Raw genomic sequence first — 224364 nt, 5'->3', positions numbered from 1 at the left:
AAGGAGCGCGACCGATTCTCGCTCGAGGGCTACACCGTCACGCTCGATTCGGTCGACGGCGTCGGCGAGTACGTCGAAGTCGAGACCGACGTGGCGGACGAATCCGATCTCGAGGCGGCCCGCGACGGCGCGTACGACGTCCTCGAGCGGCTCGGACTCGACCCGAACGACCAAATTCGAACCTCGTATCTCGGCCTGTTGCTCGAGTCCTGACGACTCTCGCTTCCCGACCGCCCCCACTCGTGTCCGTTCGGGGCGATAGTGCTCGTGTGCTGACGCATAACTCACGGCAGTTATGATCTCGCTCCCCAATCATATCCGCAAGTTATAGAACCTCGCTCCCTCTATGGCCGCTAATGAGCGAGCGGAACATTCGAATCGAGTCCGTCGACCGGCAGGCGGTCGAGGATCAGGACGTCGAAATCGTCGAGCGAAAGGGGATCGGCCACCCCGACTCCATCTGTGACGGGATCGCCGAGAGCGTCGCCGGGGCGCTCGCCCGCGAGTATCTAGACCGCGTCGGCGAAGTGCTTCACTTCAACACCGACGAGACGCAACTCGTCGCGGGCGAGGCCGCACCCGCCTTCGGCGGCGGCGAGGTCGTCGACCCCATCTATCTGCTGATCGTCGGCCGCGCGACTAAACACTACGAGGGCCAGACCATCCCCGCCGAAACCATCGCGCTGCGAGCCGCCCGCGAGTACCTCGAGTCCGAGATTCCCCAGCTGACCGTCGGTGAGGACATCGTCGTCGACGTGAAACTCGGCGAGGGCAGCGGCGACCTGCAGGAGGTCTTCGGGGAGGACGAAGTGAGCGTCCCGATGGCAAACGACACCAGCTTCGGCGTCGGCCACGCGCCGCTGACCGAGACCGAGGAGATCGTCCACGAGACCGAGCGACGGCTCAACGGCGAGTACGCCGAGGAAAACCCGGCACTCGGTCCCGACGTGAAGATCATGGGCAAGCGAGAGGGCGACACGATCGACGTCACCGTCGCGGCCGCGATGGTCGACGAGTACGTCCCGAACATGGACGGCTACGTCGAGGCCGTCGAGTCCGTCCGGGAGTTCGTCGAGAGCGTCGCGCGCGAGCACACCGACCGCGAGGTCAACGTCCACGTCAACACGGCCGACGACTACGAGGAGGGGTCGATCTATCTCACAGTGACCGGCACCTCCGCGGAACAGGGCGACGACGGCTCCGTCGGCCGGGGTAACCGCGCCAACGGGCTCATCACGCCCAACCGCTCGATGTCGATGGAAGCGACCAGCGGCAAGAACCCGGTCAACCACATCGGGAAGATCTACAACCTGCTCTCGACGGAGATCGCCGAGGAGGTCGTGGCGGAGGTCGACGGCATCCGCGACCTGCGCGTCCGCCTCCTCTCCCAGATCGGCCGCCCGATCGACCAGCCACACGTCGCCGACGTGCAGGTCGTCACCGACGACGGCGTCGCCGTCTCGGACGTCCGGGCCGACGTGGAGGCGATCGTCGACCAGGAACTCGCCGACGTGACCGAGATCACCCGCCGCGTGATCGAGGGCGAACTCTCGACCTTCTGAGGCCAGCGCATCGACTCCTCGAGCCGTGATCGTCCCGTTTCCGACCGACACCGAATCGCCGTCGGTTCGGTGCGAAACCGGAACCGCGGCTCCGACGCCCGAATACTCAAGCACCGCCTCCGTGTACGGTGTTACGAATCGAAACAGTAGTGAGCGCCAGTGTCCGACTCGAGTTCCGAATCCACGTCCAGGCCGGTCATCTACGCCGTCGTCGCGAGTACCTTCTTCGTCGGTTTCGGCGGCGGGGTCGTCTTCCCGATCCTGCCGAACCTCGGCGAAGTGCTCGGCATCTCGGCGTTCATGGTCGGCGTCATCCTCTCGGCGAACCGCTGGACGCGGCTGTTCGCGAACGGACCGGCCGGGGCGCTGGTCGATCGGATCGGCACTCGAAAACCGTTCGTCGCCGGGCTGGCGATCGAAGGCGTCGCGACGGCGGGGTACGTGGTCGCGATCACCTCCTCGGTGCCGGAGTTCTGGTTCGTCCTCGCGCGGGTCTGCTGGGGCGTCGGCAGCGCGCTCGTGTTCGCGACGGCCTACACGATCACCGCCGACGTCAGCGAGGCCGCCTCGAGGGGGACGAGCATGGGGATCGTCAGAGCCGGAATTACGTTCGGCTTCCCCGCCGGCATGGTCCTGGGCGGGATCGTCAGCGAGGTGTACAGCAACGTCGCGGCGTTCGTCCTCGCGGCCTCCTTCGCCGGCCTCGCGAGTGTCATCGCCTACTTCATCGTCCCGGAGACCCACGTCGAGTCGGCCGACTCGTCGATCAAACCCTGGGACCTCGAGACCACCCTTCCCGCGCTGACCGTCGGGCTGGTCAACTTCGGGCTCTACTTCGCGTTCTTCGGCGTTCTCTTCTCGACGCTCGTGTTGTACCTCCAGGTCGAATCGATGACGCTCGCACTCGAGGTCGGCAATTTCGGGATCGACTACGGCGAACAGGGAACCTCCGGCCTGCTGATGGCGGCCGCCGCGCTGTCGGGCGCGGTCTTTACGATCCTCGGCGGGAAGATCAGCGACGGCGTCGGCGCTCGGGTTCCCGTCCTGCTCGTGTTCCTCGTGACGAGTTGTACCGGCTTCGCCGTCCTCACGCTCGCGCCCTCGCTCGGCACCGTCGTCCTCGGCTGCGTGCTGATCGGCGCGGGTCAGGGCGGCGTCGGCGGCCCGTTGACTGCTCTCCTCGCCGACCTCACGCCCGAAGAGCGGATGGGGCGGGCGATGGGGACCAACAACGTCTTCGGCGACGTCGGCGGCGCGCTCGGCCCGCTCGTCTCGTTGCCCTTCGCCGACGCGGCCGGCTTCGACGCGCTGTACGCGATCAGCGCCGTCATCCCGCTGCTGGCCGGCGGCGTTCTCGTCGCCGGCATCTACACCTACACCGGCAGTCTGAGCCCGACGGTCGACGAGTCGATCGTCTGAGCCGCGACGACTGCGGTGTCTTCGGCTCCTCCCGACCGCTCGCGGCCGACGCCGACCTCGTAATCCCCTTATACCTCCGGTCATCTACCACTTGCCATGCACCCCCCGGGAGCCGATACTGTCCTCGTCAGACACGGGGACGTCAACACCAAGAGTAACTCCGTCAAGCGGTACATGGAAGGGCTCCTCGTAGAGAATCTCGAGGCGCTCCTCGCCGACCGGTCGATTCCCGGCGAGGTCGAGCGCCGCTGGAACCGGCCGCTGATCCACACGAGCGAGGCCGCCGTGGCCGAGGCGACCGCGGCCGCGACCGATACGTTCGGCGTCGTCTCCGCCAGTCCCGCGCTGACCGTCAGCACCGAGAAAGCTCGGATTCTCGAGGCGCTCGAGGAGACCGCTCGCGAACACTACGACGGCGGGACGTTCGCAGTCGACGCCCGCCGGGCCGACAAGACGCTGCCGTACGACAGCGAAGACCTGGCCCGCGAGGCCGGAACGGCGATCTGGGAGGCCGTCGAGGACGAGTTCGAGCCCGAAGTCGATCTCGACGATCCCGACCTCACCTTCGGCGTCGAAGTCCGCGAGGACATGGCGTTCGTCTACCTCGAGCGGATCGACGGGCCGGGCGGGCTCCCGCTCGGCTCACAGGAGCCGGTGATCGCGCTGGTCAGCGGCGGAATCGACTCGCCGGTCGCGGCCTACGAGATGATGAAACGCGGCAGTCCGGTCGTGCCGGCCTACGTCGACCTCGGGGACTACGGCGGGATCGACCACGAGGCGCGCGCGATGGAGACCGTTCGGCTCCTCTCCGCGTACGCGCCGAACTTCGACGTACAGGTCTACCGGATTCCGGGCGGCGAGACGGTCGACCTGCTGGTCCGGGAGATGGAGCAGGGCCGCATGCTCTCCCTGCGCCGATTCTTCTACCGCGCCGCCGAGACGCTGGCCGAGCGCGTCGACGCCAACGGCATCGTCACCGGCGAGGCAGCGGGCCAGAAATCCAGCCAGACCGTCCGCAATCTCGGCGTCACCAGCCGCGCGACTCGGCTCCCGATCCACCGCCCGCTGCTGACCCGGGACAAACAGTACATCGTCGAGCAGGCCCGCGATATCGGCACGTTCACCGACTCGACGATCGATGCCGGCTGCAACCGCGTCACCCCCGACCGCGTCGAGACCAACGCCCGCCTCGAGCCCCTGCTCGCGGCCGAGCCGGACGGTCTGCTCGAGCGCGCCGAGGAAGCCGCGAAGAACGCCGAACTGATCGAACCCTGAATCCGCCTATTCGCTCTGCTGGCCTGCTCGTAGACGACCTAGCCAGCCACCGCTGGGCGGGACTGAAAGGGGCTTGCGTAGTCGTGACGGCTACCGCAGCGGAGGTGTTCGCAACCGCCGCACACGGAAGGCGAAACCGACATTACGCGACCGGCCCCATCGTATCGTAGTGACCCGCGTCTGTCTCATCGGCGAGGACGGGAGCAATCTCCAGTACGAACTGCTCTCCCGGGAAACTGCCCGCGAGGCGCTGGCGACGTACGATCTCGAGCGACCGTTCGAGAACTCGCTGGCTCTGCGGACGGTCAGCATCGGGGCCGCCGTCTCGCTGCTGAACGACCTGAACTGGTATCTCACCCGGTTCGTCGACGAGGCGCTCGTTCAGGAGCCGAGTATCGACGACGAGGAGTGGCTCTCGCGGACGCTCGCCGAAGCGCTTCGGAACGGGACGATCGAACCCGCTGCAACGGCCGAGTACTGCAAAATTTACGGCCTCGAGCGGGCCGATGCAGGGCTCGAGACAGATGGGGACCAGCCGGACGAGCGGGGACCGAACGAGGGGGTCGAGACCGCCGACGCGGCGGAACCGGCCGATACCGACTCGAGCGAGGCCGACCGAGCGGGGGCGGTCGAGCCGCCGTACCGGCTCGTCGAACCGCTGTACGTCCGCCGAACCGGCGGCGATCTGCCCGAGTACGATCTCCGGGACGTCGAGGACACCCTCGTCGTCCGGCTGACCGAGGCCGAATACTCGCCGTAGCGCCCGACGGTCGGGAACCGCCCGAGGCGCTTTCGTCGCCGTTAGCTGCTATCCGACGACGAGTCGCCGTCCACGCTCGTCGACCGGCTCGCGCTCCCGGACGAACTCTCGCTTGCGATGCCGAATCCGTGTTCCTGCCCGTCGCTATCGATAATCGTCGCGGAGACGCGAGTCAACCGGTCCGATTCGAACGTCGCCCTGACCAGTCGCCCGACGGTCACCACCTGGGCGGTACAGGCTTCGTTCGGATCGCTCGTGTCGCGGACCGCGGCGTCGAGGACGAGTTCGTCGTCGTCCTCGCCCTCGTCGCCTTCGTCGATGTCGATCCCGTCGAGTATCAGTTCGTGACAGGGGTTCGGCGCGCCGGCCTCGAGCGCGACGATGACCGACGTTTCGAAGTCGGTCTCGTCGACGAAGTCGGTGTGCGGCTCCGACTGGAGTTCTCGCTCGGTGAGCCAGTCGTTCGCGTCGTCCGCGCCGAGTAACAGTGCCGCATCGGGCGAGGACGACTGCGCGGGATGCTGAAGCGGCTGCGCGTCGTAGCTCGCCAACCCGTCGGGAAGGTCGTCGCCGACCGCGTTCTCGTCGTCGGTCGGGGACTCGTTGCCGTCAGGCTCGCTCTCGTCGTCGCCGTTACCGTTACCGTCGTCGTTCGATGCGCTGCCGGGACCGTCAGCGAGGCAACCGGCCGAGAGGGCGAGCATCGATGCGGTACCACACAGCAGACTCCGTCTGGAGGGACGTGTCATCGTACCCGACCGTACGAACGGGTGCGTAAAGGGAATTCGGCTAGGTGAAAGAACTCTTTCGGCGGATCGCCGCTGCGAGTCGAGACGGTCAGTCGAACAGGCCGGTCGAGAGATACCGCTCGCCGCTGTCCCAGAAGACGGTGACCACCAGCGGGCAGTCGTCTGCCCGGCCGCCGTCGGTCTCGGGGGAGGCCGGCTCGCCGGCGTCGTCGAAGGCCGTCGGGACCTCCGGGCACTCGACCTCGGGGTCGGCGATCTCTCTGGCGACCCGCTGGGAGGCCAGACTCGTCGCGCCGCTGGACTGGCCGACCAGGACACCCTCTTCGCGCGCGAGGCGGCGACACTCGTCCTCCGCTTCCTCGAGTTTCACCGTCTCGACGCGGTCGATCAGGTCGACGTCGAGGTTGTCGCTGACGAAGCCTGGACCCATCCCCTGGAACTCGTCCGTTCCGGACTCGCCGGTCGAGAGGACGGCGTTTCTGGCCGGCTCGACGGCGACGATGTCCATGTCGGGGAACTCCTCGCGGAGGCGGCGGCCGGTGCCCGAGAGCGTGCCGCCGGTGCCGACGCCGGCGACGAAGGCGTCGACCTCGCGGTCGCCGACCTGCTCGAGGATCTCCTCGCCCGTCGTCTTGTAGTGGGCCTCGGGGTTCGCGGGGTTCTCGAACTGGCCGAGCTGGATCGCGCCCTCGGCCTCGAGTTCGTCGGCGCGTTCACGGGCGGCCGACATGTCGCCGTCGACCAGTTCGAGGTCGGCCCCGTAGGCGGCCATGATCTGCCGGCGCTCCTTCGACTTGTCCGAGGGCATGACGATCGTCAGGTCGTAGCCGCGGGCGGCGGCGACGAGCGCGAGGCCGATCCCCGTGTTGCCGCTCGTCGGTTCGACGAGGCTGTCGCCGGGTTCGATCCGCCCGTCGCGTTCTGCCGCCCGGATCATCTCACGGGCCGGCCGGTCCTTGGCCGAGCCGCCGGGGTTAAACGATTCGATCTTCGCGGCGACCGTCACGCCCTCCGGCGAATCGACCTGGACGAGCGGCGAGCCGATGGTGTCCAGAATGCTCCCTTTCATCACCCCTCTCTAGGGAATCGAGACGTAAACCCGTGCTGGACACAGGCAGGACGTGCCGGCTAGTCGTCGTTCGGTGAGTCGATTGCGGCTCCGAGTCGCGGACCGCAACCGACCGGAAAGCCCCTGGGCGTCTCGAGTCGAGGGGCTCGCTGCGCGCTTCGGGTTCGCTTCGCTCACCGCTGCAGTGCTTGCATCGCCCGTCTTCCCCGAGACGCCCAGCCCCTTTCAGTCCCGCCCGGCGGTGGTCAGTCGACCGAGTGTGAGCGACGGCGGTTGGCCGTCCGAGCGAGGACGCCGTCCGAAACACCGCGGTTAAGCCCGCCGAGACGTAAGCCGTGCGTATGAGTCTCGAGACGATGCGGCCGAACCCGACGTGGGACGCGGCCAGCTACGAGGATGCGGTCGACGCGATCGCGGCACACCGCGACGAACTGACCTACAAGATCTGGGGCGGTGACTGGTGCAAGGACTGTCGCGCTCTGCTGCCCGACTTCGGCGCGGCGCTCGAGGCCGCCGAGGTCCCCGACGAGCGCATCGAGGAGTACGCCCTCGATCAGGACAAGCAGGGCCCGGGCGTGGAGGAGTACGACATCGAACTCATCCCGACGATAGTCGTCGAGAACGACGAGGGCGAGGAGATCACCCGCTTCGTCGAGGAGGAGGACGTGCCACCGGCGGTCTGGCTGGCCGACGAGATCGAGGCGGCGTAGGTCCAGTTCGATCGGATCGGCCGACGAAGACGCCAGCAGGTACCTCGAGGCGTTCAGATCGGGTTTATCGGCCGTTTCTTCGGCGGCCAGTCGTCCTCGTGGGGTTCGTCCGCTCGCGCGAACGCTCGGACGATCCGGTCGCGGGTGTCTTCGGGTTGGACGACGCCGTCGGTGCCGACGCGGGAGGCCGCTCGGACGGCATCGGTTCTGTCCTTGAATTTCTCGATCAGTTCCGCACGCCGAGCCTCGGGGTCGTCCGCGGACTCGATCTCCCGACGGTAGGCGATGTCGACGGCCCCTTCGATGCCCATGGCTGCGACTTCGGCGGTGGGCCACAGCACCGTCAGCTCCGAGTCGATCGAGCGACCGCCGCCCATCGCCACGTAGCCGAAGCCGTAGCCGCGCCGGAGGACGACGTTGGCGATCGGGACCGTCGCGCGAGCGAGTTCGAAGGGGAGCTTCGCGGAGTGGCGGGCGATCCCCTCGCGTTCCGAGTCCGGGCCGGGCAGGATTCCGGGCACGTCGGCCAGCGTGAGGATCGGGAGCCCGTAGGCGTCGCAGATCGCCGCGAAGTGGGCCGCCTTCTCCGACGCGCCCGTGTCGATGGTCCCGGCCTTGATCCGCGGGTTGTTGGCGATGACGCCGATCGGCTCGCCCTCGAGGCGGGCGAACGCGGTGACGATGTTCCGCGCGTAGGTCGGCTTCAGTTCGAACACCGAGTCCCGGTCGACGATCCCCTCGATGATCCTGTCGATGTCGTACCCCTTGCGCGGGCTCGAGGGGATGATCTCCCGCAACTGCTCGCCGTCGACGGCCGGCGGTCGCGAGTCGGTCGACGGCGGCTCACGCCGAGCGTTTCGCGGCAGGTACGAGAGGAACGTCCGGATCGCGTCGAGGCAGGCCTCGTCGTCCTCGCAGGCGAGGTCGGCCATGCCGGTCTCGGTCGTCTGGAACCGTGCGCTGCCGAGTTCCTCCTTGGTGCCGTCGACGCCGAGCGCGGCCTCGACGAGCGACGGGCCGGCGACGCCCATCGTCCCGGTCCCCTCGACGATCGGCACGAAGTCCGACAGCGCCGCGAAGTTGGTCGGCGCGGCGAAGGCCGGCCCCATCATCGCCGAGACGACCGGTACCCACCCGGAGAGTGCGGTCTGGCGCTTCGAAAACCCGTTGTCGCCCCGGGCGAAGGGTGCGGCGTCGAGCCCCTCCTGGATGCGGTGACCGCCGCCGTCGTGGAGCATGATCAGCGGCAGCCCACGGTCGAGGGCGCGCTCGGTCACCCGCGACATCTTTCGGCCGCCGGCGTGGCCGATCGAGCCGCCCTTGACCGTGAAATCGGTGGCGATCAGCGCGACCGAGCGGCCGTCGATCTCCCCGTAGCCCGTTATGACGCCGTCGGAGGGGGCGTCTTCGCGCTCCCAGTCAGTCGTCTCGGGCGTCGTCGGCATCGGCGACGCGAGGCGGCCGATCTCCTCGAACGTCCCCTCGTCGAGCAGGTAATCGACGCGCTCTCTGGCGGTCAGCTTCCCGAGATCGCGCTGGTGCGAGACGGCCTCCTCGCGCGCCTCGTCGGAGAGCGACCGCTTCGCGTCGGCGACTTCCTCGAACGGATCGTCGCTCATTCGAGGCGCGCCTCCCGGAGCTCGAACGTCCGCATCTCGTTCGTCTCCGTCTGCACTCCGTCGCTGACGAGCATCTCGTCGGCTCCTACGAATCCGGGGAGTCGAATCGAGAAGTGACTGTCCCTCGCGCGTTCCTCGATCGGCCGGTCGTCGAACGTGGTAGCCATTGTCTCTCGCAAAGTTGGCTAACTACGTACAAGAACTCCAGAGATGCGGTAACATTGTTCTCGAAGGGCGGGATGAACGCTAACAATAGACGTGACGCGTCGGGAACGCGTGAGATCGCTGCATCACGTCGCAGTTCGGCCATTCCGTCTCGAGGCGAGCGCCGGCGGCTCTGCTGACTGGGGCCAGTTCGGCGGTAGGTTTAGAACGGCGCGTCCGACCCGTCGTCCATACTCTCGCCCGAATCGCCGAGCCACTCGAGCGCCTCGTCGGCGTCGTGGGTCGGCGGCGAGCACGTCCGGTCGCGGCAGACGTACAGCGTCGGCTCGCTGTCGCGGGCCTCGCGTCCGGCCCAGATCGGGGGCGCGTCCTCGAGTCCCAGCCGGTCGAGCCACGCCTCGAGTCCGTCAGCAGTCGGCGGTCGTGGCGCGAACAGCAGGTCTGGGAAGTACCGCGAGGTGAATCGGTCGCGCCACGTCTCGGGCAGTTCGTCGGCGGCGACCGTCACCTCTAGCGCACCCGACTCGAGGCGGTCGGCGGCGAGACAGAGCGTCGCGTGCTCGAGGGCGTTGGCCTCGAGTTTGTTCGCGTGGGTCTCGAGGACGGTCGCGGCGATCTCCTCGAAGCCCTCCGCTGCAAACTCGTCGAGCGCGAGCAGCGTCTCGACGGCGACGCCGGCCGCCGAGGGCGTCGACTGGTCGCCGAGTTCCTGCGGACGGGTTACGAGCGATTCGCCGCTCTCGGGCGTGAAGTACAGCGTCCCGCGGTCGGCATCCCAGAACTCGGCCTCGATGACGCGAGCCAACTCGAGCGCGAAGGCGAGGTGATCGACGTCGCCGGTCGCCTGATAACAGTCCAGTGCCGCGCGCGCGAGGAAGGCGTAGTCCTCGAGGTAGCCGTCGACTTTGACATCCCCGTCCTTGTAGCGCCGCGACAGCCGTCGCTCGTCGGCGTCCCAGAGTCGATCGCGGACGAACTCGAGGGCGTCGACGGCGGTCTCGGCGTAGCCCTCGTCGCCGAGCACCAGTGCGGCCTCGGCGTAGGTCGAGATCATCAGCCCGTTCCAGCCGGCGAGGATCTTCTCGTCGCGGTTCGGTCGCGGGCGTTCCTCGCGGGCGTCGAACAGTCGCTGGCGGGCCGAGTCGAGGCGCTTCAGGATCTCGCTGCCCTCGAGGTCGAACTCGCCGGCGAGTTGCGAAATCTTGACGACGCGGTTGGGCTGGCTGCGCCCCTCGAAGTTCCCCGACTCGCTGATATCGTAGCGACGACAGAAGAGCGCGGCGTCCGTTTCGTTCTCGAGAATTTCGTGGACCTCTGTGGGCGTCCAGACGTAGAACGCGCCCTCCTCGCGCTCGCCGGTCTCGGGTGACTCACTTTGGGCGTCGAGCGTGCTGAAGAAGCCGCCCTCGTCGTGGGTCAGCTCTCGATCGACGAATCGGAGGGTCTCCTCGACCACCTCGGCGTAGCGACCCTCGCCGGTCAGTTGATAGCCGGCGAGGAAGGCCCGCGGAATCTCGGCGTTGTCGTAGAGCATCTTCTCGAAGTGGGGAACCGTCCACTCCCGATCGACGCAGTAGCGGTGGAACCCGCCGCCGACGTGGTCGTAGAGACCGCCCGACGCCATCGCGCCGAGGGTCTGCTCGAGCACCTCGAGATACTCCTCCTCGCCGGTGCGATCGTACGCCCGCCCGAGTACGCGGAGGCGAGACGGCTGGGGGAACTTCTGTCCGGTGCCGAAGCCGCCGAACTCCCGGTCGGCGCCCCGCACGATTGCGTCGGCGGCCGTCTCGAGCACCTCGCTCGAGGGGGGCTCCGCGCTCCCGCCGGTCCCTGCGGTGTCGGGCGTCTCCTCGAGTCGGTCTTTCGCCGCGTCGGTCCACTGCTGGGCGCGGTGTTCCATCTCCTCGCGGTCCTCTGCGCTCTCCCAGGAGTCGCTGATGCGCTCGAGCAGGTCGCGGAAGCCGGGCTGGCCGCGCTGGCCCTCCGGCGGGAAGTAGGTCCCGATAAAGAAGGGCTTCCCCTCCGGCGTGAGCCACGCCGAGAGCGGCCAGCCGCCCTGCCCGCGGACGAGCTGGCAGACGGTCATGTAGATGCTGTCGACGTCCGGGCGCTCCTCGCGGTCGACCTTGATCGGGACGAAATTCTCGTTCAAGACCTCGGCGACGGCCTCGTCCTGAAAGCTCTCCTCCTCCATGACGTGACACCAGTGACACGCCGAGTAACCGATCGAGAGGAAGATCGGCACGTCGCGCTCCGCCGCCGCCTCGAGCGCCGCCTCGTCCCAGGGCTGCCAGTTGACGGGGTTGTCCGCGTGCTGGCGCAGGTAGGGGCTCTCCTCGTCCTCGAGCCGGTTGCGCCGGGTCGGGTCGGTCATGCCTGTGCGTACGCCTGTCAGTCGTAAAAGGCCGACGTACGAGGTGAACGGGCCGATCGCTCTCGCTGCACTGGTACCCCCAATCGTCAAGCCGGCGGCGACCGAGAGACGGACTGTCCCACCGTGACCCCCTCCACACGCGATCCGCTGGTCACTCGCCGGCGACTCCTCACCAGCGCCGCTGTCGGCGCCACCGCTTCGAGCGCGGGCTGTCTGGACGCGCTGGAAGGAGTGACCGACTCGGGATCGACGTGGAAGCGCCCGCCCGACGACGAAGAGCAGTACGAGGTCGAGACCGTACTCGAGGGACTGGCCCACCCCTGGGGACTCGCATTCGTTCCCGATGGCGACCGCCTGCTCGTGAGCGAACGCGAGGGTCGCTTGCTCGCGGTCGACCCCGAGACGGGCGACCGACGAGTCGTCGACGGCATCCCCGAGGTGTTCGCCGAGGGGCAGGGCGGCCTGCTCGACGTCGCCCTCCATCCCGCCTACCCCGACGAGCCGTGGCTCTATCTGACCTATTCCGCGGCGACCGACGGCGGCGCCTCCACGACCCTCCTCGCGAGGGGACGCCTCGAGCCCGGCGGCGACGCGCTCGCGGACCTCGAGGTACTCCGCGCTGCCGAACCGGCCGTGGAGAGCGGCGGCCATTTCGGATCCCGGATCAGTTTCGGTCCCGACGAGCGGCTCTATATGACGGTCGGGGACCGCCAGTCCAAGGAGTTCGGCCCGGACCACACCAGTCAGGACACCGGGACCGAACTCGGGTCGGTACTCAGGCTGGAACCGGACGGTTCGATCCCCGCGGACAACCCGTTCGTCGACGACCCCGACGCCGTCGACTCGCTGTTCAGCTACGGCCACCGTAACCCGCAGGGGCTGGCGGTTCACCCGGAGACGGGCGACCTCTGGGAGAGCGAGCACGGCGAGGAGGACGGCGACGAACTCAACGTGCTCGAGGCCGGCGGTAACTACGGCTGGCCCGTCGCCGACAGCGCCTGCGAGTATGGCACCGACGACCCGGTCGGCGACGACCCGGACGAGCGCGACGACGTGATCGCTCCAGTCTACGAGTGGCCCTGTTCGACCGGGGGCTTTCCGCCGGCGGGGATGACGTTCTACGACGGCGGCGCCTTCGAAGAGTGGCGAGGCGATCTCCTCGTCTGCAATCTGGCCGCGGGCTATCTCTGTCGGTTCGACGTCGACGGTGCGGACGCCGCTACCGACGCCGACGTCGAAGCCGTCGGAACGATGCTCACGTCAGAAGGGTGGCGACTCCGAGACGTCGCGGTCGCTCCCGAAGCGGGTGCGATCTACGTCGCCGTCGACGCCGAGGACGCGCCGCTGGTCAGGCTGGTCCCGGACACCTAATCTCGAGACGGCGAACGGGAGACGGAATAGCGACGACCGATCAGGCCGTTTCTTCCTGCAGCAGCCGTCGGAGCACCAGGTGGAGGACGCCGCCGTTCTCGACGTACTCGACCGCCATCGGCGTGCCGACCTGTGCGGTCACGTCGAACTCGGTCGTGGTACCGTCGTCGTCCTCTGCGGTGACCGTCAGTTCTGCGTTCGGCTCGAGGCCGTCTTCCAGGCCCTCAATCTCGAAGTACTCGTCGCCCTCGAGACCGAGTTCCTCCCAGCCCTCGCCGTCTTCGAACTGCAACGGCAGGACGCCCATGCCGATGAGGTTGTCGCGGTAGATCCGCTCGTAGCTCTTGCCGATGGTCGCGCGGATGCCCAGCAGGTCGGTCCCTTTGGCGGCCCAGTCGCGGCTCGAGCCGGTGCCCAGTTCCTCGCCGGCCATGACGATCAGCGGCGTATCGTCCTCGCGGTAGCGCTCGGAGGCCTCGAAGACGGTGGTCTCCTCGCCGGTCGGGTGGTGGATAGTGTAGCCGCCTTCCTTGCCGTCCAACAGCTGGTTCTCGATGCGGACGTTCGCGAAGGTGCCCCGCATCATGACCTCGTGGTTGCCCCGTCGCGAACCGTAGGTGTTGAACTCGTGGGGCTCGACGCCCTGCTCTTTCAGCCACTGGCCGGCGGGCAAGTCCTCGCTGAACGGCCCGGCGGGGCTGATGTGATCGGTCGTGACCGTGTCACCCAGGGTGAGCAACGCGCGGGCGTCCTCGACGTTCTCGACGCCGGGTTTCTCGAGCGGGAAGTCCTGGAAGAACGGCGGCTCGCGGATGTAGGTCGACTCTGGGTCCCACTCGTAGACGTCGCCGGTCGGCGCGTCGAGGGCCTCCCAGCGCTCGTCGCCCTCGTAGACGCTGGCGTACTTCTCCTCGAACATCTCCGGCGAGACGCTGTCGTGGATGGTCTCACGGATCTCCTCGGTGTCGGGCCAGACGTCCTCGAGGTAGACCTCCTCGCCGTCGTCGTCGGTGCCGATCGGCTCGTTCTCGAGGTCGATGTCCATCCGCCCCGCGAGGCCGTACGCGACGACCAGCGGCGGGGACGCGAGGTAGTTGGCCTTGATCTTCGGGTGGATACGGGCCTCGAAGTTCCGGTTTCCGGAGAGGACGCTCGTCGTCCAGAGGTCGTGCTCGTCGATGGCGTTCTCGATCGGCTCCGGGAGCGGCCCGGAGTTCCCGATGCAGGTCGTACAGCCGTAGCCGACGACGTGATAGCCCAGTTCCTCGAGGTCGTCGAGCAGTTCCGCTCGCTCGAGGTACTCCGTGACGACGCGGCTCCCCGGCGCGAGGCTGGTCTTGACGTAGTCGGGCACCTCGAGGCCCCGTTCGGCCGCGTTCCGGGCCAACAGCCCGGCACCGACCATGACGGAGGGGTTCGAGGTGTTCGTACAGCTCGTGATCGCGCTGACGAGCACGTCGCCGTGACCGATCTCGACTTCGGTACCGTCCTCGAGTTCGACGGGAACCTTCTCGTCGAGCGCGAGGCCTGGACCCGAGGCGGTCGAGTCGGACGCGGCTGCACCGCTGCCGTCGCCGATCGCCGGCTCGCCGCCGGGACCGATGACGCCTTGCTCCTCGAGCAGGTTCGGGAAGTGTTCGTCGAGGTCGCCCATCGGGATCCGCTGGTGGGGCTTCTTGTGTCCCGCGAGGCTCGGCTCGACGTCGTCGAGGTCGAACTCGACGACCTCGGTGTACTCTGGCTCCTGCTCGCCGAACAGGCCCTGGGCCTCGAGGTACTCGCGGACGAGTTCCACGTGGTCCTCGTCTCGACCCGTGAGTTCGAGGTACTCGAGGGTCTTCTCGTCGACGGGGAACATACTGATCGTCGATCCCTGCTCGGGGGCCATGTTCGAGATGGTCGCCCGATCCGCCACGGAGAGTTCCGAGACGCCGGGGCCGTAGAACTCGACGAACTTGTCGACGACGCCGACCTCGCGGAGCTTCTCGGTGATGTGAAGCACGAGGTCCGTCGCCGTCGCGCCGTCGGGGAGTTCGCCCGACAGACGGACGCCGACGACCTCCGGCAGCGACATGTTGATCGGCTGGCCGAGCAGCGCGGCTTCGGCCTCGATGCCGCCGACTCCCCAGCCGACGACGCCGATGCCCCCGATCATTGGGGTGTGGCTGTCGGTGCCGACGAGCGTGTCGGGGACGAGCCACTGTTCCCCGTCGACCTCCCGCTCGTGGACGACGCGGCCGAGGTGCTCTAAGTTGACCTGGTGGACGATCCCCGTTCCCGGCGGAACGACGTTGAAGTCTTCGAAGGCCTGTTCGGCCCACTTGATCGCGCGGTAACGCTCCTCGTTGCGTTCGTACTCGATCTCGACGTTCTTCTCGTAGGCGTCCTCGCTGCCGAAGTAGTCGACCTGTACGCTGTGGTCGATCACGAGGTCACAGGGGACTTCGGGTTCGACGACCGTCGGATCGACGCCCTTCCGCTCGGCGGCCGAGCGCAGCGCCGCGAGGTCGACGACCGCCGGGACCCCGGTCAGGTCCTGCAGGACGACCCGCGAGACCGTAAACGGCACCTCGGCGTCCGGCACGTCGGGTTCCCACGATGCCGCCGCGCGGACGGCGTCTTCGTCGATCGTTTCCCCGTCGGCGTTACGCAGCACCGATTCGAGCAGAATCCGGATGCTCACGGGCAGTTTCTCGAGGTCACAGAGCCCCTGCTCCTCTAAAACCGTGAGGTCGGCCATCTTGTAGGACTCGCCGTCGTGTTCGAACTCCCGGATCGCGTCCGGGAACGTATCACTTGCCATAAACTGGCTTGGGGATGGGGGCATTTGAATCCCTCGAGAATACCCAGTAGCGCTATTATACGCCCCGTATTTGAGGGGTTCGGTGTGTCATTATATAATACCAACTGTATGGTGGTATTCGCCGTTCGATAGATTCCGATCGCGCCGCTGCGATCGAAACGGCGTGGCGACGGGTGAGAATCGAGATCGGCTGGGAGACGACACCGGGGACCAGCCCCGTCGCTCGAGCACGGTCAGGAACGGACGTATTCGACGAACGCGAAGCCGTCGCGCTCGTCTCGGCTCGCCTCCGTCCACGCCTCGCGATCCCAGTCGGGGAAGGAGGTGTCGCCGTCGGGTTCGTCGTGGACTTCCGTCACGATCAGCCGATCGACTGCGGGCAGGAACTGTTCGTAGACGGTCGCGCCGCCCGCGACGAAGATGCGGTCGGCATCGTCGTGGCGGTCCCGCGCGGCGGTTTCCGCCGCCTCGAGGGCGTCCTCGAGGCCGTGGGCCACGACGGCGCTCTCGGGCGTCTCGAGGTCCCGACTCGTCAACACGACCGTCGTTCGACCCGGCAGCGGTTCGCCGAGGCTGTCGAGAATGCCCTCGTACGTCACCCGGCCCATGATGACGGGGTGGTCCATCGTGGCCTCCTTGAAGTGCTGCAGGTCGGCGGGGATGTGCCAGGGCATGTCGCCGTCTTTCCCGATAACCCCGTTGTCGGCGACGGCGACGATGGCGACGAGTTCGCGGTCGGTCTCGAGTTCCGGCGGTGTGGCCGCCGTCGCGTTTCGGTCCTGGTCCGCGCTCATTCGGCCACCGAGAACTCGATCCCGTCGTGGGATTCGTACTCGCGAAGTTCGACGTCCTCGTAGGACAGTTCGTCGATCGAAACGTCGGCCACCTCGAGTGTCGGCCGCTCCAGGGGCTCCCGCGAGAGTTGCTCGAGCAGCCCGGGGACGTGATCGAGCCGTTCGTCGCCATCGGCCTCCGCGGGCGCTTCGGACTCGAGCCAGGCCTTGATATCGAGGTAATCCGACCGCTCGTCGGCGTCGGCCAGCTTCGACTGGAGGGTCTCGAGGTTCTCGGCGTACCAGTCGCCGCGCGCGCCGCGGCCGCAGTAGACGTGGGCGTCGACGACGGTGTGAGCGAAGCTGCCGGGTTCGAAGCCGGTCTGCTGGGCGACGACCTTCGTCAGGAGTGAGTAGGCCGCGATGTTGAAGGGGATTCCGAGGGCGGTGTCCCCCGACCGCTGCGTGAGGTGGCAGTTCAGCCGGTCGCCCTGCACGTTGAAGACGAAGCTGTAGTGACAGGGCGGGAGCGTCGAGACGGCCGCGTTCGCGGGGTGCCAGGCGTTGACCACCAGTCGGCGCGAGTTCGGCGAATCCGAGAGCGTGTCGATCACGTACTGGAGCTGGTCGAACGTCTTCCGCCCGTCGGCCTCCTCGGTGACCCACTGGTGGGCCGCGTCGGGCCAGGACTCCCCCTCGAGTCGCGCGTCGTCCTCGGGAACCGGAAACCGCCGCCAGAAGCGGCCGTACGCGGTATCGAGTCGGCCCTCGTCGTCTGCCCAGGCGTCCCAGATCTTGGTCTCCTCGCGGAGGTTTTTGATATGCTCCTCGCCGGAGAGATACCAGCAGACCTCGTGGAGCATCGAGTTCCAGCGGTAACCGTCCATCTCCTTGGTCGTCAGCAGCGGATATCCGTCCTGGAGATCGACCTCGTAGTGTTCGCTGAACGACGAAATCGTGTCGACGCCGGTCCGATTGGGCTTGTGGGTGCCCTCCGAGAGGACCGCGTCGACGAGCTCGAGGTACTGTCGCATTGCTCGAACCGTAACGACCGAACGACTATAATAACGTACGGTCCGGAACCGATCACACCGGGAACACGAGCGATGCGTCTTCTCTCATACGTCTGGAGGACCTCTCGGAGCAGGTTGGCTGCTCGGCGTTTCTCGAGGGTTCTTGCGCCGGCTCCGGATTTTAGTGTGACCGCGTCCCATAGCCGGTGTGGTGACGCTTGAGCGACTCGTACACGGTCGGCGGACGAACGCCGTCATCGGGTGGGTGCTGCTGAGCGTCGTGGCGGTGAGCGCCATCGAGAGCGTGCTGACCGCCACCGTTCTCTGGCGACTCCTCGCACTGCTCGTCGTGGCTGTGGCCGCGATACCGGCGCTTTACACACGCGACTGGACGGTGATGGTCCCCTGGCCGCTGCTGTCGGTCGCCGCCGTCGCCGTGCTCGCCAGGGCGATCGGGCTGGGTCCCGAAGCCGCGGGCTACCTCATCGTCGCGACGCTCGCGCTCATCGTGGTGGTCGAACTCGACGTCTTCACGTCGATCGAACTGAGCCGGCGGTTCGCCGTCGCCTTCGCGGTCATGATGACGATGGCCTGTCAGGCGCTGTGGACCGTCGCCCAGTTCTACTCGGACCGGTGGTTCGGGTCCGAGTTCCTGCGATCGCAGACCGAACTGCAACGGGATATCGTCATCGTCACGCTCGTGGGGCTCGCCCTCGGCGTGCTCTTCGAATGGTACTTCGTGCGGTTCGAACCCGCCGGCACCGTCGGCCGAGCGATACCCGACGCGGAGTCGACATGACGTTCGGCGAGTCGGTCGGTCTCTCCGACGATCAGGAGCGATACACCGTTCGGATCCTTCAGGGAGCGCTGATCGGACTGATCGCCTACGGGGCGGTGACGGCGCGGTTTTCGGTCTCGGTGACGGCAGCCATCGCGCTCGGAGTGACGGTCCTGCCCGCGCTGTTGCGCCGCGAGTACGGCTACTCGATGGACGCCGGACTCGTCCTCTGGATCACCGGCGCCGTGTTCCTCCACTCCCTCGGTTCGATCGGTATCTACGCGCAGTACCCGTGGTACGACGAGATAACCCACACCGTCTCGTCGATCGTCGTCGCCGGCATCGGCTACGCCTCGTTCCGGGCGTTCGAACTCCACTCCGACGACATCGACGTCCCGCCTGCGTTTCGATCGGTGTTCATCGTCGTGTTCGTCCTCGCGGTCGGCGTCCTCTGGGAAGTGTTCGAATACGCTCTCGGCGACCTCGTCCCCGTCTACGGAGTCGACGACATCGTTACCGACTTCGTGTTCAACGGGATCGGCGGGCTGGCCGTGGCGATCTGGGGGGCGGGCCACGTCGGCGGGCTCATAGGGTTCTTCCGGGAACGGCTCCGGTCGAACGCCGATCAGTGATCGGCCAGCTCGCCGAACGCGGAAGTCCGATCGACGACGGCCCACAGTCGGCTGCATGATCCGGCATCGGGACTATCCGAAGACGAGTCGAAACGGAGGGATACCCGAAAGGGGAGCTACTTCAGCATGACGGATACATCACGTTCCGAGACGAGACGCAGGTTCATGCAGGCAGGTGCCACGGCCGCGAGCGTCCTCGCACTCGGATTGCCCGGAACTGCGGGGGCTCAGGAGTCCGAGGACGGTAACGACGCGGAGGATACCGCCTTCCGAAACGTCATCGCGACTCGCGAGACGTTCTTTGGCGGCGCGATCTTCAGGGTCGTTTCGCCGCCGCTAGAAAACGCACCCGTGGTAGAAAACCCCGATGTCGTGCGAAATCACGAGGTTCGCGTCGTCGAGTACTTCAATACGAACGAGGAAGGGTACATCTTCGTTCCGCCGAACACTCAGATAGAGCAAGGGGAGGTCTACATCTTCGACGACCTGCTGTCGGACAGGACGCAGGAAGAAATCCCAGCGCCGGGTCTCATTCAGGTGGAGTTCCGTCCGCTCAGGGAGCAGAACCTCCCCTTCGAATACGACGTGGACGAGGATTTCGAACTGTTGGAAGGGGGTGGTGGCGAAGCAGCCGTCCGTCCCGACGACTTCTACTCCCAAGCGCTGTTCGAGATCACCTCCGGAGCGCAGGGCTGGGTTCCACAGGACATCGAACAGAGCGGCCTGTTCACCGACTACAACACCGTCCACGCCAGATATCTCGGCACGAATCAGCGGTTCCTCCTCTTCGCACAGGAGGCCGCACAGACGAACACGGGCGCGCTCTACGTGATGCGCGACGAGTCCGAAATCTTCGACCCCGCTGGGAACCTCGTGGCCGCCGAGTTCACCCCCGTAGACGAGGAGAGCCTCACCTTCGACGACGACTTCCTCCGCTAACGCGGCGGTATCGCCGTCTCCCGTCGGCCATTTCCGCCTGCCCCCTCGAGCGGGCGACTGTGCTACCCACGTTCGTGCATACTTCCAGCCGAAGAAAAAGCAACGTTTACAGGTTCGTGCGTTCCGGTATCGACCATGCGAGAGAACGTGCTGCTGATCGGGGGTGGCGGTCGCGAACACGCCATCGCCCGCGCGCTCGAGGACAGCGAGGCCGACCTCTACGCCTGCGCCGGGAACAAGAACCCCGGCATTGCCCGTATCGCGACCGGGTTCGAGACGCTCGAGACGACCGACTCCGAGGCTGTCGTCGACTACGCCGAGGAGGTCGACGCGACCATCGCCGTCATCGGCCCGGAAGCGCCCCTCGAGGCCGGCCTGGCGGACGCGCTCGAGGCAGCGGCGATCTACGCCTTCGGCCCGAAGGAGGACGACGCCCGCATCGAGACGGACAAGGCTTTCCAGCGCCGGTTCATGGAGGAAAACGACATCCCCGGCTGCCCCGATTTCGAGACCTTCGACGACATGGAGGCCGCCTGTGATTTCATCGACGAGTACGACGGCGACCTCGCGATAAAGCCGGCCGGCCTCACCGGCGGGAAGGGCGTCAAGGTCATCGGCGACCAGGTGACCGCCGAGGAGGGCAAGGAGTACATCCGCGAGTCCGACTACGACCGGATCGTCCTCGAGGAACGACTCATCGGCGAGGAGTTCACCATTCAGGCGTTCGTCGCCAACGGCGAATTCAGCACCGCCCCCGCCGTGCAGGACCACAAGCGCGCCTACGAGGGCGACGAAGGCCCCAACACCGGCGGAATGGGCAGCTACTCCGACGCGACGAACGAACTCCCGTTCATGACCGAGGACGACTACGACGACGCCGTTTCGATCATCGAGGCCACCGTCGACGCCCTCGAGGACTACCGCGGGATCCTCTACGGCCAGTTCATGCTGACCGAGACCGGTCCCCGCGTCGTCGAGTTCAACGCCCGCTTCGGCGACCCCGAAGCGATGAACACCCTGCCGGTGCTCGAGACGGACTTTCTCGACGTGCTCACCGCGGCACGGGACGGCGAGGCCCCACCGGAACTCGACTTTGCCTCCCAGGCGACGGTCTGCAAGTACGCCGTCCCCGAGGGGTACCCGACGGATCCCGAAGCCGGTGCGAAAGTGCAGGTCGACGAGGAGAGCGCCGGAGACGCCCTGCTCTACTACGCCAGCGTCGACGAGCGCGACGACGGCATCTACACGACGACCTCCCGGTCGTTCGCCCTGGTCGGCGTCGCCGACTCGATCGACGAGGCCGAGGAAATCGCCGAGGACGCGCTCGCAGTCGCCGGCGAGGAGGGGCTGCACGTCCGCCACGACATCGGGAAGGCGGATCTCCTCCAGCGCCGGATCGACCACATGAACGAACTTCGCAGCGAGTAGCGTCGCACTGCCGTCCGCTTCTACCGCTCGCGTTCGTCGCCAATCTCGTCGATCGTCTCGAGCAGCAGCCTCGACCCCAGTCGGATCTCCCGTTCGGTCACGTCGAGTGGCGGCAGCAGTCGCAGCGTCTTGTAGCCACAGCCCAGCGTCAGGAGACCGCGGTTGAACGCTCCCTCGAGCACCGCGTCCCGTCGATCCTTCGTATCGAACTCGACGCCGAGCATCAGTCCGCGACCGCGGACGTCGATGACGCCGGGCATGTCGCCGTCGTCGACGGCGTCCTCGAGACGCGTCCGAAGCTGCTGGCCTCGCTTTCGCACGTTCGCGAGCAGGTTCTCCTCGTGGATGACGTCAACCGTGAGCACGCCGGCCATAGCCGCGACGAGGTCGCCGGCACCCCACGTCGAGGAGAGCCGACCCCGTTCGGCGGGGAAGACGTCCGAGCGCGAGATCGTCGCGCCGACGCGGAGCCCCTTCCCGCTCGCGATGACGTCGGGAGTGAGGTCGAGGTGGTCGACGGCCCAGAACTCGCCCGTTCGGCCCACGCCCGACTGGATCTCGTCGGCGACGATCCGGAGGCCGTACTCATCGCGTAGCGCCTCGAGGTCGCGGGCGAACTCGGGGTGGGCGACGCGGTAGCCGCCCTCGCCCTGGATCGGCTCGAGGATGAGGTAGGCGATCTCGTCGGGGTCGATCGCGCCGCGATCGGGGTGGAGCGCGTCGGAGACGACGTTGCCGCCGGGGCCGTCGGTCAGCCAGCGGGTCTCGTAGGCCTCGTCGGTCGACGGGTAGGGGACGCTGACGACGCCGGGAATCTCGGGAAAGCCGCTGCGGTGAACGGCCTTCGAACGGTTGAGCGACAGCGCGCCGAGCGTCCGGCCGTGAAACGCGCCGTCGAAGGTGAACGCGCGGTGACCGCCAGCGGCGTAGCAGATCTTGATGGCGTTCTCGACGGCCTCCGCGCCGGAGTTCGAGAGGAAAACCCGGTCCATGTCGTAGTGGTCGGTCACCGCGACCAGCCGGTCCATCAACTGCGTCGGACCGGGGAATTCGGGCTCGTTCGCCGAGCCGCCGCCGCTGACGTAGAAATCCTGTCCGGCGATCTTCCCCGGATCGACGGGATCGAACGCGCGGAGCTTCTCGCGGATCGTCGGGTTGTTGTAGCCCAGCGGCGCGGCCGCGACGTGACTCGTGAAATCCAGTAAGACGTTGCCGTCGACGTCGGTACAGAACGGGCCGACCGCCTCACCGCCGGCGTCCCAGACGAACTCGTAAACGTACGTACTCGGCGCGGCGAACCGGTGGTGGTAGTCGACCCACTCGCTAGCTCGTTTCCCGGGGAGGTCGTCGATCCGGGGCTCGGCCGTTGCTCGGTCCATACGAGAGCTTCGACCGTCGACGGGTAAAGTTACTGACCGCTAAACGACGACGGCTAGCGATGCTACCGCGCCACCGACCAGCAGAATCGTGCTGTAGGCCGCGACCCGGTTCCGGAAGCCGGTGTCCGACGAGGTCGCCGCCAGCAGCGCCTTGACGACGATGCTCGAGACCGTCGCGAGCAGGATGGCGACCGTTGCCTCCGCCGGCCCGAGCTGGCCGCCCCGATAGAGAACGACCGCGGAGGTGGTCGCGCCCGCACTCGAGACGAAGCCGCTGGCGACCGCCGTCGCGTAGAAGCCCAGCGTCCCGAACCACGTTTCGGCCAGCGACCCGAAGACGAGGACGACGAGGAAGACGGCCCCGAACGCGAGCGCGTTGCGCAACGAGAACGGGCTCTCGAGTTCCATCGGGCCGGATTCGCTCCAGTCGGCGGTGAGCGCGGCGACGGCGAACGCGAGGACGATGACCGCGCCGAGCGGGATGATCGCTTCGACGAGGATGTCGGAGTCGCTGCCGGCCGTGAAGCCGACCGCGATCGCGAGGTTCCGTGCGGCCATGGCGGCGTTGGCGAGCAAGATTGCGGCGACGGCGTAGGAGGCCGCGTCGGGCCGCTGGTCGACGTGATCGAGCATCGTGCCGACGACGGCCGTCGAGGAGGCCAGCCCGCCGAAGAAGCCCGTGATGGCGATGCCGCGCCCGCCGTAGGTCGAGACGATCGCGTAGTTGACGATACCGATCCCCGCGACGGCGACGACCATCAGCCAGATGACCTGCGGCTCGAGGGGAATCGCCAGCCCGGCGAACTCGACTGTCGTCTGGGCCGGCAGGAGCGGGTAGACGACGAATGCGAGGATAGCGAACTCCGTCGTCGAGCGCATCTCCTCGTGGGAGAGCCCCCAGGCGAACTCGTGGAGTTCGCGCTTCAGGACGAGCAACAGCGACGAGAGGACGGCGACGGTCACTCCCTCCAGGATGAAGCCGACGGTGACCAGAATGCCGACCCCGTAGGCGACGAGCATCGAAACCGAAGTCGTCAGCGAGAGCCCGGCTTCGTCCTCGCTCATGAGTCCCTGGACCGCGAGCAACACGCCCTGGACGATCACGAGCACGCCACCCAGAACCAGCAGGCTCTCGCCGATCACGGTGTCCGATTCGGTGACGAGAACGGTGAAGACGGACGCGAGCAGGCTGATGAGCGAGAACGTTCGGATACCGGCCGACTTCTGGGACCACTCGCGCTCGAGGCCGAGAAACATCCCCAGCGCGCCCGCGAGCGCAATCCGGACGACCGTCTCCTCGAGCGGCGCGTCGCCGACCTGCAGTACGACCTCGTTCACCCGCGGAGATTCACTGCGGTCGCACATAAGCGACCCGCCGGCGGCGACGCTGCTCGGTCGTCGCATCCGTTCTCGAGGATCGAGTAACAAGCGGTGGGTCGATGTCGCTCACCGAATAGATCGAACTGACGAGGACGAGACGATCACTGCAGCAACCGTTCGAAGCGGCACGACACCGAGCCGAGCGAGTCGTATTACAGTTCGACGTACTGGGACTCCCACTCACGGCGCGCCTCGAGTTCGCGACGGCCGCGACGGGTGAGCGTGTAGAAGTTCGTTCGCCGGTCGCGTCGGCCCTTCTCGACGAGCCCTTTGTCGACGAGCGTGTCGAGGTTCGGATAGAGTCGACCGTGGTGGATCTCCTTCTCGTAGTACTGCTCGAGTTCCTCTTTGATCGCCAGTCCGTGCGGTTCCTCCTCGCCAGCGATGACGTAGAGCAAGTCCCGCTGGAATCCTGTCAGGTCGTACATTGGGTAAGTACCAATCTCACTTACTGTCGAATTTTAATAAGGCTATCGGGTTGTTTCGAGCGAAAGAGGGGTATTACTAGCGAGAAGACTCGTTTCGAGCGTGGGGGTCCCATAACGCCGGTGACTGGTTATCCGGCAAATCTCCCATAATGCGCTGTTCATGTTTACAGTACAGCCATTTTGTTTCGGTACGATTATATACATAGGCAGTCTCTCCGTCCGCTTCGTTGCAGCGGAAGCGAGAAGCGTCGCTACTCGGAACTGGTAATCGTTCGAAACAGGAAAGCAAATCGCGTGACGGAAAAGTGTCACGCGATCGCTTGCCGCCCTGAATTGGTCCCCGCTGACGCTTCGGCCCTCCAAGCGAAGCGTCACGTGGAAGAATTCGCTGGTAGAACTTAAAGGTAACGACAATGCGTCGGCCGCGGACGTCCCGTGTGTAGATCAGATATGCTCTTCTTCGAGCACCCAGCCGAGCGCGCGCTTGTAGTAGGTGAACATTTGTCTGACGCCCTCGTGGCGCATCTCGTCGCTCTCGAGGTTCTCTTTGAGGAACTCGTACTGCTCGCGGATTTCTTCTTCGTCGCGCATACACGCTACTATCGGCCGAGGGGGCAAAAAAGTCGTCACGCGTCGTCGGTCGCCGGCCCCACCGGCGCGTTGTTCACCACTGTTTCGGTCGCGAATAGATCGGTTTCCGGCGTGAAATGGTCGGAAACGAACGAGATCGACGGTCGGTACCGCCGGCGCTCGCTCGCGACTCGAGTCGATCGACGAAGTGGATACGGCCCCGCACGAGGGGCGATGATACCCTTAACTGCTGTTTCCGTCGCTCTCGTTGCCGGTGACACTCTCGTTACCCTCGGATTCGTTGCCGGCACCGTCGCCGAAGGTCAGTGTCACCTCTTCGTCGCCACCGTCGATCTCGACGTCGTCTTCGGTCTGCTCGCCCTCGTTCTCGGCCATTACCGTGTACTCTCCGTCCTCGAGTTCCTCGAATTCGACTTCGCCGTTCTCGTCGGTCTCGTCCTCCATCGGGAAGCTCTGGCCGCCCCCGATATCGGTCGTTTCGTTGCCGGACTCGTTGCCGGATTCGTTGCCCATCCCGCCGTCGGACTCGTTACTGGATTCGTTGTCCATTCCGCCGTCGGACTCGTTGTCCATCCCGCCGTCGGACTCGTTACCGGATTCGTTGCCCATCCCGTCCTCGCCCGCACCGGACATGCCGGCTTCCTCGAGCGTGACGGTCGCGCCCTCGACCGGACCCTCAGCGTTTTCGACAGTTACGGTCAGCGTGTACGTCTCGTCGCCGCCGTCGGTTTCGTTGCCGGACTGGTTGTCCGTTCCGTTCTCCGATTCGTTGCCACCGGGGCCGCTGTCGGCACAGCCGGCCAGCGCGAGCGCAGTCGTCGTTCCTGCCGCGGTAACGAACGTCCGTCGGTTCAGTCGCTTGCGGGACATATACCTCGATAATACGTTCCGGCTGGTTTCGATGTGGCCTGCCTGTGCAGCCCGTTAATAGCTTATTTACCGTCGTTAATAAGCTAATGACAGTTATCGATCGCGAACCGTTACGGATCGGTCGAGGACAACGACGCGCCGTCACGGACCGAAGCCGTCGGAACCGATAGCTCGAGTTCGACGGGTGCTGGTCGACGAATCCGGCGACTCGAGCCGTCCAGAGCGGTCGTCGCTCGGGGTCCGGTGAGCCTTTTTGTCCCCCGGCCGTAGTAGTCGCCATGAAGATCCGGGGTGAGCGCGAGTGCCAGGAGTGTGGAACGCGCTGGTCGTACTACGAGACGGGAAGCGTCGGCTGTCCGGCCTGCGGGAGCCTCCGGAGCGTCGGCGTCGACGACCGCACCGAACACACCGACCTGCAGGTGGAGTTCGATCTCACCCCTGTCCGAAACGCGATCGACGAGATCGAAACCGACGACCTCGCCGAACGCGCCCGCGACCGCTGTCGCGAGTACGTCCGCCGGCGCGGGTTCGTCAACGCCGGCACCCTCCGCGAACTCGACGATACCTATCTCGCCGCGACGGAACTGCTCCACGTCGCCGACATCGTCGCCCGCGAAATCCAACTCGAGGACCGCGAGGAACTCTACTTCCTCGCGCTGTTGCGCGACGCCGATCAGGGGGGTCGCCCACCCGTCGAGGACGTTCCCCCGACGCTCGAAGCGGCCCGCGGGCTGGCCTACGCCAACGCGGTCCGCGAGTACCGTCGCGACGTTCGCACCTGGGCCGAGGACCGCGATCTGACCGCCAGCGAACGCGGCGCGCTCGAGACGCTCGGCGAACACGTCAAGCGAATCCGAATGCTCGACGGCGACGTAGCGCCCCGGATCGCCGACCGGCTCGTCGAAGCCACCCGCGACCTCGCAAACGGCCTGCGCGGCGACGAGTTCGCGTTCTCGCAGGCTCAGGAGCGGCTGGACGGTCTCGAGTTCGATTCGATCGAATGAGGTCGCCACCACGTAACGAGACCGGCCGATCGACGCCCACCGACGCGACGTTCGAGGAACGGCAGCGGCTCCCGTCCTGGATGGGGCCCACTGTCCTCGCTCTCTCGATCTCGCCGCTCGCAGTCACGATACTCGTCATCATTGGCGAGAACGGCGTGACGCCGGGCTCGCTCGCCGCGATTGCGGCGATCGTCGGCCCCGGCCTCGGCGTCGTGCCCCTCGTCTACTGGGCCAAGCTTCGGACGCAGGTCCGCGACGATGGAGTCTACTTCCGCTTTCGACCGTTCCATCGCTCGTGGCGGTCGATCCCGTTCGCGAATATTCAACGCGTTCGTCGGGACGAGCGTCGTGCCTTCCAGTACGGTATCCGGTGGACGAGACGCGGCTGGGAGTACCGCGCCGACGCGAACACGGGCGTCGAAATCGATCGCATCGAGGGCAAGCCGATCTTTCTCGGCACCGAGCGCCCGCACGAGTTCCGGGCGGCGATAGAAGCGGGAGTGCGTCGGTCGGGACGATAAACGGGAGGCCCGATCGGACACGAGCCGACGTTCAGGGGAGGTCGACGGCGACGTCCTCCTGCAGGCTCGCTGCCTTGACCGTGTTGTAGAGCAGCATCGCGCGAGTCATGGGACCGACGCCGCCGGGGACGGGCGTGATCGCGCTGGCTTTCTCCTCGGCGCTCTCGTACTCCACGTCGCCGACGAGTTCGTACCCCTTGTCGGTGTCCGCGTCGACGCGGTTGACGCCCACGTCGATGACGACGGTCCCCTCGGAGAGCATCGAGCCGTCGACGAGTTCCGGGACGCCGGCGGCCGCGACGACGATGTCCGCGCGGCGGGTCTTCTCGGCGAGGTCGTCGGTCCGGGAGTGACAGACCGTCACCGTCGCGTTACCGTCGTCGGCCTTCTGGATCAGCAGGTTCGCGAGGGGCTTGCCGACGATGTCCGAGCGGCCGACGATCGTCACGTCCTTGCCCTCGGTGTCGATCCCGGCGGACTCGAGGAGTTTCTGTACTCCGTGGGGGGTGCAGGGACGGAAGCGGGCGTCGCCAGCGACGAGGCGACCGACGTTCTCGGGGTGGAAGCCGTCGACGTCCTTGGCGGGGTCGACCCGGCGGATCACGTCGCGGTAGTCGACGTGGTCCGGCACCGGTGCCTGGACGATGTAGCCGTGGATATCGTCGTCGGCGTTGAGGTCCGCGATGGCGTCGTACAGCTCCTCGGGTGGCGCATCGCCGTCCACGTCGACGTGGTGGCTCTCGATCCCGACCTCCTCGCAGTCGCGCTGTTTCATGTTCACGTAGGTCTGGCTCGCCGGATCGTCGCCCATGAGGACCGTTGCCAGGCCCGGCCGCGCACCCGCGTCGGCGAGCGTCTCGATCGCGTCCGTCAAGCCGTCTCGAATCTCGCTTGCGACAGCGTTGCCGTCGATGATCTCGGTCATTACTCGAGTGGGCGGCCGCGAGGCTCATTAATCTCCGGATTCGTGCTCAGAACAGCCCTTACTGGGCGACAAATATACACGTTCGTGGATACTCGACCTCAGACTCGTTCGTCGAGGAACGACTCGATCGCGTCGTTGACCGGTTCCGGGCGCTCGAGGTTCGAGGTGTGACCCGCTTCCGGAATCAGTTCCATCTCGGCGTCCGGTAGCTCGTCGAGCATCGGCTCGGCGCGCGAGGGATCGATCGAGGGGTCTTCTTCTCCGTGGACGATCAGGACCGGGACGTCGATCTCGGAGAGCCGGTCGGTGACGTCGGATCGCTCGAGCCAGGAGTGGAGCTCGCGGAAGACCGACGTACCGGGGTAGGTCGCCCAGCGGTCGACCCACGACTCGACGAGGTCGGGGTTCTCCTCGCGGGTCGTTTCGCCGAAGAGGTAGCCGGTCACGCCCTCGGCCAGTTCCCGCGGGGTCGGATCGTGCGAGTCCTCGAGCGGATCGACGAGGTCGCCGTAGACCTCCTGCTCTTCGTCCGTGTGCGGCGCGGCCATCGAGTCGATCAGAACGAGTCCGTCGACGCGCTCGGGGTACTCGAGCGCGAAGCGAAGCGCCATGAAGCCGCCCATCGACATGCCGGCGATGACGGCGCTGTCCTCCCCGATTCCGTCGAGCAGCGCGTCACAGTCGTCGGCCAGGTCCCACAGGTCGTACTCCCCCGCGTACCGGTCCGTCCGCGCGCGCAGATCGTAGGCGACGGCTCGATACTCGTCGCGCAGTGCCTCGAGTTGCGGCGCGAACATCGTCCGATCCATCAGCGTTCCGTGGGCGAAGACCACCGGCTGGCCCTCGCCGACGTCGGTCGTCAGTGCGTCCGTTCGCACGCGATACATGTCCGTGGCCGTCTCGTCTGTCATGTGGAACGGTAACGATGGCCTTCCTGAAAAGGATACGTCATGCGGAAGGTCGCAGAAAACCCCCGCCGACGGTGGCGGCAGGGCCGTCGGGCGAACACCGCTACAACGCTATCGGTTCGTTCCCGGTTCAGCGACGTCCCACTCGGTGGTGTCCTGTGCGTCGGTCACGACCAGCGCGTACTCGTCCTCGAGTTCCTCGTACTCGGTCGTCTCGGCGGCGTCGATCAACACCTTCGCCTGTCGCTCGTGGACCGCCCTCGCAGCCGCCAGCGCGTCTTCGGCGACGGCCACGCCCTCCGCCTCGAGTTCGGGACCGATGCGCTCCGTCCAGACGTCCTCAGGCAGCATACAGACCGCGCGCGAGTCTGCCGATAGCGGCGGGACACCGGCGACGTGATCCCCCGTTCCGACGAGGTCGTAGCCCTCGACAGCCTCGAGGAGTCCGATGACATTGGTTTCATCGGCGTCGCGCTTGGCGAGGGCCGACTCGAGCACGGCGGGATCGATCGGGGCGGCCATCGTCTCGGGGCGGGGCGTCGGATCGCCGCGACCTTCGTGTTCGATGACCTCCTCCGCGACCGGATCGCTGTCCCCGCCGACGTCTGGCAGCGGTTCGGCGCGATAGGCTTCCCCGTCATCGAATCGGACCGGAAGCAGGCCGATCGTCTCGCCGACCGCTATCGCGTCGAACAGCAGCGGCCGGTTGGTGTCGTAGACCTCGAGTGCGATTCCCAGCCCCTCTGGCGGCTCGGTACGGACGAGCGTGTCCGGGACGGGCGCGACGATCTCGCCGTCCTCTTCGCGGAGCTCTCGCGGGTACGGCGCGTCGGCAGTGGCCGCGTCCTCGATCCCGCTGCAGACGAGCATCGGCTGGTCCTCGTGCTGGTCGATGTCCCAGTCGATGTGGTCGCCCGGCGATGCACCCAGGTATTCGGTCACCGGCGTCACCACGACTGCCAGCGCCGAGGCCGCAGTCTCGTCCGTCTCCCGGAGCTCGAGTAACCGGTCATCGTCGAGGACGGTCCCGGTCGGACGCGTAGACATGGGCGGGGGTACAACCAGCCCGATAAAAAGACGCATGCCGGCGAGTGGCAGGGATCGATCGACGTCCGAACGTAGCCTGAAAGAAGTCGAAATGTGGCTTGCGTCGCTACTCGTAGAGGGGATTCTCGTCGCACAGCGTCGCGACGTCAGCGCGAACGTCTTCGATGACCGCCTCGTCCTCGGGGCTGTCGACGACGCGGGCAATGAGGTCGCCGACTTTGCGACAGTCGTCCTCGTCGAAGCCGCGGGTGGTCAGCGCCGGGGTGCCGGCGCGAATGCCGCTCGGGTTGAACGGCGAGCGCGTCTCGCCGGGCACCGTGTTCCCGTTGAGAACGATGCCGGCGTCCTCGAGCGCTTCCTCGGCGTCGCCACCGGTCGTGTCGGGATGGCTCTCGCGCAGGTCGACGAGCACGAGGTGGTTGTCGGTGCCGCCCGACACCAGCGAGAGGCCGTTCTCGGAGAGGCTCTCGCCGAGCGCTCGCGCGTTCGCGACGGTCTGCTCGGCGTAGTCCTCGAATTCGGGCTCGAGGGCTTCCTTGAAACCGACTGCCTTGCCAGCGACGTTGTGCATGAGCGGGCCGCCCTGACCGCCGGGGAAGACGGCGGCGTCGATGTCGTCGGCGTACTCCTCGTCGCACATGACGATGCCGCCACGGCCCGAGCGGATGGTCTTGTGGGTCGAGCCGGTAACGAAGTCGGCAACGCCGACCGGCGAGGGGTGGACCCCCGCGGCCACGAGACCGGTGATGTGGGCGATGTCCGCGAGGTGGAGCGCGTCCACGTCGTCGGCGACGGCCTGAATGCGCTCCCACTCGATCTCGCGCGGGTACGCGGAGTAGCCTGAGACGACGATGTCGGGATCGAACTCGGCCGCGTGCTCGGCGAGGGCCTCGTAGTCGAGGTAGCCGGTCTCGGGGTCGACCTCGTACTGTTCGACCTCGTAGAGCTGGCCGGTGAAGTTCGCCGGATGGCCGTGGCTCAGGTGGCCGCCGTGGTTGAGATCTAGCGAGAGGATCTTGTCGCCGGGCTCGAGCATGGCGAAGTAGACGGCCTGGTTGGCCTGCGTACCGGAGTGGGGCTGGACGTTGACGTGCTCCGCGCCGAACAGCTCCGTCGCGCGCTCGATCGCGAGCGTCTCGACCTCGTCGGCGTACTCGCAACCGCCGTAGTAGCGCTCGCCGGGGTAGCCCTCCGCGTACTTGTTCGTCAGGGCGCTCCCCTGCGCGTCGAGGACGGCCTCGCTGACGTGGTTCTCGCTGGCGATCATCTGTAGCGTCTCCCGCTGGCGCTCGACCTCGCCCTCGAGGGCGTCGGCGACGGCGGGATCGACCTCGCGAACCTGGTCGTGGTTCATATCCGAACTGCCGTCTGGCGGCTGCATAAGTGTACCCGTCCTCGGCAAGTCGAGCCACTATCGTCGGCCGGTGCCGGATCGGTCGTCGGCCCGCGATCGACCACGGCCCGATACAACTAACTTGTCCGAGTGACATTCAACCAACGAATGATTGAGTGGGCGGTAGACGGCGACACCCTCCACGTCACCGACGCCGACAACGCGGAGCTGACGGTCACCGGTGACGAGTTCGCCGTCGACGGGTCCGGCGTCGACATCCCCCGTCCGGCCGACGACACGGTCGTCGTGACCGCCACCGAGCTCCGATTCCCGCACGCGGTCGTCTACGCGTTCTCGCTCGGGCTCGAGGATCAGTACGAACTCGACCCTAACGGCGAGCCCCTCTCGTTACCGCCCGGCGAGTACGTCGTCGATATCGACACGGAGATCAAGGCCTATCTGCGATTCTCCGGCGCGGCGCGGATCGAGAAGACCGACGATTACGAGGAAACCGTCGTCTCCTTTCCGGACCGGACGCGCGTCATCCTCGGACTGCGCTGTCGCCACGAGTTCCCTGCGGGGACGATCACCGTTCCCGACTCCCCGTCGGCGATCGCCGACGCCATCACGCACATGGCCGCCTCGCACAAGACGGACAGCCCCGACCGCTCGTATCCCACGCTTCGGGGCCACCCCTCCTTGCTCGAGCACGGCGACGAACTCGAGATTTCGGACTGCATCCGTTCCGACACTCCCGATCACGGGATCCAGCTGGTCGTTCCACCCGACTACGAGTCGCTGTTCGTGACCGCACCGCTGGCGTACTATCTCCAGGCGACAGTCCAGACGACTGACGAGCGACTGGGAAACCGGACGGGATCGAAGGCCGGCGACTCTCGGCCGTACCTTCGGCTCTCCGACCACGCGATCGAGGAGCCGCTCTCGCCGATGCCCGACCTGGAGCGCGACGTGGAGCGGCTGCTCCGTAAGTCGTTCTTCCTCGACTGTCTGGTCCGCAACGCCGGTCCGTACGGAACGACCCTCTCGGAGCTCAGTCTGCTCGAGGCGCTGGGGCTAGACGCCGACACACTGTACGAGGCATCACCGCAGGATCGGCTCGCTGCCTACCTCGACGTGCCGTACGCGGCAATCAAACATCGACTTCCCGACTGGCATCTCTCGACGTACGTCGCCCCCGAGTACGACAGCATCGAATCGCTCCCGTTCCTGCTCGACCGGCTGAGCATGATCTACACGCCGCGGACGTCCGAACTCGAGGGCAGAGAACTGGTCGAGCGGTCGCTCGAGGACTTCTATCGGGGCAACGACCCCGATCCGACGGCCCACTCGGGATACGACCCCGGCGTCGACAGGGCTACCGGGCAGGTCGCCTCGGTCGACATCGTCAAACCGGATCTCCGAAGCGGCCGAACCCACGGCTGGCTCGCCGACGGCGTCCCAATCGACGTCTTCAAATCCGCTCCCGAAGCCTACTACAACCGCCTCGAGTTCCTCGAAGAAGCGAGCGATTCGACCTCGATCTGTGTCGTCCTCAACGATCCCGAGATGGCCGGCGAACACGATCACGTCGCCGAAATCTATCGCCAGCGCTCGGAGGAACTGACCCTGGATCTCACCGTCGAAGAATCGCTCGAAACAGCCGCCCTCGCCCGTATGTTCGAAACCGACCACGACTTCGTCCACTACATCGGGCACTGCGAAACCGACGGGCTGTGCTGTCCCGACGGAACGCTCTCGGTCTCGAGCCTCGATCGTTGTAACGTCCAGACGTTCTTCCTCAACGCCTGTGGCTCCTTCTACGAAGGGATGAACCTGATCGAAAAGGGCAGCGTCGCGGGCGCGGTTACGTTCACCAAGGTGTTGAACGACCACGCGGTCAAGGTGGGGTCGACGTTCGCCAAACTCCTGGTTCACGGCTTCAGCATCGAGCGCGCGATGGCCCTCGCGCGCCGACGAATCATGATGGGCAAGGATTACGCCGTCGTCGGTGACGGCACACACTCGCTTACTCAGGCCGAGAGCCGCCTCCCGACGACAGCGACGCTCGAGGAACTCGACGAAGGCGAGGACGAACGGCGGTTCCTGCTGACGCTCGACTGCTTTTCGACGCGCGTAACCGGATCGTACTACTTCCCCCACACCGAGCACAACGAGTACGCCTACCTCTGTGGGAACGAATCGAGCTTTACGCTGACGGAGCCGGAGTTAGCGACGATGCTCAAAGAAACGGAGGCGTCCGTGATTTACGACGGCGACATCTACTGGTCGAAAGAGCTCTGGTCGCGATTCGACCGCTAATCTATGGTCCGCCGTACGTGCTCACTCGCTTCGCTCGGACTGCGAATCGTCGTGCCGAACGGTCAAAGGCCGCTTCGATCCGTGCGCCGTCGACCAGCTCCCGAACGACGCACCGCAGTCGGTTGTGTCGAACACCCATACGATACTGTAATAACACGATTCCGGCATATACTTATTGTTAGTATTCACATACTTGTCGGGCGAGTAGCGAACACGACGGATCCTGTCACAGTTCAATTTCCAGTGCAAATATCTGTTAGCGACGACGGTGTTCCGTTGGTGAACTAACGAGTAATGAGACAAAAATTACCGGTTCGGCCGCCAGAGCAGATGTTCTGCTGTGCAAACGGCCACCAAAATTAAGTATACCGACTACGATTACTTCTGTATACACATGGCTTCGAATTTACTCAACCATCAGATTGACGACATACTCGAGTCCGTGCTCGAGGATGCAAGCGGCGACGTGTACATGGTAAACCCGTCGCGGGACGCCATCGAGGAGTTCGTTTCGGTCGCGACCGCGTTCGACGGCGACCTCCCCTCGGTCCACATGCTCGCCGACGAGCGCACCCTCAAAGACGTAATGGACGACTTCATCATCGCCTCGAACGCCGCCGACCTCATCAGTGAGGGCGCGCTGGCACTGCGAACGCTCGCGGAGGCACCCGAAAACTCGCTGCTGGTCACCGAGGATCGCGTCATCGCCGTCGTTCACGCCGGCGACCGCGTCGGCGGGCTCATCACCGACGACGACAGCTTCGTCGACGACACCTACGACACCTACGCGGCCCGCTGGGACGACGCCTCCCAGTTCAACCTCCGGACGCCCCCGATCACGGACGTTCGCGAGACCCTCTCCAACGAGATCAGCCCTGAAGCCGAGGACGACTTCACCGCGATCCTCGACTCGCTGGAGACCGCCCGCGGCGACGGCGACGGCCTCGACGAGGTCACCATTTCGCTGCTGGTCGCGGCGAAAAACGAGGCGCTGCTGTACGACATCAGCAAGTGGGGCGAGGACGTCGGTATCGCCTCCAAGGCCACGTTCTCCCGAACGAAGACCAAGCTCGAGGACATGGGCCTGATCGACACCGAGAAGGTCCCGATCGACGTCGGCCGACCGCGGCTCCGCCTGAAGATCGGCGACGAGCGCCTCAGCGAGGCCGACAACGGTCAGCTCGCGACGGTGGCGCAGAGCATTCTCAACTAACAGCCTTTTACTCTGCGTTCTGGGGGACTGACGACAGCGTAGCTGTCGCACGGTCCGCCGACACTCGGTAAAAGGTTGATCGAAAGCACTCCTCCTCCTTCCGTTTCGACTCGCATTGCGAGTCTCCACAGCAGTCGTCGGCCCGCTCGCTCACTCGCGCGGCGCGTAGCGCCGCGCTTTCGTTCGCTCGCGGTCGGCGACGGTGAACGGCCTGCCCTCCCCCGAGTCGCAGGGCTCTCACTGTCGCTCGAGCCCCGCTCCCGGCCGGGGTGGCTGGTCGTCTCTGGAATCCGCGTGGCGCAAACCCCAAGTCGCCGCCGCGAGTGGGTTCGGGTATGTACGAGGCCGTCCACGCCCATCCCGACGGACAGAGCACGGTCGCCAGATTCGCGAAGACGGCGGCCGACTACGGCTTCGAGGGCGTGGTCGTGCGCAACCACTCCGACGCTCGAGCGGACTACGACCCCGACTTGATCGGCGAGGAGTACGGGATCGATGTCGTCGAGGGCGTCGAGATCCGGGCCGAGGATCAACAGCAAGCCAGCGGTGCTGTCGGGAACTTCCGGACCGCGGAGACGATCGTCGGCATCCACGGCGGGACGGCGTCGCTGAACCGCTTCGCCGTCGAACAGGCGAAAGTCGACGTACTCGCCCATCCGATGGCCGGTGACGGTGACGTCAATCACGTTCTGGTCAAAGCCGCCCTCGAGAACGGCGTTCGCCTCGAGTTCGATCTCTCGGGGGTACTGCGGACGAGCGGCGGCCGCCGGGTTCGCCACATTCAGTCGCTGCGTAAACTCCGGGAGATCGTCACCCACTACGACGCACCCTACGTGGTGAGCGCCGATCCGACCTCACACCTCGAGCTACGGGCGCCCCGTGAGTTGAAAGCCGTCGGTGAGCAAATCGGGTTTTCTGAGACATTCATCGAGGAGGGACTGGCCGAGTGGGGCCGGCTGGCCGAGCGCAACCGACACGTCCAGTCCGAGTCGTTCATTGAGCCGGGGGTCGAACGGGGCAGGTATGAAGAGGAGTCTTGAGGAGCACGCCGCCCGGTTCGACGAGAAGGCCGGCGAGTACGACGACTCGAAGACCGACGAGTACCGCGCCTGTGCGAGCCTCGTCGTCGAACACGCCGCGCCCGAGGCCGACGACGTCGTCCTCGATCTCGGGACCGGAACTGGCGCGATCGCGCTCGCGCTCGCCCCCGACGCGGCCCAGGTCGTCGGCCGCGACATCAGCGAGGGGATGCTCGCGGAGGCCGAGCGGAAAGCCACGGAAGCGGGACTGACGAACCTCGAGTTCGGCGAGGGTACCTTCCGCGAGCCCGAGTACGACGGTCCGGTCGACGTGGTCACCTCGAACTTCGCCCTCCACCACCTCTCGGACGCCGAAAAACGGGAGGCGATCGCGGTTATCGCCGACCTCGAGCCCCGGAAATTCGTCCTCGGGGACGTGATGTTCTTCGGCGAGGCGGATCCGGACGAGCCGTTCTACTCGCCCGAGGTCGACGATCCCGCGACCGTCGGCGTACTGGCCGACGCGTTTACCGATGCGGGCTTCTCGCTGACGGCCGTCGAACGCGTTCACGAGCAGGTCGGCGTGCTGGTCGCGGAGCGAAGTCCGACACCGGCCGAGTCGGGTGCTGAGTGAGATGAAACACCTCCCGAAACACCTCCGACCGCGCTGGCGATACCTCGCCGTGGAACTCGAGACGTGGCCCGACGAGCGCATCGGCCGGCGGTCGTTCCAGCGCGAGCTGTGGTACGCGGGCCAGAACCTGCTGGGCGATCCGGGCAGCGCCGACGCCGATCTGACCGTAATGCGGTTTTCGTTCGGCGACAGCACCGGCGAGGCGATCGTCAGAGCCCGCCGGGGCGAGACCGAGCCCGCGCGGGCGGCGCTTTCCTGTATCGACGAGATCGACGGCGCTCCCGTCGGAATCCGCGTCCGCGGTATCAGTGGCACGATCCGTGCCGCTGAAGAAAACTATTTAGGACGCCGCGGGCAAGATTCGGAAGAGAGAAACGTCGTGTTCGGGAACGAGGAGCGAGTCGCCGTCCTCCGGGACAGCGTAGGGGACGTTCGACTCGATGAGGCGTTCGCGGGCGCGACAGACCTCGATTACGATTTAGCGTGATACTATGCAGGGACAAGCCCAACAGCAGGCGTACGACCGTGGCATCACGATCTTCTCGCCCGACGGCCGACTCTACCAGGTCGAGTACGCTCGCGAGGCGGTCAAGCGAGGAACGGCCAGTATCGGTGTCCGAACGAGCGATGGCGTCGTTCTCGCCGTCGACAAACGAGTCCCCTCCCCGCTGCTCGAGGACTCGAGCGTCGAGAAGATTCACAAGGCCGACGACCACGTGGGCATCGCCAGCGCGGGCCACGTCGCCGACGCCCGCCAGCTGATCGACTTCGCGCGCCGCCAGACGCAGGTCAACCAGCTGCGCTACGGCGAGCCGATCGGCGTCGAGACGCTCACGAAAGAGGTCACCGACCACATCCAGCAGTACACCCAGGTCGGCGGCGCTCGCCCGTTCGGCGTCGCGCTGATCGTCGGCGGTATCGACAACGGCGAGCCCCGACTCTTCGAGACAGATCCGTCGGGCACGCCTTACGAGTGGAAGGCGCTGGCCGTCGGCGCCGACCGCGGCGAACTCCAGAACTACCTCGAGGAGAACTACGACGACGAGGCCGACTTGGACGGCGGCATCCAGCTCGCGCTCGACGCGCTCGCGTCGGTCAACGACGGCTCCCTGCTCCCCAACGAAGTGGGGCTGGCGACGGTCGACGTCGAGACCGAGTCCTTCGAGCAGTTCGACCACGACCGGATCGAGTCCCACCTCGAGGAGAACGATCTCCTCGACACCGGCGAGGACGAGGAGAGCGACGAGTAATCGAGACGCCGCTGCCGCTCCCGATCTGCGTTTTCCGACTGCTACCGACGGAACTCGAGCGAGCGGTCCGTCCCCCGCGGAACGCCGATCCGCGATCCGTCGCGCCTTCGGTCCGCTCGTCGGGAAACACTCTTTAAATTGGCGGGGAAACCGTTTGGTATGATTTCGCTCGACGAGGCAGTGACGGCGCGACTCGAGTCACACGGGGCGCGCTTCGAGGTGCTCGTAGACCCGGACGCGGCGCTGTCGATCAAACGCGACGAGTTCGACGGCGACCTCGAGGACGTGATCGCGGCCGAGGACGTCTTTGAGGACGCCTCGCGCGGCGACCGGCCAGCCGAAGACGACCTCGAGAAAGTGTTCGACACGACGGACCCCCTCGAGATCATTCCCGAAGTGATCAAACAGGGAGAGATCCAGATCACGGCCGATCAGCGCCGCGAGATGCAAGAACAGAAGCGCAAACAGCTGATCGACACCATCACGCGCAACGCGGTCAACCCGCAGATGGACAACGCGCCCCATCCGCCCGAGCGGATCGAGAACGCGCTGGAGGAGGCCGGCTTCACCGTCGATCCGATGGAGCCGGTTCAGAATCAGGTCGACGACGCGCTGGACGCGCTGCGCCCGGTGATTCCGATCCGGTTCGAGGAGATCACCGTCGCCGTCAACGTTCCGGCCGACTACGCCGGCAGCGCGCAGGCACAGATTCGACAGTTCGGCGAGTTAGAGCGCGAGGAATGGCAAAACGACGGCTCGTGGATCGGCGTACTCACGTTCCCCGCGGGGCTGCAAAACGAGTTCTACGACGTGGTCAACGAACACACCAGCGGCGAGGCCGAAACGGAGATCATCAAGGACAAAGACGACCTGAAGACGCGGTAACGGATCGCCGGGCCGCGGGCCCGACCGCGATTATCCTCGCTTGAAGCCGATCAGGAAGCCGCCGGTGAAGCCCGCGCCGATCGACAGCGTCGAGAGGATCGACTGGAGCCAGTGGACGTCGACGTTCTGCGCGCGCTGTTGGGTCTGCAAGAGTCCCGCCGAGAGCCGGTTCCAGTCGACGGTGATGATTCCCTGCGACTCGAGGTAGCGAAAGACCATCAACTGGACGCCGACCATGATCGCGACGAGTTTCGCGATCTTCTTCGCGGCGAAACCCATGACCCCGCCGATGGCCGCACCGCCACCGAACTCGAGGCCGAGTGCCGTCGGATCGATATCTATCATTATCCGTTCCCATTCGAGTCGGTTCCTATGACTGTTGTGGTCAGCGGAATAGACTGGCGACCGGTCTCGGTTGGGCAATGGAGACGACCGTTCGATGCCTGAGGCGGCCGCGTAGGAACTTGGTTCGGGCGTCGGGCACGGGATTCAAGACGGTCGGTCGCGTACGGTCGGCCATGAGTCACGTGCGTCCAACGGAGGTGGCTGACCGGCATCGTTAGCGTGTCCGGGTTCGCGCGGCGGTGTCCACAACGTCACGACCGCCCCGTGCGAGCGGCCGGTCGCGGGACCGGTGAGCCACGGCACTACGACGTGCGCGACCGACCGCGTCCGGAATACACACAGTCACCTGTATGAACACGATCATCGTCAAACGCGTCGATTCGGGGACGGCAGACACGAGCGAGATTCGCGATCTGGCCCGCGCGGCGGGATACACAGTCGTCGGCGAGGTCACCCAATCGCGGCGGGCCGATCCGGCGCTCCAGATCGGCGAGGGGAAAGCCGAGGAACTCGCCGCGCTCGTCGAGGAAACCGACGCCACGACCGTCGTTTTCGACAACCGACTGGGTCCGTATCAGACGTACAACCTCGGTCAGCTCTTACCCGAAGGCGCCGAGGTCATCGACCGGTTCACGCTCATCCTCGAGATCTTCGGCCAGCGCGCTCAGACCCGGAAAGCCCAACTGCAGGTCGAGCTGGCGGAACTTCGGTACGAACTCCCGCGCGCCGAAGCGAAGACGAGCCTCGCCAAGCGCGAGGAACACCCCGGGTTCATGGGGCTGGGCGAGTACGACGAGAGCCGCGAACGGGACATCAAAGACCAGATCAGCCGGATCAAGGACGAACTCGAGCGGATCGAGCAGACCGAACAGCAGCGCCGGGAGCGGCGTCGCGATTCGGGCTTCGATCTGGTCGCGCTCGCGGGCTACACGAACGCGGGCAAGTCGACCCTGCTGCGCCGGCTCGCGTCCGATCTCGAGGTCGACGAGAACGAGGACCTCCACCGGGATCTGGATCCGACGGCCGAGTCCCAGGACAAGCTGTTCACGACGCTGGGGACGACGACCCGCCGTGCCGACCTCGAGCCCCGCGACGTGCTGGTGACCGACACCGTCGGGTTCATCAGCGATCTCCCCCACTGGCTGGTCGAGTCGTTCAAGTCGACGCTCGACTCCGTCTACCGGGCCGATCTCGTCTTGCTCGTCGTCGACGTCAGCGAGCCCGTCGACGAGATCCACGAGAAGCTCGTGACCTGCCACGACACCCTCTACGAGCGTAACGAGGCCCCGATCGTGACCGTCCTGAACAAGATCGACAAGGTCGACGACGAGGAACTCGCCGAGAAGCGCGAGGCCCTCTCGTCGCTCGCGCCGAACCCGGTCACCGTTAGCGCGAAGGAGGGGCTCAACGTCGACGCCCTGCTCGAGCGCATCGACCACGAACTACCGGATTGGGAGCGCGAGCGGCTGATGCTACCGATGACCGACGACACGATGAGCGTCGTCTCCTGGCTCCACGATAACGCCCACGTCGAGGACGTCGATTACGGCGACGAGGACGTCGTCGTTTCCTTCGAAGCGCGTCCCGCGGTGGTCTCGCAGGCCCGCTCGCGTGCGAGCGATCTGCAGACGACCGCGGCAGAGTCGGCGTAGCCGCGGCCCGTTCGGGCTGCGTGGTTCACCCTTCTACGTCGCCGGACTGTCCCCGGTCCACGACCTGATGATCCGGCGTTCGAAGCTTCTCGAAGTATCGGTAAAGCGGGAAGACGAGGTCTTCCGCCACCCCCCGGACGCTCGTTTCGCTGGCGTAGACGATGACGGGAACGTCGGCGTCCTCCGCGAGGTCGATAACCCGATCCGGCGTGCTGCCGAGGACCCACTGTCGGAGCCGGCGCGTTCGCGACGCGCCGATGACGAGGATGCCGCCGTTCTCGGCGGCGGTCGTGACGAGCCCTTCGGCGACCGAATTCGCGGTGACGTTGTGGACTTCCACCGACTCCGCCGCCGGGAGGGCGTTCAGCGTCTCTCCGGGGTCTTCGGCGGTCCCGCTCCCGGTGGGCCTGACGTTGATGACGTGAATCGACGAGCCGTCCGCCGCAAGTTCGTTGACGAACGGCAACAGCGCCGCGTGATGGGGACCGCCGCCCGCGCCGACGTTGACCGTCGCGGGAACCCCCGTTTCCCGTCCCACGAACCCCTTCGAGAAAAGCACGTCGCAGGGCGCGTCGAACTCGACGCGCTGGGTGATCTCGGCGCTCTCTTCGGGATAGCCCATGAGAATCAGATCGACCTGATCCTCTCTGGCCGTCTGGACGATGCTGAATCCGACGTCGCGCGAGATGTGTCCCTGAACGGTGTAGTCGACCTCGAGGTCGGCGGCGGCGAGTTCGTCGCCGATCCCGGAGGCGCGGTTCTCGGCGGTGTCGACGACCATCTCGCTGGGCGTCTGGTCCGGGATCCCCGTGACGTTGACGACCTGCACGACCGGATCGTCCGCGTACAGGTTTCCGATCGTCGCCGCGAGCCGGACGTGCGTGGGGGCGCGGTCGGGTCGACGGACCGGAACGAGAATCCGAAAGCGGTCCGTCTCGACCGTCGCCGCCGCCTCGCTGGTCGCTTCGACGGGCGCGGCGTCGGCCGCCGCCCCGCTTCCGCCGCCGGCCGACTGCGCCGCCATCTCCTCCGGCGAGTACGGCGAGACGATCCGCTCGAACAGCTCTTCGGTCTCCGGGGCGCCGCCCCAGGCGAGGTACGCGCCGATCAGTGCGGTGATCAGGAGCGTCCCGACGATAACGCCGACGACCGGAAGGCTCGTGATGAGCCCCAGGTTCGCGGCGATCCCGAGGATCGGCAACAACGGCACGAGCGGGACTTTGAGCGGTCGATCGATGTCGGGGAAGCGCCGTCGCGAGACGATGAGCGCGACGTTGACCACCGACAGCGGCGCGAGCAGGTTGAACGTCGCGAAGCCGGTCAGCGCCTCGAGCCCCAGTCCGATGCCGGCGATCCCGCCCTCGGCGGGCAAGAGCATGATGAACGCGACGATGAGGGCGACGATAGTTCCCGTGACGGTCACGACGCTCCAGAACGGCGTGCCGTAGGAGGGGTGGATGCGGGAGAACCGCCGCGGTGCTTGCCCCTGTCGCCCCATCAGCGAACCGATACTGCTGGCCGCGAGGACGCTCGCATTCGACGCGCTGATCATGCTGAAGATCGCCCCCGCGACGATCAGTGCCATACCGATACTGCCGAGGAACGCGTTGGCGACGCTCCCCATCGCGGTCTCGCCCTCCTGCGCGATGACTTCGGCCGGGATCGGCGCGTTGACCATCGCGATGATGACGAACGTGTAGAGGATCGTGACGGCGATGATGCTCGCCGCGATGGCGCGCGGAACCGTCTTTCGGGGTTCGATGATCTCGCCGGCGCTGGCCGCGATCGCGGAGAAACCGAAGAACGTGATGAACGCGAGCGCGGCGATCGAGACGATGCCGCCGATGTCGGTCGAGATCGCTGCAGTGAACGTGCCGACCGTCTCGGCCGGCGCCTTGAACGCGAACGCACCGCCGATGAACGCGATGAGGACGGCGACCTTCGCGCCGCTGACGACGACCTGAAACGTCCCGCTCTCCTCGGTCCCCTGCGCGTTGAGCGCCCCCAGCAGCACGGCCGCCATCACGCCGATCGAGCCGTGCGGAACCGGCCACCCGTGGGGAATCACGAACTCGAGGAACCACTCGTCCATCGTCGCGAGGTAGAACGCGGTCGTCCCGGTATATCCCAAAAAGAGCGACGCGCCGACCGCGTACTCGAGGAGATCGCGATCGAAGGTCCGCGAACTGAACAGGTAGCCGCCGCCGTTTTCCGCATAGATCGAGGCGAACTCGGAGTACGAGGCCGCAGTGATCCCCGCGATGAGCGCCGCGATGACGAACGCGATCACCGCGCTGCTCCCGATGGCGGCGACTGCGGTCCCCGACAGCGAGAAGATCCCGGCCGCGATCATCGTCCCCAACCCCAGCGCGAATGCCACCCAGAAGCCGAGCGTACGGGTGTGTTCGACCATAGGTAACGTTCAGCAAGGGGCCGGGTAAACGTTCATACGGAACACGCAACCCGATTGATCCGTCCGCGATAGTAACCGAAACCGACCCGCCTTCCAGGTGGCACGGTCTGGGCCGCGCCGGTCGCTCCTTCCAACCCCATGTTATAAACCGAAGACTCGAGTCCAGTAGGATATGGAACGTGTTGCAATCATCGGAGCCTCGATGACCCAGTTCGGGCAACGCGAGGGTGAGTGGGTGATGGATCTCCTCGCCGAGGCCGGAATCGAGTGTCTCGAGGACGCCGGTGTCGACGCCGAGACCGTCGAGCACCTGTACGTCTCGAACATGGCCAGCGGCGAGTTCGAGGGACAGACGGGCGTGCCGAACGCGCTGGCACACGACCTGAACGCGATGCCGGCCTACACCCAGCGCGTCGACCAGACGAGTTCGAGCGGCGGCGCGGGGATCTTCGCCGCCTGGCAGTCGGTCGCCAGCGGGGCCAGCGACATGACCCTGCTCGTGGGCGGCGAGAAGATGACCCACAAGACGACCGGGGAAGCCACGGACGTCATCGCGTCGCTGACCCACCCCGTCGAGTACAAAACCGGCGTCACGCTGCCGTCCTTTGCCGGACTCACCGCGCGCCACTACCTCGAGCGATTCGACGCACCCCGCGAGAGTCTCGCGAAGGTCGCCGTCAAGAACCACAAGAACGGCGTCGACAACCCGAACGCGCAGTTCCGAAAGGAGATCGACATGGAGACGGCCCTCGAGTCGCCGATCGTCGCCGATCCGCTGCGGCTGTACGACTTCTGTCCGATCACGGACGGCTCGGCCGCGCTCATGCTCTGTCCCGAGTCCGTCGCCGAGGAGTACGCCGACGAGTATGTCGTCATCTCGGGGATCGACGGCGCGACGGACACCCACGTCGTGCACGAGCGCGAGGACCCGACCGTGATGGGCGGCGTCGTCGAGAGCGGCAAGGGGGCATACGAGATGAGCGGCCTCGAGCCCGACGACATCGACGTGGCCGAACTCCACGACATGTTCACCATCCTCGAGTTCCTGCAGATGGAAGGACTCGGCTTCGCCGAGCAGGGCGAGGCCTGGAAGCTCGTCGAGGAGGGGTACACCGAGCGCGACACCGGCGAACTGCCGATCAACACCTCCGGCGGGCTCAAATCGAAGGGGCACCCGCTCGGTGCGAGCGGCGTCGCACAGGGCGTCGAGATCTACGAACAGCTCGTCGGCGAGGCCGGTCCCCGACAGGTCGAGGCGGAGACGGGGCTGTGCTGTAACGTCGGCGGCTTCGGTAACTGTGTCATCACCACCATCATGGAGGCTGCACAATGAGCATGGACGCGACCCGGTACGAGGACGGCTCGATCAGCTACCCCGGTCACCCGCGCGGCCCGAACGGCGCGGAGCCGGCGGAGACGATCGATCTCAGCGAGTACACCGCCGAGGTCGTCACGTGGACCACCAGCACCGCGACGCCGCCCGGCGTCCGCGAGCCGAACACGCTCGCGATCGTCGAGTTCCACGTAGATGGCGAGACGGTTCGCGCGATCGGACAGGTGACGACCGACGATATCGAAACCGGCGACGAAGTCGAACCCGTCTACGTCGACGAACTGCGCGAACCCGGTGCCGGCATTCGAGAACCCGAGAGTCAGGACTGGGACGGCTACCGGTTCCAGCCGGTCTAGCGGCCCTCGTTTTCGTCGCCGTCTGCGTCGTCAGCGTCGGCTCCGGTATCGGCGTCACCGCCATCACCATCGGCATCGCTCTCGTCCCTGTCGGCGCTCGCGCTCGAGTCGTCAGTCTCGTCCTCGTCGGCACCGTACCGATCCCGAAGCGTCTCGAGTTCGGCGTCGACGTCGACGGCCGAGTCGGGATCGGTGTCGGTGGCGTCGGAATCCGCGTCCGTTTCGGCATCGCTCAGCGGTCCGTCGTCGATGTCGATCGTGACGCCGCCTCCGCGCTCCGTTCGGTCGCCGTCTGCGTTCGTCTCGCTGTCGGCGGCGGCCCGGAGGCGACGGTCGACGTCGTCGCGGAGTTCGCGCGCGTCCTCGAGCAGGTCGCGTGCCTCCCTGTCGGCGGGCAATCCGCCCTCAGATGCGGCTCGCTGGAGTTCCGCCAGCACGGTGTCGAGCTGTGAGAGCGTCGTCTGACGGAGGTCGTTTGCCCGCTCGCTCGTCGCCTCGGCGGCCGCCGTCGTGCGGTCCCGAGCCGCTCGCTGGCCGCGAACGAGCCGAAGGCTCCGCTGGAACGCCTCGAGCGCGCGGACGCTGGCCTCGAGGACGGCCAGGGTTGCGGGCAGCGCGATCTCGTCGGTGAACCGAAGGAGCTCGCGCGGCGTGGGCGGTCGGAGCGGCGGCCGGCGTCGCGGACGCGACTCCTCGAGTTCCGCTCGGAGGTCGTCGATCGTCCGCGTGAGTTCGCGAACGGCGTCGGCGAGGTCGTCGTCGTGGTCGACCATACCCGACCTACGGCCGCCGGTGTGAAAAGCCGGCCGATCGTGTCAGGCACCCCTCTCGCGCGTCGGATTCTATTCCGGTGTCGTAAGCCACAATTTTTATTGTAGCACCGAGAGTCCGGCCAAACGGAATGGAAGACGAGCGCGAGGGGCTCGTGCCGGATGGTGCGACGTTCGCACGAGCACTCGGAACGCTCAAGCGCGACGGCAGCAATATTTTGCTCGTCGGCTCGGAGCCGACGAGCGTTCACGAAACCGCCTGTCGGCAGTTGCTGGGCTCGACGGTACGACACTCTCGATATCGACTATTCGTGACGGATACGGACGATCGGGCAGCTTGCAGCGTGACCGCAGACGCAGCGTCCGAGCGAGTCCGGACCGTCGAGTACCCGACGACTGACACGGAGCGGACCGAGCAAACGGAGATCGATAGCGGCAGGTCGTCGCCCGGAGCGCTCGGGATCAGGATCGTCGAAGCCATCGACGAGTTCGCCGAAACGGCCGACGGGCTCGAGCCGTCGGAACTCCGCGTCTGTGTCGACTCGCTCGTGCCGCTCCTCGACGAACACGACGCCGAGACCGTGTTTCGCCTGCTTCACATGGCGACGGCTCGCGTCGACAAGGCGTGCGGCATGGGCCACTACCACGTTCCGCTCGAACCGGACCACGAAGCCGTCACTCTCCTCGAGCCGATGTTCGACGCGATCGTCACGGTCCGTTCGCGCGAGGGGACCGCAGAACAGCAGTGGTATCTGCGCGAGGCGGACATGACGTCCGATTGGCTCGAGCTGTAGGTCGGCGACAGTCGATTTTCATGTGTGAATATATATATGTTCCCAACCGTGATTCTACGCGCGCTGTGAAACCACCCGACAGAACGCGGCGTTAGTCCGTCTTCTGCAGATGTTCCTCCAGCGATATCGGTGTTACGGTACAAGTTCTATATATCGAACGGCCTATCAGTTTACAGAGTCGCATACATGGTCGAAGCCACTACTGAGCTTCTCGGCGGAGCCGCTGTTACCGTTTTCCTCGCACTCCTCTTTTTCGGTGTCGTCGTCCTCTGGGACGTCGCCCTCGCCCTGCGCAGCGTCGGCGACAAGATCGACAAACTAGAGGACAACATCGACGACGATCTGACGGACATCGCTCACAGCTTGGACGGCATGTCGAACGCGGGCGGCGGCGGAACGCAACTGCACCTGAACGGTGGCGGGACGATCAGCTCCGGCCCGGGTGCGAACCAGCCGCAACAGCCCCAGCAGCCCGGCCACGGGCAGGGAGCAGCCGCACAGGGGGCCGCGGCCGCGCAGGCTGCACCCACCGGCGGCGTCGGTCCCCAGACTCAGTCACACGCCCAGCCCGAGCAGGGTCCGCAGGCGGCCCGCAGAGAGCGGGACGAGGGAGAGGCAGCCGACGACGCCGACGTTGCCGAATCACCGCCGCAGGACGACACGGTCGCTGCGGCGGACGACGACCCACAGACGTCGGACGACGATCCCGCCGACGAACCCGATGCAGACGAGGCCCCGGCCGACGAACCGGCTCCCGCGGAATCCGACAGTGAACCGGCCGACGGTGATGGTGACGACGAGCCGCATCCGCGAGCCGACAGCAACCGCGGCCGGTTCATCACGTCGCCCGATCGAACGGCCTGGTACGCCACGCCGCTGGACCGGGAGGCGATCGACGCGGCGCGGCCGGTGATCGCCGGCGAACTGCCCGCCGGCGGGGACGACGAAATCGACGAATCCGAAGTCATCGCGGCGGGACCGGTCGGCTCGAGCGAGGCGGTTCCGGCCGACGCAGCGGGAACAGACGACGCGGCTGGCACCACCGAAACCGATTCGGCCGACGCTGACGCCGATGAGACCGAGTCGACGGCCGGCGAGCAGTCCTCGGCGGCGGTCGACTCGAGTGGCGAATCGGACGACGAGGCGGAGTCGAGCGACGAACCGGACGCGGAGAGTGCCGACGAAGCTGCCGTGGCATCCGACAGCGACGATGCGACAGCAGCCGGCGGAGAAATCGGTGGCGAAGACGACGAGGAACTCGACGCCGACGATGATCTCGAGGTCGACGGCGACGACGACGAGATTCCGACATCGCCGGACGAGATCGACGTACTATCGTTCGACGAGACGGCTGACGACGGCGAGGCCGCGGACCCGGACGACGGGAGCGATGGGACCGAAACCGACGCGCAGTCCGACGGAGCGGCGGACGAGTCGGTGGCCGACGGCGAAGCCGGTACAGCGGACGATGCGGGCCGAGCCGACGTTCCGGACAGTTCCGGAGAGTCGACCGAGCCCGAACCGGCTGCCGACGAGACTGAGCCGACTGCCAACGAGCCTGAGGAAACGGCCACGGACGCGGACGACGCGCCACCCGCGGACGCCCTCTCCGGGTTCGCGTTCGACGAGGCCGGCGAGTTCGAACCCGAAGACGAGGACGTGACCGTCGAGGAGGCCGTCGACACCATGAACGAGGACGCGCCCGCCCCGGAGCTCTCGAGTCACCGGTTCGATGTGACGGCGACGGAGACCGACGGCGGCGGCGCGACACTGACCTTCGAGTTCGACACCGAGACGATCGACATCACGGGCTCGACCGAGCGACTCCTCCAGTACCAGATGCAGAGCTTCGCCGATCGGGAGTCGACACCGGACGGGGACGTGACCATCGGCCGAGATCGGATCGAGATCGACCTCTTCGACTCGGACGGCACTGCCGTCCAGCAGTGGGGCGAGGCGGCCGTCAGCATCATCGACCGAACGCTGTATCTCTCGGACAACAGTAACTGACCCGCCGCGTATCGCCACCCGTATCCGGCACCCGTCGCTGCTCTATCGCGCTCGAGCGAACGCGCGCCGCAGGACCGTCAACAGCACGTACGTCTCGTACTTCTGCGTGCGGCAGTGCGCGCAGGGCTCCATCTCGGCGACGATCTCGTCGATTGCGTCGCCGTGCTCTTCCGTGAGCAACTCGAGGAGCGCCTCGACTTCGGGTCGGGCGGCCTCGACCAGTTCGTCGACGGCGTCGCCGGCGCTCTCGGGGAGCGCGTACGAGAGGAGCATCGTGGTCGCGCCGTAGTACTTCGTCGTCCCGCCGCGACCCTCCTCGTATCGGACGACGTCGACGAGTCCCGCGTCCCGAAGCGTGTTGATGTGGTGTCGGATCGTGTTCTCCGTCCGATCGAAACCGCGGCTCGTGAGTTCCTCGTCGACATCGGCGGCGGTCATCGGTTCGTCGGCGAGCATATCGAGAATCATCGCCCGCACCGGCTCGTCGACGGCGGTCGAGACGTCGGCGTCCTGAATCGCGATATCCTGCAGCTGGATCTCCGGATGTGACTCGTGCATACGCTCATTCGACGCTCGAGGACCGAAAGCTGTTGTCCCGTTCCCGTTCGACGTGATCCCTTCGATCGAAGTCCTAGACGACTCGTTGCACCGGTCGAACCACTGCTCTCGGTACTCAAACATATCATCTAAAAAATACTTTTGGGGAAGGGGAGCCAACGATGAACTGTCCTATGACCCAGACGACACAGTTCCGCGTGCTGGACTTCGACTGCCCGACGTGTGCGAGCGTCGTCGAACGCGCGCTCGAGTCGACCGAGGGCGTCGAGTCGGCCGCGGTCCACTACACGACCGGTCGCGTCGAGGTCTCCTACGACGAGGACGCGGCCGACCCGACGGCGCTCGAGCGGACGATCGAGAATCAGGGCTACACTCCCCAGCCCGCCTGAACCGGGCCCAAGAGACTTCCCATGATGCTCAACCGGCTGCCGCCCGACTGGCAACGATACTACGCGAAACACCGCACGGCCATCGTCACGGCGACGACGGGCCTGCTCTACGTCGTCGGCTGGAGCCTCGGCTCCTTCGCCGACGCCGGCCTCGTAAGCGCCGCCATCCTCGTCCTCGCGACGATCGTCGGCGGTTACGACATCGCCAAACGCGGCTACTACGAGCTGCGGAGCCGCACCCTCGGCATCAAGACGCTCGTGACGCTGGCCGCCGTCGGTGCCGTCGGCATCGGCGCGTACTGGGAGGCCGCGGCCGTGGTCTTCCTCTTTAGTCTCGGGAGCTACCTCGAGGGGCGGACGATGCGCAAGACGCGCTCGGCGCTCCAAGAGTTGCTCGAGATGACGCCGGACACCGCGGTCGTCCGCCGCGACGGCGAACGCGTCGAAATCCCCGCCCGCGAGGTCGAAGTCGGCGAGGTCGTCCTCGTCAAACCCGGCGGGAAGATTCCCGTCGACGGGGAGGTCGTGGACGGCGAAAGCGCCGTGGATCAGGCACCCGTTACCGGTGAGAGTACCCCGGTCCGCAAGACCGACGGGGACGAAGTCTACGCCGGGACGATCAATCAGGACGGCGCGCTCGAGGTTCGGACGACCGGCGCGGGGGCCGACACGACCCTCCAGCGGATCATCCGGCGGGTCGAGGAGGCACAGGAGGCCCAGTCGCCGACCGAGAGCCTCATCGATCGGTTCGCGACGTACTACACGCCCGCGATACTCGCACTGGCGGTCGGCGCGTTCGCAGTCACGCGCGACGCCATGCTGGCGCTGACGCTGCTGGTGATCGGCTGCCCCGGCGCGCTGGTCATCGGGCCACCCGTGAGCATCGTCTCGGCGATCGGTAACGCCGCGCGCAACGGCGTCCTGATGAAAGGCGGCGAGCACTTAGAGACCGCCGGGAAGATCGATCTCGTCGCGTTCGACAAGACCGGGACGCTGACGAAAGGCGAGACGACCGTCGCCGACGTCGCGGGGTTCGGTGCCGAAGACGACGACGTGCTCCGGCTCGCGGCTATCGCCGAGGCGAAGAGCGAACACCACCTCGGGAGCGCCGTTCTCGAGGCGGCCGCCGAGCGCGTCGGCGCGGCCGACAGCGTCGCCACCGACGGCGGGGCGGCCGTCGAAACGAGGCCGTCCGGCGGACCGGCAGGGATCCCCGATCCCGACGAGTTCGACGTCGTTCCCGGGAAGGGCGTCGTGGCCCGCCACGACGGCCGCGAGATCGTCGTCGGCAACCGCGCGCTCCTCGCGGACCGGCGGATCGCCGTTCCCGACGATGTCGCCGACTACGTCCGTGAGCGCGAGGCGGCCGGCGAAACGGCCGTCCACGTCGTTCGCGACGGAACGGTCGTCGGCGCGATCGCGCTCCGCGACGAACTCCGCGAGGCCGCACCCGAAGTCGTTCGAGCGCTGCAGGACGCCGGTATCCGGACGGTGATGCTCACCGGCGACAACGAGCGGACCGCCCGCGCCGTCGCCGAGGAGATCGACATCGACGACTACCGCGCCGCGTTGCTGCCCGAGGACAAGCAGGCGGCGATCGAAGCCTTCCGCGAGGAGGGCTACGTCGTGGCGATGGTCGGCGACGGCATCAACGACGCACCGTCGCTAGCGACCGCCGACGTGGGCATCGCGATGGGTGCCGCGGGCACCGACACGGCGATCGAGACCGCCGACATGGCGCTGATGGCCGACGAACTGACGCGGATCCCCGACGCGATCGCCCTGAGCAAGGCGACCCGCTGGAACGTGTACGAGAACGTCGCCATCGCGGTCCTGACCGTCGGCCTCCTGCTCGCGGGCGTCCTCGGCAGCGTCGTCCACCTCGCCGGCGGGATGCTCGTCCACGAGGGCAGCGTCCTCCTCGTCATCCTGAACGGAATGCGCCTGCTGCGGTACTGAATCGTCTCCCCACGAGCCGATTCGACGATCGACACACCGACTCGAGCCGACTCCCCGATCACCATCCACCATCCGAACGAACTCATCATGTCCACGGAATCCACTCCGACCGACGCACAGACCGACGAAACGAACTGGGCAGTCACCTACGACGTCGATCCGATCCGGATCCGCGATCCGGTCGCCGAGGCGCTGGCCGTCCTCGAGCCGGGCGACCCCTTCGTCGTCGGCTACGAGGACGTTGTCACGGTCGCGGGCCACTCGTGTCCGACCGCTGCGGGCGCGTACCGAATCGCTCAGGTGGGGCTCGAGGCGCTGTATCCCGACTCGGACCCCGTTCGCAGCGAGATCGAAGTGCTGGCGACCGGTCCACGGGACGACCCCGGCTACGGCATCACCGGCCAACTGCTCTCGGTCGTCACCGGCGCGGCAGGGATCGACGGTTTCGGCGGACTGGCCGGCGGTTTCGGCGGTCGGCAGGGCCTGCTCTCGTTCGACGCCTTCCAGACCGATGCCGTCGGTCCGACGTTCCGGTTTCGCCGCACCGACACGGACGAGACGGTCGAAGTGACCTACCACGTCGGCGACGTGCCCGACGGCGGTCCCGCGATCGGACACCTCGGCGACCTCGTCGAGGGGACCGCGAGCGACGACCAGCGGGCGGCGTTCGCCGAGGCGTGGCACGGGCGGGTCCGCGCCGTTCTCGCGGACGATAGCCTCTTCTCGGTCACGCCGCTCGAGGACTGATCGCGGCTACCGCGTCCGCGGACCGGCCGCCCAGCGTAATCGCGGCTCGGTCCCCGATCCATACGTTTTTACTCGCCCCGCGCCCCCACACTGGTAATGCGAATCGAGAACAGCTTCATTCCCGTCCACGGAGTCGGGGAAGCCACCGAACGACGCCTCTGGGAGAACGGCGTCACCCACTGGGAGGAGTTCGACGGCAGCGTCGTCGGCTCGACGCTGGCCGACCGGATCGAGACGTTCATCGACGAGGGCTGGACCCACTTAGAGCGCGGCGACGTCTCCGTCTTCGCCGAGGCGCTGCCGGCCGCGAGCCGCTGGCGGTGCTACGAGAACGTCAGCGACGAGGCCTGCTTTCTGGACATCGAGACGACCGGCCTCAGCGCCGACCGGAACGACGTGACGACCGTCAGCCTCCACCGCGGCGGCGAGACCAAGACGTTCGTCAAGGACCGCGATCTGACGGGCGACCGCCTCGCGCGCGAACTCGAGGATTCGGCGCTGCTCGTCACGTTCAACGGCCAGCGATTCGACGTGCCCTTCCTCGAGACTTCGTTCGACCTCGAGGTCGACCTGCCCCACGTCGACCTCATGTATCCCTGCAAGAAACTCGGCCTCGATGGCGGGCTGAAGGCGATCGAGCGCGACCTCGGCATCGAGCGCGACATGCCCGATATCAGCGGCCGCGACGCGGTCCGCCTCTGGCACGAGTACGAGTCCGGCGACGACGCGGCCCTCGAGACGCTCGTGGAGTACAACCGCGCCGACACCCGCAACATGGAGCCGCTGATGGAGATCGTGACCGATCGGCTCCACGAGGACGTGTTCGAATCGGTGACCGCCGAGGAGTGACCGACTTCCGCGGCTTCCGGCCTGGCGGAACGCGACCGCAACCGCCCGGCGACGCCGACGAGCAGGTATTTACGGTGGCCGCTTCGTACTCGTTCGCATGACCGACTACGAGTACGAGACCGCCGTCGACGTTCGACTCCGCGACATCGATTTCATGGGTCACGTCAACAACGCGACCTACGCAACGTACCTCGAGCAGGCGCGGGAGGAGTACTTCCACGACGTGCTCGACGTCTCGCTGGTCGACACCGACACCGTCCTCGTGAGCCTCGAGCTCGCGTACGCAAAGCCCATCGAAGCCGGCGACGACGTCACGATCGCCGTCTCGGTGAACGATCTGGGAACATCGAGTATCCCGATGACCTACGAGATCAGGGCGAACGGTGAGCGTGCGGCGACGGCGGAAACCGTTCAGGTGCTCGTCGACTCCGAAACGGGCGAGTCGCGGCCGCTACCGTCGGAGTGGCGAACGCGGATCGAGCAACGAAGCGCGTAGCGTCGTGGTCGCCGCTGGCGATAGACCTGTCGAGCGGTCTCTCGACTGATCGTGCTTATTCGAGTTCGGAGACGGTTACGTCACCGTCGCTCGTGACGACGACGTGGTAGCCACAGAAGGGGAATTCGACGCGTCCGGTCGGCCGTTTTCGGCCGTTTTCGCGGGGTGCAAAGAGCGAGTCGAGGGCTTCGGGATTGATCACGTCGTAGAGGGCCTGATACTCCGGTGGTTCGAGCTCCATCGGGTCGACGCCTTCCCGTTCGGCGACAGCAGTGATAACTTCGAAACTCACAGATTGGCTGACTGTCGCATCCGACCGATCGGTTGAGAGTAGCATTGACCGGACTCTTTCTTCGATCCGGTATAAATCCTCTGGCCTCAACCCGTGCTTGGGACACGAATAAGTACGCCAATGATCACATCTGTCTATTGAAGCTATTATTGGGGACTATTTCAAGTAAAAATAAAATATATTACTCGAGTCTGGAACGCTTCAAGGGGTTACAGCGGGCGGCCAATCGGCGATTGTAGCCCGGTGAAGGAGGAAAACGAAGGTGAACGGTTTCGTCGCCGGAGAGGGGCACATGTTCGGGAAGACAGTTTGGTCGATTCGGCGGGTAGCCGTTCGTACGATGAACCCCTTCTCGAGCGGACGATCGACCGATGCGGTCGACGGCGATAGCGGCTTCGACGAACCGGGGACGTTCGCCCCCGAACACGTTCCGGACCCGGGGTCGTTCCTCGAGGGCCACGACGTGCTCGAGGGCGACGACCACGTCGCCTTCCACGATATCACGCGCGACCTGTTCGAAGAGCGCGGCGTCTACGATGCGACGTTCGGCTACAACCTCGCGCGGCTCAACCTCGACCGGCGCCACCCGGACGCGGGTTACCGATACGCCGTCGACGCCGACGACCCCACGGTCTTGCGAGCGGAGTTCAGCCCGACCACGGAGTTCTGCCCGCAGGCCGACGCGCTCGTCAAAGGATCGTTCCGCGCCTGGAACGGCCTGAGCGACCGCCACGAGTACGACCTGGTGCGCGTCCGAGTTCGACCAACCCACCACCAGTCAGCGACCCTCAACGAAACGCTCTCCGACCTCGAGGAGCGGTACCTCGAATCGGGCGAGGTGCCCGACGACTCGGCCGATCGAGGACCGAGTCGCGTCTTCGGGACTGGGAGCGAAGACGAGGAATCGTCCGCGCAGTCGCCGTTCTAGTTCCATGGGGAACGCGACCGTCACGCGCTGGTCGCGTGCGTTCGTCGCGGTCGGCATCGGCTTCTTTCTCGGGTGGCAGGTGGCCGTCGCCGCGGGACTGCCTCGAGTCGCGACCGTCCCGCTCGGCGTCTCCGGCTTCGTCCTCCACGTCGCCTTCGGCAAGGCGTACACGCTGGTTCCGTCGTACTTCGCTCGCGAACTCGCGGTCTCGCGCGCGCCGGCGCTCCACCTCCCGTTCGCGACCGTCGGCGCGGTCGGGGCCGCTGCGGCCGGGGCCGGGATCGGTCCGCCGATCGTCGCGCTTCTCGGGGCGGGAAGCTGGTTCGCCGGCTGTCTCGTCTTCGTCGCCGCGATCGGCTGGACCGTCCGTGACAACCCGACGGGGCGGGAAACCGGGACCGGTGCGACGGACGCCCACCGCGAGCGGGTCGACCGACTCGCGAACGCGGCCGTTCCCGTCGTCCTCGCGTACCTGCTCGTCGGCTCGTCACTGCCGCTCGCGGTCGAGTTCGGCCGCGAACTGCCGGCGATCGCTCCGGGGCCGGCGACGACCCACCTGCTCGCGGCCGGCACTGCGGCCCTGCTCGTGTTCGCGGTCGGATTCCGACTGCTGCCGCGACTGCTGGTCGTCTCGGTCCGGCCGACGCTCGTCGGCGTCGTGTTAGCCGCCGGTATCGCCGGCCCCGCCCTGCTCGCCGTCGACTTCCGCGGCGGGCCGCTCTTTCGTCTCGGCGGTGCCCTCGAGGCGATAGCCCTCGTCGGCTTCGCGGTCGCCGCCATCGACCTCTACCGGCGAAGCGACCGGCGGCGCGTCGGCGGTCGGGCGATCCTCGCCGCCGCCTGCTGTGCCGCGCTGATCGCCGTCTTGGGACTGCTGTTCGCGTTCGCACCGGCCGCGAGCGTCCCGGCGGCCGCGTACGACGCCCACTACCGGCTCGCCGTCGGCGGTTTCGTGGGCCTGACGATCGTCGGCGTCAGCTACCGTTTCTACCCGCCGGCCGTCGCGTCGCGGCGCGGGATCGGCGATCGGACCGCGCGGTTATCGGTCGCGGCTCTGGTCGCCGGATTAGCCGTCGAGGTCGCGGGACTGCTCGTATCTGCTCCGCAGGCGGTCACGATCGGGCGCTGGCTCTCCGTCCTCGGCGCGGCGCTCTACGCCGCCGTTTGCTGGACGATCTTTCTCGAGCGCGCCCGGTAGCGCGACGGACGTCAGCTTGCCCGGGCCTCGAGCCACCGGACGGCCGGCGTCGCAGTGATCCCGTGGACGACGATGGAGATGAGAACGACCGCACCGACGATCGCCCAGAGGAGGTCCGCGCCGGGGAACGCGGCGTGGTTCAGCCCGTACGCGAGGTAGTAGAAGGAGCCGATTCCGCGGACGCCGAAGAACGCGATCGTCGCTCGCTCGACGGGATCGCGGTCGAAGCCGAGGAACCCGACGAGACCGGCCAGTGGCCGCACGACGAACACGATCACGACCGCGGCGACGAGGGCGGGCAGCGTGAGCGGCTCGAGGAGGCCGCCCGCAATCGCGCCGCCGAAAAAGAGCATGATGAGCGCCATCATCACCTGTTCGGCGAACTCGCTGACCTCGTGGAGCGAGCGGTTGTACTCGTGGCTGCGCTCGTAGTTGCGTATCATCAGCGCCGCGACGAAAACCGCGATGAAGCCGTACCCGCCGACGATTTCCGTTGCGCCGTAGACTAACAGCGTGCCGGCGATCGCCTCGAGCCCCTGGACCGACTCCGCGACTGGGGTGTCGGGTTCGGTAGCGAAGACGGCGCGGGCGGTCAGATAACCGAGCACGACACCGACGACGACGCCGACGACGATCCGGTAGCCGAAATCGACGAGGAGCCACGCGCCGACCCAGTTCCCGGGCGCGAGTCCGAAGAGGGCGATGGCGATCGCCATGTTGGTGAAGGGAAACGCGAGCCCGTCGTTCAACCCCGCCTCGGATGTGAGCGCGAATCGGACCTCGTCTTGCTTCCCGGCCGCTTCCTCCAGCGACTCCTCCTCGGTTCCCATCCCGGGGCCGCGGACCTGGACTTCCGACGCCAGCACCGGATCGGTCGGCGCGATACACGCGCCGAGCAGGATCGCCGTCGGGACGACGAGGCCGAGCCACCACCCGAGCAGCGCCGCGCCGACGATCGATAGCGGCATCGTGATCGCGAGCAACCGCCACGTCGACGCCCACGCCCGCAGTCCGGGGAGCCGGTCGATTTTCAATCCGACGCCCATCAGTGCGACGATGACCCCGATCTCCGAGAGGTGCTCCGTCGTCGTCCCCTGCTCGAGCGGGTCCGGTGGGGGCAGGCCGATCGGCAGGCCGAAAGCGAGCAGACCGAGCACGACGAAGAAGATCGGCAACGAGATCGCTCGATCCGACACGAACCGGGGGAGGACGGCGACGCCGAACAACGCGATCCCGACGACGACGAGACCGATATTGTACAGCTCGAGGACCATCCAGTGGGAGACGGTATGGCCAATCGCTCCTTCATCCCGATGCCGGCGTTTGCAGAACGAATACATTTGCCGCGAGGCGGCGAGTCCACGTGTATGGATCGGAACGCGTCGGGAGCCGGGCCCGACGGGATGACGCGGCGGCGACTCCTGCAGTCGGGTGGGGCCGTCGCGCTGGCCGCGACCGCGGGCTGTATCGAGGAGATGGGATCGGAGTTTCCGAAAAACGAGAAGTGGCCGGTCTCGGAGTACGTCCCGTCGCTCCCCGTTTCGGAGCGATCGGAAGCCCTCGAGGAGCGGATTTCGGGCCTCGCCGACACGGCGATCACCGACCCGGACGAGCTGGCGTCGACGCTCGAGGAGTACGATCTCGCCGTCGAATCGATCGAGCGCGAGCGGGACGTACTGACGCTCGAGTACGTCAACACCGACCGAAGCGACGAGGGGAACGTTCACGACGTCGCGCTGTGCGCGGGGGGGTACGCCGCGTTGATCAGTTCGGGATACGACGCGACCGCGTTCGGCGTGACCATCCTCGACGACGCGCCCGCCTCGTACGGCTCTGCGACCGTCGAGACGCCGTGGGCCGTGTCGTACACCGAAGGCGAGTGGACCGCCGCCGAGTACGGCGAACTGGTCGTCTCGACGATCGAGTCCACGCGATACGAACCGACGGTCGACGTCTCACCGGACGGCTAGTTCGATACTACGGCCCCGGAGAGACGCCGACGCCGGACTCGTCCTCTCCTGTAGGCGGCGAGTCCTCGTCGGACTCGAGCGAACTCGAGAGGACGCCGCCGATCCCGTTCGGGCCGTGTCGGTGGATGGTCAGCAGGACGTTCGCCACGAAGAGGGCGACGCCGATCGTCGCGAGAGCGCTGCTCGCGGTGACGATTGCAGTCGGGAGTCCGACCAGCGGGCCGGCAGCCAGCCCGCCGAAGCCGACGAGCGTCGTCCAGAAGTCGGCCCGCTCGAGCCGGTCGTCGTAGAGGTCGTCGATCATCGGTACCTTCTCGAAGCCGAGCCGGTCGCTGTAGCGCTCGATCCAGATGATGAAGGGGACGATGTGGTAGAGCGAGCCGATGACGACGAAGCCGAAGACGCCGTACAGGAGGACGCCCCGGCCGTCCGGGTGGCCGAACAGCGATCCGTACGCGAGCGGATCGGCCCACCACGTCGGCGCGGCCAGTGCGACCCACGCGAGCAGCGACGCCACGACGACCCAGTACCGGGCGATCATCGGCGACCGCTCGACCGTCGCACCGGTCAGCAGCCGCCCGATGACGACCGCGAACGCGGTGAGGCCGACGAGTAGCGCGACTGCGCCCACACGCGCAAGCGGTGCGAGGGTGAGTCCCCGGCCGAGCGCGAGCATCGCCAGTCCCGCCGGAAAGGACACCTGCTCGAGGCTAAGCAGCCGTTCGTCGATCCGATCGGGCTCGGCCTGCGTGAACATCTTCCCGAGCTGAAAGAGCGCGCCGACGACCGTCGCGAGCAGGGCTCCGAACAGCGCGACCGTCGCGTGAGCGAGGTGGGCCTCGAGCCGAGTGAGCGAGAGCGAGTCGAACACCGGTGACGAGAAGTCCATCGCCAGCAAGAACCCCAGCGGCGCGACGAGCGCGAAACAGGCGAGCGCGAGCGCGAAGTGGCGCTCAGTGAAATCGTACGGCCGCGCACGTGCGAGCGTGCGACCGACGTTGTAGACGAACGTCCAGATCCCCGCCAGCATGAGGACACCGGCGACCGGCAGCCACGCGAGTGTGCCGACGAGCAGCGCGACCGCGAAACCGAGCAGTCCGGTAATGAGGAGCCACAGCTGCGCGGCCGCGAGTCGTCGCGAGTGGATCGCCACGCCGGACCAGACGGGGACGAACTGGGTCATCGCCCCCATGATCGTCACTGCGATCCAGCCAACTAACAGGACGTGGAGCTGTGCCAGTCCCGATAGCCCGGGAAGCGTTGCAACGGCCATTACCGTCCCGCCGCCGATCCCGACGGCGAGAAAGCCCAGTGCGAGGACGAAGTGCCGCAACGGGATCGCCATCGGGGGTTGCTGGTCGGTCCGCAACCCGCCCGGTATCTGATTCATACGTCGGGATTACATCCGCACGGCCGTGCCGTTCGTCCCGAACACGTTCGGAACGAAGCGTTTGGCCACGCGTCTCGTATACAGGACAGAGCCATGGAATCGAACCACGCCGCGACCGCCGACCGGTCTTCCGAGCCAGTGACCGGCCGAGACGAGGAGACGACCACCGTAACCGTCCGCTGTACCGGCCACGTCCGCGACGCCGTGGGCACGCACGAACTCGAGTTCACCTTCGAGGGGACCACGCTCCGGGCGTTCCTCGAGGACTTCTTCGACGAGTACGAACTCGAGGGGATGCTCATCGCCGAAACCGAAGCGGACGCGACCCACAGCGGCTGGGCACCGGTCCCCGACGACCTCCCCGGTACCTGGCGCAAGAACCCCGAGGGCGAGCAGACCCGGCCGTACGCGCGGGTCTGCATCAACGGTCGGTTCAACGAGCACCTCGAGGGGTTCGAAACGACCCTTACCGGGGACGATCGCGTCGCGCTGATCTACCCGTTCATGTTCTGCTGCTGACCGCGCTGCCGGTCGCGGCAGTCGCGGCGGTCGTGTCGGGCCGGCGATGCCGTCGTCGACTCGAGGCCGAACCGATTCGGCTCAGGGGTTACGGCCGTTCGTCGTCGAGATCGACGTATGACCGAAGACGTCTCCGGCGTCGAACCCGTAACGCGCCGCGATCACGACGCTTCGTGGTCGGCGAACCTCGAGAAGCCCGAGCACGCCGCGGACCGCGAGCTGGTCGTCGAGCAGGCGAAGGACGCGGTCCACGCGACCGAGTCGGGCTACCACGTCAACCTCGTCACCCACGGCGACCACGGCCGGCCCGAGGACTACCTCTGGGACGAACTCGAGGCCGCGTTCGACGGCATCCGGCTCGAGTACGTCGATCAGTGCGGCTGCGGCGGTCACGTGACTCGCGTTCACGTCGGCGAGGAGTGAGCCGATCGGCCCGACTTGCATGCGTGGGCCGGAGGGGTATCAGATCCGGAGCGCTACGGCCGACCATGAGTACGGGGACTCGCTCCACGGACGATCCGGTCACGTGCAGGATCTGCGGGACGGAAAACGAGACGTTCTACACCTACTGTCGTCGCTGTCTCGGTCACTTGCCGGCGAGCCCGAATAGATAGGAGCGACGAGCCGCCGGACGCGCGCGGACGGCGCTTCGATTCGAGCGCTTCTCGAGCCGTAGTCAGTCCGCGGCACCGCCGACGACCGGCCCCGCGCCCTCGTCGCTGATCTCGTCGTCCCGAAGGTAACACTGCGGGTCGGGCGCGAACAGATCGCCGGTCGTCGCCAGCGCCCGCAGTCGCGACGCGCCGCGACAGATCGACTGGTATCGACACTCCGCACACTTTCCGTTCAACCGCTCCTCGCGGTTCCGAAGCGCCTCGAGCAGCGGGCTCGATTCGTCGTTCCAGATCTCGCCGAACGGGCGGTCGCGGACGTTGCCCAGACTGTAGCCCTGCCAGAACTGCGTCGGGTGGACGTTTCCCTGGTAGTCGACGTCGGCGATTCGTTCGCCCGTCGGATCGCCGCCGTTTCGCTCGAGGTACTCGTAGACCGCCCGCGCTTTCGCCTCGCCGAACTCCTCGCGGGCGTACTCCACGAGGAAGGCCGCGTCGGCGTAGTTACCGACGAGCAGGGTTTCGATCTCCTCGCCCCGATCGTGGTACTCGAGGGTGAGATCCGCGACCCGCTTTACGGCCTCGCGCTTCTCGCGTGGCGTGAGATCGGCGTCGACGATCTCGGCCCCGCGACCGCCGTAGTCGAGGTGGTAGAAACAGAAGCGGTCCAGCCCCTTCTCCGCCAACAGGTCGACGACCCCCTCGAGGTCCGGCGCGTTGGCCTCGGTGATCGTGTAGCGCAGCCCGGTCTTGAGTCCGACCTCGAGGCAGTTCTCGATGCCGCGGACGGCGGCCTCGAACGCGCCCTCCTGACCGCGGAAGCGGTCGTTGCGCTCCGGCAGACCGTCTACCGAGATACCGGCGTACTGGAGCCCGGCGTCTCGCAGCGCCGCGGCTTTCTCGCGGGTGAGCAGCGTCCCGTTCGAGGACAGTACCGGCCGGAGCCCCTGCTCGGCCGCGTGGGCGACGAGTTCGATCAGGTCGTCGCGGACGAGCGGCTCGCCGCCGGAGAACAGCACGACGGGCGCGCCGAAGTCGGCGAGCTGGTCGAGGAACTCCTTCCCCTCGGCCGTCGTGAACTCGCCGGAGCCCGGCTCGGTCTCGGCGCCGGCGTAGCAGTGCGAGCAGTAGAGGTTGCACCGCCGGGTCGTGTTCCAGACGACGACCGGCCGACGCTGTCTCTCCTCGGCGATCTGTGGCTTTTGGGAGCCCTCGGCCGCGTCGTAGCGCAGCCCGTCGCCCTCGGCGTCGAGGTCACAGAGGAGTTTGCTGATCGAAATCACAGGCTGTTCACCTCGGAGGCACCGGCGGTCTCCTTGTAGACGCGCGGTTCGTCGCTCTCGTCGTCCTCACCATCGTCGTCGTTCTCGTCCGCATCCCTACCGGTCTCGTTCCGTTCGTCCGCCGCATCTGCGAGCCCGCGCGTCGAGTAGCGTTCGACCGCGTCGGCCGGACAGAGCCAGATATCCTCGGCGTACCAGCCGAACAGCCGCGAGGCGTGTTCGTGGGCCTCCGTCGCGCTCGCGGCGGCGACGCTGCCGACGTGTCGCATCGGGTCACCCGCCTCGTTGCGAACGAACACCTCCCACTGCGGGGCCGGATTACCGCGGTCGTCGCCCTCGACGCTCGAGCGGCGTGCCTTCTCTACCATACCTACACCTTCGAGACGAACTCGAAGGCCGTTCCGGCACCTCCCACGGCGTGGGAACACCGACGCGCGACGGCGAACATCTTCCCGTCTTCCCGGCCCGCGGGAACAGGAGGGCCGTTTTCGGTCGCTCGCCGCCCACTCTCCGCTATGCGCCCCGGCAATTTCGATACGTCCGAGCGACCGTTCGTCCTCATCTGGGAACTCACCCAGGCTTGCGGGCTCGCCTGCGACCACTGTCGGGCCGACGCCAAGCCCCAGCGTCATCCCGACGAGCTCTCGACGGCCGAGGGGAAGGAACTGCTCGAGCAGGCTGCTGACTTCGGCGACGGACAGCTCGTGGTCCTTTCGGGCGGCGATCCGCTCGTTCGCGACGACGTCCCGGAGCTGATCGCCCACGGCGACGATCTCGGGCTTCGGATGACGATCACGCCCAGCGGGACGGGTTCGCTGACCGCCGACCGGATCGAAGAGATGGCCGACGCGGGGCTCAAGCGGATGGCCGTCAGCCTCGACGGCGCCTCGCCCGAGGCCCACGACGCCTTCCGCGGCGAGGACGGCAGCTTCGAGGAGACGATCCGGGCCGTCGAGGACGCGCGTGCCGCCGGCGTCCCCGTTCAGGTCAACACGACCGTCTGCCGGCAGACCGTCGACGAACTCCCCGCGATCCGGGAGCTGCTGACCGATATCGGGGCCGTCATGTGGAGCGTCTTCTTCCTCGTGCCCGTCGGCCGCGGGCGCGTTCTCGAGCCGATCGCGCCCGACACGGCCGACGCGGTGATGGAGTGGCTGGCAGAGACCAGCGACACGGAACCGTTCGGCGTCAAGACCACCGAGGCCCCCCACTACCGACGGGTCGTGATGCAACGGCAGGCGACGGCCGACGACGGTGAGAGCAAACCGGATCCGGGCGTCCAGCGCCGCACCGGTATCGTCGCCGGCGACGGCTTCGCGTTCGTCAGCCACACCGGCGAGGTGTTCCCCTCCGGCTTCCTCCCCGAATCGGCGGGCAACGTCCGCGAGCGACCGATCACCGATATCTACCGGGACTCGTCGCTGTTCCGGTCGCTGCGGGACCGCGATCAGCTGTCGGGGAAATGTGGCGCCTGCCCCTACCGCCACGTCTGCGGCGGCAGCCGCTCGCGGGCCTTCGCCCACACCGGCGACCCGCTGGCGAGCGACCCGCTCTGTCCGTTCGTTCCGGAGGGGTACGACGGTCCGCTGCCCTGGGACGACGGCGGCGCGCGCGGCGTCTCGAGCGGCGACTGAGTCGCGATCCCCTCTCCTGACGCGCGCGGCTCACCGGGCGACTGTCACGAGAAAGTAGCTGCTGCGACGTCGGGACCGTGCTGGCTGACTCCACCAGTGACGATGCTTCGAGACGACGGGCACGGTCCCGAACGCCACTACCGATGACTCGGTAGAGCCGAGGATCGGTACGGCAGTCGGTTCGATCGATCGGGTGGCGTACACGCGACACCTGGATGTGGGTTATGTGGGTCGACGGCGGATGTGGCAGGCAACCGTCTCCCGGTCGCAGGGTGTCAGACGGGGCGTCGCGTGTAGTTCGTCGTCGGGCCGGACGGGCCGTCGTCGTTTCCCCGAAGATATTCGCGCGTCGGCGTGGGCTAGACCGTTACTCGAGGACGACCAGCGTGTCGCCCATGTCGACGCTCTCGCCTTCTTCGACGGCGATCTGCGTGACGGTGCCGCCCTGGGAGGCGACGATGTCGTTTTCCATCTTCATGGCCTCGAGGACGACCAGTACGTCGCCGGCTGCGACCTCGTCGCCCTCCTCGACTTCGACGTCGAGGATCGTCCCCTGCATCTCGGCGTCGACGGTCTCGCCCTCGCCCTGAATCTCGGTTTCGCCGCCGCTGTCCCCGCCGGCGGGCTCCGGTCGGCTGGCCTGGCCGGCGCTGGCGTCGACGTCCCCGGCCGGAATCGCGGGCGCGCCGTGTTCCTCGAGTTCGACCTCGAAGCGCTTGCCGTTGACCTCGACGGTGAACTCGCGTTCGACGGACTCCTCGTCGTCTTCGCTGCCGCCGTCGCCGGTGTCGCCGCCCCACTGTTCCTGGGCTTCCTCGATGCGGGTCTCGTCGAGTTCCTCGTCTAAGTATTTCGTCGTGTGCGTACTCTGGACGAACTCCTCGTCGGTGAGCATCAGCCGGTGGAACGGGATGATCGTCGGGATGCCCTCGATCTGGTACTCCCGCAGGGCGCGCAGCGACCGCTCGATACACTCGTCGCGGTCCTCGCCCCAGACGACGAGTTTGGCGATCATCGAATCGTAGTCGGTGACGAGGTCGTCGCCCTGACGGAGCGCGTCGTCGAGTCGGACGCCGATCCCGCCCGGCGGGTCGTAGGTCTCGAGCGTGCCGCCGGTCGCGGGCGCGAAGTCGTTGGCCGCGTTCTCGGCGTTGATCCGGAACTCCATCGCGTGGCCGTCGATCTCGACGTCGTCCTGCTCGAAGTCGATCTCCTCGCCGGCGGCGACCTTGATCTGGCGCTTGACGATGTCGAGGCCGGTAATCTCCTCGGTGACCGTGTGTTCGACCTGGATCCGCGTGTTGACCTCGAGGAAGAAGAAGTTAGCGTCGGGGCCGAGCAGTTCGCCCGCCTCGCGGTCCTCCTCCTCGACGAGGAACTCGACGGTACCGGCGTTGGTGTAGTCCGCGGCGGCGACCCCGCGGCGGGCGGCCTCGCCGATCTTCTCGCGGAGTTCGTCCGAGAGCGCCGCCGATGGCCCCTCTTCGATGACCTTCTGGTGGCGGCGCTGGAGCGAGCAGTCACGCTCGCCCAGATGGCGAACGTTGCCGTGCTCGTCGGCCAGAATCTGGACCTCGATGTGACGGGGCTGCTCGAGGTAGCGCTCGAGGTAGACCGAGTCGTTGTCGAAGTAGGCCTCGCCCTCGCGCTGGGCGCTCTCGAGTTGGTCCTCGACCTCGCTTTCGTCCCAGACGACCTTCATCCCGCGGCCGCCACCGCCGCCTTCGGCCTTGATGGCGATCGGATAGCCGTGCTTTTCGCCGAACTCCTTGACCTCCTCGGGGTCGGTGACGGGATCGGTCGTCCCGGGGACGATCGGCACGTCGGCCTCGTTCATGATGGTCCGGGCCTTGGTCTTCTCGCCGAGCGACTCCATGGCGTCGCTCGAGGGGCCGATCCAGGTGATCCCCTCGGCGTCCTCGACCTTGCCCGCGAACTCGGCGTTCTCCGCGAGGAAGCCGTAGCCGGGGTGGATGGCGTCGGCGTCGGCCTTCCGCGCGGCCTCGATGACGGCTTCGTGATCGAGATAGGAGTCGGCCGCGCGCGCCGGCCCGACGTTGTATGCTTCGTCCGCGTAGCGGACGTGACCCGAGTCCTTGTCGGCCTCGGAGTAGACGGCGACGGTTCCGATGTTCAACTCTTCGCACGCCCGCATGACACGAACGGCGATCTCCCCGCGGTTCGCAACGAGAACCTTCCTGAACATTCCTGTGGAAACCGTCGACAGGGCCCTACCTTACTTTTTCGCAACGGGTTCGATTCCGCGTCAGTTTTTGCCGGCCGATAGACCCTGCCCCCGTCGAATCGCACTCGAATCGCCCCGCGGGCCGACCGAAACCAATACCCATGCTAGTTATGGGCAATCGTTATCCGCTGTCGACCCCTGAGACAAGCATGTTCGAGTTCGTACCCGGTCCGTTGCAGATCCAGTCGCTGCTCGAGGATCCGCTCTTGATCGTGGGCGCAGTCGCCCTCCTGCTCGTGGTGATCACGGTCTGGCAGATGATCGAGATCGTCGACGCCTACGACAGGGCCGCCCTGACCGTCTTCGGCGAATACCGCAAACTGCTCGAGCCGGGGCTGAACGTCGTGCCGCCGTTCGTCTCCCGGATCTACACGTTCGATATGCGGACGCAGACGCTGGACGTGCCACAGCAGGAGGCCATCACGCGGGACAACTCCCCCGTCACGGCCGACGCCGTCGTCTACATCCGGGTGATGAACGCAAAACGTGCCTTCCTCGAGGTCGACGACTATCAGCGCGCTGTCTCGAACCTCGCCCAGACCACCCTGCGCGCCGTGATCGGCGACATGGAACTCGACGACACGCTCTCCCGTCGGGAGATGATCAACGAGCGCATCCGACACGAACTCGACGAACCCACCGACGAGTGGGGCATCCGCGTCGAATCCGTCGAGGTCCGCGAAGTGACCCCGTCCGCGGGCGTCAAGGGCGCGATGGAGGAACAGACCTCCGCCGAGCGCCGCCGCCGCGCCATGATCCTCGAGGCTCAGGGCGAACGTCGAAGCGCCGTCGAGAAAGCGGAAGGTGACAAGCAGTCGAACATCATCCGCGCACAGGGGGAGAAACAGAGCCAGATCCTCGAGTCCCAGGGTGACGCGATCTCGACCGTCCTGCGGGCCCGGTCCGCGGAATCGATGGGCGAGCGCGCGGTCATCGACAAGGGTATGGAGACGCTGGCCGACATCGGTCAGGGCGCGTCGACGACGTTCGTCATGCCCCAGGAACTCACCTCGCTGGTCGGCCGCTACGGCAAGCACCTCTCGGGCAGCGACGTGAAAGGCAACGGCGCGGACCTCGAGAGCCTCGAGTTCGACGAGGAGACTCGAGAGCTGATCGGCTTAGACGACATCGCCGACATCATCGGTGAGATCGACGAACAGGCGGAGATGGACGTCGAAGCGATGGAACAGCAGGCCCAGGCGATCAAGGAAGGGCAGGACGTGGGAATGGACGCCAACGAACCGATCACGATGTCCGAAACCGACGACGAACCGGAGCCCGAACTGGGATCGGATTCGGAATAGCGCCGTCGGTGTCGGTTCGAGCTCTCTCCTGCGGTGACTCGATCGAAAAGGTGTCTGCGTTGGGTCAGAACCGTTTGGTCCGGCCCGCGGCCGACCACGGGTCGGTCGGCGCGTCACGGGGCACACGGGAAGTCCGGTGTTGCTGTGCGCGAACCCGACCGGCGAAGGCCCAGCGCTTGTCGTCCCACGTCTCCTCGCCGCCGGCCGCCGCCGCAGCCGCCGCGAGCGCCTGATCGTGGAGGTGGGCACCGACGGCGGCCGCGATGGCCGCGGCCTCCTCGTCGTCCGCGTCGTCGGGCAGATCGAGGGTGACGTCGCCGGGCAGGGCCGCCTCGAGTTCCGCCGAGGTGTCGTCGCTCGGTCCCTCGCTGTCCGCATCCGCGGCGCGGTCGTCGGCCGACGGCTGTTGCTGGGTGGTCATGTTACAGCGGGATGTTGCCGTGTTTCTTGTCCGGGTTGGACTCGCGTTTGGTCTCGAGCATCTCGAGGTCGCGGATCAGCCGCGGCCGGGTTTCGGTCGGGACGATGACGTCGTCGAGGAAGCCCTTGTCCGTCGCGGTGTAGGGGTTGGCGAACTCCTCGCGGTACTCCTCGATGAGTTCGTCGCGGAGTTCGTCGGGGTTGTCGGCCTCCTCGAGTTCCTCGCGGTAGAGGATGTTGACCGCGCCCTGCGGGCCCATGACGGCGATCTCGGCGGTCGGCCAGGCGTAGTTGACGTCCGCGCCGAGGTTCTTCGAGGCCATGACGCAGTAGGCGCCGCCGTAGGCCTTGCGCGTGATGACAGTCAGCAGGGGGACGGTCGCCTCGGCGTAGGCGTACAGCAGCTTCGCGCCATGGCGGATGATCCCGCGGTGTTCCTGGTCGGTGCCGGGCATGTAGCCGGGAACGTCGACGAAGGTGACGATCGGGATGTTGAACGAATCGCAGAAGCGGACGAACCGTGAGGCCTTCATCGAGGCGTCGACGGTCAGCGTGCCGGCGTTAACTCGCGGCTGGTTGGCCACGAGGCCGACCGAGCGACCGTCGAGTCGGCCGAACCCGACGACGATGTTCTGGGAGAAGTTGTCCGCGACCTCGAAGAACGAGCCCTCGTCGACGACCGAGTCGATGACGTTGGTCATGTCGTAGGGCTTCTGCGGGCTCGGCGGGACGATGTCCTTGAGCTGGTCGTCGCGGCGGTCGGGGTCGTCCCACGGCTCGACGCGGGGCGGGTCCTCGACGTTGTTCTGCGGCAGATAGGAGAGAAGCCGCTTGATGTCGTCAAGCGCCTGCTCCTCGCTCTCGCAGGCGAACTGGGCGACGCCGGTCTTGTTGGCGTGGGTCATCGCACCGCCGAGTTCCTCGTGGGAGACCTCTTCTCCGGTGACGGTCTTGGTGACACCGGGGCCGGTGATGTACATGTGGCTGGTGTCTTTGACCATGAAAATGAAGTCCGTGATCGCGGGAGAGTAGACGGCCCCGCCAGCGCACGGCCCCATCGTCGCCGAAATCTGTGGGACCACGCCGCTGGCCTCCTGATTCCGGCGGAAGATCTCGGTGTAGCCGGCGAGGCTCTTGACACCTTCCTGAATGCGGGCGCCCGCGGAGTCGTTGAGCCCGATGACGGGCGCGCCGACCTCCATGGCCATGTCCATGACCTTGCAGACCTTCTCCGCGAAGACTTCGCCGAGCGAGCCGCCGAAGACGGTGAAGTCGTGGGCGAAGACGAACGTGGTCCGCCCGTTGACCTCGCCGTGGCCCGTGACGACGCCGTCGCCTGGAATCTTCTTCTCCTCCATCCCGAACTGGCTCGTCTGGTGGGTCCGGAGCTGGTCGAACTCCGTGAACGTCCCGTCGTCGAGGAAGTAATCGATCCGCTCGCGGGCAGTCATCTTCCCCTTGTCGTGTTGCTTCTCGATCCGCGCCTCGCCGCCGCCTTTGCGTGCCTCTTCGCGAAGTTCCTCGAGTTCGTCGATGCGATCTTCCATCGTCATAGGGAAACCCTCCAGTACCGACTCATTGCCCGTGGCAACGGTCACCTGAATAAAAAACGTTCTGTAACTCGTATTATTTCCCATGAGGGTTCAGGTGTTATCATGACACACGGCCGAAGCGATCGCTCGAGCAACAACCGCTCGTATCGGGTCCCATCAGAGCCGAGACGATATTTTCATTGTTTCTGACGGTATCTGGTCCGACTATATTAAATTCTCAATTATATACGGCTGAAAAAAGGTTTGTACTAGAGCTGACATTGTTACATCATAGCAATGCCATTCAATCGACGAACCGTACTAAAGGGGATGGGTGCCGCTGGCATCGTTGGTGTCGCCGGGTGTGCTGGTGGCCCCGGTGGAGACGATACGGACGCGATGGTGGGAGTGCTCCAGCCGGTCACCGGTGACCTCGGGAACCTCGGTGGTCCGATTCGGGACGCCGCGATCCTCCCGGGAACGCAACTCGAGAACGAGGGCAGCGACTTCACGATCGACATTCGCGAAGAGGACACTGAATCGACGGCAGATGCTGGCCTCAGCGGCGCCCAGTCGCTCGTCGACGCCGGCTATCCCGCGATCACCGGCGCGGCCTCGTCACAGGTAACGATCACGGTTGCGGAGGACATTCTGATCCCGAACGAAGTCGTCGGCATCTCGCCGGCGAGTACTGCGCCGTCGATCACCGATCTCGAGGACGAGGACTTCATCTTCAGGACCGCACCGAGCGACGCCCTGCAGGGCGAGGTGATGGCACAGGTCGCGTACGAGGAGCGGGGGCTCGAGTCCGCCGCGTCGTTCTACCTCAACAACGACTACGGGCAGCAACTGTCGGACTCGTTCGTCGGCGCCTTCGAAGAACTCGGCGGCACCGTTACGAACGAGGTCGCGTTCGAGTCGGAGCAGCCGTCGTACACCTCCGCGCTCGAGAGCGCGCTGGCGGACGATCCCGACGCGATGATCGTCATCGGCTACCCGGCCAGCGGAGAGGTGATTTTCCGGGATTACTACAGCGACTTCGATACCGGCCAGACGATCATGGTAACGGACGGGCTTCGCGACAGCGAACTCCCCGGCAACGTTGATAATCCGATGGAGAACGTCGTCGGGACGGCCCCGCTGGCCGCCGGCCCCGAACAGGACGCGTTCGCCGAACTCTACCAGGGCGAGTACGACAGCGAGCCCGGCGTGTTCACCGCGCAGGCCTACGACGCGACGGCCGTCAACATCCTCGCGAGCATCGCTGCCGGCGAAACGGACGGTCCCGCAATCCGCGACAGCATTCGCGACGTCGCGAACCCGGACGGCGAGGACGTCGGGCCGAGCAATCTCGCCGACGCGCTTCAACTGGTCGACGACGGCGAGCCGGTCAACTATCAGGGCGCCTCGAGCGGCGTCAATTTCGACGATAACGGCGACATGCAGGCCGTTACCTACGAAATTTTCGAGTTCGGCGAAGGCGGCATCGAGACGGTCGAAGAGATCGATTTCGAGGTGTAATCAGGAATCCGCGTTTCCAACGACTCGTTTCCGTGGCGAGATCCGACGAGGCGCCACCGTGAGCCGTGACGACCGACTCCGGTATATCGGGAGCGGCGGCCGCGCTATCCGCCGAGGAAGTCCCGCCGAACCTGCTCGTCGGCCAGCAGTGCATCGCCGCTGTCCACGTATCTATTTCGGCCCTGAACGAGCACGTAGCCGCGGTCACACCGACGCAACGCCTCCTTCGCGTTCTGTTCGACGAGGAGAACTGCCGTGCCGTCGTCGTTGATCTCGTCGACGCGGTCGAACATGTCGTCGACCAGATCTGGCGCGAGCCCAGCGCTCGGTTCGTCGAGCATGAGCAGGTCGGGGTCGAGCATCAGCGCCCGTCCCATTGCGAGCATCTGTTGCTGGCCACCGCTCATCGTTCCCGCCTTCTGGGATTGCCGCTCTTCGAGGATGGGGAATCGGTCGTAGACCCGACGCAGCCGGTCCGCCGGTACTTCGTCTAGAATGTAGGCCCCCATCTCGAGGTTCTCTTCGACCGACAGCGACGGAAAGACGTTGTCGTTCTGGGGGACGTAGCCGATCCCCGTCGAGATGATGTCCTCGGGCCGGTAGGCACTGATCTCTTCGCCGTCGAACACGATCGATCCGCCCATGTAGTTCGTCAGGCCGAAGATCGATTTCATGACGGTCGATTTCCCAGCCCCGTTCGGGCCGACGATAGTGACGTACTCGCCCTCGTCGACGGTCGTGTCGACGCCCTCGAGGACCTGCAGATCGCCGTATCCCGCGTCGAGATCCGATACCTCGAGTAGCGCCATCAGACTTCACCCCCGAGATAGGCCTCGACGACCGCCTCGTTGGACTGGATCTCCGCGGCCGCTCCTTCGGCGAGTACCGACCCCCGATGCATGACGATGACGTGATCGCAGTGGTTCATGATGACGTCCATGTCGTGCTCGACCAGGAGGAAGGTGTACCCCTGGTCTTTGAGTTCGTGAACGCGCTCGAGGAGTTTCTTCTCGAGCGACGGGTTGACTCCTGCCATCGGCTCGTCCAGGAGGAGCATCTCTGGTCCCGTGAGCAGTGCCCGGGCGAGCTCGAGCAACTTCCGCTGGCCGCCCGAGAGGGTGCCGGCGTATTCGTTGGCGAGGTGGTCGATTTCGAAGAATTCGAGCGTCTCCCACGCGCGCTCGAGAATCTCCACCTCCTGATCGACGACCCCGCCCCTGACGATCGGCGTGACCGATCGCCACAGCGATTCCCCGAGTTGATTCTTCGGTGCCAGCATCATGTTCTCGAGGACGGTCATCTCGGGGAACTCACGCGTGATCTGGAACGTTCGGACGAGTCCGCGATTGGCGACCTGGTACGGTTCCAGTCCGGTAATCTCCTCGCCGTCGAAGACGACCGAGCCCGCATCGGGAGCGTGAACGCCGGTTACACAGTTAAACGTCGTCGACTTCCCGGCCCCGTTCGGGCCGATCAGTCCCGTAATCGTCCCGCGTTCGACCCGGAAGCTCGCGCCGTCGACGGCGGTGATACCACCGAAGTGTTTCTCGAGATCGCGCAGTTCGAGGATCGATGCATCGGTCGACGAGCCAGTCGGTTCATCGACGGTTCGACCGTCGCTCGCAGCTTGCTGTTCGGCGTCAGTCATCGGTCTCGCCCCCGTCCGTTGCGGTAGACCGCCGGGATAGATCGGTCGCAGCAGCGATCTCCTTTCGATGGCCGAGCAGACCGTCCGGACGCCAGATCATGAGTAATATTAGCACGACGCCGATGAAAACGAACCGTATTTCGTCGAGAGTTCCGATGGCGTAGCCCAGCAGCGCGAGCGGATCTCCCGAGCCTGCCGCGACGAACGCGTCGTAGACGGTCGGGGGCGTACGGACGTCGAAGTTCGCCCGGACGATCGTGCGGAGGAATCGGGGTCCCTCGTAGAGGAAAGCGGCGAACGCGAAGCCGCCGACGATGCTGCCGGTATTCGACCCTGATCCGCCGACGATGAGCGCAACGAAGATGTAGAACGTGACGATCGGCATGAAGCTATTGGGGCTGATGAGCGTGCGGCTCCCCTGCCAGAGGATGCCGGTGAGCCCCATCAGCGCACAGCCGAGCATGAAGACCTTGATCTTCGCCCGATTCGTGTCCTTGCCGAGCGAACGGGCCGCGAGTTCGTCTTCGCGAATCGCTTTCAGGACCCGACCGAACGGAGAGTACGCGATCCGGGTCAACAGCAGGTAGAGGACGACGACGAAGGCGATCAACACGAGCGTAAAGACGCTGTTCCTGACGATCGACGACTGGATTCCGACCGCACCCGCGAGACCGAACAGCACGTCGCCGAGAACGGTCGGCTCTCCGGTACGGTCGGCGCCGACGTACAGCACGTAATCGGCGATGACATCGGTCGAGGGTGCACGGATGCCGCTGCCGCCGCCGGTTCCGAGTTCGGCGCTCGGGAGGGAACGCCCACCGATCGTACGGCCGCCGAGTTCGAACGAACTGAGCGTTCGCGAAAGCAAGGCGCGTCGAATGATCTCGGAGAGGCCGAGGGTGACGATCGCGAAGTAGTCCGCCCGCACCCGCAGAGCCGGCAGAGCCGCAATAAAGCCAGCGAGTGCGGCAGCGGTCATGCCCCCGACGATACCGACGATCAACGGGAGTCCCAATCCGGGCGGTGATCCGTCGGGCGCCGCGGTCAGCATCGCCATCGTGTACGCACCGACGGCCATGAACCCGGCAACGCCGATATTGAACAGACCGGTGTACCCCCAGTGAAGGTTCAGTGCCAGTGCAGCGAGCGCGTATACGGCCGCGAAGAACGTAATCTGCTGGAGCGTACCGACGATGAGGTTGACGCTGACGCCGGAGAGAGCGCCGACCGCGGCGAAGAGGAGGTACGTCGCGAGGACGATTCCCCCGATGAGCAGCACGTCGTCCTGCCACTGTGGTCGTCCCGAATCGGTTACCCAGTCAGTTATCGCATCGGGAACGGTCTCGAGTATTCCGTCGGTAATCGACGTCATGCGGTCTCCACCCCGCTAAAGAGCCCGTCGGGCCGGAAGATCAACACGAGGATCATCAGCGCGAACGCCGCGATCTCGTTCATGTCCGACGGAATCCAGACGAGCGAGAGATTGATCGTAATGCCGATGACGAACGATCCCGCGATCGCCCCGTAAATAGAGCCGATCCCGCCGAGAATGACCGCCGCGAAGATCAAAAGCAGGAGGAACCAGCCGAGGTTGATCGAGATCGTACCGCGGTCGAGGACGATGAGGTAGCCCGCGGCACCGGCCAGACCGGCTCCGATCACCCAGGTCGCGAAGATCACGCGCTCGGTCGGGATGCCGGTGATGAGCGCGAGGTCCTTGTTGTCGGACATCGCCCGCATCGACTTCCCGAGCTTTGTGTACTGTAAGAGCAGGTGAACGCCGAGCATCAGCGAGACCGCCGAGCCGACGAGGATCAGTTGGTGGAGATCGATCTCCGTGGCCGGCAGCGTGTAATGCAAGTCGGACGGGTTGACGTTCGGAGCCGAGGCCACGACGCCGCGAGTTTCGGTCGTATAGAAGACGGCGATGAGGTATCGGAGCGCGAGTGCGACGCCGACGCTGGCGATGAGTAATGCGATCCCTCCCTCGTCGCGCAAGTTTCGATAGACGAGCCGATCGATCGCCAGTGCGACGAGGATCGTCGCGATCACGGCCACGACGAGTCCGAGAACTATCGCCAGCGGCGCTGCGAGTACGTCCATCCCCACCGTCCCCGGTTGTGCACCGCCGTCCGCTCGAAGCAAGAGTCGACTGCTCAGGTCCGCGACGCCGAGCCCGCCGACGAGATACGCGACCGTCCAGCCGGAGAACGCGCCGGCCGTGACGAGGTCGCCGTGCGAGAAGTTCGCGAACCGAAGGATGCTGTAGGTCATCGAGAGTCCGATCGCCGCGAGACCGATGTACATCGAATCGATGACACCGCTCCAGAGATATCTCCTCAGCCGTCCGATCGGCAACTCGCCCGTCGCGAGCAGGCGGAGCAGGTCTGCCGCCAGAGCGACGACCCCGAGGAGGAGAATCACCCCCACCAGATTCTGTACTGTCACCCTCGACAGCGACCCTCGCATGCCACTCACACTCATGCTTGTTCGAGTGTTATTCCGGGAATTGAAATCAGTGTTATTCATGGAGATGACTATTTCACGACGGACCGACCGTGACGGTTCGAAGTCGATCCCTCGTCGGTCAGCGAAAACCGTACTCGAATCCGTCGCTCCGTCTGCTCGTCACCCAGTCGTTTCGAACTGACCGGTACCCCTCTCGCGTCTTTCGCTCCCGCTTCACAACTAGTGTTCGTCGAGACGACTGGGGGTTTTCGATTTGCGTGGTGTCAGTATACAAAGATATGGAACAAATTCGGATATAGTCTTCAAATGTAAACTTTTAGGAGGGCGGAGCTAACCTCTCTGGTATGGCACAGCGCGAATCATGGGCAACGAGAACAGGCTTTATCCTCGCTGCAGTCGGCAGCGCAGTGGGGCTCGGAAACATCTGGCGGTTCCCGTATCAGGTCGGTGAACAGGGCGGTGCGGCGTTCCTGTTCATCTACCTCCTCCTGATCGTCGGCATCGGGTTCCCGGTCATTCTCGTGGAATTCGTCGTCGGGCGATACACGGAACGAAACCCCGTCGGCGCATTGAAACGGATCGGCCGGGGCTCGTGGACGAAGATAGGCTGGGTCTTCGTCACAGCGGGCTTCGTCATCCTCTCGTACTACAGCGTCGTCGCCGGCTGGACGCTCAGGTACGTCCTGATCGGGATCGGAGACGGATACAGCGCTACCGACGCGGCCGCCCAGTTCGGTCAGGTCGCAACCGGCCTCGACGCCGTCGTCCTGCACGCGATTTTCATGGCGGCGGTCATCGCGATCGTCGCGCTCGGAATCGAACGCGGCATCGAGCTTTCGGTCAAGGTGATGGTGCCCGCGATCATCATCATCTCGATCGGCCTCGCCGTCTACGCGTTCACGCTCGAGGGAGCCGGCGACGCGTACGCGTATTACCTCTCGCCGGAACTCAGCACTATCGCGAACAACTGGACGACCATCCTTCCGGCGGCCGCCGCGCAGGCTTTCTTCACGCTGTCGCTCGGGATGGGCGTGATGATCACGTACGCGTCCTACCTCGGCGAGGATCGGAACCTCGCTGAAGACGCCGGCATCATCGCAGCACTCGACACCTTCATCGCCTTCACCGCCGGGTTAATCGCCTTCCCGGTTCTGTTCGCTGCGGGTATCGAACCCGGTGCGTCCGGTCCGGCCCTCATCTTCGTCAGTCTCGCCTCGGCGTTCGCCGACCTCCCGCTGGGCGGGATCCTGGGGGCGATCTTCTTCGGCACGGTCGCGATCGCCGCCCTCTCGAGCGCGATCAGTATCATGGAAGTCGTCGTCGCCTACCTGATCGACGAACAGGGCGTCGGCCGCGTTCCCGCGACGGCCGCGCTCGGCACGGCCATGTTCGTCGTCGGGGTTCCGGCGGCGCTCGACCTCGTCTTCATCAGCCTCTACGACGGCTTCGCGAACAGCATCTTGCTGATGCTGGGCGGGCTCTTGCTGTCGATCTTCGTCGGTTGGGTCGTCCCTGACCTCGCGCTCGAGGAGATCAGCAAGGGCATCACAGACGTCGGCTCGCTCGGAATTGCGTGGCTCTGGTTCATCCGAATTCCCGTCGTCGTCGCACTGGTCGTTCTGGTCGCACTGAACGCGTGGGACTATTTCGGATTCCTGACCGGCGACTTCGCCAGTTGGCTGAGTACGAATTTCTGACCGGTTGATCCGGTTCGGGAAACTCTTTTCCCAGACCGCCGTTACGCTTCCCCGTAGACCGGCACGGCAGCACCACTGGTCACCGCCGCGCCGTCGCTACAGAGGAAGGCCATCACGTCCGCGATCTCGAGCGGGTCGACCCACTCGTCGTGATCCGCGTCGGGCATCATTTCGCGGTTCATCGGCGTGTCGATCACGCTCGGCATGACGCAGTTGGCCCGCACCGTCCCGCGGTTCTCCTCGGCGAGCGTCTCCGTCAGTAGCCGGATCCCCGCTTTCGTGATGCGGTACGGGCCGTCGCCCTCGCCGCCCTCGAGCGAGGAGCGCGCGCTGATGCTGACGATCGATCCCTCGGCCTCCTGGAGGTGGGGCAGGGCGTGTTTCGAGGCGAGAAAGGCCGTCTTCAGGTTGACGTTCAGCAGGAGCTCGAACTCCTCTATGTCGGTCTCCTCGACGTGGTCGCCGCCGCGCCACGTCCCGGCGATGTTCAGGAGGTGGTCGATCCGGCCGTGGTCGTCGACGACCGAGTCCATCAGATCGGCCACGTCGTCCTCGTCGGTCAGGTCGGCCTCGTAGAACGCGAGCGCGGATTCGTCGGCCGGGTCGCGCTCGAGTTGGCTGTCCTCGGCGTCGGGCGCGATCACGTCGACGGCACAGACCGTCGCGCCCGCCTCGCGGAAGCGATCGACGGCTGCGCTGCCGAGCGCGCCGCTCGCACCGGTAATCACTGCGACGGTTCCGTCGAAATCGACGTCGAACGCTGTCTGCACTGCCATACACTACGGTGTGCGGTCCGATCGCATCAAAGGCGGGGCTGGTGGCGATCGTCACACGTTGCGGGGCCGACTACAGGGCGTCCGTCGGTAGGACGGCCCGTTCGAACCAGAATTCCGCGACGGCGGTGACCAGTTCGTCGTACCCGGATTCGTCGGTCGGCTTCGTGAGATACGCGTTCGCCGCGAGGTCGTAACTCTCGTCGATATCCTCGAGGCTCGCCGAGCGGGTCAACACGAGAATCGGCAGCCGTGTCAGCGCCGGCTCGTCCGAAATCGTCTCGAGAAACTCGAGTCCACTCATTTGAGGCAGGTCCAGATCCAGCAAGACGAGATCCGGCATCGACGACGGGTCGTCGAGGCGGTCGGTCAGTATCGCCAGCGCCTCCTCCCCGTCGGCGGCGACGTCGATCGAGATCTCGAGACACAGCCCGGCGAACGCGTCGCGAATGCGGCGAACGTCGTCCGCGTCGTCTTCGATGACGAGCACATCGACCGGGTCAGCAGGTTCATCCCTCATATGTATATCACAGCAGAGACGCGGTCCGGAGCGGATGCCGTCGTCGTCTCCGTCTACTCAGAGGGGGTGGTTAAGCGTATTCGCTATATAATTTGGAACTCGCGACCGAAACGGGCGACTCACTGTCAGTCGCCGACGATCGTTACGGAAACCGTTCGCGTCCGCGGCCCGTCGCATTCAACGAGCAACACCGACTGCCACGTCCCCAGCGCCGGCTCCCCGTCTTCGATCGGGATCGTCACGTCCGGCCCGACGAGGGTCGCCCGCAGGTGCGAGTCCGCGTTGCCGTCTAGCTCGTCGTGTGCGTGTCCCTCGTCGGGGACGAGATCGAGAAGGAACGACTCGAGGTCGCCGCGCAGCCGGGGTTCGTTTTCCTGGACGACCAGTCCGGCCGTCGTGTGCTCGACGAAAACCGTACAGGTACCCGTCTCGCAGTCGTCTGGAACGGCCGCGGCGATGCGGTCGGTCACGTCGACGGTCGTCAGTCGTGATTCGGTTTCGACGGTAAACGTCATGGTTCGACTTACGAGCGCGACGAGTACGAAAGTTGCTCGACCGCCCGACCGGCGCGGTCGCGGACGTTCGGCGCCGGATCCGTGCTCGAGAGGTCCGCGAGCCGAGCGGCCGCCGCGTCCACCTGCCCGTTACCGAGCGCGACGCAGGCGTTCGCGCGGACGTGCGCGTGCTCGTCTCCGAGCAACTCGAACAGCGCCTCCCGAACGGGCTCGACCGCGGTGCGGTGTGTAGCTGCGACGCGGGCGATCGTGATCGCAGCGATGGCCCTGGTGTCCGCGTCGTCGCTGGAAAGCGCCCGCTCGAGGTCGCTACAGACTGGCTCCACTGCGGCGGGATCTCGGTCGGCCACGTCCCCGAGACACCCCAGCGCGTCGTATCGCAGCTCGGAATCGTCGTGAGCGACGAGCTCGGCGGCGTGCTCGACGAACTCGAGCGAGGGCATGCCTCCGTCGGATCGCGCCAACCGACCGAGCGCCCGCAGCGCTGGCCCGCCGTTGTCGGTCGGGTTCGCCGCCAGCGCATCGGTCAGGACCGACGCCGCCGACTCGATCGCGTCCGGCTGGACCCGGGAAACGCGAGCCAGCGTCCGAAGCCCCCAGCGGTCGTAGCCGCGTCGCCGGTCTAGTACGTCCGCGATCGCCGCAGTGTGGTCGGCGACGGCGTCCGGTCGCTCGGCGGCGACGGCGGCGAGACAGCGAAGGAGTTCCCGCGTGGCCGGCCGTTCGGCGCGCTCCGTTGCGACGTTTGCGATCGCGTCGACCGACGGTGCGACGTCGTCGGGCGCTTCGGCCGCCAGATCGGCGAGACAGGCGGCAACTTCGTCGTGAAAGTCGAGGTCGGGTTGCTCGAGCAGCGACCTGAGTTTCGGGACGGTCGGGACGCACGCCGCCGGCCGCTCCTGTTCGTCGATCACGGTGCGGATCCGTCGGACCCCTTCGAGTTGGTCCGTCGGTGCGGTACCGTCGAGCTGTGCAAGGACTGACGGCAGGTCGAACCCGGCGACTTCTCCGCCCCGGCGCTCGACGGCCTCGCCCCTGTCCCCATCCATCGTATCCCCTGCATTGGAGATATATAGCAAAAGCGTTCTGGCCAACACCCCCCACGACGGCGTCGATTCGGCCGCGTCAACGGGAGGGTAGCGTTCCGGCTCGCTCTACGCGAGCCACTCGTCGGGCTTGGTGTCGTAGTCGACGTCGTCGGCCGCGAGGTGTTCGACCTCCTCCCAGGGTACGTCTTCGGTCGTCATCGTCTCGCCGTTGTACCGGATGAGCTTGCCACGCTCTTCGGGTTCGGGCTCGCGGTTGCGGCGTTTCGCCACCTCGATATCGTGTTCGTCGATCTCCTTGACGATCGTCAGCAGGTTCACCGGTCGGCCCCACAGCTCGAAGACGCGCTTGAGGGTCTCCTTGGCCTGGGCCAGATCGAGCATGACGCCGTTGTACTGGTGGCCCAGCAGTAGTTCGTTCGCGTTGTTGTAGTTGCCGTCGTAGACCGCGATCGTCGGCTTCCCGAAGTTGGTGAACTGCAACAGGAGCTTCTTCTTGACGTCCTCGGCGGCGTCGCTTGCGACGTGGAACTGGCCCGTCGCCTGCGAGTGCTCGTAGGTGAAGTAGTTGTTCTCCGTGATGAACTCCTGGGTCAGGAACTCGTCCAGGAACGTCACGTCGTTGTGACTCTCCCGGACGTCGAACATCCGATCCCACCCGACCGTGAAGTCGACGTCCTCGAGCGCTTCCTCGACCGACGAGTAGCGCGCGTCGTCGAACAGGTAGCGGCCGATCCGCTCGAGTTCGTTCTGGTTGACCCGCGCGAGGAAGCCGCGGTTCTGGCGCTTGACCAGCGAGTAGTGCCGGCGGGCCAGCCCCTCGTAGGTCAGCACCTTCCAGGGGTACTTCGACACGTCGATCTCGCCCTCGCGAGCCTTCTCGAGGGCCTCGCGGTCGACCCACTCCTCGGGCACTTCCTCGAGCGAGTCGAGCGTCTCGGGCGTGATGGTCTCGATCGCCGTCGGCGGCTCGAGCGTCTCGAGGACCGCGTCGAAGTCGACGACGTCGGTGAGGTTGCGCCAGGAAACGCCCTCGACGCGCAGGAGGTGTTCGAGCACTTCCCGGCGGTTGGTGGTGTTCTCGACGTACTCCCAGAGCTCCATGCCGAGGCTGTAGGGGTTGAGTCCGCCGGAGGCGAGCACCTTCGCCATGTGGTCGGCGTAGTTCATGAACTCGTCGTCGCCGGCGAAGACCTCGTCGGTCATCATCGTCGACTCCCAGTAGGCGGCCCAGCCCTCGTTCATCACCTTCGTCATCTTCTGGGCGGCGAAGTAGTAGGCTTCCGCGCGCATCATGTCGAGGATGTCGCGTTGCCACTCCTCCATCTCGACGCCGCGACCGGCGTCCTCGTCGTACTGCTTGCCGTGCTCGCGGACGAACGCCAGCAGGTCTTTCTGCGGCTCTTCGGGGAAGTTCACCGCGATGTCCTCGCCCTCGAGCTTCTCGACCCACTCCTCGTTGAAGACCTCGCCTTTGACCTCGTCGGAGAGGTCGAGTTCGTCCAGCTTCTCGGCGAGATCCTCGTCGATCTCCTCGCCGGCCGGGCCGTCGACGTCGAGCCGCCGGCTGAACACCTGATGCTGGTCGATGTTGTCCTCGAGCGAGAGGCAGTGGTCGATCCACTTCTCGACCTCGGCGCGATCGATCTCGGGATCGGACATGTACTCGTCGATCGCCCGCGCGTGACGCTCGAGCATGGCCGCGGCGTTGACCTGCCCCTCGTCGGCCTGCCCGCGGGTGAACATGCCGAACCACTCGTTGTTCGCGAAGAAGTCCGAGTGGGCCTCGACGTGGGTGATGACTGCCTTCTGGTCGGCGACCGTGTTCGACTCCTGCAGGAACGCGTGGGCAGGATTGTCGTTGTTGACGATCTCGAAGGCCTTCCCGCCGCCGTACTGCCCCTGCTTCTGTTGCTTGTCGTACTGCATGCCCCACCGCCAGTGTGGGTACCGCGACTGGAACCCGCCGTAGGCGATGAGTTCGTTCATCTCGTCGTAGTCGATGATCCAGTACTTCACCGGGTAGGGCTCGAGACCGAGCTTTTCGGCGAGGTTCCGGGCCTCGTCGACCGGTTCCTCGAGGTCGGCCGCGATCGCCTGTTTGCGGAAGCGGTCCGCGTTGGAGTTGCGTTTACTCATCTTGGTCACTCTCCGTCGAGAGGATCTCGTAGATCGCGTCAGTCACGTCCGACTCGCCGTTGACGTACGCGACCGCCACGTCGTCGGCGTCGGTACCGAAGTGACGCTCGAGTTCCTCGGCGTGGGTCGCGTTGATCGCGTTGCCGCTGGGCTGGGTCTCCACGTAGGCGTGAAGGTTCGCCGGGATCTCCTCCATCAGCGGGATCACGCGCTCGCCGGTGTCGTTGCTCGAGTTCTCGGAGTCGCCCGCGGCGAAGACGTAGCGGTTCCAGTCGGACCACGGGTACTCCTCTAACAGTTCGGCGGCGAGTTCGTACGCGCTCGAGATCTTGGTGCCGCCGCCGCTGCGGATGCCGAAGAACTCGTCGCGCTCGACCTCCCAGGCGTCGGCGTCGTGGGCGATGTAGACGAACTCGGCGTTGTCGTACTTGCCCTGGAGGTACCAGTCCAGCGGGGTGAACGTCCGCTCGACGAGTTCGCGTTTCTTCTCGCGCATCGAGCCGGAGACGTCGCGGATGTTGACGACCACGACGTTCTTCTCCTTCTCCTCGATGATCTCGGGGTGGCGGTAGCGCTCGTCCTCCCGACGGAAGGGGACGTGGTCGATTCCTTCCCGTCGGATCTTCTGCTGGACGTCCTCGCGCTCGACGTCGTTCTCGACCTCCTCGATGGAGGCCCACGTGCCGCGTTCCTCGTCCGGGATTTCGTCGTAGGCCTCCTCGACCCAGGCCATCGACACCGGAAGGTTCTCCCCGCGGGCCCACTCGAAGACGTCGCGCGGGGTAATTCCCTCGACCTTGCAGAGTTCGCGGAGGAACTCCTCGTCGAAGTCCATCGCGAGCTTTCGCTTGAGCCCCTCTTTGAACATCCGCTCGAAGTCGAGCGTGCTGTTGGGGCCGGTCCGGGTGAGGTCGGTGAACGGCCCTTCCTTCTCCTCGACGACCTTCTTCCCCTTCGGGTCGAGATCGAGCCCGAGTTCCTCGTCGAGTTCCTCGGCGAACTCCTCGGGGTCCATCTCGTAGTACTCGTGTTCGCCGCCCTCCTCGCCTGGTTCGCCGTCCTCGCCGTCGTCGTCGCCCGGCTGGGGCTGTGGCTGGCCGACCGGCTGGCCGGCGTCGGGCGTCCCGTCTTCGCCCTGGCCGACCCCGCCCTGGTCGCGCTGGTCGTACTCGAACTCCGGTAGCGAGACGATCTTGACGGGGATGTTGATCTCGCCCGGCCGGCTCTGGCCGAGGTCGCCGTACTGGATGAAGTCCGCGAGGTCCTCGCGTCGCTCCTCGCCGACTTCACGGAATCGCTCGAGGTCGTCTCTCAGTCCCATCTGTAGCTCACCTGTCCCATGACGTGTCTGCTGGTCAGTTCGGCCGAGGCTTCGGAGTAGCCGAAGAGATCGACCATGGTCGCGATCGTGTCGTCCTTGACTTCGGCCGTCTCGGTCCCGCTCGGCGGGTCGTCCCACTGCCGCGGATCGAAGTCCTCGAACGTCCGCTCGACGTCGTCCCAGTCGTGGCTCTCGAGCACCGTCTTGATGACGGGGATCGCGGTGAGGTCGACGTCCTCGACCGAGAAGTCCTCGTTGCGGTGCTCCCACGCGTGGCGGTTCAGCGACGTGATCACCTTCTCGCGCCGGAAGTTCCGGACGCTCTCGCGGGGGAGGTTCCCCTCGTACTCGTCCTCGGAGAACCGGCCGAGGTGTTCGACCTCGAACAGCTTCATCTTCAGCGGATCGGGCTCGACGCGCTCGCCGCGGTCGTTGTGCAGCGGCTCGTCGGTCTCCCAGGCGTAGACGTGTTCGACGTATTCGGCGACGGTCTCCTCGTCGACGCGCTTGTCGTGCATGATGGCCTCGATGACGTCGCTCTCCTGCTGGTCGTAGATGTAGTTCTTGACCGGGACGACGCGGTTCTCGAACTCCGAGCGTTCGCCCGTCGAGAACACCGGTGCGTCGGCCAGCCCCTCGACCATGGCGTTCAACACGTCGCGGGGCATGACCACGTCCTCGACCGCCAGATCGGCGTGGTGGCGGTCCCGGTCGGTCTGGAGGAGTTCGGCGAGCGTGTCCCGCGTGTACGTGACCGGGACGCCGTGGTCGCCGTCGTTGCTGTCGCCGTCGAAGTCGAACTCCTCTTTCTCGCGGCGGGTGTCGCCCTCCTGCAGGTAGCCCTGATCGTAGATCAGCGCCTTGTCCACCAGATCGAGCCCGTTCGGGAGGTGCTCCTCGTCCAGTCGCGTCACGACCGCGTACAGGGCTGCCGCCTCGATCGCGTGGGGTGCGAACTCCTGACCCCGCGCCTCGCCGTCGCGGTCTTTGACCGTCACCGTCACCGGCGCGCGGATCCGCTCGGCGAGTTCGTCGTAGGTCGTGGCTTCCCAGACTTCCGTCTCGTTGGTTAGCTCGCGCCGGATGAGCTCCGTCTCGAGCGAGAGGTTCGTCAGATAGCCGAAGCGGTGTTTGTCGAGCCGCCGTTTGAGCGCCTTCAACGGGTCCATCCCGTTGCGGTCGGAGTGCTGGTTGAGCTGGGCCTCGAGGTCGGGGTTCGAGATGATCAGCATCTGGCTGTCGACGTCCATCCCGATCCCCTTGTCCAGCTTCACCGACTGCTCGTCGGGGACGTTCAGCAGCTTCTGGAGCAGGTCGGCGTGCTGGGCCGCGTCCTCGACGATGGTGAGGACGCCGTTGCCCTGCGACAGAACCCCGTCGTAGCTGAAGGCCTGCGGGTTCTTCCGCCCGCGCGAGTCGAGCTCCTGGAGCATGCCGTGCATCCACGAGCCGACGAGCCGTTCCTTGGGCGGGCCGTCGTCCTCCGAGTGGAGGACGCCGACGCCCTGTCCGACGTCGACGACGTAGTTCTTCACGCGGAGATGGGTCTCGTCGGTGATCGCCGAGAACAGCGCCTCTTCACCCTCTCGGCGATAGCGCTCCTCGAGGTAGTCGTACGCCTCCCGGGAGAACGGATCGAGCCGGGCGTCGACCTGGACGGGGACGTGATCGTCGAGTTCGTCGTTGAGTTCGGCGAGCAGGTCCTCGCGGACCTTCTCGGGGAACACCGACAGCGGGTGGGCCTGAACCGGGCTCTCGTACCAGTTCTGGTCGTCGCCTGCGGTGGCGTCGCCACCGTAGCTCAGTCCGCGCTCGCCGGCGTCGGCGGTCGTGATGTTCCACTCGACGGTGTACCGCCGACCGTCGGGCGTCTTGGAGTACTCTCGCAGTCCGTTGACCAGACAGCGCTTGAGCTCCGATTTGCCGGTCGCGGTCGGCCCCTCGAACCAGATGATCTTCTCGTCTTTCGCCCGGCCCGCGGCGATCGATCTGAGGTCGTCGACGAACCCGTTCAGTACCTCGGTGTTGCCGAGGATGGCGTGCTCGCCGTCGTTGTGCGGATCGTCGAAGAAGCGGTAGCGCTCCTTCTCCTCGCCCTCCTCGACCACCGTTCGCGTACCGGCGGCCTCGATCGCCTCGAGCAGGTACTTCGAGGCGTGGGAGGCGATCGAGGGGTTCTCGAAGATCCGATCGACGTAGGCGGCGAGGGTCATCGGCTCCTCGTAGGTCTCCTCGAGCGCCCGATCGGCCTCGGTGACATAGTCGTCGCCGGTCATGTTAGTCGACCTCGATCATGTTAGTCTTCCATCTCGGCTTTGGCGACCTCGGCACCGGCGAACTCGAGTACCTCCTTCGCGCCGCCTTCGGAGTAGCCCTGTTCCATCAGCGCGTCGATCCACGCGGAGCGCTCGTCGTCGTCGAACTCGTTTGCCGACACCAGCGCCGAGAAGTTGATGTTGTGCTTCTTGTCCTCCCAGAGTTTGCGCTCTAGCGCGCGGCGCAGACGCTCGTTGTCCTGCGGGTTGAACGCCTCTCCCTCGCGAGCGCGTCGGGAGACCCAGTTCGAAACCTCCTGGCGGAAGTCCTCCTTGCGGTCCTCGGGGATGTCGAGTTTCTCCTCGACAGACCGAAGGAACGTCTCGTCGGGTTCCTGCTCGCGACCGGTGAGTTCGTCCTCGATGGTGTCGTCGTCGATGTAGGCCATGACGTGGTCCATGTACTTCTCGCCCTGGCGCTGGATCTCGTCGATGTCGTAGGCCAGCGCGTGGCGGACGTCCTCGATGGCCCGTTCCTTGTACTCCTCGCGGACCGTCTCGAGGTAGCGGTAGTACTGCTCGAAGTTCTCCTCGGGGATCGAGCCGTGGTGTTCGAGGTTCTCCTCGAAGAAGTTGAACACCGTCAGCGGCGAGAGGAAGCCCCGTTGGCGGTGTTTCGAGTCCATGATCGCCTCGGCGATCTCGTCGCCGATAAAGCGGGGCGAGACGCCGACCATGCCCTCGCCGATCTCGGCCTTGGCCTCGGCCTCGTCGCGGAGCTTCTTGACGTCGATGTCGTCGCCCTCGTCGATCTCGCCGTTGTACGCCTTTGCCTTCGAGAGTAGTCCGACGGTCTCGGTGTCGGGCTCTTCGATGCGGGTGAGGACGCCGAACAGCCCCGCCATCTCGAGTGTGTGGGGCTCGACGTTGATGTCGGGTACGTCGGCGTTGTTCAGCATCTTGTTGTAGATGCTGGCCTCGTCCTCGTAGGAGAGGACGTAGGGGAAGTCGATCCGCTTGGTGCGGTCGTTGAAGGCCTCCATCTTCTCGTCGCCCTTCTTGTCCTTGTACTCGGGCATGTTGGTGCGGCCCACGATCACCTGGTCGATGTCGATCCGGGGGTTGTTCTTGGGCTTGATCGTCTGTTCTTGGGTCGCGTGGAGGAAGTCGTAGAGGAACTCGCGCTGGAGTTTGAGCAGCTCTTCGCCGGAGAAGATACCGCGGTTCGCGTTACAGAACGCTCCCGAGTAGTCGAACGCGCGCGGGTCGCTCTCGCCGTAGATGGCGATCTTCGAGTAGTTGACGTCGCCGGTCAGTTCGGTCTCGTCCTGGTTCTTCTTGTCCTTGGGCTCGAAGGTCTCGAGGCCCTGGCGCTTGTTCTCGTCGGCGACGAAGCGGACGATCTCGACGTGGTTTTCCAGGACCTGCTGAAGGTCGTCGTCGTAGTAGGCCAGCAGCTTGTCCATGTAGAACTCGCTTTCGGGGTCCAGCGCCTGCTCGTTCTGGATCGTGTACGGCGCGTCCAGGTTCTCGTTTAGATCGTCGATCACGCGCTGGCGCTGCTCGAGCGGGAGCAAGACGAGCGGGTCCTGGTTCATCGGGGACCGGACGGTGTCGTCGGCCGGGTCCTGGTCCTGAATCACGTCACAGAGGTTGGTCCACCGGAAGGTGTACATCCGGCCGTCGTCGCGTAGCGTGTAGTCCTCGAAGTATTTACGGACCTGTTTGTCGAAGTGGGACTTCCCGGAGCCGACCGGCCCGAGCAGGAGCTTGATCCGGCGTTCGGGACCGAGCCGCCTGGCACCCGACTTTACCTTGTTGACGAACTCGTGGATCGACTGGTGGATCACCTTCCCGTAGAAGGTGTTCTCGCCGTCACCGAGTGGGTCCTCGCTGGCGAGCTGGTACTCGACCATCCCCTCGGTCTCGTCGTAGGTGGTGCCGTAGTAGTCGAACATGTCCGCGACGCGCTGGTGTGCGTTGCGGGCCACTTTCGGGTCCTCGTACACCTCCTCTAGGTACCAGTCGAAGGACTTGGTTTCCCGCAGGTCTGCGGGCATCGATTCCTTGTAATCCGTACTGAGCTGCTCGAGTGTCTCGATGTCACCGGTCATGGTATCGTTGGTTGGTTCCCCCATCTGCGGTCGTCCGTCGTCGCACGGAGCGCGGAAGCGGCTGTCGTTCGGCTACCCGTGTCGTTCCGGGGCCGAACCCTCGGGATCTGTCGCCTCGCGTCACCCGCTGTGAGCGCCTCGTAGTCGTCGCGCTCCTCGAGCGGGCACCCGGGGAGCGTGACCCTTTCGTGGGCGGCGTCTGTCAGCCGTGTCATGTGTCAGCTATCACCATCTTCCGTTGCACGATAACCGCTCGCGGGCTCGGGCAACGGTGCGCCGGGGACGGGCGCGGAGTGGATCGGTCCGTCGAACGGATACCGATAGTATTTAATGAGTGAGTAATCCAGCTACTTAGCCTTAGCCCCAAAAGGTATTTGTCAGAACTTTATTGCAGGCAAATACTGCAATAACACTATTATGGTGCTCGCTACCACACCCCATATTCGGCCGATTACGACATAAGTCGACGGCCTGCAGAGTCTACGTCGGGTCGCGCGCAGCGGCGCTTTCTCGCGCGACGCTGGTGGGCCGCGCGGTGGAGGGAAGCCAGGGGGAGAATCACGCCCTCGCTCCGCCCTCGCTCGAATGTCTCCGCGGTCTTTCCGTGACGACGAGGCTATACGGTCGCCGACCCTACCGGCGGCTATGTCGGACTCGGATCCGGACGACGCGGTGGACCGCTCGAGGCTGCCGGACGCCTGGACCGTCTGGAGTCGCGGCGAAGACGGACGGCTCGTCCTCGCGTACCGGCCCGACGTCTTCGACGGCGCAGCGTTTCCCGCTCCCTGCCTGCCCACGCTGTACCTCACTCACGGGAAGCGAACCCGTCGTCCCGGTATCAACCCCGCCGACACCGCCGATTCCGCGGACTGGTTCGTCACGCTCTACCTCGAGCCGGACGTCTCGCTGGACGAGACGCTCCGGTTTCCGACCAGAGAGGCGGCGCTCGAGCGAGCGATCGCCCTCGCCCGGGCGTTCGATGCCGGCGACGTCGACTACCGGGAGCTGTATCAGGTCCCTCGCGAGGAGTACTTCGAGCGACTCGACGAACTCACCGGCGACGATACCGACGACTGATATCGATTCGCGCTCGGCGAACGGGACAGTCGGGCCCGCCCGGGACGTGACCCTTAACCGCCAGTGGAAACTATCGATACCTATGTCGACCGTCACGCTCGTCGGTTCCCGGCTGGCCGAGCCCGGGACCGAGTTCGTTTACGAGGGCGAAGCCGATGCCTGCGCCGGCTGTCCCTACCGCAGTCAGTGTCTCAACCTCTCTCCCGGCACGAAGTACCGCGTCACGTCCGTCCGCGAGAACGCCCAGACTCTCGAGTGCGCCATGCACGACGGCGGCGTTCGCGCCGTCGAAGTCGAGCCCGCGGCCGTGCGCGCGAACATCACCTCCAAAGGGGCCTTCGCGGGCAGCAAGACGAGCCTCCCTGGCCCCTGCCCGTACGTCGAGTGTCCGAGCCACGAGTACTGCGAACCCGACGGCGTCGAGTTCGACGAGGAGTACCGGATTCGGAAGATCATCGGCGACCCGCCGCACGACGTTTGCCACCTCGACCGCCCGCTCGAGCTGGTCGAACTCGAGACCGACGACTGAGCCGACCTCTCTTCCTGTGGCTCTGTGGCTAGAGTTTCCGCGCGCGACGCAGCTTTGGCGGCCGCGACACTAAAATAGGGCCTTCACAAACTATTGGCTGACTCTCTGTCGATGATGGTGATGGCCGCGAGCGGCGATTGCCGCGCGTACGAGGGGGGACCGAACCCGCGGGCGAGCGAGGGTGGTGAGCCGTGACGCTGCGATCCGTGCCAATCGTCGACCGCGTCACTGACGCCTTCTTCGCGCTCGATACAGGCTTTCGGTTCACCTACCTCAACGACCGTGCCGAGACGCTGCTCGAACGCGACCGCGAGGAACTGATTGGCCGGGTCATGTGGGACGAATTCCCACAGACCGTCGAGACGCAGTTCCCCGACGGGTTCCACCGCGCGATGGACGAACAGATCCCAGTCTCGTTCGAGATTTATCACACACAACTCGAGACCTGGTTCGAGGCCCGGGCCTACCCCTCCGAAAGCGGCCTCTCGGTGTACATGCGCGACGTCACCGAGCGACGCGCTCAGGAGACGACGCTGGCCCAGCACGCGGCCGTCGTCGAGGCGGTCCGGGACGCCATCGTCACGCTCGATCGCAACCGCGAGATCATCACGGTCAACGGCGCGACCGAGGCGTTCCTCGGTGCCGACCGATCGACGCTCGTCGGCGAACACGTCGAGACCCTGACCGAGCGCGCCGGAATCGCCGACGAACACGCCGTCGAGATCGGCCGTGCCATCACCGACGTCGACGTCAGAAACGCCGACCGCCGCCAGCTCGAGCTTCCCTACACCGGTCCGGACGGCGACGATCGGATGGGCGAGTTCCGGTTCGTCCCGATCGAGGACAACGTCGCGACCGTCGCTCTCGTCGTCCGGGACGTCACCGATCGCCACGAGTACGACCGCGTCGTCACGTCGCTGCACGAGGTCACCCGATGGTTGCTGGAATCCGACGACCCCGAAGAGATCTGTGCGATCGCGGTCCACGCGGGCAGCGACCTGCTCGGTCTCCCCATCAGCGGCGTCTGGCTGCTCGAGGAGGAACAGGGCTACCTCGAGCCGGTCGCCGGCACCGCCGGCGCGCACGACGAGTTCGGCGGTCTCCCGCGGTTCAACCCCGGCGAGGGACTCGTCTGGGACGTCTTCGAGTCAGGGGAGGTCGAACTGTTCGACGACCTCGAGACGATCGAGCAGCTCTATAACCCGGAGACGCCGCTTCGATCGGAGATCATCGCTCCGATCGGCACCCACGGCGTGCTCATGACCGGCTCGCTCGAGTCGAACTGGTTCGACGAGACTGACGTCGACCTCATCTCGACGCTCGTCGAGAACACGCGGGCCGCGCTCGACCGAGCCGAACGCGAGCGGGTCCTCCGGGATCGAACGGCCGACCTCGAGCGCCAGACCGAACGGCTCGAGGCCGTCGCCGAGGTGCTCTCGAGCGACCTCCAACAGCAACTCGACGCCGTCGCCGACGCACTCGAGGACGACGGGGCCGGTAAGTGGGAGTTCCCGCTCGCCGAGGACACCGTCGAGACGACCCTCGACCGGGCCGAACGGCTCGTCGACGACGTCCGAGAGTTCGCCCGCAACGCGACGGCCGTCGGCACTCGCAGCCGGCTCCGCCTGGAGTCGGCCGTCGACGACGCCGTCGCCGCCTCGCACATCGACGAGGGGAGCGTGGTCGTCGACGCCGCGGCCACGCTCCGGGCCGATCCCGACCGGTTCATCCATCTCCTCGAGACGGCCTTCGACAGCGCCGCCGCGCGAGCCGAGGGCGACGTGACGATCCAGATCGGCCTCCTCGGGTTCGACGACGGCGGTAGCCGCGGTTTCTTCCTCCTCGATGACGCCGCCGAGATCCCAGCGAACGCCCACGATCGGGTCCTCGATCCGACCGCGGACGACGACACCGCGATCGACGGGCTCGGGCTCGCGCTCGTCCGGGCCATCGCCGAAGCCCACGGCTGGGACTGTACGGTCACGAACGGCGACAACGGCGGAACGTGCGTCGAAGTGCGGGACGTGACGACGCTCGAGAAGCGCCTCGAGTAGCCGCCGAACTACTCCGAAACGACCGATTCGCGCGCCATGTCCTGACAGAGCTGTCGGTAGCCGTCCTGCTCGAGGAGCTCCTGCATCGTATCGTCGACCTGAACGCGGAGGACCGCCAGCCGGTCTTTGAGCTCGGCGTACTCCTGACTGGAGCGGCGTTCTGCCTCGGTCTTCTGGTCGTCCAACAGTGCTTTCTTCGAAGCGAGCGCGAAGAACTCCTGGAGTTGCTCGTCGTAGGTAGAACGCAACAACAGCTGGTCGATGATCGCGACCAGTTCGTCCTTCGAGACGGGTTTGACGAGATAGTCGTCGAATCCCATCTCGATGATGTCGAAGTCCGGTTCGACCGCCGTCACCATCGCGACTCGACAGTCGAGTCGCCGCTCTCGGATCGTATCGAGGACGGTGTCGCCCGACAGGCCTGGCATCCGTCGATCCAGCAGGACGACGTCGGTCTCCTCGTCGATTGCGTCGAGTGCCTCGCTGCCGTCGTAGGCGGTCTCGACGTGACACTCTTCGCCAAGCCAAGCGGCATAGAGGTTCGCGAGGTCGGGCTCGTCTTCGACGATCAGGACGGACGGGGTGTCGGTGGGCATCGGGGTTCCTCGTATACGATCGGCTCGTTGACCGACTCGTCCCGAACGCATATCAAGATACCGGACAGTTGAACGGAACGAAGCGGACCGATTCGGTCATTTGCCGACGCTACCGTCGCGGAATCGACAGAACCGATCGTCCTGTTTGGAGCGAACGTGATCGTCACTCGAGTTCGCGTTCGATCGTCGCGCGCCGCTCGCGGATCGCGGCCGCGTCGGTTTCGATCGTCCGGTCGCCGAAGTCGATCGCAAGCTGGCCGTCGTCGGTCGCAGTCCCGAGTTCGACGACCGGGGCGACGCCGTCGAACGCTTCGCGGACGGCCTCGACCGACTCGGTCTGGATCAGCGCGCGGCCCGGCTGTTCGTGGAACAGCGCGCCCGCCGGATCCTCGACCGGGATCGACACCTCGAGGCCGGCGTCGTCGGTGACCATTTCTGCCAGAGAGACGGCCAGTCCGCCGTGGCTGACGTCGTGGACGGCCAGCGTCGCGTCGTCGTCGGCGACGGCCGCGAGCGTCTCGATTAGGGCCGCGGGTTCGTCGGGCAGGTCGGGGAACCCGTCGCTGCCGTCGAACCGGGCGAGGTACTCGGAGCCGCCGAGCGACGGTTCGCCGCCTTCGAGCCCCAGATCGCCGACCAGCACGAGGTCGCCCTCGGGTGCGACCGCCAGCGGCGGCGCGTCGTATCCCGCCTTCGAGCCGACCATCGCGAGCGTCGGCGTCGGCGGGATCGGTCCCGCGACGGAATCGTTGTACAGCGAGACGTTGCCGCCGACGACCGGCGTCGACAGGGTCTCGCACATCTCGGCGAGGCCGTCGACGATTCCGGTGAAGCCGCCGTAGACGTCGGGTTTCTCCGGGTTACCGCCGTTGAGGCAGTCGACCGCGGCCAGCGGCGTCGCGCCCTTGGCCGCGATGTTCGTCGCGTTCTCGAGGGCGATCGCACGGGCACCCTCGCGCGGGGCGACGTCGGTCCAGTTCGGTGCGGCTCCGGACGAAATCGCCAGCCCCTGTTCGGCCTCTCGGACCGCGACGATCGCGGCGTCGTCGCCCGGCCCCACGCTCGTTCGCACGCCGACCTCGTGGTCGTACTGGCGGTAGACCCACCGCTTCGAGGCGGTATTCGGGCTCGAGACCACGGCGTCGAAGGCCCCTTCGAGGTCGATCTCGGGCAGGTCGGTCGCGGGCGGTTCGGGGTCCTCGGTCTCGAGGTCGTTCATCGGCGCGCCCTCGCCGAGGAAGTAGGCGTCGACGTCGACGACGGTCTCTCCATCGAAGGTACAGACGTAGTTGCCGTCGGTGACCTCGCCGATGACCGAACAGCCCAGATCGAACCGCTCGGCGATCTCGCGGACGCGCTCGACGTTGTCGGGTTCGACCTCGTAACACATCCGCTCCTGGGACTCGGCCAGCAGGATCTCCATGGCGTTCATGTTCGGCTCGCGCTGGTGGACCCGCTCGAGTTCGATTTCGGCCCCGAGGTTCGCTTTGGCGACCATCTCGCTCGAGGCACCGCCGAGACCGGCGGCTCCGAGGTCGCGGGCCGACTCGATCAGGTTCTCGTCGACGAGGGCTTCGTTGGCCTCGATGAGCAGTTTCTCGGCGTAGGGGTCGCCGACCTGGACCGCGGGCCGGTCTTCGGTTTCGGCGTCCTCCGCCAGGTCCTCACTGGCGAAGCTCGCACCACCGAGCCCGTCGCGACCGGTGGCGTTTCCGACGAGGACGAGCTTGTTGCCCGGTTCCTGCGCTTCGGCGGTGACCAGTCTGTCCTCGTTCGTCAGGCCGACGCAGGCGACGTTGACGAGCGGGTTCCCCTCGTAATCGGGGTGGAAGTCGACGCTGCCGGCGACCGTCGGGACGCCGATACAGTTCCCGTAGTGGCTGATCCCCTCGACGACGCCCTCGAAGAGGTACTTCGAGTGCTCGCGGTCGAATTCGCCGAAGTACAGCGAGTCGGCGAGCGCGATGGGGTACGCGCCCATCGAGAGCGTGTCCCGGACGATGCCGCCGACGCCGGTCGCCGCGCCGTCGAATGGGTCGACGTAGGAGGGATGGTTGTGGCTCTCGATCCCCATCGTGATATACGTGCGTTCCCCGTCCTCGCCTCCGGTTTCGGGCAGCGCGACGACTGCCGCGTCGTCGCCCGGCCCGACGACGACCTGCTCGCCCTCGCTGTCGAACGCCGACAGCAGCGGTCGCGATGAGCGGTACGCGCAGTGCTCGCTCCAGAGGTTCTCGAACAGCGCCGCCTCCGCTCGCGTCGGCTCCCGGTCCAGTTCCGAGACGACGAGTTCGCGGTCCGAATCGGCAAGACTCATTCATCTAGGTGGTGAAAGTCGGCCGATAAATGGGTTTCTATGTGCACGTTCGTGCATTAGAACAGGGTGGTCCACCGAGCGCGAGGATCGAGCCGTTTTTGATCAGCCCGTCTAAACGTACGTTCGTGCTGTCGGTCGAACTTCACACGCACTCGTCGCTGTCCTACGACGGCCGCGACCCGGTCGAGTTGATTCTCGAGCAGGCCGAAGCCGTCGGTCTCGACGCGATTGCGGTCACGGACCACGACGAGATCGACGCGAGCCTCGAGGCGGTCGAGCGCGCGCCCGACTACGGTCTCGTCGGGATTCCAGGGATGGAGATCTCGAGCAAGGCTGGCCACGTCCTCGGACTCGGGCTCGAGGAGGCCGTCCCGCCCGGACTCTCGTTCGAATCGACGCTCGAGGCGATCCGCGAGCAGGACGGGCTGGCGGTGATTCCCCATCCCTTTCAGGAGTCGCGCCACGGCGTGATGGCCCGCATCTCGCGCGAGGAACTCGCCGAGGGCGACGCGATCGAGGTTTACAACTCCCGGCTCTTCACCGGGCGAGCGAACCGGCAGGCCGAGCGCTACGCCCGGTCGCGGGACCTGCCGATGACCGCCGGCAGCGACGCCCACATCAGCGAAATGGTCGGCCAGGCGATCACCCGCGTCGACGCCGACGAGCGCACGGCCGACGCGATCCTCGAGGCGATCGCCGACGGCCGGACGACCGTCGAGGGGAAACGAACGCCGTGGCGCATCAGCGTCCAGCAGTTCGCCGGCGGCGTCACGCGACGGCTGGGCCACGTATTCAAACTGTTTCGATGACACCACCACCGACGACCGACCCACCCCTTCGCGGTGCCGAGCCGACGACCGTTCGCGACGCCCTCGAGCGCGGCGACCCGCTACCGGGAACGGCCGGCTTCGCGGGCGAACTCGACGGCCGCCTCGTTCGGGACGTCCTCGGGCGGGTTCAACTGTTCGTCGACGGCGAGGCCACTACCGACGATACGAGCCCCGCGTGGGCGTTCGAGCCGTCGGCGCTCTCGGACCCGCAGCTCTTTCCGGCCGGCGGGGTCGCGCCGGTATCGGACCCCGTTTCCGGACAGGAATCCCGCTGGACGCTGCCGGAATCGGATCCGGAAACAGACCGAGATGCCGCACTCGAGGCCCTCGAGCGCGCTATCGAGACGGCGGCCGAGACCGTCCGGCGGGACGACCGAGAGATCGCCGTCGCCTTCTCCGGCGGCGTCGACTCGGCGCTGGTCGCCGAACTCCTCGACGCGCCGCTGTACGTCGTGGGCTTCCCCGACAGCCACGACGTCGAGGCCGCGCGGACGGCCGCCGACGCGATGGGCCGCGACCTGACCGTGGTCGACCTCGAGCCGGCTGACTTGGAGCGCGTCGTTCCTAAGGTAGCGCGGGCGACCGGTCGGACGAACGCGATGGACGTCCAGATCGCGCTCCCGCTGTATCTGGTCGGCGAACGGGTCGCCGCCGACGGCTTCGACGCACTCGCGGTGGGCCAGGGCGCGGACGAACTGTTCGGCGGCTACGAGAAGGTCGTCCGGCTCGACCACCGGGTGGAGGCCGAGACGGTTCGCGGGGCCGTTCGAGAGCAGATACGAAGTCTGCCGATGCAGCTTCCACGAGACGTGCTGACGATCGACGCGACGGGGCTCGAGCCGGTCGCGCCGTTCCTCCACGACGCCGTCGTCGAGGCGGCGCTCCGACTGCCGGACGACCTGCTGGTCGACGAGGACGAACGAAAGCGGGGCTTCCGACGAGTTGCGGCCCGCCATCTGCCGGCCGAGATCGCGAATCGGGACAAGAAGGCGGTCCAGTACGGCAGTCTCGTCGCCCGCGAACTCGACCGGCTCGCCCGGCAAGCCGGCTACAAGCGCCGGATGGACGACCACGTCTCGAAGTACGTCGAGTCGCTGCTCGCGGATCCGGAGACGCAATCCGACTGATTTTCGGATCGCTCAGGAGGGCATCGGACAGAGGCTCGCGGTGAAGACCACCGTCTCGTCGGTCTCGTTTCGCGCGCCGTGATCCACCCCGCGCTCGTGGTGGACGACGCCGGGCGCGTCGATCCGTTCGTGATCGCCGTCCCGAACGACGGTCACCGTCCCCTCGAGGACGTGGAAGACGTTCGTACTCGCCGCGTGCTCGTGGGTCTCGAGTTCCGCGCCCGGTCCGAGCGCGAACGCTTTCACGAGTACGTCGTCGGTGACGACCAGTTCCGCGGTCTGGACCTCTCCGTCGGCCGGCTCGAGGTCGGCGATCGCATCGGCGTAGCTGTCGAGCATACGAGTCGGTTCGACGGGGGACGCCAAAACGGCAGGGGAACGAGAAAAACGGGAGACGATGTCGCAGGGGTCGGCAGTCGACTCGAGGCCGGCCGCTCAGTCTTCGGTCTCGGTCGGCAGCTTGTTCGCCGGTTCGTGCTCGACGTTCTCGGAGACGGTTCGGCGGTTCATCTCGCCGATGCGATCGGCGACCTCGCCGACGACGTCCTCGAGGGGTTCCTGGACCTCGCTGTCCTCGTTCTTGACGAGCGCGCCCATGCTGCCGTCGGCCCCGAAGTCGGGGTGGATCGGGATCCGGCCCAGCAGCGGCACGTCGTACTTGTCGACGATCGTGTCCGCGCCGCCGGTGCCGAACAGACCGTGCTGGTCGCCACAGGACGGACAGATGAAGGAGCTCATGTTCTCGACGACGCCCAGCACCGGCGTGTCGTGCTTGTTGAACATCTGGATCCCCTTGCGAGTGTCGTCCAGCGCCATCTCCTGTGGCGTCGTGACGACGACCGAGCCGGTCACGGGCATCGACTGGAGCAGGTTCAGCGTCGCGTCGCCGGTCCCCGGCGGCAGGTCGACGATGAGGTAGTCGAGGCGGCCCCACTCCACGCCCTCGAGGAACTTCATCATGAACTTGTTCACCATCGGCCCTCGCAGGATGGCGGGGTCGTCGTCGTCCTCCATCATCATCCCCATGCTGATGATGCGGACGCCGTCCGAGCGCGGCGGGACGATATCCTCGTTCGGCGTGACGCCGGGCTCGCTCTCCGGCGGAAGGATCTGTGGCACGTTCGGCCCGTGAATGTCGGCGTCGAGCAGCCCCACCATCGCGCCGCGCTTCTGGAGACCGGCGGCCAGGTTGGCCGCCACCGTCGTCTTGCCGACGCCGCCTTTCCCGGAGGAGACGGCGATGACGTTTCGGACGCGGGGGAGGACCTCGTCGTCGAAGCCGTGTTCCTCGCCGACGTGCGCGCGCAGGTCGGGCTCGAGGCCGGATTCTTCGATGACGTCGCGAATTCGGTTCCCGAGCTCGAGTTCCGAGGGCGCGTACGGCGCGTTGAACGCGAGCGAGATTCGGGCCGTCTCGTCGTCGATCGTGACGTCGTTGACCAGCCCCAGTGAGACGATGTCCTCGCCGATGTCGGGGTCTTCGACCCCCTCGAGTTTGATTTCGAGTTCGTGTTCTGTGATACTCATAGTGACTGTGTGCTAGCCGAACGAAGGGTGTGGAACGGGATACGTGTGATGGTTCGGAACTCGAACGACGCGGCTCGAGGGCGTCGTGTGCGAAAAATGAAAACCGGTGTTCGGTGGTCGGATGCGATACGGCGACGGTTACGGCGGGCCGACGCTGCTGATCGGCTCCGGTGGGCCGCCGTAGAAGACGACGCCGATCAGGACGGTCAGGATGAACATCCCGACCCACATCGAGGTCGTCAGGCCGACGAGGTAGCTCACGCCGATGAGCCCGGTCTTCGTGTCGCGGGGTTCGCCGAGGAACCAGGCCGCGAGCATGATGTAGACCGGGACCAGGATGATGGCGAAGATGATGTAGGTACCTTCGTTGGCGAAGCCGGTGAGGCCCTTCGTCCCGTCGTAGCCGTGATACAGGAGCGTCGAGAGGATCGTTTGCGTGGTACTCATGCTTCCACCTCCGGTTCAGTGGCTTCGTGTTCGTGCTCGTGGTCACCGCGCATGTGTTCGACCGCGTGAAGCTCGACCACTGGGACGAGCTTCGAGAGGTTGAGGAATAAAAGTGCAACCAGCGCAGTCGTGCCGACGAGCGACAGCAGCTCGATCGCGCTCGGGAAGTACTCCCCGGGCGTCGCGGCGTAGATGTTGAACACGGGGTCCATGAACCCTTCGACGACGAAGAGGACCTTCTCGGTCAACGTCCCCGTGAGGATCGCCCCGCTGGCGATGAGCGCCCGCTTCTTGCTGAACAGGGACGGCCGGATTCCCTGCAGGAAGATGTAGACGAGCGTGAGGAAGATCATCGTCATCGCGATCTGGTAGAGCGGGTTGGCCAGCTTCGCCTCGGCGGCGTGTGCTTTGGCCAGCGGGCCGAGGAAGACGCCGTTGAGGACGAACTGGAGCTGGAACCAGAGGAACAGCAGGGTGAAGAATCCGAGCCACAGCAGCAGCCCGCGGAAGATGTCGTCCGTGATGATGTGATCCCAGTCGTAGGCGCGTCGGAACGCGTACGAGATGATGATCACGCCGCTGATCGCCGACATCAGCGCGATGCTGAGGAACATCGGGCCCTGAATGCCGCCGGTCCAGGCGGGCATCGCCGGCAGCAGCGCGAACAGCCACGGGATGACGCCGCCGTGGAGCAGGAGCGGGGCCATGATGATGACCGCCGCTGCGAGCCACCAGACCATCCGGCTGATGATCTCGTCTTCCTTCTCGGTGTAGCCGAGCGTCATGATCTTGTAGACCGGCTCGAAGTGGTCCGGGAGGTCGTCGCGCAGTCGGCTGACGTCGTAGCGCAGCGTCAGGCCGAGGTAGGTCGCCGACAGCACGAAGTAGGCCGTGATGACCGTCACGTCCCACACCAGCGGCGAGTTGTTGACCGTGATGTGGTAGTGGCCGATGACGCTTGTGACCATCCGGTCCGGTCGACCCATGTGGACCAGAATGTAGAAGCCGGCGGCCGAGAGGCCACCGATGGTCGTCATCTCCGCGAGTCGGGCGATGGGCATGTATCGGTCCATGCCGAGCAGGCGGACGGCCGCCGAGAGGATGATCCCCCCGTGAGCGACGCCGACCCACCAGATGAACGCGCCGATGTACAGACCCCAGGTCGCACCGCCGCCGCTACCCCAGTCGCCGAGGCCGGTGACGATCAGACCCTTCTGGAGCTGGTAGGCCCACGCCACGAGGAAGGCTCCCAGTCCCAGCGCCGCGATGCCGTACAGGATGAAGTACTTCTTCGTGAGCGTGTTGATCGGGCGGAGGATGTCCTCCTCCGATGGCGTCTTCGTGCTCATGGCTGCCACCCGACGGTACCGTCATTGAGAGCTTCCTGTCGTTTGTCGAGCAGACCGACGTCCTCGTACTTCGTCGGTCCGGAGACCTGTTCGGCCTCCGGACCGGGCTCCTGCCCGAGGTACGTGACGTTCGGGTGCGTGCCGATGTCCTCGAGCAGCTTGAACGAGGTAGGATCGCCGGCGTACTGCTCGAGTCGGAACTGTGCGTCCTGTTCGGTTCCTTCGCCGAGTTGCAGTTCCTCAAGGGCTTCCTCGCTGTCGAGGTCGACGTACTGCTGGATGGCCTCGACGGAGGCGAGCACCTGTTGTTCCTGCTCGAGAATGGTGTCGTTTACTTCCTCGTTAGGTTCGAGACCCTCGCTGACGATCTCGACCGCTTTCATGACCGCGAGCACGCCCTCGTCGAACGAGCCATCGCTCCCCTCGGTGAGCTTCTCGATCGCGGATTCGATGTCGTCGTCCTGGCTGAGCGTGCTGTCGATCTGGTCCGGCGACGGCGCGGACTTGCTGCTTTCCGTGCCGTTGGTCAGGTGAACGATCGCGCGGCTCTTGGTCGGGTGATCGCGGTGCTGGGACGCGTCGCTCCGCTCGTCGTTGACGTTGCCGAACTGGATCGCGTTCGGCGGACAGGCCGTTTCGCAGGCCGTGGTTCCGACCTTGTCTTCGCCCACTTTGCCGTCCTGCATACTCGGACAGAACACGCATTTGCTCATCGCGCCGCGGGGGGCCCGGGCGTCGACCCAGCGTTCACCGTACTCGTATTCGCCCATGGTGGCTTCTTCCTCCATTTCGCTGTAATCCGTGTCGGGCTCGTCCCACTGGAAGTAGTTGACGCCGTAGGGACAGGCGACCTGACAGTACCGGCAGCCGATACAGACGTCGTAGTCGGTTAGGACCAGCCCGTCCTTGTCGCGGGTGTGGCGGGCCGTCGTCGGGCAGACCTTCTCGCAGGGAGCGTCCGTGCAGTGCTGGCACGGCCGAACGAGCATGTTGAAGTCGCTCCCCATGTTGAAATCGGTGTAGACGCCGGAGCCGCTGTGGCCTTCGCTCTCGTTTCCGCCGGAGCCACCGTGGCCCCCGGCGGAGTGGAGCTCGTCCTCCCAGGCCATGACGTACATCCAGTTGACCCCCTGATCCAGCTGGTTCTCCTCCGTACAGGCGACCATACAGGAGAGACAGCCGTCACAGCGTTCGAGGTCGATCGTCATGCCCCACTGGGTGTCGGGCTTCTCCTTCGTCTCCGAGTGCGAGCCGGATTCGGCTTCGGTGAGGCTCTGCTCGGGACCCTCGGCGACGGTACCAAAGGCACCCATCCCGACGGCGGTGGCCCCCACGCCCATCTTCTTCATCGCTTCGCGGCGACTCTCCTCGCCGTCGCCGTCGAACGCGTCGAGCATGCGGGAGACCGTCCCTTTGGTCTCCTCTTTGGCGGCCTCGTAGGCCTCCTTGGTCGGGCGTTCGTCCTCGCCGAACTCCTCCATCACGTCCTCGTGATAGCGCTCGTGGAATTCGGCCTCGGAGAGTTCGCCCTTGGTGACCCGCATCGCGTCCTGGGCCATGTCCATACCGAGCTCGCTGTCGTACTCGGTATCGTCGAGCATCGTCTCGAGTTCGTCTTCCCACTCTTCCCCGAGCGGGTGGAATGATTCATCGTCCGTACTCATTAGATCAGAACACCTCTGAATATGACACTGGTGTCATGCCGGAGGTACTGGACGGCATGCACTTGAAATCGTTCATTTGTGGATCCTCATTCCACCCCTCACAACCGTGTGCCGATGAAGGATAGAGCCGATTTCCAGCGTGTGAGAATCGGGGCGAACGTGTTCGCTAGTATAAGTAGACCATCCCCGCCGCCTGGCGATTCCGACAGCGACCCGGCCGACGAGCGGCGGAACCGAATGTCGCCACGTCACGTTCCGCTTCACCATCGGTCCACTTGAAGGGGGAGCCGGCCAACGAAACGACCAATCCGCGGAGAGCCAGCCACCGTGACCGACGATCGCGTGAGTACGACCCGAGGCGGGCTGTCGAATCGACGGTTTTCGGAGGCTCAGGGGCTCGCCAGCTGTTCCTCGAGGGAGTCCTCGCCGCCGACGTTCGGCAGGTCGTCGACGAACCGCTTGACGATCGCTTCCTCGGCCCGGTGGAGCGTCTCGCTGCAGGTCGATTTGGCGATGTCGAGGTGGCCGGCCAGTTCGGTGAGCGAACAGCGACGCGGGGTGTCGTAGTAGCCCTCCTCGACGGCGGCGGCGACCACCTCGAGCTGGCGCTCCGAGAGCAACTGGCTCTCGTGGAGCCGTTCGCGGACGTGCTCGATCCGGTACTTGAGGCCGAAGTGCTCGAGCTGTTCGGCGAGTTCGGCCAGCCGTTCGCGGGAGCCGGTGACCTCGATCGTCGCCTCGCCGTCCTGGATCTCGACGGGGAGCTCGATCGGCATTCCCGACTCACGAGAGGAGAACATCAGCAACGGCGCGGTGGTCTCGAAGTGGACCGTCGCCTCGTTGTCGCTCCACTGAGCGAGCGAGAGTTCGGTGATCTGCGGGTGGTCGTCCATCGCGTCGACGACGTTCGGGACCTCCGGGCCGGTAATCCGGACGAGGGCGAAGCCGGTGTCTGCGCCCGGGACGGCCGCGAGCACCCGGAACGTCGCCTCCGGATACTCCGTCGACACTTGCTGAATCCAGATCGCCTCGGGCATCGTGAGAGTGAGGGTTGCTTGAGCCATACGAACGTGTTCCGATCGAATCTATATACGGGTGGCTACGAATATGTTCGGCGAATTCCAGCGCCGTGGGAAGACCGTCGGCCGCGAACACGTTCGGACGAACGTCCAATCCCTCGCGGATCGAACGGCCGAATCGATGGCAACCGAATCGACGGAACGCACGCTCGACGTCCGAGAGATCGACGGCCCGCCGTTCGACGACATCGTCGCCGCGCTCGAGGACCTCGACGCCGACCAACGACTGCGACTGATCGCGCCGTTCGAACCGAAGCCGCTCTACGAGGAACTCGCCGATCGCGGGTTCACACACGAGAGCGAGCAACGCGACGGCGGCGTCTGGTACGTTTTCATCGAGCACGCGTAGGCAATCGGAACCGACGACGCGACGAACGTGTTCGTACAAAGCCCCATGCAGGAGCCGTTCCGACTCCGAACTACATGACGCGACTCGACGTCAGAGACATTCCGCCGGTGAACCGCCACCCGACCATCCACGACGAGTTCGACGACCTCGAGCCGGGCGAGACGCTGACGATCGTCAACGATCACGAGCCCAAGCCGCTGTTCTACGAGTTCCAGGCCGAAGTCGAGAGTTTCGACGCCGACGGCTACGAGGTCGAGCAGATCGCCCCCGACGAGTTCGTCGCCCGATTCCCGAAACAGGAGGCCTGACCGTCCGACGACGGTCGGGACTAGCGGCTACTACCGACCATGCCCACGCTCGCATCCACCGTCGATCGCACGGACGCACCGTCCGATCGGCCACGGGAGACCATCGACGTTCGCTCGCTCGGTCCGCCGGAACCGCTCAAGGAGACCCTCGAGACCCTCGTGGAACTCCCCGCGGAGACGGTCCTGGTCCAGCGAAACGACCGCGTGCCCCAGTTTCTGTTTCCGAAACTGGACGACCGCGGCTACGCACACGAGACGGTCGAACGCGACGACGACGTCGTGACCGTCATCTGGCGCGAGTGAGACTCGCGCCGCCGAGCCGCTCGGCGATTCAGCGGCGGACCGTACCAACGACCACTATGTACCAGACCGCACTCGAGCGATGATCGACGAACAGACCAATCAGATGAGAGACGACCGCGACCGGCGACGGTTCACCGACTTGCTCGCGACGACGACGATCGCGGCGTACGTCCTCGTCGCGCTCGGGACCGCCGTCGCGACCACCGACGGCGCAGCGACCTGTACCACCTGGCCGAGCTGTGCGACCGATTCGACGCTCGGCTCGCTCGCCGGCGGTACGCTCCTCTTCTGGGGCCACCGTGCGGCGGCGCTGGTGACCGGCCTCCTCGTGATCGCGTCGGCCCTCGCCGTTCGGCGGGTCGACGTCGGCCGCCGCGTCGCGGGCCTCGTCGGCGCGGCGCTCGTCCTCTTTCCGGTTCAGGTCGTCCTCGGTGCCGCCCTCGTCGTCGGCGGTCCCGCGGGTGTGAGCGGGCTCCACCTGATCCTCGCGATGGTCATCTTCGCGTGTCTCCTCGTGGCCCTCGTCCGAGCGCTCGAGGACGACGCACGCGACGAATCGATGGAGACCGACGCGCTCGAGCCGGCGGACCCCGTTCCGAGCGCCGGCGAGGGTGCCGCCGACGCACCCGATACCGGCGCCACGGCCGACCGTCCGGACGGCCGTATCGACCGCCTCAAACAGACGGCCGGCGCGTACCTGACGCTCACCAAACCGCGGCTGATGTGGTTGCTCTGTCTCGTCGCGGTCGCGGGAATGGGGCTCGCGACGCTGACCGGCGCGTCGCTCGAGCCGACGACCGTCGTCGCCACGCTGGCCGGCGGCGTGCTCGCTATCGGCGCGAGCGGCACGTTCAACCACGTCTACGAGCGCGACCGCGACCGGCGGATGAACCGCACGTCGGATCGGCCGCTGGTTCACGACCTCGTGCCGGCCCGGAACGCGCTGGCGTTCGGCGTCGGGCTCGCGCTCGTCTCGATGGCCGTCCTCGTGGTCTGGGTGAACCTGCTGGCCGCGGCGCTGACCCTCGCTGCGATCGCCTACTACGCGGCGCTCTACACGGTCGTCCTGAAGCCGAACACGGCCTGGAACACGGTGCTCGGGGGCGGTGCAGGTGCCCTGCCCGCGGTCATCGGCTGGGTAGCCGTCACGGGCGGCGTCGGGCCGCCCGCGATCGCCCTCGCCGCGGTGATCTTCCTCTGGACGCCCGCTCACTTCTACAGCCTCGCGATCGCCTATCGTGAAGATTACGCGCGTGGTGGCTTCCCGATGTTCCCAGTCGTCGAGGGAGTGCTGGCCGCGCGCCGACACGTTGCCCTCTATCTGGGGGCGACGCTGTTGGCCGCGAGCGTCCTCGGCTGGGTGGCCGGGCTCGGTCCCGTCTACGCGAGCACGTCGATCGCCCTCGGTGCCGTCTTCCTCCGATCGGTGATCCGACAGTACCGTCGGCCGACCGACGAGGTCGCCCTGCGCTCGTTTTACGTCTCGAACTACTACCTCGGCGCGATCCTCCTCGCGATCGTCCTCGAGACGCTCGTGATCGCCGGCTAGCGGCTCTCGATCTTCGTTCCACCGCGTGCTTCCGATTCTATCACTGGTGGGGTATATAACTGCCCACGATATAGCGGGAACTGTCGATTCGATTGCCAATGTCCGGGAACCGTCACTACTATTGAACGTATGTCTCCCCTCTATCCGAGTGTAAGACGATGACCCAAAGTAACGCTCACCGACGACGGTTCTTGCAGGCGATGGGTGCGGCCGGCGCGCTGGCGGTGGCCGGCTGCCTGGGCGGTGACGAATCGGGCGACGGAGCGAACAGCGGAAACGGCGGAAACGACAACACGGACGAGGAGGGACTGCCGGCGGCGAAGTCGGTCGACGTCGACCAGATCGCACGCGACCCCACGGACATTCCAGACCCGGTCGACTGGAACTCGCCGCGGACACACGACGTGACGATCCAGACACAGAAGGTGACCGCGGAGATCGAACCCGGCGTCACCTTCGATTACATGACTTTCGAGGGGCAGGTGCCCGGACCGATGCTCCGGGTGCGCCGCGGTGACACGGTCAACCTCACCTTCGACGTCCCCGAGGACATGAACGCGGCGATGCACAACATGGACTTCCACGCGGTCTACGGGCCCGGTGGGGGCGCGGACGCGACGACGATCGCGCCCGACGACGACCCGACCCAGATCCAGTTCCGCGCGGAGTACCCCGGCGTGTTCATCTACCACTGTGCGGTCCCCGCGATGGACATGCACATCAGTAGCGGGATGTTCGGCTCGATCCTCGTCGAGCCCGAGGACGGACTGCCCGAGGTCGACCACGAGTTCTACCTCGGCCAGCACGAGATCTACACCACCGGCGAGGTCGGCCAGCAGGGCCACCACGGCTTCGACCACGACGCGATGAAGCGCGAAGAGCCCACCTACGTCGTCTTCAACGGCCAGGCCTACGGCTTCACCGCCGACGCCGCCGGCCCGATGAAAGCCAACACCGGCGAAACCGCCCGGGTCTACTTCGCCAACGGCGGTCCGAACCTGCTGAGCTCGCTCCACCCGATCGGCAACGTCTGGAGCGACCTCTACCGCGACGGCGACCTGCTCAGCGAACCCGCTAACAACATCGAAACCACGCCCGTCTCGCCCGGTACTACCACCGCCGGCGTCATGGAGTTCCCCGTGCCAGGCCCGGTCAAGATCGTCGACCACGCGCTCTCGCGAGTCGTCCACCGCGGCGCGCTCGGGATCGTCGACGTCGAAGGCGAGCCCAAACCCGAGATCTTCAATCCCGATCCGTGAGTCGTGACGGGCCATCCCGTCACAGACGGCCACGACTGGTGCATCGCTCTCTGACCCCACCCCACCCACACAATCATGACATCCACGTCTCGCCGCAGCGTCCTTCGATCGTCCGCCTGCGCAGCCGGGCTCGCCCTCGCGGGCTGTCTCGAGCGCGTCACCGATCGCTCGAGCGACGGCGACGACGAGGTGCCGGAGAACGCCGGCGAGCCGGGGACGCCCGCTGAGCGGATCACCGTGACGGCGTCGTCGGAACCGTACCCCGAATTCGATCCGCAAGTCGTCCACGTGGTCGTCGGCGGAACCGTCGAGTGGCTCGTCGAGACGGGGCGCCACGACATCACCGCGTACCACGAGGACGGTCACGAGCCACACCGCTCCCCGAACGGCGTCGCAGACTGGGGCAGCCCGCGACTGACCGGCGTCGGCTCGGAGTACGAGAAGACGTTCGATCAGGAGGGCGTCTACGATTACGTCGACACCCAGCAGGTCTGTACGTCCCACGAGGTCGCGGGGAACATCGGCCGCGTCGTCGTCGGCTGGCCCGACCCCGACGACGAGCCAGCGATGGCCGATCCCCAGCCCGACATGCCGTCACAGGCTGCCCGGGCGATCGAGATGTTCAACGAGCAAACGCGTCCCGTTCTCGAGGCGGGTTCGGACTCCTGACCGGCCCGCAGTCGCTCGAGAGCGGTGCAGTACTCCTGCTTCGGCCGCGAATAACGCTGACGACGACTCCCGGATTCGAGCCGAACAAGTTCGTATTATTTCCCGTCCCTCGAGAATCCTGGCGGCGTATTACCTCACTGAATACATAGATTCACCCGTACCATGACCCCGTCCGCTCCCCTCGACAGGCGAACGTTCCTTCGCGCGACGGGCGCGGCTGCAGTCGCCGCGTCCCTCGCGGGTTGTACACAGATGAGCACCTCCGGCGGCGACGATGACACCGTCCTCTCGCCGCCCGAGAACCACGACCGCATCAAGAACGCCGACCTCCCGCATCCGATCTACGGGGAGGCGATTCCCGAGGCGACCGTCCCGGCGCCGCTACACGACCGGTCGGTGACGACCACGGAGTTCACCGGCGACCGTCACGTCATGCTGACGTTCATCTATACCAGCTGTACGACGGTCTGTCCGGGGCTGACCGCGGCACTGCGCCGGGTTCAGGCCGACGCCCGCGAGCGCGGCTACGGGGACGAGATCGCCTTCCTCACGACGACGTTCGACCCCGAGTACGACACCGCCGAGGTGCTTCAGGAGTACGGCGAGAAACACGGCGTCGACTACGACGCCGGTAACTGGTACTTCCTGCGGCCGGAGACTCCCGAGGACGCCCGCGCCGTCGTCGAAGATACGTTCGGCGTCGCGTTCGAACAGGGCGGTGATTCGGGCGGAATGGGCGGCGACAGCATGAATAGTACCAACAGCACCGACGGGGGGATGAACGAGAGCGAGCACGGCGACCACGCTCGCCACTTCGTCCACACGTCGTTGATCCTGTTGGTGAACAGAGACGGCGTCGTCGAGCGGGCCTACACCGGCGGCTCCCCGCCCGGCAACGACATCTTGGAAGACGCCCGCGCCGTCGTCGAGGGGTGGTAGACCATGCGCCGTCGCGAGGTCCTCGCAGGAGCCGCCGGCCTCGCCGTCCTCGGCGGCGGCGCGGCCGCGGTCAACGGCTGGAACCCCCTCGAGAGCGGCGACGCCGTCGACCCGGTCGAACTCGAGACGATCGACGCGCCCGGAAGCGAGGCGGGAACCGCGGCCATCCCCGAGCGCGGTCGGGTGACGTTCGTCGAACTGTTCGCCACCTGGTGTACCGTCTGCGAAGGAATGATGCCCACGCTCGCCGAGGTCCACGAAGGCGTCGACGACGTGCAGTTCGTCTCCGTGACGAGCGAACCGGTCGGCAACACCATCACTCGCGACGACGTCGCGAACTGGTGGCGCGATCACGGCGGCAACTGGCCCGTCGCCCTCGACTCGGACCTCGAGCTGACGGAGGCGCTCGACGCCTCGGGGGTCCCCTACGCGTTCGTCATAGACGAGTCGAACGTCGTGACCTGGTCGGGCCGGGGCGAGAAGTCGGCCGACGAGATCGCGTCGGCCATCGCCGACGCGCGGGGTGAGTGAGATGGCGAGCGGCGAACTCGTCGGCGCGATGGTGTTCGCCCTCGGCGCCGGCGTGGCCACATTCTTCTCGCCGTGTGCGTACGCGCTGTTGCCCGGCTACGTCGGGTACTACGTCGCCGCGACCGGCGAGGAATCCCCGCCGCTGTCCGGGACCCTCGTCCGCGGGTTCGCGGCGGCGTTCGGGGCGATCGCCGTCCTCAGCGCGCTGTCGCTGGCCGCGCTCGTCGCCGGCGAAGCCGTCGGGCGAGTGCTTCCCCTGCTCGAGGTCGGCGTCGGAATCGCACTGATCGGACTCGGGATCTGGGTGCTCTACGGCGGGAGTGGCGCCGTCCACGTCCTCCTGCCCGAGCGTCGATCGACCGTCCTCGGGTTCGGGCTCTTCGGCGCGATGTACGCGCTGGCGGCGACGGCCTGCGTGCTGCCGCTGTTCCTGGCGCTGGCGCTGCGGTCGCTGACCATGCCGCCGCTCGAGACGGCGCTAGTGCTGGGCACGTACGCAATCGGCTTCGGCGTCCTCACGGTCGCGGTCACGGTGGCGACCGCGTTCGGCTACGCGCTCGGGGCCGGGCGGCTCGCCGGCTACGTCGACCGCGTGGTTCGCGTCGCGGGCGCAGTCCTCGTGGTCGCGGGCGTCGGCCAGCTGTACGTCGCCCTCGGCTGACCCGGCGGATAAGGGGTCTTTTTCAGTGCGAATCGCCGCGGAGCGACGCCGCTGTGCTCGCGCTACGCGCGGGGGAATATGTGCGGGAGAACGGCTATGCGGCTTTCAGAACGAGTTCCGGCCGAAGGAGATGACTGGGTCACACGCAGACGAACCGACACCGACGATGCAACGACTGTACAACCGTATCTGGCTCCTCGCAGCGGCGGCACTCGTGTTCTTCGCGATTTCGTACGTCGCGTGGGGATGGATCGACGTGTTCTCGGTCCCGATGGGGTGATTCGATGACGTCACCGATCAAACCTCCCGAAGGCAACTGGTGGAATCAATCCGTCAACAGACGCGAGTCGATCTGGCTCGGCCTCGGTGCCGCCTGGTCGCTCATCCTCTTCGGCTGGATGAGCGCCTGGACGCGCGTCGGCGATCAGAACCCGATCGGCGAGACGTTCGAGGTCGACGCCGAGAAGTATCAGGAGAAAATGAGCGCGTACAAGGAAGAGGCGACCGAGACCGAGAACGGGCTCGTCCCGCCGGGAACGGACGTCTACCTCAACGCGATGCGCTTCCAGTGGGACGGCGCACCGGTCGTCCTCGAGACGGGAACGGAGTACGACATCCACCTCAGTTCCCTCGACGTCCAGCACGGCTTCTCGCTGCGGCCCGAGGACGCGCTCAGCAAGCAGATCAACCTGCAGGTGCTGCCCGGCTACGAGTGGGTCGTCCCGATGACGTTCGACGAGCCGGGTACGTACCACATCATCTGTAACGAGTTCTGCGGCCAGGGGCACCGGACCATGCACGGCACGATCGTCGTGGAGGAGGGAGACTGATGGCACACAAACTAGACGTTCTCGGTCTGTTCGACAACGAGTATCGCGACGACGGCTTCCGGACCTGCTCCGTGACGGGGCTCGAGGTCCACCGCTCCGTCGATAATCACGTGAAGCTGTTCGGCCTGACGGCGGTCGTCGCCCTGCTGTACGGCGGAATATTCGCCTTTACAGTCGCGATGACCCGCTGGGAGGCGGTCGGCCTGCTCGGGCCCGACGCCTTCTACAAGCACCTCAGCCTGCACGCCTGGAATCTGCTGATCTTCTGGATGGTGTTCATGGAAATCGCCATCCTCTACGTTGGCGGCCCGATGGTGCTCGGCAGGCGCTTGCCGCTGACGAAGGTCGCGAAGGCCGGCTGGCTCGTCATGGCCGCCGGCGCGGTGTTGGTCAACTACTCGATCTGGACGACGCAGGCACCGAACGAACCGCCGCTGCTGACCGCCTACGTCCCGATGCCGATCGACCCGCTGTTTTACGCGGGCGCGATCGTCTTCATTCTCGGCACCGTCGTCGCGGCGCTGCCGTTCTTCGCGACGATGTGGTTCGAGAAGCGCGAGAACCCCGGCGGGACGCTGCCGCTCGTGAGCTTCGCCGCGTTCGTCACGTCGATCATCGCCGTCGAGGCGCTGGTCGGCGGGCTCGTGGCGTTCACGCCGGCGATGCTGTGGCGGCTCGAGATCATCGAGTGGTGGGACGCGGCCTGGTACCGCCAGATGTACTGGATCATCGGCCACGGTACCCAGCAGATCAACCTCGTGGCGATGATCGCGGTCTGGTACTTCCTGACTCACGTCGTCGCGGGCGCGGAGGTCGTCAGCGAGAAGGTCTCGCGGACGGCGTTCGTCCTCTACCTGTTCTTCATCAACCTCGGTGCCGCCCACCACCTGCTCTCTGATCCCGCGGTGTCGACCGGGTGGCGGCTCTGGAACACCTCGTACGCGTTCTACGGCGCGACGTTCGCGAGCCTGATCCACGCCTTCGCCATTCCGGCCGGTATCGAAGCCGGCCGCCGTAAGCGCGGCAAGGGCGGCGGCCTGTTCGGCTGGCTCACGTCGGCTCCGTGGACGAATCCGGTGTTCGCCTCGACGATCTTCTCGATCATCCTCTTCGGCTTCCTCGGCGGAACCACCGGCGTCATGATGGGGCAGTTGCAGCTCAACATGACCTGGCACAACACGTTCGCGACGGTCGGCCACTTCCACGGCACCGTCGTTCTCGGGACCACGGTCGCGTTCATGGGCCTGGTCTTCTTCGTGATCCGGACGATGTTCATGCGCAAGTACATCTCCGAGCGTCTCGCGTCGCTTCAGCCGTTCTTCTACTCGGGCGCGATGGGCGTGGCCGTGCTGATGATGATGTACGTCGGCATCCTCTACGGCATCCCGCGCCGGACCGCCGAGGTCGTCCGGAACATCCCGGGCACCGAGTTCAGCCTCTCGGCCGCGTCTCCGCTGTTCGCGCTCTTCGGGGTCTTCGCCCTGCTCGCCATCGCAGGCGGCGTCCTCTTCGTCCTCTTGGCGGTCGGCTCGCTGCTCTTCGGCGACCGCGTCGAGAGTCAGAGCGACAACGCCGATCTCGTGGCCGACGGCGGGCTGGCGATGGCCACCGATCCCGACGACCCCGTCCACGCCTACGAGATGCGCGGCACGTTCGTCCTGTGTCTGGTCTTCCTCGCCGCGTTCGTGGTCACCTACCTGCTGAACTGGTACCTGCTCACGCAGCTCTGGTCGATCGGGGCCTGACTACACCGTTCCCCTCTTCCCACCAATGACTTCACACACCGACGCCGATACGACCGCATCACCGCTGGCCTTCATCAGGCGCGTCCTCGGGCAGGCCTGGCGGGACCTCCTGAGCATCTACTACGCCAACACGACGATCTGGCGGCTGCTCAAGAGCGTCGGCTTGCTCTTCTTCGGGTTCTTCTGCTGGTCGGCGAGTAACCTCGTCCTCTCCTACGGGGTCGACTGGACGATTCTGCAGTATACGCGGGCCTACGGGTTCGTCCTCATCCTCTGGGGGCCGCTGACCCACGCCGTGATCGTCCCGCTGGTGATCCGTCTCCGGCGGACCGCGGACGGCGGTCTCACTCGGATGATCGCTCGTCAGGGGTCGAAGATCAACCTCTCGATCTTCCTCGCGATCGTCCTCGTCCTCGGGACGGCCCCGATCTCGCCCATGATGCTCGATTTCCAGTCGTCGATCGGGAGCGATTCGGCCTCGGACGTCAACCCCGATCTCGTGTGTACGCGAGCCGAGGGGACCGTCCACTGTCACCTCTCCGAATCGGAGGGCGTCGACGCCGTCGTCGTGACCAGCGGCGATAACGAGATCACACGCGTCGAGGAGCCGCCGTTCGAGTTCACGTTCCAGGAGAGCGAACTCGAGGAGGTCGTCGGCCAGAAGGAGTTCGTCGTCGAACTCCACGACGAGGACGCCGATACCGTGCGGCGGTATCGCCGGTATCTGTCGTCCGTTCCCGAAGAGTAGCGGCCGACCGGCCTCGATTCGAGACAGTCCGGTCGTCTCGATCTCTCGCTGTCGCTCACCACGGACCGAAGAACCGGTAGTGGCGAGTCGCTCGTGACAACGGACGCGGACTCGAGGGCGCGCACGAGAAACCGTTCCTACTGGATGGTCTCCGAATCGTCCGACACTCGGTCGTCGAGCCCCGTCGTGACGGCCGGTACCGTAAACGAGAAGATCGATCCCTCGCCGGGCTCGGAGTCGACCCAGATCTCGCCCCCGTGACGTTCGATAATGCGTTCACAGAGCGCGAGGCCGATCCCGGCACCGGCGTGTTTCTCGCGACTGTGGAGCCGCTGGAACACGTCGAAGATCTGTTCCTGATCGTCCGGAGCGATGCCGATTCCCTCGTCGGCGACGGACACCGTCCAGTAGCTCCCGTCCCGTTCGGCAGAGACGTGTATTCGCGGCGGCTCGTCGCCGCTGTATTCGATCGCGTTCGACAGCAGGTTCTGGAACACCTGCCGGAGCTGACTCGCGTCCCCCTCGACGCGGGGGAGCGACCCAACTGTGACCTCGGCGTCGCTCTCCTCGAGTTGCAGCTGCAGGTCAGCGAGTACGTCGTCGAGGACGCCCTCGAGATCGACCGGTTCGAGTTCGTCGCCCCGCGTTTCGACGCGGGAGTACGCGAGCAGCCCGTCGATCATCTCGCGCATCCGATCGGCGCCGTCGACCGCGTACGCGAGGAATTCCTCGCCCTCCTCGTCGAGAGCGTCCTCGTACCGCCGTTCGAGCAGTCGCAGATAGCTCGAGACCATTCGCAGCGGCTCTTGCAGGTCGTGGGAGGCGGCGTAGGCGAACTGCTCTAACCGTTCGTTCGACTGCTCGAGGTCGGCGATCAGCGCCTCGAGTTCCGTCTGATACTGCTGGCGCTCGATCGCCTCGGCGAGGACGTTGGCGACGCTCTGGACGAAATTGACGTCCTCCTCGGAGAACGTCTCGGGCTCGGTATCGTGGGTGCCCAGAATCCCCCAGGGTTCGCTGACCGGGCCGATGATGGTACTGATCCCGCTGCGGACGTCGTGGCTCCGCAGCAGATCGGGGCCGCTGAACCGCGTTTCCGTCTCGAGATCCTCGACTACGACCGGCCGATCGCTCGCGAGCGTGTACGCGGCCTGGGAGTCCGCTTCGACGGCCGATATCGTCTCTTCGCCGACGAGGCCGTCCGCCCAGCCGACGCCCTGCCGGAGCAGCAGCTCCTCGCGTCCGGCGTCGAGATCGAGCACCTTGCAGTAGTCGTTGTCGAGGACCGCCGCCACCTGCCGGCTCGCCTCGTGCATGAGTTCGTCGAGGTCGTCGGTCTCGAGGGCGAGCTGGCCGAGATCGGCGACGACCTGCTGCTGATGGGCGCGCGCCTCGAGCTCCCGTTCGTGGGCTTTGCGTTCGGAGACGTCGCGCCCGATACCCGCCAGAACCGGCTCGCCGTCCGGCGTCTCGAGCGCCGAGGCGGCGAACTCGTATGGGATGCGTTCGCCCGCTTTCGTGAGCAACTTCGCTTCGAACTGGAGGCTCCCGGTTTCGAACCCTTCGGCCATCGCGTCGTCGATCATCCCGCGGTCGTCGTCGGCGATGAATTCCGGGGCGTTCATCGACGCGATCTCCGCGTCCGTGTAGCCCGTTACCTCCCGGAGACTCTCGTTCCAGCGCTGGAGCGCTCCGTCCGTCTCGAGCACGTAGAAAATGTCGTGAACGGCGTCCAGCACGCGGTTCGTGTACTCCTGGGCGTGTTCGAGGCGCTCGTTCGAGGTTTCGAGTCGCGCGTTCGCCTCCTCGAGTCGAGCGACCGTCTCCTCGAGTTCCGACTGCGTGCCTTTCAGCTCCCGATTGCGTTGCTCGAGTTCCCGCGCTCTCGTTTTCGCCACCGCGTCGTTGATGCCGACGGCGAGACCGGCGACACTGGCGAGCGCCGTCAGAATGAGTATCGTCGACGGGTCGTTGACGAGTTCGCCGGGCTGGAGACTGTACAGCGTGAGGACACCGAACATGACGCCGAACCCGCCGAGACACCAGCCCGCAATGGAGTCGTGGAATTCGGGGAGGATACCGAATCGGGGCAACCGGTGCCCGGAATAGAGGAGAACGAACCCGGGTCCGGCGATGAGCAGCGAATCGACGACGACGTCCCACGGATGTGTCCCGTTTCCGATCTCGAGAAGCGTCCATCCTAAGGCGAGTGAGATATACATCGCTCCGAATGCGACGACGACGCGCTGCCCGTCGGCCCTGGAGATGACACGGTTCCACGTACCCACGGATGACCTTCCGGCGACAGTCGGTATGAGGGTTGCGCTCTATCATGTCACGTCGGGTACCGGCGTTCGGACGGGGAACCGTCACGGGCACCGGTAGTTACGTTGTCACAGGGAGCGTCGACTCCCTCAATTCTCGTCTGTTAGCACCGACCGCGAGGAGTTGACGACGACGATGGTACTGCTCGCGGCCATCGCGACCGCCGCGAAGAGGGGATTGATCAGCCCCGCCGCTGCTAGGGGAATCGCGACGGCGTTGTACAGCAGCGCCCAGGCGACGTTCTCGCGGATGCGTCGTCGGGTGCCGGCCGCGAGTTCGAACACATCGGAGACGGCACCGAGGTCGCTCGAGGTCACGACCGCATCGGCGGCGTCGGTCGCGCGGGCGGTTCCGTGACCGAGGGCGATCCCCACGTCCGCGGCGGCCAGCGCGGGCGCATCGTTCGTCCCGTCGCCCACCATCGCAGTCACGTTTTCGCGTGCGAGCCGTCGGACGGTCTCGACCTTCCCATCGGGTGGGACGCCCGCGAAGACCCGGTCGACCGCCGGATGCTCGCGGAACGTGGCGGTCGCGGCCTCGTCGTCGCCGGTCAGCACGACCACCTCGCGGTCGGCGACCGACTCGAGTACGTCGCGCCACTCGGTCCGCGCCCGGTCGCCGACGACGATGACTGCCCGCGCTCGACCGTCGTAGCCGACGACGACCGGGAGCCGCCCCGCCGCACGCGCGTTCTCGATCGCCCGCTCGAGGTCGGCCGGAACGGGGCCGACCAGCCGCTCGACGAGCGCGAGCGTCCCGACGACGCATCGCTCGCCGTCGACGGTCGCGCTCACGCCCTCGCCGGGGTGGCGCTCGAAGCCGGTCGGCTCGAACGCGGCCTCCGTTCCTATCGCATCGCAGCCGTCGGCTGGCTCGAGACGGCCCCCGTCGGACGCGACACGCTCGCTGTCCGCCGCTACCCGTTCGCCCTCCGCGTGAGCGACGATCGCGTCGGCGGCGGGATGCTCCGACAGGCGCTCGACGGCGGCGGCGCGCTCGACGGCCGCGGGCTCGCCGCGGACTTCGTGGACGGTCATCTCGCCGGCCGTCAGCGTCCCGGTCTTGTCGAAGACGATCGTCTCGACGGCCGGGGCCGACTCGAACAGGGTCGCGTTCGCGACGACGACCCCGCGCTCCAGGGCGTCTCGCAGGCCGGAGGCGACGGCCAGCGGTGTCGCGAGCCCCATCGCGCAGGGACAGGAGACGACCAGCACCGTCAGCCCCGTCAGCACCGCGTCGCCGACCGGCGTCCCCGTCGCGAGCCGCCAGCCCGTGACCGCGAGCGCGAGCGTCAGCACGAGCGGGACGAAGACCGTGGCGAGCCGATCGGCCAGTCGCTGGACGCCCGGCGTCGCGCTCTGGATCTCCCACATGAGCGTCGCGATGCGATCGATCGTGCTCTCGGCGTCCGAACCGACCTCGAGGACGAGCGCGCTGTCGGTCACGATCGCGCCGCCGACGACCCGGTCGCCCGGCCGCTTCGTGACCGGCAGGGACTCGCCGGTGAGGACGGACTCGTCGACCGCCGCGGTCCCCTCGCGGACCCTTCCGTCGATGGGAACCCGCTCGCCCGGTTTGACGACGACCTCGTCGCCGGGCTCGAGTCGATCGACCGGTACCGTTTCGGTCCCCTCGTGGGTTCGGCGGGTCGCGTCGCGGACCTGCGCGGCGGTCACGTCGGCCAGTAGGGCGGTCGCCCGGCGCTTGATCCGGCGCTCGTAGTAGGTTCCGAGGTTGACGACCATGATCACGGCGACGGTCACGTCGTAGTAGAGGTGGGTACTCCCCAGTACCAGCGCGACCGTGCTGTAGGCGTAGGCCGAGACGGCTGCGATGGCGATCAACAGGTCCATGTTCGGCTGGCCGACCCGCAGGCTGACGTACGCGCCCCGGAGGACGGGATACCCCGTGTAGCACAGCACGCCGGTCGTCAGCAGGCCGATGATCGCCATCGGGAGGTAGATCCCGACCGGCGAGGTCGCGTCGACGGAGAGGATTCCCGTCTCGATGCCGACGTAACTCGGGTAGAGGTAGAACAGGTACCACGGCATGATCAGCATCGCCAGGAAGCCACCGACGAGCAACCGCTGGACCAGTTCCTCGTCGCCCCGCCTCGAGCCCGCCTCACCGTCGCGGAACCGCGCCTCGTAGCCGTAGCCGGTAAGCGCCTCGGGGAGGTCGTCCTCGGTCAGCCGGTCGGGGTCGTAGACGACACGGGCGGTGTCGGTCGCGTAGCTCGCCTCGACGGTCAGCACCCCGTCCGCCTGCTCGCCCAGCAGGGAGACGAACCCCTCGCACGTCGCGCAGTGCATCCCTTCGATCGCTAGAAACGTCTCGGCAGCACCGTCGGGCACCTCGCGATCGACGGACTCGCCCGCGCGCTCGACGACGCTCGAGCGGTCCACGCCGTCGACCTCGGCGAGCGTCTCGTGGACCTCGAGACAGCCGCGACAGCAGAACGAGCCGTCGACGCCGTCGGCGGTCACCGGCTGCTCGGGCGTCGGGAGCCCGCAGAGCGCGCAGGAACTCATCTCATCTTCGATCATCGCGGACGCGACGGGTAGCGGTGGTGCCGAACACGTTCGCGGCCCCGTGGCCACGCTCGTCGGCGGCCGTTACCGCCACACTCGCCGCCCGCCGGTCACCGCGAGCCGCCACGGGAGGACGAACGCGAGCCCGACCGCGGCGTTAACCAGCAGGAACGACGGGGGCGCACCGCCTGGAAAGAACGACGACGCGCGGATAGCGCCCCCGAGCACGGTCGCGGCGAGCCACGCGACGCCGACCACCGCGACCGTCCGTCCGAACGACTCGAGCGCCCGGCGGCGGTACGCACCAAGCGGCGGGGCGACGGTCGCCCACGCGAGCACGAACGGCGTCGCCGTCCGGAGGGTGTGCGCCGGGTACGCCCACGGCTCGATGCCGTGGGTGAACAGACCGAAGGCGAGGAAGGCCGTGACGACGACCGCGTCGGCGACGGCGAGGGCGACGACTGACGGTTCAGCGGCGATTCGGCCGACCGGGTTCGGACGCAGGCGAGATTCGATCATGGCTCTCGAGCGGCGACCACCGCGTGCAACCGGCAGCGACGGGGGAACGACGGCCCTCGCTACAGGAGGCCGCGGTGACGTTCGTTCGAACCGACGGCGACCAGTGACGGGACTCCTTCCCCGAACGTGTTCCGGTCGGCTGACGCGGCGTCGGTGGGCCCTCGAACGAAGCGGACGCAGCGTCGGCGGACCCCTCGAGTGGAGGCGGCTACGGCTTGTCGAGGTGCTCGAGCAGCAGTTCCGACAGCTGTCCGGGCACTTCGTGGGGTACCCAGTGGCTCACGTCCGGTAGCATCTCGAGGCGGCCGTTCGGGCAGAACGACGCGCTATCGACCGCCAGCGAGGGGAGCAGCGCCGTGTCGTCCTCGCCCCAGACGACGAGCGTCGGCGCGTCGACCCGATCGGTCGGCCGAGCCGGCGGATACCGCGCGGCTGCCCGATACCAGTTGAGCATCCCCGTCAGCGCGCCGTCTCGTCGCCAGGCACGGCGGTAGTGAGCCAGTTCCTCGTCGGAAAACGTTCCCGGCGCAGCCGTCTCTCGAAGGGCCCGCTCGAGGACCCGGTAGTCGCCGTACCGGCAGACGAACTCGGGGAGCCGCGGTACCTGGAACCAGCCGGCGTACCAGCTCCGGCGCAGTTGTTCGGGGCTCGCGACGAGCTGTCGAAGATAGGCGGTCGGATGCGGCGCGTTGACGACCGCGAGCCGATCGACGCGCTCGGGCGCCCGACGCGCGAGGTCCCAAGCGACCATCCCGCCCCAGTCGTGACCGACGATATGTGCGCTGTCGCGATCCTCGGACGCTATCAGCTCGACGATGTCCTGCGAACGTTCGCGGGTTCGATACGCCTTGGTTCCGTCGGGTTTCTCGCTTCGATTGTACCCCCGCTGATCGGGCACGAGTACCCGATATCCGGCCGCGACGAGCGGCTCGAACTGGGCCCGCCAGCCGTACCAGAATTCGGGAAAGCCGTGGAGAAGGACGACCAGCGGAGCTTCGTCGTCGCCGGCGGTGACGACGTGCAGTCGGACACCGTTGACGGACCGCTCGACCGACGACGCGTCGATCCCTGCGGGGAGCGGCGGCTCGAGTGCCCCGGTAGTGGCCGTGTGGCCCGTCACGTCCAGACCCGGAGGCAGTCCGTCGAGCAGAAGTGGAGGTCGACCCGCTCGTCGCCGGGTTCGACGTGGGTCGTCAGGGTGTACGCCACTTCGTCGGCCTGGCAGTTGTCGCAGTTCATACTCGTGCGGAGTGTTCCGAGGTGTTTGAGTATGATCTCGTTATCCGACCGCGGTCTCGGTTAGTGATACGTTGGGTTCGGATAACTTCGTCTTGACGTGACTGTTTCCGCAGCCGCAACTGGGCGTGGGCAATCGGATCGGTTCGCAGTATCGAGGCGGGGCACGGAAGTCGATCTCAGGTGGGTACGGCCTCTCCGACCGCGGGAAGGACTGCAGAGTCGACTTGCAGCCACTACGACCGATGCCGGACGTGGCACTTCGGGAAACCGGTATCGGTCGACGGGGCCAACGGGTCCGGTCGACGATCCCGATGGGCCGCGCCGTCCGCGTAGCCGTATCGAAACCCTTACTCTCCGGAGGCCGGTGCGAACAGGTATGAGCGACGACGCCGTTAGTCCCGAGGAGGTCCGCCACGTCGCGGAGCTGGCCCGCGTCGACCTCGACGACGACGAGGTCGACCGGTTCACCGGGCAGTTCGCGGACATCCTCGCGTACTTCGAGACCCTAGACGAGGTGCCGGAAGTCGACCGCGAGGCTGACCTCGCGAACGTGATGCGCCCCGACGAGGAACGCCCCTCGCTCGAGCACGCCGAGGCGCTCCGGAACGCGCCGGAAACCGAGGACGGCTACTTCAAAGGACCGAACGTCTCCTGATCATGTCGGACGATATTTTCATCACCGAAACGAGGATCGAGGGTGCCGACGATGGCCCGCTGTCCGGAACGACCGTCGCGGTCAAGGACAACATCTCCACCGAGGGCGTCCGGACGACCTGCGGGTCGAAGATGCTCGAGGACTACGTCCCGCCCTACGACGCGACGGTCGTCGAGCGCCTCACGGAGGCCGGCGCGACGATCGTCGGCAAGGCCAACATGGACGAGTTCGGGATGGGCACGACCACCGAGACCTCTTACTTCGGTGCCACGGACAACCCGGCCGCGCCGGGCCACGTTCCCGGCGGCTCCTCGGGCGGGTCGGCGGCCGCCGTCGCGGCCGGTGAGGCCGACCTCGCGCTGGGCTCCGACACCGGCGGCTCGGTCCGCTGTCCAGCCGCCTTCTGTGGCGTCGTCGGCATCAAGCCCACCTACGGACTGGTCTCGCGGTACGGCCTCGTCGCCTACGGCAATAGCCTCGAGCAGATTGGCCCCTTCGGCGAGACCGTCGAAGACGCGGCTCGGCTGCTCGACGTGATCGCCGGGAGCGACGAGCGCGACGCGACCACGCGTGAGACGCCGTTGGAAGACGGCGAGCGCTACGCCGACGCCGCCACCGGCGACGTGGACGGGCTCTCGATCGGCGTCCCCACGGAACTGCTCGAGGGGGCCGACGAGGGCGTCGTCGAGACGTTCTGGGACGCGCTTGGCGAGCTCGAGGACCGGGGCGCGGAGTACCACGAGGTCTCGCTGCCGTCGGTCGAACACGCCGTCGAAGCCTACTACGTGATCGCGATGTCGGAGGCCTCCTCGAATCTCGCGCGGTTCGACGGCGTCCGCTACGGCCAGTCGGGTGGCTACGACGGCAACTGGAACGAGGCGTTCGCGAAAGCGCGCGAGGAAGGCTTCGGCGACGAGGTCAAACGCCGGATCCTCCTCGGAACGTACGCACTCTCGGCGGGCTACCACGACAAGTACTACAAGAAGGCTCAGGATGCCCGCGCGTGGGTCAAACAGGACTTCGACGAGGCGCTGTCAGAAGCCGACGTGCTCGCCAGTCCGACGATGCCGGCACCCCCGTTCGAACTCGGCGAGAGTTTAGACGATCCGCTCCAGCTCTACCTCGCCGACGCGAATACGGTGCCGGTCAACCTCGCCGATCTGCCCGCGATCTCGGTACCGGCCGGCGAAACCGACGGCCTCCCCGTCGGCCTCCAGCTCGTCGGCCCTGCCTTCGGCGAGGAGCGGCTGATCCGAGCCGCGAGCGCGCTCGCCTGACGGTCGCCGAGGGACGGATAGGTTTTTATACACGTCTGCCAACAGTACCCATACCGAACAGCTAGCTCGGGGAGACTCTCATGAAGATCGCACAGGACCAGGAAGTCGAATTCGACGAATTCTCGAGGGCGTGTGACCTCGTCGAGGGGTATTTCGACGACACGATCGACGACGTCGCGCTGCATGCACCCGTTTCGCGACGACAGCTCGTCGCCGTCCTCGCTCGCGCACAGCTCTCCGGCCGCCAGCTCGCGATCGACGGGCTGACCGAGAACGGTGAAGTCGTCTACCAGTCCAACGACGAAACCCTGCTCTGGCTCGACGGTGGCTTCTGGACCGACATGCGGGGCCGCCACCACCTAGAGCCCGACGAGGGCCGGGCCGCACGCGAAGTCCACCGGCGGCTCATCGAAGCGATCGACGGCGACGTGTCCTACTACAACCGCGAGCGCGACCCGTTCGTCCTCATCGAGCAGTTCGATCCCTACCAGTAGCTCGCGTCACCGATCCGTTGGTTCCGCGGACGGTAGCCCGTTCCGACACCACGCGAGCGATTTGCCGGACCGCCGGTAGCCGTGGCGTATTCAGGTCCGACGCTTTTCTGTCAGCGAACATATATTCGAGTCGTGTCCGGCGCTCCCGTCCCCGAAGAGATCTTCAATCGTGCGGTAGAGGAAGGCGAACGACGGCTCGAGCAGTCACTGCTCGAGCTCGTTTCGACGAGCTTCATCGCGGGCTTTACGATCGTCTTCGGCATCGCCGCGCTGGGCGTCGTCGACGCGCTGGTCGAACCGCGGTTCGGCGCCGTCGCGCATATCGCGGGCGCACTCGCCTTCGGCGTCGGCGTCGTCTTCCTGGTCGTCGGGCGGACGGAACTGTTCAACGAGAACTTCTTCGATCCGGCCGCGAAGGTGGTCGATCGGGACGGGTCGTGGCTGCTCTGGCCGCTCGTTCGCCTGTGGACCGTCACGCTCGTCTTCAACCTCGTTGGCGGCTTTCTCTTCGCGCTGGTCTTCGCCGTCGACGGCGTCCTTCCCGCAGGGTCGGCCCACGCGCTGGGACGGAGCGCGGAGGAAATCGTTCACCGACCGATGACGGCGGTGTTCGCGAGCGCCATCGTCGGAGGCGCGCTCGTGAGCCTGCTGTCGTTCCTGCTGGAAGGCGTCAATACCGTCGGTAGCCGCATTACGCTGGCGTACATCGTCGGTTTCCTGCTGGCGCTCGGCCCCTTCGATCACGTGATCGTTACCGCGATCCACGTCTTCTTCGGGATGCTCTTCGATCCGGTGATCGGCTACCGGACCCTGCTCGAGACGATCGCGGTCGCGACTGCGGGGAACTTCGTCGGCGGGCTGGGGCTGGTCACGTTCACGCACGTCGCCCAGGTGCGGGGTGCACGGAATTCGGACGACGGGGGCGAATCGTAACCGGCCGCTTCGAGCGGTCGGCTACTCCTCGTACGCGAGGTTCATGATCCACTGCGAAAAGGCGTCGCTGTTGGGGTCGACCTCTTCCTCGCCGATAAACGGCGAGAGCATGTCGCCGGCCATCAACAGCCTGAAATCGAGGTCGCGGGCGGTCGGCGTGATGTAGTAGGTGTTGTGTCCGTCGTAGATCGTCTCCTCCCGGTCGACGAGTTCCTTCTCGACGAGGGACTCGACGATCCGGCTGCCCTTACGCGAGGAGACGTCCAGTTCCTTCCAGAAGTCGCTCTGGTGGATCCCGCCGGACTCGCGGACGAGCTCGAGACCGGCGCGCTCGTCCTCGGTGAGTTCGGCTTCGGCCGCGGAGACGCTCACGTCCACCACCTCGTCGTGCGCGTCGCTACAGGCAGGAGTGCGTCCATATCCATACAAGACGGAGCGAACCGCTTAAATGTGCCCTTCCCCGTCGACCGCCGAACCGTCGCCCTCGACCCCGTCCGCAGCGTCGACATCGGGGCTGACCCCAACCCCATCCTCGGCCGCGACCGACACCGCCTCGTAGTTCGTTCGACAGGGCGGCCCCGGTGCGAAGGCGTAGCGCCGCGTTTCGGGACCGAGCGCGATCAGCGACGACGAGCGGGTACCGAACCCGCTTCGGTGGATGCAGACGCCGTACTCGTGGTCGCCGAGTACGTCGCCCGCCCGCTCGAGCCACTCCGTCACCGTCTCGCCTGATTTCGCCTCGAGAGCGGTTCGGACCGCTCGCGCGTTCGCCGCCTGCTTTCGTCCCGCCTCCGGTCGGATCGACGGCACGTCGACCGCGTCGTCGACCGCGACGTTGACGACGACGTGGACGCCGGGGTCGAACTCGGTCCGAGAAAGTGTTCCGTCCCACGCGTAGCAGAACGCGTCGGTCGCGTCGGCGACGACGAGGTAGAAGCCGTCGTACTCGTCGGTCTCGACCGCGTCTTCGATGCTCGCCGCCGCGTCGGCTGCGGACGCCGCCTCGAGAACGTCGGCGACGAGCAGGCCTCGCGAGCGCTCGCCGGCCAACTCGGCGTCGGTCCACTTGTTCGTGATACCCGCGAAGACGCCGTTTTCGTTGTAGCCGATCCACGTACCGCCGGCTTCGGCGTCCTGGGGCGCGACGATCAGCGGATCGTCGTCGAAGACCGCAGGCGGCGTCGAGTCCCGCCCGAGCGCCTCGTCACGGTTGGCGGCGACCGCGACCGGCGCGTCGTCGAACACCTGCCAGGCGAGGGTGAGCGTACACACGATTCGCGGTAGGGACGCCAGCGTCTTAACTTCCGTTCCGGCGGCAATCCGTTTCGATTCTGCCCCCGTCGTGGACCGTTCCGCTGCGTGTGGTAACCGCTCTGTATCGGGTTTCGAGACAAAGGATATTTGCGTGTTTAGTAGCGGGATTGGAGACACGTCTGATGGTGACTCACGACTCAGTGAGTAGCAACGGGACGCGGCCGACTGACTTCGGTACAGCCGGCAGTATCGGGTGGGGAAAACGATGAACGCGAGCGAACTCTTCGGACTCGAGGAGGCGTCGCGGGCGGAACGAGCCCTCTTCGTCGTGACGATGGGCGTAATGCTCGCGCTCGGCGCGGTCGGATTTCTGCGTCCGTCGGCGCTGAGCAGCGCGCTCACCGGCGCGAAGGGGTGGATACTCACCTACTTCGGCTGGTGGTTCATCCTCCTCGGATTCGTCCTGCTCGTCGCAGTCTTCGCCTTCACGATCTCGCGGTACGGCCGACTCCGAATCGGCGGCCCCGACGCCGAACCGGAGTTCGACCTGTTCTCGTGGCTGGCGATGGTGTTTACCGTCGGCTTCGGCGCCTCGGTGCTCATCTGGGGCGTCGCGGAACCGGTGTCGATCGCCCAGCATCCGCCACCGGATCCGGCCCCCGTCCAGGGCGCGTCCGTCGAGTCGATGGCGCTGGCGTTCATGTTCATCCACGAGGTGTTCCCGGGGCTGGCGATGTGGTATCTCCCCGTCGCGATCGCCTTCGGGATCGTGGTCTACACCGACGGCGTCGGCGACTACAAGATCAGTTCGATGCTCGCCGGCGTCGTCGACGAAGATCGCATCCCCGGCCTCTACTGGCTGGTCGACCTGGCGGCGCTCGTCGCCACGATCGGCGGCATCTCGACGACGCTCGGGTTCAGTGCGCAGACGATGTCGGCGATCCTCGGGCGGGTGTTCGGACTCGACGCGACGGTGCTGACGTACGCGGTGTTCGCTCTCATCGGCGTCGTGTTCCTCGCCGACGTCTGGCTCGGCCTTCGAAAGGGAATCCGTAACGCGGCCCGCGCGACAGTGGTGCTCATCGGCGTCGCGATGGCCCTGCTCGTGGTGGTCGGCCCGAGCCTCTACATGCTCGAGCTGAGTCTGGACGCCACCGGCGTCTGGCTCAGCGAGATGTTCCGCCTGACGCTGTACACCGCACCGGGGGGCGACGGCAACTGGGCCGCCAACTGGACCGGCTTCTGGTGGGCCTGGTGGGCCGCCTGGAGCATCTTCGTCGGGAGCTTCGTCGCCCGCGTCTCGAAGGGACGAACCATCCGAGAGCTGTTCGCCGTGCTCGTCGTGGTCCCGACGGTGTTCACCTGGATACAACACGGACTCATCGGCGGCTGGGTCCTCGCGCCGGGCTTTCAGGAACCGGTCGCCGAGGCGATGGCGTCGGCGGGGAAGCCCGCGGCGATCGCGAAGGCGCTCCAGATCACCCCGTTCGGAACGGTGCTCGCTGTGCTGTTCGTCTTCATCATCGCCGGTTACATCATCACGTCGCTCGACTCGGCGGTGTTCATGATCTCCGCCATCACGCTCGGCGACGAGAACCCGAACCCGCGAAACCGCGCGTGGTGGGGCGCGCTGCTCGCGCTCTTCGGGATGATGTCCCTTCGCCTCGAGGAGTTCAGCGCCATCGAGTCGCTCTCGGTGACGATGGCGCTCCCGTTCTCGCTGTTCCTGCTGCTCGTCCTGTACGGGAGTTACGCCGTCGCCCGGGACTACGTCCGCGAAGACGAGGACGAGACGTCCCGGCCGAACCCCCAGACGCCCCGTCCGAAGCCGGCCTCTCACAGCGTGACCGACGACGATTGAGCGACGCCGGGTCGGCCTGGAGGTCGGGCCAGCGACCGAGCTCACGACGAATCGGTCACGTCGGCCCCGCCCGAAATTAGCCGCTCTCGAACGGCCTCGCGGTCGACGGTCCCCGACGCCGTCCGGGGGAGCTCGTCGTCGAATCCGATCGTCTTCGGTCGCTTGAATCCGGCGAGCCGGTCGTCGCAGTGGGCGAGCAGGGATCGGGGCTCGAGAGCCGAGTCGCTCCCGAACTCGGGAACGACCAGCGCCGCGACGCGCTCGCCCCACTCCTCGTCGTCGAGGCCAACGACCGCGGCCTCCTCGACGCGGGGGTGTGACCGGAGCGCCGCGATCACCTCGCCGGGGTCGACGTTCTCGCCGCCGGTGACGATGCGATCGCTGCGACGGTTGAGGATCCACAGCCGGCCGTCGGCGTCCCGGTAGCCGATGTCACCCGTATGCAGGCCGCACTCGCCGAACGCCGACTCGGTGTGCTCGTTGTCGAGGTAGCCCGGCGTCACCGTCGGCCCCGAAACGACGAGTTCGCCCTGCTCACCGGACTCGAGCGCCGTCCCGGTCTCGTCGACGACGGACACATCGGTGAACAGCAGCGGCTGACCGACGGTTCCCTCGTGGGTGGCGGTCTCGGCCGGCGTCGCCGTCGCGATCTGGGACGCGGTTTCGGTCATGCCGTAGGTCGGATGGACCGGTACGCTCCGCTCCCGGCAGCGCTCGAGCAGCTCGTCCGAGGCCGGCGCGCCGCCCAGCAGGACGAACCGCAGCGCGTCGGCCGGCTTCCAGCCGGCGTCGAGCAGCCGCTTGCACATCGTCGGAACGAGCGAGACGCCGGTGATCCGGTACTCGGAGAGCACCCGCGCGGTCGACTCGGAGTCGAACTCGCGCTGAATAACGACCGGAGTCCCGTAGAGCACGGATCGAAGGACGGGTGCCAAACCGCCCATGTGGTACATCGGGAGACAGCAGAGCCACCGGTCGTCGGGGCCGACACCGAGTCTGAACGCGGAGGCAGTCGCGCTCGCGACGAGGTTCCCCACCGTCAGCCGGACGCCCTTCGGCTCGCCGGACGTGCCAGAGGTGAACATGATCAGTTGCGTCTCGTCGCGCTCGAGGGCGACCGGTTCCACCGCTCGAGAGCCGGAGTCGAATTCGGAATCGGCCCGTTCGGCGTCGGCCGACGGGAACGGTGCTCGAACGCGATCGCTCCGCGGTTCGTCGACTGAACAGACGCCGATCGACCGGTGAGCGGCTTCGGCCGCCAGTTCGAGCGCCGTCTCCTCCGTCGCCCGCTCGCAGACGATCGCGGCGAGGTCGGTTCGCTCGACCTTCGCAGCGAGTTCGCCGACCGTCTCCCGGACGTTCAGCGGGACGACGGTCGTCCCGGTCCGCATCGCGGCGAAAAAGAGGGTCGCGAAGGCCGATCTGGTGTCCATCAGGACGCCGATCCGCTCGCCGCCGGCACCCTCGCGTCCGTCGAGGAGGGGCTCGAGGCCCGCCGCGGCGCGGTCGACCCGGCGATCGAGTTCCCGGACGGTCCACTCGGTCTCCGTGGCGATATCGATCAGCGCCGTCCGATCCGGCGTCGCCGCGACGCGGTGGGCGACGAGATCGCGTGTCGGCCAGTCGATCGGCCCGGTCATCGCTCGTCCCACACGTCCGAGACGCCGAGTCCCTTCGCCTGCGGCACGACCGCCGACCCCTTCTCGAGTAAGACGGGGTCCCGACCGAGGTCTGTCGCGAGGAGATCGCCCGTCGCGAGCCCGCAGGCCGGCACGTCCGGGATCGCCGCCGCGAGGTGTACCGCCCCGGTACGGGCGACGACGCCGTCGATGGTCGTCGTCACCAGCGGCGTGATGTCGAGTTCGGTCAGCCACGCGGCGACCTTCCGAGCCACGTCGATCCCGCCCAGCGCCATCGGTTTGAGAACGACGACGTCCGCCGCGCCGGCTTCGCAGATCGCGTCGACGCCGTGCTCGAGCAGCCCCTCGTCGAGCGCGATGTCGACGCCCTCGCTCTGTGCCCGGAGGTCGGCGTGGCCCTGGAGCGCGCCCGCGGGCAGCGGCTGTTCGAGGATCGAGACGCCGTGCTCGGCGAACCCCTCGAGTGCGCACTCGGCCTCCTCGTAGGTCCACGCCTCGTTGGCGTCGACTCGGAGTTCGACGCCGGAACCGACGGCCTCGCGAACGCGCCGGACGCGTTCGATGTCCTCCTCGACCCTCCGGAGGCCGGCCTTCAGTTTGCAGCAGTCGAAACCGCGGTCGACGGCCGCGCGGGCTTCCGCGACGGTGTCGGTCGTCGATCCGTCGCTGATCGTCGCGTTGACCGGCACCCGGCCGACCATCGGTCCCTGACCGAGGTAGCGGTACAGCGGCGTCGCCTCGCGGGTCGCCTGCAGATCCGCCAGTGCCAGCGCTAGCGCGTGTCTGGCCGCGACCTGGCGATCGACGACCTCGAGCGCATCGCTCGGCCCGCCCGATTCGAGTGCATCGCGGGCGCGCTCGAGCGCGTCTTCACAGTCCGCGCGCGATTCCGTCCAGCCCTGCAGCGGCGTCGCCTCGCCGTAGCCGACGGGGGATTCGTCACCGGATCCGGCCGCAATTCCGTCCCCGTCCGTCCCTTCGTCGACTAACCGAACCAGAAAACCGTCGCGGGAGTCGATCGTTCCGTCGGCCGTCTCGAGCGGCTTCGCGAGGTCCAGCGAGAACGACCGGTACTCGAGGGAGAGGTCGTCGGTCGCGTTCATGGCACCACCAGCCCTCCGGCGAAACAGAGGGCATAGACCGCGAGCAGCTTACCGGTCTGCTCGAGCGCGGGGTTGAGCGCGTCGCCGTCCGTTCGCGTCCAGACCGTCCGCGAGATCATCGCTGCGTAGGGGAGGGTAACGAGCGGCAGCAGAACGCTGGGCCCGAATCCCGCGCCCAGCCAGAGCCAGACAGGGACGACGTAGGCGAGCGCGAGTAGAGCGGTATACTCGAGGCGGCTCGCCCGGTAGCCGAGCCGAACCGCGAGCGTGCGTTTCCCGGCCGCGGCGTCGGTCTCTGTGTCGCGGACGTTGTTCACCACGAGAATGGCCGTCGAGAGCCCGGCGACGGGCAGGCTCGCGGCGATCGCTTCGCGCGTGACCGTCCCCGTTGGGATCGTCGTCGACAGCGGCTCCGCGAGGACTGTCGCCGCCTGGACGTAGTAGGTCCCGGTCACGGCGACGAGCCCGAAGAAGACGAACACGAAGAGGTCGCCCAATCCGTGATAGCCCAGCGGGTAGGGGCCGCCGGTGTAGGCCCACCCGCAGAAGACGCTCACCAGCCCGACGACCAGGATCGGAACGCCCCCGACGTAGACGAGGTAGGTCCCGGTCAGGATCGCCAGGGCGAACGTCACCAGTGTCGCGAACTTGACCTGTTCGGGCGAGATGAGCCCCGACTGCGTGACGCGGGTAAAGCCCTCGCGGTCGTCGGTGTCGGCCCCCTTGACCGCGTCGTAGTAGTCGTTCGCGAAATTCGTCCCGATCTGGATTAGCGCCGCACCCACGAACGCCATCACCGCCGGCAATGGCGCGAACACCCCCTCGTGGGCTGCGAGCCCCGTCCCCACGATCACCGGGGCCGCAGCCGCGGGCAAGGTCTGCGGGCGGGCCGCCATCAGCCACGCCTTCGTCCGTGAGATTTCGACCTCGGCCGAACTCATGGCTCGAGTGTCCCACTCGAGAGAGTGTCAACGTTGGCATTGCGAGCCGCACGTCGTGTCCGAAATGGACAACGAGAACGCGGTCACCGTCCCTCGTCGATATCGTCGGGAACCGCCAGCTCGAGCGGTTCCATCTCGAAAAACGCCGTCTCGTACCCCTGATGGCGGGCCGTCTGCGGCGGCGACTCGACGACGATCCGCACCGAATCGCCCGCGCGAACGTCGGCGAGCGACAGCCCGTAGTGGAATCCGAGTTCGCCGTCGAGGGTCGCCTCGAGCCCTCGATTCGCTACCGTCGAGCCCTCGTGGGAGACGACCGCGCGCAGCGACGTATTCGCGAGTGGGACACGGTTGTACGGCGTCCGCGGCGAGACCAGCAGGTACCGGTCGTCACTGTCGGCCAGCCGCGACCCGGGCTCGAGCAGCGTCACGACGAACGCCGCGTCGCCGCTGGTCGGAAGGCCGTCCGCCGATCCCGCGTCGGCTGCCACGCTCGGCTCGACCAGCCGGGTCCCCGGATAGTCCGCCGCCGGCGGCAGCGCGGAGTACGGAATTCTCGCAGCCGGATTCCCGTCGCCGTCGGATCCATCGCCGGCGGCTCGCCCCTCCTGGCCGAGCATCGCCTCGAGCGCCCCCCGCTTCCCCCAGCGCTCGCGCACCAGGAGTTCGACGCCGTCGACGACGGCCTCGCGGAACGCCTCGTCGTAGGTAAACTCGAACGTCGCGGTCGCGCGGTCGGTGAACCGATTCTCGAAGGAGCCGGTTCGTCGCGTCCCCACCGGCGGCAGTTCGACCGTGGCGGCGTAGGTACCGTCGGCCGGGAGGGCGACGTTGTCGCCGAAGTGGACGCCCATCTCCTGTGAGAGCATCGGCCACGGCGATAGCGTCCGCCGCCACTCGTCGCCACCGTCGGTTCGCTCGAGCGTCACTCGAGGCCCGATATCGACGGGAACCACCGTCCCGGTCTCCGAGTCCCAGACGGTGCACATCAGGTGGACGCCCCGGCCCGCCTCGGGCTCGACGAGCTGGCGCTCGGCTCCGGTGACGATCCAGAACGGATGGGGGTACGTGAGCATCGGTGCCAGCCGGTAGTCGCCGGCGTCGATCGGCTCGAGGACGCGCATCGATTTGCGGTGACCAGGGAGGTAGACGGCCTGCGGCGGGTCGTCTATTCGAGGGATAGCCGATGTTCCCGTGACGCTCTCATCGCCCTCGGTGCCGGTCTCGCCGTCGTCACTCTCGTTGCGCTCGCCGCTCGGAGCGGCGCAGCCGGCGACGACTATCGCGCCCGAGAGCGCGGTCATCCGCCGGAGGGCCGTTCGTCGGTTCATGTCGGTGGTTCCGAAATCCGCCTCGAGGCGCGGTTCGGTCGCTCAGTAGTGCCAGGGGTAATCGTCGAAGTCGGGGTCGCGGCCCTCGACGAACGCGTCTCGTCCCTCTTTCGCTTCGTCGGTCATGTACCCCAGCCGCGTGGCCTCGCCGGCGAACACCTGCTGGCCGACCATGCCGTCGTCGGTCATGTTGAACGCGTACTTGAGCATCCGCATCGCCGTCGGGCTCTTGGAGTTGATCCGCCGGCCCCACTCGAGGGCGGTCTCCTCTAACTCCTCGTGGGGCACCGCTTCGTTGACCATGCCCATCTCCGCGGCCTCCTCGGCGTCGTAGGTCTTTCCGAGGAAGAACACCTCGCGGGCCTTCTTCTGGCCGATCTGCTTGGCGAGGTAGGCCGAGCCGAAGCCGGCGTCGTAGCTGGCCACGTCGGGGTCGGTCTGGAGGAATTTCGCGTGCTCTTCGCTCGCGAGTGTCAGGTCGCAGACGACGTGCAGCGAGTGGCCGCCGCCGACGGCCCAGCCCGGCACCACGCAGACGACCACCTTCGGGATGTGTCGGATCAGGCGCTGGACCTCGAGGATGTGCAGTCGCCCTTGTTCGGACGCGCGCTCTTCGTCGCCCTCGTACTGGTAGCCATCTTCGCCGCGGATCGTCTGATCACCGCCGGAACAGAACGCCCAGCCGCCGTCCTTCGTCGACGGGCCGTTCCCCGTAAGCAGGATACAGCCCACGTCGGTCTGGCGTTTGGCGTGATCCAGCGCGTCGTAGAGTTCGTCGACCGTTCCCGGCCGAAAGGCGTTGCGCACGTCGGGACGGTCGAACGCGATCCGGACCGTGCCCGAGTCGACCGCCCGGTGGTACGTAACGTCCCTGAACTCGTCGTTCAGTGCTGCGGGTTCCCACTGCTCGGCGTCGAAGAGTTCCGAAACCATTTGCTCGAGTGTCGTCGGCCGCGGCTGAAATAGATTCGCGTCTCGAGCGAGGCGGAGGCGACGGCAACCGACCTCTCGTCTTGCGCACAGCGTCGGTCAGGCGGGGGCCGCTTCGGTCCCGTCGTAACCGGTGAGCCGAACCCAGACCGCGAGCAGGCTCGGCAGGACGAGGACGCTCGCGAGGAACGCGTAGCCGATCGCGACGCCCGTAACGAAGCCAAAGCGCTGGAGCGACGGGACGAGTGCGAACACGAGGACCCCGAAGCCCGCCGCGGTCGTCGCGGCGCTGGCGAGCAACGCACCGCCGGTTCCGCGAACGGTCCGCCGGAGCGCCGCGATGCTATCGCCGCGGTACTCCTCGATGAACCGCTCGCCGATGTGAATGGCGTAGTCGACGCCGATCCCGATGCCGATCGCCGCGATGATGGCCGTCTCCGAAGTGAAGGGGATCCCCGCGAGGTACATCGTCCCGAACAGCCACGCCTGCGCGAGCACGACGGGCGCCAGCACGACCCCGCCGAGCGTCACCGTTCGATAGCGGAGCCAGAAGATCGCCGTCAGGAAGGCGATGATCACCCCGAACGTGATGAGGAACCCGTTTACCAGCGTCGAGAGCAGCCCTCGCTGGACGAGTTCCTCGATGATCGGTTGACCGGTCGCCGTCACCGTCAGCTCGGTCCCGCCCTCGATCGTCGTCGCGACCGCGCGCATCTCTTCGGTGACGGTCCCGGTGTCCGCCGAACCGGACAGCCCCACCGAGAGCCGGAGCGACCGGTATTCCCCGTCCTCGCGGTGGATCGTGGCCTCGGCCGCGGCGGGATCGGCCGCGTAGACGGCGTCGTAGATCGCGGTCAGGTTCTCGTCGGGAACCCCGTCGCCGTCCGTGTCGGCCTCGGCGACCATGGCGGCGACCGTCTCGTTGGTGGCCGCGACCGACTCGATCGTCTCGAGCGGCCCGGCCACCTGGAGCGTCCCGTCGGCCAGCACCACCGCCGAAGACGTGTTTCGCGAGTCCTCTCTGCCGGCCGCGACCCGCTCGAGCGTGTCGGGATCGGTAACCGGCCCTTCGATCAGGAACTCGGCGCGCGATCGATCGCGCGCCTGGGCGAAGTTCGCGTTGATGTACTCGGCGTTCGCCCGGAGCTCGTAGTCGCTCGGCTGGAACGATTCCGGCAACGAGTCCATCCAGGCCGGTGAATCCCGCGGGAGGAAGTCGGTCTGGTCGAGCGACGTATCGATGTCGGTCGCGGCGGCACCGCCCGCCGCGCTCAGGACGAGGGCGATGGCGATGACGACGTACGGCGCCCGCTCGGCGATGTCCGCACCGACACCGAGGAGGCGTCCCGCCGCGCCGCCGCGGCCGAACGCGCGCGTCCGTCGAGCGAATCCGAACCGCTCGAGCAGCCCGTCGACCTCGAGTTTCAGCGCCGGGAGCAGGAGGCCGAAGACGAGGAACGCCGCGCCGATGCCGACGGCGCTGACGATGCCGAACTCCCGAATCGACGCGAGCGGGCTGACAGCGTTCGAGAGGAAGCCCACGGCCGTCGTGAACGTGGCCGCGCCGATGGCGACGACGACGCCGGCGAGGCCGCGAGTCATCGCCTCTCGCAGCGACGCGTCGGGATCGTCGAGTTGAGCTTCCCGATACCGCATCACGACGTGGAGCGCGTAGTCGATCGAGAGCCCGATCAGCAGGAACGGGACGGCGATCAGGATCTGCGTGACGCCGATCCCGGCCCAGCCCATGAAGCCGGCCATCCACGCGAGGACGAGTCCGACGCCGAGCAGTCCGAGCACGACGTCGAAAACGTCGCGATAGGCGATCCCGAGCGCACCGAGGATCAGCAGGAGCGCGATCGGTGAAATGATCGCAAAGCTCTCTCCGGTCGCCTGCGTGCTCTCCTCGTCGACGATCCCGGCACCGAAGACGAAACTGTCGGACGAGATACCGTCGGCAGACAGCTCCTGCATCTCGAGTTGGGCGTCGACGACGGCCGGCGGGAGGTCGTCACCGGTCGCGTCGCTCGTCTCCTGAAACACGAACAGAACGCGCCCCGATGCGGTCGTCGACCCCGATTCGTAGTCGGTCGGCAACAGCGAGTAGGGGTCGACCGGTCCAGCGACGGTCGAGTCGGGTGCCAGCACCCGCTCGACGGTCGCCTCGACCTCGCTTTCCGACATCGACTCGAGTTGCGAGATCTGCGCGGACAGCGTGGGCGTCGCCGAACCGGGGCCAGCGCTCGCCTGCCCGCCACCGGTTTCGTTCCTGCCCTGCGATTGCCGGATCGCCGTCGTCGCGACGACGTTCGAGAGGCCGACCATCGACTGGCGCTCCCGCAACGTCGCGTTCACCTCGGAATCGTCCGCGACGGCCCGCTGAAACCGCAACGTCTCGAGGAGCGATTCCTTCGAGAGGACGTTGTCGCCCCTGACGACGACCTGGACGACGGTCGTGTTCTCACCCTCGGTCGTGAAGTTCTCCTGAATCGCGTCGTACTTTTCGGCCTCCGTCGAGTCGCTGTCGAAACCCGCGATCGACAGGCCCGAATCGACGCTTCCCGCCCCGCTTCCGACGACCAGCGTCAGCACCAGCACCACTGCGATGACGGTTTTGCTGTGGGCAGTCACGAACGCCGCGTACCGCTCGGCAGGGTTCATTACCGGTCCGTTCCGGGCCAGTGGACATAAGTGTTGTAGAATTCTACTAAATACGTATCGGCGGAAATCCCCGCTACTGATACCCCCGCCGGTCGAAGAGCCGACAGACCGAACCGAGGTTCCGATCCCGAGCTATCTATGAGCACACAAGACGCGGTCGCGGCGCTGAAACGACTCGGATTGCCGAACTATCAGGCGCGTGTTTTCGTCGCCCTTCAGCGACTCGGGACGGGGACCGCTCAGGAGGTCAGCGATGTCTCCGAAGTTCCCCGCTCGCAGGTCTACGGCGCGGCCGACGACCTCGTCGAGCGCGGCCTCGTCGAAGTCATCGAATCGTCACCGAAGCAGTATCGGCCGGTGAGTCTCGCCGCCGCTCGCGAACAGTTGACGAATCGCCTCGAGCGCGAACGGGAGCGCGCCTTCGACAACCTCGCCGAACTGCGAACGGAATCCCCCGGGCGGGAGGACGACGGCTCCGTCTCGACGCTTCGCGGCCGCCAGCCGATCGACGATCGGATCGCGGAACTGATCGGGACCGCCGACTCGAGCGTCGTGTTCGTCGCGCCCGAGGGAGACTCCCTGTCCGACCGGATCGAGGCGGCGCTTCGCGACCGGGCCACACAGGGAGTGTTCGTGACCGTCGTGACGGCCGAGGAATCGGAACGCGACCGCTTCGACGGTAGTTCGATCACCGTGATCGTGATGGACGAGGACAACCCGGCCGATTTCGCGGGGCGCGCGCTCATGGTAGACGAGGAGACGGTCCTGCTGTCGGTCGCGACCGACGACGAGACCGTCGACGAGGAAGCGATGTGGACCGCGGGCAGCAGTATCGGTCGCATTCTCGCGCAATTCATGCAGTCCGGGATCGAATCCGGCCGGGATCGGAATCCGTAACGCTGGCCGGCGGTCGGGGCCCGATTCACGAACATCCGTTTCGGCCGGATGCGTCTCACTTCTTCAGAAGCCAGAACGAACAGTATCGAAGGGCTGCCACCATTTCGGGACGCTCAGCCTCGAGCCCGTCGAAATCGGTCGATTCGCGTCGGCTGAATCGGTCGTCGTCGCCTACCGTGACTGCCGAATTTGCTATAGCACTCTATAGTTTATCTGTCGGTGATGCGTCTCAGTCTCGCTCGTACGTGTACTCGAGGTGACTGGTATCGGCGGCTGACAGTCGTCTAGCCCGAGTGATTTTTTACCCGGCCGTCCAACCGCCCACGCGATGGGCGAGACGTACTACGACGTGCTGGGGGTCGAGCGGGACGCGACCCAGGACGATATCGAGTCGGCCTACCGCGACCGCGTCCTCGAGACCCATCCGGACCACTCCGACGCCCCCGACGCAGCCGAGCAGTTCAAACGGGTCACTACCGCGCGGTCGGTCCTCACAGACGGCGCGGAACGGGCCCGCTACGACCGGCTCGGCCACGAGGCGTACGTCGGACTCGCCCAGGAATGGACGGCCGACGGTGACTCGAGCGGCGAAGACGACGCGGACGCATCGTCGTCGACGCCCAGTCGAGGAACCGGGGAAACGAACTCGACCGGTTCGGAAACTACTGGTACCGAGACCACAGATCGGACGCGCGAGCGAGCGAGGCAGGCACGGGACAGGTCCACAGACAGTAGCGATCCGGGACCCAGCCATCACGCTCGCCAGCGCGCTCGACGACAACACAGGCGGAAACAGCGGCGGGCGGCGGGTGAGTGGCCGTTCGGCGACGAGCGAGTCGCCGGTGGGACCTCGAGTTCGCAGCCGACAGGGGGAGCCGGCGAAACCGACCACTCGATCGGGGAGAGCGGCGACGGGTTTCAGTACTCGGTCCACGACTGGGACGGCGACGTGGACCTCGAGTGGGAAGGGACGCCGATCGATCGAACGACGGCGATCACGGTCGCGGCCATCGTGTTCTGCTATCCGCTGTTCGTCGGCGCGAGCCTCACGCCGCTGTTTTCGGTCCCCGTCAACGCCATCGTCGCCGCGTGTACCCTCGTGCTGGTCGGTTACTTGCTGACAATGCCACGGATCGCGATAGCCGTGTTCGGCGCCTGGAGCGTTCTCTTTCCGGTCGCGATCGTCGGTTTCTCGCTCGCCGAACCGGCGTCCCTGTCGGGGGTGCTCGCGCTCGCGTTCGCCTGGGTACCGCTCGGTTACGCCGTCGCGCTGTGGTGGACGTTGCGCCCGTGACCGTCGTGCCGTATCGGCAGTCGCTCGAGGCGGCGGACGCGAGCGATGCTGACGGATGAGACGTGACGGTGTCCGAACGACGACGCTACGGTGTCCGAACGACGACGCTACGGGCCGGTGTCGAATCGGACCCGCGACTCCCTTTTCGTACTACGACGAGTCATCGAGCACGCTCGCGACCGCGTCGTCGACTCGTTGCTCGAGGACCTCGCGCCGTCGGTGACTCTCGGCCGAGTCGAACTCGACGGCGAGAATCTGGGTGCCGGCCCGCTCGAGCGAGCGCCGATATGCAGCGTCGAACTCGGCCGTCTCGACGGACTCGAACTCGAGGTCGTAGAACGCCGCGAGGTCGTCGAACTCGAGGCCGTGAGGCGTCTTGAACTGGTCGGTAAAAGGTGGATTGAACGACTCGATCGGCAACTTGTGGAAGATGCCGCCGCCGTCGTTGTCGAGCAGGACGATCGTGGCATCGACATCACAGCGGTCGACGGCGAGCAGTCCGTTCGAGTCGTGGTAGAACGCCAGATCGCCGGTCACCAGCACGAGCGGATCGTCGGTCGCGCTGCCGGCCCCGAGTGCGGTGCTCGAGATGCCGTCGATACCGCTCGCGCCGCGGTTCGCGAGGACGGTGAGATCGGCGCTACGCGGCCGTCCGAATCGGTCGGCGTCCCGGATCGGCATGCTGTTCGAGACGAACACCGTCGCCGGGTCCGGCGCGTTCGAGAACACCGACGAGAGCACCGCCCCTTCGAACGGCGCCTCCTCGAGCGCGTCCGCGGTGACGGCCTCGTCGCGGACGGCCCAGTGACGGCGTTCGGCCGCGTCGAACCGGTCGCGCCACCCGTCGGCTGTCGTCGCTCGCGGGTGGGCATCGGCGCTCTCCGCATCGCCGTCGGCGAGCGCCTCGAGCAGCCCGTCGACGACGGCACCGGGATCCGCGGCCAGCAGGTCGGTCGCGGTGAACGTCGCCTCGCGCCACGCGCCCGCGGGGTCGATCAGGAACTGCCGGGCGTCGGCGTCCCGGAGCCAGTGGCTGAGCGGCTTCGAGGTGGGCGAGGCACCGAATCTGAGGACGACGTCCGGGTGCGGGAGCGCCGAGACGTAGGCGTCGTAGCCGCCGTAGATCGACCGCGAGGCGTCGCTTTTCGCTGGTTCCTCGTCTGCGTCCCCGCAGCCGACGTGCGGCCCGAACCGAAGCCCCGACAGCGGGTCCGCGAGGACCGGCGCGCCGAGCCGGTCTGCGAGCTCGGTCACGGCCGCCGGCTCGAGCGTCGAAAGCGCACCGGGATCCGCGGGCCCGGCGACGACCAGCGGTCGATCCGCGGTCTCGAGCGCGCGCAGAAGGGATCGGTGTTCGGCGTCGTCGAGCGTTCGCGTCCCGTCGGCGATTTGCACGAACGGCCCGTCTCGCCCCGCCCCGGCCGTCGATTCGGCGAACGAATCGGGTACGTCGTCGGGCACTTCGATCGGCTCGAGGGGCTTGCGAAACGGACAGTTCAGGTGGACGGGACCCGGCCGGACGCCGGTCGTTTCGGAGAGCGCACGCGCGGCGGTCGTCCGAAGGCTCCGCACCTTCCGCTCGTCGGGCTCGGGTTCGGGCAGTTCGGCGTACCACCGAACCGCGTCGCCGTAGAGTTTGACCTGGTCGACGGTCTGGTTCGCGCCGCTGTCCCGGAGTTCCGGCGGGCGGTCGGCGGTGAGAACCAGCAGCGGAACCCGTGCCTGATCGGCCTCCATCACGGCCGGATGGAAGTTCGCCGCCGCCGTCCCGGAGGTACAGACCAGCGCCGTCGGCTCGCCGGTCCGGCGGGCGCGACCGAGCGCGAAGTAGGCCGCGGAGCGCTCGTCGAGATGCGAGTAGACGTCGACCGCTGGATGCTCGGCGAACGCGACCGTCAGCGGCGTCGACCGGCTGCCGGGGGCGATACAGACGGCCTCGAGTCCGCTTTTCGCGAGTTCGTCGACGAGAACGCGACCCCACAGGGTCGCACGGTTCGGTGCGGTCATCTGAGTTCGTCCAGAATCGGTCGGAACTTCAGCTGTACTTCGTCCCACTCCTCGTCCGGGTCGCTGTCGGCGACGATTCCGTTGCCCGCAAAGAGCGTGACCGACCCGTCGGTCGCAACGCCCGACCGGATGCCCACCGCGAACTCGCCGTCGCCGGCGGCGTCGAACCACCCGATCGGCGCGGCGTACCACCCGCGGTCGAACGTCTCCGTGTCGCGGATCGTCTCCCAGGCCGCGTCCGGCGGCACACCGCCGACGGCGGGCGTGGGATGGAGCGCCTCGACGATCTCGAGGACGTGGCGATCGCCCTCGAGTAGCGCCTCGATCGGCGTCTGCAGGTGCTGGATCGTCGCCAACCGGCGGACCGTTCGCTCACGAATAGTGAGTTCGCGTGCGAGGGGGGCGAGTTGCTCCCGGATGGCGTCGACGACGAGCCCGTGCTCGTGTCCGAGCTTCGCGTCGGCCCGCATCCGCTCGGCGTACGCTTCGTCCTCGTCGGGGGTTTCACCGCGCGCCACCGAGCCGGCGAGCGCCTCCGTTTCGACCTGGTCACCGCGTTTCGATACCAGCCGTTCCGGGGGTGCGCCGAAGAACGTTCCGCCGTCCTCGTGGCCGACCAGGAACCGATAACAGTTCGGATACCGCCGGCCCAGCCGCTCGAGCGTCGCCGGCACGTCGACCGCTCCCTCGAGATCGACCGAGAGCGCCTGTGCGAGGACGACCTTCGTCAGGCTGCCGGCGTCGATCCGCTCGAGTGCGCGCTCGACCTGTCGGGTCCACTCCTCGGGCGAGGTCGTGCCGGTCGTCGAGCGGACCCCTGGAGTCGAGTCGCTCGCCTTCGGGTCGCCGTTCGATTCCGTCGTCGACGCCGTCAACCGCTCGTGCCAGCGCTCGAGGCGGTCCTCGGCGTCGTCCGCTCGGTCCGCGACGGTCGTCAGCCACGTGCCGTCGTCGGTTCTGCTGACCAGTACCCGCGGGATGACGAAAGACGCAGCGGGAAAGCCAGTCCACGGTCCTCCTGGATCGTGGCCGTCGTGAAACGAGAAGCCGCCGAAGGCCCGCGGACGGGCCTGTTCGGGGCCATCGTGTGCGAGCCCGGCGAACAGCCGACTCGCCTGCGTTCGAATCAGTTCGAATCGGTCGGGACCGGCCGCCCGAACGCGGGCGGCGACGCCCCGGCCGACAATCTCGACACCGTCGGGCGCGGCCCACTGGACGCGTGGCTCGGTGTCGTCCTCGAGAAGGGTCCTGACGGCGACGTGCTCGAGTTCGCGACTGCGACTGACCAGTTCGGCGGGTCGGCCCGCCGAGGACGTGCCGCCAGCAAGCCGACTCTCGCCCGACGATCGATCCATCGACCCCACGTCAGGACCGCCACGCCTTCAGCCTAACTATTCGCTGAACGGCAGCTAGCTATATCGCTCTTCTTCCCACGGGTTGGCCGTCCGGGAGTAGCCCCGCCGCTCCCAGTACCCCCGTTCGGACTCGGTGAGGAACTCGACGCCGTCGACCCACTTCGCGCCCTTGTAGGCGTACTTGTGAGGCGTGACCACCCGGAGCGGACCGCCGTGATCCTCGGGCAGGGGCTCGCCGTCGAACTCGTAGGCGAACAGGACTTCGTCGCGCAAGCAGTCCTCGAGCGGCAGGTCCGTCGTGTAGTCGTCCAGCGCTGAGAACATGACGTGGACCGCGTCGTCGTGGACCCCGGCGCGCTCGGCCAGTTCGGGGAACGGAACGCCCGTGAACTCGCAGTCGAACTTGCTCCAACCGGTGACGCAGTGGAAATCCTGTCGCTGGGTCACGCTGGGCAGGTCGCGGAACTCGTCCCACGAGAACGACAACTCCTCGTCGACTGCCCCGGTGACCGTAAACTCCCACGTGTCCGAGTCCCAGGACGGCGTCCCGCTTTTCGAGAGGACCGGAAACTCGGCGGTCTCGCGCTGTCCCGGCGGCAATCGCTCGTCACCGAACTCCCGATAGAGGTCCGTCACGTCCGTTGTCTCCATACGCGTTCCTACGCGCCGATCACCGTAGATGTGACGCCGTCGGCCGACGGGTATCGCTTCGGCGAGTTCGCGTCGGTTCATCACCTCGATACGCGTTCCGGCGTGGAAAGCAGAGATTAGGACGACTGCGTCGCTATCGAAACGGTCAGTTCGGTAGCGTATCGGGTAGTTTCCAGTGAAACCCTCGTCATCTCTTAGTACAGTCTCCCCGACTCTCCCGTTGCATGGCGAGCAGACAACAGCTAACGGAACGCGAAATCACTGAACAGGAACCAGAAGAGATGGGGGATCAGGCGATGGGCCCCGCGGTCGTCGCATCGGCCGCCTCGGTCGGCCTCTCGCTGTATTACTACTTCGTTCGCGGTGAACGCCAACTCGGAACGTTCGTCGGTCTCTGGCCCCCGACAATCCTCGCGTTCGCGAGTTACTTCAACCAGCGGAAGATCCGCAGGCAGCTCAACACGATCACCCAGCCCGGCACGACGCTGAAAAACGCGTTCGATTCGGTAATGGGTAATCGATAGGCAGACTGCGACCACGACGACGAATCCGCTCCGGGTCCTGCGCGGCGTTTCGGCCTTCGATTTTCGCACGACGGTCGCCGATTGTTTCGGTTGACTGAACGGTTCGTTGCGCTCCGTGTTGAGTCCCCGTCAAACCTAAATACCCCCTCGCCGAAAGCCGAATCAGATGCCGAAAGTAGAGATCACCATACCGGAACACCTCGAGATGCAGATCGCCCAGATGGTCGAGCGCGGCGAGTTCGTCAACCGCGAGGAGGCGATCGAGGATCTCCTTTCGACGGGGATCAAGGCCTACAAGACAAGCGGACCGATGGACGAGGAGGAGGGAGCCACCGGTGGCGGAACCGGCCTCGAAGACGACGGGATGATGGGCCACGACGACGAGTACGTCTTCTAACTTACACGCCGATCGTCAGGAGAGGGATTCCGAAGGCGACCGCCACGCCGACAAGGGCGACGAGTACGCCGATCAGTACCGCCCGCGACGAGAACTCGCTCATCGGTGCAGTCGTGCGCTCGGCCTCGAGATCGTGTCCGACGTCGGCTCCCGTATCGTCACCGTCGGCTGTCTCGGTGTCGTCTGCCATGCTCGTTCGTTTTCGACTCCCGCACTTAACACCACCTACACTGACTCGGTCACGCGGCCGGTGATGCCGGACGTGCGGCAGACACGGCCCGATCCAGACGCCTTTACTACCCGCGGTGCGAACCGTTCGATAGCAACCACATGGTACTGACAAAGCGAGTCATCCCGTGTATCGACGTGGATCTGGACGAAGACGGGAACCCGGCGGTCTACACCGGCGTCAATTTCGAGGATCTGAAATACACCGGCGATCCGGTCGAGATGGCCAAAGCGTACAATCGAGCGGGTGCCGACGAGTTCGTCTTCCTCGACATTACCGCCTCCGCAGACGGTCGTGAGACCATGCTCGACGTAGTCGAACGCGTCGCCGACGAGATCTTCATTCCCCTCACTGTGGGCGGCGGCATCCGCACCACCGAGGACATCAAGGAGACCCTCCGGGCCGGCGCGGACAAGGTCTCGATCACCACCGGCGCGCTCGAGCGCCCCGAACTCGTCAACGAGGGCGCGAAGGCCTTCGGCAGCCAGTGTATCGTCATCAGCGTCGACGCCCGGCGGCGCTTCGACGAGCAGGGCGAACACTTCGTCGAGGTAGACGGCGAGTCCTGCTGGTTCGAGTGCACGAAGAAGGGCGGCCGCGAGGGGACCGGCATCGACGTCCTCGAGTGGGCCGCCGAGGCCGAGGCCCGCGGCGCGGGCGAACTGTTCGTCAACTCGATCGACAAGGACGGGACGAAAGACGGCTACGACCTCCCGCTGACGAAGGCCGTCTGCGACACCGTCGATACGCCGGTAATCGCCTCCTCGGGCTGTGGCGGACCCGAGGACATGTACGACGTGTTCACCGAGGCCGGCGCCGACGCCGGTCTCGCGGCCTCGATCTTCCACTTCGACGAGTACTCGATCGAGGAGACGAAAGCGTACCTCGACGAGCACGGCGTGCCGGTCCGTCTCTGAGGCGCAGATACCGGCGGCTCGTTCTCCCGTTTCTGCCGGATCACACGGAGTTCCCCGTCCAGCAGCCTTTTACCGACGCGGTCCTCGACCTTCGAGAGTGAGATGGCGGTGTACGCGGTGTGGAACGCCCGACGCGGAACGCGACCCTCCCTGTGACGACTGTGGCCACGACGCCCTCGAGCGGGCCGTCGTTCTGGCGACCGACGGCGGCGAGCGCGAGCCAGACCGGGAGCCGATTCCGTCCGGAACCGTCGACACCGGTCCGGAGTACGTCTGGGCCTGTTCGAACTGCGGCCGGGAACACGTCCGGAACACGCCCCCATGTGCCCGCTGTGGCAATCCCGATCTCGAGCGAGTCGAACGGAGCTACGACGGCCTCGAGCGCGATCTGTCCGTCCCGGGCTGGCTCGAGGTGGCGAAACCCTATCTGCCGATCCTCGCCGCGGTCGCGGTGCTCGTCGTTCTGTTCGCGACCGGAATCATCCCGCCGACGGTGCTGCCGGGAATCGGGCCGTCGTCGCCGCCACCGCCCGATGCGCCCGGCAACGGGACCGAGGCCGCTGGAATCGACCTCGAGGCGACCGAGGAGCTGGTTCACGAGGGCCTCGAGGCGGAACGCAACGCCTCCGAGAGCCGACGGTACGACGAGGGGCTCGGCGCGTACGCGGAGTACCAGAACCGCGGATTCGTCGCAGTCGAGTTCGCCGACGCGGAGCCCGACGCCGTCCCTGCCGACGAGTTCGATCACGACTGCGGCGACGCGAGGCCCGTCGGCGCCCCGCTGGTCCTTTCCGGACCGTCGATCGACTCGTACGAAAACGAGTCGGCACTCGCGGCGGACGTCGCCGAGGGACTTCTCTCCTCGCGGTTCGGGACGGAGGTCCAAACCGGATTCGACGCCGAAGGATTGGATATTCACGTCGCGCCGAACGGCGATATCTACGTCTTCTACGCGACGTGCTAGCCGGCGCTGTGTCGGCTAATCGAGATGGTCTCTCGAGAAACGAATCGAGCGATCGCCCGCGGGCCGAGTCAGAACGTTACGCGGCCGCTTCGAACGCGTTCTGGAACGCGTTCGCCTTCTCGCGGACGTCGACGGCGGCCTCCTCGAGCGCCTCGAGCGGGTCCGCGCCCTCGGTCTTGATGGTCAGGATGGGCTCGGTCTGGCCGCCCGACTGTTCGGGGTTGACGTCGTAGGTGGCCGCGCTGACGTCGTCGTGCTCGAGCAGCGCGCCCTTGAGCACGTTCATGAACGTGTGATCCTCGCCGGCGATCTCGATGGAGAGTTCGGTTTCGGTGCTCTCGGTGACCCGCAGTTCCATACGGTCGGTTCCGTTCGTCGGCCGCTTGTACCTTTCGAAGCCGGCGCTCGCCGGCCGCCGGATGGCGTTCGTCTGCGGACTCCGTCCTCGGACGCCGTTCGGTGAAGGCAAACCACTATACGGCCCCGTTCGAACCACGGGACATGCGCGTGTTCGCGGTCCTGCTGACGGTCGCCGTCGCCGCTGCGCTGGTGGGATCGATCGCGGTCGTGAGGCGGGTCCACCGGCCGGAACGGCGCTGGCGCGACGTGCTCCGGGCACGGTTCGTCTACGGCGTTCCGTGGGGTTCGCTCGTCGTGATCGCGTTCGTCCTCTGTGTCTATCTGTTTGTCCAGAGCGGCGCCGCGGACTTCGACGATCCGGTGACGATCCCCTTCCGCTCGTGGTCGTACCTCTATCCGATCGGGATGGTTACTGCGGCGTTTTCTCACGCCGGTCCCGGTCACCTCATCGGTAACCTCTCCGGAACGCTCGTCGTCGCACCGCTGGCCGAATACGCGTGGGGCCACTATCCCGACGACCGCGCCTCTCGACGGACCGACTCGTGGCGAACTGATCCGCGTATCCGGGCGGTCGTCCTCTTCCCGCTGGCCGTCATCGGCGTCGGACTGGCGACGAGCCTGTTCGCGCTCGGCCCCGTGATCGGCTTCTCCGGCGTCGTCTTCGCCCTCGCCGGCTTCGCACTCGTCCACTATCCGATCGTTACGATCGTCGGAACGCTCGGCGTCCAGAGCGTCGTTCTGCGCCTCTACTACGCGTTGCAGGACCCGATTCGAGTCTACACCGCACAGCCGAGCCCACCGTCACCCCCCTCGTGGGCCGGGATCGCGATCCAGGGCCACGCCCTCGGGCTCTTTCTCGGCCTCGTCCTCGGGACCGTCCTCCTCGAGCGCCGGGGAGCCCGGCGGAACCCGCTTCATCTCTGGCTGGCCGTCCTCCTGTTCGGATTCTCGAAGGGGCTGTGGGCGATCTACTGGTTCGGAGCCGACAACTCCTACATTCTGTATCAGGGGCCCGGTATCGCCATCGTCTCGGTGCTCGCGCTCGTCGTCACGCTCTCGATGACCGCCTCCGAGACGCCCCTCGTTCCCCGACGGCTCGAGGGGCTGTTCTCGGGATCGGCCCGTGAGCCCGATCGGACGGCCGAGTCGAACCGGCCGCCGATCGACCGGGCGCTCGAGTTAGCCGGTAGCGGGGGCGAAGACGGCGGGAGCGCAGCCGGGATCCGGCTCGACCGCGTCCGCGAAATCACAGCGGGCACGCAGCGCCACGTTCGCGAGTCGACGCCGACGTCGATCCTGACGCGTCGGGGAACCGCCTTTCTGGCGGTCGTGGGAGTCCTCGCGCTCCTCGCCGGGATGGCCATCCCCGCGAACTTCCTCGTCGTCGAGGACGCGACCGCGTCGACCGAGACCGCCGTCGAGATCGACGACTACACCGTCGAATACGTCGAGGGCGTCCCGAACGGGCTCGTCAGCGGCATCGGCATCGAGGCCATCGAGAGCGACGCGGGCCTCGAGTCGAGCGGGGTGATCGTCGCCAGCGACGAACGCGAGATCTGGCTCGAGGCGGTCAGCGCCCAGCGACTCGCGTTCACGGGCGAGGAAACGGTCTACGTCGGCGGCCCCGGCTGGCGCGAGGCGGTCCACGTCGAACGCACCGGCTGGACGCCAGTCGGCAACGATACCGTCTACCAGGTCTGGCTCTGGGAGGACGGGACGGACCGCGAGCTCGCGTACGAGTCCAACGGCTCGCGCGCCGAGGCGCGAATCGCCGGGCGAAACGTGACGATCCGTTCCGATGGTGGGGAGTTCCGTCTCACAGTGACCTCGAGCGAAACCGACGTCGCCGCGACCGCGATGCTCCCGGACGAAAACGGGACGACGACAGCCGGCGGACTCGTCTTCGAACGCCGAAACGAGACGGTCTACGCGGCCGCCGACGGGACTCGCGTCGCGATCGGGAGCAAGGAGACGTACGACGGGTTCTGAGTTCCGGTTTCACCGCCACGACTACTGGCCGCGCCATTCGATCCGGAAGACCTCGGCCGCGAGCGTCTCCTCCGTCGCGGTGTGAAATTCGAACCGCCGGGGGATCGGAAACTCGGCCTGAAAGGCGTGGGTCACCTCGCCGCCCTCGTCGGCGGCGAACGACTCGACGAACTCCTGGCTTCCCTCGTTGTGGATCGTGTAGGAGACGGCCCCGATCTCCCGGGCCGTCTCGAGAAACCGCCGATCGGCGTGGCGGTTCCCGCGCTGTGCGCCGAAGGGCGGATTCGAGAGGACAGTCGCGTCGGTGACGGCAAACGGATGTCGCGTCACGTCACCTCGGAGCCAGCCGACGGCGTGTGCGCTGTCGTCGTCTGCAGTCGCTGTCCGTTCGTTCCGGCGAGCCACCGCGAGCGCCCCGGGATCGACGTCGATCCCCGCCACGCGGTCGGCGCCGGACAGCGCCGCTCCGATCGCCAGCATTCCCGTTCCCGTCCCGAGATCGACGACCTGCCGCTCGAAATCGCCTTGTAGCCCCGCCAGATGGCAGAGGTGGGCGGCCAACTCCGGCGGCGTCAGGTACTGCTCGAGTTCCGCGGACGGCGCCGAAAAGTCCGCCAGCGACTCGAGCCGACGGGCGAGCGTGCGCCGCGAGGGTCCTGCCATCACTCACCTGTCGACGGTGATCGGTCCCTCGAGGTCGAACGCGAGCCCCTCGCGGTCGGCCCGCTCGGCACAGGCCGATAGCGCCGGCTGGACCTTCGCGGGGTCGGCTACGTCGTCGATAGTGACGGTCACGCTCCCGACGCCGAGAAAGGAGGCTGCGCGGACGTAGCCGCGGATTCGGTCGACCTCCTCCTGCGTCGCGAGCGAACAGTCCTCGTCGAAGCAGGCGTCGACGGTCAACTCGGCCGGAACCAGCCCCTCGTCCGTCAGTTCGCTCTTGAGGCTTCGAAGGTACTCGGGAGCAGTCGACTCGAGTGCGTCCGCCTCGAGGGCGACGGGAGTGACATCGGCCGGCTGACAGCAGTCGATCGCAGACACGGGGGATGGCGTCGTACTCATTACCGCCACATACATGGCTTGCATACAAAAAGCTTTCCGGATGCTTGGTAGTAATACAATCGGTGCTGCGGAAGACTGTCCTCGAGTTGAGACCCAGCGCCGTTCGAACGCGTTCGGCGCGTACAGGCCGCTGTCCCGGAAACGTAACGGAATATCTACAGGTTCGAATAGAGTTAAGGATACCCCGGCGAAGTTACAGGTATGGACGAGTGTCCACGGTGTGGGGGGGAAATCGAGGAACTCGCGCTCGAGGACGCGTCGACGGTCACGTGCACGCGATGCGGATTCGCTGACATCCCCGTCGAACACCAACCGACCGGGGAGGACGTCGAATCCTGGCGGGATGCGTTCAATCGGTTTTACGAACAGTCGGCCGAGCGCTGACGCCGAAGTCGCCGTTTGCGGTGCTCGAGGCGAACGGACTCCGGCGCGCAAAAAATCGAATCGGCAGCGTCGAGGTTACTCGTTCGCGGCTGCCGCTTCCGCTTCGTCGTCGTCGTGATCGACGTCCTCGTCGGAGCGAGCGGCGACGAGGCCACCGCGTGCGACGCTGTACAACGGCTCGTTCGCGTGCGTGACGCCGCTGATCGAGAACGGAATGTTCGCTTCTTCCAGGTGATCGCGGAACAGTTCCTCGAAGCCGCTCGGGCTCGAGGTCCCGCCGGTGACGACGACGGGCACGTCGAGACCTTCTTCGACGTCTTCCTCGTCGACCTCTTTGACGATGTTCTCGATGACGTAGTCGAGCAGGTTCTCGTAGTAGATCGACAGCGCGCCCTCGACGCCGCCGACGTCGGTCGTGAAGTCGAGTTCGAAGTCGTCCTCCTTGATGGAGGTGACCTTGTCGACGGGCGTCCCGGTCGCGCGGGCGGCCTGCTCGTCGACCCAGTCGCCACCGCGGGCGACGGAGAACTTCATGACCGGCACTGCGTAGTAAGACAGGCAGACGTTCGTCATCCCGGCACCGAACGAGATGCCGAGACCGGTGAAGTTGTTGTCCGCGAGTTCGCTGTAGATGACGGACATTCCTTCGTTGATCGGTTCGGAGTCGTACCCCATGTCGTCGAGGAAGGACTCGATCGTTTTCTGGTGATACAGCGTCGAGAGATCCGAGTCGATCGGGTCCGCGGGGGACGAGAAGTACAGCTTCTCGTCGGGATAAGCGGGCTCGCCGACGACCTGCTCGATGATGAGCTTCATCATCGGGATCGCGCTCTGCTCGTCGTTCGAGAGGATCCCGTGTTTCATCGGCCGCCGCGTCTCCTTGTTGAAGATGTTCGCGAAGTTCAACGCGTCGTCGCCGACGACGTAGACCTTGTCGTCTTTGCGAATGTGGAGGACTTCGCTTCGCGAGAGCATCTGCTCGGCCATGTCCGAGTACTCGATCTCTACGAAGGAGTTACGCTGTTGCACGAAAACCGTGTCGTTCCCATCCTGCTGTGCTGACAGGATGTTCATCGTTCCAACGTCTAGGCCTTTGGCCATGTGTGGGCAAGGCCACCGACGGATTATAAATCTATGTGCGTTGATTACTCTCTCCGACTGGAGAAAGTAAAACGGTGTTTCGACCCGCCAATCAGTGCTTAATTCCGTGTAAAGACGTTTCGAACGCGTTCGACCAGCTTCGAGAACGGTTTCGTCACCGTCGCGGCGACGCCGTCGTCGTCGGCCGTCGCCAGGTCTTCTGCGCGCTGCTGTTCGCGGAGTTCCTTCAGTTTCGCCGTCTGATCGTCGACGGTGGCACTCGAGGTGGTCGTCTTCGTCTCGCCGCCTTTCAGCCCTTTGAGACCGGCGACCTGTGCGTCGACCCCCGTCGAGCGCGTCGTCGTCGTCCCGGCGTCGGTGTCGACGTTGACGTCGTCGAAATCGTCCTCGGAGAAGCTCAGTCGCTTGTGTTCGGTCTTCTGGACGCCGCCCCAGGAGAGCTCGACGCCTTCCATCGCCTCGTCGATATCCTGCTGGATGTCTTCATCGGTGAGTTCGGGTTCGTCGTCGGTCTCGTCGCCGGTCACGACCGCGTCGGCCTGCTGGGCCAAATCGAGGTAGTGGGCGATCAGTGCCGCGCCGGTCGAGGCGGTGATGCCGGCGAGTCCGACGGCGTACACCGCGACCACCTGAACGGTGTAATCGTCGCCGTACCCGTTCCAATCCTGCGGATAGACGAAGAGAAACCCGACGACTGCGGCGACTGTAATCGCGACGCCGCCGGTCGACGCGTACAGCATTCGCCGTTCCGAGGGGAGGAGCGTGACGATCCCGAGCATCACCACGGGAAGTGCGATCATCTCGAGCGCGTACGCGGGCCCGACCCACGCGAAGTAGCCGGGCGACCGGGCATCGAACGTGTTCCCCCACAGGAAGAGCAGCAGTCCCACGATCGCGAGCCCGATTCCGCCGAGGAACAGCCCGAACCCAACGTAGACGTCGGTTCGGTCCTCCGGTTCTCCGATGTATCGACGATAGAGGTCGAAGAGATAGCCGTCTGCGGCCTGTTCCGCTGCCATTAACCCCCCGTTTAGGCTCCAGTACTATGACTGTTGGGACGGTAAAAGAACTGCGTCCCTTTCTCCGTCACCCGGAGTCACGTGCTGTGAACCGGTCCGGTGTGCCCAGAAGTACCGTGTTGCCGCGATATCGACCGCTCGGCGTAGCGGATTGACAGACGCAGTCGAGTCCGACCGAATCTGTAACTGAAACGCAATTATTCCATAATTTGATGACGGTCGAATAGAGACCTACTACCATCACGAATTATGGCTGGTGACACAACCGTCGTTCTCGTCGCAGCCCCCGATCACGACGTCGTTGGGGGGATCCGTTCTTTGCTCATAGATGACTATCGCGTGCGGACGACGACGGACGGCGAGGAGGCTCTCGCGAGACTCGACGGCGCCGACGTCGTACTGGTCGATCGTGACCTTCAGGCGGAGGCGGGAACCGTCGTCGCGACCGAGATCGACCGTCGCGCAGGTTCGCACTCGATTGCGGTCATGTGCAGCGCCGATCGCGAGTTCGAGAGTCGGCGCATTGCCGGTGACTGTCTCGTCAAGCCCGTCGACGAGACCGACCTCCGCGGGACTGTCGATCGACTGGCGCGTCGGGCCCGATACGAGGAACTGATGGCCGAATGCGCGACGTTGGCCGCTAGACGCGGCGCGCTCGAGGCGCACACCCGAGACGATCCCGACGACGAGGAGTACGCGGCAGTACAGCGGCGGCTCGGGGAACTGTTCGACGAGCTAGACGAACTGGTAGCGGCCTTCGACGGCGAGGACTTTCGAGCGGCGTTTACCGCGTGTGACTACGCCACCGATTCCGGGGCACAGCGGGTCCAACGATTCTCCTGACGACGATTCGAGAAGCGCCGCCGTTATACGTGCGTGGCCGTAACAGAGGCTAATGAGCCAGGAGCCGGAATACAGTGAGGGCGACCTCAGGAACACCGGAATGCGTCTCGAACACGATCGCGAGTGGGACTACGAACTCGAGCAGATCGTCGACGCGATCGAGGAACGGGACGCCAAAAAGGTCGGCCTGCAGTTTCCCGAGGGACTGAAACGTCGCGGTCCAGCCGTGGCCGACGACCTGCGAGAGTTGGCCGACGACGACGTGACGTTCATGCTCTCGGGCCAGCCCTGCTACGGAGCCTGCGACCTCGACACCTACCTGATGAAACGCACCGACGTGTTCGTTCACTTCGGCCACTCGCCGATGAAGGACACGGACAAGGTGATCTACGTCCCGCTGTTCTCGAACGTCGAGGTCACGCCGATCATGGAGGAGGCCCTCGACACCTTAGAGCCGCCCGAAGAGACCGAGGGCGTCGGCCTCGTCACCACGGCCCAACACATGAACCGCTACGAGGAGATGAGCGAGTTCCTCGAGGAGCGGGGCTACGAGGTTCACAGCCGCCGCGGCGACGACCGGCTGACCCACGAGGGGCAGGTGCTCGGCTGCAACTACGCGAGCGCGGACGTACCCGCGGATCAGGTGTTGTACGTCGGCGGCGGGAAGTTCCACCCCCTCGGGCTGGCGATGGAACACCCCGACAAACACGTCGTTATCGCCGACCCGGTCAACAATGTGGTCACCGTCGCGGACACGGAGAAGTTCATGAAACAGCGCTACGGCGCGATCCATCGCGCGATGGACGCCGAGAAGTGGGGCGTCATCTTCTGTACCAAGATCGGACAGGGCCGCTGGGAGATCGCTCAGGAGATCCTCGACGACAACGACAACGCATACCTCATCACGATGGACGAAGTGACGCCGGACCGCCTGCGGAACTTCGATATGGACGCGTTCGTCAACACCGGCTGTCCGCGGATCACGACCGACGACGGGCCGCAGTTCCACAAGCCGATGCTCACGCCCGGCGAGTACCGAATCGCCGTCGGCGACGAGCCGCTCGATAGCCTCTCGTTCGATACGTTCCACGGCACCTGGTAGCGTGCCACTGTTGCGGTTCGATCGTCATATCCAGCGCTACTGTCGATCGTCGCTCGAGATTGTTCTGCTCTCGAGAGACTTGCGTTAAACTGTATGATCGGTCGCGAGAACGAAATACGATACTACGATCACGTTTCTATTAGTGTATATTCGGGAATTTCTCACCAAACAGCCGTAATAGTCCACTGAATCCAAAGCAGTTTGGAGGAGTTCTTTTGCCCGCTAGTCACCGACCAGTAGTCGATGAGTAACTCAGCTACGAGCGGATCCACAGCCGATGTTCGCGACGCATTCTTCCACGCCCTCGCCGACGTCCGCCGCCGGACCGTCCTCCGTCTCGTCCACGAACGGTCTCCCCGGCCCGTCGATAAAGAGGATCTTGCCTTCCAGCTCGCAGCAGTAACCGCGGATAAACGACTCGCTGCGGTAACCGACGACGACCAGCGGCAGGCGCTCGTCGACCTCCACCACCGACAACTCCCGCGCCTGACCGACGCAGGCCTGCTCGAGCGCACGGACGACGAGGAGATCGCGCTGGGCGATCATCCGGCGTTCGATATCCCAGCCCTGGAACGTGCTCTCTCGGCTGGCCGGACGGAGAAGCGGGACGATCTCGATGCCGTCTTCGAGGCGCTGGCCAATGAACGCCGGCGGACGCTCCTGTCGGTCCTCGGGAACCAGTATCACCCGATCGCGACGGAGACGCTCGCCCGCGATGTCGCCGCCCGCGAAGCCGGCACGACCGAACGCGAGGTCTCGGACGAACGCGTCGACGAGGTGTGGACCTCGCTCGTGCACGTCCACCTGCCGATGCTGAACGAGGCCACGCTCGTCAGCCACGACGCGGCGGCGGGCCAGGTCTCCTACGAGGGACACCCCCTCCTTCGCGCGGAGTGGCTACACTCCGCCGACGCCGAAACCGCGGCCGAGGACGGGTCTGCCGTTCGGACGCTCGAGGGCCGCGAGACGGTCGTCACGACCGGCCAGTCGCTCTGCGAGCGAGCCGACGACGAACTGTTCTTGCTGTTTACGACGACCGGCCTGCTCGAGGAGGGCTGTTTCCGCCGGATCGAAGACGCGGTCGATCGCGGCGTCGAGGTCTACCTCGGGTCTCGCGATCCGCGCGTCCGTGAACTCGTTCGCGATCGAATTCCAGGCGTCGTCGTCTGGGAACCCCAGCGGGACTGGCTCGATCTCCCGCCGTCCAGCGAATCCGTGGGGCGGCTGGTGTTCGCTGATCGCGAGGCGGTCATGCTCGGAACGATCGGACAGTCACCGTCGGGCGACGAGGGGCCCGTCGAAACGGCTATCGTTGGCGACGGTCCACAGAACGGGCTCGTCGTCCTGATGCGTCAGCTACTCGACTCGCGGCTCGAGCGCTTCGACGGCCGACGGGAAGACGTCCACGTACCCTCTCCGCTTTGATCGTGGCCGTTCTGCGCCCATCGTCCGTTTTTCTCTCGATCTGAACGTCGCTCGCCGTCGCCTCGAACCGTCAGTGGAGACGGCAACACTTACACGGCCAGTCCGCGCAGCCACGCACATGATTCACAGCGACTGGGACGACTGGCTCGTCCGCGATGTCGCGGACGCGAACCCCGACGGCGTGGCGATCTGGTATCTCGGCTGTAACGGCTTCGTGCTCAAAGGGAGCGACGGGACGACGATCTATATCGACCCCTACCTCGGGCTGGGCGACCCGCCGCGAACGATCCGGATGATCCCCGTGCCGTTCGACCCTGCGGACGTCGACGAGGCAGACGCCGTCCTCGCGACGCACGAACATACCGACCACGTCCACGGGCCGAGCCAGGCGCCGATCCTCGAGAACACGGGTGCGACGTTCTACGGGCCGGACGACAGCGTCGCGGTCGCCCGCGAGGACGAGAACTGGACCGAGGAGTGGGACGTGACCATCGACCAGCTCGCCGAAGTTGCCGAGGGAGATACCCTCGAGCTCGGCGAGTTCACGGTTCACGTCGAGCCGGCGAACGACCCCGACGCGACCCACCCCGTGAGCTACGTCTTCGAACACGAGGCGGGTACGTTCTTCCACGGCGGTGACACGAAGCCGACCGACGAGTTCGAGCGACTCGGTGGCGAGTACGACATCGACCTCGCGGCGCTCGCATTCGGGACCGTCGGGCGGATTCCCGACAAGCAGACCCGCGAACCCAAGCGAACCCGCTGGTACAACGACGAGAATCAGATCGTCGAGTGCGCTGCCGCGCTCGAGTGCGAGCGACTCCTGCCGAGTCACTGGGACATGTGGAAGGGACTCACAGCCGATCCGACGGCGCTACACCACCACGCCGCGAGCTTCGATTACCCGCGGCGACTCGAGATCGTCGAGATCGGGGACCGAGTCGATCTGTAAACGTATCGCTGTTCGGACATGAGTCCGTCCGCACAATTTATAGTAATGGTATTGTAACATTGGTCCCATATGAGTAGCACCGCCGACACGGACGACGTGGTCGAGGTCAGCACTGACGGAATCACCGTCAGAAAATCGTTCGCAGCGGACGAGTTTCCCGTCCCTGCGATCCGGTTCGAGATCGAATCGGACCGCGACGCCCCGGTCACGTTTCAGCTCTCGGAAGATATCCCTGCCTCGTTCCCGATGGACAAAGTCGGGTTCCACCCGGACTACCACAGCGACGACTGGACGGCGTTCCAGGACAATCACGTCGAGTTCACCGCCACGCTCGAGCCCGACGAGCGTCTCGAGACGGTCTACGGGATCCAGCTCGACGACGAGGACCGCGCCGCGGAGTTCCTCACGGAGCCGACGGTCGTCGAACGCGGCAGTGACGACAACGGCGAGTCAGAGTCGGAGGCCGACGAGGTCGACGACGAAGTCATCGGTAACATCGTCTCCGAAGACCGCAATCGAGCCGTCAAGGACATGATCTCCGGCGAGTCCGAGTCGGTTCCCGGACTCGAGGACGACGAGCCGGCCGACGACACGGCGTCGGCGGAGACCGACCAAGCCGACGCGGACGAGGATCCGACCCTCACCGACGACACGCCGGCGGACGACGGGGGGCTCGATCTCGACCTCGGCGACATCGATCCCGATCCGGTCGACGACGCCGAAGCGGAGGACGACGAAGACGAGACGCCGGACATCGACCTCGGTTTCGAGGAAGAGGAGATTCCGGAGCCGGAGGCGGACGAGAGCGAGCTCGATGTGGACGAAGAGGGGACCGACGACGAGCCGAGCGTCGAACTCGATATCGGCACCGACGCGGACGACTCGGCTGACACGACGGGTGCGGACGACGGCGACGACGCGACGGAAGAGTCCGGCCCCGAGATCGATCTCGACCTCGGCGACTCGGCTGCCGACGAGGGCGACGAGGGGACCGCCGGCTCCGATGCGGCCGAGCCCGGCGAAGCTACCGCCGACGCAGACAGCGAACCGACTCTCGACGAGCCCGAGACGGAACCCGACGAACCCGAAGCGGAGACGGAATCGTCGTCGGAGGAATCGCTCGAGGCGACGATAGACGACGAGACGGATGCGGACGGACTCGAGACGGCCGACGAGACGCCGGACGCGACCGACGAAACCGGCGAGACAGACACGGAGTCCGAACCGGACGAGGGAGACGCACAGCTCGAACACGACGACGGGGACACGGCGGCCGACACGTCCGACGCCGACCCAACCGCCGACGCAGCGCCGAACGCCGGCCCCGAGGCCGGCGGCTCGATCGCGGCCCGTCTCGCGACCGAGATCCGCGACGGAACCGTCGACGACGACGACCTCGAGGCCATCCAAAGCGAACTCGACCTCGAGCCGTCCGGCCCCGACATCGCGAAAGTCGAGCACCTCCAGTCCCGCGTCGAGGAGGTCGCCGCCTACACCGACGCGCTCGAGACCTTCCTCGAGGAGAACGGCACCGGCGCACAGCTCATCGAGGAGCTTCAGGACGATCTCGCGGCTCTCGAAGACGAAGTCGAATCGATGGACGAGCGCCTCGAGGAAACGGACTCGCAGGTCGACGATCTCGAGGAGGATATCGACGATCTCAGCGACTGGAACACCGATCTCGAAGCCGACATCGAAGCCGTTGACGAAGACGTCGACTCGGTCGCGGACGATCTCGAAGAGGTCGAGGACGACCTCGAAGCTGTTCGCGACGACGTGACCGAGATTCAGGAGTGGCGCGACCAGCTCGGGTCGATGTTCTCCGAATAGGGGACCACCGTTTTCCGACGAGGATCGGATTTCGCTCACTGCGGCGACTGTTCCGGAAACACAACTCGTTTATCCGTCGCCTGTGGAGAATCGATCGATGGGCGAGACGATACCGATCGCTGTACCACGAAAGGGGCGACCGCTCGAGTCGGTGCTCGACAGGCTCGCGGACCGCCTCGACGTTCCCGACCTCGCGGACGACATCACGTCGACGCTTCGCCACGAGAAGGCGCTCACGAAAGGAACGCTCGACGCCGACGAGGCGGACGTGTACCATCGTCTCGCAGACTACAGTATCGTCGACGATCCGACCGAACCCGAGTACACGCTCCTCCGGGACGACCGCGCCGGAAAGCCGCGACGGATCGTCTTCGACAGCGTGACGATCCCGCTTGCGGACGTCGAGGGCGCCCCCGACGGCGCGGCGATTCAGCTCGTTGGTCGCGAAGAACCGTTCCGCGCCCTTCGGACGCACGAATTCGGACTCGGATTCGACAGCGCCGATCTGGTCCTCGAGGAGGTCGTCGAACTCCGACCGGAGCCGCTCGACCGAATCGCCGACGTCAACGCCCGGATCAACCCCTCCGACACCGACGTGCAGGTCGTCACCGGGCTCGGTGACACCGTTTACCACACGCTGCTGGCCTCACCCGAAATCGCACCCTCCTCGGGGTCGCTCGATCGCGACTTCCTCGAGAGCTACGAGGGTCCACTCTGTATCGAACCGCGCTACGAACGGCTCGTTCAGGCCGTACTCGGCACGCGAGCGCTCGAGGGGATCGAGTTTCGCTACCCGGAAGAGGGTCGCGAGGAGGAAGCGGCCATCGCCGACGCGGGCCTGGGCGTCTACCTGACCGTCACCGGCTCGACCGCCCGCGATCACGGTCTTCTGCTCGGCGAACAGCTGTTTCCGAGCGAAACGGTGTTGCTCGAGAACACCGCGGAGACGACAGAGACTGTCGAATTCGTACGGTCGCTGTTGAACGGCGGCGACCTCGAGACGGAACTCGCGGTCGGTCAGTAGCGTCGAAAGAGGAGGTCGCCCGGCCGCCTCGTTCTGCAACGATCCGAGGAGACTGTCTCATTTTCGTCGTCTGGTCGAGCGAGGATACACGCCCACCTGTATCTCAGTTCCGGGCTAGCCCCTCGGCAGAGGCATCACTCTTCTCGATCTCAGTCGTGGCTAATTCGCGAGACGACTTGGTTTCGCGGATTGTCTGAGGTAAGAGTATGATGTTGGCGGTTGAGAGCGTCTCTGATCCCACATCACGGTATGGTTGTATACTGGGGTTCTCATCCACGATTCGCAACTGCAGCTTCGCTGAATCAGTATAGCGTAATGGAGTTTATTTGAACGAGTAGAGACTAGATAGTTGAGTATAGCTGTAGTAACAATCCGGCAAATTGTCCCGAATCCGGCTGCAGGGAAGGTGGAGACAGCCCGTTCGAAAGTCCACATGCGAAGCGATAGAGGCCATGAGAGCGGCTTTCGCTAGTCGTATCGCTCAAATGCCGATAGCCGGCTCAGCGGCCGGTCACGGAATAGATACAGCCGAGATAGGTCTCTCGAACCCGATCCCCCCAGTTGTGGGTGTACGTATCGATCACGTCGCCGGCGACGTCGCCGCGAAGATACTGAACGATCCCTCGATCGCCGGTCCGGTCTCGAAGATGGGTGGTGAAGAAGTGCCGGAAGTAATGTGGCGTGACGTTCTCCTGTGTTCCGCCGCCGGTCCGGTACCAGCCGCGCTCTCGAGCGTGTTTCTCGACGACATAGCGCACGTCCGAGGGGGTGAGTCGCTCTCCCCACGAATCGCCGGTGTCGAGGAAGAGCGGCCGCGCCGGCGACACCGCGTCCGGGCGGATCGCCAGCCACTCGAGCAGCGCCCGCCGAAGCTCCCCGTCGACCGGGACGACCGTATCCCGCTTTCGCTTGTTCGAAGCCGTTCGCTCCTCGCCGTTGACTGTCGTCCCCCGGGCCGGTTCGGCCGAGACGAACAGCGACGACGGCCGACGCTCGAGTCCGACGCGAGGCGTCCACTCCAGGTCGATCTCGGGGGTTTCGAGGTGGAGATCGCGCAGATCGAGGTTGCAGAGTTCGCCGACGCGCATCCCCGTCTTCAGCAGGGTGACGACGACGGCTCGCTCGAGGGGATGTGCGATCTCGGCGACGAACGACCGCATTTCGCCGACCGAGATGTCCCGTCTCGTCGGGTTGGTGTCGATCGATTCGGTCATCTCCTCCATGACCAGCGCCATCGGATTCTCGTCGAAGACGCCGACGCGGGTCATGTAGTCGTAGAAGCGGTTGAGATACGAGGCGTAGGACGCGATCGTGCTGTCTTCGAACTCGCCGCGCAGCGAGTGGATCCAGGCCATACACTCCCGTCGCTCGGCCGCGCCGACGGCGTCGACCTCGAACCGCTCGCCGACGAACGCCTCGAATCGACGGAGGACGCGCTCGTAGGCCTCGAGCGTTCGTTCGCTCTTACCGTGGTAGCGCTGGTCGTCGAGGAAGTACGCGATAGGATCGTCGACGTCCGCCGGCGCGGCGGCCTCGGGCTCAGTCGCCATCGCCGCCTCCGTCGACGGTGGTGTACCCGCCGTGGCGACCGCTGTATCGAATCCGGTTGTTCGCCTGTAACTGCTCGAGGGTCTCGTCCAGTCGCGACTCGATATCGTCGGAGACCGCCTCGAGGAGTTCGTCCCACGAGTACGTGTCAGCTGAGAGTAACTCGAGGACCTGCGTTTCGAGACCGCTACCCCCAGGGTCTGGGTCCGGAGAGTCGGGTTCCACAGCGGCGGATTCGAACCCCTTTCGACCGGCCTGGACCATCGTTCGGACGAACTCGCTTTGACTCATCTCTAGATCATCGGCGTGTGATTGCCACTCCGCTTTCTGGTAGGCAGGGACGTACGTTTTGACAGACTTTCTAGATTTGTCCGCCGAGTCGCTCATATCTCGTTCATCAGACGCGGTGACCTTCAACCTTCCCATTATTCGAGCTAAGTATATTTATCTCAGCTTGTGTTCCGCCATAGCCGCGCAAAATGGACCCATTGATTGAGATACTATTATCTATCAGGACACGAGTTCGGATATCTGCGCCTCACGTATGGGCCTGCAGTTCGATATACAAATCCTGGTGAATGCGGTACTCGAGCGAAACAACGGCCACCAGAACGCGCTGAGTGATGTTCCCGTACCGACCGGTCTCGCAGTGGCGACGGAAGAACGACGATCGAGAACTATCGTTGGATCGGTGGCAGTCTCCGTTCGGCGCGGTCGATGATGGTCGAATCGGGTCTGCAACGGACGGTCGGCTCGACACGTCCTGCGAGGAAGTCGTCGGTGCACTCTCGTTCGAGGTCTACCCGCTGTCGTTCGCCTCGAGCAGGTTCCCGACCACGTCCCTCGAACAGACGCGGTCGTCGACGGATGAGCGATGCCGAACGCGAGAGCGCGATTCCCCGGTTCTCCCGTCCCGCCGACGTACCGGAGTCGGCGACGGCTGTTCTTCCACCGTGTGGGCCGACCGATGCAATCTGCCGCAGTCGATTGGTTCTCGACGGCGTCGAAGGGGAACGCCACCACAGTCGAATTTGGCCGGTGCTCGCTTCACGGTGGGCCTCGCGTCTCTCACGTTCGCTGACCCCAGAAGGCACGCAGACGGCTCTAGAGGCCGATCAGGCGGCTCTCTCGTCCACCACGAGTAACCCCTCGGTGAAGTCACAGAGGGGTGACGCGGTGCCCTACTGCCTCTCAACCACCGGTTCGTGTGCGTTCGTTCCTCCGAGGTCTTCGTCGTATCGGACCAGGTGGCGTTGGCCACCGGACTCGTAAATTCTATAATGCTATACAGAGTGGCGGGGCTGTAGTTGCGAACTGTGCATGAGAACCACGGTATCACCCGCATTCCGTGATTGGCCGGCAGAGATGCTCACAACCACCAACTTCATACTTTTGCTTTCGTGAAATGGAGTGAAATCAAGTCGTATCGCTAGTCAGACATAACTGCGACCAAGAAGAGCGATGCCTCTACCGAAGGGCTATCCCGGAGCCGAGATCACAGGAGGGCGTGAATCCTCCGCTCAAGGAAACCACGGAACCGACTCGCCGTCAGCCGTGGCTTCGGTCGGAACTCCCCGTCGATCTTGTCCTGCACGAGGAAGTCCACCAACAACCACATATTGTAGAGGAGAACACCGAAGCCGAAATGGAATAGGCGCACCTCGAACGCTTTTGATGTCGTCCACGCCGTAAACTCCTTGATCTTCTTGTACGCAGTCTCGATGGCTCCTCGTCGCCGATACCGCTCAATCATGCGCTTTGTTTCCTCTCGGTCGAGCCGAATCTCGTCATCGACGTCAAGGTTCGTGATGAACGGCTGGGGCTCGTCGTAGTCCTCATCCGCCGGCAGGCCGACCAACTTGGTCACGACGCGTTCTTGGGTCGTCCCGTGCTTCACCGCCGCGTAGAGGGCATACTCGTGTTCGACCGCCACTTCACCGTCCATCCGGGCGACGAATCGTTTGACCCTTGCAGTCCGTCTGGCGGGAATCACGTACTTCAGGCCGTACTCGTGGAACGCGGCAATCACGTCCCCCGCGTAGAACTCGCGGTCGGCCAGCACGCACCGGGCACTCACCTGCTCGGTCGCGATGGACAGGAGCTGGCGCACCACATCGCCGACCCGGTAACTCTGTTTCTCTCCGGGATACGCGTCCGGGTTGTGGTAGTCGGCGTCCCCAACTGGGAGCATCGCCACGACGAAGTGGACGTTGTCGCCCACCACGTTCGCTGTGGCGTACTTGTGACACCAGTCGTACTCTTTGTCCTCTGGTGCGCCCTGCACCCGAACCAACTCGTCTCGGTCGCCGTAGTAGGCGACGTACGTGATGTCGATGGAAAGCATCACGGGTCGCTCGAACGCCTTCAGAGGTTTGGCGCGGGCGAGGATCCGGGCCGCGGCTCGGTTCACCATTTCCGAGATGGCTTCCGGTTCCAACTCCTTGATCGCCTCCAGCAGGGTCTCTCCCGTCGGGCCGTCCTCGTGAAACGGATCGGAGCTGTCGAGTTCACCCGTAGGGTCGAGGTAATCGCCGAACTGATCGCCGCCGTTGTTGGCCGCCAGCCGATCGATCGCCATCAGCGTCTCTAGCGACAACAGCTCCTCCTCGTCGTAGATGGAGTTATCCGGCCGTGGCAGGTTGAGTGCGGGGAAGACGACCTGCTCCATCTCGTCGATGACCTCGTTCGTCTTCTGGCGAATGAACCTGTATTCCGTGCGGGTCGACGACCCTCGGTCTTCCTCGTCGGAGGCGAACGAAGCCCCGATGGGGCTGCCGCGTTCGGCGGCGATCGCCCGAATCTGGCGGGCGGCGGTCTCGATGGTAGTCGCCAGCTCGGCGAACCGGTTGTTCCGCGCCCGCGTGAAGGTGCTTCGGCGGGGGACATCTTGCGGGTCGAAGCCGAGTCGGATGGCCACCTCCGGGTGATCGAGCCGCCGGCGCAGTTCGGAGATGTAGTAGTCCTCCAGTTCGGCGAGCAGGATAGCCCGGAACATCGGTTCGAACGGTTCCGCACGGTGCGAGTCGGCGTACGGATCGTTGCGAGCGTATATGCTGACATCGAGGGCGGCGACCATATCGACCGCGGTGGTGTCCGAGTCGATTCTGTCAGCGGCGTCTTTGGCCAGCATGGTGTATCCGCCGCCAAAGTCGTCGCTCACCCTACCACCTCGGACTGGTTATTTCGTGTGCGGTGCCGTGTCGTGGTCTGTCGTGGTTCTGTCATCGTAGGTCTGCCGGAGTCCAGCACCCGTTAGTCGGCAGACTGGTACTTACCGCTCGGCGTGTGATTTCCGGAAACTCGATTCGCAGAGTTGTCACTCCTCCTGCGGTACTTCTCTCGCCAGCCGGACAGGTGCTGACGTCCGGTGGCGCGGGGACAACGCGTGGCCACTTGGTGCTTTTCCCCGTGCCCTCGGGCTCCTATTATGAACCCGAGGTACTCCCATCCACGTAAGCATAAATATTTAGTAACCGGCCTGACTTCGCCCTCGGTCTCGGCACGGTCATTGCTGACATCCCCGATATTAATAATAGACTCCGAAACTATTGCTAGTCATTTTCATAATAGCTGCTTTATTAGCAGCTATTTTAATAATACAGGAGTGTCAAAGTCAGAGCAAGATGAGCGAATACGAGTCGGGACACGACCATGATGGCTCCCACGACGACCACAGCCACGGGCACGACGCGAGTTCAACAAGTAGTCGGAAGCTGGCTGCCGTCTCCGTCATCAACCTCCTCGGATTCCTCGCCGAACTCGCCGGCGGCCTGCTGTTCGGTTCGGTTGCGCTGCTCAGCGACGCTTTCCACATGCTGTTCGACGCGCTGGCGTACGTGATGGCGTTCGCCGCCGCCCACGTCGCCGACCATTACGGCGAAGGCGACGAGTGGTCGTACGGCCTCCACCGACTGGAGCCAACGGCAGCGTTTCTCAACGGAGTCCTGCTGTTGCCGATGGTCGGGTTCATCCTCTGGGAGTCCTATCAGCGGTTCCTCAACCCCATCGAGATCGGAACGGGGCCGACGTTGGCAATCGCGTTTGGTGGTCTGCTCGTCAACGTCGGTTCGGTGTACGTCCTGCAGGGCGGTGAGATGAGCCTGAACGAGCGGGGCGCGTTCTACCACCTGCTCGGCGACGCCGGAGGCTCGGTTGCCGTCATTGTCTCCACTATCGTCATCGAAATGACCGGCTACCAGATTATCGACCCGATCGTCGCGGGGCTGATTGCCGTCGTCATCACGTGGTCGGCGGGGAAGGTGCTGCGCGGTAGTAGCGCGATTTTCCTGCACCGGACGCCGTTCGACTCGGACGAAGTGCGGGCCGTCCTCCGCGAGATCGATGGCGTGACAGCTGTGGACGACCTCCACGCGTGGCAGATCTGTAGCCAAATCACCGTGGCTACCACGCACATCGAGACCGATGTGGAGACGATGGCAGAGGCCGAAGACGTGTCTCGGCGCGTCCACGAGGAACTTGCCCACCACGGCGTTGACCACGTCACCGTCGAACTCTGTCCCGGCTACAGCGACCGCAACACGCATCTGAACAATCACGCCCACTAACGATGACCGATGATTCTGCGACCGAGTTCACGACTACGGGACGGACGACTTCCCCCATGTTCGAGATTCTTGAGGCGACTCGCGATGACGTGGTCGCAATCCGGATGGGGCACGGCACGTCCGCCGGGTATCGGGAGTTCTACGACCTGCTCGTCGAGAAGACCGACGAGTACGGAACGGTACACGTGTACGAGGAGACGACGGGTTGGACGCTGGCGACGTATCTCTCGCACTTGCACGGCGTCGTCCCCGACCTGCGAACCGGGCCGTCGTTCGACATCGGTCGGTACGCCGCAGTCGGTGACTCCTGTTGGGCGAAGCTCCTCTACCACCAGTGGCGGGCCATCGCCCCCGTCTGGCCGGTCGCCCCCGACGAGATGCGCTACTACGAACTGCAGGAACGGCGACGAGCCCTTGCTTGGGTGACAGCGAGTAATGCCAACCCTGATGAGAAACCATCTAATAGTTGAACAAAAATGGTCGCTGACATCGCTATTCACGACGCATACGTGCTCACGGTCGACGACCGGAATCGCCTCTACGAACGAGGCACGGTACTCATCAAAGATGGTCGCATTACCGAGGTACGAGCCTCCCGGGACGACAATGCAGACATCTCGGCCGGCCGCGTCATTGACGGTGAGGGCAAACTCGTGATGCCGGGGCTGGTCAACGCCCACACCCACCTCGAACTGACGCCGCTAATCGGCGCTTTCAGCGATCTTGACCTGATGGAGATGATGGGCGGGATGACCGCCATCTACGGCCACATCGCCGAGAGCGAGTACGATTATCTCACGGAGGCGGGGTACGAACTCGCCGCGCTCAACTTCCTCGCTGGCGGCGTCACCACCGTCAACTCGATGGACGTCTGCCCAAGCACAGGCGCGGAGACGTTCGGCGAGGCGGGCCTCCGCGGGTTCTTCGGCCCGGCACTCTCCGACCTCTTCTGGGACGTCCCCGTCGACGAACAGTTTGCCCGCGCCCGCGAGTTCATCGACGAGTACCACGACGCCTACGACGGTCGCGTCCGCGCGACGATTAACCCCCACGACGACTGGTCGTGTACGCGCGAGCTGTGGGAGCGCACCGCTGATCTCGCCGCCGAGTATCCCGATTTACTCGTTCACACCCACCTACTCGAACTCGAGGAGAGCAACACGATGGCGCGGTCGAACGGTGCCGAGGACTCGCTCGATCTGCTCGACGACGTCGGCCTCCTTGATGGTCGTCTAGTGGCCGCTCATTTCCGCCTCGCCGACGACGAAGACATCCGGCGGACTGCCGAGGCGGACGCGTCGGTCGCGCACTGCCCGTCGATCTTCTCCTACTGGAACACGGGCAGCGATGTACAGTGGACGCCGGTACCAGAACTCCGCGCAGCCGGAGTCGATGTCGGTCTCGGCATCGACGATCACTACTGGCACGACTCCTACAGCATGTTCGGGGAGGCGCGACAGGCGCGGCTCGCGGCCAATCTCAAGCGGTCGACTGGTCAGTACCACTCGATGGAGTTGGTGCGGATGCTCACCATCGAGGGGGCAGAGGCCCTCGGCGTCGGCGACGAGATCGGAAGCCTCGAGTCCGGCAAGCGGGCTGACGTCATTCTGCTCGACGTCGAGAAGCCCAAGTTCGCCCCGCTAACCAATATTCCAGCGCAGGTCGCCAACAACGCGACACCCGCCGACGTGGAGACGGTCATCGTGGACGGCGACGTGCTAATGGAAGATGGTGACGTGAAGACGATGGATGCCGATGCGGTGCGCGACCGAGTGGAAGCCGCAGTCGACCGCTTTGCGTCGGAGACCGACTGGGAACTCGGAATCGGTGGAAGTGAGCCGCCGAGTAAAATGGATGTCGCTCGCGATCTGCCGAAGCGCGGCCCAGCCCAGTTGCTCGGGCGGCTCGCGTTCCAATCAATCAAGGACAAATACCTACTCTGAGAGGAGTCCGTGGAAATCACCCTTCGAATAGCAGATGATAGTAGTGATTTCGTATTCAGAACGTGTTCGTTCCTCCAACTGGCGACTGCAGCCTCTCTCCCAACGACTTTGAAGTAACAAGGAATACCACTTATCCGTGACTATGGGATCGGATCGGTTCTTCCTCACCGCACTCGTCGCCGATGTCGCTCTGATTATCGGATATATCGCTAGTGCGCTGCTGCCCGACCGTCGCCTCTGGCCGATTGGTGACAGCACGTGGCGATGGTGGTGCAACTGGTCGGCCCTCTCCGTCGTCTTCACAGGGTTCCCCGTACTGGCCTACCGGGACTGGAATTCGTTCAGCTTCACGAGTAGCCCCGTCAGAATCGTCGGTGCCATCATCTCGACCCTCGGTATGGCGTTTTCCCTCTCGGCCCTGTTCGAACTCGGTTGGATGGAAAGCAGCGGCCGTGAGGGGGAACTTCGAACGGATGGCATCTACAAGTACACTCGGAATCCCCAGAGCGTCGGGTTCATCACGTTCATCGTCGGCGCAATCCTCGCGGTGAACTCCCGGAAAATTGCAGTACACGGCCTCTTGACCGCCGTCATCTACCTGCTCTTCCCGTTCGCAGAAGAGCCGTGGCTCCGGGAACACTACGGCGAAGAGTACGAGGAGTACTGCGACCAGACGCCTCGATTTGTCAACTGGGAGTCAGTCACGGAGTTCTTGGGCGAATAGCAACCGTTGCTAATCCCTGTTTCGCTGGGAATCCGATTAAGAACCAAGACAGAATATCGAACATCTTCGCCAAGGATTGATGCACAGTTTCTGGCATTCGCAACTACACGCGGGGCGCGGCGACCGAGAACCGCCCCGTCTCGATTACGGTTCGCCGTCGTCAGCCGCTTCGTCGTCTACCGGCGTACTCGAGTCCCAGTCCCCTCGACTGCTCGTTCGCTGTCGCTTTCGAACGCGAAGGCGTTCCTGGAGCCGTTGCTCGATTTCGGCCTGTAGTTCGAGCCCTCGTTCGGCATCCACGTCGTAGGCCGTCGCGCCACGGCCGAAAAACGAGGCGGAGCTGGCGGTGTCGGCCGTCACGCTGGCGAGGTGCCGGCGACGCTGGAAGATCGTCGACTCGTGGAGGACGGCCTGTACCCGGTAGTGTGGGACGACCTTCGTCGTTCGCCGCCAGAAGCCCGTTCGCGTGAGGAAGTATCGTTCCCCGACGCGAAATCCCCGATTCGTCCACTTCAGGTGTGCGGCGAACGGGACGAGAACCGCGATGGCGGCGACGAGGTACCAGCGGTCCACGAACGGTGCGAATCGCGCTACCAGATACGCGACGCCGACGATGGCCACGACCACGAGAAGATACCGGACCGCGTAGCGTTCTCGAGCGCGTCCGGGCAGTGACTCGGGGTCGACCGGCCCGAACGGTTCGATCGCGCGCGCGAGCGACGCCACCCGGTCGGTGGCGGCGAGCGGGATCGCGGATTCCGTCCCGCGGGAGCCGGACTGGCCGGGCGCGTAGCCGGCGGTCTCGACGCTCAGCGCGGCGTAGCCGAACCACCGATAGGGGATCGACTCGGAGATCGTCAGCGCCTGCACTTTCTCGAGGGGGATCGTCCCGCTGTAGCGCTGGAGGAGGCCGCGCTCGTAGTAGAGTTCGTCGCCGGCGCGGGTGAGCCGAAAGCCGTAGTAACGGGAAAACGTCAGCGTCGCGCTCAGTACCCAGGCGGCGAGCAGGAAGAGCAGGAGGCCCCAGACGAGCGCGATCACGCCGGTCGCAGGCCCCGGGAGCGTCTCGATGCGGTCGACCGGGACGAGCGTCGTCGGGTCGAGGCCGCTGGCAAAGGAAAGCGCGACCCCGCCCAGTACGCTGGCTCCCGGATCGATGGTAAAGACGCTCAGAATCGCGAGCTCGCGGGGTTGAATCTCGAACAGCACTTCCTCGTCCGCGACCGACTCCGTCTCGCGGTCGGCGGGTCGGTCCGTACGCTCGTCCTCGAGCGCATCGTCGTCTGCCGCTGTGGCGGCCTCCTCGTCGATCGCACCGCGACGGAGCCGCCGTCTGAGGCGGTGGGCCTCGTCTTCGTCGACGTACTGGAGACTGACTTCGGTCTCGCCGCCGCCGGCGGTCTCGATGTGGACCGCGGCGATGCCGAGGAGCCGTTCGACGACGTTCTGTCTGATGTCGACGTTCTGAATCCGTCCGAGGGGGAGTTCGCGGTCCCGGCGCGAGATGACACCGGAAGTGACGTCGAACGTGTCCGCGGTGAGTTCGTAGCGGAACCGCTGGTAGTAGGCGAACTCGTAGACGATACCCACGATGACCCCGACGACGACGAGGCCGAACACCGACAGCAGATTCATCCCGTTTCCGCCGGGCGAGACGACGACGCCGATGACGAAGAACACGAACCCCGTATTGAGGCTGCGCGAGAGCGATCGGACAGCGATCGAAGCGGGATGGAGCTTCTTCATACGGCGTCTTCACCCGCGCTCTCGATCGCGAGCCGCCGTAACGACTCTTGGAGGTCCTCCGCTCGCGTCGGCGTCAGCCCGGGAATGGCGACATCGGAACTCCGGGAACCGGCCGTGTAGACGACGACCGTCGAGAGGCCGACGGTTCGCTCGAGCGGCGAGCGCCGCGAGTCGACGTGCTGCACCCGGACGTATGGGACGACTGTCTGGATCCGGGTGAAGACGCCGCGTTTGATATAGAGGTCGTCGTCCCGGAGATCGAACCGCCAGACGCCGTAGCGTCGCCAGGCCACGAAGACGCGCAGGACGGCGAGCGCGACCGCGAGTGCGATAGCGGCTGGGACGAGTGCTCCCGGCGCGGGGTTCGGGAGGTCGGTTCGGGCGAGCGCGATCGCTCCGCCCACGACGAACGCGCCGAGGATCGCGGCTCGAGCGATCGCGAGGGCGAGCCAGACGATCCGCACTCGCGGGGTGAGCCGTTCCATACCTCTCGTGACGGAACAAACGAGATTAAAGGGTGGGAAAGCGGTGACGATTCGCAGCGCGTGAGAGGGCCGGCGGTCGGCGGTACCGGTTGCGTCGATCACCCGAATTTATGCGAGTCGCACGGGTGATGGCGAACATGGAATCGACCGAACTCGTCGCAGTGGAGCGATCCGACGGGATCGCCACCGTTCGACTGAACCGGCCGGACAAGCTCAACGCCGTCACACTCGAGCTCCTCTCGGAGCTGCGGGACACGCTCCTCGACTTGCCGGACGAGGAGATACAGGGGCTCGTCCTCGCAGGCAACGGGCCGGCGACCTGCGCGGGCATGGACAGAGAGATCGTCTCTGACCCGGAATACGACGAGAAGTACGCCGACCGAATCACCGAGCTAAACGACGATATCTACGGCTTCCTCGCGTCCCGGCCGTACCCGACGGTCGTGGCGGCCCGCGGAGCGCTCGTCGGCATCGGCTTCATCCTCTCGCTGCGCTGTGACTTCCTCGTCCTCGGCGAGGAGACGACGCTGTCGCTCCCCGAGGTGCAGTTCGGCATCGCCGCGACCCACACGGTCGACCCCCTCGAGCGGCTGGTCGGAACCAGAGCCGCGAAGGAGATCGTCCTCACCGGCGACGCGATCGATCCTACCCGCGCTCGCGAACTGGGGCTGGCAAACAGGGTCGTTCCAGCGGACGACGTCGAGGACGCGGCGCGCAATCTCGTCGGCGGTATCGCGGCGCACGATTCGGACGCCGTGAGCGAACTGAAATCGGCGGCGTACGCTCCCGACTAATCCGGGTTGGCGCTCTCAAATGACCAGCCGGTGTGGGGAGAGAAAAGGTGACTATCGGTCGAGACGAAACGAAAAACGGGAAACGCGGGGTCGGAGCGTTAGTGGGTCGTGGTACGGACGTCTTCGACTCGATAGAGGTCCTCTTGTAGTCCGTCACCGTCACAGTCCTCGTTCGGACACTCGTAGTGCCAGCCGTCTTGAGTCGCCGTCCCCTCTCGGAATCGCTCCCCGCATACCTGACAGAAGAGCTGTCCCTTTTTGCACGTATCTCGGTGTAGTTCGAGGGCGAGCTCGGTCTGAAACGACTGGTTGCAGTTGCGACAGGTGTGCATATTTCGTCTGACGCGAGCCTCCATCAAAACTGCTTGGGTTCTTTTATTCCGCCGGATTTGCATCCGATTCGGCGTCACTGCCCCGATTTGCCGACGACCGATCCGGAAAAAAGAACGAGCGGAATCCGTGTTTACTCGGTCTCGAGTATCGCGTGTGCTGGTAGATCGCGCGCGTCTTGTTAACTGTTGTCGCCCCAGTCGAATTCCCATATCGAATGTGACTGCTTAGCGGTCGGACGGCCGGAGCCGTCCGTTGCGTTTCCCTACTAATTTGTGTCCATAGAGAGAACGAATGGAGTAATGGATCCGCTCGTCATCACCGGTCGACTGATCGCAGGCGTCCTGCTCATCGTGACGAACGGCTTCTTCGTCGCCATCGAGTTCGCGTTGACTCGAGCGCGGCAGTTCACCGAGGAGGAGTTCGTCGACGGTACCCCCGCCCTCGAGCGGGCCTGGGAGATGACCGACAACCTCGAGATCTACCTCACGACGTGCCAAGTCGGCATCACGGCCTCGAGCATCGCCGTCGGGATCGTCGCCGAGCCGGCGCTGGCGGCCATCTTCGAGCCGTTCTTCGCGAACACGGCGCTGGCGACGATCGGCAGCGGGGCCATCCTCGCCTTCCTGATCATCAACCTCGTCCACCTGACCCACGGCGAGCAGACCCCGACGTACCTCGGCGTCGAGCGCTCGCGGATGGTCTGTCGGTACGGCGCGACACCGCTGTACTGGTTCAACTGGATCATCTCGCCGCTCATCACCCTCGGCGACAGCATCGCGAAGTGGACGCTCAAGCTGTTCGGAATCGAGATGACCGGCGCGTGGCTCGAGACCGAAGAGGACGTAATCGAATCCCGCGCCGACCTCCGGAACAAGCTCGGGTCGGTCCTCGAGGAAGGCGAACTTCCCGAAGAGCGGCGCGAAGAGGTGATGAACGCGTTCCAGATCGGCGAGCAGTCGATCAGCGAACTGATGGTGCCGCCCGAGGAGATCGTCGCGCTCTCGACGGCGGACGGCCCCGAGGAGAACTTCCGGAAGATGGAGGACCGGCCGCAGACGCGGTATCCGCTCGTCGGCGAGACGATGACCGACTTCCGGGGGATCGTCTACACGCCGGTTTTCGTCAGGCACCGCGAAGCGTTGGCCGAGGGCGATATCGACTTCGCCGAACTGGCAGCGCCGCCGATGACGCTCTCTCCCGACACGGACGTCAGCGACGCGGTCGACCAGTTTCAGGCGGAAAACCAGGAGCTCGCGCTCGTGATCGAGGACGGAGAGGTCGTCGGACTGGTGACCGTCACCGACCTGCTCGAGGAGGTGATGGGCGACATCGAGGACCCGCTCGACGAAGGACGGATCGATCCGATCGACCGCTGATCCCGACGGTCGGTACGAGAACGGGGCACATCTATCGTCGAAAAGAGAAACCGAGAAGTTGGCCGGCTCAGTCGTCCTGTCCGAGGATGCCGCGCTCGGTCATCTTCCGGGGGTCGAGCACCTCGTCGGCCTCCTCCTCGTCTAAGTACCCTTTCTCGAGTACCACTTCCCGAACGGTCTTGCCCTCCTTGAGCGCGGTCTTGGCGACCTCGCTGGCCTTGTCGTAGCCGATGTGGACGTTCAGCGAGGTGGCCATCGCCATCGACTGTTCGACGCGCTCTTCGCAGTACTCCTCGTTGGCCTCGAGTTTGCGGACGAACCGCTCGCCGAAGACCTGGCTCGCGTTCGAGATGAGTTCGGCCGACTCGAGGAAGTTGTGGGCCAGCACGGGCTTGTAGAGGTTGAGGTCGATCTGGCCCTCGGCCGCGCCGGCGGAGACGGCGGCGTCGTTGCCGACGACCTGCTTGTGGACCTGGTTGACGGCTTCGGCGACGACGGGGTTGATCTTGCCGGGCATGATCGAGGACCCGGGCTGGTTCTCGGGCTGTTCGATCTCGCCGAGGCCGTTTCGCGGGCCGGAGGCCAATAGTCGAAGATCGTTGGCGATCTTGTTCAGCGAGCCGGCCACCGTTCGAAGCGCCCCGTGGGTCTCGCTCATCGCGTCGTGGGCGGCCTGGGCCTCGAAGTGGTTGTCGGCCTCGCGGAACTGGACGCCGGTCTCCTTCGTGATGTACTCCGCGGCGCGGCCGGGGAACTCGGGGTGGGTGTTCAGCCCGGTCCCGGTCGCCGTGCCGCCGAGTGCGAGTTCGCCGAGGTGGTTCCGGACCGTGTCGACGCGGGCGAGCCCCTTCTCGACCTGCGTGCGGTAGCCGCCGAACTCCTGGCCCAGCGTGACCGGCGTCGCGTCCTGCAGGTGCGTGCGGCCGGTCTTGACGACGTCGTCGAACTCCTCCTCTTTCTCCTCTAAGGCCTCGCGGAGGGTGTCGAGGGCGGGGATGACGTCTTTCTCCACCGCTTCGAGGGAGGCGACGTGCATCGCGGTCGGGATGACGTCGTTGGAGGACTGCCCGTAGTTGACGTGGTCGTTGGGGTGGACGACGCGGTCGCCGATCTCGCTGCCCATGAGCTCGGCGGCGCGGTTGGCGATGACCTCGTTGGCGTTCATGTTCGACGACGTACCGGAACCGGTCTGGAAGACGTCGACCGGGAACTGCTCGTCGTGCTCGCCGGCGATGACCTCGTCGGCGGCCTCGATGATCGCCTCGGCGACGTCCTCGTCGACGAGCTCGAGGTCTCGGTTGGCCTGCGCGGCGGCCTTCTTGACGACGCCGAGCGCGCGGACGAACCGGCGGCTGAACGTGATCCCCGAGATCGGGAAGTTCTGGATCGCGCGCTGGGTCTGGGCCCCCCAGTAGGCGTCCGCGGGCACCTGCATCTCGCCGAGACTGTCCTCCTCGATTCGGTAGTCGTCTCCGTCTGCCATACGCGGAGCGTCGGGACCGGTCAGGTAAAATCCACCGAAAGCCCGATACGTCGGCTCCGCGCGCTCGTTCGAAGCCGAACGGAACCGATTCGGCCTTCGGCGACGAGCCGACCCGCTCCCTTCGCGATCGAATCGGCGTACGCGGAACGGAGACATTCGATATCTCATTTTCATCGAAACCTGAACAATACTTTACCCAACCTGGCACGTACCGTGAGCCCGGGTGGAGGAAGATTAGTCGGGAAACCAGTAACAGATGGCTGCCAGAAGGCTCGTCGCTGGTAATCGCGATACAGGTCGTCGCGATGGTGGCACTGTTTCTCTTCGCGATACGATTGTTGGGATCGGCGACGGACGCGCTCACACCGTCTCTCAGAGGAGTGCTGAACCGGATCGTCGTCGACGATGGATCGGCCCTCGGCCTCAGCTGGCTCGCCTCGTACGTGTTAGCCAACGGGTCGATCGTCGCCGCCCTTTCGCTTTCCCTCTTCAACTCGGAACTCGTTCTCCCCTCGCAACTGTTCCTGATGATCGTCGGTTCCCGGCTCGGCGGTGCGGCCGTCGTCGTCTTTATCGGGGCGTTCGACTACCTGAACGAGGAGATCGAATCGCTTCGCGAGTCGATGAGCTTCGGGCTGCTCACCTTCCTGCTCACCCACTCGATCTACCTACCAACGATGGTGCTGGGATACGTCGCGATGCCGGCGGTTCGGGCGGGAGAGGGATCCAGTCAAGTGCTTCCCGACCTCGAGGTCACGCTCCCGGACGTGATATCGGTCGTCGCCGAGGCGATCATCGACTCCGTCGGGGCCGGGATCGCGTTTCTCCTGGCCATCGGCTGTATCCTCTTGAGCCGCCGGCTGTTCGATCGCGTGCTCGACGGCCTCGACGAACAGCGGTTACGTCGGCGATACGTCTCGAGGTTACAGAACAAGTGGATCTCGTTCGGACTCGGGCTCGTCGTGACGGGAATCACGACGAGCGTCGCGTTCTCGCTCGGCGTGATCGTTCCGCTCTACAACCGAGGGCACGTCAAACGGAATGAGATCATGCCGTTCGTGCTGGGCGCGAACATCGGGACGCTGGTCGATACGCTCATCGTCGCGATCGCGCTGAACACGTCCGTCGGCGTGCGGATCGTCCTCGTCCTGGTGGCCATCGGCTCCGTCATGTCAGTGGTCGCGCTCGTGTTCTACGCGCCGTATAGCCGTCTCATCGTCAGGACTCAAAATTCGATCGTCGAGGAGCGAGTCTACTTCGTCTTCGTCCTCCTCTCGCTGCTGCTCGTTCCGATGTTGCTCATCGTATTCCCGTGATTCGCCGCTCTCCCTGCAGTTCGTCTTCGGGACGGGATAGGACGAATCGGCTCGGAACGGGCGAAATCCGACTGGGAACGATAGCGCGACCGACATCGTCGCAGCCGTTCGCCGCGGAGACCGTTCCCCGACCGGCTCGAGCCGTGACCGATCGGCTCCGCGTCGGACAGTGGGCACCCAGACGGCGTGTCGGGTGCGATCAAGTGAAGTCAACCGAAAGCCCGATATCGTCCGCTCGAGCGCGCTCGCGCAGGGCCGACTGGAGGCGCTCTCGGCCCGTGCCGTGAACGTCGCGGGCCGTCTCGAGGTCGACGTCGTAGATCGTCGGCGACCCCCAGGCGAAGGTGCGCGAGCTGGCGGTGTCGACGGCCAGCGAGGCGAGTCCGAGCCGCCGCTGGAAGATCGATCGACGCGTCGAGACCGTCTGGACTCGGTAGTAGGGGATGACGGTCGTGCGGCGCTTCCAGAAGCCGCTGCGGATCACGAGGTGGTCGTCGCCCACGAAATAGCCCAGATTGGCGTACTTGAGGTGTGCAGCGGGCGGTACCGCGACGAAGACGATGGCCGTGAGGTACCATCGGTCGAAGGCCGAGACCTCGGCGAGCCCGAACGCGGCGGCGACGACGGCGACCGCGACGATGGAATATCGTGCGAGATATCGCCGGCGGGCCAGCCGCGGCGGGCTCCGGAACTGGGGCGTCTCGACGCCGGTGAGGTTCTCGGCGAACCGATAGACGCGATCGGTTTCGGCCAGCGGCACGGCCGACTGGCTGCCGCTACTTCTGTCGGGGCCGTAGCCCGCCGTTTCGACCCAGAGGCCGGCGTAGCCGACCAGCCGCTGGAGCGGGTTCTCGGTGACGGAGACCGACTGGACCTTCTCGACGGGGATCGATCCGCTGTAGCGCTGGACCAGTCCCCGCTCGTAGACGAAGTCGTCGCCCGCCCGTCCGAGTCGGAAGCCGTAGTAGTTCGCGACGGTGTAGATCGCGCTCGCGACGTACGTGGCTGCTATCCACTGGATCGTGGCGGTCACTGCCAGAACCAGCAACTGGCCGACGGCAGCACTGTCGACCGCCTCCGGGCCGCCGAACGGTTCGGCGGCCAGCAGGAGGAACTCGGGAACCGGCCCAGCGCCGGAGTCGGCACCCTGCACGAAGAACAGGAGCATGACCGGGAACACCGCCGCGCCCCACCGGAACGAGGTCAGGGCGTAGACGAGGAGTTCTCGAAACTCCAGCTCGAACAGGCGGATCGGGCCGGCCTCTGCTCGAGCTCGCTCGCGCCGTTGCGTCTCGCCGAGGTCGGTGGCCGCGTCGGTTCCGGTCGCCGGATCCGCCCGTTCGTCAACGCGTTCCTCACCGTCCTTCTTCGCCGTCAGCCGGCGGATATCGGTGCGAAGGCGCTCGGCCTCGGCCTCGCTGACGTAGTTCAGCGTGGCCTCCGTCTGGCCACCGCCGGCGGTCTCGATCGAGACGACGGAGAGCCCGAGGAGCCGTTGGAAGACGCTCTGGGAGACGTCGACGTTCTGGATGCGTCGGTAGGGGATCTCGCGGGAGCGCCGCGAGAGGACGCCGGAGGTGACGTCGAACGTACTCGCGGTGAGCTCGTAGGTGAATCGGTAGTAGTACGCGATGCCGTAGGCGACGCCGACGACGAAGCCGATCGGGGCGAGCAGGAATAGCCAGTCGACGAGTTGCTCACTGTCGAGACCGACGATGCCGCCGATCGCCATGAGGAAAAACGGGAGCGAGAGCCCGGTGACGCCGCGCTGGAGCGCCTGCGTCACCGCGCTGAGCGGATGGAGGCGCTTCATATTAGACGGCGTCCTCGGCCTCGCTCTCGACGGCCAGTTCCCGAAGCGTGTCCTGTAGACTCCGCGCCCGGTCGGGCGTCAGCCCCGGAATGCGAACGTCGGCGTTCCGCGAACCGGCCGTATAAACCACGACGCTCGAGAGGCCGAGTGCCCGTTCGATCGGGCCGAACTGGGTGTCGACGTGCTGGACGCGGACGAACGGGACGGCTGTCTCGACGAAGGTGACGACGCCGCGCTCGAGGTAGAGCGCATCGTCCTGGAGTTCGAACCGCCAGACATGGTACAGCCGAAGGGCGTAGACGGCACCGAGGACGAGTCCGAGCGCGACGACGCCGACGATCACCGACATCGGGACGTCGACCCGCCACTGACCGACCTCGGCGAACTGGTCGGCGGCGGCGAGGACGACGCCGAGAACGATCGCGACGACCGCCCCGCGGGCGATCCAGAGCAGTCTGATGCGGGGATGGAGGGATTCCATGCGCCTAACGTGTCAGGGGTGGTGGATAAAGCTACGGTTCGATCGAGGCGGCTCGCTTGCGGCAACGCGATCGGCCTGTGGTGACGTTTATCACTGCGCCTGACGAACCACTCGAATATGGCTTCTGATGTATCCAGTACCGGCCAGTGGGAAAACGTCGAGAGCAGCCGCGACGGTCACGTCGGCCGGATCGCGCTCACCCGACCCGAGGCGATGAACACGTTCAGCACCGGCCTCGCGCAAGACCTCGACGAAGCGCTCCGCGCGTTAGACGAGGACTCCGAGGTGCGAGCGATCGTCGTTCACGGGGCGGGTGAGACCTTCTCCGCCGGGATCGACCTCTCCGAACACGGCGATCACGGGGCCGAAGACGAGTACGAGGAGTGGGTGACGCGGATGGAGGAACCGTTTCACACCCTGACGGAGATGCGGACGCCCGTGATCGCCGCGGCCCACGGCCACGCGGCCGCCAACGGGATCGGGCTGGTCGCGGCCTGCGACCTCGCCGTGGCTGCCGAGGGAACGCAGTTCGGCGCCACGGCACCGAAAGTCGGCCTGTTCTGCATGGGTCCGGCCGTGCCGCTGATGAAGGCGCTCACCAGAAAGCGCTGTCTCGAGTTGATCCTGACCGGCGAGTTGATCGACGCCGAGACGGCCCACCAGTGGGGGCTCATCAATCGGATCGCTCCCGAAGGCGAGCACCTCGACGCAGCGATGGAACTCGCCGAAACGATCGCCTCGAAGAGTCCGATGGCGGTCCAGTTGGGCAAGGAGGCGTTCTACGAGATGGTCGAAATGGAGTACGACGAGGCCCTCGAGTACTCGAACGAACGGTTCGCGGCCCTCTGTACGACCGACGACGCGAACGAGGGCATCGCAGCCTTCCTCGAGGGCGAGCCCCTCGCCGCCGACGAGTGGCCGGAGAAGTGAGCTACCGATCCGCCTCGAGGTCGTCGTACTCCGCGGGCGTGTAGGTCGACAGCTCGAGGGCGTGGATGTCGGTCGTCATGTGCTCGCCGAGGCTGTCGTACACCTTCTGGTGTTGCTGGACCAGCGGCAGCCCCTCGAAGGCCGGCGAGACGACCGTCGCGGCGAGGTGGTCTTCGTCGTGTTCGTCGCGCGCGTGGGTGACCGTGGCCTCGCACTCCTCCAGATTCGATTCGATGAGTTCCTCGACGGCTGCTGGCTTCATACTCGTTGAGTGCGCCGCTCGCGGCAAAAGCGCCGCGGTCTCGGCAGCGAATGCAGCGGCGTCGCTCAGAAGGGGACGTCGTCAGATATGTTCCGGTCCGAGGATCCTTCCCCGGCGAGCCCGTCGAAGCCGGTGCTGACGGAGACGTGATCGATCGCGTCGATCTCGGCCGGCAACCGCTGCTGGATCGCCTGGGTCGTCATCGAACTGACGCCACACCCGTCGCACGCGCCGCTCAGGTTGATCGAGACGCGCCGCTCCTCGAGATCGAGGTCGGTGATCGAGGAGTCGCCGCCGTGCAGTTCGATCTGCGGGAAGTTCCGTCGGAGGAACAGCGAAACCTCTTCGCGGACCGCGTCTTCGGGGGACCCTTCGGGCTCGGACTCGCTCATGGCTGCCACGAGGGACCGAAGCGGTATATACTGTCGGCCGAATCGATTCTCTCCTCGGGCCGCCACTGGCCGATTCGAATCCGCCCGTCGGCTCCGTCTCCGATGACGGCGACTTTATACCGGTTCGAGACGCCGCTTCGGATATGTCACTGGCAGCCGAGACGCGCCGAGCGGTCGACCGGAACCCGTTCCTCCGGACCGCGCTGCGGGCCGGCGTCGTCAACTACACCGCCGCCGCCCGGTATCTCGACGTCGACGGCGACCCGGACGCGATCGCGACGGCGCTGCGCCGGTACGCCGACGAGTTGCCGACCTACGAGACCGACTCTCGTTCGGTTCGCGTCCGGATGGAGAGTGGAATCGGGCCGCTCGAACAAGACGAGGGCGGGAGCGGGGGGAGAGACGGGCACGGGAGTGAGGCTGAGGATACCGCCGCGACAGCGGCCACCGAGGCGCTCGTCGCAGTCAGCGGCACGGCGTTCGGTCCCTGTGGCGGCGACAGAACCGCGATCGTCGCGACCGGCGACGTGGATACGGCCGCGCTCGCCGACGTGCTCGCACGGCTCTCGCTCGAGGATATTTCGCCGGACGCGGCGGCCGTTGCGGACGGAACGATGGTGCTCGTCGTCGGGCGGCGGGAGGGGGCGAACGCGCTCCGGGCGGCCGAGGGAGTGCTCGAGCGTGTGGGCGTACGGGGTGACTGAACCGGACTCGTTACGGTTCGAACGGCAGCGCGTCCAGCAGGTCTTCGCTCTGATAATCGAGGTGATCGAGGCGCGGTCCCAGTAGCTCGCGAACGAGAACGATCAAGGGATTGTTCGCACCGTCACCGACGATCGCCCGCTCCGCGGTTCCGTCGGGAGCCGTGTCGTCTACGAGGGCGATCATGAGCTGTTCGCGATCCGCGAAGACGATGCGACCGACCGTCGGTTGCTCGCCGCCGTCGTTCAACCAGTCGAGTTGCGGTTCCCAGACCGTCGCCTCCGGCAGTCGTGTCCGCGCGAGTTCACGGACGGCCGGATCGTGGGTCCCCATCGAGACAGCGACGCCGCGTTCGATCGCGTTCTGCGCGCTTCGAACGCACTCGTCTTCGAAGAGGTCAGCACCGACGAACATGCAAAACAGTTCCTCGTCGGCTTCCTCGACGAGATATCGTCCGTACTCGATCACGTCTTCGCGGCCCTCGATCACGCCGACGGTGTCGTCGGTCGCGGCCGATTCGAAACACGAGAGCAGTTCGTCGATCATCTCGAGTTCTAGCCACTCGGCGCTGACCGACGGATACGTTTCGTACGATACGACGTTCGCCTCGGGATCGTAGTCGATCAGGCCGACCTCGTCGAGCCGGGGTAGCTCCGTATGATGGAGCGATAGCTTCTCCCGCTGGTAATCGGTCTCGTCGGTCGCAGCATCGCTCTCGACCGTCTCGCTCGCGATGAGCCGTTGGACGAGTTCGGTGACGGTGAGCGACCGTGCGGCGTCGTTGAGGACCGACAGAATGGCCCGATTTCGCCGCTCGGCGAGGAGACGGATCACCTCGTCCTCGTGGGTGTCCATGGGAGTCTGTTCCGTAATCCAGTACTTAGTTGCTAGGGCCTAACCAATCGGTGCGCGGCCCCGTCGAACCGATCAGTCACTGTCGGTCGCGGTCGATCGACGGTTTCGGTCGTCGGTGGGCCACACCGCATCACAGTCCGAATCGTACGTGATCTCTCCTGCGTCCTCGAGCAGAGGGAGATCGACGTGAACGAGTCGGACGTGGAGCCGGTCGGCGTCCAGCCGTTCCGCGTCATCGGCCGCGAGCGTGTCGACCAGTTCGCCGACGGACATCTCGTCGGTGCTGACCTCGAGAACGTCGAGGAGTCGGCGTCGTCGCTGGACCGATTCCCAGTTACCCGTGGCGGTCGTCGTGTCGTCATCGCGGAGGGCGACGGCGAGAGCGGCGTCGGTGTGCATCGTTTGCGGTCGAACCGTCCATCGGTACGGAAAAAGGGGTTCTGACGAATCCGTCCAAACGTTTCGCTCGGCTCGCGTCTGCGACGAACAGCGCCGTTCGAGTGGCATCACATCGTTTAACTTTCGGCCGAGCGAAGCGGGCACAATCAGAATGACCCTGCACGTGACGAATACGTTGACGGGCGAGAAGGAGCCGTTCGAGCCGCAGGATCCCGAAAACGTCTTGCTCTACTACTGTGGCCTGACGGTCTCCGATCCGCCCCACCTGGGCCACGCGCGGTCGTGGGTCCACGTCGACGTCATGCACCGCTGGCTCGAGCATCGAGGCTACGGCGTACGTCACGTCGAGAACTTCACCGACGTCAACGAGAAGATCGTCGCCCGCGTCGGCGAGGACGACCTCGGCGACAGCGAGAGCGAAGTCGCCGAGAGCTACATCCAGCGGACGATCGATGACATGCGCTCGCTGAACCTCCTGCGGACGGAGGTCTACCCGCGCGTCTCCGAGCACGTCCCCGAGATTATCGATCTCGTCGAAACCTTGATCCAGAAGGGCTACGCCTACGAGTCGAACGGCTCGGTCTACTTCGACGTGACCAGCTTCGACGACTACGGCAAGCTCTCGAACCAGGAGCTCGACGAGATCGAATCCCAGGGCGACCCCGACGAGCGCTCCGAAAAGCGCAATCCGGCGGACTTCGCGCTCTGGAAGGCCGGCGGCGTCGACCCCGACGCGATCGAAGAGCACCGCCACGAGGGCGCGGCACCCGCCGAGGACGCCTGCGAGACGTCTCTCACGTGGGACTCGCCGTGGGGCGAGGGCCGTCCCGGCTGGCACATCGAGTGCTCGGCGATGAGCATGACCCACCTCGGCGAGACGCTCGACGTCCACGTCGGCGGCCGGGACCTGGTCTTTCCCCATCACGAAAACGAAATCGCCCAGTCCGAAGCCGCGACGGACCACCAGTTCGCGAAGTACTGGCTCCACTGCGAACTCTTCCAGATGGACGACGAGAAAATGTCCTCGAGTCTGGGCAACTTCGTCACGGTCGACGACGCGATCGATCAGTGGGGGACGAACGTCGTGCGGACCTTCCTGACCGCGGGGTCGTACAACAGCAAACAGCTCTACTCCGACGAGACGATCGCCGAGGCCGAGGAGCGCTGGGACCGTCTGGAACGGGGCTACGAGGCAGCCGTCGACGCCCTCGATTCGCCTGCAGCGAGTTCGAAGGCCGAGGACGGAACCCTCCGCGACGAGGTCGACGGTGCGCGCGAGGCGTTCGCGACTGCGATGGACGACGACTTCAATACCCGAGAAGCGCAGTCGGCGCTGCTGTCGGTCGTCACGGCGATCAACCGCCACCTCGAGTCGGTCGACGCCGACGGCGAGAGCGACGCGAGTGCCGAAGACGGCGCGGCGAGCTACGATTACCGCGGGCTTCGGCTCGCGATCGAAACGCTCGAGGAACTCGGCGGCGTGCTCGGCCTCTCCTTTACGGGAGACACGACGGGCTCCGCGGGACTCGCCGGCGACGTGATCGATCTCGTCCTCGAGGTGCGCGAGCGGGAGCGCGAGGCCGGCAACTACGAGCGGGCCGACGAGTTACGCGACGAGCTCGCGGCGCTCGGCGTCGAAGTGCAGGACACGGACGAGGGGGCGACCTACCGGCTGCCGTCGGGCGAGTGAGCGGCGAGCGAGCGCGGTCGTCCCGGTGATCGTGACAGTTCGTTGGCCAGCCCGTTCAAATGGGTGGCGTACCTCTATCTCGCAATGACTGATTCCGACTCGTTCGTCGCCGCCGGGTTCGACGCCATGCCCGCTCACGTGGCGATCCTCGACAGGGCCGGAACGATCGTCTACACGAACGAGTCGTGGGACACCTTCGGCGACTCACAGGGGTTACCCGAAACGACCGGCGGCGTCGGGAGCAACTACTTTGACGTCTGCGAAGCCAGCGACGACGCAGACGCTCCAGAGACCGCACGCGGCATCCGCGCGGTCGCGGCCGGCGACCGCGACGAGTTCTCGCTCGAGTACCCCTGTCATACGCCCGAGCGCGATCGCTGGTTCATGATGCGGGCGACGCCCTACGCTCACGATGGCGAGCGATTCGTGCTCGTCATGCACGTCGATATCACCGAACGCCGACAGCTCGAGCAGCAGAACCGCGACCAGGCCGAGCGTATGGAGGGGTTCGCGAAACTCCTCTCGCACGACCTGCGCAACCCGCTGGCGGTGGCGCTGGCCCAGGCCGAGATGCTCGAGTCGGACGACGACGTCGATCTCGATGGTGCGGGCGGTGATCGCAGTTCGCTGCGCTCGTCGCTCGAGCGTATGGAGTCGATCATCGAGGACGCGCTGGTCCTCGTCTCGACCGATCGGGTCGAGGAGACCGAACTGCTCCCGCTCGCGAGCACGGTCGATACCGCGTGGGCACACGTCCGGACGGGGGCGGCGACGGTGTCGGTGGTCGACGACGTCGCGATCCGCGCGGATCCGACGCTCGTGAGCCACCTCTTCGAGAATCTCTTCCGCAACGCCGTCGAGCACGCGGGCGAGAACGTCCACATCGAGATCGGAGCGCTCGAAGCGGCGACCGCTGCCGACGCGGATGTCGAGCATGCGACGCGGTCGAATCCGCTCGAGCGGCCGGTCACCGATGGGGCGGGTCTCGAAGACGTGGCCGACGGCTTCTACGTCGAGGACGACGGCCCGGGAATCCCGGCCGATCAGCGCGAGCAGGTGTTCGAGTCGGGGTACTCGTCCGACGGCGGCTCCGGGTTCGGGCTGGCGATCGTTCGCGAAGTCACTGACGCACACGGCTGGTCGATCGACGCGACGGGCGGACGCGACGGCGGCGCTCGGTTCGAGATTCGGGGCGTATCGATGCTCGAACGCTAACGCTGGCGTGGCAGGCGCCCTGACGGACATCAGAGAGTGACAACCACCGCGGCGCTTATTTCCTCGAGTCTGGTCGGCTTCGGTGAATGGATCGACGGCAGTTCGTCCGTACGCTCGCGGCCGCCGGCATCGGTACGGCTGCCGGCTGCCTCAGCGACGCCGGCGGGGCGACGACGGCTTCGGCGACGCCGGCGCGGGTCTCCGAAGACGCGGCCGCGACGGCCGGCTACGAGTATCAGGGGACCAGAGAGCGGGTCGGGACGGAACGCGTCGGCGGCGAGGACGTCGAGGTGACGAGCTACGTCAGCGTCTACGATCGGGCCATCGAACTACCGACCGAACGCTTCGGCGGGGACGCGGTGAAAGCGGGCGTGTTCGCCGTGCTCGCAGTACCGCAAGTCACCGCCGGCGGCGAGACGGTCAATCCCGTAAGCGACCTCTCGAGACGAAACCTCGCGAACCGCGTTCAGAACCACTACGAGGGGTTCGAGATCGACCGGGCGGTCGGTGGCCGGGCGCTACAGGCGCTGGGACAGCGGTTCTCGTTCCAGTCGTACGAAGGCACCGCGACCCTGCAGGGGGAGGCCGAGATCGCCGTCCGGATCGACCTCGCCCGGCGCGATCACGAGGACGACCACGACGTGATCGCCGCCATCTACCCGGTCGAGGATCTCCTCGGGGGAGAGTCCGAACAGGAGCGGGTCGACACCCTCGTTGGGGGGCTCGAGCAGTACGACGACATCGATATCGAGATCGTCGACGAGAACGATGGCGGAGACGGCGGATAGAAGAGACGGCCGCTCGGTCGCAGGTCAGAGTCCGATCGCGGTGGTGATCGAGAGCCCGCTCGCGAGTGCGCCGAGCAGGTAGCCACCGATCGCGCCACCGTTGAGCAGCGGCAGACCGGCGTGTGCACGGCCCTTGAGGACCATGTGCATGAGAACGAGGAGCCCGGCGATCGTCCCGAGCAGCGCGCCGAGCGCGGGCAGGTTCAGCGCGAGCATCGGGACCGCGAGCGTGTCGACGTCGAGGAACGAGGCCGCGCTGGCGACGAGCACCGTCGGAATGACGGCGTCGCCGAGGCCGATGAACAGGGCGTCGCGCTCGAGGGCGTCCGAACTCGAATCGTCGTTCGGGTCCGACGCCGCTGCGTCGGCCACATCGTCGGCGCTGCTCGCGGTCTCACCGGCCGGTTGGCCGCCGTCGTTCTCGAGCACGTCGTCGGTACTGCCGGCCGCGAGGTAGGAGTACGAGAGCGTCGTCGGGACGACGAAGACGACGGGAATCTTGAGGTCCATCACGCCCTCGGCGAGGTCGAGCATGTGTTCGGTGCCGTAGACGCTGATGGCGTCGTAGACCGCCAGTACCGCGAGGAGGAGGATGGCCGGCAGGAGGCCGAAACTGATTCCGAACAGCGCGGCCGCACCGGCACCCATCAACACCCCGGCACTGTCGATGACGTACCACTCGGGATAGAGCAAGAGCGCGGCCCCGACGGCCAGCGAGGCGGCGATCGCGAGCCCGCTCGCGACCCCCTCGGAGGCGAACGGCGAGACCAGCGGCGGGACGAGTTCGGCGAAGACGTACCACGAGATCATCACGCTAACGCCCACGAGCAGGAGCCTGATGAGCGAATCAAGGTCGTACTTGAACGCCGCGAGCATGAATCCGGTCGCCACGAGCATGATTCCGACGTAGAGGATACTGTTAGTCGGGTTCTGCGGGTTCTCGACGGCCTGCCGGCCGGATTCCGTGAAGGGGTCGACCAGTGCCAGCGAACCGAGCTGGACGCCGAGAAACAGCAGTACCGTCAGTCCCACGGCGGCGAGGACCCGAGTCCGATCGTTCATGGCGCGGCGTTTGCACCCCGCTCGTATTGGTTTTTCCACTCCGGTCGCACCGCAAAGAGGCGGTCACGATCACGTTGCGGCCGCCGGCCGCGGTGACACCGCGTTACCGCGCGTACAGCGTCGCCCCGACCAGCGACGGCAAATGCACGCCGTCGTCCGGCGTTACCGCCAGATAGGGCTGTGAGACGGGGCCGAAAACGTCGACGACGCGGCCCACCTCCTCGAGGTTGTCGTCTAAGACCATCGTCCCGATCTCGTCGCGGTGGCTGTCGATATCGTCCGCGCCGCCATCGTCGTCCGTCTCGTCCGCGCGCAGGACGGCGAGCCCCTGTGCGGTACGGACGACTGCGCCGACCCGGCGCATCTCACTCGCGCATCGCGACGACGTACGCCGCGACGGCTTGCACGAGGTCGTTCTTCGACGAGTCGTCGGCCCCGCGGACGACGACCCGGCCGCGGTCGGCCCAGTGCTCTCGCGAGTAGGCCTTGTCCCGCTCGATCGTGGCGTCGTACCCGATCTGCTGGACGGCCTTCGCGATCTCGTCGACCGTGGGTTCCTCGACGGCCAGATCCTCCGACACGCGTCGTCCCTCGGCCCGCGAGAGGGTCGCATCGAGATACGCGGGCCAGATGACGTTCTCGACCATGCGCTTTCCTGAGTGGTCAGGCGAGTAAACGCTTTTCAAAGCGAGACGGCGCGTCGAACGAAGTGCTGGAAAAAGTAGCGCTGGATCAGCAGGTCATCGTCGGCGCGCGACGAACCCGGCGGCAGCCAGCAGGGCGACGGCGGCGGCGGGGACGCCGAATCCGGGGATGGCGCTCTCACCGCCGCTCTCTTCGTCGGTCGACTCGTTGCTCGTCGTGTTCCCGTCGTCGCTGTACTCCTCGTCGACGGCCTCGAGGTCGCCCTCGATCTCGGCGTACACCTCGGGGTGGACTTGCTCGACGATCGCTTCGATCGCGTAGACGACGTTGGGGCCGGGTTGGCTCATCGCGTTATCGTCGACGGCGATCGTGTTGTTCTGCTGCATAGCGGTCGTCGCCTGGAGGCTCCCCGCCATCGGCGGCGACTCCGTTCGATCGGGGTAGACGATCCACTCGGGGTTCTCGTTCACGACGACTTCCGAGTTCATCTGCACCCAGCCCGTCTGGCCGACCTCGGCAGCGAGGTTCGTGAGCCCCGCCGTGGTCAACACGTCGTGCTGGAATGTCTCCGAGCCGAAGGTCGCGCCGTCGGAGCCGCTGGCGTAGTAGGCGAGTGGCTTCTCCTCGTCCTCGAGCGCGTTCTCGAAGACCTCGAGTCGTTCGTTCATCCACTGGATCGTCTCCTCGGCACCCTCACAGTGACCGGTCACCTGGCCGGTCACCCGGACGTTCTCGCGAACGTCGTCGAACGAGTTCGCGGTGTCGAGGACGACGACCGTAATGCCGGCGTCCTCGAGCGTGTCGAGGAGATCCTGTTCGTACGTGGCGACGTTCGCGGCGAGGACGACGTCCGGATTCAGCGAAACGATCTCCTCCGCGACCGGCGTGACGCCGTCGTCCGCGGTGATGTCCGTTCGGTCACCGGCCTCGAGCGATTCGGTGTACTTGCTAACGGGCATTCCGACGACCTTCCCCTCGGCACCGATGGAGTAGGCGAGTTGCGCGTCACCCGGATAGAGCGTCACGACCGACTGCGGTTCGCTCTCGATCGTGACCTCCTCGCCGGTCGCGTCGGTCATCGTGAGCGGGTACTCACACTGTACGTTCGAGTCCTGTGTGGCGGTTCCCGTCGCAGCGCCCGCGGTGGCTGCGGCGGGGCCGATCGCCGAGACTGTCAGTAATACGGTTAGCAAAACGGTGAGTTGCTGTTTCATCGTGTACGATCTGCTCCCCACTTCAACAAATATTTGTCTACTACAAGCGAGGTTGCGTGTATGGACCGATCGGTCCGGACAGCGGCGTGGTCGACGGGCCTCGGAGCGCTGCTCGTCGCCGTCGTCGTGGGGAGCGCCGCGCTCGGACCGGTGCGGATCGAGCCGCTGACGGTCGCGATGGCGATCCTGAACGCGATCGCCGTCCCGTCGGGTCTCGAGATCGGAACCGGGACGCTGCCGGTACTCGGCTGGCCCGTTCCGGTGCCGGATCTCGAGTACGCGTCCGTCTTCTCGTTCGACGTCCCGCAGACCCACCAGTACATCGTGACACAGATGCGACTCCCCCGCATCGTCCTCGCGGCGACGGTCGGGTTCGCGCTCGCCGCCGCGGGGACGGTGATGCAGGGGTTCTTCCGAAACCCGCTCGCCGATCCCTCGATCATCGGCGTCTCGTCCGGCGCCGCGGCGGGTGCGGTCGCGGCGATCGCCTTTCCCGTCATCGTCCCCTTCGATAGCCTCCACCTCGCCGCGTTCGTCGGCGCGCTCGTGACCGCGTTTTTCGTCTACGCGATCGCGACCGAGGGCGGCCGCACGCCGGTCGCGACGCTGTTGCTCGCGGGGGTCGCTATCCAGGCCTTCCTCGGGGCCATGATCTCCTACATGCTCATCCACAGCGGCGACGGCCTCAGAGCGGCGATCGTCTGGCTAATGGGAAGTCTGCGAGACAAGGGCTGGAGCGATGTCGAGTTCGCGCTTCCGGTCGCCATTCTCGGCGTGCTCGTTCTGGGGGCGTACGCGCGCGAGCTAAACGTCCTCCTGCTCGGCGAAGAGGATGCACACCACCTCGGCGTCGAGGTCGAACGAACCAAGCTCCTGTTGCTCGCGCTCGCGAGCGTGATCACCGCCGCCGGCGTCGCCGTCACTGGCGTCATCGGGTTCGTCGGGCTCGTCGTCCCCCACATCATGCGACTGTTGGTCGGCCCGGACCACCGTATTCTGTTTCCGACTAGCGCCCTCGCGGGCGCGTCGTTTCTGGTCGCGACCGACACGCTCGCGCGGTGGCCGGCCGGGCCGACCGAGGTTCCCGTCGGCATCGTCACGGCGGCGCTCGGCGCACCGTTCTTCCTGTTCCTGCTCACCCGCCGGGAGGTGCACGCCGTATGACCGAACCCGATCGGATCGACGACCGATCCGGCACCGAGGGTCGCTCGAGCCCCGATCCAGCGACGGTTTCCGTCGCCGACTGCTCGCTCGCGTTCGGCGATCTCGAGGTGCTCGAAGACGTATCGCTCACCATCGAACCCGGCGAGTTCGTCGGCCTCGTCGGTCCCAACGGGGCCGGGAAGACCACCCTGCTGCGGGCGATCAGCGGGGCGCTCGAGCCCGACTTGGGAACGGTGACGATCGACGGCGTCGATGTCCACGGCGTCTCCTCACGCCGCTCGAGCCGGCTCGTCTCGGTCGTCCCGCAGGACACGTCGCTGTCGTTTTCGTTCCCCGTTCGCGACGTGGTCGAGATGGGGCGACACCCCCACCGCTCGCGGTTCTCTTCGCCGACGTCCGAGGATCGGGACGCGGTCGAGCGCGCCCTGGAACGGACCCGAACCGCCGAACTGGCCGACCGACCGATCGACGAGGTCAGCGGCGGCCAGCGCCAGCGGGTCGTCCTCGCGCGGGCGATCGCGCAGTCGACGCCGGTCATGCTGCTCGACGAGCCCACGGCGAGCCTCGACGTGAATCATCAGGTCGAGACGCTCGAGCTGGTCCGCGACCTGGTCGACGAGGGGCGGACCGTGGTCGCGGCGATTCACGACCTCGATCTGGCGGCGCGCTACTGCGATCGGCTCGTGATGCTCGCGGACGGGCGGGTCGCCGAGGACGGCGCGCCGTCGACGGTGCTGACCAGCGAGACGCTCGGGGATTCGTTCGACGCGAACGCGGTGGTCACGCCGAACCCGGTGACCGGGTCCGAGACGGTGACCGCGCTGGCGGACGCTCGTGAGCGCGAACGGGAGTCGCTGCCGGACCGCATTCACGTGCTCGGCACCGGAGCCGCCGCGGCCGGCGTCGTCGCGCGGCTCGAGGCTGCGGGCGTCGAGGTGACGCTCGGTCCGGTCTCGAGCGGCGACGCCGCCGCCGAGACGGCCCGGTCGCTCGGGATCGCAGCGCTCGAAACGGAGCCGTTCGCGCATCTCTCGTCCGAGGACCGAGCCGAGGGCGCGCGGCTGGTTCGGGAGGCCGACGTGACCGTGCTCGCGGATCTCGTCCTCGGTGCCGGCAACCAGACGATGCTCGACGCGCTCGAGTCGGCCGAGGCGCTGGCCATCGTCGAAACCCGGCCGTTGGCGGAGCGCAACTTCGCGGGAACCGCGGCTCGAACGCGCTACAACGCGTGCCGAACGCGGGCTGTCGAGGCGACGCCAGAAACGATCCTCGAGGCAGTCGTCGAGGCTGACGCGAACCAGTCGCGTTCGCAGTCGTCGGTCGACTCGATCGACGCCGACGACTGACCGCGTCCGAAACGGCGATACACCGGCCACCGAATCCGCCTCGGGCGAGTCGGACTGGACGGTTTTTTACCCCTCCGCCTCCGAGTGGCCGCCAATGACCGAGTACGACTACGAGGACCTCGGACTCGTCGCCGGGCTGGAGATCCACCAGCAACTCGACACGGCGACGAAGCTGTTCTGCCAGTGTCCGACCGAGCTTCGCGAGCCCGAGGCGTCGATGCGTTCGTTCACCCGGTACCTCCATCCCACCCGGAGCGAACTGGGCGAACTCGACGACGCCGCCGTCGAGGAGAGCATGGTCGAGCGCGAGTTCGAGTACCTCGCGTACGACACGACCTGTCTCGTCGAGGAGGACGACGAGCCGCCCCACGAACTGGACGGCGAAGCGCTCGAGACGACCCTCGAGGTCGCCCAGCTGATGGACATGAGCCCCGTCGATCAGGCCCACGTCATGCGAAAGATCGTCGTCGACGGCTCGAACACGACGGGCTTCCAGCGCTCGACGCTGATCGCCACCGACGGCGAGATCGAGACGAGCGACGGTGCCGTGGGGATCGAGGACCTCCTGCTCGAGGAGGAGAGCGCCCAACGCGTCGAAGAGACCGACGCTGGGGTCCGATACAGTCTCGATCGATTGGGGATCCCGCTGGTCGAGATCGGCACCAGTCCCGACATCTCGACGCCAGAACAGGCGCTCGAGGCGGCCGAGCGGATCGGCATGCTGCTACGCTCGACGGGCAAAGTCAAGCGCGGCCTGGGGACGATTCGCCAGGACGTCAACGTCTCCATCGCGGAGGGCGCTCGCGTCGAGATCAAGGGCGTTCAGAGCCTCGACGACATCGACGACATCGTCCGCAACGAGGTGGCACGACAGGTCGCGCTGGTCGAGATTCGCGACGAACTCGCCGAGCGCGAGGCCTCGGTCGGCGACGTGCAGGACGTGACCGGCGTCTTCGAAGATACGGACAGCGGGGTCATTGGCGGGGCCTTGAACTCGGGCGGCTCCGTGATGGCCGTTCCGCTGTACGGTTTCGACGGCCTCGTCGGCCGGGAGATCGCACCCGACCGCCGGCTGGGGACCGAGTTCTCGGATCACGCGAAGCGCCACGGTGCTGGCGGAATCTTCCACACCGACGAACTGCCGGCGTACGGGGTCACGGAGGACGAAGTTTCGGACCTGCGTACCGCGGTCGGAGCCGGAGTCGAGGATGCAGTCGCCATCGTCGCTGCGGACACCGAAATCGCGGAACCGGCCATCGACGCCGTCGCGGAGCGCGCGGGGACCGCACTCGAGGGCGTGCCCGAAGAAACGCGCGGCGCGAACGACGACGGGACGACCCGATATCTTCGGCCGCTGCCCGGCGCGGCGCGGATGTACCCCGAGACGGACGTGCCGCCCGTCGAACCGGATCCGAGCGAGGTCCCCGAACCCGAGTTGCTGACCGAGAAGGTCGAACGCTATCAGGACGAGTACGACCTCGGCGAGGGGCTGGCAGAGCAGGTCGCCTACGGCCAGTACATGCCGCTGTTCGAGGACGTGGTGGCCGACGGGATCGATCCGACGCTCGCGGCGTCGACCCTCGAGTCGACGCTGACCGAACTCCGGCGCGACGACGTGCCGGTCGAGAACCTGGCCCGCGAGCACATAGAGGACGTCTTCGCGATGGCCGAGGACGGCGACCTCCCCAACGAGGGCGTGCCGGATCTGCTGACCGCGCTAGCCGAAGATCCGGATCGAAGCGCCGAGGAAGCCGCCGAGGAAGCCGGACTCGGGGGAGCCGACGAAGCGGCGGTCCGCGAGGCCGTCGTCGAAGTCGTCGAGCGAAACGAAGCGCAGGTCGAAGACGAGGGCATGCAGGCCTTCTCTGGACTCATGGGCGAGTGTATGGGCGCGCTGCGAGGGAAGGCCGACGGCGACCTCGTGAGCGAACTCCTGCGCGAGGAGATCCAGAAACGCGCCTGAGCATCTCGGGTCGAAACGCGGTTCGTCGGTCGCGGCTCGAATCACCGAACATCGGTTTGTCTGCCGTGTTAGATAGTCTCTCGGGCCGAATAGTCCCAGATATCTGCGCCGTCGAAAACATTTATCACCACAAACGTTGGCTGATTAGGTGATCAATGACTGAGACGATAGACACCGACACAGCGGCGCTTACAGCGGTCTGCCACGTGCGCGCACCGCTCCTGCTCGAGCCTGTCGACGAGCAGATCGAAACCCTGCAGGCCTGCGAGGACGAGGGCGCGGTCGACGATCTGCTACTACGGAGCTGGCCCAAGGAAGTCGCGCTCTCCGAGGAGAGTCCCTACCAGGAAGTCATCGAGCAGTACGAACGGTTCGAGGCGTGGGCCGACGAGCGCGGTGTCAGTGTCCGCCCGCCGTTCCGCGAGCGCTCGACCACGTCGCAGGTGACCGGGACGACGCGCGAACGGCTCGTGACACCGCTGCTGTGCCTCGAGCTATACGCCGAGGACGAACTGCTCGGCGTCTTCCCCCACACGAACGAGGCGACCGACGAGACGTACACGACCGACGATGCGATCGCCACGCTCCGTACCGGCGAGGTGCCGACTCCCCTCGGAGCACCCGACGAGGCCGACGCCGAGGAGTCGTCGACGCCGAACACCTGCCCCGACTGCGGCGGCGCGCTGATCGACGGGCAGGGGCTGTTCGCCTGCGACGACTGCGACTGGCTCGGGACAGTCACCGGGTCCGGTCGGTACCGGTCTCGCCCGGAAACGACGGTCGAGGAACTCGAAGCGTCGCAAGCGGATCCACGGTAACGAACCCCCTCGATCGGAGCCCCGATCCGTCCGCCGACGATGTAGGCGCTACTCCGTGGCGAAACTCCCGCCGTACTCCGCGTCGATGCTGATCGTCGAGCCGTCGCGCTCGAACACCAGCGTATCGGCGTCCGCGTCCCCTCCGAGCGAGGACTCGAGGCGGGACTGATCGACGAGGTCCTCGCCGCTGTAGGTGACGACGGCGTTTGCCGTCGCGGTGTTGCTTCCCGAAACACCGAGCTGTTGATGGACGCCGCGTGCGCCCTCGAACGCATCGAACGCGAACTGGAGTCCCTCGCTATCGCTCGCCTGATCGTTCGAGAGGGTTTCCGACGCGAACTGATCGTCGGTGGTGTACAGACAGCAGGTAATACCGCCGTTCTCGCCGGCGCGAAGGAGGCGCTCGAAGCCGTCATCGGCCTCGTATTTCGGCCGCCGGTCGCCGGCCGCCGTCGCCACCGTCCGCTCGACCGCGGCAGTCGGATCGAACGTCGAATCGCTCCCGTTCGGGTAGGAGTAGGCGAACACGTTGTCGGTGACGCCGACGATCTGGTCGCTGCCGCCGGCGGCGTAGACCGCATAGGCGTCCCCCTCGGACTCGAGGGTGTAGCCCTCATTCTCGAGATCGGCCGTGAGCGCGTCGCGGTCGTACGAGCCGACGAGCGCGTAAACCCCGTCGGCGTAGACGAACTGTTCCTCGCCGTCCGCCGTGACGTTGTTACCGGTGTAGGCCTCGAACCCGGCCGAGGAGCCGAGCAACTGGAGACCGAAGGCGGCGAGCAACGCGACGACGACCGGGTTACCCACGAGCGGGTCCGTCGGCTCCTGTCCCGACTCGGCGCCCTCGTCCTGTAACAGCGTGTTCATCGTCTCGACGTCGATCGCGCCGTAGAAGTACGACGAGCGCTCGGTCGTCGGAAGCATCGAGGCGTACGACGGGAGGTCGCCGTCGATCAAGCCGTCTGATCCGCTCGAGTCGCCATCATCGTCTGGTCCGGTTCCGTCGGACGTGTTCGAACAGCCCGCAAGGAACGCCATTCCCGTTCCCAGCATCCCCAGCGCTGTTCGGCGGCGTAGGTCACTCATCTCGTGTTGCTGGTGACTACGAGTATATTACCGTGGTGGCCGTCGTGATAGCTGACAGACAATTCGACCAGTGTGATCGACACGGCAGTCGATGGGGTACTATCGCGTTTGGCGCTGATCGTCACGAACGCTGTCAGTGACGTATGCCGGCGGGTCTCACTTCTCGGCCGGACGCTCGGTCGCTCGTCGAAGCAGGCCGAGTAGCGTGTTCGCCTCGCGTTCGGTCAGATCGGCCCGGCCGAACACCCGTCGGAGCATCCGCATCGTCTTCTCGCGTTTCTCCTCGGGGTGGTTGATCTCCGCGAGGAGGTCGGCCCACTGGTCGTAGACCCGATCGATCGTCGGTTCGGGGGCGCGCACGCGCTCGAGATCGGGCAACTGCGTCGCGTCGCCGAGGGCGAGATTTCGGAGTTCGTAGAGGGTGATGGTCGCGGCCTGCCCGAGGTTGAGGACGGGGTAGTCGGCGTTGGCCGGGATCGAGCAGATCTCGTCGATCCGGGCGAGTTCCTCGTTCGTCAGCCCGACGCGCTCGCGGCCGAAGACGAGCGCGGTCGGTGCCTCGACGGTCGGCAACCTGTCGGCCAGTTCAGCGGGGGTCGAGTAGGGAAAGCGCGTGTGGCTGCGGTCGTCCTCGTTCGTCACGGCCGTGCAGCCGATCGTGTGGTAGTTCTCGACGAGGTGGTCGAAACCGATCTCGTCGGCGTTCGGGAGCACGTCTTCTCGAGCATGTCCCGCGAAGCCGTACGCTTCGCCCTCGGGGTCGAGTTCCGGAGGATCGACGAGCAGGAGCTCTTCGAAGCCGAAGTTCTTCATCGCACGAGCGATGGTCCCGACGTTGCCCGGTGACTGGGCGTCGACGACGGCGACGGCCGGCGGCGTTCGACCGTCGACAGGGTCGACGACGGACGAGCCGTCGGTGATATCAGAATCGTCGGTCATCGGTGCTGGGCCGGGGTGGCTCGAGGGAACGGGGAACGCTTTCGGGACGTTCGATACCGGATCCGACAGCGACGGATGCGCTGGAAACCGTGACGCGTGAGTTCATAGCTGATGTTCCGAACGGGAACGCAAAAAGGAGCCTGTTCGTGGATTCGTGTTCCCTTGCGTTTCTGTTGTTCTGTTTCCTCTTCACTAGCTAGCACTAGCTAGAACTGATACTAGAACTATATACGAAACGACGAGCAGGGGACCGAGTGTAATCGAATTCACGTGGTTGGTATTGGATTCCTGTGGCCCGAACGGTGAACGCGAACTGGCTGGGAGAGGGACACACCCCCCTCGCGTTTGTAAGGCCGATTACGTACGGAGATTCTGTTCGGGAACACACCAGTGTCGCGGATGAAAATATAGCGGTTGTGTTGTATCTGTGAACGGAAATCAACCGATCGACTGCGACTCCCACCACCCATTCGCCGTTACAAACGCGAGGGGGGTGTGTGCGTCCTCCTGTGGACCGAGAACGCCGCCGTTCGGTCGTCGTTCGGTGCCTTCCCGTATGAACTCGGCGAACACCGATCTCGGAGAACCCACGAGTCGCTCCTCCACTGGATCACTCGCTGCGCGTGAGAGGGATGACATCGCCCGTGGCGACCCCCGCCTCAGCCCGAGACGTAAGACTCTTACATCCGCGATGGGGGTGTCCGTCTCGGCTCCCGTCGTTCGGGGGTGTTAGAAGCGCGAGGGCGGCGGAACGGCTTTCTTTCGGTCACGCTACCGTGATTCCGCACTCGAGGCGCTCTGACGGCGGTTTTACATCCGCGATCGATCTCCACAGCTTTATTTCAATCCAGTTGGAAAGGGCGGGGTACCGCAATGTCCGCCAACGACGATCGAGACCCGCTCTTTCGGTACGACGATCCGGTCTTCGCCGACGAGCGCCTGCTCGAGATCACGCACCTGCCCGGTCCGGATCGGATCGTCGGACGTGACGAGCAGATGCAACGGGTTGCGGACGCCCTGAACCCGGCAATCTTCGGGAGCGAGCCCAACCACCTGTTCATCTTCGGGAAGACCGGCACCGGTAAGTCCCTCATCTCGCGGTCGGTCACGCAGCGCGTGATCACCGAAGCCCAGCACGACGATATTACGGTCAAGTACGCCTTCATCGACTGCGGTGAGCAGAACACGGAGGCGTCGATCGTCAAAACGATCGCCCAGATCGTCAACGAACCCGACGCGAGCGGCGTCACCGTCCCCGACCGCGGTCTCGGCACCGGCGACTACTACAAGCGACTCTGGCAGGCCGTCGACCACTGTACCGACGTGACCATCGTCATCTTAGACGAGATCGACATGCTCGAGGACGACGAGGTCCTCCGAAAACTCTCGCGAGCAGGCGAGAACCGCCGTATTTCCGACTCGAGTATCGGCATCATCGGAATCTCGAACAAGATCGATTTCCCCGACCACCTCTCCGAACGCGTCAAGTCGAGCCTCTCGCGGGACGAACTCGTCTTCTCGCCCTACGACGCGAACCAGCTCGTCGAAATCTTAGAGAAGCGTCGCGACGCCTTCCACGACGGGGTGCTCTCCGACGACGTGATTCCGCTGACGGCCGCACTCGCCGCGCAGGAACACGGCGACGCGCGCAAGGCGATCGACATCCTCCGGAACGCCGGGCGGATCGCGAAGAAGCGAAACGACACGCGCGTCACCGCGGCCCACGTCCGCGACGCCAAGGAGAAGACCGAAGCCGACCGGTTCAACGAACTGATCGAGGGGTCGCCCCAGCAGGCCAAGGCCATCCTCTACTCGCTGACGCTGTTGACCGAGAACAGTTCGGAGAAGGAGTTCCCGACGAAGATCATCTACAACCAGTACAAGGAAGTCGCCCGACAGCTCGATTTCGACGTACTCTCCGAGCGGCGCGTCCAGGAGATCCTTCAGGAACAGAACTTCCTCAACGTGATCCAGTCCGAGCGCGAAGGGCGGGGACGCGGCCGCGGCGCGCACGCGAAGCACCGGTTGCTCGAGAACCCCTCGATCGTCAAGAAGGTCCTCCTGCGAGACTCGCGGCTGGCGGTGCTCGAGGACGAGTAGCGTGATCGCTCGTCCGGAACGGGTCGTCGACCCGGACCGTCCGGGTTCGCCGGAACCGCGATGCCTTTTTGTCTCGCTTCCTCAGACGGCGTATGAACAGCGTCGACGCCGCTGGCCTGGGGATCGGGGACGACCACCCGCCCCGGATCATGGGTGTGCTCAACGTCAGCGAGGAATCTCCGTACGATCCGAGCGTCTACGACGACCCCGGTGAGGCGGCCGGCTACGTCGACGAGGAACTGATCGGCGAGGGTGCGGACATCGTCGACGTCGGCCTCGAGTCGGCCAACAAGCGCTTCGACGTGCTCTCGGCCGAGGAGGAACTCGAGCGACTGCACATCGCCCTCGAGACGATCGAGAGCGTCTCCGGCGACGCGATTTTCTCCATCGAGACGCGCTACGCCGCCGTTGCAGACGAGGCGCTCTCGAAGGGGTTCGACATGGTCAACGACATCTGCGGCTTCGCCGACCCCGCGATGCCGACCGTCTGCGAGGACCACGATGCCGCGGTCGCGAAGATGGCGAGCCCACCCGACCGCGAGCGGCCGGGTGCCGTCGAGGAAACCGACTGGGCGAGCCGGAAGTCGCCGGAATGGGCCGCGAACGCGGACTACGTCGATCAGGTCTACGAAGCCCTGAAGCAGAACGGGCTGACCGACAAGACGATCGTCGACCCCGCGTTCGGGGGCTGGAGCGAGGCCCAGACGCTCGAGGACGACCGCGAGACGTTCCGCCGGCTTCGTGAGTTTCGCGCCCTCGGCCGGCCGATGTTGGTCTCGATCAACCGGAAGAACTTCCTCGGCGAGATCGCGAGCCGCGAGACCGAAAAGCGGCTGCCGGTCAGCCTGGCGGCGACCTCGATGGCCGTCGAACGCGGCGCGCACGTCATCAGGACCCACGACGTGGCCGAAACGCGCGACGCGGCCCTGATCGGATCGGCCTTCACCGAACGTTCGAGCGCCGCTGCGGACGGCGTGACGATCTCACAGCTCGACGTCACCTCGAGCCGGGAGTTCCGCATTCAGCTTCGAGAGCGCGGCATCGATCCCGCGTTCGCCGACGACTGGCAGGCCCAACTGCTCGAAATCGAGGGGCTCGACGGCGACGCGAGCGAGCGGCTGACGTCGCTCGCGGCCGAGCACGGTGCGGTCGTCCAGCCCGTGTCCGACGCTCGACTCCTGCTGATGGGGTCGACGACGACCGTTTCCGATATTGCAGATCGTCTCTCGGCCGAAAACGACGATCTCAGCGCGTTCGGCGAAAAGCTGTCAGGGGTGCTGCGTTAAGAGAAAGCTTATGCCGGATGCTTAGAAAAGGGAGACTGGACGCCGGGCGGCCTCCCGGGTAGGGGTACTTTGGAGGCGACCCCCGGCCCACAACACGGAATTATTGTGACACTACGTCGCCCAGTGACGACTCGGTGCTGTGCGCTGTCCTGACGACCCGGCGCTGTGCGCTCTTCTGACGTCCCGGCCGTTCTATGTGAGATCGATCGCTCCACTGAAATCGAGTTTGACGGGGCCGATCGTGACGTCGAGACCGAAGGCACAAACGGACACAGCGCCGAGTACGAACAGCATGGAGTTCGACGAGTGGGAGCCGGTCTACGAAGCGATTCTGCGTGATTTCGGCTACGACCGCACCGGCGACAAGCAGGGACGCGACCGCCTCGAGTCGCTCCTCGAGTCGTCGTTCGATCCCGCCGATCTGTCGGCCGTTCACGGTGCGACCGTCGCCGTGGCGGGTGCCGGGCCGTCGCTCGAGACCGCACCCGAACTCGAGCGAGCCCGCGACGCCGACGTCGTCATCGCCGCATCGACTGCGGTCGACACGCTCGCGAGTCACGACATCGAAGCCGATTGCATGGTGACGGACCTGGATAAGAACCCCGAGACCGTCGAGCGACTCACCGCGGCGGGCGTTCCGGTCGCTGTTCACGCCCACGGCGACAACCTCGAGGCGATCCACGAGATCGTACCGAACTGTGACCAGCGGTACGTCCTCCCCACGACGCAAGCCGAACCGACGGAACGAGTCCGTAACTTCGGCGGCTTCACCGACGGCGATCGGGCGGCGTTCCTCGCGGACCACCTCGGCGCGGCCCGTCTCGCGTTCGTCGGCTGGGACTTCGACGATCCCTCGGTCGGGCCGGCGAAAGCCCGCAAACTCGAGTGGGCCGAGCGGCTCCTCTTCTGGCTCGAGTCGCGTCGCGGCGAGCGCTTCGCCGTACTCGACGATCGGCGGGACGCGATCGAGACCGACGCGCTCCCGAGTACGTAACGCACGCTCGAGCGGCGACGCTACCGCTCACGGCTTCGCCGTTCGCGTTTCCGAGGCGCTCGCACCGCTCGCGCCTCGCTCGTCTCAGCGGATTCGGTACTCGACGATGTCGCTGCCGCCGCAGGCGGGACACAGCGACGCCGACTCGAGGGTCGTTCCGCACCGCCGACACTCCTCGATGACGGTTCGGTCGTCGCCCCGTCGCAAGACCGCCGCGAGCGCTCGTTGCATGGTCGACCGCGCGGTACCGTCCGTTCGTTCCTGACCCCTCATGGGCGTTCGAACGCTGATATCACGGTTCGTTATTGTCTCGTTACACAAACTACCACGATATCCGACGTGTTCGTGCCGTGGTAATCGGTTCCTATGACCCTCGCTTCGTCTGGTGTTTTTCCGTGCATAACTCTTGGCCGGCCGGTTCGTACCGAACCGACTCGTCGATCACGCCTTCGAGCGACGCTACAGCCCCCGCCTCGAGCGACAGGCTTCCTCTGTCGGCGCGCGAATCACGTCTCGAACTGGGAACAACAGTTAAGACGAGCAGATTACCACGATAGGACGTGGATCAACGGATCATCGTCACGACGCCGTTTCTCGTCTATCTGGCGCTCTGTGGCCTGTTTGGCCTCGCTCAGTCGACGGCAAACGCGCCGCTGACCCAGGGTCAGCCGGCGTTTCTCGCCGTCGTCGGCCTGCTCGGCCCGCTGGTCGCGATCGGACTGATCTGGGCGCGGAACTACGCCTACGGTCCGCCGGTGCTGGTCTCGACGATGCTCACGAACGCCTGGTTCGTCACGTACTTCTTCTTCATCCACGGCAATCCGGGGAACGTCTTCGCGGTCTCCGGCGACGGTGCGACCGCGTACCTGACCGCGACGGGCGGTCTTATTGCAGGGTCGCTGCTGACCGCCGCTGGCGGCTGTTGGCTGTGGTACCGCGAGAGCCCTGGCTTCCGATCGGCGATCGAGCGCCTCGTGGGCCCGTCTGACGTACAACACTGAGATCGGTTCCCGATACCTCACTCGCGTCCGAGGAAGCCGTCGGAACAGCGACGCCGGAACGTGGCCGTCAGAAGAGCGCGTCCAGTTCGTCGCCGGTGTCCATCAGCGAGGCGAACTCCTCCTCGGCGCTGGCCTGAACCTCCGCGGTCGTCTCCTGGGCCTCGATGGCGACCTGCTGGAGCTGGTCGATCCGCGGCACGTCCGTCACACCCGAGAGCAGCACGACCATGCCGACCTCGTCGCGGTCCGGGATCGGGAAATCACCGCCGCGGATCTCCATGCTGCCGGTCTCGTCCTCGAGCCACTGGCGACCGTGCTCGACGCCCTTGCGGCTGAGGTGTTGGGGCGGACCGGTAGCGACGACGAGTCCGCGATCGGCGCTGCCGACGTCACAGGGAAGCGTGAGCCGGCCCAGGGTGGCTTTGCGGACGAGGCTGGTCATTCGGTTGGTAGCCGCGCCCTCGTCGAAGTCGTCGCCGCCGGTCAGCGAGGACAGCAGCCCGTCGTTCGTCTCGACCGTCTCGCGGGCGTAGCCGATCGTCGAGATGCCGTTCGAGAGGGTGTTGATGATCTCCGAGGAGTCGACGACGCTCTCGGCGACGTGGTCGCCCTGCTGGACCTCGCCGGCGGCGAAGAGGAGGCCGAACCGCTCGACGATCTCCTGATTGATTCGGCCGTAGCCCATTTCGACGGATTCGCCGGCACTGCGCCAGACGTCGTTATCGAAGACGAGCAGGTTGTCGACCTCGTCGACGAACGTCTGGAACGAGCGCGCCGCGTTGAGCGTGTAGATCCCACCCTCGTCCGTTCCCGGGAGGATGCCCAGGCCGTACACGGGCTGAGTGTAGATTCGCTTCAGGTGCTTCGCGAGGACGGGCGCGCCGCCGCTGCCGGTACCGCCGCCCATTCCGGCGACGATGAGGAACGCGTCGATCTCGTGGACCGGCACGCGGTCGATCGCGTGCTGGATCTCGTCGACGTCCTCCTCGGCGATCTCCGCCCCGAGTTCGTTGTCCGCGCCGACGCCGTGGCCCTTCACGCGGGCCTGACCGATGAGAACGCGGTTCTCCTTCGATACGTGCTCGAGTCCCTTGAGATCCGTCGTCGCCGAGTTGACCGCGATCGCCGCCTCGACGAAGCCGCCGTCGATCCGATCGTCGAACGCCAGGAACTCGTCGACTACCTTCCCGCCTGCCTGACCGAAGCCGATGAGTGCGAGTTTCATTGCTGTCTGTCGTGGCCGTCCCCCGGCGACCGCGACCGATCAGCGGAGACCGGACGGATCGACCGGGCCAGGAACGGGTTCCACGCCCGATCCGTCTCGAGACGAAAACATTGTTATGCTCGTCATATACGCGAATCGATGATATTCACTCCCTCACTACCTTCTTCTAATCGTGACTTTTACGCTATGAAAGGGTTCGGGCGTCTCGTCCGGAGTCACGCCGCCTCAACTGTCTCGCCCGACCGACGAGGGTCGCCGATATCCGCACGTTTTCGGTCGTCGAGCCCCCAGTTCGACCGTGATCGTTCACTGGCACCGCCGGGATCTCCGAACGAGCGATAATCGCGGTCTCGCCCGCGCAGCGGCGGGCGACGACCCCGTCGTGCCCCTGTTCGTCCTCGATCCGACCGTCCTCGAGCACGCCTCGCCGGTCAGAGTTGCGTGTCTGCTCGACGCGCTCGAGGACCTGCGAGCCCGATACCGCGAGCGAGGGAGCGACCTCGTGATCGCGGAGGGAGAGTCGAGCGGGGCGGTTCCCGAAATCGCCGCGGCGTACGACGCCGAACGAGTCGTCTGGAACGACGATTACAGCGGCCTCGCGCGGGACCGCGACCGGGCCGTCCGCGCGGCGCTCGAGGACGACGCCGTCGCGGCCGAGTCGGTCCACGACGCGATCCACCACGAACCGGGGTCGATCACGCCGAATCAGGGCGACCACTACTCGGTGTTCTCCTACTTCTGGAAGAAGTGGCTCGACCGCGAGAAGCGGGAGCCGGCCGACGAACCCGCCGGTGACGATCTCGCGGACGTGACGGGCGAACCGCTCCCGTCGCTCGCCGATCTCGGGTTCGACGAGCCCGAAGCGACGCCCCCGACGGTGACGACGGCGGCCGCTCGAGAGCGGGTCGCCGACTTCTGTGGCGGACCGATCTACCGCTACGCCGAGGAGCGCGACTATCCGGCAGCCGGCGGCACCTCGCGGCTCTCGCCGCATCTCAAGTGGGGGACGATCGGGCCACGAGAACTGTACGCGGCGACCGAACGGGCGGCCGAGCGCGCCGAAAGTGACGGGGATCGCGAGAGCGTCGAGGCCTTCCAGCGCCAACTCGCCTGGCGGGAGTTCTACGCGCACGTCCTCGCGTTCAATCCGGAAACCGTCACCGAGGATTTCAGCGGCTACGCCAATCCGATCGAGTGGCGCGACGAGCCGGACGCCCTCGCAGCCTGGAAGGCCGGCGAGACGGGGTATCCGATCGTCGACGCGGGGATGCGCCAGCTCCGCACGGAGGGGTGGATGCACAACCGCATGCGGATGCTCGTCGCCTCCTTCCTCACGAAAGACCTGCTGCTCGACTGGCGCGAGGGGTACGCCTGGTTCCGGCGGATGCTCGCGGATCACGACACGGCGAACGACGTCGGCGGCTGGCAGTGGGCTGGCTCGACGGGCACCGACGCACAGCCGTACTTCCGGGTGTTCAACCCGATGAAACAGGGCCGCGAGTACGATCCCGACGCCGAGTACATCCGCGAGTACGTCCCCGAACTCGCCGACGCGTCGGCCGACGAGATCCACGGCTGGCACGACCTCGAGCCGGCTGACCGAGAGCGGATCGCACCCGCGTATCCGGCGCCGATCGTCGATCACGCCGTGGCCCGGGAGCGGGCGATCGAGACCTTCGAACGAGCGCGCGGCGAGTCGTCGGAGTGAGTTGCGTGCGGTTCGAACGCGGGAGCGGAATCGACGGGGCGGGCGGTACCAGGCGGATCCCGTGGATCGGCGGTGAAGGCGGTCGGCTTTCCAATTCTGAACCCCCGGTAATCAATTGATACAGCGCGTATTACGCTCGTTCATCAGGATTCTACAGCTGCCATCACCCTTATCTGCCGGACTCTCCAACACGCTAGTATGTCCTCCCCGGACAAACTGTCGTCGCCCGATGGCGAGGCACCGCCTACCCAAGCCATCATCGAGGCGATCGCCGCACACGAGGGCGTCGACGTCACCGAGGTCGAGCCCCCGGCGTACGATCCGTTGTTCACGGTCGTCAACCCGGAAGCGCTCGACGAACTGTTTCAGACCGCCGCCGGCACGAGCAGCACCGCGGTGGTTCGGCTCGAGTACGAGGGGTACGAGGTCGTCGTCCGCCCGGGAAGCGACGTGATCGTCCGCGAACGGTCCCGCGACGACTCGATCGATGGTCCCGACCCCATCGAGTAGCCACAGGGGTCACTCGGCCCAGTACGCCTCCCCGGGTTCTGTCTCGAAGATCGCCCGCTCGAGCAGATCGATCGCCTTCTCGAGACCCTCTCGAGAGCTGGTCAGCGAGTCCTCGTGTTCGATGCTCAGCGCGCCGTCGTAGTCGACCATCCGGAGCGTCGAGACGATGTCCTTCCAGTGTGCTTCGCCGTGGCCGTACCCCACGGACCGAAAGAGCCACGAGCGATTCGGCTCGTCGCTGTACGGTGTCGTGTCCAGTACGCCCTTCTCGCGGGCCTGCGCGTCGTAGATTCGGGTGTCCTTGGCGTGGACGTGGTGGATCGCGTCGCGTTCACCCAGATATCGGATCGCATCGGTGATCGTGATCCCCTGCCAGTAGAGATGCGAGGGGTCGAAGTTCGCGCCGATCCGAGCGCCGGTCTCCTCGCGCAGCCGCGCCATTCCGTGGGGCTCGTAGATCAACATGTTCGGATGCATCTCGATCGCCACGTCCACCTCGTGCTCGGCGGCGTGGTCGGCGATTTCACCCCAGTACTCGATCGCCTGCTCCCACTGATACTCGAGGGCGTCGGCGTGCTGGGGCGGCCAGGGCGCGGTGATCCAGTTCGGCGTCTCGTCGTTGGGACTCCCCGCCGGAAGCCCCGAGAAACAGGTGACTGTGCCGACCTCGAGCTGGCCGGCCAGCCGGATCGCCTCGCGGAGTTCGGTGTCGGCCTCGGCGGCGCGCTCGTCGTCGGGATGGAGTGGGTTGTTGTGCGTCGCGAGCGCGCTGATTCGCATATCGTACTCGTCGAGCAGGTCTCGGAGCTCGGTCTGCTCGACCTCGTTGTCTACGTACTCCGATCGGGTGAGGTGGGCCTGTCCCGGGTGGCCGCCGACGCCGGGTTCGATCGCGTCGACGCCGAGGTCGTGGAGATAAGGGAGCGCGCTTTCGAGCGGTTCGTCGGCCAACGGTGGGGTGTGAACGCCGATCTCCATGCGGGCAGCGACCACAGACTGGAAAATAAAACGGGTGCCAGCACGGGCGGCGGGACTGATGGCGGGTGGCCGGCGATGGTGATGGTGGCGTGTCCCACAGTTCGATCGATCCTCAGCTCGAGATCGTCAGCACGCCGTTGTTGACGGTGATGTCGGTCGCATCGGCCGGCACGTCGAACTCGAACTGCCGCTCGTCGACGGTGACGATCGCCGTTTCTCCGACGACGTCGACCGACGGCTCGCCGCTGACCGGACCGAAATCGACGGCGATGACGCTCTCGTCGGGGTACTCCCGGTTGCTGATCGAGATGTCGTCCCGGCTGCCGGCGACGTCTTCGAGTTCGGATGGCGTCTCCATGTGCGGGCGTAAGCGACCACCTGCCGTAAACGTCGTGCACGACACTGCCCGTCGATCAGGTCGACGCCGGGCGCGTTCACTCCTCGATCTCGATCGTCCCACCCTCCTCGCTCGAGCGGTAGATGGCGTCGATGACGCGCTGGACCGCGAGCGCCTCTTCGACGGTGCTTCCGCCGTCTCGCGTTCCGAGAATGCGGTCGAAAAACGCCCGCTGTTCGTCCGTGTGGGTGTCGTTTTGGCGCGTTTCGATGGTCGTGTCCTCGAGGTGATCGGGGCCGACCTTGCTCGCCGAGTAGATGGAGAGATCGCCCTCGAGGAGATCGAATCGGGCGGCCGCGTCCGTCCCCCGGGCGACGAACTCGTGAGTCGCCGGGCGGTTGGTCGCCCACGCGACCTCGAGCGAGATCGTCCGGTTCCCCGCACAGCGGATGAAGGCGCTGGCGGAGTCGTCGACATCGAACCCTTCCGGTCCTGCGTCTTCGGCCCACATATCGAGGTAGGCGTACTCCTCGCGGGAGCCGAACTCGCTGCGGGCCACGCCGTTGACTTCCGTCACCTCGGGGTAGCCCAGTAGATACAGCGCGAGATCGATAGCGTGGACGCCGAGGTCGATGAGCGCGCCGCCGCCGGCGATGTACTGGCGGGTAAACCACGACCCTCGGCCCGGAATGCCGCGCCGACGAACGTAGTTCGCCTCGATGTGAGAGACGTCGCCGAGGTTCCCCTGATCGATCCGATTTTTCACGATCCGGACGGTGTTGGCGAACCGATTGTTGAACCCCACCATGGCGTAGCCGTCCGATGCCGCCGCCGCCTCCGCGATTCGCACGGCGCTCTCGATCGAGTGACCCAGCGGCTTCTCGAGCAGGACGTCGAGATCGCGCTCGAAGGCGTCGACCGCGTACTCCTCGTGGTACTTGTTAGGCGTCGTGATGATCACGGCGTCGACGGTGTCGTACAACTCGCGGTGGTCGTCGTAGACGTCGACGTCGTACCGCCTGGCGAAGCGCGTTCGCGCCTCTGCGGCCACGTCCATCCCGCCAGCGAGCGTCACGCCGAGGTCGACGAGCCGCTCGGCGTGGTACTGGCCGATGTTGCCCAGGCCAACGATGCCGGTTTCGATGTCGGATCGATCAACTGTCATCTCCCTGTAATTCTGGAACCGCGCGTGTTCGTCTCGTTTCAGCCCAATACACCCATAGCCGCTATATTGAATGTTCGGCTCCAGCAACTTCGGTTCGTCGCCAAACCCTGCCGGGGAGGTGTCGGTACTGGCTGATTACTGGAATCGCTGCGGGACGCTCGAGCGACGCCGACGCGGCTCACTCCGCTTCCGTCGGCGTCGTCCCAGGCTCCGGGCCCGAGAGGTCGGTCAGGCCGTGGACCAGCGCCTCGCCGGTGGCCGTCTCGAAGAGGTGAATCTTCGACCGATCGAGGACGACCTCCACGTCCTGGTTCGCCGCGATCTCCGTATCGGGCGTGACGCTCATCAGCAACTGGTCGGACGAGGTGGCGGGGTCTTCCTCCATCGACCCGCCCGCGGCTTCGGAGAGCAGCAGGTAGACGAACACCTCGTCGCCCATCGGCTCGAGAACGTCGGTGCGTGCGTCGATCCGATCCGTCGACGCGGCGAGGGTGTCGGCCGACGCCGCGAGGTGGACGTCTTCCGGTCTGATTCCCAGGGTCACCGCGTCGCCGACCCCCACCTTCGGGATCCGCGCAGGATCGAGGTCGACGGTGAAGTTGTCCGTCTCGAGGCCGCCCTCCACGAGTTCGCCCTCGGCGAAGTTCATCGACGGCGAACCGATGAAGCCGGCGACGAACAGGTTGGCGGGCTCGTTGTAACAGGTCAGCGGCGGCGCGAGCTGCTGGAGCCGGCCGTCGTTCAGGACGGCGATCCGGTTCGACATCGTCATCGCCTCGGCCTGATCGTGGGTGACGTAGATGATCGTCGTGTCCAGTTCCCGGTGGAGTCGCTGGAGTTCGGTCCGCATGTGGACGCGAAGCTTCGCGTCCAGGTTCGCCAGCGGCTCGTCCATCAGGAACACGTCCGGGTTGCGCACGATCGCCCGGGCGATCGCGACCCGCTGTTGCTGGCCGCCCGAGAGTTCGTCGGGCATCCGGTCTAACATCCCCTCGAGTTGGACGACGCTGGCGGCCTCCTCTACGCGGCGGCGGATCTCCTCGTCGTCGTACTTCCGGAGGCGCAGCCCGAAGGAGATGTTCTCGTAGACGTCCATGTGGGGGAACAGTGCGATGTTCTGGAAGACCATCGAGACGCCCCGGTCCTTGGGCGCGAGGTTCGTCACGTCGTCCTCGCCGATGTAGACGTGTCCCTCCGTGGGCTGGGTCAGTCCGGCGACCGTCTCCATCGTCGTGGACTTCCCACAGCCCGAGGGACCGACGAAGGTGACGAACTCGCCGTCTTCGATCTCCATGCTCACGTCGTCGACCGCGGTGACGTCGTCGTAGCGTTTCGTGATGTTCTCGAGTCGTACTCGTGCCATTGTGTTACTCTTTGAGTGCGCCTGCAGTCAGTCCGCTGACGATCTTTTCCTGTGCGATGACCACGAGGATCGCCACGGGGATGACCCCGAGGATGCTCGCCGCGGCCATGAGGTTGTACAGCACCTGGTACTGTCCCTGATAGGCGAGGATGCCGTCGAGGATCGGGGCCCAGTTCTCGGGCTGGCCGTCCGTCATCAGGAACGAGAAGAAGAACTCGTTGTAGACCGCGATGAAGGTCAGCACGCCCGCGGTCGCGACGCCGGGTGCCGAAAGCGGGATGATGACCCGAAACAGCGCGCCCAGCCGGGTCGTCCCCTCGACGCGAGCGGCGTCCTCGAGCCCGTCGGGGATCTGGGCGTAGAACGTCGTGAGGATGAAGATGGCGAGCGGCATGAAGATCGCCGACAGCGGCGTCACCAGCGCGAAGGGGGTGTTGTAGAGCGTGCCGTCGCCGGTGATCGGTTCGAGGAAGAAAAACGAGGTGTTGAACAGGTCGTTCAGCGGGATGAAGAACGCGGCTGGCGGGAAGAACGAAATCACCAGCACCAGCAGCATGAGCGGCGTTCGGCCGGGGAACTCGAGGCGGCCGAAGGCGTAGCCGGCGAGGCTGGCGATGACCAGCACGACGATCGTCGAGGCCAGCGCGATCACGAAGCTGTTGAACATGTAGATGTGGAAGGGAATGACCTGGAAGACTTCGACGAACGCGCCCGGATTGAAGCCGTTGGGCGTGAAGACGATGTTCTCGAGCTGGCCCTGTGGCGTCAGCGCGACCATGAGCAGCCAGTAGAACGGGAACAGCGTGGTGAAGAGGAAGAAAATCGCGGCCACGTAGAACATCGCACGGTAGACCCGACCCGGGTTGGAGATCGAGTCCGAAACCCACTGCTGGAGCGGGCTCCGGTCGAGTTCGGCCTCGCGGTCGTCGGTGAGGACTGCGCCGCCGTCCGGTCGTGTAGCGGTCGGCCGAGCGGCGGTCGATTCGCCGCGCGGGCCTGCGTGTTCGATCGTCGGTACGTCGTCAGTTGTCGATTCGTTCTCTATCGAGTCGTCGTCGGTCTTCGTGGGGTCGTTACCGTCAGTCATCAGGTGACACCTCCTTCGGTATCGCGGAAGAGAACGAGATACAGCGCGATGATCAGACCGATCACGAGCGCCGTCGCGAAGGCGACCGCTGCGGCCGTCGCGTAGATGCGCGTGCCGCCGAACATCGCCTCGACGACGAGACACGTCAGCGAGGGAACCGTCGTGCAGCCGGCGGTCGACTCGATCAGGCCGAAGACGCGCATCGCGTCCATCGTCCGGAACAGCATCGCGACCAGCAGCGCCGGCATCACGAGCGGAAGCGTGATCATTTTGAACCGCTGCCAGGGCGACGCCCCGGCGACGCGCGCCACGTCGTACAGGCTCCGATCGACGCTCTGGAGCCCCGCGAGGATGAGCAGGGCCATGAACGCCGACGACTTCCAGATGTCGGCCACGAGGATGATGATGAAGGCATCCTGACTGTTAGCCAGCGGCGTCCCGCTGAAGATTCCGAGGCTCTGCATCAGGTCCGAGCCGAAGCCGACCGTCGGCTGGAACAGCAGGAAGAAGATCATCCCCTGGATGACGATCGGCACCGCCCACGGAAGGATGATCGCGACGCGGACCCAGCGGCGCCCCGTGAACTCCTGGTCGAGGACGTAGGCCTGACCGAAGCCGATCACCGTCTCGACGGTGACGCTGATGACCGCGAACGCGAGCGTGACGAACAGCGCCTGCTGGAAGAACGGGGTGCCGAGTTCGACGAACGGGAACGACGACGTCAGCCCCACGTCGAGGAACTGGCGGGCCAACCGCGCGTCCCCCGTGAGGATGTCGATGTAGTTCTCGATGCCGACGAACCCACCCAGCGGAGCCAGTCCCCGCGTCTGGTTGGCTTGCAGCGACATGATGAACGTCCGGATCATCGGATAGAACGCGATCAGCGTCAACAAGGCAAAGGCCGGCAGCAACAGCAGGTACGCGTACGCTGCTTCGCTCAAGTTCTCCATCCAGTTCATGACGGCGTTGCCGGTCCGTTCGTGCTCTCGGCCGCGTCCGGTCTCGCCGCCAGTTACCGTCCCGCCGTCGGTCAGCGCGCTGTCACCGACCGCCGGTTCGCTGCCGGTCGCCGCCTCGTCGTCGGTATCAGTTGCCATTTCGCACCTCCGCTTCGCTCTGCTCGAGCTCGTTCTCGAGGTCGTTCATCGCCGCTTCGGGCGTTTGCACGCCGCGATACGCCCCGTTCACGGCCTGATAGATCAGCGCCGACTGCTCCGGCCAGAGGTCGGTCGCCGGCCGCGGGATCGCGTTCTCGCTGGCCGACTGCACAACGCCGGCGTAGCGGGCGACGGGACCGACGTCGCCCGGATCGGCCTCCGCGACCAGGTCGAGGTTCGGCGGGAGAAAGCCGCCGAGTCGGAAGACGGTGAGCATGACTTCCCTGTTCGCGAACGCCTCGAGGACCTGCAGCGCCTCCTCCTCACGGTTCGAGAACGGGCTCACGGCCAGGTTCCAGCCGCCGAGCGCGGCGGCGGTGCCGCCGACGTCTTGATACTGGGCTTCCTGCTGGGAGACCGCGTACGGCCGCGTCATCACGCCGAGATCTTCGCCGAAGCCTTCCTCGGTGCCCGTTTCCGCGATGGCGTACGACCAGTTGCGATTCGAGACCGCCTCGCCGTCGGCGAACGGGGCGAGCGACTGCTGTTCGGTCCACTGGACGATCGCGGACGGACAGATCTGGGGGTAGCCGTCCAGGGTGTTTTCCTCTTCGCCTTCGATGAACGCGCGCATCATTCGAATCGCGTTGACGACACGGTCGCTGTCGACCGTGATCGGGCGGTCGCCGGCGGTGAACAGGTTATCCACGCCGCCGTAGTACGCCCCGCCCCAGGTCGTCATCACCTCGTTGAACGTACAGCAGGAGAGTCCCTCGTACGCGGCCGCCTGCGTCGTGAGCCCGTAGTCGAGGCCGGCCTGCTCCCGCGCGTCGCGGACCGCGTTCGCGAACTGCTCCCAGCGCGGCGGGTTCGACCCCCAGCCGCTGGTATCGTAGCCGGCGTCCTCGATCAGGTCCCGGCGGTAGAGGGTGAATCCCAGGTCCGGGAACAGGGGGAGCGCGTGCAGGTCGCCGGTCTGGGGGTGGCGCGCCGTTTCGAGGATCGCCTCGAGGTAGTTGTCGTTGACGTACTGGAGGGTGTCGTCCGGGAAGCGTTCGGTAAGGTTGACCGTTTGCTTCCGCAAGATGAAGGGGACCGTCCAGCCGCTGTCCATCATGTGGATATCGGGCGGGGCGCGTCCCGCCTCGAGCGCCGACTGCGTGGTCTGCATCCGCTGGGCGGAGCTGCTGACGACGGTCTGGACCTCGACGCGGATGTCTTCGTCGAGACCGGCGTCCCAGAGCGCCTGCTGAATCGAGGGCTCGTCGCCGTCGCTGTGCATGATCCCCGCGACGTCCGAGGCGGCGGTCATCACCACCGTTCCCGGAGACCGGCCTCGACCGAGGCAACCGGTGACGCCGACGGCTCCGGCCGCAGTCGATACTGACGCGGCTTTCAGGAACGACCGCCGCTCGAGGCGCGGTCGGTCGCGTGGACCCGCGGTATCGCGTCCCATGACAGTGATGGGTCCACGGTCTGGGACTTAGTTGTTAGTAATAAATAATGTAATAAACCGTGACTGTCGAATCACCGTATCTGTTACGACTCGCCTGTCGACGGTCCCGAAATTAGACCTCGGCGACGCGGACGACGGTTTACGGCGGCGTCACCCGACAATAGTCGATTGGAGACGGCGGTCGGCAACTGCCGGCAGATGACCGATAACCCGCCGGAGAGAGATAGTCTGGGATACCACCTGGCGGACCGATCCCCCGACCACCTCGAGCGACCGACCCGTTCAGTTCTCCTCGAGCGCCGGCGGCTCGTTCCGCCCGATGTGGATCTCGTGGGCCTCGACGTCCTCCAGGGCTGCGACGCGGCCGCCGACGGTGAGTTCTTCCCCCTCCAGGGTCTCGATCGTGAGGCTGGCCACCTCCTCGCTGACCTCGAAGGAAATGTCGAGGATGCGCCCGCGGACGATCCGCTGGCCGCCGACCTCCACGTCACGGCCTTCGATAGTCGCGTAGAACTCGCCACCCTCGTCGAGGAGGTCTTTCACGCAGCGGCGGATGGACGCGTACTTCCGGGGGTAGGACCGCGCCGTGTCGTCCTCGCCGAGGGTGCGGTCGGCGGTCGTCCAGAGGACGGTCCCGAAGAAGCCCGAAATGAGGAAGCCCAGCGCCGACCGGTTGAAGATGACGCCGTACCGGTCCTGGTCGTCGCGCAGGGCGTCCTGGGTCGCGTACACGGAGTAGTTGCCGTCGGCAACGGCGACGACCGGCGTCGTGATCCCGCGGCGAGCGCGAGCGGTCGACGCGATTTCGCCGTACGCGAACTCGGCCGGATCGGGAGCTTCGCTCGCGGGCGTTACGATCAGGTCGACGCTCACGCCGGCCTCGACGGCCGCGCGCAGTTCGTCCTCGAACCGGGTCAACAGGTCCGGCGTCAGCGAGAGCGCGAGTTCGAACTCCGCATCGTCGATGACCTCCTCCAGGTAACGCAGGATGGTCGACCGCGATTTGACCAGCGAGACGGCCTCCGTATCGCGGGCCGGCGCGGTGTATCGCGCCTCGAGTTCCTGAATCATCTGCTCGAACGAGGTCTGGACGTCGTCGAAGGCTTCCGCGGGATCGATCGCGACGACCTTCATCGGACGCGACTCGCGCAGTTCGACCAGATTGCGGTCGCTGAGGCTACGCACGGTATCGTACACCCGCGGCTGGGGAATTTCTGTGCGGTCCGCGATCTCGCTCGCTGTGAGCTGGCCCTGCTCTAACACGGTGAGATAGGCGTCGATCTCGTATTCGCCGAGATTGAACCGCTCCCCGACGCGCTCGACCGTCGAGCGCAGTTCGTCTGGTGCCATATCCAACCCTACGATTCCAGCGACTAAATGATTTATTATACACTGAGTAGCACGCGTTTTCGAAATCAGGTTGTTTGTGAATTGGTCGCACGAACAGAGGGTCAGAACGCTTAACCACAGCGGGCCAGAGAGTGTTGGCATGCGCGGGGTCTTGCAGGCCAACGAGAGCGCCACACAGAGCGCGACGGCCGAGCGGATTCAGGAGACGCTGCCCGGAGACATTCCGCTGGACGTTGTCGAGGTTGCTCTCGCACTCGTCGTCCTCGCTATCGGCTGGTATCTGTCGAAACTCGCCGTCCGACTCGCCGGTCGTACGGTCGCCCGTCGGATCGAGCGGCCGAGCGTCACGCGAACAGTCCTACGGGGAATCAGACTCACCGTCCTCATCTGGGCCGGAACCGTCGCTGCCGGTATCATCGGAGTCGGCAGTACACAGATCCTCCTGTCGGTGACCGTCATCTCGGCCGTGATCGCCATCGTGCTCGCACCGCTGGTCGGGAGCCTGATCAACGGGCTCTACGTGCTCGCCGACCGGCCCTACGAGATCGGCGACATGATCGAGGTCACCGACGCCGGCCACCGCGGCTTCGTCGAGGACATCACGATTCGCTACACCAAGATCTTCACGCTCCAGAACTCGTTTATCGTCATCCCGAACTCCGAGATCCACTCGCGCGACGTGATCAATTACTCCGCGGAAGACGAGCGAACGCGGATCTCGGTTGGCTTCGAAATCACCTACGAAAGCGACCTCGAGGCGGCCTGCCGGGCCGCGGAACGGGCTGCCCGCGGCGTCGACGACGTCATCTCCGGCGGGCCGGACATCCGGATCGGCAGCGCTCGGTACGCCGCGGCACCGAGTTGCATGATCAGGGAGTACGCCGACCACGGCATCGCGCTCGACCTGTACTTCTGGATGAAACACCCCTACAAACAGGTCGTCGTCCGCTCGGCGGTCCAACGGGCGATCGGCGAGCGATTCGCGGATCTCGACGTGGAGTTCGCCTACCCGCACCGCCACCACGTCTTCGACGAGACCAGCGGCGTCGCTCGACTGGCCGTCGACGACTCCGGCTTCGAGCGGTCGGCTGCGGAGACTGCCGGCCCCAGCCAGTCGAGCGAACCGGGCGAGAGCCCCGCGGATCCGGCCGATCAGTAACCGCTCGCCCTCGTCCGCCCGTGTCCCCGCCGTCGTTCCGTTCCCGTCGCCCGGTATCGGCAGGGTAATTTATACCGGCCCCGGTCCAATTCGACACTCACCCGAGAGATGTACGACGACATTCTCATTCCCACCGACGGAAGCGACACGATCTCCGAGACGCTCGCCCACGGTCTGCCGATCGCCGCGGACAACGACGCGACGGTTCACGCGCTGTACGTGGTCGACAGTCGCGTCACCGCCGCCGCCGGCGAGGAGACCAGCACCGACCTCGAGCGATCCCTCGAGGAGGAGGGCCAGCAGGCGGTCGCCGACGTCGAGGGACAGGCGGCAGCCGAAGGCCTCGAGACCGTCGGCGAGGTACAGACGGGGACGCCGGCCAAGACGATCCTCGAGTACGCCGACGAACACGGGATCGATCTGATCGTCATCGGAACACGGGGCAAGAGTCCGCGCGAGAAGGTGACGTCGCTGGGCAGCGTCTCGGAGCGCGTGGTCGACAACGCTTCGATCCCCGTCTTCGTCGTCCGGAACGCGGGCGGGGTCCAGTAACTGAATCGAGCTTCCAGAACAGTCGGGCGGTCCCCCTCTGCTACACCTGCGCACCTTCGATGGTGATGACTTCGCAGTCGAGGTGGCTCCGCAGGTAACGATCGATATCCGGATTGTCGGTAAACCGCTGGAAGATCCGCCGGAGCCGACTCGCCTGCTTGCTTCCGATGACGACGGCGTCGGCTCCCTCCGCGGCGACTTCGTCCAGGATGGACTCCTCGACGAGAAATCCCGTCCGGACGACGTAGCGGGCGTTCTCGAGTCGCCCGAACGACCGCTCGACGGCATTTTTCAGGTCGATACGGGTCACTTTCTTCCCGTTCTGGTAGAGGTCGACGTGCAGGACGGTCAGCGACGCGTCCCGATCGCGGGCGACCTCGATCGCCTGCTCGAGCGTGCGTCTCGAGTGCTTTGTCAACGGATACCGAACGGGAACCACGACCAGCGCCATTAGGGAACCGAACGATTCCCGGGCGGGTAAACCTTTCAGTACGGACTGTCCACACTGCGAACCTGTCCCATGCCGCTGTGGACGTTCCTCGAGTCAGTCGGACGGCTACCTCGACCGCTCGCGGCGGCGATACCGACCCGGAAAGACAGCCATTTACCGCGAGCACCGGTAGGAACGGATATGCAAACCTGGTCGACCGACGACGGCGACACCGTCTATATTTCGGAGACGGACGGCGACAAGGGATCGAAGGGGCCGTTTCTGGTCGCCTACGAGTCCGACGACTGTGAGCGCCGCTACGGCTGGTTCTGTACGAACTGCGAGAGCCTCGACAACGCGATGGATGCGATGGGCCGAATCAAGTGCAACCGGTGCGGGAACTTCCGGAAGCCGACTGAGTGGGACGCCGCCCACGAGTGACCGTCGGTACGGTCACAGCCACCGAAACCAGTTAGACAGCTAACACAACTTGGTAATAAACAATTACTGACCAAACTGACCGTCCAATAGTACAGAGATCCATCAATATCCGCAGCTGGTTCCGAATAGTTGGGAACTGTCTCCGACTTCTTGTTACGTACTAACATTTATGAGGGATGCCGACATAGGTGGTAACGAATGGGTCCTGTTAACATGCGACTCGTCGAGCAGGCCAGGTCGATCTTCGCTGAGCTGGGCTACACCGTCGAAGGCAACGGCCCCGAGTTTCGCGCCGAACGAGCGTGGAAAGTCGTCCACGTGAACACCGTATTCGAGGCGGGCGAACTCCCGTCACCGTCGTCGGGACAGTTCCACTGTTTCGTCGCCGAACCCGACGATGCCGACGATCTCGAGAACCGACTCGAGAGCGCCGAGCCCAACTACGAGTGGGCGATCATCGTCGTCGACGGGGAGGACTATCAGGTCGAACGAGCGCCACCAGGACCGCGAGTGTCGGCGTAACGAAGCGGCGAAAACGGCAGTGCGGCGGTTATTTTTCGAGGGCGTTTCGCGTCGCAGTCACGCCTGCGCCCGGATCGACGTCGGCACCCATCGACTCGAGTACGTCGCCCAGCGCCGTCACGACGTAGATTACGTTCTCCGGCCGCGCGGAGTGACCCATGCAACCGATCCGGAAGATTTCGCCGGCCAGATCGCCGAGGCCGCCGGCGATCTCGAGGTCGTACTGCTCGATCAGGGCGTCACAGACCTCGCCATCGTCGATCCCGTCGGGGACGCGGACGGCGTTGAGACTCGGTAGCCAGTACTCGTCGGGGGCGTTCATCTCGAGCCCCATCGCCTCGACGCCGGCTTTCAGCGCGCCGGCCAGCCGCTCGTGGCGGTCCCAGCGCGCCTCGATGCCCTCCTCGGCGACGAGCCGCAGGGCCTCCCGGAGCGCGTAGACGTTCGTGATCGGCGCGGTGTGGTGGTACGAGCGGTCGTCGCCCCAGTAGCCCTCGAGCAGGGAGAGGTCGAGGTACCAGGAGCGAGGGTCCTCCTCGCGCGAGAGGACTTTCTCCATGGCCGTATCCGAGAGGGTCAGCGGGCTCGCACCCGGTGGACAGGAGAGACACTTCTGCGGACCGGAGTAGGCCACGTCGATGTCCCACTCGTCGACCCGGAACTCGACGCCGCCCAGCGAGGTGACGCTGTCGGCGATCACGAGCGCGTCGTGGTCGTGGGCCGCGGCGGTGAGTTCGGGGACGTCGGGCTGGAGCACACCGGTGCTCGTCTCGGCGTGGACGAACCCGAAGACGTCGGGGTCGTGTTCGGCGAGCGCATCGGCCACGTCGTCGGGATCGAGCGGTTCGCCCCACGGCGCGTCGACTTCGACGACCTCCCCGCCCGCGCGTTCGGCCATCGAGGCCATCCGACCGCCGAAGTAGCCGTTCGTCGGGACGAGCATCGTGTCGCCGGGCTCGACGACGTTGCCGATCGCGGCCTCCATCGCGGCCGAACCGGTCCCGGAGACCGGGATGGTCCACTGGTTGTCCGTCCGGAACGTATACCGCAACAGCTCCTGAACCTCGTCCATAATCTCGATGAACGAGGGGTCGAGGTGCCCGACGAGGGGCGTACTCATCGCCCGGAGGACGCGCGGGTTCACGTCGCTCGGACCGGGTCCCATCAGCGTTCGATCCGGCGGTGTGAGTTCGCCAACGGCTGGCGCTCGAGCCGTCTCGGTCGGTGGTTCCTGAGCCATGGGCGTGTGCTCGCCTGCCACCCGCAAAGATGTACCGACAGCGGCGAAGTACATGCTCTGAGCGTGCCCGGCGTGCTGCCCGCGCTCGGATAACGGCCGTTGCTACCTTCTCCCACGATTCTGCGAGCAACTTAAGCCGATGACTCTCGTACTCGAACTGTCGTGTTTATTGGACATGCCCTCCTCGCGTTCGCCGTCGCGGCCCTGGTCGCCGAGTGGCGCGGCTGGAACGCGCAGCGAGCGCTCCTCGTCGGCGTCGTCGCAGGCCTGTTCGCGGCGATCCCCGACATCGACGTCGCGTACGCGGTCGTCGGCCTCGCGGACGCAACGACCGGCTCGGTCGGCGCACCGACGGCGTTCTGGGACGCGAGCCGTGCCGTCCACCGCTCGGTCACCCACTCGCTGGTCGTCGGCGCGGTCGCAGCGCCGGCGTTCGGTCTCGCGGCCGTTCGCGCGCGCAACGAGCGCGCACGACTCGCTCGAGGACTCGCCGGGACACTCCTCGCGGCGCTCGTGGTCGTCGCGCTCGTCGCCGGCGGCCCGCTTGCGGCGCTCGTCATGGGGTTGTTCGTCGTCAGCGGCGTCGTCGTCGCCCGCGGGACCGCCCGATTGACGACCCTCTCGCCGGCGACGGTTACCCTCGCGGCGCTCTGGGGGCTCTGGTCGCACCCGTGGGGCGACCTCGTCACGGGCTCGCCGCCAGACTGGCTGTTCCCCTTTGGATCGCCGGTTCTCGAGTCACGCGTCGTCCTCCATTCGGACCCGACGCTGCACCTGCTCGGCGCGTTCGCGATCGAACTCGCCGCCATCGCACTCGCGCTCACGACGGTCTGTCGACTCACCGACCGATCGATCCTCGGCTCGGTCGACCGGCGGGCGTCCGTCGGCGCTGCCTACGGAATCGCCGCGCTCGCCGTAACGCCGCCGACGCTCGAGGTGTCCTACCACTTCGTCTTCTCCATCCTCGGCGTCGGGCTCGTCGTCGGCGCGATCCGAAGCTCTCCCTCGCCGGCGTTCGGTCGTCTCTGGTACTCGCGACCGTCGGTCGACGCAGTTCTCGAGGTTGCGCTGACAGCGGTGGCCGCGGTGACGGTCGCGCTCACCGCGTACGCGATCGTTTACGTCGTCGTACCCGCGTGAGCGATGGCTCTCGACCCGGCGCGTCTCCACGTCCACTGACGAGTACATACTCTTTTGTGAGAACGCTCAGTACGAGTCACCGTGTCTCAGACTACGCTCGAGGGGCTGATCGCCGACGGTCGCACCAACGCGGTGGTCGCGTGGCTGTTGATCGTCGCGATCGGCGGTATCGGACTCGCTGAACTGCTCACGGGTGGGTTTCTGTGGGCGACGTTTGCGGCGACGCTCGTGGCACTGGCGTTGCTTCCGCCGGTCGCCTTCCGCTCGCCGCAGGCGATGCTCCCCTGGGAAGTACTGTTGCTGGCCGCGCTGCCCGTACTGGGGATGGCGATCGATGCCGACCGGTTGACCGGCCACTTCGCCGCGTACCTGTCTGTCGCGGCCATCGCGCTCGTCCTCGCCGTCGAACTGCAATCGTTTACGTCCGTGCGGATGACGTCCAGCTTCGCCATCGTTCTCGTCGTCGTCGGGACGATGGCCGCGGCGGGCCTGTGGGCGCTGCTCCGGTGGAGCGCGTCGAAGACGCTCGGCATCCCGTTCACGGCCGACCACGACGCGGTGATGTGGGAGTTCGTCTACTCCGCCGTCGCGGGCATCGGCGCTGGGGTCGTCTTCGAGCTCTACTTCAGACGCCTCGCACCGACCGATCAGCGCCTTCCGGAGGATCTCGCGCCGACCGCGGAGGTCGACGATGCGTAACCGCACCGGCTGGCTCCCCTCCCGTCGGCGCCAGCGCCAGCTCTCGTATCTCATGGAGCTCGGTCTCGTCGGCATGCTGTTCGTCGGCATCGAACGCGGAAACGGCGGAATCGTCGTCAACACCGGCGTCGCGCTGGCCGTCACGCAGCTCCCGCCGCTGCTCGAGCGCGACTACGAGATTCCGATGGACCCGCGGCTCACGCTGTGGATCACGACCGCCGTCTTCCTCCACGCCTTCGGCACCGTCGGACTGCCGGGTGCGACGCGAACCCTCTACAGCGACATCTGGTGGTGGGACCACATGACCCACGCGCTGTCGGCGTCGCTGGTCGCCGGCGCGGGCTATGCTACCGTCCGTGCATTCGACGAACACGCCGAGGGCGTCCATCTTCCACGGAAGTTCGTCGCGGTGTTCATCCTGCTGTTCGTCATCGCGTTCGGCGTCCTCTGGGAGATCCTCGAGTTCGCTATCGCGCTGTCGGCCGAGGCGCTGGGGATCAGGGCTGTCCTCACTCAGTACGGTCTCGGCGACACGATGCTCGACTTCGTCTTCAACTCGATCGGTGCGATCATCGTCGCGACGTGGGGCGGGGCCTATCTCAGCGACGTGTCGGGGGCGATCCGACAGCGCCTCGAGTCGCGAGCCGACTGAGTCCCCCGCTATAGCGGCGGACGCCGACTCACATATCGAAACCGACGATCAGTTTTACGTCGCTGCTCGGTGTAGGAAATCCGGCCATGGTCTTCAAGAAGATCACACTCATCGGAACCAGCCCCGAGAGTTTCGACGCCGCCGCAGACGACGCTATCGATCGCGCGGAATCGACCCTCGAGAACGTCCACTGGATCGAGGTCGACGAACTCGGCGTCGAAATCGCCAGCGCCGACGACCGCGAGTACCAGGCCGAAGTCACCGTCGCCTTCGAACTCGAGGAGTAAGCCGAGCCGCCGACTCGGTCGTCGTCTCGCAGTCTCTCGTTTTTTCGGTTGGAATCGCCGAACTGACTGCCGTCTATCGGCGTGATAACGGAAAACGAGGGACGGTACCAAAACGTCCGCTGACGGCCGGGTCGGGATTACGTTCGGAACGATTCGCCACAGCCGCACTCGCTGACGACGTTCGGGTTGTCCACGTGGAACCCCTCGGCCTGGAGCCCGTCCTCGTAGTCGAGCACGCTCCCCTCGATGTACTTGAGACTCGCCGGATCGACGAACACGCGCAGGTCGTGATGTTCGTAGATCGTGTCGTCCTCGTCCGGCTCGTCGTCGAACCGCATGCCGTAGGACAGGCCGGCACAGCCGCCCTGCTGGACGAACAGCCGGAGGCCGGCCTCCGTCACGTCGAGGTCCTCCCCCTCGAGCAGGGCCAGCGCCTGCTCGGCGGCGTCCTCGGTCACTTCGATCTCCGGCTGGGTGTCGGCCTGCCCGCCGTCCATACTGTCCGTACTCATACCGATACCTTTCCGCGCGACGATGTTAACTGTGACGCCATTCGAACGCGAGCGGGCTAGCCCCATCCGGTTACGCTCCTCTCTGTGGTCGCTGCCGGCGTCCGTCAGCAACTCGATCGGCGCCGGAACGAGCGGTAGCAGGTTCCGAACTGTCGCTCGTCGTTCCGCGAGAGTTCGATGTCGTGTTCCGCCAGTAGCTCGAGCATCCGTTCGAGGTCACAGCCGTACCACATCGAGAGGAGCCGCACGTTCTTCTGGGCGTAGTCGTAGTTGCGCTCGAGGACGCGCCCGTCAGTCGGATCGACACGCGGTTCCATCTCACCTCCTCCTTTGGCCTCCACCTACGTAAAACCAGTTTGCACTTTGGTAACCTGAGACCGCCGTCGACCAACGATCTATTACCGTTCGCTACGGATCTCGCTCGTCGTCGAGCCGAAGTCGAACGCTCTCGGCGTGGGCCTCGAGCCCCTCGGCGTCGGCGAGGGTCGTGATCGTCTCGCCCAGGTCTGCGAGCCCCTCGCTCGAGAGGCGCTGGACCGTCGTCGATCGGAGGAACGTTTCGACGGAGAGTCCGCCGGTCACCCGCGCGCCGCCGTTGGTCGGCAGGACGTGGTTGGTCCCGCTGGCGTAGTCCCCGGCCGCGACGGGGGTGTTCGGCCCGAGGAAGACGCTCCCCGCGCTGTCGATCCGGTCGACGATCGACTCTTCGTCGTCGGCGATGACCGAGAGGTGCTCTGGGGCGTACTCCTCCGTAAAGAGGATGGCCTCGCTCATCGAGCGAGCGAGGAGCACACCGCTCGCGTCGTTCGTCAGGGCCTCGCGGATCACGTCCTCGCGTTCGCGCCCGTTCGCTCGCTCGTCGACGGCGTCGGCGACGGCGTCGGCTGTCGCCTCGTCGTCGGTGACGGCCACGACCGAGGCGTTGGGGTCGTGTTCGGCCTGGGCGACGAGTTCGGCGGCGACCAGTTCGGGGGTCGCGCTTCCGTCTGCGATCGCGACGACCTCGCTCGGTCCGGCGAGGAAGTCGATCTCGACGTCACCGCGGACCTCGGCTTTGGCCGCGGTCACCCACTTGTTCCCCGGACCGACGATCTTCTGGACGCGGTCGATCGTCTCCGTCCCGTAGGCCAGCCCCGAAATCGCCTGTGCGCCGCCGACGCTGTAGACGACGTCCGCCCCAGCGGCGTGGATGGCCGCCAGCGTGACGGGATTCAACTCGTCGGCCGGCGGCGTGACGACCGCGACGTGGTCGACGCCCACGACGACCGCCGGAACGATCCCCATGATCGCACTCGAGGGGTAGGCCGCCGAGCCGCCGGGGACGTAGACGCCGACGCGATCGAGCGGCCGAAAGCGGCGACCCAGCGTGCGGCCGTCGCCGAACTCCCGCCGCCAGTCCTCCGGGAGCTGGGCCTCGTGGAACTCGCGGACGTTCCCCGCGGCGGTCTCGATCGCCGCTCTGATCTCGGCGTCCACCTCGTCGTAGGCCCGCTCGCAGTCGTCGGTGATCTCGAGGTTGCCGAGTTCGACGCCGTCGAACTCGCTCGTGAACTCGCGGACGGCCACGTCGCCCTCTTCGCGGACCCGATCGACGATCCCGCGAACGTCCTCTCTGACGGCCTCGATGCCGGCGTCGCGCTCGAAAAAGGCCGCGCGATCGGCCGGCCCGAGGTCGGCGATCGGCTGCACGTCGATAGTCATGACTCCGGATTCGAGCGGCGGGCGAAAAACGGTTTCCTTATGCTCACGCGTCCGGGTTCTCGACCTCCCAGATTCCGACGGCGTCGAGGGTCGCCCTGACGAACAGATAGACGAGGAGGCCGAAGCCGACGAGCGCGAACGGCGCCTGCAGGAGGTTCGCGATCTCGACCTCGAGAACGATCCGGCTCAGCCCCCGAACGACGAAGCTCACGATCACCAGTCCGAACGCGATGACCGCGAGTTTGACGAATCCCGAACGGTCCATGCCTACTCCTACGAGCACTGTCGCTAAACGATGTCGGTTATTCCCACGCCCGACGTCTCCGCCACGCGTCGACGGCTCAAGTCAGTTACTTGACGTCGGCGCTGGCGGCGCGGCCGATGGCGTAGATTGCCACCGAGCCGAACACCAGCGCGAGCCCGACGAGGACGGCCAGCGCGGGGACGAGCGTGTTCCACATTCCCTCGAACCGCGTGACCTCGATGACCGTCATCGTGTCCTCGCCGAGCATCACTGCGCGGGCGGCGTCGACGCCGTAGGTGATCGGGTTGAACGTCGCGACCGTCTGGATCCAGTCCGGCAGCGCCGGCAGCGGGAGGAACGCACTCGAGACGAACAGCAGGGGCAGTTGCAGCAGGTTCGCCCCGATGATCGTCGACTCCTCGTCTCGAGTGACGACGGCCAGCACGTTCGAGAACGCGGTGAACCAGACCGAGAACACGACGCAGATGCCGGCGATGGCGACGGCACCGACGAGCCCCGTCTCGATCTCTGCGCCGAGCAGGACGCCGAGTCCCATCACGATCGTCACCTGAGCGACGATGCGGACGATCTCGGCTAGCGTCTTCCCGAGGAAGACGGCGGTCCGGTTCATCGGACTGACCAGGATCTTCTCGAACATGCCGGTCTCGATGTCGTTGACCAGCCCGATGCCCGAGGTCGCGGCCGCGACCAGCGCCACCTGGATCACGATCGCCGGTACGAGGTAGGTCTCGTAGGTGATTCCGGGCAGCGCACCCGTCGCCACGCCGCCGAACACCTGCGTGAACAGCACGAGGAAGATGATCGGCTGGATCAGCGAGACGACGAGGACGAACGGGTTCCGGACGGACTTGATCGTCCACCGGACGAACGTGACCCACACGTCGCTCGCGAACCCGCCGCCGTGACGGTCGACGTTCGGCGTGCTCATCGGTCACCTCCCGTTCCGCCGGTTTCCGTCCCGTCGCCGGCGACGGGGGCACCGTCGCCGGTCGGCTCCGATCGCACGGCGTCGGCCGCCGCCGACTCTCCCCCGGTTCCCACCCCAGCGTCCGGACGGTCGTCGGTTACGGCGAGGAACACGTCGTCGAGCGTCGGCGCGCGGACGTCGAACCCGACCACGTCGATGCCGGCGTCCCGCAGCGCGACCAACAGATCCGTTCCGCGCGTCCGCGCGTCGCGCGCGGTCACCTCGATCCCCGACTCGGTCCGCTCGATCGTCGCACCCTCGGCGAACAGCCCCTTTTCGCGCGCAACCGTCGCCGCCCGTTCGCTCGCGTCGGGATCCGCCAGTTCGACGCCGAGGATCTCGCCGCCGACGCGGCGCTTCAGTTCGGCGGGCGACCCGTCAGCGACGACCCGCCCGCGCTGGATGACCGACAGCCGATCGCACAGTTGGTCGGCCTCTTCCAGGTACTGCGTCGTCAGGAAGACCGTCGTCCCTTCGTCGTTGATCCGCCGGAAGTACTCCCAGAGGCGGTTTCGCGCCGCCGGATCGAGTCCGGTCGTCGGTTCGTCGAGGAACACTAACTGCGGCCGGTGGACCAGCGCGGTCGCCGCGTCGAGGCGTTTCTTCATCCCGCCCGAGAAGTCGTCAGCGACCTTGTCCGCCACGTCGGTCAGTTCGACGAGCTCGAGCAACTCGTCGATCCGGTCCGTTCGATTCGCTTTCGGCACCCCGTAGGCGTCGCAGGCGAACCGGAGGTTCTCGTGGGCGGTCAGCTCCGGATCGATGCTCGTCTCCTGGGCCATGTAGCCGACCGTCGCCCGCACGCTGTGTGGGTCGGCGATTGCGTCGAAGCCGTTGACCTCCACCGAGCCAGCCGTCGGGCGCAACAGCGTCACCAGCGTCTTGATCACCGTCGTCTTCCCCGCACCGTTGGGCCCGAGGAAGCCGAAGAACTCGCCTTCGTCGACGAGCAGGTCGACGCCGCGGACCGCCTCGGTCCCGTCCGCGTACGTCACCGCCACGTCCCGGGCCTCGATTGCGTAGTCGGTCACAGTCGTGTTTGGGCGAGCAACTGGATATAGCTGTGAGTTCGAAACTACTTCGCAACTTCGGAGTCCGAACTATCGGCGCTCGTCACTCCTCGACGGGCTCGAGGTCGTGCTCGATGGCCCACGCGTGCAGGTGGCCGAACGCCGGAAACGCTGCTCGGCCCTTCTCGGTCGGTTCGTACTCGACCCGCGGTGGGACCTCGTCGTAGGCCTCCCGCCGGAGCAACCCGGCCGCGACCAGCTCTTTGAGCCGCTCGGTGAGGGTGTTCGCCGGCACCTCGAGGCGCTCCTCGATCTCCGAGAAACGGAGCGGCCCGTCTGCGAACGCGAACGTCGAAAGGATCGCCATCGCGTGGGCCTTCCCGAGGAGATCCAGTAGCCGGGCGACGGTCCGTTCGACCCGCTCGCGCTCGTCCGGTTCGAGTCGGTCGCGGAGCGCTCGCGCAGTCTCCTGTGACCGGCCGGCGTCTAGCCCCGGAACCGTCTCGATGTCGGACGGCGCCTGTCCACCGTCTCGGCCGGCCTCTCCGTTCGAACGCGCGTCGTTCGGCTCCTCGTTCATACCCCACACTGAGCGAGCCGAAAACTAATACTTCGCGTCTCTAACTATCGGACAGGCATCGGTCTCGACGCCACTACTTCGAAACTTCGAAGTCACAACCTTATGAATCGAGCCGCCGAAACGACGGCTATGCAAATCGCAATTTTCGGGGCGACCGGTCGGACCGGCCGCCCGCTCTGTCGGCAGGCGCTCGAGCGCGGGCACACCGTCGTCCGCGCGCCGCGGCTCACCGAGGGCGATCCGACGGGCGAGTACCGCGCCGGTGACCTCGCGCTGGGCTTCGAATCGATCGACCGCGCCGACGTCGCGCGGTTCATCCTCGACTGTCTCGAGGGGGAGGAGTTCGTCCGCGACCTGCCGAAGGTGGGACCCGCGTGAACGTCCTCGTCACGGGCGCGACCGGGACCGTCGGTCGCCACGTCGTCGACGGCCTTCGCGACGCGTCCGACGTCACCGTCACCGCCGCGAGTCGCGATCCCGCCCGCGCCCGTGATCGACTGGACTGTGCGACCGTCGCCTTCGATTTCACCGACCCGACGACCTATCGAGATGCGTTCGCCGACGCAGACGCGATGTTCCTCGTTCGCCCACCCGCGCTCTCTCGAGTCCGTCGAGATGCCGTTCCAGCTCTGGTGGCCGCCGTCGGTGCCGGGGTCGAACGCGTCGTCTTCCTCTCGGTCATCGGTGCCGATCGGAACCCGCTCGTCCCCCACGCGCGCATCGAGTCGTGGCTCGCCGACGCCGGCCTCGAGACGACGTTCCTGCGCGCCTCGTTTTTCATGCAGAACCTCTCGACGACTCACCGCGAGGAGATCCGCGACGGTCGGCTGGCAGTCCCCGCCGGCGACGGGAAGACGAGCCTGGTAGACGCTCGAGACGTCGCCGCCGTCGCCGTCCGCACACTTCGTGAGGGGATCACCGGCGCGTACGACCTCACCGGTCCGGACGCGCTCTCGTACGCCGAGGTCTGTGCGGTGCTCTCGGCGGCACTCGAGCACGAGGTCGAGTACACCGATCCCTCGCTTCCTCGGTTTTTGCTCTCGCGGTACCGACTCGAGGGTGACCTCGCGAAGACCGGTGTGATGGCCGCGATCTACACTACTGCACGGCTCGGACTGGCGGACCGAGTGACCGACGACGCCCGGTCGCTTCTCGGCCGTCCGCCGACGGACTTTCGGACGTTCGTCCGGGATACTCGCACAGTCTGGGCGTAGCCGGTCAGACCGACCGGTGTACGCGGCCGGTAATAGGCTCTTTCTCTGTTTCGAACCGGCTCTCGGGAGTATTTCGGTCCGTCCCGCTTCGAAGAAACAGTGTAGTCACGTTCGTCCCGGTCGGCAAGTCCTGCATAACTATTCCGCGTCCACCGTACCACCGTCCTATGTGGCCATGGGAACACGCGATCGTTGGTTATCTCGCGTATTCAGTGGGCTGTCACCTCGTCTTCCGCGACTCGCCCAGCGGGCTCGAGGCGTTCGCCGTCGTGCTGGCGTCGACCCTCCCCGATCTGATCGACAAGCCCCTCGCGTGGGAGTTCGGCGTCTTCGACGCGGGGTACGCGATCGGCCACTCGGTGTTCTTCCTCGTCCCGCTCTCGATCACCGTCGGAACCGTCGCGGCCGCGGCCGGTCGTCCGCGAACCGGTCTCGCCTTCGCTGTCGGGTCGCTGCTGCATCCCCCCGCCGATCTCCTCTACTCCTACGTCAGCCAGGGTATCGTCCAGGTCGAACTCATGCTCTGGCCGGTCGAGACCGTCACGGGGCATCCGCCCAGTCGAGGCTTCCTCGACTCGTTCGGTACCCTGTTCGGCCGCTATCTGGGCGAACTCCTCGCAGGGGACGTCTCGACGTACGTCTGGCTCCAGTTAGGACTGGCCGCGCTCGCCTTCTCTCTCTGGCTCTACGACGGCGCGCCGGTTCTTCGCCAGTGCCTGCTCGGTGGTAAACGGCTCCTCCCGGAGACGAACGACTCACGTTCGAACCGGTGAACTGCCCGAATCGCGGCCGACGCACGGCCTCTGTCGCAGTGGCGGTTATATTCAGCGTATAGTCGGTTCTTGCTCGCCGACGGCAGTGTCGAATCCCCAGCGCAACTCGAGTCGCTGGTTCGCGTCGATTCCCTACGGCTCCGGTCGACGAGTCATCGCCCTTCTGGATAGCCCCGTGATCACGGTGAGAACGCTCCTCGAGTCTCGAGACGACCGATTCCCGTTGGAGACATCGACGACTGTCTTGCACTCGAGAACGTGTTCCCCGGCTGAATGCCAACGATGGTCAATGGCCGGACGAGACGACGGCCTTATGTATGGACCGGGGATTCCATACTAATGCGAACGACGTGGCGCACGCCGCCACGTTCCCTCCGGCCGGGACCCGGCACGGAGGCAGGAAATATTCCGTTTCCTCGTCACGACCGACGGCTCGTCCGTCGGTCGTCTCGAGGGCGTTCGGATCGATCGCGTTTGACGCCGGATCTCGGTGTCTCAGTACGACGCCCTTATATACTCTGGGCGCGTACTTCAGAATACGCGAAAGTCCCCGCCGGATGCGATTTCCGGCTGGGGAACGATCCGACGCCCTTAAGTGTACGAGGGTATTCGGATATGACGTGAACGACGCCCCGCTCGCTGCGGGTCGTCACTCGGGCGGTCGTAGTCCGAAGGGGTTATGTACCCCAGATGGCTTACGAATACGTCCGAAGGAAATGAGGATCCTACCCCTGCGGTCCGCCGTACAGATGGGATCTGATGTTAGCCTTGGTAGTTCGGTGACGCCCGACCGGTCATCGCGACCGACCGTGTGTCATC

219 protein-coding genes (1 of these 219 only partly in view) are annotated in these 224364 nt (G+C 65.9%); 109 read left to right on the top strand and 110 right to left on the bottom strand.

Going from position 1 to position 224364, the window contains the following annotated elements:
- The 5 genes from cyaB to NDO75_RS21650 all read left to right on the top strand — a co-directional run.
- Window positions 1-213: the 3' end of a class IV adenylate cyclase gene (gene cyaB, locus NDO75_RS21670; protein ID WP_310908699.1), read on the top strand. 330 nt of this gene lie to the left of the window's left edge; only the last 213 of its 543 coding nucleotides appear in the window; its start codon lies off the left edge, out of view; it ends in the stop codon at window positions 211-213.
- 143 nt (window positions 214-356) lie between these two features.
- Window positions 357-1562, top strand: coding sequence for a methionine adenosyltransferase (locus tag NDO75_RS21665; RefSeq protein WP_310908698.1), 1206 nt, complete (start codon window positions 357-359; stop codon window positions 1560-1562).
- 159 nt (window positions 1563-1721) lie between these two features.
- Window positions 1722-2981 (top strand): MFS transporter, encoded by a 1260-nt coding sequence (locus NDO75_RS21660; RefSeq protein ID WP_310908697.1) that lies wholly within the window; start codon window positions 1722-1724, stop codon window positions 2979-2981.
- A 96-nt stretch (window positions 2982-3077) separates the two neighbouring features.
- On the top strand, window positions 3078-4256 hold the full coding sequence (locus NDO75_RS21655) for a tRNA sulfurtransferase (RefSeq protein ID WP_310908696.1): 1179 nt from the start codon (window positions 3078-3080) through the stop codon (window positions 4254-4256).
- Between the two features lie 169 nt (window positions 4257-4425).
- Entirely contained in the window at window positions 4426-5016 is a 591-nt protein-coding gene (locus NDO75_RS21650; protein WP_310908695.1) for a DUF5804 family protein, read from the top strand.
- A 41-nt stretch (window positions 5017-5057) separates the two neighbouring features.
- On the opposite strand, the gene NDO75_RS21645 is transcribed toward NDO75_RS21650, so the two are convergent.
- Together NDO75_RS21645 and NDO75_RS21640 are read right to left on the bottom strand one after the other, a co-directional pair.
- A complete protein-coding gene (locus NDO75_RS21645; RefSeq protein WP_310908694.1) occupies window positions 5058-5765 on the bottom strand; it encodes a hypothetical protein in 708 nt (235 codons plus the stop codon).
- Between the two features lie 88 nt (window positions 5766-5853).
- On the bottom strand, window positions 5854-6834 hold the full coding sequence (locus NDO75_RS21640) for a PLP-dependent cysteine synthase family protein (RefSeq protein ID WP_310908693.1): 981 nt from the start codon (window positions 6832-6834) through the stop codon (window positions 5854-5856).
- 341 nt (window positions 6835-7175) lie between these two features.
- Here NDO75_RS21640 and NDO75_RS21635 point away from each other — a divergent pair, with 341 nt between their 5' ends.
- The gene (locus NDO75_RS21635; RefSeq protein ID WP_310908692.1) at window positions 7176-7544 is read left to right on the top strand and encodes a thioredoxin domain-containing protein; all 369 of its coding nucleotides are present in this window, start codon (window positions 7176-7178) and stop codon (window positions 7542-7544) included.
- Window positions 7545-7597: 53 nt separating this feature from the next.
- On the opposite strand, the gene NDO75_RS21630 is transcribed toward NDO75_RS21635, so the two are convergent.
- The 3 genes from NDO75_RS21630 to NDO75_RS21620 all read right to left on the bottom strand — a co-directional run bounded on the left by NDO75_RS21630 (window position 7598) and on the right by NDO75_RS21620 (window position 11702).
- The gene (locus tag NDO75_RS21630; RefSeq protein ID WP_310908691.1) at window positions 7598-9163 is read right to left on the bottom strand and encodes a carboxyl transferase domain-containing protein; all 1566 of its coding nucleotides are present in this window, start codon (window positions 9161-9163) and stop codon (window positions 7598-7600) included.
- Window positions 9160-9330, bottom strand: a complete 171-nt coding sequence (locus NDO75_RS21625) for a hypothetical protein (protein ID WP_310908690.1) — start codon at window positions 9328-9330, stop codon at window positions 9160-9162. Before NDO75_RS21625 ends, NDO75_RS21630 begins: the two co-directional genes overlap by 4 nt.
- Window positions 9331-9530: 200 nt before the next feature.
- A complete protein-coding gene (locus tag NDO75_RS21620; RefSeq protein WP_310908689.1) occupies window positions 9531-11702 on the bottom strand; it encodes a thioredoxin domain-containing protein in 2172 nt (723 codons plus the stop codon).
- 231 nt (window positions 11703-11933) lie between these two features.
- Here NDO75_RS21620 and NDO75_RS21615 point away from each other — a divergent pair, with 231 nt between their 5' ends.
- Window positions 11934-13073 carry a PQQ-dependent sugar dehydrogenase gene (locus NDO75_RS21615; protein WP_345784917.1) on the top strand — a complete coding sequence of 380 codons (1140 nt, stop codon included), beginning with the start codon at window positions 11934-11936 and terminating at the stop codon, window positions 13071-13073.
- A gap of 40 nt (window positions 13074-13113) precedes the next feature.
- Here NDO75_RS21615 and acnA read toward each other — a convergent pair whose 3' ends face one another.
- The 3 genes from acnA to thyA all read right to left on the bottom strand — a co-directional run bounded on the left by acnA (window position 13114) and on the right by thyA (window position 17683).
- Window positions 13114-15876: an aconitate hydratase AcnA gene (gene acnA, locus NDO75_RS21610; protein WP_310908687.1), complete on the bottom strand. Its 2763-nt coding sequence runs from the start codon at window positions 15874-15876 to the stop codon at window positions 13114-13116.
- Between the two features lie 233 nt (window positions 15877-16109).
- Entirely contained in the window at window positions 16110-16670 is a 561-nt protein-coding gene (locus NDO75_RS21605) for a dihydrofolate reductase (protein WP_310908686.1), read from the bottom strand.
- Window positions 16667-17683, bottom strand: a complete 1017-nt coding sequence (gene thyA / locus NDO75_RS21600) for a thymidylate synthase (RefSeq protein ID WP_310908685.1) — start codon at window positions 17681-17683, stop codon at window positions 16667-16669. Before thyA ends, NDO75_RS21605 begins: the two co-directional genes overlap by 4 nt.
- A 187-nt stretch (window positions 17684-17870) precedes the next feature.
- Between thyA and NDO75_RS21595 the strand changes: the two genes are divergently transcribed.
- The 4 genes from NDO75_RS21595 to purD all read left to right on the top strand — a co-directional run bounded on the left by NDO75_RS21595 (window position 17871) and on the right by purD (window position 21439).
- Window positions 17871-18461, top strand: a complete 591-nt coding sequence (locus tag NDO75_RS21595; RefSeq protein WP_310908684.1) for a hypothetical protein — start codon at window positions 17871-17873, stop codon at window positions 18459-18461.
- Window positions 18458-19072 carry a hypothetical protein gene (locus tag NDO75_RS21590; protein WP_310908683.1) on the top strand — a complete coding sequence of 205 codons (615 nt, stop codon included), beginning with the start codon at window positions 18458-18460 and terminating at the stop codon, window positions 19070-19072. The genes NDO75_RS21595 and NDO75_RS21590 overlap by 4 nt, the downstream gene beginning before the upstream one ends.
- A 165-nt stretch (window positions 19073-19237) precedes the next feature.
- Window positions 19238-20011 carry a hypothetical protein gene (locus NDO75_RS21585; protein ID WP_310908682.1) on the top strand — a complete coding sequence of 258 codons (774 nt, stop codon included), beginning with the start codon at window positions 19238-19240 and terminating at the stop codon, window positions 20009-20011.
- Between the two features lie 135 nt (window positions 20012-20146).
- The gene (purD, locus tag NDO75_RS21580) at window positions 20147-21439 is read left to right on the top strand and encodes a phosphoribosylamine--glycine ligase (protein WP_310908681.1); all 1293 of its coding nucleotides are present in this window, start codon (window positions 20147-20149) and stop codon (window positions 21437-21439) included.
- A 20-nt stretch (window positions 21440-21459) separates the two neighbouring features.
- Here purD and NDO75_RS21575 read toward each other — a convergent pair whose 3' ends face one another.
- The 5 genes from NDO75_RS21575 to NDO75_RS21555 form a co-directional block, all read right to left on the bottom strand.
- Complete coding sequence (locus NDO75_RS21575; protein WP_310908680.1) at window positions 21460-22818, bottom strand: aminotransferase class III-fold pyridoxal phosphate-dependent enzyme; 1359 nt, start codon at window positions 22816-22818, stop codon at window positions 21460-21462.
- Between the two features lie 39 nt (window positions 22819-22857).
- Window positions 22858-24156: a DUF4010 domain-containing protein gene (locus NDO75_RS21570; RefSeq protein ID WP_310908679.1), complete on the bottom strand. Its 1299-nt coding sequence runs from the start codon at window positions 24154-24156 to the stop codon at window positions 22858-22860.
- A gap of 194 nt (window positions 24157-24350) precedes the next feature.
- A complete protein-coding gene (locus tag NDO75_RS21565) occupies window positions 24351-24626 on the bottom strand; it encodes a PadR family transcriptional regulator (RefSeq protein ID WP_310908678.1) in 276 nt (91 codons plus the stop codon).
- A gap of 444 nt (window positions 24627-25070) precedes the next feature.
- Window positions 25071-25217 carry a hypothetical protein gene (locus NDO75_RS21560; protein WP_310908677.1) on the bottom strand — a complete coding sequence of 49 codons (147 nt, stop codon included), beginning with the start codon at window positions 25215-25217 and terminating at the stop codon, window positions 25071-25073.
- Between the two features lie 222 nt (window positions 25218-25439).
- A complete protein-coding gene (locus tag NDO75_RS21555; RefSeq protein ID WP_310908676.1) occupies window positions 25440-26087 on the bottom strand; it encodes a hypothetical protein in 648 nt (215 codons plus the stop codon).
- 278 nt (window positions 26088-26365) lie between these two features.
- Between NDO75_RS21555 and NDO75_RS21550 the strand changes: the two genes are divergently transcribed.
- Together NDO75_RS21550 and NDO75_RS21545 are read left to right on the top strand one after the other, a co-directional pair.
- The gene (locus NDO75_RS21550; protein WP_310908675.1) at window positions 26366-27091 is read left to right on the top strand and encodes a TFIIB-type zinc ribbon-containing protein; all 726 of its coding nucleotides are present in this window, start codon (window positions 26366-26368) and stop codon (window positions 27089-27091) included.
- Complete coding sequence (locus NDO75_RS21545; protein ID WP_310908674.1) at window positions 27088-27612, top strand: hypothetical protein; 525 nt, start codon at window positions 27088-27090, stop codon at window positions 27610-27612. The genes NDO75_RS21550 and NDO75_RS21545 overlap by 4 nt, the downstream gene beginning before the upstream one ends.
- A 31-nt stretch (window positions 27613-27643) precedes the next feature.
- On the opposite strand, the gene NDO75_RS21540 is transcribed toward NDO75_RS21545, so the two are convergent.
- From NDO75_RS21540 to glyA, 4 genes are all read right to left on the bottom strand, one after another.
- Window positions 27644-28537, bottom strand: coding sequence for a bifunctional methylenetetrahydrofolate dehydrogenase/methenyltetrahydrofolate cyclohydrolase (locus tag NDO75_RS21540; RefSeq protein ID WP_310908673.1), 894 nt, complete (start codon window positions 28535-28537; stop codon window positions 27644-27646).
- A gap of 98 nt (window positions 28538-28635) precedes the next feature.
- Window positions 28636-29448: an alpha/beta hydrolase gene (locus NDO75_RS21535; protein ID WP_310908672.1), complete on the bottom strand. Its 813-nt coding sequence runs from the start codon at window positions 29446-29448 to the stop codon at window positions 28636-28638.
- 108 nt (window positions 29449-29556) lie between these two features.
- Window positions 29557-30492 carry a hypothetical protein gene (locus NDO75_RS21530; protein WP_310908671.1) on the bottom strand — a complete coding sequence of 312 codons (936 nt, stop codon included), beginning with the start codon at window positions 30490-30492 and terminating at the stop codon, window positions 29557-29559.
- A gap of 106 nt (window positions 30493-30598) precedes the next feature.
- The gene (glyA, locus tag NDO75_RS21525; RefSeq protein ID WP_310908670.1) at window positions 30599-31846 is read right to left on the bottom strand and encodes a serine hydroxymethyltransferase; all 1248 of its coding nucleotides are present in this window, start codon (window positions 31844-31846) and stop codon (window positions 30599-30601) included.
- Window positions 31847-31993: 147 nt separating this feature from the next.
- Here glyA and NDO75_RS21520 point away from each other — a divergent pair, with 147 nt between their 5' ends.
- From NDO75_RS21520 to NDO75_RS21490, 7 genes are all read left to right on the top strand, one after another.
- Window positions 31994-34144, top strand: coding sequence for a hypothetical protein (locus tag NDO75_RS21520; protein WP_310908669.1), 2151 nt, complete (start codon window positions 31994-31996; stop codon window positions 34142-34144).
- Between the two features lie 394 nt (window positions 34145-34538).
- The gene (locus NDO75_RS21515) at window positions 34539-35357 is read left to right on the top strand and encodes a DUF5821 family protein (RefSeq protein WP_310908668.1); all 819 of its coding nucleotides are present in this window, start codon (window positions 34539-34541) and stop codon (window positions 35355-35357) included.
- Window positions 35358-35692: 335 nt separating this feature from the next.
- Window positions 35693-36397, top strand: a complete 705-nt coding sequence (locus tag NDO75_RS21510; protein WP_310908667.1) for an RNase P subunit p30 family protein — start codon at window positions 35693-35695, stop codon at window positions 36395-36397.
- Window positions 36381-37010 carry a class I SAM-dependent methyltransferase gene (locus tag NDO75_RS21505; RefSeq protein WP_310908666.1) on the top strand — a complete coding sequence of 210 codons (630 nt, stop codon included), beginning with the start codon at window positions 36381-36383 and terminating at the stop codon, window positions 37008-37010. Before NDO75_RS21510 ends, NDO75_RS21505 begins: the two co-directional genes overlap by 17 nt.
- 1 nt (window position 37011) lies before the next feature.
- Window positions 37012-37497, top strand: a complete 486-nt coding sequence (locus NDO75_RS21500) for an Rpp14/Pop5 family protein (protein ID WP_310908665.1) — start codon at window positions 37012-37014, stop codon at window positions 37495-37497.
- Window positions 37498-37501: 4 nt separating this feature from the next.
- Complete coding sequence (gene psmA, locus NDO75_RS21495) at window positions 37502-38260, top strand: archaeal proteasome endopeptidase complex subunit alpha (protein WP_310908664.1); 759 nt, start codon at window positions 37502-37504, stop codon at window positions 38258-38260.
- A 159-nt stretch (window positions 38261-38419) separates the two neighbouring features.
- Entirely contained in the window at window positions 38420-39145 is a 726-nt protein-coding gene (locus tag NDO75_RS21490; protein ID WP_310908663.1) for a ribosome assembly factor SBDS, read from the top strand.
- A gap of 30 nt (window positions 39146-39175) precedes the next feature.
- On the opposite strand, the gene NDO75_RS21485 is transcribed toward NDO75_RS21490, so the two are convergent.
- Entirely contained in the window at window positions 39176-39490 is a 315-nt protein-coding gene (locus tag NDO75_RS21485) for an FUN14 domain-containing protein (protein WP_310908662.1), read from the bottom strand.
- Between the two features lie 350 nt (window positions 39491-39840).
- Between NDO75_RS21485 and hflX the strand changes: the two genes are divergently transcribed.
- Window positions 39841-41142 carry a GTPase HflX gene (hflX, locus tag NDO75_RS21480; RefSeq protein ID WP_310908661.1) on the top strand — a complete coding sequence of 434 codons (1302 nt, stop codon included), beginning with the start codon at window positions 39841-39843 and terminating at the stop codon, window positions 41140-41142.
- Window positions 41143-41167: 25 nt separating this feature from the next.
- On the opposite strand, the gene NDO75_RS21475 is transcribed toward hflX, so the two are convergent.
- Entirely contained in the window at window positions 41168-43555 is a 2388-nt protein-coding gene (locus NDO75_RS21475) for an amino acid permease (RefSeq protein ID WP_310908660.1), read from the bottom strand.
- A 172-nt stretch (window positions 43556-43727) separates the two neighbouring features.
- On the opposite strand from NDO75_RS21475, the gene NDO75_RS21470 reads away from it, so the two are divergent.
- Together NDO75_RS21470 and NDO75_RS21465 are read left to right on the top strand one after the other, a co-directional pair.
- Complete coding sequence (locus NDO75_RS21470) at window positions 43728-44888, top strand: thiolase family protein (RefSeq protein WP_310908659.1); 1161 nt, start codon at window positions 43728-43730, stop codon at window positions 44886-44888.
- A complete protein-coding gene (locus tag NDO75_RS21465; RefSeq protein WP_310908658.1) occupies window positions 44885-45244 on the top strand; it encodes a nucleic acid-binding protein in 360 nt (119 codons plus the stop codon). Before NDO75_RS21470 ends, NDO75_RS21465 begins: the two co-directional genes overlap by 4 nt.
- Here NDO75_RS21465 and NDO75_RS21460 read toward each other — a convergent pair.
- Entirely contained in the window at window positions 45241-46017 is a 777-nt protein-coding gene (locus tag NDO75_RS21460) for a hypothetical protein (RefSeq protein WP_310908657.1), read from the bottom strand. The two genes, NDO75_RS21465 and NDO75_RS21460, sit on opposite strands and share 4 nt — an antisense overlap.
- 128 nt (window positions 46018-46145) lie before the next feature.
- Here NDO75_RS21460 and NDO75_RS21455 point away from each other — a divergent pair, with 128 nt between their 5' ends.
- Together NDO75_RS21455 and NDO75_RS21450 are read left to right on the top strand one after the other, a co-directional pair.
- On the top strand, window positions 46146-46808 hold the full coding sequence (locus tag NDO75_RS21455; protein WP_310908656.1) for a hypothetical protein: 663 nt from the start codon (window positions 46146-46148) through the stop codon (window positions 46806-46808).
- 186 nt (window positions 46809-46994) lie between these two features.
- On the top strand, window positions 46995-48818 hold the full coding sequence (locus NDO75_RS21450; protein ID WP_310908655.1) for an AAA family ATPase: 1824 nt from the start codon (window positions 46995-46997) through the stop codon (window positions 48816-48818).
- A gap of 42 nt (window positions 48819-48860) precedes the next feature.
- Here NDO75_RS21450 and NDO75_RS21445 read toward each other — a convergent pair whose 3' ends face one another.
- Entirely contained in the window at window positions 48861-49376 is a 516-nt protein-coding gene (locus tag NDO75_RS21445; RefSeq protein ID WP_310908654.1) for a helix-turn-helix domain-containing protein, read from the bottom strand.
- Window positions 49377-49549: 173 nt separating this feature from the next.
- On the opposite strand from NDO75_RS21445, the gene NDO75_RS21440 reads away from it, so the two are divergent.
- The 5 genes from NDO75_RS21440 to NDO75_RS21420 all read left to right on the top strand — a co-directional run bounded on the left by NDO75_RS21440 (window position 49550) and on the right by NDO75_RS21420 (window position 53816).
- Complete coding sequence (locus NDO75_RS21440) at window positions 49550-49765, top strand: heavy metal-associated domain-containing protein (protein WP_310908653.1); 216 nt, start codon at window positions 49550-49552, stop codon at window positions 49763-49765.
- A 21-nt stretch (window positions 49766-49786) separates the two neighbouring features.
- Window positions 49787-51724: a cation-translocating P-type ATPase gene (locus tag NDO75_RS21435; protein ID WP_310908652.1), complete on the top strand. Its 1938-nt coding sequence runs from the start codon at window positions 49787-49789 to the stop codon at window positions 51722-51724.
- 87 nt (window positions 51725-51811) lie between these two features.
- Window positions 51812-52471 (top strand): hypothetical protein, encoded by a 660-nt coding sequence (locus tag NDO75_RS21430; RefSeq protein WP_310908651.1) that lies wholly within the window; start codon window positions 51812-51814, stop codon window positions 52469-52471.
- A 96-nt stretch (window positions 52472-52567) separates the two neighbouring features.
- On the top strand, window positions 52568-53320 hold the full coding sequence (locus tag NDO75_RS21425) for a ribonuclease H-like domain-containing protein (protein ID WP_310908650.1): 753 nt from the start codon (window positions 52568-52570) through the stop codon (window positions 53318-53320).
- Between the two features lie 97 nt (window positions 53321-53417).
- A complete protein-coding gene (locus tag NDO75_RS21420; RefSeq protein ID WP_310908649.1) occupies window positions 53418-53816 on the top strand; it encodes a thioesterase family protein in 399 nt (132 codons plus the stop codon).
- A gap of 55 nt (window positions 53817-53871) precedes the next feature.
- Here NDO75_RS21420 and NDO75_RS21415 read toward each other — a convergent pair whose 3' ends face one another.
- A complete protein-coding gene (locus NDO75_RS21415; RefSeq protein ID WP_310908648.1) occupies window positions 53872-54153 on the bottom strand; it encodes a HalOD1 output domain-containing protein in 282 nt (93 codons plus the stop codon).
- 247 nt (window positions 54154-54400) lie between these two features.
- Between NDO75_RS21415 and NDO75_RS21410 the strand changes: the two genes are divergently transcribed.
- Window positions 54401-55036 carry a hypothetical protein gene (locus tag NDO75_RS21410; RefSeq protein WP_310908830.1) on the top strand — a complete coding sequence of 212 codons (636 nt, stop codon included), beginning with the start codon at window positions 54401-54403 and terminating at the stop codon, window positions 55034-55036.
- Between the two features lie 4 nt (window positions 55037-55040).
- Entirely contained in the window at window positions 55041-56234 is a 1194-nt protein-coding gene (locus tag NDO75_RS21405) for a hypothetical protein (RefSeq protein WP_310908647.1), read from the top strand.
- 11 nt (window positions 56235-56245) lie between these two features.
- Here the strand turns inward: NDO75_RS21405 and NDO75_RS21400 are convergent, their stop codons facing one another.
- A complete protein-coding gene (locus tag NDO75_RS21400; RefSeq protein ID WP_310908829.1) occupies window positions 56246-57508 on the bottom strand; it encodes a cation:proton antiporter in 1263 nt (420 codons plus the stop codon).
- 93 nt (window positions 57509-57601) lie between these two features.
- Here NDO75_RS21400 and NDO75_RS21395 point away from each other — a divergent pair, with 93 nt between their 5' ends.
- Window positions 57602-58204, top strand: a complete 603-nt coding sequence (locus NDO75_RS21395) for a hypothetical protein (protein WP_310908646.1) — start codon at window positions 57602-57604, stop codon at window positions 58202-58204.
- A 7-nt stretch (window positions 58205-58211) separates the two neighbouring features.
- Here the strand turns inward: NDO75_RS21395 and NDO75_RS21390 are convergent, their stop codons facing one another.
- Window positions 58212-59594, bottom strand: coding sequence for a hypothetical protein (locus NDO75_RS21390; RefSeq protein WP_310908645.1), 1383 nt, complete (start codon window positions 59592-59594; stop codon window positions 58212-58214).
- 93 nt (window positions 59595-59687) lie between these two features.
- On the opposite strand from NDO75_RS21390, the gene NDO75_RS21385 reads away from it, so the two are divergent.
- Window positions 59688-60113 (top strand): pterin cluster protein, encoded by a 426-nt coding sequence (locus NDO75_RS21385; protein ID WP_310908644.1) that lies wholly within the window; start codon window positions 59688-59690, stop codon window positions 60111-60113.
- A gap of 117 nt (window positions 60114-60230) precedes the next feature.
- Window positions 60231-60536 (top strand): CGCGG family rSAM-modified RiPP protein, encoded by a 306-nt coding sequence (locus NDO75_RS21380; RefSeq protein ID WP_310908643.1) that lies wholly within the window; start codon window positions 60231-60233, stop codon window positions 60534-60536.
- Window positions 60537-60789: 253 nt separating this feature from the next.
- Here NDO75_RS21380 and NDO75_RS21375 read toward each other — a convergent pair whose 3' ends face one another.
- On the bottom strand, window positions 60790-62007 hold the full coding sequence (locus NDO75_RS21375) for a TIGR04347 family pseudo-SAM/SPASM protein (protein ID WP_310908642.1): 1218 nt from the start codon (window positions 62005-62007) through the stop codon (window positions 60790-60792).
- Window positions 62004-62375: an Htur_1727 family rSAM-partnered candidate RiPP gene (locus tag NDO75_RS21370; RefSeq protein WP_310908641.1), complete on the bottom strand. Its 372-nt coding sequence runs from the start codon at window positions 62373-62375 to the stop codon at window positions 62004-62006. Before NDO75_RS21370 ends, NDO75_RS21375 begins: the two co-directional genes overlap by 4 nt.
- Before the next feature lie 147 nt (window positions 62376-62522).
- Here NDO75_RS21370 and NDO75_RS21365 point away from each other — a divergent pair, with 147 nt between their 5' ends.
- On the top strand, window positions 62523-63641 hold the full coding sequence (locus tag NDO75_RS21365; protein ID WP_310908640.1) for a TIGR04053 family radical SAM/SPASM domain-containing protein: 1119 nt from the start codon (window positions 62523-62525) through the stop codon (window positions 63639-63641).
- Window positions 63642-64008: 367 nt separating this feature from the next.
- On the opposite strand, the gene NDO75_RS21360 is transcribed toward NDO75_RS21365, so the two are convergent.
- A complete protein-coding gene (locus NDO75_RS21360) occupies window positions 64009-65847 on the bottom strand; it encodes an acetyl-CoA carboxylase biotin carboxylase subunit (RefSeq protein ID WP_310908639.1) in 1839 nt (612 codons plus the stop codon).
- A gap of 188 nt (window positions 65848-66035) precedes the next feature.
- On the opposite strand from NDO75_RS21360, the gene NDO75_RS21355 reads away from it, so the two are divergent.
- The gene (locus tag NDO75_RS21355) at window positions 66036-67190 is read left to right on the top strand and encodes an SPFH domain-containing protein (protein ID WP_310908638.1); all 1155 of its coding nucleotides are present in this window, start codon (window positions 66036-66038) and stop codon (window positions 67188-67190) included.
- A gap of 64 nt (window positions 67191-67254) precedes the next feature.
- Here NDO75_RS21355 and NDO75_RS21350 read toward each other — a convergent pair whose 3' ends face one another.
- Both NDO75_RS21350 and NDO75_RS21345 read right to left on the bottom strand, forming a co-directional pair.
- Entirely contained in the window at window positions 67255-67611 is a 357-nt protein-coding gene (locus tag NDO75_RS21350; protein ID WP_310908637.1) for a hypothetical protein, read from the bottom strand.
- A gap of 1 nt (window position 67612) precedes the next feature.
- Window positions 67613-69157, bottom strand: a complete 1545-nt coding sequence (locus tag NDO75_RS21345; RefSeq protein WP_310908828.1) for an acyl-CoA carboxylase subunit beta — start codon at window positions 69155-69157, stop codon at window positions 67613-67615.
- Between the two features lie 282 nt (window positions 69158-69439).
- Here NDO75_RS21345 and NDO75_RS21340 point away from each other — a divergent pair, with 282 nt between their 5' ends.
- Window positions 69440-70663 (top strand): ABC transporter substrate-binding protein, encoded by a 1224-nt coding sequence (locus tag NDO75_RS21340; protein WP_310908636.1) that lies wholly within the window; start codon window positions 69440-69442, stop codon window positions 70661-70663.
- Between the two features lie 104 nt (window positions 70664-70767).
- Here NDO75_RS21340 and NDO75_RS21335 read toward each other — a convergent pair whose 3' ends face one another.
- The 4 genes from NDO75_RS21335 to NDO75_RS21320 are packed head-to-tail and all read right to left on the bottom strand — an operon-like array spanning window position 70768 to window position 74780.
- Window positions 70768-71472 (bottom strand): ABC transporter ATP-binding protein, encoded by a 705-nt coding sequence (locus NDO75_RS21335; RefSeq protein WP_310908635.1) that lies wholly within the window; start codon window positions 71470-71472, stop codon window positions 70768-70770.
- Entirely contained in the window at window positions 71472-72311 is an 840-nt protein-coding gene (locus tag NDO75_RS21330) for an ABC transporter ATP-binding protein (RefSeq protein WP_310908634.1), read from the bottom strand. The genes NDO75_RS21335 and NDO75_RS21330 overlap by 1 nt, the downstream gene beginning before the upstream one ends.
- Window positions 72304-73683 carry a branched-chain amino acid ABC transporter permease gene (locus NDO75_RS21325; RefSeq protein ID WP_310908633.1) on the bottom strand — a complete coding sequence of 460 codons (1380 nt, stop codon included), beginning with the start codon at window positions 73681-73683 and terminating at the stop codon, window positions 72304-72306. Before NDO75_RS21325 ends, NDO75_RS21330 begins: the two co-directional genes overlap by 8 nt.
- Window positions 73680-74780 carry a branched-chain amino acid ABC transporter permease gene (locus NDO75_RS21320; RefSeq protein ID WP_345784916.1) on the bottom strand — a complete coding sequence of 367 codons (1101 nt, stop codon included), beginning with the start codon at window positions 74778-74780 and terminating at the stop codon, window positions 73680-73682. Before NDO75_RS21320 ends, NDO75_RS21325 begins: the two co-directional genes overlap by 4 nt.
- 344 nt (window positions 74781-75124) lie before the next feature.
- On the opposite strand from NDO75_RS21320, the gene NDO75_RS21315 reads away from it, so the two are divergent.
- Window positions 75125-76477, top strand: a complete 1353-nt coding sequence (locus tag NDO75_RS21315; RefSeq protein ID WP_310908631.1) for a sodium-dependent transporter — start codon at window positions 75125-75127, stop codon at window positions 76475-76477.
- Between the two features lie 41 nt (window positions 76478-76518).
- Here the strand turns inward: NDO75_RS21315 and NDO75_RS21310 are convergent, their stop codons facing one another.
- From NDO75_RS21310 to NDO75_RS21270, 9 genes are all read right to left on the bottom strand, one after another.
- Window positions 76519-77253 (bottom strand): SDR family oxidoreductase, encoded by a 735-nt coding sequence (locus NDO75_RS21310; RefSeq protein ID WP_310908630.1) that lies wholly within the window; start codon window positions 77251-77253, stop codon window positions 76519-76521.
- Window positions 77254-77323: 70 nt separating this feature from the next.
- A complete protein-coding gene (locus NDO75_RS21305) occupies window positions 77324-77770 on the bottom strand; it encodes a response regulator (protein ID WP_310908629.1) in 447 nt (148 codons plus the stop codon).
- Window positions 77771-77895: 125 nt separating this feature from the next.
- Entirely contained in the window at window positions 77896-78285 is a 390-nt protein-coding gene (locus NDO75_RS21300) for a secondary thiamine-phosphate synthase enzyme YjbQ (protein ID WP_310908628.1), read from the bottom strand.
- An 8-nt stretch (window positions 78286-78293) separates the two neighbouring features.
- The gene (locus NDO75_RS21295; RefSeq protein WP_310908627.1) at window positions 78294-79334 is read right to left on the bottom strand and encodes a HEAT repeat domain-containing protein; all 1041 of its coding nucleotides are present in this window, start codon (window positions 79332-79334) and stop codon (window positions 78294-78296) included.
- 105 nt (window positions 79335-79439) lie between these two features.
- Window positions 79440-81470 (bottom strand): SpoVR family protein, encoded by a 2031-nt coding sequence (locus tag NDO75_RS21290; RefSeq protein ID WP_310908626.1) that lies wholly within the window; start codon window positions 81468-81470, stop codon window positions 79440-79442.
- On the bottom strand, window positions 81463-82791 hold the full coding sequence (locus NDO75_RS21285; RefSeq protein ID WP_310908625.1) for a YeaH/YhbH family protein: 1329 nt from the start codon (window positions 82789-82791) through the stop codon (window positions 81463-81465). The genes NDO75_RS21290 and NDO75_RS21285 overlap by 8 nt, the downstream gene beginning before the upstream one ends.
- A complete protein-coding gene (locus NDO75_RS21280) occupies window positions 82782-85067 on the bottom strand; it encodes a kinase anchor protein (RefSeq protein ID WP_310908624.1) in 2286 nt (761 codons plus the stop codon). Before NDO75_RS21280 ends, NDO75_RS21285 begins: the two co-directional genes overlap by 10 nt.
- 20 nt (window positions 85068-85087) lie before the next feature.
- Window positions 85088-87160 carry a serine protein kinase PrkA gene (locus NDO75_RS21275; RefSeq protein WP_310908827.1) on the bottom strand — a complete coding sequence of 691 codons (2073 nt, stop codon included), beginning with the start codon at window positions 87158-87160 and terminating at the stop codon, window positions 85088-85090.
- A complete protein-coding gene (locus NDO75_RS21270) occupies window positions 87157-87375 on the bottom strand; it encodes a hypothetical protein (RefSeq protein ID WP_310908623.1) in 219 nt (72 codons plus the stop codon). The genes NDO75_RS21275 and NDO75_RS21270 overlap by 4 nt, the downstream gene beginning before the upstream one ends.
- Before the next feature lie 430 nt (window positions 87376-87805).
- On the opposite strand from NDO75_RS21270, the gene NDO75_RS21265 reads away from it, so the two are divergent.
- The 3 genes from NDO75_RS21265 (at window position 87806) to NDO75_RS21255 (ending at window position 90820) form a co-directional block, all read left to right on the top strand.
- Window positions 87806-88237 carry a DUF5820 family protein gene (locus NDO75_RS21265; protein WP_310908622.1) on the top strand — a complete coding sequence of 144 codons (432 nt, stop codon included), beginning with the start codon at window positions 87806-87808 and terminating at the stop codon, window positions 88235-88237.
- Between the two features lie 82 nt (window positions 88238-88319).
- Window positions 88320-88766 carry a UPF0179 family protein gene (locus NDO75_RS21260; RefSeq protein ID WP_310908621.1) on the top strand — a complete coding sequence of 149 codons (447 nt, stop codon included), beginning with the start codon at window positions 88320-88322 and terminating at the stop codon, window positions 88764-88766.
- Between the two features lie 191 nt (window positions 88767-88957).
- On the top strand, window positions 88958-90820 hold the full coding sequence (locus tag NDO75_RS21255; protein ID WP_310908620.1) for a PAS domain-containing protein: 1863 nt from the start codon (window positions 88958-88960) through the stop codon (window positions 90818-90820).
- A gap of 8 nt (window positions 90821-90828) precedes the next feature.
- Here the strand turns inward: NDO75_RS21255 and NDO75_RS21250 are convergent, their stop codons facing one another.
- Window positions 90829-91416 carry a HalX domain-containing protein gene (locus NDO75_RS21250; protein ID WP_310908619.1) on the bottom strand — a complete coding sequence of 196 codons (588 nt, stop codon included), beginning with the start codon at window positions 91414-91416 and terminating at the stop codon, window positions 90829-90831.
- 163 nt (window positions 91417-91579) lie between these two features.
- Window positions 91580-93733 (bottom strand): phosphoribosylformylglycinamidine synthase subunit PurL, encoded by a 2154-nt coding sequence (purL, locus tag NDO75_RS21245; RefSeq protein ID WP_310908618.1) that lies wholly within the window; start codon window positions 93731-93733, stop codon window positions 91580-91582.
- Between the two features lie 125 nt (window positions 93734-93858).
- Between purL and NDO75_RS21240 the strand changes: the two genes are divergently transcribed.
- Together NDO75_RS21240 and NDO75_RS21235 are read left to right on the top strand one after the other, a co-directional pair.
- Window positions 93859-94542, top strand: coding sequence for a PHP domain-containing protein (locus tag NDO75_RS21240; protein WP_310908617.1), 684 nt, complete (start codon window positions 93859-93861; stop codon window positions 94540-94542).
- Window positions 94539-95690 (top strand): asparagine synthetase B, encoded by a 1152-nt coding sequence (locus tag NDO75_RS21235; protein ID WP_310908616.1) that lies wholly within the window; start codon window positions 94539-94541, stop codon window positions 95688-95690. Before NDO75_RS21240 ends, NDO75_RS21235 begins: the two co-directional genes overlap by 4 nt.
- Window positions 95691-95702: 12 nt before the next feature.
- On the opposite strand, the gene NDO75_RS21230 is transcribed toward NDO75_RS21235, so the two are convergent.
- The 6 genes from NDO75_RS21230 to NDO75_RS21205 form a co-directional block, all read right to left on the bottom strand.
- Window positions 95703-96029, bottom strand: a complete 327-nt coding sequence (locus NDO75_RS21230) for a cupin domain-containing protein (protein WP_310908615.1) — start codon at window positions 96027-96029, stop codon at window positions 95703-95705.
- A 96-nt stretch (window positions 96030-96125) separates the two neighbouring features.
- Window positions 96126-97217 (bottom strand): P-loop NTPase, encoded by a 1092-nt coding sequence (locus tag NDO75_RS21225; protein WP_310908614.1) that lies wholly within the window; start codon window positions 97215-97217, stop codon window positions 96126-96128.
- 138 nt (window positions 97218-97355) lie between these two features.
- Complete coding sequence (locus NDO75_RS21220) at window positions 97356-97664, bottom strand: hypothetical protein (RefSeq protein ID WP_310908613.1); 309 nt, start codon at window positions 97662-97664, stop codon at window positions 97356-97358.
- Window positions 97661-99013: an NrfD/PsrC family molybdoenzyme membrane anchor subunit gene (nrfD, locus tag NDO75_RS21215; protein WP_310908612.1), complete on the bottom strand. Its 1353-nt coding sequence runs from the start codon at window positions 99011-99013 to the stop codon at window positions 97661-97663. Before nrfD ends, NDO75_RS21220 begins: the two co-directional genes overlap by 4 nt.
- Window positions 99010-100677 carry a 4Fe-4S ferredoxin N-terminal domain-containing protein gene (locus NDO75_RS21210; RefSeq protein WP_310908611.1) on the bottom strand — a complete coding sequence of 556 codons (1668 nt, stop codon included), beginning with the start codon at window positions 100675-100677 and terminating at the stop codon, window positions 99010-99012. The genes nrfD and NDO75_RS21210 overlap by 4 nt, the downstream gene beginning before the upstream one ends.
- 389 nt (window positions 100678-101066) lie before the next feature.
- The gene (locus tag NDO75_RS21205; RefSeq protein ID WP_310908610.1) at window positions 101067-101741 is read right to left on the bottom strand and encodes a helix-turn-helix domain-containing protein; all 675 of its coding nucleotides are present in this window, start codon (window positions 101739-101741) and stop codon (window positions 101067-101069) included.
- A gap of 136 nt (window positions 101742-101877) precedes the next feature.
- Here NDO75_RS21205 and NDO75_RS21200 point away from each other — a divergent pair, with 136 nt between their 5' ends.
- The 13 genes from NDO75_RS21200 to NDO75_RS21140 all read left to right on the top strand — a co-directional run bounded on the left by NDO75_RS21200 (window position 101878) and on the right by NDO75_RS21140 (window position 111647).
- Window positions 101878-102105 (top strand): DUF2249 domain-containing protein, encoded by a 228-nt coding sequence (locus NDO75_RS21200; RefSeq protein ID WP_310908826.1) that lies wholly within the window; start codon window positions 101878-101880, stop codon window positions 102103-102105.
- Window positions 102106-102179: 74 nt separating this feature from the next.
- Window positions 102180-102413: a DUF2249 domain-containing protein gene (locus NDO75_RS21195; protein WP_310908609.1), complete on the top strand. Its 234-nt coding sequence runs from the start codon at window positions 102180-102182 to the stop codon at window positions 102411-102413.
- Between the two features lie 39 nt (window positions 102414-102452).
- Complete coding sequence (locus tag NDO75_RS21190) at window positions 102453-102716, top strand: DUF2249 domain-containing protein (protein ID WP_310908608.1); 264 nt, start codon at window positions 102453-102455, stop codon at window positions 102714-102716.
- A 79-nt stretch (window positions 102717-102795) separates the two neighbouring features.
- Complete coding sequence (cyoE, locus tag NDO75_RS21185) at window positions 102796-104265, top strand: heme o synthase (RefSeq protein ID WP_310908607.1); 1470 nt, start codon at window positions 102796-102798, stop codon at window positions 104263-104265.
- A 158-nt stretch (window positions 104266-104423) separates the two neighbouring features.
- Window positions 104424-105524 (top strand): copper-containing nitrite reductase, encoded by a 1101-nt coding sequence (nirK, locus tag NDO75_RS21180; RefSeq protein WP_310908606.1) that lies wholly within the window; start codon window positions 104424-104426, stop codon window positions 105522-105524.
- A 75-nt stretch (window positions 105525-105599) separates the two neighbouring features.
- Window positions 105600-106193, top strand: a complete 594-nt coding sequence (locus NDO75_RS21175) for a plastocyanin/azurin family copper-binding protein (RefSeq protein WP_310908605.1) — start codon at window positions 105600-105602, stop codon at window positions 106191-106193.
- A gap of 162 nt (window positions 106194-106355) precedes the next feature.
- A complete protein-coding gene (locus NDO75_RS21170) occupies window positions 106356-107132 on the top strand; it encodes an SCO family protein (protein ID WP_310908604.1) in 777 nt (258 codons plus the stop codon).
- A gap of 3 nt (window positions 107133-107135) precedes the next feature.
- On the top strand, window positions 107136-107663 hold the full coding sequence (locus NDO75_RS21165) for a TlpA disulfide reductase family protein (protein WP_310908603.1): 528 nt from the start codon (window positions 107136-107138) through the stop codon (window positions 107661-107663).
- A 1-nt stretch (window position 107664) separates the two neighbouring features.
- Window positions 107665-108324 carry a cytochrome c biogenesis protein CcdA gene (locus tag NDO75_RS21160; protein ID WP_310908602.1) on the top strand — a complete coding sequence of 220 codons (660 nt, stop codon included), beginning with the start codon at window positions 107665-107667 and terminating at the stop codon, window positions 108322-108324.
- Window positions 108325-108454: 130 nt separating this feature from the next.
- Window positions 108455-108604, top strand: a complete 150-nt coding sequence (locus tag NDO75_RS21155; protein WP_254763952.1) for a hypothetical protein — start codon at window positions 108455-108457, stop codon at window positions 108602-108604.
- A 4-nt stretch (window positions 108605-108608) separates the two neighbouring features.
- Complete coding sequence (locus tag NDO75_RS21150) at window positions 108609-109154, top strand: cytochrome C oxidase subunit II (RefSeq protein WP_310908601.1); 546 nt, start codon at window positions 108609-108611, stop codon at window positions 109152-109154.
- Window positions 109154-110899: a cbb3-type cytochrome c oxidase subunit I gene (locus tag NDO75_RS21145; protein WP_310908600.1), complete on the top strand. Its 1746-nt coding sequence runs from the start codon at window positions 109154-109156 to the stop codon at window positions 110897-110899. Before NDO75_RS21150 ends, NDO75_RS21145 begins: the two co-directional genes overlap by 1 nt.
- A 25-nt stretch (window positions 110900-110924) precedes the next feature.
- Window positions 110925-111647, top strand: a complete 723-nt coding sequence (locus tag NDO75_RS21140) for a hypothetical protein (protein ID WP_310908599.1) — start codon at window positions 110925-110927, stop codon at window positions 111645-111647.
- Window positions 111648-111784: 137 nt separating this feature from the next.
- Here NDO75_RS21140 and NDO75_RS21135 read toward each other — a convergent pair whose 3' ends face one another.
- From NDO75_RS21135 to NDO75_RS21115, 5 genes are all read right to left on the bottom strand, one after another.
- The gene (locus NDO75_RS21135; RefSeq protein WP_310908598.1) at window positions 111785-113935 is read right to left on the bottom strand and encodes an ATP-binding protein; all 2151 of its coding nucleotides are present in this window, start codon (window positions 113933-113935) and stop codon (window positions 111785-111787) included.
- Window positions 113936-114061: 126 nt separating this feature from the next.
- Window positions 114062-116503, bottom strand: a complete 2442-nt coding sequence (locus NDO75_RS21130; RefSeq protein ID WP_310908825.1) for a heavy metal translocating P-type ATPase — start codon at window positions 116501-116503, stop codon at window positions 114062-114064.
- 84 nt (window positions 116504-116587) lie between these two features.
- The gene (locus NDO75_RS21125) at window positions 116588-117022 is read right to left on the bottom strand and encodes a DUF3054 domain-containing protein (RefSeq protein WP_310908597.1); all 435 of its coding nucleotides are present in this window, start codon (window positions 117020-117022) and stop codon (window positions 116588-116590) included.
- Between the two features lie 208 nt (window positions 117023-117230).
- Window positions 117231-118142 carry an alpha/beta hydrolase gene (locus NDO75_RS21120; protein WP_310908596.1) on the bottom strand — a complete coding sequence of 304 codons (912 nt, stop codon included), beginning with the start codon at window positions 118140-118142 and terminating at the stop codon, window positions 117231-117233.
- Entirely contained in the window at window positions 118139-118261 is a 123-nt protein-coding gene (locus NDO75_RS21115; RefSeq protein WP_310908595.1) for a hypothetical protein, read from the bottom strand. Before NDO75_RS21115 ends, NDO75_RS21120 begins: the two co-directional genes overlap by 4 nt.
- Before the next feature lie 376 nt (window positions 118262-118637).
- Here NDO75_RS21115 and gatC point away from each other — a divergent pair, with 376 nt between their 5' ends.
- From gatC to NDO75_RS21095, 4 genes are all read left to right on the top strand, one after another.
- Window positions 118638-118916, top strand: coding sequence for an Asp-tRNA(Asn)/Glu-tRNA(Gln) amidotransferase subunit GatC (gatC, locus tag NDO75_RS21110; RefSeq protein WP_310908594.1), 279 nt, complete (start codon window positions 118638-118640; stop codon window positions 118914-118916).
- Window positions 118917-118918: 2 nt separating this feature from the next.
- Window positions 118919-120193 (top strand): Asp-tRNA(Asn)/Glu-tRNA(Gln) amidotransferase subunit GatA, encoded by a 1275-nt coding sequence (gene gatA, locus NDO75_RS21105; RefSeq protein ID WP_310908593.1) that lies wholly within the window; start codon window positions 118919-118921, stop codon window positions 120191-120193.
- 80 nt (window positions 120194-120273) lie between these two features.
- Window positions 120274-120687 carry a hypothetical protein gene (locus NDO75_RS21100; protein ID WP_310908592.1) on the top strand — a complete coding sequence of 138 codons (414 nt, stop codon included), beginning with the start codon at window positions 120274-120276 and terminating at the stop codon, window positions 120685-120687.
- 132 nt (window positions 120688-120819) lie between these two features.
- Window positions 120820-121620, top strand: coding sequence for a formate/nitrite transporter family protein (locus tag NDO75_RS21095; protein WP_310908591.1), 801 nt, complete (start codon window positions 120820-120822; stop codon window positions 121618-121620).
- A gap of 21 nt (window positions 121621-121641) precedes the next feature.
- Here NDO75_RS21095 and NDO75_RS21090 read toward each other — a convergent pair whose 3' ends face one another.
- Together NDO75_RS21090 and NDO75_RS21085 are read right to left on the bottom strand one after the other, a co-directional pair.
- Complete coding sequence (locus NDO75_RS21090) at window positions 121642-121992, bottom strand: MarR family transcriptional regulator (protein WP_310908590.1); 351 nt, start codon at window positions 121990-121992, stop codon at window positions 121642-121644.
- A gap of 72 nt (window positions 121993-122064) precedes the next feature.
- Window positions 122065-122892 carry an NRDE family protein gene (locus NDO75_RS21085; protein ID WP_310908589.1) on the bottom strand — a complete coding sequence of 276 codons (828 nt, stop codon included), beginning with the start codon at window positions 122890-122892 and terminating at the stop codon, window positions 122065-122067.
- 247 nt (window positions 122893-123139) lie between these two features.
- Between NDO75_RS21085 and NDO75_RS21080 the strand changes: the two genes are divergently transcribed.
- The gene (locus tag NDO75_RS21080) at window positions 123140-124735 is read left to right on the top strand and encodes a BCCT family transporter (protein ID WP_310908588.1); all 1596 of its coding nucleotides are present in this window, start codon (window positions 123140-123142) and stop codon (window positions 124733-124735) included.
- A gap of 41 nt (window positions 124736-124776) precedes the next feature.
- Here NDO75_RS21080 and NDO75_RS21075 read toward each other — a convergent pair whose 3' ends face one another.
- The 6 genes from NDO75_RS21075 to NDO75_RS21050 all read right to left on the bottom strand — a co-directional run bounded on the left by NDO75_RS21075 (window position 124777) and on the right by NDO75_RS21050 (window position 133341).
- Window positions 124777-126375 carry a class I adenylate-forming enzyme family protein gene (locus NDO75_RS21075; protein WP_310908587.1) on the bottom strand — a complete coding sequence of 533 codons (1599 nt, stop codon included), beginning with the start codon at window positions 126373-126375 and terminating at the stop codon, window positions 124777-124779.
- A complete protein-coding gene (locus NDO75_RS21070) occupies window positions 126372-127478 on the bottom strand; it encodes an o-succinylbenzoate synthase (RefSeq protein WP_310908586.1) in 1107 nt (368 codons plus the stop codon). The genes NDO75_RS21075 and NDO75_RS21070 overlap by 4 nt, the downstream gene beginning before the upstream one ends.
- Window positions 127475-128419, bottom strand: coding sequence for a 1,4-dihydroxy-2-naphthoate polyprenyltransferase (locus NDO75_RS21065; protein ID WP_310908585.1), 945 nt, complete (start codon window positions 128417-128419; stop codon window positions 127475-127477). Before NDO75_RS21065 ends, NDO75_RS21070 begins: the two co-directional genes overlap by 4 nt.
- An 83-nt stretch (window positions 128420-128502) precedes the next feature.
- A complete protein-coding gene (locus NDO75_RS21060) occupies window positions 128503-129750 on the bottom strand; it encodes a hypothetical protein (RefSeq protein WP_310908584.1) in 1248 nt (415 codons plus the stop codon).
- 42 nt (window positions 129751-129792) lie between these two features.
- Window positions 129793-130683: a 1,4-dihydroxy-2-naphthoyl-CoA synthase gene (locus NDO75_RS21055; protein ID WP_310908583.1), complete on the bottom strand. Its 891-nt coding sequence runs from the start codon at window positions 130681-130683 to the stop codon at window positions 129793-129795.
- A gap of 96 nt (window positions 130684-130779) precedes the next feature.
- Window positions 130780-133341: an MMPL family transporter gene (locus NDO75_RS21050; protein WP_310908582.1), complete on the bottom strand. Its 2562-nt coding sequence runs from the start codon at window positions 133339-133341 to the stop codon at window positions 130780-130782.
- A gap of 138 nt (window positions 133342-133479) precedes the next feature.
- Between NDO75_RS21050 and NDO75_RS21045 the strand changes: the two genes are divergently transcribed.
- Together NDO75_RS21045 and NDO75_RS21040 are read left to right on the top strand one after the other, a co-directional pair.
- Window positions 133480-134238 carry a helix-turn-helix domain-containing protein gene (locus tag NDO75_RS21045; protein ID WP_310908581.1) on the top strand — a complete coding sequence of 253 codons (759 nt, stop codon included), beginning with the start codon at window positions 133480-133482 and terminating at the stop codon, window positions 134236-134238.
- A gap of 328 nt (window positions 134239-134566) precedes the next feature.
- Window positions 134567-135532, top strand: a complete 966-nt coding sequence (locus NDO75_RS21040; protein ID WP_310908580.1) for a DnaJ domain-containing protein — start codon at window positions 134567-134569, stop codon at window positions 135530-135532.
- A gap of 150 nt (window positions 135533-135682) precedes the next feature.
- On the opposite strand, the gene menD is transcribed toward NDO75_RS21040, so the two are convergent.
- From menD to NDO75_RS21025, 3 genes are read right to left on the bottom strand one after another with little or no spacing between them, the layout of a single operon-like run.
- Entirely contained in the window at window positions 135683-137539 is a 1857-nt protein-coding gene (gene menD, locus NDO75_RS21035) for a 2-succinyl-5-enolpyruvyl-6-hydroxy-3-cyclohexene-1-carboxylic-acid synthase (RefSeq protein ID WP_310908579.1), read from the bottom strand.
- Window positions 137536-138894 carry an isochorismate synthase gene (locus tag NDO75_RS21030; protein ID WP_310908578.1) on the bottom strand — a complete coding sequence of 453 codons (1359 nt, stop codon included), beginning with the start codon at window positions 138892-138894 and terminating at the stop codon, window positions 137536-137538. The genes menD and NDO75_RS21030 overlap by 4 nt, the downstream gene beginning before the upstream one ends.
- Window positions 138895-138948: 54 nt before the next feature.
- Entirely contained in the window at window positions 138949-139545 is a 597-nt protein-coding gene (locus NDO75_RS21025; protein WP_310908577.1) for a sulfite oxidase-like oxidoreductase, read from the bottom strand.
- A 224-nt stretch (window positions 139546-139769) separates the two neighbouring features.
- On the opposite strand from NDO75_RS21025, the gene NDO75_RS21020 reads away from it, so the two are divergent.
- Window positions 139770-140069: a hypothetical protein gene (locus NDO75_RS21020; RefSeq protein WP_310908576.1), complete on the top strand. Its 300-nt coding sequence runs from the start codon at window positions 139770-139772 to the stop codon at window positions 140067-140069.
- 166 nt (window positions 140070-140235) lie between these two features.
- Window positions 140236-140466, top strand: a complete 231-nt coding sequence (locus NDO75_RS21015; protein ID WP_007142632.1) for a ribbon-helix-helix domain-containing protein — start codon at window positions 140236-140238, stop codon at window positions 140464-140466.
- A 1-nt stretch (window position 140467) separates the two neighbouring features.
- Here NDO75_RS21015 and NDO75_RS21010 read toward each other — a convergent pair whose 3' ends face one another.
- Window positions 140468-140656 carry a hypothetical protein gene (locus tag NDO75_RS21010; protein ID WP_310908575.1) on the bottom strand — a complete coding sequence of 63 codons (189 nt, stop codon included), beginning with the start codon at window positions 140654-140656 and terminating at the stop codon, window positions 140468-140470.
- Between the two features lie 140 nt (window positions 140657-140796).
- Here NDO75_RS21010 and hisF point away from each other — a divergent pair, with 140 nt between their 5' ends.
- Both hisF and NDO75_RS21000 read left to right on the top strand, forming a co-directional pair.
- Entirely contained in the window at window positions 140797-141612 is an 816-nt protein-coding gene (hisF, locus tag NDO75_RS21005; protein ID WP_310908574.1) for an imidazole glycerol phosphate synthase subunit HisF, read from the top strand.
- Between the two features lie 97 nt (window positions 141613-141709).
- Window positions 141710-142576, top strand: a complete 867-nt coding sequence (locus tag NDO75_RS21000) for a hypothetical protein (protein WP_310908573.1) — start codon at window positions 141710-141712, stop codon at window positions 142574-142576.
- Window positions 142577-142652: 76 nt separating this feature from the next.
- Here the strand turns inward: NDO75_RS21000 and NDO75_RS20995 are convergent, their stop codons facing one another.
- Window positions 142653-142934 (bottom strand): DNA-directed RNA polymerase subunit L, encoded by a 282-nt coding sequence (locus NDO75_RS20995; protein WP_310908572.1) that lies wholly within the window; start codon window positions 142932-142934, stop codon window positions 142653-142655.
- A 143-nt stretch (window positions 142935-143077) separates the two neighbouring features.
- On the opposite strand from NDO75_RS20995, the gene NDO75_RS20990 reads away from it, so the two are divergent.
- Window positions 143078-144925 (top strand): rhomboid family intramembrane serine protease, encoded by a 1848-nt coding sequence (locus NDO75_RS20990; protein ID WP_310908571.1) that lies wholly within the window; start codon window positions 143078-143080, stop codon window positions 144923-144925.
- 21 nt (window positions 144926-144946) lie between these two features.
- On the opposite strand, the gene NDO75_RS20985 is transcribed toward NDO75_RS20990, so the two are convergent.
- Window positions 144947-145588: an METTL5 family protein gene (locus tag NDO75_RS20985; RefSeq protein WP_310908570.1), complete on the bottom strand. Its 642-nt coding sequence runs from the start codon at window positions 145586-145588 to the stop codon at window positions 144947-144949.
- Window positions 145589-145591: 3 nt separating this feature from the next.
- Entirely contained in the window at window positions 145592-145987 is a 396-nt protein-coding gene (locus NDO75_RS20980) for a hypothetical protein (protein ID WP_310908569.1), read from the bottom strand.
- Between the two features lie 201 nt (window positions 145988-146188).
- On the opposite strand from NDO75_RS20980, the gene NDO75_RS20975 reads away from it, so the two are divergent.
- Window positions 146189-146371 carry a zinc finger domain-containing protein gene (locus NDO75_RS20975; RefSeq protein WP_310908568.1) on the top strand — a complete coding sequence of 61 codons (183 nt, stop codon included), beginning with the start codon at window positions 146189-146191 and terminating at the stop codon, window positions 146369-146371.
- Window positions 146372-146446: 75 nt separating this feature from the next.
- Here the strand turns inward: NDO75_RS20975 and NDO75_RS20970 are convergent, their stop codons facing one another.
- Entirely contained in the window at window positions 146447-147472 is a 1026-nt protein-coding gene (locus tag NDO75_RS20970) for a hypothetical protein (RefSeq protein WP_310908567.1), read from the bottom strand.
- A gap of 98 nt (window positions 147473-147570) precedes the next feature.
- The gene (locus NDO75_RS20965; protein ID WP_310908566.1) at window positions 147571-148491 is read right to left on the bottom strand and encodes a permease; all 921 of its coding nucleotides are present in this window, start codon (window positions 148489-148491) and stop codon (window positions 147571-147573) included.
- 249 nt (window positions 148492-148740) lie between these two features.
- Here NDO75_RS20965 and NDO75_RS20960 point away from each other — a divergent pair, with 249 nt between their 5' ends.
- The 6 genes from NDO75_RS20960 (at window position 148741) to NDO75_RS20935 (ending at window position 155667) form a co-directional block, all read left to right on the top strand.
- Window positions 148741-149334 (top strand): HalX domain-containing protein, encoded by a 594-nt coding sequence (locus NDO75_RS20960; RefSeq protein ID WP_310908565.1) that lies wholly within the window; start codon window positions 148741-148743, stop codon window positions 149332-149334.
- 52 nt (window positions 149335-149386) lie between these two features.
- The gene (gene dph2 / locus NDO75_RS20955; RefSeq protein ID WP_310908564.1) at window positions 149387-150436 is read left to right on the top strand and encodes a diphthamide biosynthesis enzyme Dph2; all 1050 of its coding nucleotides are present in this window, start codon (window positions 149387-149389) and stop codon (window positions 150434-150436) included.
- A 243-nt stretch (window positions 150437-150679) separates the two neighbouring features.
- The gene (locus NDO75_RS20950; protein ID WP_310908563.1) at window positions 150680-151861 is read left to right on the top strand and encodes a hypothetical protein; all 1182 of its coding nucleotides are present in this window, start codon (window positions 150680-150682) and stop codon (window positions 151859-151861) included.
- Between the two features lie 118 nt (window positions 151862-151979).
- The gene (locus NDO75_RS20945; RefSeq protein WP_310908562.1) at window positions 151980-152813 is read left to right on the top strand and encodes an MBL fold metallo-hydrolase; all 834 of its coding nucleotides are present in this window, start codon (window positions 151980-151982) and stop codon (window positions 152811-152813) included.
- Window positions 152814-152882: 69 nt separating this feature from the next.
- On the top strand, window positions 152883-154643 hold the full coding sequence (locus NDO75_RS20940) for an AAA family ATPase (protein ID WP_310908561.1): 1761 nt from the start codon (window positions 152883-152885) through the stop codon (window positions 154641-154643).
- A 97-nt stretch (window positions 154644-154740) separates the two neighbouring features.
- The gene (locus tag NDO75_RS20935) at window positions 154741-155667 is read left to right on the top strand and encodes a hypothetical protein (protein ID WP_310908560.1); all 927 of its coding nucleotides are present in this window, start codon (window positions 154741-154743) and stop codon (window positions 155665-155667) included.
- A 500-nt stretch (window positions 155668-156167) separates the two neighbouring features.
- Here NDO75_RS20935 and NDO75_RS20930 read toward each other — a convergent pair whose 3' ends face one another.
- The 3 genes from NDO75_RS20930 to NDO75_RS20920 all read right to left on the bottom strand — a co-directional run bounded on the left by NDO75_RS20930 (window position 156168) and on the right by NDO75_RS20920 (window position 160375).
- Window positions 156168-157217 (bottom strand): tyrosine-type recombinase/integrase, encoded by a 1050-nt coding sequence (locus tag NDO75_RS20930; protein ID WP_310908559.1) that lies wholly within the window; start codon window positions 157215-157217, stop codon window positions 156168-156170.
- Window positions 157207-157602, bottom strand: a complete 396-nt coding sequence (locus NDO75_RS20925) for a DUF5805 domain-containing protein (RefSeq protein WP_310908558.1) — start codon at window positions 157600-157602, stop codon at window positions 157207-157209. The genes NDO75_RS20930 and NDO75_RS20925 overlap by 11 nt, the downstream gene beginning before the upstream one ends.
- A 1108-nt stretch (window positions 157603-158710) precedes the next feature.
- Window positions 158711-160375 carry a transposase gene (locus NDO75_RS20920; RefSeq protein WP_310908557.1) on the bottom strand — a complete coding sequence of 555 codons (1665 nt, stop codon included), beginning with the start codon at window positions 160373-160375 and terminating at the stop codon, window positions 158711-158713.
- Between the two features lie 463 nt (window positions 160376-160838).
- Between NDO75_RS20920 and NDO75_RS20915 the strand changes: the two genes are divergently transcribed.
- The 4 genes from NDO75_RS20915 to NDO75_RS20900 all read left to right on the top strand — a co-directional run bounded on the left by NDO75_RS20915 (window position 160839) and on the right by NDO75_RS20900 (window position 164447).
- Entirely contained in the window at window positions 160839-161780 is a 942-nt protein-coding gene (locus NDO75_RS20915; RefSeq protein WP_310908556.1) for a cation diffusion facilitator family transporter, read from the top strand.
- Between the two features lie 56 nt (window positions 161781-161836).
- Window positions 161837-162250, top strand: a complete 414-nt coding sequence (locus tag NDO75_RS20910) for an STAS/SEC14 domain-containing protein (protein ID WP_310908555.1) — start codon at window positions 161837-161839, stop codon at window positions 162248-162250.
- Window positions 162251-162256: 6 nt separating this feature from the next.
- Window positions 162257-163723: an amidohydrolase family protein gene (locus NDO75_RS20905; RefSeq protein WP_310908554.1), complete on the top strand. Its 1467-nt coding sequence runs from the start codon at window positions 162257-162259 to the stop codon at window positions 163721-163723.
- Between the two features lie 142 nt (window positions 163724-163865).
- A complete protein-coding gene (locus tag NDO75_RS20900; RefSeq protein WP_310908824.1) occupies window positions 163866-164447 on the top strand; it encodes a methyltransferase in 582 nt (193 codons plus the stop codon).
- Between the two features lie 144 nt (window positions 164448-164591).
- On the opposite strand, the gene NDO75_RS20895 is transcribed toward NDO75_RS20900, so the two are convergent.
- Window positions 164592-166193, bottom strand: coding sequence for a PH domain-containing protein (locus NDO75_RS20895; RefSeq protein ID WP_310908553.1), 1602 nt, complete (start codon window positions 166191-166193; stop codon window positions 164592-164594).
- Complete coding sequence (locus tag NDO75_RS20890; RefSeq protein WP_310908552.1) at window positions 166190-166678, bottom strand: PH domain-containing protein; 489 nt, start codon at window positions 166676-166678, stop codon at window positions 166190-166192. The genes NDO75_RS20895 and NDO75_RS20890 overlap by 4 nt, the downstream gene beginning before the upstream one ends.
- 137 nt (window positions 166679-166815) lie before the next feature.
- Between NDO75_RS20890 and NDO75_RS20885 the strand changes: the two genes are divergently transcribed.
- Complete coding sequence (locus tag NDO75_RS20885; RefSeq protein WP_310908551.1) at window positions 166816-167472, top strand: enoyl-CoA hydratase/isomerase family protein; 657 nt, start codon at window positions 166816-166818, stop codon at window positions 167470-167472.
- A 98-nt stretch (window positions 167473-167570) separates the two neighbouring features.
- On the opposite strand, the gene NDO75_RS20880 is transcribed toward NDO75_RS20885, so the two are convergent.
- On the bottom strand, window positions 167571-167804 hold the full coding sequence (locus NDO75_RS20880) for an HVO_2901 family zinc finger protein (RefSeq protein WP_310908550.1): 234 nt from the start codon (window positions 167802-167804) through the stop codon (window positions 167571-167573).
- A gap of 300 nt (window positions 167805-168104) precedes the next feature.
- Between NDO75_RS20880 and NDO75_RS20875 the strand changes: the two genes are divergently transcribed.
- Window positions 168105-169181, top strand: a complete 1077-nt coding sequence (locus NDO75_RS20875) for a hemolysin family protein (RefSeq protein ID WP_310908549.1) — start codon at window positions 168105-168107, stop codon at window positions 169179-169181.
- Window positions 169182-169248: 67 nt separating this feature from the next.
- Here NDO75_RS20875 and NDO75_RS20870 read toward each other — a convergent pair whose 3' ends face one another.
- Window positions 169249-170664: a class II fumarate hydratase gene (locus NDO75_RS20870; protein ID WP_310908548.1), complete on the bottom strand. Its 1416-nt coding sequence runs from the start codon at window positions 170662-170664 to the stop codon at window positions 169249-169251.
- Window positions 170665-170969: 305 nt separating this feature from the next.
- Between NDO75_RS20870 and NDO75_RS20865 the strand changes: the two genes are divergently transcribed.
- Window positions 170970-171980, top strand: coding sequence for a sodium:phosphate symporter (locus NDO75_RS20865; protein WP_310908547.1), 1011 nt, complete (start codon window positions 170970-170972; stop codon window positions 171978-171980).
- A 199-nt stretch (window positions 171981-172179) separates the two neighbouring features.
- Here NDO75_RS20865 and NDO75_RS20860 read toward each other — a convergent pair whose 3' ends face one another.
- Entirely contained in the window at window positions 172180-173793 is a 1614-nt protein-coding gene (locus tag NDO75_RS20860) for a PH domain-containing protein (protein WP_310908546.1), read from the bottom strand.
- A gap of 1 nt (window position 173794) precedes the next feature.
- Entirely contained in the window at window positions 173795-174274 is a 480-nt protein-coding gene (locus NDO75_RS20855) for a PH domain-containing protein (RefSeq protein ID WP_310908545.1), read from the bottom strand.
- Between the two features lie 117 nt (window positions 174275-174391).
- Here NDO75_RS20855 and NDO75_RS20850 point away from each other — a divergent pair, with 117 nt between their 5' ends.
- Complete coding sequence (locus tag NDO75_RS20850; protein WP_310908544.1) at window positions 174392-175204, top strand: enoyl-CoA hydratase-related protein; 813 nt, start codon at window positions 174392-174394, stop codon at window positions 175202-175204.
- A gap of 1 nt (window position 175205) precedes the next feature.
- On the opposite strand, the gene NDO75_RS20845 is transcribed toward NDO75_RS20850, so the two are convergent.
- A complete protein-coding gene (locus tag NDO75_RS20845; RefSeq protein WP_310908543.1) occupies window positions 175206-175466 on the bottom strand; it encodes a BolA family protein in 261 nt (86 codons plus the stop codon).
- A gap of 65 nt (window positions 175467-175531) precedes the next feature.
- Complete coding sequence (locus NDO75_RS20840) at window positions 175532-175858, bottom strand: NifU family protein (protein WP_310908542.1); 327 nt, start codon at window positions 175856-175858, stop codon at window positions 175532-175534.
- A 143-nt stretch (window positions 175859-176001) separates the two neighbouring features.
- Here NDO75_RS20840 and NDO75_RS20835 point away from each other — a divergent pair, with 143 nt between their 5' ends.
- Window positions 176002-176562 (top strand): hypothetical protein, encoded by a 561-nt coding sequence (locus tag NDO75_RS20835; protein WP_310908541.1) that lies wholly within the window; start codon window positions 176002-176004, stop codon window positions 176560-176562.
- 10 nt (window positions 176563-176572) lie between these two features.
- Here the strand turns inward: NDO75_RS20835 and NDO75_RS20830 are convergent, their stop codons facing one another.
- On the bottom strand, window positions 176573-177415 hold the full coding sequence (locus tag NDO75_RS20830; RefSeq protein ID WP_310908540.1) for an ArsR family transcriptional regulator: 843 nt from the start codon (window positions 177413-177415) through the stop codon (window positions 176573-176575).
- A 72-nt stretch (window positions 177416-177487) separates the two neighbouring features.
- Window positions 177488-177814: a hypothetical protein gene (locus NDO75_RS20825; protein ID WP_310908539.1), complete on the bottom strand. Its 327-nt coding sequence runs from the start codon at window positions 177812-177814 to the stop codon at window positions 177488-177490.
- Between the two features lie 151 nt (window positions 177815-177965).
- Here NDO75_RS20825 and cysS point away from each other — a divergent pair, with 151 nt between their 5' ends.
- The 3 genes from cysS to NDO75_RS20810 all read left to right on the top strand — a co-directional run bounded on the left by cysS (window position 177966) and on the right by NDO75_RS20810 (window position 181507).
- Window positions 177966-179504 (top strand): cysteine--tRNA ligase, encoded by a 1539-nt coding sequence (gene cysS, locus NDO75_RS20820; protein ID WP_310908538.1) that lies wholly within the window; start codon window positions 177966-177968, stop codon window positions 179502-179504.
- An 84-nt stretch (window positions 179505-179588) separates the two neighbouring features.
- A complete protein-coding gene (locus tag NDO75_RS20815; protein ID WP_310908537.1) occupies window positions 179589-180719 on the top strand; it encodes an ATP-binding protein in 1131 nt (376 codons plus the stop codon).
- 86 nt (window positions 180720-180805) lie between these two features.
- The gene (locus tag NDO75_RS20810) at window positions 180806-181507 is read left to right on the top strand and encodes a DUF6517 family protein (RefSeq protein WP_310908536.1); all 702 of its coding nucleotides are present in this window, start codon (window positions 180806-180808) and stop codon (window positions 181505-181507) included.
- A gap of 24 nt (window positions 181508-181531) precedes the next feature.
- Here the strand turns inward: NDO75_RS20810 and NDO75_RS20805 are convergent, their stop codons facing one another.
- From NDO75_RS20805 to NDO75_RS20790, 4 genes are all read right to left on the bottom strand, one after another.
- A complete protein-coding gene (locus NDO75_RS20805) occupies window positions 181532-182569 on the bottom strand; it encodes a presenilin family intramembrane aspartyl protease PSH (protein WP_310908535.1) in 1038 nt (345 codons plus the stop codon).
- Window positions 182570-182672: 103 nt separating this feature from the next.
- Window positions 182673-182933, bottom strand: a complete 261-nt coding sequence (locus NDO75_RS20800; protein ID WP_310908534.1) for a Gar1/Naf1 family protein — start codon at window positions 182931-182933, stop codon at window positions 182673-182675.
- A 1-nt stretch (window position 182934) separates the two neighbouring features.
- Window positions 182935-183216, bottom strand: a complete 282-nt coding sequence (srp19, locus tag NDO75_RS20795; protein WP_310908533.1) for a signal recognition particle subunit SRP19 — start codon at window positions 183214-183216, stop codon at window positions 182935-182937.
- Window positions 183217-183309: 93 nt separating this feature from the next.
- Complete coding sequence (locus tag NDO75_RS20790; RefSeq protein WP_310908532.1) at window positions 183310-184428, bottom strand: PGF-CTERM-anchored ABC transporter substrate-binding protein; 1119 nt, start codon at window positions 184426-184428, stop codon at window positions 183310-183312.
- 60 nt (window positions 184429-184488) lie between these two features.
- Here NDO75_RS20790 and btuC point away from each other — a divergent pair, with 60 nt between their 5' ends.
- The 4 genes from btuC to NDO75_RS20770 all read left to right on the top strand — a co-directional run bounded on the left by btuC (window position 184489) and on the right by NDO75_RS20770 (window position 189719).
- Window positions 184489-185592, top strand: coding sequence for a vitamin B12 ABC transporter permease BtuC (gene btuC, locus NDO75_RS20785; protein WP_310908531.1), 1104 nt, complete (start codon window positions 184489-184491; stop codon window positions 185590-185592).
- The gene (locus NDO75_RS20780; RefSeq protein ID WP_310908530.1) at window positions 185589-186938 is read left to right on the top strand and encodes a heme ABC transporter ATP-binding protein; all 1350 of its coding nucleotides are present in this window, start codon (window positions 185589-185591) and stop codon (window positions 186936-186938) included. The genes btuC and NDO75_RS20780 overlap by 4 nt, the downstream gene beginning before the upstream one ends.
- A gap of 94 nt (window positions 186939-187032) precedes the next feature.
- Window positions 187033-188901 (top strand): Glu-tRNA(Gln) amidotransferase subunit GatE, encoded by a 1869-nt coding sequence (gene gatE / locus NDO75_RS20775; protein WP_310908529.1) that lies wholly within the window; start codon window positions 187033-187035, stop codon window positions 188899-188901.
- Between the two features lie 155 nt (window positions 188902-189056).
- Entirely contained in the window at window positions 189057-189719 is a 663-nt protein-coding gene (locus tag NDO75_RS20770) for an HTH domain-containing protein (RefSeq protein WP_310908528.1), read from the top strand.
- A 48-nt stretch (window positions 189720-189767) separates the two neighbouring features.
- Here NDO75_RS20770 and NDO75_RS20765 read toward each other — a convergent pair whose 3' ends face one another.
- Together NDO75_RS20765 and NDO75_RS20760 are read right to left on the bottom strand one after the other, a co-directional pair.
- The gene (locus NDO75_RS20765) at window positions 189768-190805 is read right to left on the bottom strand and encodes a hypothetical protein (RefSeq protein WP_310908527.1); all 1038 of its coding nucleotides are present in this window, start codon (window positions 190803-190805) and stop codon (window positions 189768-189770) included.
- Window positions 190806-190961: 156 nt separating this feature from the next.
- Window positions 190962-191744: an RNA methyltransferase gene (locus tag NDO75_RS20760; RefSeq protein ID WP_310908526.1), complete on the bottom strand. Its 783-nt coding sequence runs from the start codon at window positions 191742-191744 to the stop codon at window positions 190962-190964.
- Window positions 191745-192617: 873 nt separating this feature from the next.
- Between NDO75_RS20760 and NDO75_RS20755 the strand changes: the two genes are divergently transcribed.
- The 3 genes from NDO75_RS20755 to NDO75_RS20745 all read left to right on the top strand — a co-directional run bounded on the left by NDO75_RS20755 (window position 192618) and on the right by NDO75_RS20745 (window position 196124).
- Window positions 192618-193844 (top strand): orc1/cdc6 family replication initiation protein, encoded by a 1227-nt coding sequence (locus NDO75_RS20755; protein ID WP_310908525.1) that lies wholly within the window; start codon window positions 192618-192620, stop codon window positions 193842-193844.
- A 92-nt stretch (window positions 193845-193936) separates the two neighbouring features.
- Window positions 193937-195130, top strand: a complete 1194-nt coding sequence (gene folP / locus NDO75_RS20750; RefSeq protein WP_310908524.1) for a dihydropteroate synthase — start codon at window positions 193937-193939, stop codon at window positions 195128-195130.
- A 292-nt stretch (window positions 195131-195422) separates the two neighbouring features.
- Window positions 195423-196124 (top strand): 6-hydroxymethylpterin diphosphokinase MptE-like protein, encoded by a 702-nt coding sequence (locus tag NDO75_RS20745; RefSeq protein WP_310908523.1) that lies wholly within the window; start codon window positions 195423-195425, stop codon window positions 196122-196124.
- An 84-nt stretch (window positions 196125-196208) separates the two neighbouring features.
- On the opposite strand, the gene NDO75_RS20740 is transcribed toward NDO75_RS20745, so the two are convergent.
- Window positions 196209-196397 (bottom strand): hypothetical protein, encoded by a 189-nt coding sequence (locus NDO75_RS20740; RefSeq protein WP_310908522.1) that lies wholly within the window; start codon window positions 196395-196397, stop codon window positions 196209-196211.
- A gap of 287 nt (window positions 196398-196684) precedes the next feature.
- Here NDO75_RS20740 and NDO75_RS20735 point away from each other — a divergent pair, with 287 nt between their 5' ends.
- Window positions 196685-197125, top strand: coding sequence for a hypothetical protein (locus tag NDO75_RS20735; RefSeq protein WP_310908521.1), 441 nt, complete (start codon window positions 196685-196687; stop codon window positions 197123-197125).
- 67 nt (window positions 197126-197192) lie between these two features.
- Here NDO75_RS20735 and NDO75_RS20730 read toward each other — a convergent pair whose 3' ends face one another.
- Entirely contained in the window at window positions 197193-198350 is a 1158-nt protein-coding gene (locus NDO75_RS20730; RefSeq protein WP_310908520.1) for a tubulin/FtsZ family protein, read from the bottom strand.
- A 298-nt stretch (window positions 198351-198648) separates the two neighbouring features.
- Here NDO75_RS20730 and NDO75_RS20725 point away from each other — a divergent pair, with 298 nt between their 5' ends.
- Together NDO75_RS20725 and NDO75_RS20720 are read left to right on the top strand one after the other, a co-directional pair.
- Window positions 198649-200058: a deoxyribodipyrimidine photo-lyase gene (locus tag NDO75_RS20725; RefSeq protein WP_310908519.1), complete on the top strand. Its 1410-nt coding sequence runs from the start codon at window positions 198649-198651 to the stop codon at window positions 200056-200058.
- A 198-nt stretch (window positions 200059-200256) separates the two neighbouring features.
- Window positions 200257-200568: a HalOD1 output domain-containing protein gene (locus NDO75_RS20720; RefSeq protein WP_310908518.1), complete on the top strand. Its 312-nt coding sequence runs from the start codon at window positions 200257-200259 to the stop codon at window positions 200566-200568.
- A 9-nt stretch (window positions 200569-200577) separates the two neighbouring features.
- On the opposite strand, the gene NDO75_RS20715 is transcribed toward NDO75_RS20720, so the two are convergent.
- The 8 genes from NDO75_RS20715 to NDO75_RS20680 form a co-directional block, all read right to left on the bottom strand.
- Entirely contained in the window at window positions 200578-201546 is a 969-nt protein-coding gene (locus NDO75_RS20715) for a sugar phosphate isomerase/epimerase (protein WP_310908517.1), read from the bottom strand.
- Window positions 201547-201658: 112 nt separating this feature from the next.
- Entirely contained in the window at window positions 201659-201904 is a 246-nt protein-coding gene (locus tag NDO75_RS20710) for a hypothetical protein (protein ID WP_310908516.1), read from the bottom strand.
- A 76-nt stretch (window positions 201905-201980) separates the two neighbouring features.
- The gene (locus NDO75_RS20705; protein WP_310908515.1) at window positions 201981-203048 is read right to left on the bottom strand and encodes a Gfo/Idh/MocA family oxidoreductase; all 1068 of its coding nucleotides are present in this window, start codon (window positions 203046-203048) and stop codon (window positions 201981-201983) included.
- 178 nt (window positions 203049-203226) lie between these two features.
- On the bottom strand, window positions 203227-204411 hold the full coding sequence (locus NDO75_RS20700) for an ABC transporter ATP-binding protein (protein ID WP_310908514.1): 1185 nt from the start codon (window positions 204409-204411) through the stop codon (window positions 203227-203229).
- A 4-nt stretch (window positions 204412-204415) separates the two neighbouring features.
- On the bottom strand, window positions 204416-205498 hold the full coding sequence (locus tag NDO75_RS20695) for a carbohydrate ABC transporter permease (protein WP_310908513.1): 1083 nt from the start codon (window positions 205496-205498) through the stop codon (window positions 204416-204418).
- Complete coding sequence (locus NDO75_RS20690; protein ID WP_310908823.1) at window positions 205498-206457, bottom strand: sugar ABC transporter permease; 960 nt, start codon at window positions 206455-206457, stop codon at window positions 205498-205500. Before NDO75_RS20690 ends, NDO75_RS20695 begins: the two co-directional genes overlap by 1 nt.
- Before the next feature lie 127 nt (window positions 206458-206584).
- Window positions 206585-208051 (bottom strand): extracellular solute-binding protein, encoded by a 1467-nt coding sequence (locus NDO75_RS20685; RefSeq protein ID WP_310908512.1) that lies wholly within the window; start codon window positions 208049-208051, stop codon window positions 206585-206587.
- Window positions 208052-208333: 282 nt separating this feature from the next.
- Window positions 208334-209401, bottom strand: a complete 1068-nt coding sequence (locus NDO75_RS20680; RefSeq protein WP_310908511.1) for a TrmB family transcriptional regulator — start codon at window positions 209399-209401, stop codon at window positions 208334-208336.
- A 139-nt stretch (window positions 209402-209540) separates the two neighbouring features.
- Between NDO75_RS20680 and NDO75_RS20675 the strand changes: the two genes are divergently transcribed.
- Together NDO75_RS20675 and NDO75_RS20670 are read left to right on the top strand one after the other, a co-directional pair.
- Entirely contained in the window at window positions 209541-210560 is a 1020-nt protein-coding gene (locus tag NDO75_RS20675) for a mechanosensitive ion channel family protein (RefSeq protein WP_310908510.1), read from the top strand.
- A gap of 108 nt (window positions 210561-210668) precedes the next feature.
- Complete coding sequence (locus NDO75_RS20670; RefSeq protein ID WP_310908509.1) at window positions 210669-211112, top strand: universal stress protein; 444 nt, start codon at window positions 210669-210671, stop codon at window positions 211110-211112.
- Window positions 211113-211152: 40 nt separating this feature from the next.
- On the opposite strand, the gene NDO75_RS20665 is transcribed toward NDO75_RS20670, so the two are convergent.
- Window positions 211153-211563, bottom strand: coding sequence for a universal stress protein (locus NDO75_RS20665; protein ID WP_310908508.1), 411 nt, complete (start codon window positions 211561-211563; stop codon window positions 211153-211155).
- A 180-nt stretch (window positions 211564-211743) separates the two neighbouring features.
- On the opposite strand from NDO75_RS20665, the gene NDO75_RS20660 reads away from it, so the two are divergent.
- Both NDO75_RS20660 and NDO75_RS20655 read left to right on the top strand, forming a co-directional pair.
- Window positions 211744-211983, top strand: a complete 240-nt coding sequence (locus NDO75_RS20660; RefSeq protein ID WP_310908507.1) for a DUF5816 domain-containing protein — start codon at window positions 211744-211746, stop codon at window positions 211981-211983.
- A 213-nt stretch (window positions 211984-212196) separates the two neighbouring features.
- On the top strand, window positions 212197-212505 hold the full coding sequence (locus tag NDO75_RS20655; RefSeq protein WP_310908822.1) for a hypothetical protein: 309 nt from the start codon (window positions 212197-212199) through the stop codon (window positions 212503-212505).
- Window positions 212506-212533: 28 nt separating this feature from the next.
- On the opposite strand, the gene NDO75_RS20650 is transcribed toward NDO75_RS20655, so the two are convergent.
- Entirely contained in the window at window positions 212534-213745 is a 1212-nt protein-coding gene (locus tag NDO75_RS20650; protein WP_310908506.1) for an alanine--glyoxylate aminotransferase family protein, read from the bottom strand.
- Window positions 213746-213907: 162 nt separating this feature from the next.
- Here NDO75_RS20650 and NDO75_RS20645 point away from each other — a divergent pair, with 162 nt between their 5' ends.
- The 4 genes from NDO75_RS20645 to NDO75_RS20630 all read left to right on the top strand — a co-directional run bounded on the left by NDO75_RS20645 (window position 213908) and on the right by NDO75_RS20630 (window position 216523).
- Window positions 213908-214885 (top strand): metal-dependent hydrolase, encoded by a 978-nt coding sequence (locus tag NDO75_RS20645; protein ID WP_310908505.1) that lies wholly within the window; start codon window positions 213908-213910, stop codon window positions 214883-214885.
- Window positions 214886-214966: 81 nt separating this feature from the next.
- The gene (locus tag NDO75_RS20640; RefSeq protein ID WP_310908504.1) at window positions 214967-215584 is read left to right on the top strand and encodes a hypothetical protein; all 618 of its coding nucleotides are present in this window, start codon (window positions 214967-214969) and stop codon (window positions 215582-215584) included.
- Entirely contained in the window at window positions 215577-216236 is a 660-nt protein-coding gene (locus NDO75_RS20635) for a hypothetical protein (RefSeq protein ID WP_310908503.1), read from the top strand. Before NDO75_RS20640 ends, NDO75_RS20635 begins: the two co-directional genes overlap by 8 nt.
- Before the next feature lie 86 nt (window positions 216237-216322).
- A complete protein-coding gene (locus NDO75_RS20630; RefSeq protein ID WP_310908502.1) occupies window positions 216323-216523 on the top strand; it encodes a dodecin in 201 nt (66 codons plus the stop codon).
- Between the two features lie 137 nt (window positions 216524-216660).
- On the opposite strand, the gene NDO75_RS20625 is transcribed toward NDO75_RS20630, so the two are convergent.
- From NDO75_RS20625 to NDO75_RS20595, 7 genes are all read right to left on the bottom strand, one after another.
- On the bottom strand, window positions 216661-217035 hold the full coding sequence (locus tag NDO75_RS20625) for an iron-sulfur cluster assembly accessory protein (RefSeq protein WP_310908501.1): 375 nt from the start codon (window positions 217033-217035) through the stop codon (window positions 216661-216663).
- Window positions 217036-217139: 104 nt separating this feature from the next.
- A complete protein-coding gene (locus NDO75_RS20620) occupies window positions 217140-217352 on the bottom strand; it encodes a hypothetical protein (RefSeq protein ID WP_310908500.1) in 213 nt (70 codons plus the stop codon).
- Window positions 217353-217443: 91 nt separating this feature from the next.
- The gene (gene hisD, locus NDO75_RS20615) at window positions 217444-218736 is read right to left on the bottom strand and encodes a histidinol dehydrogenase (RefSeq protein WP_310908499.1); all 1293 of its coding nucleotides are present in this window, start codon (window positions 218734-218736) and stop codon (window positions 217444-217446) included.
- A 43-nt stretch (window positions 218737-218779) separates the two neighbouring features.
- Entirely contained in the window at window positions 218780-219001 is a 222-nt protein-coding gene (locus NDO75_RS20610; RefSeq protein ID WP_310908498.1) for a hypothetical protein, read from the bottom strand.
- Between the two features lie 85 nt (window positions 219002-219086).
- A complete protein-coding gene (locus tag NDO75_RS20605) occupies window positions 219087-219929 on the bottom strand; it encodes an ABC transporter permease (RefSeq protein WP_310908497.1) in 843 nt (280 codons plus the stop codon).
- Complete coding sequence (locus NDO75_RS20600; protein WP_310908496.1) at window positions 219926-220999, bottom strand: ABC transporter ATP-binding protein; 1074 nt, start codon at window positions 220997-220999, stop codon at window positions 219926-219928. Before NDO75_RS20600 ends, NDO75_RS20605 begins: the two co-directional genes overlap by 4 nt.
- 82 nt (window positions 221000-221081) lie before the next feature.
- Entirely contained in the window at window positions 221082-221558 is a 477-nt protein-coding gene (locus NDO75_RS20595; RefSeq protein WP_310908495.1) for a helix-turn-helix domain-containing protein, read from the bottom strand.
- Between the two features lie 129 nt (window positions 221559-221687).
- Here NDO75_RS20595 and NDO75_RS20590 point away from each other — a divergent pair, with 129 nt between their 5' ends.
- The 3 genes from NDO75_RS20590 (at window position 221688) to NDO75_RS20580 (ending at window position 223545) form a co-directional block, all read left to right on the top strand.
- Window positions 221688-221936 (top strand): hypothetical protein, encoded by a 249-nt coding sequence (locus NDO75_RS20590; protein WP_310908494.1) that lies wholly within the window; start codon window positions 221688-221690, stop codon window positions 221934-221936.
- Window positions 221933-222772 (top strand): NAD(P)H-binding protein, encoded by an 840-nt coding sequence (locus NDO75_RS20585; protein WP_310908493.1) that lies wholly within the window; start codon window positions 221933-221935, stop codon window positions 222770-222772. The genes NDO75_RS20590 and NDO75_RS20585 overlap by 4 nt, the downstream gene beginning before the upstream one ends.
- 167 nt (window positions 222773-222939) lie before the next feature.
- Window positions 222940-223545, top strand: coding sequence for a metal-dependent hydrolase (locus tag NDO75_RS20580; protein ID WP_310908492.1), 606 nt, complete (start codon window positions 222940-222942; stop codon window positions 223543-223545).
- The last annotated feature ends 819 nt before the right edge of the window (window positions 223546-224364 follow it).

It is taken from the genome of Natrinema sp. 1APR25-10V2 (assembly GCF_031626495.1).
Lineage (GTDB): Archaea > Halobacteriota > Halobacteria > Halobacteriales > Natrialbaceae > Natrinema.
Note: the sequence above shows the minus strand (reverse complement) of the source record. Positions and strands in the feature narration are given on the sequence as shown.

Bases quoted from the DNA above. Each gene is read 5' to 3' on its own strand.
- NDO75_RS20790 (WP_310908532.1), bottom strand. From the start codon at position 184,428: ATGAAACAGCAACTCACCGTTTTGCTAACCGTATTACTGACAGTCTCG.
- NDO75_RS20815 (WP_310908537.1), top strand. From the start codon at position 179,589: ATGACTGATTCCGACTCGTTCGTCGCCGCCGGGTTCGACGCCATGCCC.
- NDO75_RS21435 (WP_310908652.1), top strand. From the start codon at position 49,787: ATGATGCTCAACCGGCTGCCGCCCGACTGGCAACGATACTACGCGAAA.
- NDO75_RS20890 (WP_310908552.1), bottom strand. From the start codon at position 166,678: ATGGAACGGCTCACCCCGCGAGTGCGGATCGTCTGGCTCGCCCTCGCG.
- NDO75_RS21360 (WP_310908639.1), bottom strand. From the start codon at position 65,847: ATGTTCAGGAAGGTTCTCGTTGCGAACCGCGGGGAGATCGCCGTTCGT.
- NDO75_RS21155 (WP_254763952.1), top strand. From the start codon at position 108,455: ATGACTGGGTCACACGCAGACGAACCGACACCGACGATGCAACGACTG.
- NDO75_RS20595 (WP_310908495.1), bottom strand. From the start codon at position 221,558: ATGAACGAGGAGCCGAACGACGCGCGTTCGAACGGAGAGGCCGGCCGA.
- menD (WP_310908579.1), bottom strand. From the start codon at position 137,539: ATGACCGCACCGAACCGTGCGACCCTGTGGGGTCGCGTTCTCGTCGAC.
- NDO75_RS21520 (WP_310908669.1), top strand. From the start codon at position 31,994: ATGATTGAGTGGGCGGTAGACGGCGACACCCTCCACGTCACCGACGCC.
- srp19 (WP_310908533.1), bottom strand. From the start codon at position 183,216: ATGGTCGAGAACGTCATCTGGCCCGCGTATCTCGATGCGACCCTCTCG.
- NDO75_RS20875 (WP_310908549.1), top strand. From the start codon at position 168,105: ATGGATCCGCTCGTCATCACCGGTCGACTGATCGCAGGCGTCCTGCTC.
- NDO75_RS20900 (WP_310908824.1), top strand. From the start codon at position 163,866: ATGGGATCGGATCGGTTCTTCCTCACCGCACTCGTCGCCGATGTCGCT.
- NDO75_RS20780 (WP_310908530.1), top strand. From the start codon at position 185,589: ATGACCGAACCCGATCGGATCGACGACCGATCCGGCACCGAGGGTCGC.
- hisF (WP_310908574.1), top strand. From the start codon at position 140,797: ATGGTACTGACAAAGCGAGTCATCCCGTGTATCGACGTGGATCTGGAC.
- NDO75_RS21230 (WP_310908615.1), bottom strand. From the start codon at position 96,029: ATGCTCGACAGCTACGCCGATGCGATCGCCGACCTCGAGCCGGCCGAC.
- NDO75_RS20760 (WP_310908526.1), bottom strand. From the start codon at position 191,744: ATGACCGACGATTCTGATATCACCGACGGCTCGTCCGTCGTCGACCCT.
- purL (WP_310908618.1), bottom strand. From the start codon at position 93,733: ATGAGTCTTGCCGATTCGGACCGCGAACTCGTCGTCTCGGAACTGGAC.
- NDO75_RS20945 (WP_310908562.1), top strand. From the start codon at position 151,980: ATGATTCACAGCGACTGGGACGACTGGCTCGTCCGCGATGTCGCGGAC.
- NDO75_RS21455 (WP_310908656.1), top strand. From the start codon at position 46,146: ATGGAAGACGAGCGCGAGGGGCTCGTGCCGGATGGTGCGACGTTCGCA.
- NDO75_RS20810 (WP_310908536.1), top strand. From the start codon at position 180,806: ATGGATCGACGGCAGTTCGTCCGTACGCTCGCGGCCGCCGGCATCGGT.
- NDO75_RS20655 (WP_310908822.1), top strand. From the start codon at position 212,197: ATGCGACTCGTCGAGCAGGCCAGGTCGATCTTCGCTGAGCTGGGCTAC.
- NDO75_RS21450 (WP_310908655.1), top strand. From the start codon at position 46,995: ATGGTCGAAGCCACTACTGAGCTTCTCGGCGGAGCCGCTGTTACCGTT.
- gatE (WP_310908529.1), top strand. From the start codon at position 187,033: ATGACCGAGTACGACTACGAGGACCTCGGACTCGTCGCCGGGCTGGAG.
- NDO75_RS21270 (WP_310908623.1), bottom strand. From the start codon at position 87,375: ATGACACGGCTGACAGACGCCGCCCACGAAAGGGTCACGCTCCCCGGG.
- NDO75_RS21195 (WP_310908609.1), top strand. From the start codon at position 102,180: ATGACGCGACTCGACGTCAGAGACATTCCGCCGGTGAACCGCCACCCG.
- NDO75_RS21295 (WP_310908627.1), bottom strand. From the start codon at position 79,334: ATGGATGGGGACAGGGGCGAGGCCGTCGAGCGCCGGGGCGGAGAAGTC.
- NDO75_RS21470 (WP_310908659.1), top strand. From the start codon at position 43,728: ATGGAACGTGTTGCAATCATCGGAGCCTCGATGACCCAGTTCGGGCAA.
- NDO75_RS20700 (WP_310908514.1), bottom strand. From the start codon at position 204,411: ATGGCACGAGTACGACTCGAGAACATCACGAAACGCTACGACGACGTC.
- NDO75_RS21460 (WP_310908657.1), bottom strand. From the start codon at position 46,017: ATGGTCGACCACGACGACGACCTCGCCGACGCCGTTCGCGAACTCACG.
- NDO75_RS20840 (WP_310908542.1), bottom strand. From the start codon at position 175,858: ATGAGCGAGTCCGAGCCCGAAGGGTCCCCCGAAGACGCGGTCCGCGAA.
- glyA (WP_310908670.1), bottom strand. From the start codon at position 31,846: ATGAACCACGACCAGGTTCGCGAGGTCGATCCCGCCGTCGCCGACGCC.
- NDO75_RS20805 (WP_310908535.1), bottom strand. From the start codon at position 182,569: ATGAACGATCGGACTCGGGTCCTCGCCGCCGTGGGACTGACGGTACTG.
- NDO75_RS21445 (WP_310908654.1), bottom strand. From the start codon at position 49,376: ATGCACGAGTCACATCCGGAGATCCAGCTGCAGGATATCGCGATTCAG.
- NDO75_RS21340 (WP_310908636.1), top strand. From the start codon at position 69,440: ATGCCATTCAATCGACGAACCGTACTAAAGGGGATGGGTGCCGCTGGC.
- NDO75_RS21055 (WP_310908583.1), bottom strand. From the start codon at position 130,683: ATGGTTTCGGAACTCTTCGACGCCGAGCAGTGGGAACCCGCAGCACTG.
- NDO75_RS20965 (WP_310908566.1), bottom strand. From the start codon at position 148,491: ATGGCAGCGGAACAGGCCGCAGACGGCTATCTCTTCGACCTCTATCGT.
- NDO75_RS20650 (WP_310908506.1), bottom strand. From the start codon at position 213,745: ATGGCTCAGGAACCACCGACCGAGACGGCTCGAGCGCCAGCCGTTGGC.
- NDO75_RS20985 (WP_310908570.1), bottom strand. From the start codon at position 145,588: ATGGCAGGACCCTCGCGGCGCACGCTCGCCCGTCGGCTCGAGTCGCTG.
- NDO75_RS20690 (WP_310908823.1), bottom strand. From the start codon at position 206,457: ATGAACTGGATGGAGAACTTGAGCGAAGCAGCGTACGCGTACCTGCTG.
- NDO75_RS20825 (WP_310908539.1), bottom strand. From the start codon at position 177,814: ATGCACACCGACGCCGCTCTCGCCGTCGCCCTCCGCGATGACGACACG.
- gatC (WP_310908594.1), top strand. From the start codon at position 118,638: ATGAGCGACGACGCCGTTAGTCCCGAGGAGGTCCGCCACGTCGCGGAG.
- NDO75_RS21425 (WP_310908650.1), top strand. From the start codon at position 52,568: ATGCGAATCGAGAACAGCTTCATTCCCGTCCACGGAGTCGGGGAAGCC.
- NDO75_RS21210 (WP_310908611.1), bottom strand. From the start codon at position 100,677: ATGAGTACGGACGATGAATCATTCCACCCGCTCGGGGAAGAGTGGGAA.
- NDO75_RS21220 (WP_310908613.1), bottom strand. From the start codon at position 97,664: ATGAGTACCACGCAAACGATCCTCTCGACGCTCCTGTATCACGGCTAC.
- NDO75_RS20765 (WP_310908527.1), bottom strand. From the start codon at position 190,805: ATGAGTGACCTACGCCGCCGAACAGCGCTGGGGATGCTGGGAACGGGA.
- NDO75_RS21510 (WP_310908667.1), top strand. From the start codon at position 35,693: ATGTACGAGGCCGTCCACGCCCATCCCGACGGACAGAGCACGGTCGCC.
- NDO75_RS20835 (WP_310908541.1), top strand. From the start codon at position 176,002: ATGTCACTGGCAGCCGAGACGCGCCGAGCGGTCGACCGGAACCCGTTC.
- NDO75_RS21645 (WP_310908694.1), bottom strand. From the start codon at position 5,765: ATGACACGTCCCTCCAGACGGAGTCTGCTGTGTGGTACCGCATCGATG.
- NDO75_RS21490 (WP_310908663.1), top strand. From the start codon at position 38,420: ATGATTTCGCTCGACGAGGCAGTGACGGCGCGACTCGAGTCACACGGG.
- NDO75_RS21605 (WP_310908686.1), bottom strand. From the start codon at position 16,670: ATGAGCGCGGACCAGGACCGAAACGCGACGGCGGCCACACCGCCGGAA.
- NDO75_RS21040 (WP_310908580.1), top strand. From the start codon at position 134,567: ATGGGCGAGACGTACTACGACGTGCTGGGGGTCGAGCGGGACGCGACC.
- NDO75_RS21665 (WP_310908698.1), top strand. From the start codon at position 357: ATGAGCGAGCGGAACATTCGAATCGAGTCCGTCGACCGGCAGGCGGTC.
- NDO75_RS21540 (WP_310908673.1), bottom strand. From the start codon at position 28,537: ATGACCGAGATCATCGACGGCAACGCTGTCGCAAGCGAGATTCGAGAC.
- NDO75_RS20870 (WP_310908548.1), bottom strand. From the start codon at position 170,664: ATGGCAGACGGAGACGACTACCGAATCGAGGAGGACAGTCTCGGCGAG.
- NDO75_RS21020 (WP_310908576.1), top strand. From the start codon at position 139,770: ATGGCGAGCAGACAACAGCTAACGGAACGCGAAATCACTGAACAGGAA.
- NDO75_RS20895 (WP_310908553.1), bottom strand. From the start codon at position 166,193: ATGAAGAAGCTCCATCCCGCTTCGATCGCTGTCCGATCGCTCTCGCGC.
- NDO75_RS21045 (WP_310908581.1), top strand. From the start codon at position 133,480: ATGAGCACACAAGACGCGGTCGCGGCGCTGAAACGACTCGGATTGCCG.
- NDO75_RS21355 (WP_310908638.1), top strand. From the start codon at position 66,036: ATGTTCGAGTTCGTACCCGGTCCGTTGCAGATCCAGTCGCTGCTCGAG.
- NDO75_RS21170 (WP_310908604.1), top strand. From the start codon at position 106,356: ATGACCCCGTCCGCTCCCCTCGACAGGCGAACGTTCCTTCGCGCGACG.
- NDO75_RS21385 (WP_310908644.1), top strand. From the start codon at position 59,688: ATGGAATCGAACCACGCCGCGACCGCCGACCGGTCTTCCGAGCCAGTG.
- NDO75_RS21285 (WP_310908625.1), bottom strand. From the start codon at position 82,791: ATGGGACTGAGAGACGACCTCGAGCGATTCCGTGAAGTCGGCGAGGAG.
- NDO75_RS20800 (WP_310908534.1), bottom strand. From the start codon at position 182,933: ATGCGCCGGGTCGGCGCAGTCGTCCGTACCGCACAGGGGCTCGCCGTC.
- NDO75_RS20855 (WP_310908545.1), bottom strand. From the start codon at position 174,274: ATGGAATCCCTCCATCCCCGCATCAGACTGCTCTGGATCGCCCGCGGG.
- NDO75_RS20885 (WP_310908551.1), top strand. From the start codon at position 166,816: ATGGAATCGACCGAACTCGTCGCAGTGGAGCGATCCGACGGGATCGCC.
- NDO75_RS21315 (WP_310908631.1), top strand. From the start codon at position 75,125: ATGGCACAGCGCGAATCATGGGCAACGAGAACAGGCTTTATCCTCGCT.
- NDO75_RS20860 (WP_310908546.1), bottom strand. From the start codon at position 173,793: ATGAAGCGCCTCCATCCGCTCAGCGCGGTGACGCAGGCGCTCCAGCGC.
- NDO75_RS21330 (WP_310908634.1), bottom strand. From the start codon at position 72,311: ATGACTGACGCCGAACAGCAAGCTGCGAGCGACGGTCGAACCGTCGAT.
- NDO75_RS21500 (WP_310908665.1), top strand. From the start codon at position 37,012: ATGAAACACCTCCCGAAACACCTCCGACCGCGCTGGCGATACCTCGCC.
- NDO75_RS21620 (WP_310908689.1), bottom strand. From the start codon at position 11,702: ATGACCGACCCGACCCGGCGCAACCGGCTCGAGGACGAGGAGAGCCCC.
- folP (WP_310908524.1), top strand. From the start codon at position 193,937: ATGAACAGCGTCGACGCCGCTGGCCTGGGGATCGGGGACGACCACCCG.
- NDO75_RS20710 (WP_310908516.1), bottom strand. From the start codon at position 201,904: ATGGAGACGCCATCCGAACTCGAAGACGTCGCCGGCAGCCGGGACGAC.
- NDO75_RS21235 (WP_310908616.1), top strand. From the start codon at position 94,539: ATGACACCACCACCGACGACCGACCCACCCCTTCGCGGTGCCGAGCCG.
- NDO75_RS21440 (WP_310908653.1), top strand. From the start codon at position 49,550: ATGACCCAGACGACACAGTTCCGCGTGCTGGACTTCGACTGCCCGACG.
- NDO75_RS20740 (WP_310908522.1), bottom strand. From the start codon at position 196,397: ATGAGGGGTCAGGAACGAACGGACGGTACCGCGCGGTCGACCATGCAA.
- NDO75_RS21350 (WP_310908637.1), bottom strand. From the start codon at position 67,611: ATGACCACCCAGCAACAGCCGTCGGCCGACGACCGCGCCGCGGATGCG.
- NDO75_RS20830 (WP_310908540.1), bottom strand. From the start codon at position 177,415: ATGGACACCCACGAGGACGAGGTGATCCGTCTCCTCGCCGAGCGGCGA.
- NDO75_RS20670 (WP_310908509.1), top strand. From the start codon at position 210,669: ATGTACGACGACATTCTCATTCCCACCGACGGAAGCGACACGATCTCC.
- NDO75_RS21635 (WP_310908692.1), top strand. From the start codon at position 7,176: ATGAGTCTCGAGACGATGCGGCCGAACCCGACGTGGGACGCGGCCAGC.
- NDO75_RS21075 (WP_310908587.1), bottom strand. From the start codon at position 126,375: ATGACCGGGCCGATCGACTGGCCGACACGCGATCTCGTCGCCCACCGC.
- NDO75_RS21165 (WP_310908603.1), top strand. From the start codon at position 107,136: ATGCGCCGTCGCGAGGTCCTCGCAGGAGCCGCCGGCCTCGCCGTCCTC.
- NDO75_RS21265 (WP_310908622.1), top strand. From the start codon at position 87,806: ATGTCGGACTCGGATCCGGACGACGCGGTGGACCGCTCGAGGCTGCCG.
- NDO75_RS21365 (WP_310908640.1), top strand. From the start codon at position 62,523: ATGCGCCCCGGCAATTTCGATACGTCCGAGCGACCGTTCGTCCTCATC.
- NDO75_RS21390 (WP_310908645.1), bottom strand. From the start codon at position 59,594: ATGAATCAGATACCGGGCGGGTTGCGGACCGACCAGCAACCCCCGATG.
- NDO75_RS21505 (WP_310908666.1), top strand. From the start codon at position 36,381: ATGAAGAGGAGTCTTGAGGAGCACGCCGCCCGGTTCGACGAGAAGGCC.
- thyA (WP_310908685.1), bottom strand. From the start codon at position 17,683: ATGCGACAGTACCTCGAGCTCGTCGACGCGGTCCTCTCGGAGGGCACC.
- NDO75_RS21535 (WP_310908672.1), bottom strand. From the start codon at position 29,448: ATGACAGACGAGACGGCCACGGACATGTATCGCGTGCGAACGGACGCA.
- NDO75_RS21415 (WP_310908648.1), bottom strand. From the start codon at position 54,153: ATGCTACTCTCAACCGATCGGTCGGATGCGACAGTCAGCCAATCTGTG.
- NDO75_RS20970 (WP_310908567.1), bottom strand. From the start codon at position 147,472: ATGGCCAAAGGCCTAGACGTTGGAACGATGAACATCCTGTCAGCACAG.
- NDO75_RS21420 (WP_310908649.1), top strand. From the start codon at position 53,418: ATGACCGACTACGAGTACGAGACCGCCGTCGACGTTCGACTCCGCGAC.
- NDO75_RS21485 (WP_310908662.1), bottom strand. From the start codon at position 39,490: ATGATAGATATCGATCCGACGGCACTCGGCCTCGAGTTCGGTGGCGGT.
- NDO75_RS20865 (WP_310908547.1), top strand. From the start codon at position 170,970: ATGGTGGCACTGTTTCTCTTCGCGATACGATTGTTGGGATCGGCGACG.
- hisD (WP_310908499.1), bottom strand. From the start codon at position 218,736: ATGACTATCGACGTGCAGCCGATCGCCGACCTCGGGCCGGCCGATCGC.
- acnA (WP_310908687.1), bottom strand. From the start codon at position 15,876: ATGGCAAGTGATACGTTCCCGGACGCGATCCGGGAGTTCGAACACGAC.
- NDO75_RS20730 (WP_310908520.1), bottom strand. From the start codon at position 198,350: ATGAAACTCGCACTCATCGGCTTCGGTCAGGCAGGCGGGAAGGTAGTC.
- NDO75_RS20755 (WP_310908525.1), top strand. From the start codon at position 192,618: ATGTCCGCCAACGACGATCGAGACCCGCTCTTTCGGTACGACGATCCG.
- NDO75_RS20990 (WP_310908571.1), top strand. From the start codon at position 143,078: ATGCGCGTGTTCGCGGTCCTGCTGACGGTCGCCGTCGCCGCTGCGCTG.
- NDO75_RS21310 (WP_310908630.1), bottom strand. From the start codon at position 77,253: ATGGCAGTGCAGACAGCGTTCGACGTCGATTTCGACGGAACCGTCGCA.
- NDO75_RS20960 (WP_310908565.1), top strand. From the start codon at position 148,741: ATGGCTGGTGACACAACCGTCGTTCTCGTCGCAGCCCCCGATCACGAC.
- NDO75_RS21300 (WP_310908628.1), bottom strand. From the start codon at position 78,285: ATGACGTTTACCGTCGAAACCGAATCACGACTGACGACCGTCGACGTG.
- btuC (WP_310908531.1), top strand. From the start codon at position 184,489: ATGGACCGATCGGTCCGGACAGCGGCGTGGTCGACGGGCCTCGGAGCG.
- NDO75_RS21125 (WP_310908597.1), bottom strand. From the start codon at position 117,022: ATGATCGAATCTCGCCTGCGTCCGAACCCGGTCGGCCGAATCGCCGCT.
- NDO75_RS21080 (WP_310908588.1), top strand. From the start codon at position 123,140: ATGAACGCGAGCGAACTCTTCGGACTCGAGGAGGCGTCGCGGGCGGAA.
- NDO75_RS21115 (WP_310908595.1), bottom strand. From the start codon at position 118,261: ATGAACTGCGACAACTGCCAGGCCGACGAAGTGGCGTACACCCTGACG.
- NDO75_RS21585 (WP_310908682.1), top strand. From the start codon at position 19,238: ATGCAGGCAGGTGCCACGGCCGCGAGCGTCCTCGCACTCGGATTGCCC.
- NDO75_RS20975 (WP_310908568.1), top strand. From the start codon at position 146,189: ATGGACGAGTGTCCACGGTGTGGGGGGGAAATCGAGGAACTCGCGCTC.
- gatA (WP_310908593.1), top strand. From the start codon at position 118,919: ATGTCGGACGATATTTTCATCACCGAAACGAGGATCGAGGGTGCCGAC.
- NDO75_RS20980 (WP_310908569.1), bottom strand. From the start codon at position 145,987: ATGAGTACGACGCCATCCCCCGTGTCTGCGATCGACTGCTGTCAGCCG.
- NDO75_RS20625 (WP_310908501.1), bottom strand. From the start codon at position 217,035: ATGAGTACGGACAGTATGGACGGCGGGCAGGCCGACACCCAGCCGGAG.
- NDO75_RS21275 (WP_310908827.1), bottom strand. From the start codon at position 87,160: ATGACCGGTGACATCGAGACACTCGAGCAGCTCAGTACGGATTACAAG.
- NDO75_RS20915 (WP_310908556.1), top strand. From the start codon at position 160,839: ATGAGCGAATACGAGTCGGGACACGACCATGATGGCTCCCACGACGAC.
- NDO75_RS21515 (WP_310908668.1), top strand. From the start codon at position 34,539: ATGGCTTCGAATTTACTCAACCATCAGATTGACGACATACTCGAGTCC.
- NDO75_RS21140 (WP_310908599.1), top strand. From the start codon at position 110,925: ATGACTTCACACACCGACGCCGATACGACCGCATCACCGCTGGCCTTC.
- NDO75_RS20935 (WP_310908560.1), top strand. From the start codon at position 154,741: ATGGGCGAGACGATACCGATCGCTGTACCACGAAAGGGGCGACCGCTC.
- NDO75_RS20635 (WP_310908503.1), top strand. From the start codon at position 215,577: ATGCGTAACCGCACCGGCTGGCTCCCCTCCCGTCGGCGCCAGCGCCAG.
- NDO75_RS21400 (WP_310908829.1), bottom strand. From the start codon at position 57,508: ATGGTCCTCGAGCTGTACAATATCGGTCTCGTCGTCGTCGGGATCGCG.
- NDO75_RS21205 (WP_310908610.1), bottom strand. From the start codon at position 101,741: ATGGCTCAAGCAACCCTCACTCTCACGATGCCCGAGGCGATCTGGATT.
- NDO75_RS20925 (WP_310908558.1), bottom strand. From the start codon at position 157,602: ATGAGCGACTCGGCGGACAAATCTAGAAAGTCTGTCAAAACGTACGTC.
- NDO75_RS20620 (WP_310908500.1), bottom strand. From the start codon at position 217,352: ATGGAACCGCGTGTCGATCCGACTGACGGGCGCGTCCTCGAGCGCAAC.
- NDO75_RS20770 (WP_310908528.1), top strand. From the start codon at position 189,057: ATGACTGAGACGATAGACACCGACACAGCGGCGCTTACAGCGGTCTGC.
- NDO75_RS20630 (WP_310908502.1), top strand. From the start codon at position 216,323: ATGGTCTTCAAGAAGATCACACTCATCGGAACCAGCCCCGAGAGTTTC.
- NDO75_RS20910 (WP_310908555.1), top strand. From the start codon at position 161,837: ATGTTCGAGATTCTTGAGGCGACTCGCGATGACGTGGTCGCAATCCGG.
- NDO75_RS21655 (WP_310908696.1), top strand. From the start codon at position 3,078: ATGCACCCCCCGGGAGCCGATACTGTCCTCGTCAGACACGGGGACGTC.
- NDO75_RS21260 (WP_310908621.1), top strand. From the start codon at position 88,320: ATGTCGACCGTCACGCTCGTCGGTTCCCGGCTGGCCGAGCCCGGGACC.
- NDO75_RS21130 (WP_310908825.1), bottom strand. From the start codon at position 116,503: ATGAGTTCCTGCGCGCTCTGCGGGCTCCCGACGCCCGAGCAGCCGGTG.
- purD (WP_310908681.1), top strand. From the start codon at position 20,147: ATGCGAGAGAACGTGCTGCTGATCGGGGGTGGCGGTCGCGAACACGCC.
- NDO75_RS21565 (WP_310908678.1), bottom strand. From the start codon at position 24,626: ATGTACGACCTGACAGGATTCCAGCGGGACTTGCTCTACGTCATCGCT.
- NDO75_RS21070 (WP_310908586.1), bottom strand. From the start codon at position 127,478: ATGAACGCGACCGACGACCTCTCCCTCGAGTACCGGTCGTTCTCGCTG.
- NDO75_RS21630 (WP_310908691.1), bottom strand. From the start codon at position 9,163: ATGAGCGACGATCCGTTCGAGGAAGTCGCCGACGCGAAGCGGTCGCTC.
- NDO75_RS20720 (WP_310908518.1), top strand. From the start codon at position 200,257: ATGTCCTCCCCGGACAAACTGTCGTCGCCCGATGGCGAGGCACCGCCT.
- NDO75_RS20660 (WP_310908507.1), top strand. From the start codon at position 211,744: ATGCAAACCTGGTCGACCGACGACGGCGACACCGTCTATATTTCGGAG.
- NDO75_RS20905 (WP_310908554.1), top strand. From the start codon at position 162,257: ATGGTCGCTGACATCGCTATTCACGACGCATACGTGCTCACGGTCGAC.
- psmA (WP_310908664.1), top strand. From the start codon at position 37,502: ATGCAGGGACAAGCCCAACAGCAGGCGTACGACCGTGGCATCACGATC.
- NDO75_RS21015 (WP_007142632.1), top strand. From the start codon at position 140,236: ATGCCGAAAGTAGAGATCACCATACCGGAACACCTCGAGATGCAGATC.
- nrfD (WP_310908612.1), bottom strand. From the start codon at position 99,013: ATGAGCACGAAGACGCCATCGGAGGAGGACATCCTCCGCCCGATCAAC.
- NDO75_RS21250 (WP_310908619.1), bottom strand. From the start codon at position 91,416: ATGCCCACCGACACCCCGTCCGTCCTGATCGTCGAAGACGAGCCCGAC.
- NDO75_RS21065 (WP_310908585.1), bottom strand. From the start codon at position 128,419: ATGAGTTCGGCCGAGGTCGAAATCTCACGGACGAAGGCGTGGCTGATG.
- NDO75_RS21560 (WP_310908677.1), bottom strand. From the start codon at position 25,217: ATGCGCGACGAAGAAGAAATCCGCGAGCAGTACGAGTTCCTCAAAGAG.
- NDO75_RS21370 (WP_310908641.1), bottom strand. From the start codon at position 62,375: ATGGTAGAGAAGGCACGCCGCTCGAGCGTCGAGGGCGACGACCGCGGT.
- NDO75_RS21405 (WP_310908647.1), top strand. From the start codon at position 55,041: ATGGGGAACGCGACCGTCACGCGCTGGTCGCGTGCGTTCGTCGCGGTC.
- NDO75_RS21380 (WP_310908643.1), top strand. From the start codon at position 60,231: ATGACCGAAGACGTCTCCGGCGTCGAACCCGTAACGCGCCGCGATCAC.
- NDO75_RS21575 (WP_310908680.1), bottom strand. From the start codon at position 22,818: ATGGACCGAGCAACGGCCGAGCCCCGGATCGACGACCTCCCCGGGAAA.
- NDO75_RS20995 (WP_310908572.1), bottom strand. From the start codon at position 142,934: ATGGAACTGCGGGTCACCGAGAGCACCGAAACCGAACTCTCCATCGAG.
- NDO75_RS20675 (WP_310908510.1), top strand. From the start codon at position 209,541: ATGCGCGGGGTCTTGCAGGCCAACGAGAGCGCCACACAGAGCGCGACG.
- NDO75_RS21640 (WP_310908693.1), bottom strand. From the start codon at position 6,834: ATGAAAGGGAGCATTCTGGACACCATCGGCTCGCCGCTCGTCCAGGTC.
- NDO75_RS21050 (WP_310908582.1), bottom strand. From the start codon at position 133,341: ATGAACCCTGCCGAGCGGTACGCGGCGTTCGTGACTGCCCACAGCAAA.
- NDO75_RS20940 (WP_310908561.1), top strand. From the start codon at position 152,883: ATGAGTAGCACCGCCGACACGGACGACGTGGTCGAGGTCAGCACTGAC.
- NDO75_RS20685 (WP_310908512.1), bottom strand. From the start codon at position 208,051: ATGGGACGCGATACCGCGGGTCCACGCGACCGACCGCGCCTCGAGCGG.
- cyoE (WP_310908607.1), top strand. From the start codon at position 102,796: ATGATCGACGAACAGACCAATCAGATGAGAGACGACCGCGACCGGCGA.
- NDO75_RS20705 (WP_310908515.1), bottom strand. From the start codon at position 203,048: ATGACAGTTGATCGATCCGACATCGAAACCGGCATCGTTGGCCTGGGC.
- NDO75_RS20845 (WP_310908543.1), bottom strand. From the start codon at position 175,466: ATGAAGCCAGCAGCCGTCGAGGAACTCATCGAATCGAATCTGGAGGAG.
- NDO75_RS21550 (WP_310908675.1), top strand. From the start codon at position 26,366: ATGAAGATCCGGGGTGAGCGCGAGTGCCAGGAGTGTGGAACGCGCTGG.
- NDO75_RS21145 (WP_310908600.1), top strand. From the start codon at position 109,154: ATGGCACACAAACTAGACGTTCTCGGTCTGTTCGACAACGAGTATCGC.
- NDO75_RS21150 (WP_310908601.1), top strand. From the start codon at position 108,609: ATGACGTCACCGATCAAACCTCCCGAAGGCAACTGGTGGAATCAATCC.
- NDO75_RS20695 (WP_310908513.1), bottom strand. From the start codon at position 205,498: ATGACTGACGGTAACGACCCCACGAAGACCGACGACGACTCGATAGAG.
- NDO75_RS21010 (WP_310908575.1), bottom strand. From the start codon at position 140,656: ATGGCAGACGACACCGAGACAGCCGACGGTGACGATACGGGAGCCGAC.
- NDO75_RS21590 (WP_310908683.1), top strand. From the start codon at position 18,458: ATGACGTTCGGCGAGTCGGTCGGTCTCTCCGACGATCAGGAGCGATAC.
- NDO75_RS20590 (WP_310908494.1), top strand. From the start codon at position 221,688: ATGCAAATCGCAATTTTCGGGGCGACCGGTCGGACCGGCCGCCCGCTC.
- NDO75_RS20880 (WP_310908550.1), bottom strand. From the start codon at position 167,804: ATGCACACCTGTCGCAACTGCAACCAGTCGTTTCAGACCGAGCTCGCC.
- cysS (WP_310908538.1), top strand. From the start codon at position 177,966: ATGACCCTGCACGTGACGAATACGTTGACGGGCGAGAAGGAGCCGTTC.
- NDO75_RS20745 (WP_310908523.1), top strand. From the start codon at position 195,423: ATGGAGTTCGACGAGTGGGAGCCGGTCTACGAAGCGATTCTGCGTGAT.
- NDO75_RS21160 (WP_310908602.1), top strand. From the start codon at position 107,665: ATGGCGAGCGGCGAACTCGTCGGCGCGATGGTGTTCGCCCTCGGCGCC.
- NDO75_RS21190 (WP_310908608.1), top strand. From the start codon at position 102,453: ATGCCCACGCTCGCATCCACCGTCGATCGCACGGACGCACCGTCCGAT.
- NDO75_RS20605 (WP_310908497.1), bottom strand. From the start codon at position 219,929: ATGAGCACGCCGAACGTCGACCGTCACGGCGGCGGGTTCGCGAGCGAC.
- NDO75_RS21225 (WP_310908614.1), bottom strand. From the start codon at position 97,217: ATGAGTATCACAGAACACGAACTCGAAATCAAACTCGAGGGGGTCGAA.
- NDO75_RS21030 (WP_310908578.1), bottom strand. From the start codon at position 138,894: ATGGATCGATCGTCGGGCGAGAGTCGGCTTGCTGGCGGCACGTCCTCG.
- NDO75_RS20715 (WP_310908517.1), bottom strand. From the start codon at position 201,546: ATGGAGATCGGCGTTCACACCCCACCGTTGGCCGACGAACCGCTCGAA.
- NDO75_RS21280 (WP_310908624.1), bottom strand. From the start codon at position 85,067: ATGACCGGCGACGACTATGTCACCGAGGCCGATCGGGCGCTCGAGGAG.
- NDO75_RS21530 (WP_310908671.1), bottom strand. From the start codon at position 30,492: ATGTCTACGCGTCCGACCGGGACCGTCCTCGACGATGACCGGTTACTC.
- NDO75_RS20580 (WP_310908492.1), top strand. From the start codon at position 222,940: ATGTGGCCATGGGAACACGCGATCGTTGGTTATCTCGCGTATTCAGTG.
- dph2 (WP_310908564.1), top strand. From the start codon at position 149,387: ATGAGCCAGGAGCCGGAATACAGTGAGGGCGACCTCAGGAACACCGGA.
- NDO75_RS21475 (WP_310908660.1), bottom strand. From the start codon at position 43,555: ATGGTCGAACACACCCGTACGCTCGGCTTCTGGGTGGCATTCGCGCTG.
- NDO75_RS20950 (WP_310908563.1), top strand. From the start codon at position 150,680: ATGAGTAACTCAGCTACGAGCGGATCCACAGCCGATGTTCGCGACGCA.
- NDO75_RS21410 (WP_310908830.1), top strand. From the start codon at position 54,401: ATGTTCGGGAAGACAGTTTGGTCGATTCGGCGGGTAGCCGTTCGTACG.
- NDO75_RS21100 (WP_310908592.1), top strand. From the start codon at position 120,274: ATGAAGATCGCACAGGACCAGGAAGTCGAATTCGACGAATTCTCGAGG.
- NDO75_RS20680 (WP_310908511.1), bottom strand. From the start codon at position 209,401: ATGGCACCAGACGAACTGCGCTCGACGGTCGAGCGCGTCGGGGAGCGG.
- NDO75_RS21175 (WP_310908605.1), top strand. From the start codon at position 105,600: ATGACATCCACGTCTCGCCGCAGCGTCCTTCGATCGTCCGCCTGCGCA.
- NDO75_RS21545 (WP_310908674.1), top strand. From the start codon at position 27,088: ATGAGGTCGCCACCACGTAACGAGACCGGCCGATCGACGCCCACCGAC.
- NDO75_RS21060 (WP_310908584.1), bottom strand. From the start codon at position 129,750: ATGAACCGACGAACGGCCCTCCGGCGGATGACCGCGCTCTCGGGCGCG.
- NDO75_RS21290 (WP_310908626.1), bottom strand. From the start codon at position 81,470: ATGAGTAAACGCAACTCCAACGCGGACCGCTTCCGCAAACAGGCGATC.
- NDO75_RS21025 (WP_310908577.1), bottom strand. From the start codon at position 139,545: ATGGAGACAACGGACGTGACGGACCTCTATCGGGAGTTCGGTGACGAG.
- NDO75_RS20930 (WP_310908559.1), bottom strand. From the start codon at position 157,217: ATGGCGACTGAGCCCGAGGCCGCCGCGCCGGCGGACGTCGACGATCCT.
- NDO75_RS21395 (WP_310908646.1), top strand. From the start codon at position 57,602: ATGGATCGGAACGCGTCGGGAGCCGGGCCCGACGGGATGACGCGGCGG.
- NDO75_RS21335 (WP_310908635.1), bottom strand. From the start codon at position 71,472: ATGGCGCTACTCGAGGTATCGGATCTCGACGCGGGATACGGCGATCTG.
- hflX (WP_310908661.1), top strand. From the start codon at position 39,841: ATGAACACGATCATCGTCAAACGCGTCGATTCGGGGACGGCAGACACG.
- NDO75_RS21465 (WP_310908658.1), top strand. From the start codon at position 44,885: ATGAGCATGGACGCGACCCGGTACGAGGACGGCTCGATCAGCTACCCC.
- NDO75_RS20850 (WP_310908544.1), top strand. From the start codon at position 174,392: ATGGCTTCTGATGTATCCAGTACCGGCCAGTGGGAAAACGTCGAGAGC.
- NDO75_RS21325 (WP_310908633.1), bottom strand. From the start codon at position 73,683: ATGACGTCGATTACCGACGGAATACTCGAGACCGTTCCCGATGCGATA.
- NDO75_RS21320 (WP_345784916.1), bottom strand. From the start codon at position 74,780: ATGCGAGGGTCGCTGTCGAGGGTGACAGTACAGAATCTGGTGGGGGTG.
- NDO75_RS21345 (WP_310908828.1), bottom strand. From the start codon at position 69,157: ATGGAAGATCGCATCGACGAACTCGAGGAACTTCGCGAAGAGGCACGC.
- NDO75_RS20665 (WP_310908508.1), bottom strand. From the start codon at position 211,563: ATGGCGCTGGTCGTGGTTCCCGTTCGGTATCCGTTGACAAAGCACTCG.
- NDO75_RS21305 (WP_310908629.1), bottom strand. From the start codon at position 77,770: ATGAGGGATGAACCTGCTGACCCGGTCGATGTGCTCGTCATCGAAGAC.
- NDO75_RS21200 (WP_310908826.1), top strand. From the start codon at position 101,878: ATGGCAACCGAATCGACGGAACGCACGCTCGACGTCCGAGAGATCGAC.
- NDO75_RS20610 (WP_310908498.1), bottom strand. From the start codon at position 219,001: ATGGACCGTTCGGGATTCGTCAAACTCGCGGTCATCGCGTTCGGACTG.
- NDO75_RS21555 (WP_310908676.1), bottom strand. From the start codon at position 26,087: ATGTCCCGCAAGCGACTGAACCGACGGACGTTCGTTACCGCGGCAGGA.
- NDO75_RS21625 (WP_310908690.1), bottom strand. From the start codon at position 9,330: ATGGCTACCACGTTCGACGACCGGCCGATCGAGGAACGCGCGAGGGAC.
- NDO75_RS21430 (WP_310908651.1), top strand. From the start codon at position 51,812: ATGTCCACGGAATCCACTCCGACCGACGCACAGACCGACGAAACGAAC.
- nirK (WP_310908606.1), top strand. From the start codon at position 104,424: ATGACCCAAAGTAACGCTCACCGACGACGGTTCTTGCAGGCGATGGGT.